Raw genomic sequence first — 230,686 nt, 5'->3', positions numbered from 1 at the left:
GCTCATCTTCGGGCTGATTCTGCTTCTGTACTTCTTGATCGCCCAGCTGCTGCTGCTCGTCGTCCGGCTGCTGGAGCGGCGCTTTCCGGCAGGGAGGGTGGGCGCATGAAGTGGAGCTGGGATTACGCCTGGACGATTTTGCCCGAGCTGCTCGCCGTCCTGCCGGTAACGATTGCGGCGGCGCTGTGCGGCTTCGCCCTGGCGGTCGTGCTCGGCCTGCCGCTTGCGCTCGGCAAGCGTTCCGGACACAAAGCTCTGTCTCGGACGGTGTCTCTTGCGCTGGAGCTGATCCGCTCGACCCCGCTGCTGATCCAACTGCTGCTGCTGTTTTACGCATTGCCGCTGTATGGCGTGAGGCTGTCGCCTTTTGCGGCAGGGGTGCTCGGACTCGGAATTCATTATGCGGCCTATATGGCCGAGGTGTACCGTTCCGGCATCGAGGCGGTGCCGGCCGGCCAATGGGAAGCGGCGAAGGCGCTCAACTTCACCCCGCGGCAAACGTGGATGAGGCTTATTATTCCGCAGGCGGTGCCGCCCGTTTTGCCGGTCATGGGCAATTATTTAATCGTGCTGTTCAAGGAAACGCCGATCTTGTCGGCGATTACGCTTGTGGAAATTTTGCAAAAAGCGAAGTCGCTCGGCTCCGTTTCCTTCCGGTATATCGAGGCATTCACCTTGGTAGGCGTGCTTTTCTTCCTGCTCAGCTACGGCTCGTCGCTGCTGCTGAAGCAGTTGGAGAACGGACTGAGGCGCAAGAGGCAGACGGGGAGGTACACGAAGAAAGGAGGGATGGCCCGTGAACGAAGCGGCCTCGATGGCTGAAACGGCCCGCCGGGAGGCGGGGGAGCCGCCCGTCGTTCGCTACCGCGGTATCCGCAAATCGTACGGCGAGATCGAGGTGCTGAGAGGCATCGATCTGGACTTGCACGCGGGCGAAAAGGTGGCGGTAATCGGTCCGAGCGGCTCGGGCAAAACGACGCTTGCGCGCATTCTGATGACGCTGGAGCGTCCGACAGGCGGCACCGTTGAAGTGGAAGGGGAGCTGCTGTGGCACCGCCGCGTCAAAGACCGGCTCGTTCGGGCGGACGAAAAGCATCTGCACCGGGTGCGCAGCGCAATCGGCATGGTATTCCAGCATTTTCACCTGTTCCCGCACATGACCATCGTCCGCAATGTGACCGAGGCACCGATCCATGTGCTGCGCATGCCGAAGGCGCAAGCCGAAGAAGAGGCGCTGGAGCTGCTCGACAAGGTGGGCTTGAGGGACAAAGCCGATTCCTATCCGAGCCAGCTGTCCGGCGGCCAGAAGCAGCGCGTCGCCATAGCAAGGGCGCTTATTATGAAGCCCAAGGTGATGCTGTTCGACGAGGTGACGTCGGCGCTCGACCCGGAGCTGGTCGGAGAAGTGCTTAAGGTTATTAAGCAGTTGGCCGAGGAGAGCTCGATGACCATGCTGCTCATTACGCACGAAATGGACTTTGCCCGCGATGTGGCGGACCGGGTCATTTTCACGGACGGAGGGCTGATCGTCGAGCAGGGACCACCCGAAGAGCTGTTCGAGCGGCCAGAGAGCGAACGGCTGCAATCGTTCCTTTCACGGTTCCGCAGCCGTTGATGAAAGGGAAAGGAGGCGAATCCGCTATGCAAACAACAGAGCCGTCTTCAAGCATTGTGTACCGCAAGCCGACCCCGGGAGACGCAGGAGCCGTCTGGCGTCTCGTCAAGGAAAGCGGGGCGCTGGACGCCAATTCGGCCTACTGCTACATGCTGCTGTTTCTTCATTTTGCCGAAACGTGCCTGATCGCCGAGCGCGAAGGGCGTATCCAAGGCTTCGTGACGGCTTACGTTCCGCCGACGGACAGCCGAGCGCTGTTCGTCTGGCAGATCGCGGTCGCCCCGGAAGCGCGGGGGCGGGGCGTAGCCAAAGCGCTGCTCCGCCGCCTGCTGGAGCTGCCGGCGGGACGACGGGCGGAGCGGCTGGAGGCTACGGTTTCGCCGAACAACGCTCTGTCCAGACGGCTGTTCGAAGCGTTGGCCCGCGACCGGGGCGCGCCATGCGAGACCATTGCCGGAGAAGGCTTCGCCGCCGAAGCGTTTCCCGAACAGGGCCACGAGGCCGAGCCGCTGCTCCGCATACGGCTCAAGCCTGATCATTAAATGAATCATTTAAAAAGGGGGACCACGCCAATGACGAACAAAGGATTGCTTCAAACGGAAGGCCTTCCGGGGATATTCGGAGAGATGGAGTCCGAGGTGAGGAGCTACTGCCGTTCGTTCCCGGCGGTGTTCCGCAAGGCGATTGATTGGACGATTTGGGATTCGGAAGGAAAGGCGTATTTGGACTTTTTCGCCGGGGCTGGGGCGCTGAACTACGGCCATAACAACGCGATGCTGAAGGAGAAGCTCATCCGGTACATCGCGGAGGACGGCATCAGCCACAGCCTCGATATGGCGACGGAAGCGAAGGAGCGCTTTCTCCGGCGATTTCGCCGCATCATTTTACAGCCTAGGGGGCTGGATTACAAAGTCATGTTCCCCGGGCCGACCGGCGCTAATGCGGTAGAGGCCGCGCTGAAGCTGGCCCGCAAGGTGACGGGACGGACCGACGTGATCGGCTTTACGAATGCGTTTCACGGGATGACGCTCGGGGCGCTCTCCGTAACCGGCAACAAGTTCAAGCGGCAAGGCGCCGGTGTTCCGCTTCCATATGCGGCATCGATGCCGTTCGACGGGTACTTGGGGAAGGACGCGGATACGATTGCCTATCTGGAAAGCTACTTGAGCGACAGCGGCTCCGGCGTCTCGCTGCCGGCGGCCGTTATCGTCGAAACGCTGCAGGGGGAAGGCGGCTTGAACGCGGCCGGAGCGCAGTGGCTCGTCAGGCTGGAGACGTTATGCCGCAAGCACGGCATTCTGCTGATCGTCGACGATGTGCAGATGGGATGCGGCCGGACCGGCAGCTTTTTCAGCTTCGAGCCGTTCGGGCTGCAGCCGGACATCGTCTGCCTGTCCAAATCGATCGGCGGTTACGGCCTGCCGATGGCGCTCACGCTGATGAAGCCCGAGCTGGACGTCTGGGAGCCGGGCGAGCATAACGGCACGTTCCGCGGCAACAATCTGGCCTTCGTCTGTGCGGCTGAAGCTTTGCGTTACTGGGAGAACGGCGAATTCGAGGCAGGGCTTGCCGACAAAAGCGCGCTGCTGGAGGCTCGCCTGAAGGAGATCGCTGCCAGACATCCCGGACTTCAAGGGAAGAGGAAGGGACGCGGGCTCATGCAGGGCCTGTATTTTCCGGAAAACGGCGTGGCCGAGGACGTATGCCGGGCGGCATTCCGGCGGGGGCTCATTATGGAGACGTCCGGAACGGACGGCGAGGTCGCCAAGGTGATGCCGCCGCTTACGATTGACGAAGCGTCTCTGCTGAGAGGCTTGCGGCTGCTGGAGCAAAGCGTGGAGGAAACGGCGAACAACCGCCGGAGCATCAAAATCGCGCCGAAAGCGGCAGCGGGAATGGGAGGAGCACGCATATGATCGTCAAACAACTGGAGGATGTCGTCGGAACGGAACACGATGTGGATACGGCTACCTGGTTTAGCCGGCGTCTGCTGCTGCGGCGCGACGGAGCGGGGTTCTCGCTGCACGATACCACCATGAAGCCTGGAACGGAAACCGAGATGTGGTACAAAAACCACGTTGAAGCGGTCTACTGCATCGAGGGGGAAGGCGAACTGGAGGTTCTGGACGAAAACCGCACGTATCCGGTGAAGCCCGGAACGCTGTACGTGCTCGACGGGCACGAGAAGCACAAGCTGCGCAGCAAAACGGCTTTGCGGGTCGTCTGCGTATTCAACCCGCCGTGCGCGGGCACGGAGACGCACGACGCCGACGGGTCCTATGCGCTCGGAGAGCCGGACGCTTACCCGTCGCGGGTCGGACCGGAGCCTGTTCTTCTGGAGCGGGACGATCCGGTCGTCTACGACAAGGTCGTCCGTCAGCCTTTCGTGAACGCGGCGCAGCTTGACGATTACGAGAAGGACGGCTATCTATTCCTCGAAAATTTCTTCTCGGCCGAGGAAGTGGAGACGATGCGAGCCGAGCTGAAGCGGGTATGGAGGGAGGCGGCGGACGACGAACGGCCCGAAGTCATTCGCGAGCCGGACAGCAACGCGGTTCGGTCCGTCTTCGCCGTACATCGCGATTCCCCGGTATTCCGGCAGACGGCCGCGCACGAACGGCTGACTGCGATCGTCCGGCAAATATTGGGCAGCTCGTTTTACGTGCACCAATCGCGCATCAATTTCAAGCCGGGTTTTACGGGCAAAGATTTCTACTGGCATTCGGATTTCGAAACGTGGCATGTGGAGGATGGTATGCCGCGCATGAGGGCTCTGAGCTGCTCGATCGCCTTGGAGGACAACTACGCCTTCAACGGCCCGCTGATGGTCATTCCCGGCTCGCACCGCCGCTTCGTTTCCTGCGTAGGGCGTACGCCGGAAGGGCATTACTTGGATTCGCTGCGCAAGCAGCAGTACGGGGTTCCCGATCCGGACAGTCTGTCGCGGCTTGCCGCCGAGGGAGGCATCGTCGCTCCGGTCGGTAAGGCCGGCTCGGTGCTGTTGTTCGATTGCAATGTGATGCATGGCTCCAGCTCGAACATTTCGCCTTACCCGCGCAGTAACGTGTTCCTTGTCTTCAACAGTACGGAGAACAGGCTGGTCGAGCCTTACTCCGGCCAAGCGCCTCGCCCCGATTACATCGCCGTTCGGGAATAGCGGACTGCCGACCCAAAAGGAACGGCTATTCGTTTCGATATATTTGGGATCAAAGGGGGACATACTAGATTGACACTGTTACGAGCCGTCTCGGTTCCGCCGGCGCGCATTCTGGTTGCCGCGCCGAATCGGGCCGGGGAGCTGTTTTTGTGCAAGCTGCGCGAGCGCGGACTGCCTCATGCGGCGATCGTCAATAATGCGTACGAAAGAAGCCGGATCGAGGCTCTCGGCATCAGTCCGGTTATTACGGTCGATACGCGGGACAAAAGCACGTGGCTGCCTCCCGACTATCCGATTGGCAAAGTATTTCTGTTCGAGGATAGCATGAGCCTGTGCTGCCGCTACATTCAGCTGTGCCAGTCGTGGAATACCGGTTCCATTCACGCCGTTACCCGTACGGACTGCTCCAGCACGATATACCGGGCGCTCGGCGTCCGTCACCTGCGTTATACGACAAAGCGGGATATCGCCGACATGGTGCGCCGCACGGTATAGTTCATCATCATCCGAGGAAACCCGCAAAAGGGGTCGAGAAGCAAGATGACCCTTTTTCGGGTTTTCTTTACAATAAAATCTCAAATTTAAGATTGACAAAGCAAACAGCATCCCCTATGATAGAGCTATCAACATGAAAAGTAAGTTAATGATAATTAGTAAGTTTAATTATAAGGAGGAAAATGAAGATGGCAAAGACGACTTGGGCTGTAGACCCGACTCACAGCGGTATCGATTTTTCGGTGAAGCATATGATGATTGCGAACGTGAAGGGAAGCTTTCATTCTTTTGAAGCGACGATCGATGCCGACCCGCAAGATTTGACTTCCGCCTCCGTGGAGTTTACGATCGATGTAAGCAGCATCGACACCCGCAACAAAGACCGTGACGCCCACTTGCTGTCCGCCGACTTCTTCGATACGGAGAAATATCCGAAGATCGGCTTCAAGTCGACCGGTATTTCCGCCAAGGGCGACGGGGAATACGACGTAACGGGCGATCTTTCCCTGCACGGCGTGACCCGCCCGGAGACGTTCCAGGTAACGTTCGAGGGCGCAGGCAAGGACCCATGGGGGAACGAGAAAGTAGGCTTCAGCGGCAAAGGCAAAATCAAGCGCAGCGATTTCGGCCTGAGCTATAACGCGGTATTGGAAGCGGGCGGCGTCCTGATTGGCGACGAGATCAAAATCTCGCTGGAAATCGAAGGCGTGAAGCAAGCGTAAAGTACGAACAAGACGGCCGTCCGGGCAGCTTTCCCGAGCGCCGTCTTTTTTCATTTTCGAAGGAGGGGATAGATGTTGGCGTTTTATATGATTGCGCTGGCGGTAGCGGTTGTGGATCAGACGTTGAAATCGCTCGTCAGGCTGTACCTGGAGGTCGGACAGTCGGCCGAGCTATGGAACGGTGCCGTCTTATTGACGCACTATGAGAACAGCGGAGCCGCGCGGAGTTCGTTTCAAGGCTACGGCACGGTTTTTATGATCATTGGGCTCGTCGTTATCGCCGGCTTGCTGGTCGCCCGGCGTAGAGGCCATATCGAAGGAACGCTGCTGACCGTGGCGACGGCGGTTCTGCTCGGAGGGGCGGCGGGCAATACGATCGACCGTATGCTGTTCGGAAAAGTGACCGATTACCTGGTAGCGGGAGACGGCATTATGAACGCCGCCGATCTGGCGCTTTCCGCCGGGGCGGGGCTGATGCTGCTCGATACGCTGTGGCGCGCGTGGCGAGGAAGGGGACAATCGTCCCGCCATCACTTTACCGGCTGAATCGTCGGTAGTCGGGCAGAGGCCGGCTTACATTTTACGAAAAAATGCGCAAACAATCATTTTCAGAAACGGTCGCTTGTAGTACAATGATTGTAGTTTCGTTTGTTGAGATGAAGTTTCATTAGATGAAACTATATCATTGGAGGGAGAGACTGTTTATGAGCGATTCCTTGAAGGAGCTAGTCAAACAGCAATTTTCCAAAAATGCGTCCAGCTATGTAACGAGCGCGCGCCATGCGCGCGGCGAAGATTTGGCGCTGCTCGTTTCCGCCGCGGAAGCGAACCGCGATATGGAGGTGCTCGACATCGCCACGGGAGGGGGGCATGTGGCTAATGCGCTGGCACCTTTGGTGTGCCGCGTCGTCGCCTCCGACCTTACGCCGGAGATGCTGGAGGCTGCGGCCGCCTTCATCCGCGGCAACGGACACGAGAACGTCGATTTCATCCCGGGCGACGCGGAACGGCTGCCTTTTGCCGACGCGGCTTTCGACTTGGTCACTTGCCGCATCGCGGCGCATCATTTTCCCGACGTCAGCGCCTTCGTCCGCGAGTCGTTCCGTGTCGTAAAACCCGGCGGCAAGCTGCTGCTGATCGATAATACGGCTCCGGAGGCCGACGACTTCGACCGCTTTTACAACGAGATCGAGAAGCTCCGCGATCCGAGCCATGTGCGCGCATGGAAAAAATCGGAATGGCTCGGCATGCTGGAAGCGGCAGGCTACCGCCTGGAGTCTCTCGTCTGCTTCCCCAAGCCGTTTCAATTCCGCGATTGGTGCGCCAGAGCCAGCGTGCCGGAACAGACGGTGAGTCGGCTTGCTAACGATTTGGCGAACGCCCCCGAACCGTTCCGGCGCCGCTTCTCGATTCAGACGGACGAGGCGGGAGCCGTGACGAGCTTCCAGGGAGAGGCCGTTTACGTTCAGGCCGTAAAGCCGGTTTGATGGTCGTACTGTAATATTAGCAGCAGACACCTATAGCATTGCAAAAAGCTCCCACCATATCGTGCGCCAGGGCGGAAAACCGCCGATTGCACACGATGCGGGGAGCTTTTTTGGTGCGGACTCGGCTAGAAGTCCGGTGAATAAGTGAGCGTAGGGTAGCGGACTAATTCACCGGACTGTTAGCGACGAGCCGGTTTTCAAGCGAACAGCAGATGGACGGCGGTCAGCGCGAGGCCGATCACGAAGCCGCAAATCGCTCCGTTGACGCGGATCCATTGCAGATCGGAGCCGATCTTGTCCTCGATCATCGCGATCAGCGTCTCGTTATCGTACTTGCTAATGTTTTCTTCGATCAGCGTTCCGAGCTTATGATGGTTGCGCTCGACCCATTCGGCAAGCTTGTCCTGGACGAACGTTTCGATATGGCCGATCTTCGCTTCGTCTTCCTTCAGCCGTCCGATCGCTTCCTCCAGAACGGGCGCGACGACCTGCGTCGGGTACGCCTCCGTATGAATGTAAGCGAGCAGTCTTTCGCGCGTCTGTTCGAGAAAGGAGGTCAAGTTTTCGGACAGGCGCATCCGCTCCAGCATCTCGCGCTTCCAGCCTTCCAGCGCTTCCTTCGTTTCCGTCTGCTCCAGCAGGACGAAGAGCTTCGAGCGCAGCGTATCCGATATGCCGACGCGGGTTGCACTCTGGGGGTTCCGAAGCTCGCGGATTTGCGTCTGCAGCAGCTGGCGGATCGTCTCGCCGAGCTTATCCTCGCTCATAAAGCCGGCGAAAGCGTTTAAAGCAAACCCCATCAGCCCGCCCGCCTGAATGCGGCCGATTGCGTCAGAGGCCATCGCTCCCATTTGCCGCACGGTCGAATCCCGGTTGATATACTCCTCCGCGAAATCCAGCACGAAGTCGAGCGCCTTGCCATCCCAATCTTTGGCGAATCCGTACTGGGCCAGTCCCGAAGAGATGGCGGCCAGATCCACCTCTTCAACTCTGCTTCGGATTTCCCGTTCAAGGACGGGCGCGAGCTTGTCCCAAGGGAACGCGCGAACGGCAAAGTCGCTGACGCCGACGATCGTCCTGACGCCTTCCTCGGTGCGGATACGGGCTTCCACGCCGTCCATCAGCTTGCGGACGATGGCGAACTGCTTCATTTTGTCGCGGATGCTGTCCTTGCTGAGCAGCTCGTTCTGCACCGTCGAGACAAGCGCCTTCGTCACCTTCTCGCGGTTGTTCGGCAAAATCGCCGTATGGGGAATCGGAATGCCGAGCGGGTGCCGGAACAGCGCCGTAACGGCAAACCAGTCGGCCAGCCCGCCGACGAGACCGGCCTCGAAGCCGCCGCGCAGAAAGCGTACCCAGCCGATCGCGTCGAAAGGCAGCGTCGCCACAAAACCGGCCGCCATAACGGCCAGCGAGATCGCCGCGAGATGTCGCGTATTTTGTTTCATCGTCGATTTCAGCCCCTATGCATTCGTAGCACGGCTCGTCCGGTAAGAAGAGCCCGTGCGTTTCTTGTCTCTATTGTACTCCATTCGCGTCAATTCCAAAAATGTTAGTTTGCGCGCAGAAATAAATTGACATTTGACTGCTGCGGATATACCATATTACATGAAAATGAGAATCGTTATCATAAATAAAATAAGGGTGAAATCGATGTCATCACGATTGCAAAAAGCCGCCGATCCGGTCGCTTCCATTCGCTCGCGTCCGATCTTTGCGACCATTATTCTGATAGGCGGCGTCGGCTTGCTCTTGCTCGGTCTTGCCTTGTCTATCTCCGTCGGGGCGGCCGACATCAAGCTGGCGACGGTGTGGGAGGCGGTGTTCCACTTCAATCCGGACCTGACCCAGCACCAGATTATTCAGGAGCTTCGCTTGCCCCGGGCGCTCGCCGGCGCGCTGGTCGGAGCGAGCTTTGCCGTAGCGGGGGCGATCATGCAGGGCATGACGCGCAATCCGCTGGCCGATTCCGGACTGCTCGGCATCAATGCCGGAGCGGGCTTCGTGCTGGCGCTTATTTTTGCGCTATTCCCCGGCCTGCCTTTTTACTACCTGATTCTGTATTCGTTTCTCGGCGCGGCGCTCGGGATGTTTCTGGTGTACGGCATCTCGGCGATGTCCAAGGGCGGCATGAGTCCGGTCCGGCTGGCGCTTGCCGGTTCGGCGGTAGGCGCTTTGCTGGTGGCGATCAGCGAAGGCATTTCGCTCTATTTTCATATCGGACAGGATCTGGCATTCTGGTATGCGGGCGGCGTGGCCGGAACGAAGTGGCTGCAGTTGAAGATTATGTTCCCGTGGGTCGGAGCCGGCCTGATAGGGGCCATTATCCTGTCGCGCTCGATTACGCTGCTCAGTCTCGGCGACGAGGTCGCGAGCTCGCTCGGCCAGCGCACCGGCTTGGTGAAGCTGGCGGCGTCGGTGCTCGTTCTCGTGCTTGCGGGAGCGGCGGTATCCGCTGTCGGCTCGATCGGTTTTATCGGTCTGGTTATTCCGCACGTGGCGCGGTATTTGGTCGGGGTCAATTATCGATGGATTATCCCGTGCTCGGCGGTGCTCGGCAGCTTGCTGACAGTGCTGGCCGATACGGCCGCGCGGATGATCAACCCGCCTTACGAGACGCCCATCGGGGCGCTGATCGCGCTGATCGGGGTACCTTTCTTCCTGTACCTGGCGCGTCGGGAAAGGAGGGGGCTGTAATGGATCTCGCTTATTTGGAAAACGAGCGCAAGCGGAAGGCGCTGAAATATACGGTCGTACTATCCGTCCTCGGGCTGCTCATTATCGTAGCCTTTATTATCAGCATGAATACCGGCTACATGAAGCTGACGCCGATCGAAGTGATCAAGACGCTGTTTGGCGGAGGCACGGCCAAGCAGCATCTCGTGCTGTTCGAGTTCCGGCTGCCGCGCATCGTGATCTCGGTGCTCGTCGGCGCCGGGCTGGCTGTCTCCGGCTGCATCCTGCAAGGAGTTTCGCGCAACGCGCTGGCCGATCCGGGCATACTCGGGATCAACGCCGGGGCGGGCCTCGCGGTCGTGCTGTTCGTTACCTTTATGAAAAAGGTCGGCATCAGCTCGGTGTTTTTGCTGCCGTTCCTGTCCTTGGTCGGCGCCGGCTTGACGGCAGCTTTGATCTTCTCGCTCGCTTACAAGAGGCACCAGGGCTTGCTGCCGATCCGGCTGATTCTCGTCGGTATCGCGGTGGCGGCGGGCATCTCGGCGGCGATGATCGTACTGACGATTAAGCTCGATCCGCAGCAGTTTCAGTTCGTACAAGTATGGCTCGCTGGCAGCATATGGGGAACGACGTGGAAGTACGTGCTGGCGCTGCTGCCGTGGATCGTCATCCTGCTCCCGTACGTGTTCTACAAGTCGCGCGTCTTCAACGTGCTGCAGCTTGGCGATCAAGCCGCCGTCGGTCTCGGCACCCCGCTTGAGCGGGAACGGCTGAAGATGCTGTCCGCCGCCGTCGCCCTGGCCGCCTCGTGCGTTGCCGTGGGCGGGGGCATCGGCTTTGTCGGCTTGATCGGCCCGCATCTGGCGCGGCGCCTCGTAGGCCCGAGCTATCAGGTGCTGCTGCCGGCATCGGCGCTCGCCGGAGGGCTGATGCTGATCGTAGCCGATACGATTGGGCGCTGGATTTTGCAGCCGTCGGAAATTCCGACAGGCATCGTCGTCGCCATCATCGGCGCTCCTTACTTCCTGTATTTGCTTGCCAAATCGAAGGCGTAATGCCGCGCTGTATTCGAAGATCCGCTTCTTTGGCCGGGCCCGTTCCCGTCCGGAGCGGATCTCTTCTTTTTTGGTGGACATCCGCATACACTTGTACGGACGAACAGGATGTCTGACGGATCGGAGGAACACGCTGCATGGTAAGACGCGGATGGCGGAGCCGGCCGACCAAGAAAGGAAGACGGAAAGCTTTTTTTATCGCGCTGCTGATCTTTTTTTTGTTCTCCTTGCAATCGTTCATCTACATCGAGAAAAATTTGCGTCCTCCGCTTCTGCACGTCGCCATGCTGCGCGTCAAGCAAATTGCCACCCAGGCGATCAACTCGGCGATTACGGATCAAATCTCGCGCGCGCAAAGCTTCGACAAGCTGATCGACTGGAGAACGGACAAGAACGGCAAAATCACCGGCTTTATGCTCAACTACGGGGAGCATATGCGGATAACGGCGGATACGGTGAACACGGTCCAGAATGTGCTAAACCAGCTCAAGGAAATCCCCGAGCATATTCCGGTCGGGCAGGCGATGGACAGCGCTATCATCGCTTCTTTCGGCCCGAAAATCCCGATCAAATTCACGCCCGTCGGGGCGGTCAAGGTCGATTTGAGCACCCGTCAGCAGGATGCGGGCATCAATATGATTTTGGTGGAAGTGTACATCCGGATTACGGCCGAGGTGGCGATCATTATTCCGTTCGATTCCGAGCCGGAAGTGGTCGAGACGGAAATTCCGATATCGTACGTGCTGGTTGTCGGCGACGTGCCGATGTATTATTACGACAGCAAGGGCAATCCGGCCGGCAAAACGACGTCCGCGCCGCCGAGCATCGCGATTCCGCAGATCAGTCCGGACGCGGCGAAGGCGGGAGCCGCCGGCAAAGACGTTACGGCTGGAACGGGCAGCACCGGCCCGGTCAAATAAGCGTGCCAACGGCAAGACGCCCCGTCCCGCGATAACAAAGCGGGAGGGGCTTCTTTTTGCTTGTCTCTGCAAGTCCTAAGGGGAAGCGTATGCTGTATCCGGCAAGCTTGGGGGCGTAACGGACTATGGGGATACGCGCCGCAGCCGCTAGGAGCTTCCGCTTTTTTTCTGGCTGCGCAGCCGATCCTCGCGCTCCCATTTGCGCAAATAAGAGTACGGGTCAAACGACCATTCGGTCTTGCCGTTGTCCCGGTACAGACCGAAATGAAGATGTGGCGGGAATTTGCCCTGCGTTCCTGGCTTGCCGTAGCCGGAGCTGCCGACCCAGCCCAGCACTTGTCCGGGCTTGACGATGTCTCCCTGCTGAAGCTTCTTCTCGAAACCCGATAGATGAGCATAGTAATGGTAGACGTTGTTCAGGTCGCGCAGGCCGACGCGCCAGCCTCCGTAAGGGTTCCAGCCTTTGATCTCGACGATTCCGTAGCAGGTGCTCCGCACCGGGACGCCGTACCCGGCGAACAGGTCGGTTCCTTCGTGAATCCGATGGCCGCCCCAGCCCCGGCTCGCTCCCCATGTGCTGCGGTACGAATATTCCGCGCCTAGCGGCAAAGGAAACGCGTGCTCGTGCAGATCGATCCGTCCGAAAGCGGAATAAATGCGGTAAAATTGCCCGATACGCTCCACGCTCCGCGGGTTGTGATAGTAGTTCCACAGCGCCAGTTTGAACTGATCCTCGCCTGTGCCGTAGCTCAATAGGTAGGAAGCCATCGTAGACAGCACGTCCAGATCGTTGCCGCGGTCGGCGACGCCGTCTCCCGAGCCGTCCCGCCCCTTGCCGCCGAACAGCGAGATCGTCCGCGGGTTGCGGTCTTCGTGGTTCGGGTTGGCGAGGCCTGCCCATTCGAGATCCGAATAATAAATGCCGATCAGCCCATCCCGCCGCGGCCTTTTCTTGGGGTTGGCAATCGTCAGCGTCCGCTCGTACTGGTCGATTGCCGCCAAATAATGCCAAGGAATGCCGGTCACCTCGCTCACTTCGTCAAACAGCTGCTTGCGTTCGGTGAGTTCGGTTTTGATGTCTTTGGCCGGCTGTCCTTGCGGGGCCTGTTCCGCCGTCGCTCCCGCGGCTGCGAACGGCAGCGTTGAGAGCAGCATGCAGCATAAGGCCATGGCAGCTTTGCGTCCTAATCCGCCTGCACCTTTCAAATCCGCCCAGCCTCCTTTCACCATTCGTGTCCTTCTCATATGGGGTTAGGATACGCATTCCCGCATTTTGCTATTCCGAAACGGCTGCAAATATCCGCTTCCTTCGTTTTACAGAGCAGGGGCCGATTTGATACCATTAGAGGCAGATGAAAGGAAAGGGAGAAAGCCGATGTTCGATCACCGAACCGAGCATGTCGACGATCATATGGTGCTGGTGCAGGCCAATCTGGACGATATGAATCCGGAATTCAGCTCCTACGTCATGGACCGTCTGTTTGAGGCGGGCGCCAACGACGTGTACTGGGTTCCGATTATTATGAAAAAGGGCAGACCGGGCATGATGCTCAACGTCCTTGTGGCGGAGGAACGGCTGGAGCAGATCGAGACGATCGTCTTCGCCGAGACGACGACGCTCGGGCTGCGTTATGTGAGAGCGGAGGTACACCGTCTGGCCCGGCAATTCGTGCAGGTGGAGACGGAATGGGGGCCGATCGCGGTCAAGCTCGGTTTTCACCGGGGGGAACTGGTCCAGATGGCTCCGGAATTCAAGGAATGCGAAGCCGCGGCCAAACGCAGCGGCGTGCCGCTGAAGCGGGTATACGAGGAAGTGCGCAGGAATTATGCGGACAACCGCACTTTGGAATGAAGGGAAGCGAATCGAATGGCGAAAGTGATGATCGTGGACGACGACCCGTATATCCGCGAACTCGTCCGTTTTTATTTGCGCGAGGAAGGCTTCGAGGTGGCCGAAGCCAATCATGGGGTGGAGGCGCTGGACCTGATGCAAAAAGGGCGCGCCGATCTGATCGTACTCGATATTATGATGCCGGAGATGGACGGCTGGGAATTGTGCCAGCGGCTGACGGCCGATTATCCGGACGTGCCGCTGCTCATGCTGACGGCCAAAGGGGAAACGAAGCATAAAGTCAAAGGCTTCCAACTGGGCACCGACGATTATCTCGTGAAGCCGTTCGATCCTCCGGAGCTGATCGTCCGCGTTAAGGCGCTGCTCAAGCGGTACAGGATTCAAGCCTCGCATAAGGTGCATATCGGCTACGTGGAACTGAACCGCCAGTCGCACGAAGTGTACCGCGGCAATGAACGGGTCACGCTCCCGCTAAAGGAATTCGAGCTGCTGTTCCGGCTGGCCAGCCATCCCGGCCAAATTTTTACGAGGAACCAGCTGATCGAGCAAATTTGGGGAGGCGACTACGATGGCGACGAACGGACGGTAGACGTTCATATCAAACGGCTGCGCGAACGGTTTCCGGAGGAGTTGTCCGGTCTTGCGATCATTACGATTCGCGGGCTCGGTTACAAACTCGAGGTGAAGGAATGATCAAGACGCTGTACGTCCGCGTCGTGCTCACGTTTTTGGGGGCCTTTATCCTTGGACAGATCGGCTCGTTTTTCCTGACGCTCGGCGTGATGGCCCTGTTTACGGACCAATACATCGCCAGCAATCATCGTTCCTCGGAAGCATTCGGTGCTAAGCTCATCCAGCTTTACGGCCAGTATGGTGTCGATGGGGCCGAACCGTATTTCCAAACCATGGACTCTCGCCTCAATTACGACTTCAAGCTCGCCGACGCCGGCGGAACGCTGAGAAGCTATCCTGCAGCGGGTGAAGTCAGTATCGTAGTATCCGATTCGGTTATTTCCTCCGTATTGGCCGGCGAAACGTACCGGAGCCGCCGAAACGAAGGGACGAGCATCATTACCGGCGTTCCGTTCAACATTGATTCGCACCGTTACGCATTGCTGATCAAGCCTTCCGTTCGCGTGGAGGGACGGCTGGTCATGTGGATCGTGCTGCTATCGCTTGTGATCGCTCTTATACTGGGCAGTCTCTTTACGCTTATCGCCGCGCGCTATATCGTGAAGCCGCTGCGAGTCATGAAGGACGCCACTCGACGCATCGCCAAGGGTGATTTCGACATCGATTTCGGCTGGCACAAACGGCGGGACGAGATCGGCGAGCTGGCGCAAAGCTTCAGCGATATGACCCGCGATATCAAACAGCTCGAACAGATGCGCAGCGACTTCGTCTCGAATGTGTCGCACGAAATTCAGACGCCGCTTACGTCGATATCCGGTTTTTCCAAAGCGCTTCGTCACAAGGCACTGAAGGAGGAGGACCGCAGCCGGTATCTGGACATTATTCAGGCGGAGAGCGAGCGGCTGTCGCGGATGAGCGAAAATCTGCTGAAGCTCGCATCTCTCGAATCCGACCGTCATCCGTTCGAGCCGCGCACCTATGACCTCGACGAGCAGATTCGCAGGGCCGTCGTCGCTTGCGAGCCGCAATGGTCGGGCAAATCGATCGAGCTGGAACTGGATTTGCCGCAAATCAAAATATGCGCGGATGAGGATCAGATGAGCCAAGTTTGGATTAATCTGATCGGCAATAGCATCAAATTTACGCCGGAGGGGGGACGTATTGCCGTCTCCATCCGCCAGACGACGGACCGGATCGAGGTGGCCGTCGCCGACACCGGAATCGGTATTTCCGCGGCCGATCGGGGCAACGTGTTCGATCGCTTTTTCAAGGCGGACCGGTCGCACACGAACCGTCAGCAGGGCAGCGGGCTCGGACTGGCAATCGTCAAGAGGATCGTGACCTTGCACAGCGGAATCGTCAAGCTGGAAAGCGAGCCGGGGAAAGGAACGACCGTTAAGGTCAATCTGCCGAGCTTTTCCACTGCCAGACGAAAGCGGGAAATTCCGCCGGGGGGAAGTGCCGGTTCTTGAAGCATTGAAATCAGGCTTGGATGCGCGCGAAGCAAGGATGGGCTGTCGGGACATACCCGACAGCCTTGTTTGCGTTTTGAGCGCTCGCTTGGATTTGCAATTCCGCTAGGCCGCCTTTTACGGGTCATTTTTTGTCACAAAATGTACACATTTTATTCATGCTCTGTTCATCTTGATTCACGATCCGTTCATACAGCCCCGTTATGCTTAGAGCAATTATTCTGAACAGGGGGGAACCGGGTGAACGGATTTATCAAGTTTTCCATGAAAAACGTGGCTGCCGTTATCATCATTATCATTTTGCTGTTCAGCGGCGGCATGTACTCGGCATCGAAGCTGAAAGTGGAAAATATGCCAAACATCTCTATACCGTGGATCATCATCACATCCTCATATCCGGCTCCGCCGAAAGATGTGATGGACAAAGTCACGAAGCCGATCGAAGACAAGATTGCGAACGTCGAAGGCATCAACACCCTCCAATCCACTTCGAGCGACAGCATGGCGATGATCACGATCGAATTCAAGCAGAACACCAATATCGACAAAAAGAAGCAGGAGATCGAAGACCTGCTTCAAGACGTTGGATTGCCGGAAACGGCGACCCGTCCCAAAGCGTCGACTGTTGGCTTCTCGTCCATTCCGGCCATGTATTTGGCGGCTTACGCCGATGAAGGGATGAGCCAGTCCGAGCTGGATAAAATCTACAAGGACACGATCGAGCCCGGATTCAAATCCATACGCGGCGTAGACCACGTCGATTCGGTAGGCGTCCGCGAAATGACCATGGACATTCAGCTCAATGTGGACGCAATGACTGTCTACGGCTTTACCCCGGCTCAAGTATCCGGCGCCATCCGGACTGCGTTGTCCGACGGTGCCATCGGGGCTGTCGAGTTCGACGGCAACGCGAGGATGGCCCGAGTCAGCGGGGATATGAACAGCCTCTATGCCCTACAGAATTTGGAATTGGTTAGCCCCAAAGGCCAGACGCTACTGTTGAAGGAATTGTCGTCGATCCAAGCGATATCCGAATTCGACTTTATCGCGCGTTTGGACGGACAGCCTGCAATCGGCGTCAACTTGTACAAAACAAGCGGCGCGAACGCTGTCGAGTTCTCGGACGACGCAAGGGCTTTGATCGCCAAGCTCGCCAAGAGCGAGCCCCAGGTCAAATTTACGACGGTATACGACGGCGCCGACGTTGTCCGCGAATCGATCAGCGGACTGCTGAGGGAAGGCATTATCGGAGCGCTGCTCGCCTCTCTGATGATCCTGCTCTTCCTGCGCAACATCCGGATGACGCTGATCGTACTCGTCTCGATTCCGTTGTCCGTCGTCATGACGCTTATTATGATGCACTACTTGGGCATTACGCTGAACATTATGTCGCTTGGAGGCATGTTCATTGCGGTCGGACGGATCGTGGACGACAGTATCGTCGTTATCGAGAACACGTACACGAATTTGCAAAAAGCGCAGGAACGCAACGAGTCGGTCATCCTGCTCGCTACCCGTCAAGTCGCAATGGCGATAACCTCGTCGACGCTCGCCACGGTGGCGGTATTTGCCCCGATCGGCCTGTTGTCCGGTATGATCGGCGAGTTTTTCCGCCCGTTCGCCGTGACGGTGGCCTGCTCGCTGATGGCGTCGCTGATTGTCGCGCTCACCGTCATTCCGATGCTGGCCAAGCTGCTTGTACTCAAGAGCGGCAATATCAAGCATCATGACGAGCACAAAAGAGACCGGGTCACCTCGTTCTACGAGAAGGCGCTCAACTGGTCTTTGACTCACCGCATCAAGACGCTGGTCATATCCGGTCTGCTGTTTGTCATTACCGTGGTGGCGACCATTCCGATGCTGGCCATCGAGTTTTTCCCGGAGGACGGGGTTAACCGCAATATGACGTTCAACATGAAGCTTCCTTACGGGACGTCGCTGGAAAGCACGGACTTGCAGGCCAAGAAGATCGAAGAACTTCTGCGCGAAACCAAAGATGCGTCCGGAGAGCCCACGTTCACTTACGTGGAAGCGCTGGTCGGATATGGAGGGGACGGCAGCGATAAGCAAATTCCGTACCGCGCGCAGTTTTATACGGCAGTAAACGAACGAACCGACCCCGAGCCGGTCAAGAAACGGATTATCGATCTCATCTTGGCGGATCTGCCTCAGGGCTCCGAATTCAAATTCGCCGGGATGAACAGCGGTGGTGTATCCTCGTCTACCTTGTCGTACTCGCTCAAGGGAGACGATCAGGCCGCGCTCGAGCAGGGGGCCGAGCTGGTGCGTCAGAAGATGAAGGAGTTCCCCGAACTGACGGACCTCAAGGACACGCTGCAGGACGCCAAAACCGAAGTGAAGATTACGGTCGATTCGGCCAAGGCGCGGCGGTTCGGCTTAAGCCCCGCCACGATCCGGGAAGCGGCCGGCGCCTGGGTTCGCAAGGAGAATCTCGGCGATATCAAGCTGGACAACGTGCTTTATAAGACGACGATCGGCATCTCCCAGGCGGACAAAAATTCGCTCCAGCAAATCGGCAAAATGCAGCTGCAAACCCCGGACGGCGCATTCGTTTATTTAAACGACGTCGCCAAAATCGAGGAAGTGCAGGCTCCGGCTACGCTTAGCCGGGATAGCCGGGCACAGGTCGTTACGGTAAGCGCGACGATCAATGCGTCCAATAAGCTGCTGGTTACCACCAACGTGACCGCCGCGCTGGCAAGCGTCGAGCTGCCGAGCGGGGTAACGCGGGAAGTGAAAGGCGTAAACGAAGATATTAACGAAAGCTTCTCGCAGCTGTTTATGGCCATGACGGTCGCCATCCTCATTGTATATCTCGTTATGGTGCTTGCGTTCGGCAACGCCAGCGCGCCGTTCGCCATCCTGTTCTCGCTGCCGCTTGCCGTAATCGGCGGCCTGCTCGGATTGGCCTTGACCGGGGAATCGCTGAACGTCACCTCGATGATCGGCTTCATGATGCTGATCGGGATCGTCGTCACGAACGCAATCGTACTGATCGACCGCGCCCAGCAGCTGCGCCAAACGGGATACACGGTGCGGCACGCGCTGATTGAGGCCGGCATCGTCCGGCTGCGACCGATAATAATGACGGCGGGTGCGACGATCGTCGCTATGCTGCCTCTGGCGCTCGGTTTTTCCCACGGCGTCATGATATCCAAAGGGCTTGCGGTCGTCGTCATTGGCGGTTTGACGACATCGACGCTGCTGACGCTAGTGGTTGTGCCGGTCGTCTATGAGCTGATCGAGGCGTTCAAAGCCAGGATCGGCCGTATCGGCCGCAAGAAACGGATTCAGGCAGCGGCTCCGGCGGGTGCCGGGACGGACATATAGAGGGGAGACTAGCGACATGAAGACGACAGCTTTCACACAATACGGTTGGCGGATCACGGGGTCGCTGCTGCTGGCGGCGGCTCTGACCGCCGGCTGCTCGGCCCCGGCGGGGCCCGCGCCAGCGGCAACGGAAACAGAGCAAGGAGCGGTCAAGGTCGAGACGATCGCCAAGCGGAGCATGGGCAACCCGCGGGAGCAGGTGGCAAGTGTTAATGCGATCGTCCAGTTGGAAGTGATGGCGAAGGCCGAAGGGAAAGTCTGGAACGTGCTGAAGAAAAACGGCGATCTCGTAAAAGAAGGCGACGTTATCATCCGGCTGGATGACAAAGACGCTTTGTCGCAAAAAGAAAAAGCTGAAACGTCGATGCGCAGCGCCCAGCAATCCTTATCCAAATCGGCGGACGACTTCAACTCCGGTAAAACCGATATGGAAAACTCCGTTGCCAAGATAGAGCAGCAGGTCAAGGAGCTGGAGAAGGACTACAACAAAGCGCGCAACGATTTCGACGCCGGCGCGATTACCAAGCGGCAGCTGGAGCAGACGGAAACCCAGGTGACGAACGCGCGCCGCGATCTGGACGCTGCCCGTCAGAAGCTGGTTACGCTCAACAAGTCTAGCTCGCTCGCTGCCTTGCAGGCGCAAGTGGATGCCGCACGACTTTCCGTCCAGGACGCCAACCGGGCGCTGGAGGAATATGACGTCAAAGCCCCGGCTTCCGGCGTGCTGACCGATATGAACGTGACGGTCGGCATGACGATGCCGCGAGGCGGCAAGATCGGCGTCGTGCAGCAAACGGAACGGGTCAAGATCAAAACGGACTTATCGGAAGCGACGGCCAAGCTGGCCGCCGGCAAGCCGGAGCTGGTCGTCTATTCCAGCGACAATCCGGGCAAGCAGATCAAGGCGAAGGTGACGTACTTGGCCAACTTGCCCGACGCGGCGACGAAGCTGTATCCGCTCGAGCTGGAAGCCGATAATGCCGACGGATATTTAAAGCCGGGCACCCGCGTGCAGGTGCAGCTGACGACCCCCGAGGAAGAGACGGTCGTAGCCGTCCCGACCTTGAGCATCGTCCGCGAGGGCGGGGATGCGTTCCTGTACGTGCTGAAGGGCGATCAGGCGGAGAAGCGCAAAGTGAAGCTGGGCCGTCTGAACGGTTCGTTCCAGGAGGTGCTGGACGGAGTGAAGCCGGACGAGAAGCTGATCGTATCCGGTCAACACCGGCTGAAGGACGGGCAGAAGGTGGAAGTGAAGACGCCATGAAGCATAACTATCTGATACGGAGGGCTCGCCATGACAAACAATAGAAGATGGAAACCGGCACTCGCGGCCGTTATCGTGTCCGCTGCGCTTCTCGGCTCCGTGCTCCCGGCTTCGGCCGAATATGCGCCGACCGCAACCGCCGCTGCCTATACGCTTTCGAGCACAATCAGAGCCGAGCTGAAGACCGCAGCCGTCAGCAAAGGATCGGCAGGCACCCAACTGGCCGTCGTCGTCCGTCTCCGCAACGACGGAGGGACCCTCGTCCGGGTGCCGGACTTCGAGCTGCGGGCCGTCTCCGCAGACGGCCTCGAATATACGCTGCCGGCAAGCTCGGCCAACGCGCGTTCCTTGATGGGGAAGGAAAGCGCCGAGCTCTCGTATCTCATCACGATCGACCGGCCGGGCGATATCGTCTGGACCGCACTCAAATTCGTCGACGTCGATGAGTACGTATACCCGAAGCTGGAGAGTACGCTGCTGACCATGCCGCTCTCCCGCGTATGGAATTCGGCCAAAGCCGACTTCGATCAGCCTTTGGAGCCGACTGCCTGGGGAACGCCATTCACGCTCCCCGGCGTCGACTCCGCGATTGCTTACACGCCGATCGGCTATACGGAGCATAACGGTCCGGAAGGCCATGCTCATGTCGTCACTTTATCCGCTCGCAATACGGGCACCGTCGCCGATACGGTCGATGCGTTCCGGTTGGACGGCAAAGCGGGCGATAAGGTATACCCCGGCCAGCGGGTCGAGAAGGAGCCGATTACGCTTGCCGCAGGGGAGCAAAAATATGTCCATATGGCCATTCCGAGCGACCCAGGCACGGCTCTGGACAGCCTGCTGCTGATGACGACCGGCACGTTCTCGGCAGGCCCGCAGGCGTCGACCTTCGACGCGGCGGCTCTCAAGGTTGCCGTTCCGGCGGGGGGCACGGCCGAGCCGGTGGCCACGACGGAAAATTACGCGATAGGACAGCCGATCGCTTTCGATCCGCTCAGCAAGCTGATCGATACGAATACCGAGGTTTCGCTAGCGGAGCTGCATATGCATGAGAACGACGGAGCAGGCTTCAAGAGCGTCATCGCCAAATTCAAGATTCGCAACAAAGGCAGCGCGACCGTATCGCTGCCGGCATTCGGAGCGGAGATCGTCGGCTCTGGCGGAGCGGCATACACCGGAACCCGCCAAACGATGACGACAACGTCGATGATGCCCGATTTGAGCTATGTGGTCAGCTATTCGTTTATGGTTCCGGCAACGGAAGACGGGGAACGGTTCGCGATCCGGCTGCTGGACAATCAGACGACCGCTCCATACGGCAGCGCGATCGCTTCCATCCGTACGAAGGTGCAGACCGAAAGCGAAAGCGATACGCTTTCCTTCTATCCGTATAACGTGAAGATCGACTACTGGACGGTTAACGGCATGTACAATGCGGCGACGGGTTACTCGTACCGGATGAAGCTCGATATCGGGCTGGAGCGGGTAGAAGACGTGGTCGTGGATCAAAACTTCTCGAAGATGAAAATCGAGCTGACCGATTCGCTCGGTCGCGCCATCGGCTCGGAGACGATTCCGTTCACGGGGACGAACAAGCTGATCAGCGGGCAGCAGGACATTACGTTCGCCAATCTGCACACGGATACGTACCAGTATCCGCTTATCGTCAAAGTTTACGAAACGATCGATACGCCTAACGGCGAAGCGAGTCGTCTGGTGAAGACGCTGAAGTAATCGAAACGGCCAGGGTTCTGCGCTCGGACAAACGTTAAAGGCATTGATGCAGGACGAGTCCACCGGCGACCGTTTGCAAAATACGTCGGTAACGACGGTTGCCCGCCTTGGGGAGCATTGGGAATATGCGCTTTACGATTGCGTCCGGCATCTCCAGCCCGAGCGCAAAAAAGCGTAAGCCGCCTTTGCGGACAAACGGCTGTTACGACCGAAAAAAACAGGCTTGCCGAGGATCGAATCCTTGAGCAAGCCTGTTTCTATGCGTACCCTTGTCGGGATGAGCGGTTCCTTAATGCTTCGGGCTCGCCCCTGTTCTGTGCTCGTCGTCGTGCCTGTGCTCATGGCCATGGTGATGAGAGCCATGCACGTGATGATCATGGTCGTCATGATCATCATGACCGTCGTGATGATCGCGGTCATCGTGATGGCTATGGTCGTCATGATCATGATGGTGGTCGTGGTGGTCATGATGATGATCGTGCTCATGACCATGATGATGGTGTCCATGCCCATGCCCATGATCGAGCCCGTCGTCCCCATGGTGATGGTGATGATGCTCTTCATGGCCGTGTTCGGCATGCAGGTGCAGGTTGGGTGCGGTCCATTTGGCGGCGTACGCGTCGATTTTGCCGACGACGACGCGGAGCACGTTCGGCTGGTTCGGCAGATCGCGCGTGCCGGCTCCGTAGCCGATCGATTCCACCACCATGGGCGGTAATCCTTTAGAGAACCCGTTGACGACCGCTGCTACGATGCCGGCGCCGGTCGGCGTCGTCATCTCCATGGCGTAATCCGTCGGGGCGATCGGCAGGCCGCGCATCATTTCCAGCGTAGCCGGGGCGGGAACCGGGTACAAGCCGTGATCGCAGCGTACGGTGCCCGAGCCGAGCGGAACCGGGGAGCAATAAATATGGTCGGCCTCGAGCGAATCGAGCGCCAGCGCGACGCCGATGACGTCGACGATCGAGTCGATCGCGCCGACTTCATGAAAATGCACCTTTTCGAGCGGAATGCCGTGAATTTTGCCTTCGGCTACGCCGATTTTCTCGAAAATGGCCAAGCTGAGCGCCGTAGTCCGTTCGTTAAAGCCGGCCTCCTGAATCATTTTCACGATATCCGCGTAATGGCGGTGGTGGGTCGGCTGCTTGTGGGGATCGAGCGCGACATCCATCTTCAACGCGGAAATGCCTTTTTTATTAACCCGCTTCCATTGCAGCTCGAACGGCTCGATGCGAATTTTTTGCAGCTCGCTCTCGACGTAAGCCCGATCGGCGCCGGCGTCGACCAGCGCGGCCAGCGACATGTCGCCGCTAATCCCGGAGAAACAATCGAAATATACGACACGCACGAACATTCACGACCTTTTCGACATATTTTTATTGATCATTCCCGCGCTGTATCCGGCCCCGAAGCCGTTGTCGATATTGACGACCGTCACGCCGGTCGCGCAGGAGTTGAGCATCGTCAGCAAAGCGGATACCCCCTGGAAGCTCGCCCCGTACCCGATGCTTGTCGGCACCGCGATAACAGGCTTGTCCACCAGTCCGCCGACGACGCTTGCCAGAGCACCCTCCATGCCGGCGACGACAACGATGACGTTAGCTCCGCGGATGACGGGCAAGCGACGAAACAGCCGGTGGATGCCGGCTACCCCTACGTCGTATACTTTCTCGACATGGCTGCCCATACATTCGATCGTAATCGCCGCCTCTTCCGCGACGGGCAGATCGGACGTCCCGGCGCAGACGACGGCGACATAACCTTCGTGCACTTTCAGGATGGGTTTTTTAAACCACGTCAGCGCCCGCGCCGCCGCATGATAAGTCGAGCCCGGTACGGCGGCCAGCACCGCCTCCGCTTTCTCGGCGTCCACCCGGGTGGCCAGCACCCGGTCGGAATGTCCGGTCAGCCGCTGGAAGATCGCTGTCAGCTGCTCCTTCGTTTTGCCTTCGCCGTATATGACTTCGGGAAAGCCGGTCCGCCGCTCGCGTTCCACGTCAAGCTGCGCGAAGCCGAGATCGTCGACTTTGCCGGCCGCTTCCGCCTCGGTCAGCTCGGCGATCCGCCGTGCTGCTTCCTCTACGTCCAGACTGCCTTCCTTCAGCAGCTTAAGCAGTTGTTCCAAGGTTGTCATCGCGCCGCATCTTCCTTTACGGCCAGCGGCAGCTCTTTTTTGAGCACCGCGTTCATGCTGCCGGTCTTGTAGCCGGCCAGATCGAGCGCCACGTAAGTAAAGCCGATCGAGGTCAGCTTCTGGTGAATCTGCTCGTGAAGCTCGATCACCTTCGGCAATTCGTCGGGCATGACCTCGATGCGCGCGATTTTATCGTGATGGCGTACCCGGACTTGCCAGAAGCCGAGCGCATACAAATAATCTTCCGCCTCGTCGAGCTGATCGATCTTGTACTTCTCGATCTTCGTCCCGTACGGAATGCGCGAGGAGAGGCAGGCGAAAGAAGGCTTGTTCCACGTGCGCAGTCCCAGTTCCTTGGACAGCTCGCGGATTTCGGTCTTCAGAAAGCCCGCTTCCTGCAGCGGACTGCGCACGCCCTGCTCGGTTTTCGCTTGAAGGCCCGGCCGGTAGTCCCCCAGATCGTCGACGTTTGATCCGTCCAAAATATACGGATAGCCAAGCTCTCCGGCAAGCGATTGCAGATGCGAATACAGGCCGGTTTTGCAATGGTAGCAGCGGTCCGGGTTATTCGCGACGAACGAAGCGTTCTCGAATTCCTTCACTTCGGTCTTGTGCAGACGCACGCCTATTTCCTCGGCGAGCTGCACGGCCGCATTGAATTCGCGGGTCGGGAACGTCTCCGACGCCGCCGTTACGGCCAGCACCTGATCGCCTAGCTCCTGATAGGCGCGCTTGAGCACGAACGTGCTGTCCACGCCCCCGGAAAATGCGATCAGCACGCGGCCCATATCTCGAAGGATGGCGCCAAGCCGCGCATCCTTTTCCTGTAGCGTAATTCCGGTTTCCATGATGTCCCCTCCCGGACGCCGTTTGAAGACCGGCATGCCGCGAATGCGGGCCGGCTTCGAAAAGGCTGGTGTCATAAGTGTATCATAATGCGTGTATCCCGCAAACCGGATACGGACGGTCCAAATGGGCTCCCGCGCGAGCGTGCAGGCCGACTGCTTCCCGCGCCGCGATGCGCCCAGACAGTGCTCGTCTTAATCGCGGAAGTAGCTGCCGAAACGCTCCCTCAATCTAGGGAACTCGCTATCCAGCTTGCCCAGATGCCGCTCGAGTAGCCCCACAGCGCCGTCCTCGTCCCCGCGCTTCAATCGGTCGAACAGCTCTTCATGTTCGTGCACGAGCGTTTTCGTCAGGACAAGCTCCTTCATGGCCAAATACCGGAACCGGTTCAGATGGCCGCGCAAATGATTTACGACCGCCAGCAGCGTCTCGTTGCCGGCCAATTGGAGAATGCGGCGATGGAATTCCTCGTCCAGCTGCAAAAACCGCACGACGTCCTGCTGTTCGGCCGCTTCGTCCTGCTCGTGCAGCAAGGCTTCGATCTGCCTTTCCGTCTTGGCGCGGTCGACTGCCGCCTCCCAATGCCGGGCGGCCAGCCGGAACGCGCTGCTTTCCAGACTGAAGCGGACAAAGCTGCTCTCGCGCACCTTCAGTTCGGATATAAAGGCGACCCGCTTGTTGCGCTGGGGCAGCACGTCGACGAGACCTTCGGACAAGAGCAGATGGAACGCGTCGCGAACCGGGGTGCGGCTAATCTGCAGCGACTCGGCCAGCTCGTTCTCGTAAATCGTCTGTCCCGGTTCCAGCCGAAGCGTAATAATCGAATCGCGTATCGCTTCGTAAGCCTGCTCGCTGAGCGATTTACCCGGAACGACAAGAAACTTGCTCAATAACGATCACCACACTATGCCTAAAAGATATAGTAAGTATACCTGTATACAAGTATACAGGTCAAGATATGATGATGACGTGCGGGGAAGCGAACAAATCGACACCTTTTCCAACAACTTCCCGCTTACGGACCTTAGGCTCGCTTCGCTACAATAGAGAGCATAGGCGTCACGTAAAGCGTGGATTGTTGTCCCTTTCATGATATAATGAACCTATTCGATCACAGAAAGCGGGTATCCACGATGTCGACCAAACAAACGCTCCGCAAGCCGGAATGGCTCAAAATCAAGCTGCCGGCAGGCGAGGATTACGATAATGTCAAGCAATTGAAAGAAACGATGCGTTCCAAGACGCTGCATACCGTCTGCGAGGAAGCCAAATGCCCGAACCTTCACGAATGCTGGGCAAACCGCACCGCTACTTTTATGATTCTTGGGGATATTTGCACACGGGCTTGCCGGTTTTGCGCCGTCAAGTCCGGATTGCCGACCGAGCTGGATTTGCAGGAGCCGGAGCGCGTAGCGGAGGCCGCTGAGCAGATGGGGCTGCGCCACTGCGTGGTCACCTCGGTTGCCCGCGACGATCTGGCCGACGGCGGCTCTTCCATTTTCGCCGAGACGATTCGCGCGATTCGCAACCGGATGCCGTTCTGCTCCGTGGAAGTGCTGATCCCCGATTTTATGGGTAACGAAGATTCGCTGCGCATCGTGATGGATGCCAAGCCGGATATTCTCAACCATAATATGGAGACGGTCGAGCGGATGTCCGACCGGGTGCGCTCGAAGGCGAAGTACCACCGTTCGTTGGAGCTTCTGGCCCGCTCGAAGAAAATGGCTCCGAACATACCGACGAAGTCGAGCATTATGCTCGGCGTCGGCGAGACGTGGGACGAGATTCTGGCCACAATGGACGATTTGCGCGCCGTCGACTGCGATATTATGACGATCGGCCAATATTTGCAGCCGACGAAGCAGCATCTGCGCGTGGTCGAATATTACACGCCGGAGCAGTTTGCGCAGCTGAAGGAGGAAGGCATGAAGCGGGGCTTCCGCCATGTCGAGTCCGGTCCTCTCGTACGCAGCTCCTATCACGCGCACGAGCAGGTCAAGTCGGCTCAAGCGAACACTTGAGCGAGGCATCCGCCAATCGGGGCAAGGAGGCGTTCCTTTGATTCATATCGGCAGCAAAACATACGAGCTTGTTCAAGAGCACAAAAACGGCTACAACTTCGAGGCGTTCCGGGACCGCTTCAGCGAGGTGCTGGAGCGGTACGACTACATCGTGGGCGACTGGGGCTACAGCCAGCTGCGGCTGAAAGGCTTCTTCAAGGAAAGCAATAAGAACGGCAACAAAGATACGTGCGTGACCGGCCTGCACGATTATTTGAACGAGTATTGCAACTTCGGGTGCGCCTATTTCATCCTGCGCAAGGTGAACAGCGGCAAGCCGCAAGCCGACCCTGCCGTTCAAACTCAGCCGGACGGACAACCTCAGCCGCAGCCACAGCCACAGGCTGTCGTCCACGCTCAAGGCGCGGCGCAGCCGCAGCCTTCGAGGCCCGCTCCGCAGCATCATCATCAGCGTGCCGAGCGTCATGAGCGCGGGGACCGGCAGCAGCGCCACGGCCGTTCGGATGGCGCGGAGCGCCGCGAACGCGGGGAGCGGCCTGAACGCGGCGAACGCCCGGAGCGGGCGGACGGGCAGGAGCGTTCGGAGCGCGGCGGCCGTCAGGACGGGGCCGAGCGGCGTGAGCGGACGGAGCGTCATGAGCGAGGCGACCGTGCGGAGCGGCAAGACCGCCCGGACAGGCAGCCGCAGACACAGCAACAGCAACAGCAACAACCGCAACAACCGCAACAACCGCAACAACCGCAACAACCGCAACAACCGCAATCTCAACAGCCGCAGAAGTAAGGCGGCAACCGCTACATTCATTCGGGAGGCGATCGCTTGTTTCAGGGCAAGGCAAGACGGTGGGCGTGCTGGCTTCTTCTGGGCACGCTCGCTGCGGTGCAGACCGGGTGCGCCAACGTGAATGCGGCCGGACAGGCGAAGCCGGAACTGCTCAAACCGGTCAAGAAGCAGGAAGACCTCTATGAGGTGAAAAGCGGGTCGATTGTGAAGCGGGTGGGCGGCACGGGATTGTTCGTGCCCGCTTCCCCGAAGTTTTATCAATATTCGGTCGGGGGCAAGCTGGCGGCGATCCGTGTCAAGCCCGGCGATACCGTCAGTCAGGGCGATGTGCTGCTTGAACTGGACCCCGGCGAGATGCCGATGAAGATCAAGGAGCAGAAGCTCGTCCTCGCCAAGGCGGAAGATACGCTGGCGGACGCGAGGAAAGCCAGCGATCCGGAGAAGCTCCGGCTGGCCGTGCTGAACCGCGATGTCGAGCAGCTTAAGCTCGGAGGACTCGAAGCGAGCTTGGAGAAGATGAAGCTCGCGGCCGACCGCAGCGGTGTCGTCACTTTCCTTGATTTTATCAAGCCTGGCGATACGATCGCTTCCTATAAAGACATTGTCGCCGTGGCCGATCCCCGGGAGATGATGTTCCAGTATTCGACGACGGTCAGCAACGACTTGTCCTCTATTGAGCGGGACGCGGAGGCGAATATCGTCTTCAAGGGCGTCGCTTACAAAGGCAAAGTGGTGCAAACGCCAAGAACCGCGCCGATCGCTAGCAGTACAGTCCAAAGCGACCGTAACGGCAGATCGCTTCTGATCGCTTTGGATGCGCTTCCACCTGATGCCGCGTTCGGTTCCCAAGCGGATATGACGATTGTGACGGACTCCAGGGAGAACGTCCTGGTCATTCCCCGCGTCGGCCTGCGCTCGTATCAAGGGCGCAGCTTCGTGCATGTGAAGGACGGGGAAAGCCGCAAGGAAGTCGACGTCGAGAAAGGGATTGAGACCGCTACCGAGGTGGAAATCCGCAAAGGGCTGAAGGCGGGACAAATGATTATTTTGAACAATTGACGCAGGACTTTCGGTCAGTGAACGAGGCTCTGTGATAGACGAAACGATCCCGAATTCGGGAAGTTTCGTCTTTTTTTATAGTTCTTTTGTCGGAAAAGCTCACAAAAAATTCATAGATATTCCCTTATAATGGAGAAGTGGGTTAGGCATGGAACAAGAAGAAAGCCCTTTCATCAAGAGCGGTAACGGTAACCCGGCAACAAAACGAACAAAAAAATGGGGGAATCGTGATGATCGGCAACAAAATGAAAGCGAAACGGGACAAAGCCGGGACGACCGGCTGGCATCGCTCCATCGGCATTAAGCTGTTCGCCGCTTTTTTGGCCAGCATCGTGCTGGCTTGCGGGGCCGCCGGCGGAATCGCCTATCAAATTTCGGCGGATGCTTTGAAGCAGAAGATCGGCAGCAACATGAACCAGGTCGTGCAGGACGCGGCGAGCAACTCCGACCGCTGGTTCAAAGTGATGGACGGCACGTACAATCAACTGGCCATCTATGCCGACAAAAACAAGTTTACAAGCAAGGACCGGCGGCTGCTGGAGCCGCAGACCGAGCCGGAGGCGACCGAATACAAGAAGCTCATCGCGCAGTTGAAGACGCTTGACGAGGAGATCGCTGCCAATACGGCCAAGGCGGGGAAGGCGGCCGATTCCGCCGAGCGGATCAAGCTTAACGAAGCGATCGCTCGCGGATCGCAAAGCCGCAACGGGCTGGTGAGCAAGTTCAACGAACTGAACCAACCGAAAAGCGAGCTGGATGCGGCGCTGAATGCTTACATCTCCGCCTATGCGATGACGAATGCCGATATGATTTACTCCATCGGCATGATTCGTTTCAACGGAGAAAACCAGACGTTCAGCACGACCGGGAAGGCGAGAGGGGACAACCTGTACGAGACCGACTGGGCGGCCGAGGTGCTTAAGGGCAAAGGCAAAAACGTATATTTGCCCTCCCGGGTCGGATCGCTTGTAACGGCCGACGAGGAAACGCGAGTTTTCGCCATTGCCAAATCGTTCTGGAGTCCCGAGGATCAGAAGTGGGCCGATATTCTGATCGTCGAATACAAGCTGGGCTTCTTTGAAAATTTGCTCAAGCCGATCAACTTCGGCGGCATCGGGGATATCCACTTGGTGGACCACGCGGGACATACGCTGTACTCGAACCGCCCCGGGGTGAAATTCGGCCAGCCCGATGCCGTAGCGGCCGGCGCACAAGGCGGAAAGGAAACGTATCTCACCTTCTCCCAGCCTTTGCAGAACACGGACTGGACGCTAAGCGGCGCGATTCCCGAAGCGCTGCTGCTGGAGGACGCCAGGACGATTCGCGACAGCCTGATCTATTTGGTGCTGGGCGGTGCGGCGGCTGCCTTGCTGCTCGGTCTGTGGGGGTACAGGACGATCGGCAGGCCGCTTATGGTGGCCGGCGGCAAGATGCGGCAGGCGGAGAACGGGGATTTGAACGTCAGATTGAATATGAATAGGCGCAAGGACGAGATCGGCGCCGTCAGCGGCAGCTTCGACAGCATGATGGAGCGGATAGCCGGCATCGTTGTGCAAACCGGACGATCGGCGGACCGGCTCATTCAGGCGACCGCGCGGATTAACGAGCAGGTGCAGCGCTCGCGCGAGGCGTCCGGGGAAATCGCCGTAGCGATGAACGAAGTGTCGACGGGAGCGGACAGCTTGTCCCGCGATGCGGAGAAAAGCAGCGTATTGACCGCCGATATGACGAGCCGGCTGGAGGATGTGCTGGCGGTCAACCGTAAGATGAAGGAGATCGCTGTCGAGGTCGAGGAGTCGGGGAAAAACGGAGCTGCCGCGATCGGCGAGCTGTCCCACCACAACGAGCAGGCCGAGGGCGTCGTTTCCTCGCTCAGCGATCGGATGAGCCGGCTCCAGGCGGGAACCGAGTCGATCTCCGTCGTGCTCGATATGGTGGCGAACATTTCCAAGCAGATCAATATATTGTCTTTGAACGCTTCGATCGTGGCGGCTTCCGCAGGGGAATCGGGGAAAGGCTTTATGGTCGTAGCCGGAGAAATCCGCAGCTTGGCGAACCAGTCGAAGGAATCGATCGCTTCGGTGGAGGCGGTCATTGCCGCCATCCAGTCGGATATGGACGAGACGAGCCGGCTGGTCGCGGATTCGCTGCCGATTTTCCGCCGCCAGAGCGATATTTCCCGCTCATCCCAAAATATTTTCCGGCATGTGGAGACGTCGATGAGCCGCTTTATGGACAGCTTCCAGCATGTATGGAATTCGCTGCAATTTTCGATGGAGGCACAGGCCGAGCTAGCCGGAACGATGATGCAGGTGAGCGCCGTATCCGAACAATCGACTGCCACGACGGAAAATGTTGCGAGCCTCATTCGCGACCAGCACGAATCCGGCGGTGAGCTGGTCCGTACCGGAGAAGAGCTGGAGCAGCTCGCCGAGGAGCTGCGCCAATCGCTGAAGGTGTTCCAGGCCGGCTGACGCGCACACCTGCATGGGCATTCGCATACAATGGTGACGTAATCAAGGAAACGGAGGGAAGTTTTCATGACAAGTCAACCCATTGCGCCCCAGCAGGTGGTGTATCAGGCCGAACCGACGTACGTTCAAGCTGCGAAGTCAGCCAAAGAAAAGCTGCACGGCATCGTGCATCACCATATGAACCGGCCTGTCCGGGTGCAGACGATAGACGGCCAAGTCCACCAGGGCTATATCACCCATGTCGACGACGATTATTTGTATTTGCGCGTACCGACGCAGGTTAGCCAAGATCAGCGGGCATTCGGCGCGTACAACAATGTTATTTTGCCACTTGTGCTGTATCAACTGCTCGTGATCTCGCTGTTGTACACGTAATCTGCGCGGCTCCGACGCAAAGCCTAACCGTCATCCCCGGCAGCCGCGTGCCAGCTTGAAAAACCAGGCTGGTCCGTTGCCGAGGGTGCGAACGAAGACTTTGCGCCGCAGCAACAAAGGGCGCCCCGTCCAGACAGGCGGAGCGCCTTTTGGCGATGAGCGGGACAAGCTTCGGACGCTTCGTGGCGGCCGTCGGGCGTCAACCATTCAGTAGACTGCAGCGTCTAACGATTATGGCAAAAATGGAAAAGGATGGATGGGCGATAAGGGGGGAAATCGGGGTTGCGGTACTGGGCGTCGCGGTGCTGCTGATGGCGGGCTGCACCGGGAGTGGCCCGGCCGGCAGCGATGCGGATTCGATGGGATGATGCGGCAGGGCGGTCTGGAATCGGTCCAATATATCCAGATGGCGAAGATTCCGGTGGAAGCGGACAAGATCGAGCCGCTGCTAGTGAACCGGCAGCCGGACGAGGCGATTGTCGCTAAAATCGTCGATTGGATTCGAACGGCGGGAGAAGGCAAGTCCGTGCCCCGGCCGAAGGGCCGCCGGCTAACGGCGCACGGCCGCCCGTACAGATGGGGATCGGATTCCGCGACGGGTCGTCGTCACTCTTGAGCCGGCGTGTACCTTCGAACCGGCCAAGAACGCGGCGGACTGCCACGAGAAGGAAGGTCTCGTCCGTCTGTATCGCGACCCCGGCGGTGAGTCGACGGTCATCGTCTCGCCGGATCTCGCTTACTGGCTGCTCCAAGATTACCGTTACGAAACGGTCAAGCTGGTGCGCGGCTTCGCACCCCGCGCCATAGGGACTTCCGCGCAAGGAGAGATGCTGCTGGCGCCGCGAGCGGAAGAACGGGTGAACCAGCTAGGAGCGCCAAGCTGCATAGGACGGGCCGGTGCTGGTGAAGAAAGAAGAAGTACGGCCGCAGCAATAACGGCAGCGAAAATAGCGACCACGAAAGTAACGGCAGACCTTGCGCAAGGGAGAGCCGGCGATGATCCGCACGGAAGCGGTTTTGTTGGCGGCGGATTAATTACGGGAATGCGAAAAACCGCCCTATCCGGTTTCGTATAGGGCGGCGCGAGAGGACGAGGGCGATCTGCCCTCTCCTTTTTTTATTCTACAATATCTCCGATAAACGACTCGCGCACCCGGTTCCAGAACGGGAACGGGCGGTAGCGGACGAAAGACACTTTCCGGTCCGCGACCATACAGCGGATGGAGATCAAGTCCGTCAGCTGCATGTTCAAATGGTCGAGCGTCAGCAATATTTTTTGCCCCTTCTTCGGGGAAATGTCGCAATGATGATGCTTCGGTAAGACGATAGAAGAGCCTAGCGAACGGTACACCCGGTTGTTCAGCGAAGCCATCTCGGCAATTTGCACCGCCTCCAGCGAAGGATGCAGGATCGCTCCGTTCAGGCTGCGGTTATAGCCCGTGCTGCCGGTCGGCGTGGAGATGCATATTCCGTCGCCGCGGAACATCTCGAACCGCTCGTCATTGATCCGCAGTTCGGCGACAAGCGTTCCTTCGACCCCTTTAAGCGTACATTCGTTCAGCGCCAAATACGTTTCCGTACCCTGCTCGGCGACGATCTGGATTTCGATGATCGGGTATTTCACCGTGCGAATCGGCTCGGCCGATTCCGTCGCCATATGGCGGAGCAGCGTCTCCAGCTCCATCGGCTTCCAATCGGCGTAAAAGCCCAGATGGCCGGTATGGATGCCGACGAAGGACGTCTGGTCCAGCTTGTCGGCATACAGATGGAAGGCGTGCAGCATCGTCCCGTCGCCCCCGATCGAGACGACGATGTCGGGGTTTTCCGGGTCGAGCTTCAAACCGCATTCCGCAGCCAACTCGTGAAACCGTTCCATCGTGCGGACGGATGTCTCGTCTCCGCGGTTCACTATGTTGTACTTCACACGTTATCCTCCTCATGCCTCCGCTTTGTCCTACCCACCATCATAATCAATATTGCCGATCAAAACAATGGCGGTTCGCGATTGCTGCAGGATTTGGCGGAGTTGCAGGAAAAACGGCTAGCCCGGCAGGAGAGCAAGACCGATGAGCTGGGCTTAAGATCGCAGCCGGCTCAGGATACGTGCAAAAGGACGAAGTCCTGCATAAACTGCATAGAGCAGAACAATCAAGATTAGCATCGAGACGAACAGCAGCGCGGACAACGAAAGCAGTGCGGGGAAGGCGGACGGATACAAGCCGCCGCCGTCCGCGTCCAATGTCCGAGCCAGCGCCGGCGCAGATTGTGCCAGAGCCGCACGGGCAGGAGACAGCGGCTCCCAAAGGGCGTATACGGCCGCCGCCGCCATAATGCCGTGAGCGAGCCGGGCAAGCCCGAACGGCGCGTAGCGCAGGTCGGTGCGGTTCAGCAGACTGACCACCTGGGCATGAACGGACAGCCCGCTCCATGACAAAATAAAAGCGGCGATCGCCACTTTGCTGACGAGAGCCAGCTCCGCCCCCGCTCCCGCGGCAGACTTCGCCCCCAGCGTGACCTCGAACATTCCGTTCACGACGGCTTGCGACAGTGCAGACGGCACGCCGGCGATATGCAGCAGCGAGTTCACGGCCGTATAGAAGCCGTTCATAATGTGCGAAAGCGTCAATACTTCCAGCACGACGCAGAAAAACACGACCAGTCCGCCCACGACCATAATCAGCTTCAACGACGATTGAATGGCGTCTCGCAGCATCTCCCCGAACGTCCGGCTGTCCTGCAGACGGGCGCGGTGCATCGCCTGCATCGCCCGGCGGAGCAGGCTCGCTTCATGGCGGGCGGTAGGCTGAGGAGCCGGAGGGCGATGACCGTGAAACCGCATAAGCAGTCCGATGATCACGCTTGTCCCGTAGTGCGCCGCGGCTAGGACGACAGCCAGTCCGACATCGTGAAAAAAACCGACCGAAACGGCGCCGATCAGGAAAATCGGGTCGGACGTCGTCGTAAAGGCGACGAGCCGTTCTCCTTCGTCGCGCCCGAGGAGGCGCTGCTCCCACAGCTGCGCGGTCAGCTTGGCTCCGACCGGATAGCCGGAGGCCAGCCCCATAGCCATAACGAAGCCGCCGATACCGGGGACGCGAAAGAGCGGGCGCATCATCGGATCGAGCAGCGTGCCGAAAAAATGAACAATGCCGAAGCCGAGCAGCAGCTCGGCGATGACGAAGAACGGAACGAGCGCGGGAAACAAAATATCCCACCAGATCGACAAGCCCCGCAGCGCGGCGGTTAAAGATGGGGCAGGGTAGAGCAGCATCAGCGCAGCGACGGCGAGTAAACCCGCCGCCGTCCACGCGGTCGTCCAAGGGCGGGAAGCCGACATTCGCGAACACCTCGATCATCCGTCAGATTACTTATACTTATGTGACGGGGTCCTCGGACATGCAGGCTGTTTGGTTTGCTGAAACCGGATACATTTTTGTGTAAAAAGGCTGATATTTTTCGGCGAATATGGTAAACTGAAAATAAAGTGCAAACGGAGTGATGCTAAATGATGAGTGTAGTCACAGGCCTGATTGTATGCGCCTTCGTTTTTGTCATTCGCGAAACGCTCATGGGTGCCTCCGAGGAAGATATCGAAAACTGACAAATCCCGACACGTTCGGGTTCAAAACACATGGTGCCGCTTGAAAAAGTGGCGCCATTTTGTTGTTGTGGTGTATAATGAGAAAGATATGAATAGGACAGGTGACGGATATGAACGGCAATGAGCATGAGTCTAAATCCCTATACGAGGCAATCGGAGGAGCGGATGCCTTATCTCGCATCGTTGAAGCTTTTTATCCCAAGGTTCAGGCCGATCCGTTGATCGGACCTTTGTTTCCCCCGGATATTGTGCCCGTTATGGAGAAACAGAAGCTGTTCCTCACCCAGTTTTTCGGCGGACCCCCGCTATATTCGGATCAGTACGGCCATCCGATGATGCGTGCCAGACATATGCCGTTCCCGATCACGCCGGAGCGCGCCGACGCCTGGCTCGGGTGCATGAAGCGGGCGCTCGAGGAGTCGGGGCTGGAGCCGGAATTGCAGACTTTGCTTCTGCAGCGGCTGAAGGGACCGGCCTACCATTTTGTCAATACGCCGCAGTAACGCGGCTTTACCCTTGCAATGCTTGCGGAAAGGAAGACGTACCTGTGGCGGAACTAGCACCCCTTTATTCCATTAAAGTAAGCTGCATATGCTGCGAACAGTCGTTCCAGACGTCCAAGGTGCGACCGAGCTTCAAGAAGGCGACCGGCACGGACAGCGATTTTTGCGTGCACTACAAGGCGGTTAACCCGGATTATTACGTCGTCAGGGTTTGCCCATTTTGCGGATACGCCTTTACCGAAAACTTCTCGGAGTCGATGACGCCAAAGCATAAGCAGACGTATTACGACAAGCTTGGCAAAAGCTGGACAGGCCAAGATCTGACCGGCGAGCGCGACTGGGGGGCGGCGATGCAAACCTACAAGCTGGCCCTGCTATGCGCCCAGATCAAGGAAGAGAAGGACCGCGTGATCGCCGGCATGCTTCATCATATCGCCTGGCTTTACCGGATCCAGTCCAACAAGGAGCAGGAGCAGCGCTTTCTCGGCTTCGCCCTGGACGCTTACGTGCGGGTATTTGAAACCGAAGGGGCGGAAGTCAACAACGCCCGCCTGATGTATTTGATAGGGGAGCTTAACCGCAGGCTGGGCAACTACCAGAAGGCGGTGCTGTGGTTCGGACGGGTGATCAACGACAAGAAAATTATGGATTCGGCGATGATCCGGGCTAGCCGGGAGCAGTGGGTGCAAACCCGCGAAGACATGCTGGCCGCCCAGATGGAGCTGCCGGAGGAAATGCGCGAGAAGGGAATGTAGGCCGCCCCGCGGTCCCACGTTCCTGTCCGAATGCGAAAGGCGTCGAGGAAATGCGATGCAAGTGAAGTGCTCCAAGACCGGGAAACCGGTCTTTTTTTGTTTCCGGCTTTGCTGTTTACAAAGCCGCGGTTTCCGTTTGCTCGTAGACGGTGAAGCGGTTTTTCCCGCTTCGTTTGGAATCGTACAGTGCCTGGTCGGCCTCCTCGATCAAGCGGTACAAGTCGTCATCCGGTTTGCGGGCGACCGTGATGCCGATCGAGACGGATATCGCCTGGCCGGGCTGGATTTCCCGTCCGGCAAACGGATGGGACGCCACCGTATGGCACAGCCGATTGGCCAGAAATGCCAGCAGATGGAGGTCCACCGAGTCGCAGAGTACGATAAACTCCTCCCCGCCATAGCGGGCGACGTAATCCTTTTCCCCGATGGCCGTCCGCAGCAGCCTGCCGGCTTCGCGAAGCAGGTTATCCCCCTCTAAATGGCCCAGCGTATCGTTATAGTTTTTGAAATTGTCGATGTCGATCATCAAAATGCTGATCCGGCGCTTGCGCAGCATGTTTTCGGCAATACCCATGAAGCTGCGGATGTTCGGCAGCCCGGTCAGGCGGTCCTGGTTCGCTTCCAGTTCGAGCTGCCGCTGGATCAGCCAGCCACGGTTCTCGGCATTGTGAATGGCGATTAGCGCGAACATGCAGATCAGTGAAATCGTGAACAAATAGACGTTCGTCTTCATGAAGAAGGGGATCGAGGCGCCGAGGAGGAAATAGGCGGCTATGCTTTTGGAGAGCAAAAGCATCGCTGTCGTACTGACGCCGTCGACCAGGCGGAGTGGCTCGAAACCGGAGCGGTATTCCTGCCGGTGTACGAACGAGCTAATTAAAGCCGGAAGCAGCAGTCCGTGCAGCATATCAAAAACAAGGTGCGGCGATTGCTGCCACACCGCATAGACCGCCGGAGGGATGACCGACAACAGGGCGACCGGCAGGCCGAGCCGCAGTCCGGCCATCAGGATCGGGATAAACCGGAGATCCTGAGCGGCGGAACCGTCGGCGATCGGCAGCATCATCATCAATATGGCAGCTAGACCGGTGAACAGAGGGACGGCGATCAACTCGTTGACGCCGCCTGCTACCCGGTTACGCAGTTTCAGCGCAATATAGCTGAGCGTAACCAGCGTGCAGGAGGTTGTTACCGGTATGAGGTATTCGTTCATTCCTGATCGCTCCTGAAAGGCTGCATGCCGTTTACGTTGAAACAGCCTACTATTCGACATCTGCCGTTCGAAATCCTCTTTTGCCTACGTCGGATCGGCAAGGAACTTCACGGCGGTTACCGGCGTTTCCGGATCGGCTTGTCCGCAAGCAAGTAATCCCGGTCGGCGTCGATCGCCGTTATCTTTTCCCGGCAGCAAGGAAACACGATCAGCCGCTTGCGCCCTTCGCGGATCGGCTGGAGATCGATTGTCCTAAGCGGCAGCAGGACACTGCCCGCTCCGCAAAACGGGCATTCATGAAGATAAATGTCTTTGCCGATCGTCTCGTAAGGCAGCGTATTCTCGAAAGGAATCATGGCTCGCTGCGCGTAACATCCGAAGCCGATTCGGCGGGTTTGCCGGTTTTATCGGCTTCGTCCCGGGACAGCTCCGCCAGTTTCTGAATCAACAGATGCTGCGGCATATGCATCAGCTGCTCGATCGGCACCTTCAGCGCTGCCGCCAGCTTGACGGCCGTATCGGGCGATATTTGCAAAGGTCTCATCCTTACGTTCCTCCTGATCTCCGTCGGGCGCTCGTGCCGGCGCCGTTCGGGTAGTTGATTCTAGTATACATGGAGCGGCGGGATGGGGCACGTTCATTTTGCTCCCGCGGCCGAATATGGTTTAATAGTGTCATAGTTCGTACGAATACAGGGAGGGTGAAGAGGCAGTGACACAACGATACAGTCTTGTCTGGGATTTGGACGTTTTTTTTGCAGGGGGCAGCGGCTCGCATGCCTTCGCGCAATTTCTCGAGCAGACGGAGGGCGAAATCGGATCGTTCCGCGTGGCGGTGCAGGCCGCGGCCGATGCCAGCAGCTCCGTGTCTGCCGACGTCTTGGCTGGCCTGGTCGGGCGGATGCAGGACATTACGCTGAAGCTGCGCGAGGCCGATTCGTTCGCCGGCTGCCTGGCGGCGGAAAACCAGCACGACAAAAAAGCGGTACAGCTGAACGGGCATATCGCCACGCTGTCCGCCTCGTTCTCTTCGGTGCTGACGCGCTTCGACCAACTGCTGCGGCAAGTGCCGGATGCGCAATGGTCGTCGCTGCTCGAATCGGATGCTTTCCACCCGATTGCCTTCCCGCTGGACGAGCGACGGCAACTGGCCAAGGAAAAGCTTTCCCCGGAGCAGGAATCGCTGATCGGGGATCTCGCCGTAGACGGTTACCACGGCTGGGGTGAAGCGTACAATACTGCTGTCGGCAAATTCAATATCGATTTCGAGGACAACGGCCAAACCGTCCGCCTATCGGCCGGACAAGCGGCGAACAAGCTGAGCAGCCCGGACCGGAGCGTGAGGACGCGCCTGTTCGAGCTGTGGGAGAAGGCTTGGGCGGATTCAGCCGATTACGCGGCCGATGCCTTGAACCGGCTTGCCGGCTTCCGCATTCAGGTATACAAGCATAGAGGCTGGCCGTCGATATTGAAGGAACCGCTCGACATCAACCGGATGTCGGAGGAAACGCTGCGGGTCATGTGGGACGTAATCGACCGCAACAAAGCCCCGTTCGTCGACTATTTGCGGCGCAAAGCCGAGCTGCTCGGAGTGGAGTCGCTGTCTTGGCACGATGTGGACGCTCCGGTCGGACAAGCGGCAGGGGAAGTATCGTTTGACGAGGCGGCCCGCTTGATTGTGGAGCAATTCCGCAAGTTCAGTCCGAAGATGGCCGAATTTGCCGAGATGGCGTTCGAGAAGCGGTGGATCGAAGCGGAGGACAGGCAAGGTAAGCGTCCGGGAGGCTTCTGCACGTCGTTCCCGATCAAAGGCGAGACGCGCATCTTCATGACCTATGCTAACACCGCTTCTAACGTATCCACGCTTGCGCACGAGCTCGGTCACGCCTATCATCAGCATGTGATGAACGACATGCCGGCGCTTGCCCAGGAATATGCGATGAACGTCGCGGAGACGGCTTCCACGTTCGCCGAGATGATCGTATCCGATGCCGCGGTGAAGCAGGCTTCTTCCGAGGAGGAGCGGCTGACGCTGCTGGAGGATAAAATTCAGCGTTCGGTGGCTTTTTTCATGAACATCCACGCGCGCTTCCTGTTCGAGACGGAATACTACGAGCGGCGCCAGAAAGGGCTGCTGGGCGTCGATGAGCTGAACGGGCTGATGGAGGATGCCCAGCGGCGCGCCTTTAAAGACGCGCTCGGCGAGTATCACCCGCATTTCTGGGCGTCAAAGCTGCATTTCTATATTACCGGCGTACCGTTCTACAATTTCCCGTACACCTTCGGCTATTTGTTCAGCTCCGGCATCTATGCCGTCGCGCAGCGCGAAGGCGCCGGCTTCGAGGACAAGTATGTCGCTTTACTGAGAGATACCGGCAGCATGTCTGTGGAGCAGCTGGCGCATAAGCATCTCGGCGTCGATCTGACGAAGCCCGATTTCTGGCAAAGCGCCGTCGACCTGGCGGTCGAGGACGTCCGTCAGTTTCTGGATATGACCGGCAAGCGTTAAAATTTGAAAATTTGCAGCGTGCGTTGAAGCGTTCCGGCGGTCTGCATCATTTGCTCGGATTGCCGGACGAGCGCATCGACAACGGCGATCTGCTCGTTCATGCTGGCCGAAACCTGTTCCGTGCCGGCGGCCGACTGCTGGGTGATCGCGGCAATGTTCTCCATCGTGGCGGAGATCATGGTCGCGCCCTCCAGCATGATGTCGCTTTCCTTGGCGAATTGCGAGATCGTCTCCGCGATAAATTCGATGCTGCCGACGATTTGGGTGAATATCGCCTCGGTTTCCTCGATCAGAGTCGTCTGTGTGTGCACGATGTCCTGGTTGGCGGCCATTTGCTCCAAAGCGATCTGCATGCCTTGCTCGATGCTGCGGACGAGACCGAACACTTCCTTCGTCGAGGAGGTCGATTCTTCGGCAAGCTTGCGCACCTCCTGGGCGACGACCGCGAAGCCTTTGCCGTGCTCGCCTGCGCGCGCCGCTTCGATGGAGGCGTTGAGCGACAGCAGGTTCGTCTGCTCGGCGATTTCCGATATCGACTGCGTAATGCGGGAGATGCCCTTGGCCTGCTCGGCCAGCCGGTCGATCGACTCCGATACGGAGGCGGTCGCTTCGACGTTGCGCTTCATGCCTTCGTTCTGGCTGACGACGGCCAATTGCCCTTGCTGGACGAAACGGATCATCGCTTCGGATTTATCGTTCATTTCTTTGGTCGAGTGCGCATAGGTGCCGACTTTGTGCTCGATATCCTTAATCGCGGTCGATATGGTCATAATCTCTTCGGTAATTTTGACCGATCCGGCGGCCAGCTCGTTGGCGGAATAGGTAACCTGACCCATGACCTCCTTCAGCTGCCGGTTTTTGTCTCCTCCTTCGCGGGTCGTGTCGACGACGGAGCGGGTAATGTTCGTCGTCTCGTTCAGAATGCCGCGCAGCTTGTCGATCATCTGGTTAAATGTCTTGCCAAGCTCCCCGAGAGCGTCGTTGGAATCGACGTGCACTTTGGTCGAGAAATCGCCCTTGGCAATGGATAAGGCGACCCGGGACATCGTGTCGATCGGCTCTGTAAGCGTTCTCTCGAGCCAGCTTACGAAAGGGATGCTGGCTCCGCAAAGGACGAGTACGACCAGCAAGGTGGCTACAAAAGATGCGTTCGACATCGCCGCCACGACGAGCGTCAGCACGGAGAATACCGCCACGATCGTATAGCAGCCGATCTGCAGCTTACGCTTGAAGGATAAGTTCTGGAATAGTGTCAACGTCACTCGCCCCATTTCCATATTTTGATATGGGACGATTATACCATGACATCCGTAATTCGGTCTATTGCGATTGTCGAAAAGAGCCGAAACGACGCAGCGGAGAGAAAAAGGCCGATTGGTGACGGAAGGGAGCGGCCGGAGCCGTTTCTTATCGTTAAAGAAAGTTTAACTTCGCTAAAGCGTAAAAGCGAAGTGCGGCTTTCTTTACCAAGAAAAGCAACCTTTATAGCTCGGATGTCCTTCATCGAAAGGCTTAGATCTGAAGCTTTTCTTATAACGATCACAAAAGGAAAAGCGGAGTCTAGGTCGTCATATAACCGAGACAATCAATTTTGGTTCTGACATGCTATGAAATGTAAAATCGAGAGTCTAATTTACCATTTTTATAGCCTATTTTGTATATTGTTGTTGAAAAAAGTGGAAATGATTTGTATAATGTGACATAAGCACCATGACAATAACACCATATATGACAAAATTTGCGAATGAAAGGAGAGAATTCATGATATTCGACCAGCTGTCTTTAGCTCGGCAACTGGAAATCGTTTTCAAAGAACTTCATCATGAATTGTCCGAGTTGTCTTCCGGTACTATTTTTGTGCAAATCCGCAATAATGTGATCGGCAAATTCGGAGTTCGCCATTTACCCTTTGAGGGTATTGACGGCAAAGTCGAACCCAAAGGGGCGGGACTGAGCGACATTCAACAGCGCTCGTTCCAGAAAATGGCGCTGGATGCGCTGAAGTACAAGACAAGCTGGACGCACGGGGAGATCAGCTTCGATTTCACGGTGCGGCAAAGCAAGCTATGCGCCAGCGTGCAGTTTGAATCTAATTACAATATGTCGAACTTGCTGATCCGCAAATCGAACTGATTGGCCCGTTTATCCGTTTCTTGCCCTTATCCTTCTTATAACGAACGACCCGGAGCCCGCTTGATGCGGGGCCGGGTTATTTGCCGTTCGCCGTTATCGGCCGGGACCGGGAGCCGGAAGGCGCTCCTGCCCGGGCAGCAAGGCGAGCTGCCGGCACAGCTCCTCCTCCTCGATCAGGTTGGACCAATACTTTTTGAGCAGCTGCCGGAGCGCGACGAACGCGCCGGTCGACAGCCCGAGTTCCTTATGGAGCCGATAGGATGACATGATCTCCCGGAACAGGTAGTAGCGCGAAGGGCGGTTGATCGCATCGTCCGGTTCGACGGGCGATTCCGCGACTTGCTTGACCGCCGGCAGGCTCAGCGTCTTCTCGCGGATGAGCCGCTGCGCGCGCGGCGAAGCCATGTAATCGGCAAGCTTGCTTGCGGCATCCCTCTGCTTGGACGCCTTGCTGACCCCGATGCCGATCACGTTCATTAGCGAGCGGGGCTCGTGGGAATACGGTAGAGGCGAGATGTCGTAGGTAAGGCCCGTATGCTTGAACTCGTTGATAGTCATGTAGTTGGTCAATATCATCGATACTTTGCCTTGCATGAATAGTTCGTTGACGTCATCGCTATTCTCCGACAAGTAGCTGGGGAAAATAGATCGGTCGTGAACAAGCCGCTTGCACAGCCGGATACAATCCAGCATCCTCGAACCCGACGGATCGGTTACGCCGGCGCCGTCTTCGTCGAAGCGCATCCCGCTCTGCAGCAGAAGGGCCGGCCAGCGGTTGTCGGACAGCAGGTAGAAGTACAGCCCATGCCGCTTGCCAGGCTCGGTCAGAGCGGCGGCGACGCGGACGGCGTCGTCCCACGTCCAGCTTCCGTCGGGCTCGGGGGCGTCCGCCTCGAGAAAATGATCGCGGTTGTAAGCCAGCACGATCGGGGAGAAAATCAGCGGCCGCGCTAGCAGCGTCCCGTCGTGCATGAAGGCTTGCTGGGCGAACGGATACGCGTGGGGGTCGGGAGACAGCGGGTCCAGCATGTGCGTGCGCCCATTCTCGATACCGCTTTGAAAATCTAGATTGTTCAACGTAAATGCGTCAATCATCCCGTTCTCGATATATTCCTGGGCTGTACTCATATGATCCGACATCGAGCGGACAAGCACGGTACGTACCCGAATCGCCGGATGAAGCAGATGAAAATCGTCCAGCAGCGCGGAAAGGGCGATGTCGCGTTCGATGGAGCCGGTGCAGCCGAGCGCGATAGACACGCGGGAGCCTGGCGCGTCCTCGGAGACGCGGCTTCCCACGCGGTCGATCTTGACGATCAAGCCTTCGCCGACAAGCGCATCCAGTCCTTTGCGCACCGACTTGTTGCTCAGATGGAACTGCTCCACGAGCGTTTTCTCCGAGGGCAGATAGTCGCCGGGCTTATAGGTCCCGTTCCGGATGTCGCCTCGCAGGCTGTCGATCATCCACCGCAGCCGGTCGCCAAACGATTTGCGTGTGGTGTGTGTCGTGTCCATAGGGCTCAACCTCTCTATTTCGATACATCAAATCATACCGGAAAACCGCGCTTTTGTATAGCAATCTGCTGTACATCCTGCCCGAGCAGCCTCTATTTTAAACGACGAAAAATAATCGTTGACATCTATTTGGTGTTTTCGTTAAGATTTACTCGAAATATATACATCAATTTGTACATCAGATCTTAATTTTAACAGAAAAAAAGATTAGATGTACAGCAGTATTGAGTGGGAAGCAACCAAACCAGCCGCTTCAAGCGGGAGGGAGAAGGAACAATGGGTACGATTAAAGTGGGAATTATCGGGTGCGGCAATTTGGGAAAAACCCATGCCAAGTGTATCGCGGAGCTGGAAGGTCTGGAGATCGCCGCCTATTGCGACGTGTTCGAGCAGAGCGCGCAAGCCATGCTGGAGGAGTTCGGGGGCAGCTATGCCACGACCGATCTGGATCGCTTCTTTAACGACCCCGGTCTCGATGCGATTTATGTGACGACGCAGCACGATACGCATGCAGATTACTGCATCCGTGCGCTGGAAGCAGGCAAGCATGTGCTCGTGGAGAAACCGCTTGCAATGACGACGGAAGATTGCGTGCGGATCGGGGAAGCCGTCGTGAAGAGCGGCAAGACGCTGTTCACCGCCTTTAAGATGAGATATTACGAGCTGCTCTGGAAAGCCAAAGAACTGATTCCCCAGCCGGTTATGGTGACGATGCAGATGATGGACAGCCGTTGGGGCGATAAATTGTGGGCGAACGATCCGGTCAAGGGCGGCGGCAATGTGCTGAGCCAGGGCTGTCATTCTGCGGACGTGCTGCGTTTTGTGGCCGGCGGCGAGCCGGTCGAGGTATATGCGGCGGGGGCGAACTACTACCAGCCTAGCGGTGTGGTCGACAATATGGTTGCCGTATTCCGCTTCGACAACGGCGTCGCCGGCAATCTGGTGCAGGGCGATAGCGGCTGCCCTCCGCTGACGAGCAAGTTTTATATGCAGCTGTTCGCCGAGAACAAATCGATTACGATCAGCGACCGTCTGACAACGCTGACTTATACGGAGACGGGCAAGGAGCCGCAGGTGTTCAAAGGAACGGAAACCGGCTTTCTGGAAGAAAACAAGGCGTTCCTGCGCTGTCTACAGGACAATGCGCCGGCGCCGATCGATCACGTGGACGGCATGTACGCAACCTTGATGGTGCTTCAGGCGTTCGAGTCGCTGCGCAGCGGCAAGCCGGAGCCGATCAAGTCGATCGTGGAGCAGGCCGTTTCCGGCAAAGCCGGAAAGGCGGGGGCATGATGCGGATCGTTCGAACGAAGCGCGCGGTGCAAAAAGAGCCGCTTTTGTCTCCCTTCGGCTTCAAAGGAGCTTACTTGACCGAGCTGTGGCAGTCGATCGCTTATGTGGAGGGGGCCGACGGCGCCTCCGGAATCGGCGTAGGCGTACAAAGCGTGCTCTGGTCGGATGCGCGCGTGTTCGAGCGTTTCGGCGAGGCAGCAGGCAATGCGCATATGGCCGACCTGACGCGCTTCGCGCTGGCGCAAGCGGAGCAGTCCGACTTTGCCACGCCGATCGAACTGCTGGACCGGTTATTGCCCGACGTGTACGACTATGGCGTCCGATCGATCGGACTCGCCGATCTGCGCTCGACGTTCGCGCTCAACGCGCTCGTTGCCGTCGATTACGCCGCCTGGGCGTTGTACTCGAGAGGCAGAGGGCTGAACTTCTCGGAGTTGGTGCCGCCCGCTTACAGGGAGGCGCTGTCCGCCCGTCAGGAGCGGCTTGGCAGCATTCCGCTCATCCCTTACGGCATGTCCGAGGAAGCGATCGTCCAGGTCCTAGACGACGGTTACTTCTTGCTCAAAATCAAGGTGGGCGCCGATCCGGAGCAGGACGGCGATCCGAATAAAATGCTCGATTGGGACTGCCGCAGGCTGACGCAAATTCATGCGCTCGCTTCCCGGTATGAAACCTCGCATACGGTGAACGGTAAAATCGCCTACTATCTCGATGCGAACGGCCGTTATGACGGCAAGGAACGGCTGCTGCGACTGCTCGACCATGCCGACAAGATCGGCGCGCTCGACCGGATCGTGCTGTTCGAGGAGCCGTTCCCGGAGGAAGTGAAGCAGGACGTTACCGACGTGCCGGTCCGTCTGGCGGCGGACGAAAGCGTGCACGATACGCATGACGCGCTGGAACGAATCGAGCTCGGCTACGGAGCGTTGGCGCTCAAGCCGGTAGCCAAGACGATGAGCATGAGTCTGAAGGTAGCCAAACTGGCCCGGGACAAAGGCGTTCCCTGCTTTTGCGCCGACTTGACGGCCAACCCGGTGCTGGTCGACTGGAACAAAAATTTGGCCGCCCGTCTCGATCCGATCCCCGGTCTGAAAGTCGGCGTCCTCGAAACGAACGGGCACCAAAATTACCGCAATTGGGAGCGGATGAAAAGCTGGCACCCGCGCGCGGGTGCCGACTGGATTGAAGCGGACAGCGGTATTTTCCGCTTGAATGACAGCTTCTACGAAACGGCCGGAGGCGCCCTGGAGACGGGAGAGCCTTACGAGTCGCTACTTGCCGAGGAGGACAAAGGAAATGAGTCATAAAAACTTGCGCATCGGGCTCGTCGATCTGGACACGTCGCATCCGAACAGTTTCATGCCGGTATTGAAGGAGATGGGCTACGAGGTCGCAGCCGTATTCGACGGGGGCGTGATCAATCCCGAAGGCTATGCGGAGAAGTTCGCCCGGGAGTTCGGCATCGCACACGTATGCGGCTCCGTGGAAGAAATGGTCGATCTCGTGGATGTGGCGTTCATTCATAGCTGCGATTGGGACCTGCATGTGGAAAGGGCGAGGCCGTTCGTCGAGGCGGGCAAGGCGGTATTTATCGACAAGCCGCTGGCCGGGAACGTCCGCGACCTGCGGCAAATGACGGAATGGGTCCGGGGAGGCGCGCGCATTACCGGGGGCTCGTCGCTCAGAAACTGCGTAGAAGTACGGGAATGGAAAGCGCTTGGCATTCCGAAGGAAGAATGGGTATTTGCGCTAGTCGGCTGCGCCGTGGACGAGTTCAACTACGGGATTCATGCCTATTCCATGCTGCACGGCCTGATGGGACCGGGTGTCCGGCACGCCCGCTATCTCGGCACGGGAGGCGGACAGCGCCAATTCGAGCTGGTGTGGGAGGACGGGCGTCGGGGCGTCGTGAGCGTCGGCAAGACGGCCGGGTATTTGCCGTTCTACGCGAATGTGGTGACACAGAAACGCGTCGACTATATCAAATCCGACAACACCAAGCTGTACAGGGCGCTGCTGGAAACGATTCTGCCTTATCTAGCCGGCGAGGAACCAGCGCCGCTGGCGATCGAGGAGCTTGTCGAGGTGGAGCTTGCGGCGATCGCCGCCAAGCTTTCGTACGAGCAAGGAGGCGTCTCCATCGCCTTGAACGAAATACCCGAGGATTACGCCGGTTATGACGGCGCAGCTTTTGCCGTATCTTACAAGGAATTGAAGTATCCGGCGACGAAAGCATAGGGGAAACATTCCAAAATCAAGGAGGTCCCTTATGAGTATGAGCGACAATGCGCCGCGTTCCTTCGATTTGCTGCTGCCGCCGGTCATTCCGGCCGTTGTGGGGCATGAGATCAATCTGTATTTCGACAATTTGATCGGGGGAGAGGCGACCCGCTACGATTTCGATATCCGGGGAAGCATCGGGCGCCACCGCAACGACCGCTGGACGTGCGTGCCGGAGGAGGCAGGCGATTACCCGCTTGCCGTGGAAGTGTATTCGGAGGATGGTGAGAAGCTGGCCGAGGCCGAGACGGTCGTTCGCGTCAAGGCGGCGGGGGCCGGCGGCATGGACCGGCGGGTCCTGTTCGTAGGCGACAGCACGACGGCGGCGGGCATTTATACGGGAGAGCTGCTGCGTCTCTTTTCGGCCGATTATTCCGGGGTGACGCTGCTCGGCACCAAGGGTTCGGGACGCAATGCATTCGAAGGCCGCGGGGGCTGGAGAGTGATCGATTATTACGAGAAAGAAGACAGCCCGTTCGTATTCGAAGGCAAATTCGACTTTTCCAGCTATATGGCCGAAACCGGCTATGAGGGAGTGGATGACGTCTGTATCCATCTCGGCATCAATGATATTTTCCACGCCTCCGAGGAGAACGGCATGGGGGAACTGCTCGGTCGCGCCATGCCGATGCTGGAGAATATGATTGCCGACATCCGGCGGTTTAACGCAGCGGTGCGCATTGGCATCATGCTCATTATTCCGCCTTCGCGAACGCAGGACAGCTTCGGCAGAAGCTACGGCGTTTTGCAAAGCAGGAGACGATACAAACGCAAATGGTTTCTGTGGAACCGCGAGCTGCTGCACCGCTTCTCCGGGCGGGACGGGATCGACATCATCCCGCTGCACGTCAACATCGACACGGCCCGCAACATGCCCTCCGAGTTAACGGCGGGGAACGCCCGCAACGGACGGATGGAGCTTAGCCAGAGCAATGGCGTTCACCCGGCCCCCGAAGGGTACCGGCAAATGGCCGACGTGCTGTACGCCTGGCTGAAGGCGTAAGGCGGGCGGCGCTTCCGATTGAGCCGGCCGGGGCCGGATGTATGCAATATAACCGAGCCTTCTTCGGCCTTGACCGGCCAGAGAGGGCTTTTTGCTTTGCCAAAAGTGCAAATTTTATGTCGCATCGTCCAAAGCTTAGTAAAGCGCCTTGCGTATATGATAGGCTTGATAAGCCACGTTTGCCAAAACAGGGGAGTGAGCGCACTTGCTGCAATGCGGAGTATGCGAGCTGGACATTACGCCATCGCTGGGAAGCACGATTCCCGGCTACTTCAACGACCGAAAATCGACGGGAATAATCGATCGTCTGTATGCCAAAGCGCTTGTGGTGGAGAACGATGGAAGCGCTGTCGCGTTTGTCGTCCTGGATACGATCAAGGTGCGCAAGGACGTGGCCGAGAACGTCCGTAGAAGGGTCGGGGAGACGACTGGCATTTTGCCCGAACGGGTGATGATTTCGGCGACGCATACCCACACGGGCCCGGCCGTTGCGACAACGACGTTTTTGAGTGCGGACGAATCGTACCTGGAGTGGCTGGCGGTCAAGGCGGCGGATGCGGTCGCGATCGCATACAACGGCCGACGGGAGGCTCGCATCGGGTTTGGAGCCGGACACGAGACGGATATCGCCTTTAACCGCCGCTATTTTATGAAGGATGGAACGCTGCGGACCAACCCGGGGATCGGCAATCCGGATGTTGACCGCCCGGCCGGTCCGATCGATCCGGAGGTCGGGGTTGTCCGGATCGACGATGCGGACGGACGTCCGATGGCCGTCGTGACCAACTACGCGGTGCATACCGATACGGTCGGGGGGACGGAATATTGCGCCGACTTCCCGGGAGAGTTGTCCGTCGCGCTGAAGAAGGCGCTCGGGGAACAGACGGTCAGCCTGTTCATGATGGGAGCGAGCGGAAACATTAACCATTATGACGTGCTCCACGGGAAGCTGGAGTATTATGCGAAGCCGCAATCCCGCCACTATATGAAGATGGGACGCATTCTGGCCGGCGAAGTGTTGAAAGTCCGCGAAAAGATTTTCACTTCGTCTGAAGCGCGGGTGGAGGAGCGGAAAGCGTTCGTCAAGCTGCGTTACCGTCAGCCGACGCCGGAACAGATCGCAGAGGCGCAAGCCAACTTGACAGGCTATCCGGAAGGACATGTGGAGCGCAACTTCGCCAAAGAGCTGCTGGAGGCGGCGCGTCTCGGGGAAGGCACGGCCGAAGCGGAAATTCAGACGGTGGCCGTCGGCGATCTGGCTGTCGTCGGGCTCCCCGCGGAGATGTTCGTGGAGTTCGGGCTGGAGATCAAGGGCGGCTCGCCGTTCGGGCTGACTTTGATCAATGAGCTGTGCAATGGCATCGTCGGCACGTACGTCTGTACGCGAGAGGCGTACCGGCTCGGCGGCTACGAGCCGCGCATTACGTCCAACAATCGCCTTCAGGAGGACGCGGGCGAATTGTTCGTGGATTGCGCGCTGGGTCTGCTCCGCGAGCTAAAGCCGGAATAAACGGCGGTGGCAAACGGCTGCAAGCCGCATACGTGAAAACAAGGCAAGCGTGGCTTCCGAAGAGGAAGGTTCGCCTGCCTTGTTTTGTGTTATAATCGTACCATAGAAAAAGCCCGGCCATCGCTGGATTCCAGCGGCGACCGGACTGCGGTTAAGTATGGATTAGCGGGAGAATTGGTTGCTGCCACTCAGCTGTTGTTCAGCGATCTGAACAAGGCGGCGAGTGATGTGCCCTCCGATTGCGCCTGCGTCACGGGTAGCCATGTAGCCCATGTATCCGTCTTGCGGGATTTGAATGCCCAGTTCTTGAGCAACCTCGTATTTCAGTTGGTCCAAAGCTGCGGAAGCTTGGGGAACTACGAGCGAGTTGCTGGAACGACTTTGTCCTGCTGCCATATTTATCACCTCCGATGATAGGTAGTATGAGCAGTTTTTGAAAATATACTCGCACGAAAAATGGAAATTTACGCCAACGTTCCGAAAAGGGACGATTGGCTTTCGATCCGGAAACGGGGGAGGGCAAACGATGTTCGATATGCAAGTGAGCCGGCTTTCCTTCGACCCAGATTTGCAAATCGTTCAGGCTGACGTGAAGCTGGAGATCGACGGACAATCGGTCATTGAGGAGCCTTTGTGCGTGGATGTCGGGCTCCCGGCGCTGCTGCTCGGCGGTCTGGAGGATATGTCGCCTTACCGGTGGGCCGAAGCCGGACAGTGGCAGCGGATGCCCTTTTTCGTATGCGGCTGCGGAGACCCGGAATGCAGAGGCTTTTCGTTCCGGGTGACGCATGTGGACGCGGAGTGGGCGGAATGGACGCTTGTGGAGGAGGCAGAGGACCGGTCGAACCGCGAATACGAAACGTATGTCGTCTCGCTTGACGAATGCCGCAGGCAGCTGATCGAGCTGGGCGAGCGGTTTCTGCAATTCGTCGAGCCGCTCGATTACCGGCCGTATTTTGCGGATACGGTGCCCGTAGTGCGGCAATTGGTGGAGTGGTTGAAACTGGCGCAGGCCGGCAACGAATAAGGCAGGTCCGGAGAATCCAAAAAAAAGAGGCCGTGCGCTCGGGGATATGCCCGAGTCTGCACGGCCTTCTTTTTTTGAAAAGGCGTGTCAAGCGCCGCCATTCCCAAAGAGCTTCGTGACGGTTTCATCCTGCTGCAGCAAATCGCCGAGCCGGCTGCAGTTGTTTTCCGCCGATTCGATCGTCCAGCCCGCGACCTTCGTGCCGCATATGACGGCTTCGGCCAACGGCAGCCCGCGAATAAGCCCCATCGTCGTACCGGAGAAGAACGCGTCCCCGGCGCCGCTCGTATCGAGTACCTGAACGGGGAAGATGGACTGCCGACCGAACTCTTCCGTAGCGGCGACGGCGTAGATCGACCCATGCTCGCCAAGCGTGACGACGATCGAAGGAAGGTTGCTTGCACGCATATAGGCGAGCAAAGCTTCCTTCTGTTCGGCGGCGTCCAGTTCGTGCACCGGAACGCCGATCAGCCGCTCCGCTTCGACATGGTTGCAAATGAAGCAGGCGAGCGAACCTATCAGCTCCGGATGATTCAATACGACGTCCAGATTGCCCGGTATGCCGTACACCGGCTTCCCGTGCTTGGCCGCCAAGGCGAGGACCGCGCGCGAGATGTCCGCATTCAAGTCGAGCTCCAGCAGCACGTGCGACGATCCCTGCACAATCTCTTCGCCGTGCTCGGCAATGACCTTCTGCATCGTGGCGAGGTCGGGCATTTGCGAGATCGATCCGGCCAAATCCCCGCTCTGGTCGAGGACGGCCATCCACATGCCCATGCCTTCGCGCTCCGCCGCCGGGACGTGGCGCGTATCGGCCCCGACCCGGTTGAGACGGTCGATCACTTCCTGGCCGAGGCCGCTTGCATCCACGGAGGAGACGAAGCGGGTGGGCAGGTCCATCCGGGCGAGGTTTTCCGCTACGTTGCGGCCAACGCCTCCGTGCACGAATTGAATCGTGCCGAGATTTCTGCCCGTCGGGATGTAGGCGTCGCGCGCAAACCCTTTGCAATCAATAAACACGGTCCCAATAACCGTTACGGTCAAGCTCATGCTTCTCTCCCTTTCCGATCAATCCTTATTACTCCCTCGTTATGTCGAGAGTGACGGCAAGCTCCAGCGTGTCGCCGGGTTGAATGGCGCGCATGCCGGTCAGCTCCGGCCCTGCTTCCAGATTGGGTGCATCCGGCGTCCAGGTGAGAGGCTCCACGCAGATCGTGTCGAACGCTTCGCCTTTCGTATAGACGACCCACTGGGTGAACGGCTCGCTGCCGCTATAGCGAATCGTATAGCCCGGCTTGGCCAGTATAGCTTCCGCAGCGCGGTCGCCGATCCGGAACGCCATGTCCATGTTCTGGCCGAGCAGGTTCATCCCTTCGTTCAACTGCTCGTAGCGGCCGAGTGGCAGCCGGTTGCCCGTCGCCAGCAGCTTGTCGTCCAGCTCCCAGATGTCCTCAACGGGCAGCGTGAGTGTCCATGATCCGGGCTCCTCGTCGAGCAGGAACCAAGTATGCAGACCGAAGCCGAACGGCGCCGGCTCCTCGCTTTTATTGTGGAAGGCGAACGTTTGCACAAGAGAAGCCCCCCGCAACTCCGTCGTCAGCGTCACGGTCAAATCATGCGGATACTGGTCGGCCAGCTCGGGAAAGTCGGCGGTACGAAACTGCGTCGTGATCGTGGCGCTGTCCCCGTCCGTGCGCGTAGCCGTAACTTCCCACGGGCGGTGACGGGCGAAGCCGTGAATATGGTGGCCGTCCGGCGTGTTTTTCTCCAGCCTGTACGTCTTGCCGTTAAAAGGGAACGTAGCGTCCTTCACCCGGCTTGGAGGAAGCAGCACCGGAATGCCGTAGTGAACCGACTTTTCCGACAGCGCCTCCACGCTGTCCGGGGTGCGGAGCACCTCTCTAGCGGCGATGTTATCCCAAAGCCGGTAGACGTTGCTGCCGATAGCGGGAATGACCGATAACGTAAAATTGCTGTTTTCCAACACATAAACGGTTGCTCCGTCCCATTGCTGTTCTCGGATCGTGGCCATGTCGCGTTTTCGCTCCTTTACCATAAAACTTTTCGGATCGGATTTCACGACTTCCATTGTAGCAAAAGGCCGGAAGGCTGTCATTAGCCCATTTTGCCGAGCTATTTGAGCGTTTCCGGAGCGGGACGGACGACCGTCGCGGCGGCCTTAGAACCGAAAGCCGCGTCCGGGTATACGTAAGGCTCTTTCGGCGTCCCGATCGTCCGAACCTCGACCGGCCGCACAACGAGCAGCTCGGAGCCGCCCTGTCTCGTCGTGCCCAGTGTGCCGGTGACACGCACCCATTGATCGGTGGCGTACAGACCGGCCCGGTCGTCCTGGACGAGCATTCCGACAGGCGAGGCGTCCGCGGAGCAGCATTGCACGGAAAACCGTCCGACGGCGAAATGTCTGGCGTCCATCGTGCTGTCGCGGTAGACGAAGCCAGTCAAACTGACGGTTTTGCCTGCGAACCGGGCGGCATACAGATCAAGTGCAGTCAGCGTCTCCACGTACAGCCGCTCGGGTATGACAATCGTTTCTGTTGCATACAGCTCGCGGGCAAGCTTGGCGAACGGGGCGGCAGCGCGGCCCGCAGGAAACAGGCTGTCCTGCGATGAGGCGGACGTTCCCGGCTCCCCGGCTGCCGTGCGGCGATCCGAGAGGGCGGAAGGGGCGTTGTTCGCCCGGCCGGCCGTCGCTGGGGAGTACTGGGGGCCGGTTAATCCGTCCTGTGCGCCTTGATGCCGAAGCTCCGTTCTCAGGGCGGCGCCGCTGCTCAGGTTCATTCCTTTTTTGGCGGCAAGCGAGCTGCCCATCGTCGTGTCGGGCATTAGAAAGCCAAGCGCGAGCGGCAGCGCGAACAGGCCGTAAATAAGCGCGCTTCTCCACGGCGAGCCGGGCGGGGCATGATCGTGGCCGCAGTCGCACTCGACGAGCTTGCCTGAGAATGCCGAGACGGCGGAATAAAGCTGGTACGCCCCCGCCGCATACAGCGCGAGCGCTGCCAGCTTGACGTAAAGGATCGAGCGCGGCGAGATGTAATATACGATATGGCCGCTTTTCACCAGCAGAGCGATGTAGGCGGCAAAGCCGATCAGCAGCAGCGCTTTGATCAGACTGTGCACCCAGGCTTCCCGGTTGCTCATCTAATGGGGTCCTCCTCTCATCGCGAATTGTCGCCCGTTCCCCGTCTACAGCACCAGCCATTCGAACAGCCGCGAACCGGCAAGCACGGCAACGACGAGCAGGGCGCTTATGGTGGCTACGAAGCGGACGCGGAAGACAGACAGCAGCATGAGCGTGTTTTTCAGATCGAGCATTGGTCCGAAGACTAGGAATGTGAGCAGCGAGCCAGATGTGAACGTCGCGGCGAACGAAGAAGCGACGAAGGCGTCGGACGTGGAGCACAGCGAAAGCAGGTAGGCGAAACCGAGCATGAACAGATGGGAGCTCCACTCACCCTGGCCGACAGCGACCAAGCTTTCCCGCGGCATAGCCACTTGAATGAGCGCTGTCAGCATGGCCCCGAACAGAAAATATTTGCCCATGTCGAAAAATTCGTCGGACGCATGTCCGAGCGTAGACAGGAATCGGTTCGGACGCGTGCTGCCTACGGCGTGCCGTCCGTAGGCAGGGGATTCCTCTTCCAGACGGTCCGCATAAGGCGACTCTGGCCGCAGCGGACTCCGTTTGACGAAGCGGTAGATCAGCAAGCCGATTGCCGCGGCCACGATAAAAGCGAGGGCCATGCGCGAATAAGCCATCTCCGGCCGTCCGCGGAACGCCATATAGGTCGAGGCGTATACGACCGGATTGAGAATCGGCCCGGCGAGGATAAAGGTAACGGCGATGTAAACCGGCATGCCTTTGCGCATGAGTCGGCGCACGATCGGAATCATCCCGCATTCGCAGAGCGGAAACAGCACGCCGAGCGAGCAGGCGAACAGCACGCCGAGCAGCGGGCGGCGCGGCGTCCAGCGGCGTACGGTCCGCTCGGAGACGAAAACTTGCAGCAGGGCCGAGAACAGCACCCCGAGCAGGATAAACGGAACGGCCTCGAGGATGATGCTGATGAATATCGTTTTGAAGCCGGCCAACGGAAAACCGGCAAGAAGTGTCCAGTCCGGCCCTTCGCGGCGCATGGCGATCATGGCAAGCAGGACGAAGCAGATCAGTCCGGCCGCGAACGGACCTCTTCGGAGCAGCGTTTGCAAGGATGATACCTCCCTATACGAATTCCATCGCCTAAAGGCTGCCGGTTTCGCTGGGGCATCCGACGGTCGTCAACGGCTCCCCGAGCGGCTAGCCGCACGGACGACCTATGAGTCTGTCCGACGGATGAAAACGTCGGACAGACTCCTGGGCGGCGAGGGACAATATAACGTATGCGGACGGCCAAGGCGATAGGACAAGGAATTTTGCTCGCTCCGTGTGTCGCTGGATGCCGATCCAAGATTGACTAAGCGCGCCAATGCTGGTATTATTAATGTTATGCTGTGCCGGAAGTAAGGGCATATAATCAAGCAAGCGAGATAAGAGCGGACCGACCGCAGCCCTTGCGGCTTTTTGGCGTTCGACTACAGAAGGAGGTGTGTACGATGCGCGTTATCGTCACTTTGGCGTGCACCGAATCAGGTGACCGCAATTATACGACTACGAAGAACAAAAAAACTCATCCGCAACGGATCGAGATGAAAAAATATTCCCCTCGCCTCAAGAAATACACGATCCACCGGGAAACCCGTTAATCGTAAGGAAGCGCGTATGGGAAAAAGCGATGACAGGAACAAGTACACTTCCGCAAGACCGCTGCAGAGAGCCGGTGGCCGCTGAGAACCGGTGCGGGGCGGGAAGTCGAATGGGTCCTGGAGCATGAAGCGGAACGGCTATCGGCTTAAAGCCTGATGAGCCCAGTATGCCGAACGGAAGTTCCCCGTTACCGGAACATCAAGGTTTTCCGTTTCTGGCCTGTCGGTCAGACGCGACGAAAACGAATTAGGGTGGTACCACGACCTCTCGTCCCTTGCGGCGGGAGGTTTTTTGTTTTTTTTTGCACGAGACAATCCAGGGAGGGAACGATCATGAAAAAGGTACTATCCGGCATTCAACCGAGCGGGCAGCTGACGCTCGGCAACTATATCGGCGCCATGCAAAACTTCGTCAAGCTGCAGCACGATCACCGCTGTTTCTTCATGGTCGTCGATCTTCACGCGATCACGGTGCCGCAAGAGCCGGCCGCCCTGCACGAGCAGAGCGAAGCCGTTGCGGCGCTGTTCATCGCCGCCGGGATCGATCCGGCCAAAGCGAGCGTATTCCTGCAATCCCACGTACCGGCGCATGCCGAGCTTGGCTGGCTGATGACGACGCTCGTGTATATGGGCGAGTTAGAGCGCATGACGCAATTCAAGGACAAATCGTCCGGCAAGGAATCGGTCGGGGCCGGCCTGTTCACTTACCCGGCGCTGATGGCGGCGGACATCCTGCTGTATCAGGCCGATCTGGTGCCCGTCGGCGACGACCAGAAGCAGCATTTGGAAATTACGCGCGATTTGGCCCATCGGTTCAATCAGCGGTACGGCGATCTGTTCGTTGTGCCCGAGCCGTATATTCCACAGGTAGGGGCGCGCATCATGTCGCTGGACGACGCCTCGAAGAAGATGAGCAAGAGCAATCCGAACCCGGCAAGCTTTATCGCGCTGCTGGACGAGCCGGACGTGATCCGCAAAAAAATCAGCCGTGCCGTGACCGATTCCGGCCGGGAAGTCCGCTTCGATCCGGCGAACAAGCCGGAAGTGAGCAATCTGATGACGATCTATGCGCATTGCGCCGGCTTGAGTCTGGCCGAGATCGAAGCCAAGTACGAAGGGCAAGGTTACGGTCCGTTCAAAAAAGAGCTGGCCGAAGCCGTCGTGTCCACGCTCGAACCGCTTCAGCAGCGGTACCGGGATATCCGCAGCTCCGGGGAACTGCGCAGCATTTTGCGCCAGGGAGCCGAACAGGCGGCGGAAATCGCCAACGAGACAGTACGCGAGGCGAAGAAGAAGATGGGGTTTGTCATGCCGTAGTAAGCCAGGGTTAAGGAAAAAGAGCCGCAGCTCCGATAAGTATCGGGCCGCGGCTCTTCTTTTGCCGGCAATCTGTCGGGGTCGGCGGCCAGGCAGACGACCGTCTGGCCGTAATGTCAAGGCTTCGGCGAGGACGGCTGCTCCCGTTTCCGGCGCAGTTTGGCTTTAAGCGTGAAGCCGAAGCCGATAAACCCGATGGAAGCGATCGAACACAGCCAGACAGCGGCAATGTTGCCGAAGCTGATGGCCGCGGCGATTGCGACGAGCAAAGCGGTGCCGATAACGGCAAATAAAAGAGCCAGCGGACGGTTCATGGCGCGGGAATCCCCCTGTTCTGAAATCGACTTCAAAGTTTTATAAAATTGCATGCATATTAATCGCCGTTCGAAACATAATAAGCTTGCAAGCTTGCAAAATACATCACACACAAACGGTTCGCAGATTGAAAGGAGCGTATCTATCATGGCAAGTGGTCAATCTCGCAGCAGCAACAGCCTTGTAGTTCCCCAAGCAAACGGTGCACTGAACCAACTCAAATATGAAGTCGCTCAAGAGTTGGGCATCCAAATTCCGCAAGACGGTTACATGGGCTACATGGCAACTCGCGACGCCGGCTCGATCGGCGGACACATTACCCGTCGCTTGGTGCAAATCGCCGAGCAACAACTTTCTGGCGGATCTGCTCGATAAACGATCTTCTTTCGGACTTGCGTGGAAAAAGGCTCAGGGGATTCGACATCCCTTGAGCTTTTTTGTTTGTACCCGTGCAAATCGCCAAAAAGCGAGCCCCCGTGGAAGGGGGCTGCCGGCGCTCGATCGGGCTTTTGGCTTTTGACGCTAATAGGTGCTGATCTTCAGCTTCTTCTCCACGCGGCCTTCGCTCAGCCAGCCCACGTACGAATCGATCGGCTGGTTTTGCTTATCCATCAGGACGACGGCCACGAACGGATATTGCTTGCGGTGCCGGTAACGTACGTCCGTCCAGCGCACCTCGTAGCCCCAAACGTGCTCCTTCATCTCCGCGCAGGCGGTCGACGTGAAGTACAGGAATGCCTGCACGTCGGGATGGGTTTTGGAAGCGTCGATGGCGGGGTGGCTGTGGCAGTGCGCTTTATCGACCCAGCGCAGCTTGCCGTTGCGGAATTCGCCGAGCGTGTAGTCGTTCGGAGCGGTCCGCTTGACCACGTTCCACGTGTACAGATGAATCGTCGGAATCCAAATGTAATGATGGTTCGGATCGTACTGCGGGTCCTGCAGCCTGATACGCCGGCCGACGGCAAAATGAACGACCGTTCGCCATACATAGTACAGCGCGATCAAGGCGTACAGCGCCGGGAAGATCTGCACCGGCGTTGCCAAATGCACCGACCATAAGAAGATCGCGATCAAATGACTCGAAAAGATGATCGGATCGAAGATGTGTATAATATTCCACGAGATCCACTTCTCGGTTATCGGCCGGAACGCCTGCGTCCCGTACGTGTTGAACAGATCGCTGAATACGTGGAAGGCGACGGCGACGAACACCCATAGGGCGAGATGCGGTACCGAAATGCCCCTGAACAGTAGAGCGAGCGCCAGCGTAATGAGCGCCGTCCATATTGCTATGGCGGGCAAGCTGTGCGATTTTCCACGGTGATTGCGAATGTACGAGGCGTTGCCGCGGAAGCGCAACAGCCCGTCCGAATCCGGCGCCTGCGAGCCGAGCACGGTGCCGATCAGCACAGCGGTCGCCAGCGCGGAGTCCGAGGCGACGGCGGGATCTACATAGGCTAAACCGGCCAAACCGAGTCCGACTACCAGATGCGTGCCTGTATCCAAAAGTTGTCTCCTCCTCATCGGTCTTATTGTTATCATAACACGAGTTGCCGTAAAATAAAAAAATCAATCTCACGTTTTTTTGCGTTTTTGGCACAAATTCCAACGGACATTCGGAAAGAGAGGCACATCTTATGGATATCGTATTCGTCGAATATAAAGTGCTCCCGGAACAACGCGAGGCGTACTTGGCTTGGGCCCGCGAGCTATGCGGGACGGAGCCGCTGCTGGAACATTACGAAGGGTCGGATCAGCCGAATTTGTTCGTCGAGCTGTGGAGAGGCATGAGCCCCGAGCGGTATGCCGCATTCAAGCTTGCCCGCCAGGAAAGCGAGGATCGTCCATGGTCGGAATTGGCGGGTTATGTGCAGGGCGGCCCGGGCAAAGTTCATGTGTGGCACTTTCGCCGTTCGCAGGAGGGCCTCCGCTAGCGTCATTACCGGTATAGTATGGGGAGCACCGGTTGTCCGGACACGGCGTTTGAACCGTACGCCGCCTATAGGCGATTGTATCTCTCATGATCGGATAGTCCATTGTTTCCAGCATGGATATCCATGGTTTCCTCGACCTCGGTTCGGTAAGCTTACATGTAGGATCAAGCTTGCGTACCCGTTTGCCACAGGCAAACCGAGGGGGGAGAACGGTTGGAGAGAAAAAGCATCATCGGGAAGCACGTGAAGGATCACCGGTATTCGTATTTGCTCGGTTTCGCATTATTGTCCATTTCCTGTCTGATGCAGCTGGTCATTCCGTTCTTACTGGGAACGTTCACCGACCGGCTCGAAATGTCGCTGCTGACTTACCGGGAGGCGCTGCGCTATGCGCTCTGGATGGTGCTAGCGGGACTCGCGATCGCGCTGTTTCGCTCGGTATCACGGATTTATTTGTTCCGCCTGTCCCGTCTGCTCGATATGCGTATCCGAGATGAATTGTTCAAGCATTGGGAGACGCTGTCCACCCGTTATTTTCAAAACCGCCGGGTCGGCGATCTGATGTCGCACGCGATCAGCGACGTAAGCGTGATCCGTGACGTGACCCAGGGTGGGATTTTCAACACGCTGGAAGCGTTCGTGCTTATTACGATTACGGTCGTTACGATGGTCACGACGGTCGATCCGCTGCTGACCCTGTTTACGCTGCTGCCGCTGCCGCTGCTTAGCGTGCTGGCATACCGGTTCAAGCGGCGCATCCAGAAGGAATCCGGCGAAGTGCAGGAATCGATCGGGAACTTGACCAGCCGGGTGCAGGAGTTCATTGCGGGCATCCGGATCGTCAAGTCGTTCGTGCAGGAGCGCGAGCAAATCCGGCTTTTTGACGACGACAACCGGTATGCGGTGGCGACCAACCGCAAGCTGGTCAAATCCAACTCGTTGTTCGGGGCGCTCAGCTCAGCAATCGTCGGCTTCAGCTTCCTGGTGTCCGTCGTACTGGGCGGGATTATGGTGCTGCACGGCCGCATCTCATTGGGCGAATTCGTGGCGTTCAACTCGTTCCTGTCGCTGCTGATGGGCCCGATCGAGAATTTGGGCAAAGTCGTCAATACGATGCAGCGCGGCAAAGCGTCGGAAAACCGGCTGCTGGCCATTCTGAACACGTATCCCGACGTCGCCGACGATTCGAACGCCGATCCGGCCATTGAACGGATCGAGGGGGACATCGACATTCGCGGCTTGACGTTCCGGTACCCGGAAGCCCATGAACCGGCTTTGCGGGACATTACGCTGCGCGTGCCCAAAGGCACGAGTCTTGCTATCGTCGGCCGCGTGGGCAGCGGCAAAAGCACGCTCGTTCACCTGCTCGTGCGGCTGTACAATCCGCCTAAAGGCACCGTATTTATCGACGGGCGCGAGATCAGCGAAATCCCGCTGCAGGTGCTTCGCGGCCACATCGGCATCGTGCCGCAGGATCAATTTCTGTTCTCGACGACGATCCGCGACAATATCGGCTTCGATCCGAAGCCGTACAAGGACGAGGAGATCGAACAGGCGGCCAAGCTTGCGCAAGTGTATGACAACATCGTCGAGTTTCCGAACCAGTTCCAGACGGCGCTCGGCGAGCGCGGCGTTTCCTTGTCCGGCGGTCAGCGCCAGCGGGTCAGCATCGCCCGGGCGATTATCAAGAAGCCGTCGATCCTCATTTTCGACGACAGCTTGTCGGCTGTGGATACGGAGACGGAGGACCGCATTCTCGAAGGGCTGGACGACGTGATGGACAACCGCACGACGATCATTATCGGCCATCGCATCTCGTCCGTTCAGGCGGCGGACCAAATCGTCGTCCTTGACGAAGGGGCTATCGTGGAGCGGGGCACGCACGATTCGCTGCTAGCCCTTGGCGGCGTGTACGCCGATCTGCACCACAAGCAACTGCTGGACGAAGCGACGCGCGGCGAGCCGGAATGGGAGGACGAGGCGGCGTCCGTGAGGCCGGACGAGCGGGAACGCGCCCACCGTCGGCCGGAACTGGAGACACCGTCGGATACCCGCTCCGCTTCCGGCAAGATCGCATCGACGGGAGGGAAAGCGGGATGAGCATACATGCGGAGAAAGCGGTCGTCGATATCAAGGATCGCCAGCTGTTCAAGAAAATGCTCGCCTATGCGCTGCCTCATTGGAAAATGATCGCGCTGTGCATCGGCCTCGCTTTTCTGATCGTCATGTCGGATTTGGCCCGTCCTTACTTGATCAAAATCGCCATCGACGATCATATCAACGGCTTGAACCAGCCGATGCTGGCGACGGAGGCTTCCCAAGCGCAGCAGCTGCAGCCATACGGCAAGCCGATGATTGTGGGAGATACCGCCTATGTGCGCGTCGATGCCGCCTCCGTGCCGGAAGCCGCCGTCGGAGAAACGGTGGAACCGGCGCAGCGGAGGATGAGGATTGTCGAGGTCGGCGGCGTGCCGTATTTGGCCGAGGGCTGGCCGGACGCGAAGAGCACCTTTACCGTCAGCGAGAGCGGCTCCGGAACGGAACTACGGGCTGACGGGCAAGCTTACAAGGCGGTAAGGATGGACGCGGCGGATGTGTCGGCGTTCCGTCAGCGGGATACGAACGGCCTTCTGACACTGGGGATGTTTTTCCTGATGACCGTTATCGGCGGATCGATTCTGAACTATGTGCAGTCCAATCTGCTGCAATATACCGGGCAGCATATCATTTACCGGATCCGTTCGCAGCTGTTCGAGCATTTGAGCCGCATGTCGGCTTCCTTCTTCGACCGCAACCCCGTCGGACGTCTCGTCGTGCGGGTGACGCAGGATACGGAAACGCTCAACCAGCTGTATTCGCAAGTAATCGTCAACTTGGTCAAGGACGTTATCGTGCTGTTCGGCATTCTCGTTATTATGCTGCAGATGAGCGTGCGGCTGACGGCGCTGATGATCATCGTCATCCCGCTGCTGTTCGGCTTGACCGTCTGGTACCGCATCGTCATGCGCGAGACGCAGCGTAAAGTAAGGCTGCTGCTTGCCCGGCTGAACTCGTTTCTGGCGGAGAACTTGTCCGGCATCCGCATCACCCAGCTGTTCGTCCGCGAGGAACGGCAGCTGGAGCAGTTCCGCGAGCTGAACGGCGAGCATTTCAAAGCAGGCCTGCGCGGGGTGATCGTCAACTCGATCTTCCAGCCGGCCATCGGGTTTCTGGGCAATTTCTCCATCGCCCTGCTTATCTGGTACGGAGGCGGCTCGGTGCTCGACGGGGCCATTACGTTCGGGATCGTGTACGCGTTCACCCACTATGTGCGGCAGTTTTTCAACCCGCTGATGAGTTTGGCGGAGAAATACAACCAAATTCAGACGGCAATGGTCGGCGCCGAGCGCATTTTCGAGATGCTGGACGAGAAGCCGGCGATCGTCGACGCCGAAAGGCCGAAGCCGCTGCCGCAGCCGGTGCGAGGGGAGATCGAATTCGAGCACGTCTGGTTCGCTTATAACGAAGGAGAATGGGTGCTGCGCGACGTGTCGTTCAAAATCGAGCCGGGGCAAACGATCGCCTTCGTCGGGGCGACCGGTGCGGGCAAAAGCTCGATCATTTCGCTGATCAACCGGTTTTACGACATTCAGAAAGGCTACATCAAGCTCGACGGCATCGATATCCGCGACATCCCGCTCGAGGACCTGCGCCGGACGGTCAGCGTCGTACAGCAGGACGTCTTCCTGTTCAATGGCGATATCGCCTCGAACATTCGTCTGAACGAGCCAGGCATCACGGACGAGCAAGTGCATGAGGCGGCGCGGATGGTGCATATGGAGCCGTTCATCCGCAAGCAGCCGCTCGGCTATGCGACACCGCTCGGCGAAAGGGGAGTCAGCCTGTCGCTCGGTCAGCGACAGCTGCTGTCGTTCGCCCGGGCCATCGTCTTCCGTCCGCAAATCCTCATTCTCGACGAAGCGACGTCGAACATCGATACGGAGACCGAGCTGGTCGTGCAGGAAGCGCTGGGGGCGATATCCAAAGACCGGACGACGCTGATCGTGGCCCACCGGCTCTCGACGATTCAGCATGCCGATCAGATTATCGTTATGCATAAGGGCAAAGTGCGCGAAATCGGCAGCCATTACCAGCTGCTGGCGCTGAAAGGCTACTATTACAAGCTGTTCGAGCTCCAGTACAAGGAGCGGCGGCAAATGCCGGACGCGCGGTAGCACGTTCGATTGTCGGCGGATTTCTGCTGCATAGCAGTAATATACAAAAAGCGCCCCGAAGCTCGCTGGCCGGGGGGCTTTTTGTTTTGCAAAGAAAGATAGCGGTTTGTTCAATGTGACGATTTCGTAAGATTGCCGGCGCCATTTGTAAGCAAAATCGATAGAAGCCTGCGCTTTTTCGCGTTAAGCTGGCCTAAGCGCCCAACGGCCGCCCGGAAGGGCGCAAGGGACGTATTTTGTTGCGGAAAGGCGGCTCTTTATTTATGTATGATATTTTTTGCGCCATCGTCTTGGGCATTATCGAAGGATTGACGGAGTTCCTTCCGGTTTCCTCGACCGGCCATATGGTATTGGCCGGTTATTTGCTCGGTTTCGAAGGAGAGGTGGCGACCACCTTCAAAATCGTCATTCAGCTTGGGGCCGTAATCGCGGTACTGCTGCTCTATTGGAACAGGTATATGGCCATCCTGAAAGATATGATCGCCTTCAAGTTCTCGGCGAAAAACAAGCTGAACGCGATCCACATGATCGTCGCCATGATTCCGGCTTTACTTGTGTATTTACTGTTTAAAGACTTGATCAAGCATTACTTGTTCGGGCCTTCCACCGTCCTGATCGGTTTGGTCGCCGGAGGTATTCTGATGATCGTCGCCGCCAGAATCCGCCGAGCGGTTACCGCCGAGAACAGCGACGACATCTCGTACAAGCAGGCGTTTGGCATCGGACTGTTTCAATGCCTGGCGCTGTGGCCCGGTTTTTCGCGATCGGGCTCGACCATTTCCGGCGGGCTTCTGCTCGGAACGAGCCAGAAAGCGGCAGCGGACTTCACCTTCCTCATCTCCGTGCCGGTTATGCTGGGAGCTACTGTCCTGGATCTGTATGACAGCCGTGATTTGCTGACGTCGGATACGCTGCTGTTGTTCCTTGTCGGCTTCGTTTCCGCTTTTGTCGTGGCTATGTTCGCCGTCGTCACGTTCCTGAATTTGATCAAACGGCTGAAGCTGGAGTGGTTTGCGATTTACCGGTTTGTCGTCGCCGCGGTGTTTTTCATCATTATGCTGTAATAAGGGATATTTTCCGTCTGGCTATTCACCACCGTTGTCGGTATGATCGTAACTAGATCAATGTCAGCACGGGAGGAAGTTTTATGGATTCAGCCTATGAAATCATGCCGCCGTCCGACGGGTTCTGCCAACTGCGCGAGGTCGCGAAGCTGGAGGGCGAAGGCGACGGCCGCACTCGGGAGAAGCTCAGCGGCGCTTACGCGCTGCTGTTTGTGGAAGAGGGCAAGGGGAGCATTGGGTTGTCGGGCATTCGCTATGCGGTAACCGGGGGCAGCGCGTTGATCGCCGTGCCGGGGACGGAGCTGGAAGCGTTAGCTGAGGAGGGGGAGCGGCTGCGCGGAACGATCGTGAAGTTCAAACCTTACTTGCCGACCGAGCTGTCGGACGAAGTTCACGGAGCTTCCGCCTACGTGCCGCAAGCCGGATTTTTCTCGTCGAACGGCCGGATTGCCCTACACGGAACGGAGGCATGGGCCGAAATGGCGAGGAAGCTGTCCGACGAGAGTGCGGAAAGTTCTCCGCTGCACCGATACAGACGGTTTATCCGGCTTCAGGAAATCGTCTGCGGCTGTCTGGAGGCGGGATACGCCATGGAGCTCCGCAGCGGGGCGCATCCGGTCGAGCGGGTGAAGCGTCATATCGAGAAGCATTACCGCGAGCCTTTGTCTTTGGAAAAGCTGGCGGTGAACGCCAACGTCAGCCCGGCTTACTTTTCCACCTGGTTCAAGAAGGCGACGGGGCAGACGCCCATTCATTATTTGAACGATTACCGGATGAAACGGGCGAGCGAGCTGATGCTCCCAGGAGCGGACGGCTCCGTCAAGCTAAAGGAAATCGCGCAGCGGGTCGGACTGAGCGACGAGTTTTATTTTAGCCGGGTATTCAAAAAGCATACGGGGATGTCGCCGACCGTTTATATGAAGAAAAGGCCTTTGAATGCGGCGTCGGCGATTATTCCTTATTCCTACCATCTGCTCGCGCTTGGCGTCGCGCCAGCCGCGGGCATCTTCGATTACGAGCCTCCGCAGCTGCTGGCTTTGGGGCGGCGGACGTTCAATCTATACAGCCTTAGCGAGCATGAGCGGTTCGCGAAGCTGCGTTCGCTGCGGCCGGACGTCGTACTGACGCACAATCTGGACAGCCGCGAGGAAGATCTGCGAACGATCGCTCCGCTGGCCATCGTGCCTTGGGGGTACAACGATGTGTACGAACAGCTGCGCATGACCGGCGAGTGGCTGGACAAACGGGCCGAGGCCGAAGCTTGGATCGGATCGTACGAGGAGCAGGAGCGGCAGGCTCGCCGGCTGCTCGCCGCGCATATCGGAGGTGAGACGATGGCCGCCTTCCGCTTCATCCATGGACAGATGCGCGTGTACGGGGCGCGAAATATCGGTCACGTGCTGTACCGTTCGCTGGGCTGGGTGCCTCCCGAGCGGGTGCGGGCACACATGAAGGACCCGACCTTCGTATGGGAGACCATAAGCCCCGAGCGGCTGCTTGATTATGATGCTGACCGGATCGTCGTCGTCTGCGACCGACACTCCAGGCAACTGTTCGGCAAGCTGCAAGCGGGACCGGAATGGAGCGGTCTGACCGCAGTTCGCCGCGGCAAGGTGCATTGCGCGACGGAAGGATGGGCGGATTACCATCCGTTTGCGCTGGAACGTCAGCTGGCCGATGCCGTTCAATGGGCGGCTGGGAGAGGCCCCGATGCGTGGAACGCAAAATAGTCCAAAGGACGAATCGGCTTTTGAAGGAATACTACATGGCTTTATGTCCCTGAATCATATATGATAATGATTATCATATTCAATAAAAGCAACGATTCAGGAGGCATTATCAAGTGAAACGAGCGAACAAGACATGGGGTTTCCTAACAGGGGTCGCCCTCTCCAGCCTGCTGCTGCTGACAGCATGCGGGGGTGCCGACGGCAATGGCGGCGGCAAGCCGGATACGACGGCGCAGACGAAGCAAGCCGAGCCGGAGATGCGGACGGTCACTCATTGGAAAGGACAGACGGAGGTGCCTGTTCATCCGCAGAAGATCGTGACGTCGCAATATACCGGAGAGCTGGTTGCGCTTGGCGTGAAGCTGGCCGGAGCTCCGAAGTGGCAGATCGATCAGCTCGAGATTGTTGGCCAAAAAGCCGAACGTCAAGGGATCGAAGATATCGGCGCGCCTCCGAATTTGGAGAAAATAACGGGTTTGTCGCCGGACCTGATCATCGGTCAAAACGCCCAGGAAAAAGTTTACGACAGCCTTAGTAAAATCGCTCCCACCGTGCTCGTGCCCTGGGGGGATGAAAACGTATATGAACGGCTGCGCACGATCGCCAAGGTCATCGGTAAAGAAAAACAGGCGGACGAGTGGATCGCGGCCCATGAAGCGAAGGCGGCGGAGGGGCGCAAGAAGATCGCCCCGCTGATCGGCAAAGACGAGACCGTCGCCATCGTCGTGGTGGGCGGCTATGAGAAGGGGCAGCTGCGCGTCTACGGCGGCCGCAATGTCGGACATGCCCTCTACAACGATCTGAAGCTGAATCCTCCGCCCGCGATCAAAGCCGAGATGGACAAAAACGCTACGTTCACCTCCATCCAGATTTCCCTGGAGAAGCTTCCCGATTATGCGGCGGCGGACCGGATTTTCTTGCTGACCTTTAATAACGATCCGGATTATGTGAAGCAGGTTGCCGACAGCCAGCTGTGGAAAAACTTGCCTGCTGTCAAAAACGGGCGCGTCTATACGATTGCCGAGGATCTCTGGTTTACGTACGATCCGCTTTCCGTCGACCGCCAACTGGACGAAGCGATCGCTCTGCTAGGCAAATAAGGAAAATAAGGCTGCTGCCGGACTATTATCCGGGGCGGCCTTTTTTTAATAATACCTTCATATAGCGCTTACAGCCTGTTTACAATCGTTCCTTATAGTAGGTAAGGACGATTCCAAAAGAGGAGTGAGCATGGATTGAAGAGAAAAGGGAAGAGACTTCTTGCACTGCTGCTCGGGGCGGAGCTGCTGGGCGGTTCGCTCGTATCTGCCGTTCCGGCATTCGCCGCCGAAGCTGTGCCGTTGGCCGGGACGCCGTATCAGGCAAACGGCATGTACGATGTGACGGTCCCGCACGTTTTCATCAACCAGGTGTATGGAGGGGGATTGTCCGTCGCTGCGGATACGTACAGCTCCAACGGGTTTATCGAGCTGTACAATCCGACCGGGGGCGCCGTTTCGTTGAACGGCTGGGCGCTTTGGTATGCGGATGCCACCAGCACGAGTACCGGTGCCAGCGGGCCTTGGGAAAAGCTGAACCTTTCCGGTTCGATTCCGGCCCGTTCCTCTTATTTAATCAAAGGCAACGATACCGGCGCAGCCCCGGCTAACCGGACGGTCGATATTTCGGCCAAGGGCGATTTGACTTTCTCGCGTTTTATTAACAATAAAGGGCTTAAAGTCGTCTTGATGAGCAGTCAGACCGCCTTGTCCGACTCCGTCAAAAATCCGTTCCTGACCAAGCCGGCCGGTTACGTGGACATGCTCGGTACCGGCAGCAATGACAATAACAGCAAAATCGACGGCTTCGAGTCCGCCCATCCGAGCGGCTCCGCGGAGGGCACGTCCAAGAAAAAAGCGATTCGCCGCAAAGCGCTTCTCGATACCGATAACAATAAGGCCGATTTCGAACAGGTGGACTATAGCTCGACAGATGCGCCTAACGTTGCCGACAAAGGCCCCCGCAGCAGCGCGGACGGACCTTGGGGCGTTGCGCCTCTGACGCTGAATCAGCCGGCATTGAGCAGCGCCTATGTGAACTCCTACTATACCGCCAAGCTGAATGCGGGCGGAGGTACGCCGCCCTACGCCTTCGAAGCGGCCGGCTTGCCTGCGGGACTTGCGATCAACCGCAATACCGGCGTTATTACCGGCATTCCCGCTGCGGCAACCTCCGGGCCTGCAGCCGTGACGGTGGCGGTATACGACAACGCCGTGCCGCGCGCATCGGTGAGCCGGACGCTGTCTTTGGACGTGAAGCGGGACCCGCTCTCGATCCGCAAAATCGGGCATTACGCGGTCGGCGTGTCGAACGCGGACGGCGGCGTTGCGGAAATCGTAAAGTACAACAAGGATAACGGCAAGTTTTATTTGGTCAACGGCTCGACGAATCCGCCCACCCTGGATATTGTCAGCTTGCAAACGAACGGACAGGCGATGACCAAGGAAAAATCAGTCGACGTCCGGGCGCTTTCCGAGACCGGCGGCTTCGTATATGGGGATCTGACCAGCGTGGACGTCAATACGGTCACGAAGCGGGTAGCCTTATCCGTGCAGGAAAAGGACGCCGACAAAAACGGCAAAATTCTCGTGCTGGATTACGACGGCCAGCTGTTGAAAACGTACGAAGCCGGCAAACAGCCGGATATGATCAAATCGACAACGGATGGCCGGTACATCCTTACCGCCGACGAAGGCGAGCCGCGCACGGCCGGAATCGATCCGGAGGGCAGCGTGACGATTGCCGATACGGTCACGGATACGGTAACCCGCGTTCGATTCGACGATCCTTCCGTCATCGACGATCTCGTTCATATCCGCGGCGCGTCCGACGCGGGCGGCATCATTCGCGGCAGCGGGACGAAGGCGGACGCCGTGTTCGATCTGGAGCCGGAATACATCGCGTTGTCCGACGACAACCGGACGGCCTATGTCTCCCTTCAGGAAAACAACGCGGTCGCGATTGTCGATATTGCCACCAAGAAAGTGACCGCGGTCAAAGGACTGGGCTATAAGGATTTGAACGATCCGCGCAATGCCCTGGATCTTCTGAAGGACAACCGGATTCATCTGGAGAACGTGCCGTTCTTCGGCATGTACATGCCGGACGGTATCGCTTCGTACAGCCGGGACGGCGTCAATTACTTGTTCACGGCCAACGAAGGCGACGTGACCGAGTGGAATGGGCGGAATACGGGCTCGAAGATCGGCAGCGTGAAAGGCAGTCTGAATCCGTCCTCTGCCGCTGCGCAGTTTCTGGCTGGCAAAACGGAATACGACAGCGTCGAAGTGGCAAGCGATATGGGCACGGACGGGATATACTTGTTCGGCGGCCGTTCGTTCTCGGTCTGGAATGCCGATACGATGACGCAGATGTATGACAGCGGCAGCGATTTCGAGAGCATCACCGCCGAGCGGTTGAAAGATTACTTCAACGCCAGCCATGCGAACAACACGCTCGACAACCGCAGCTCCAAGAAAGGACCGGAGCCGGAAGATATTAAGATCGGCAAGGTCGGCAGCAAAATGTTCGCTTTCGTCGGTCTGGAGCGGATCGGCGGAGTGATGGCTTACGACGTGACGGACCCGGCTCGCCCGGCATTCGCCGCTTACGTAAACACGCGGGACTTCTCGGCAGGGCTCGATACCGATACCGGCCCAGAAGGGATCGAGTTTATTCCGGCACCGTCGAGCCCGACCGGCTTGCCGCTGCTGCTGGTCGCCCATGAAGTGAGCGGCACGGTTGCCGTGCTGCAGCTGGACGTGACGAAGGTGGAGCTGGATCAAAAAGCGCTCACGCTGAAAGCGGGCGGTGCTGCCGGCCGTTTGGCCGCAACCGTCTCTCCGGTTGGGAGCGGAGCGGCGACCGTAACCTGGTCCTCCTCCGATAACTTAGTCGCTACGGTGGACGCGAACGGCAACATAACCCCGGTCTCCGCCGGCCAAGCGGTCATTTCGGCGATTAGCGCAGACGGCTTCGGGGCGGCGGAAGCAGTAGTAACCGTACAGCCAGCCGACGCTTCCGCAGATACGTGGACGTTGACCGTCATGCACACGAACGATACGCACGCCCATCTGGCTGACGTGGCCAAGCGGGCCACGCTGGTGAAGCAAGTGCGGGCCGAAGGCGGCGACAGCATCTTGGTCGATGCGGGCGACGTGTTCTCGGGCGATCTGTATTTTACGAAATGGATGGGAAAAGCCGATCTGGCTTTCATGAATTATATGGGCTATGACGCGATGACGTTCGGCAACCACGAATTCGACCAAGGCACCAAAGCTTTGTCCGAGTTTGTCCGTGACGCCAAGTTTCCGCTTGTCAGCTCGAACATCGATTTTACGAAGGATGCGAACATGAGCCCGCTGCTCCGCTCGCCGGGCACGATTCCGGCATACGGCAGCCCGGGTCGGCCGGAGAATGTAGCCGGCGTCTACCCTTACGTCATTCTGGACGTGCAAGGACACAAGGTCGGCGTATTCGGCATGACGACCGAGGATACGAAGGAAACGTCCAGTCCAGGTAAGGACGTCGTGTTCCGGGATGCGGCCGAATCGGCCAAAGCGACGGTGGCGGCGATGCAGGCCGACGGCATCCGCAACATTATCGCCCTGTCGCATCTTGGGTATGGAAGAGACAAGCTGCTGGCCGAACAGGTGGAAGGCATCGATCTGATCGTCGGCGGACATACGCATACGAAGCTGGATGCGCCGGAAGTCGTCGTGGATGTGGCGAACCAGACGCCGACGGTTATCGTGCAGGCGAACGAATGGGGCAAGTTCCTCGGCCGCGTCGACATTACGTTTGACAGCCAAGGCGTCGTTCTGACGGGCAAGGACTCCGCGGGCAAAGAGCGGCTGACCGGCAGCTTGATGGCTGTAGACGCCTCCGTACGGGAGGACGAAACGGCCAAGAGCATGCTCGAGCCGTACAATGCGCAGCTGGAGGAGCTGAAAAAAGAAGTGATCGGCAAAACGTCGGTCGTGCTGGACGGCGAGCGGGCCAACGTTCGCTCCAAGGAGACGAACCTGGGCAACTTTATCGCCGACGGCATGCTGGCGAAGGGCAAGGCGTTGAAAAAGGCGCAAATCGCCATCCAAAACGGAGGCGGCATCCGCGCTTCGATCGACGAGGGCGACATTACGATGGGCGAGCTGCGAACGGTCATGCCGTTCGGCAATACGCTCTACATTCTGGACGTGACCGGGAAGCAGCTGCTGGAAGGGCTGGAGAACGGCGTCAGCGGAGCGGCGGGTACGGACTTGCCGGGCAAATTCCCGCAGGTGGCCGGGCTGAAATTCAAGTGGGATCCGAAGCAGCCGGCCGGTCACTTCGTCTACGACGTATTCGTGCAGAACGGCACAGCCTATGAACCGCTCGATTTGACCAAAACGTACCGCATCGCCACGAACAGCTTTATGGCTGGGGGCGGGGACGGTTATGTCTCCTTCGCCGAGGCGGTTGCGGCCGGAGCGTATCATGAAGATCTCGGATATGCCGATTACACGAATTTTATCGAGTACGTCAAGGAACTGGGCGGCACGATTGCGCCGAAGGTGGAAGGCCGGATCGTCAGGGCGGATAAACCCGTTCCTAGCGACGGCGGCAATGACGGAGATAGCGGCTCCGACAACGGTTCCGGCAATGGCTCCGGAAACGGAGGCAATACCGGCAACAATGGCAACAGCGGCAACAGCGGCAACAGCGGAAATAACGGCAATGCCGGCAACGGCGGAGAAACGGGCAATGGCGGCGCTTCGGCGGAAGCGGGTACGGTCGTATTGAACCCGTCGGCGCTGAACGTCACGACAGAGACGAACGCTGCCGGGCAGGCAGTGAGCAAAGTAACCGTCGACTCCAAAGAGCTCGCGTCGGCGATATTGGGGGCGCAAACCGCAGCTCCGGCCGGAACGCAGGCCTTAATCGTGATCGATGCGTCCAAAATCACCGGGGCGACTGCCGTGGATCTGCCGGCCGGTGCGCTTGCGGCAGCTTCATCGGGCGGCGCCGTGCTCGCGATCGAGACGCAAGCGGCCAGTTACCGGCTTCCGCTGGAAGCCTTGAACCTGGGCTCGCAGGCGTCCGGTTCGAAGCTCGAAGACGCCCAAGTGCGGATCGCCATTACTCCGGTCGAGGGCGCTGCCATGCAGGCGTTGTCGGCTGCAGCCGACAAACTTGGCGCGAACGTAGCGGGTCAGCAGGCGGTCAGCTTCGAGGTACTCGTCACTGTGGGCGGGAAGACGACGGAATGGAACGATTTCGGTACGACGTACGTCACCCGTCTCCTGTATGTGCCTTCGTCGTTGGATGCGAATGCGACGGCTGTCCTGTTCGACCCGGCGACCAACGAATTTGCGTTCGTTCCGTCGATTGCCACGACGGTGAACGGCAAGACGGCCATTGAAGCGAAACGTCCTGGCAACAGTACGTACTCCGTGCTTTCCTTGAAGAAAAGCTTCAGCGACCTAAACGGCCATTGGGCAAAAAAAGACGTAGAGGCGATGGCATCCCGTCTGATCGTCAAAGGCGTATCCGACACGGCGTTCGCGCCGGACCGTTCGATTACGCGCGCCGAGTTCACGGCCTTGCTCGTCAATGGTCTTGGCCTTTCTCCCGAAGCGTCGGCACAATCGTTTGAGGACGTCGGGACGACCGCCTGGTTTGCCGGTTATGTCGGCAAGGCGGCCAAAACCGGACTTGTGAACGGCAAGACTCCGGGACGGTTTGAACCGAACAGCACGATTACGCGGGCGGAGATGGCCGTGATGATCTCCCGCGCCATGACGCTCGTCGACAAAGCCAACGAGCCGGGCGGCATCGGCAAGGATGCTCTGAACCTCTTCCAGGACCGCGCCGCGATTCCGGCATGGGCGTCGGCGGACGTCGCCTCGCTTGCCAAGCGCGGCATCATGAACGGCACCGATGCAGGCTTTGCTCCCGACGGCAACGCGACGCGCGCGGAAGCGGCGGTTACGCTGCTGCGGACGCTGAAGACGCTGCGGTTCGTCAACCCGTAACCCGTAAGCTTGCGCCGATGGCTCTTGTAAAGGGCATCAGCTTTACCGGCTTCAAAGGATAAGTCCGGATAACCGACAAAGCGCCCCCATGCAGTACCGCCGGAACGAGGCGGAATGTATGGGGGCGCAGTGCATGCGGATCAAGCTCTACTTTGTTTTTTCTCAGGACGGGGCCACAGCGTATAGCTGAAGCTGATGATGAAGTCGATGCCAAGCACTATCGACCAGTACCGGATCATGTCCGTCAGCGCCTTCGTCTTGCCCGTATCCCCAACAAACCAGATCATGCCGTACAGGATGGCGCACCCGATCGCCCATGCCAGCAAATGATGCAGCCAGCTGAGCCGCTCGGCGCGGGCGTGCTCGGAGCCGAAGCGGATCTTCTTCGCCGGAGGCGGTCCGCCAGCAAAACGATGGGCGAATCGCACGTCAGCCCACCGGATCATCTGATGTCCGAAAGCGACAGAAACACCGATGTAAATGGCCGCCAGGCCGTGGGAGATGCCGGCAACCGTCCCGCCGCGCAGGTCGGCAACCGTGAACAGAAGCAGCGCTATATCGACAACCGGGGTGAGCACCAGCAGCAAAGTCCCCGTCTTCTTCATTCGCAGCAAGTAGCGGCATGCGAGGCCTGCGGCGATAAACAACCAAAAGGCGATTTCGCAGCCTACGATCAACCCGGCGATCATGGCATTCACTCCTTTTTAAAATAATACAAATGTATTAAAAAGTCATATTTTTATTTTAGCATGGTTGTAATAAAAAACAATACGGTTACAATGAAATCATGCCTAAAATCGTAAATCATGATCAACGCAAGGAATATATCGCCGAAGCGGCTTGGCGCGTCATACGAAGGGAAGGGTTGGACGGAGTGTCGGTTCGCAATGTGGCGGACGAAGCGGGGGTTTCCCTCGGTTCGCTGCGGCATTATTTTGAGACGCAGTCCGATCTGCTTGCTTTTTCCATGAAGCTTGTTTCGAGCCGGGTCAACCGGCGTATTGCCAATCTGGAATCGAGTGGAGATCCGCGAATCGATATGGAAAGGATCATTGCCGAAACATTGCCTCTCGACGAAGCGCGCCGCGCCGAAGGCGAAGTATGGCTCGCTTTTGCGGGCAAGGCGATTGCCGATCCGGCCATCGGGGCATTGAGCAGAGACGTGCATGAGGAGCTGTACGCAGGACTGGGGGGGATGATCGGCACGCTGATTCGGCTCGGTCTGCTGCCGGAAAGTACCGATTCGGATTACGAGACGAAACGGCTGCATGCGCTTGTCGACGGGCTGGTCGTTCATCATCTGACGTTTCCCGAGCGAGTGACGGTTGAGGATATGCGGCGCGTCGTCTCACGGCATTTGGACAGTCTTATCATCAGACCGGAATCGGGGTGAGCCGGTTTCGAGCCTGCCGGCTTTCCGGTCATCAAGATTCCGGTTGGGGATGCAACTTCCGGTAATCGCTGGCGCTGAGGCCGGTCGTATCCTTGAATACGCGTGTGAATGAGCGCAGCGAGGAGAAGCCGACGTCGTAGGCGACTTCGGCCACGGACATATCGGTCGCCGTGAGCAGGCTGGAGGCGCGGCGAATGCGCAGCCGGTGCAAGTATTCGAGGAAATTTTTGCCGAGCAGCCGTTTGAACGCCTGACGGACGACAAAGACGCTGACGCCGAACTTGCCGGCGATCTCGTCGAGCGAGATTGTCTCGTCCATGAAGTGCGTGTTGGCATATTTAATGAAATCCCATTCCTGAGCTTCCGCTTCGATAGGCGGAGCAAGCGAGGCGAAGCCGGGATGATGGCGGAAAAACAAATAGATCGCTTCCAGCAGCTTCAGCCGCATAAAGCCTTGTTTGCCCAGAGAGGTCGAGGCATGCTCCGCTTCGAGCGAGGTCAGAACCGACCTGATCTCTTGGAACGGGCCTTGTTCCAGCTCGTAAAACGGCTTCATCTGATCGGATAGCTGCACGAGCCATTGCCCGGCTTCGGCAAAATCGGCCTGAAACAGCAAATTGACGTCAAACATGCAGCAAAACTTGTAAAGCGGCCTGCTATCGTCCGGCTCGAACGCATGCAGATGATACGGAGGAAGCAGGCAAATGCTCCCCGGCACAAGCCGATGCTCCTCGCCGTTGACGATTTCCGTACCCTGGCCGCTCGTCACGAGCGACAATTCGGCGAACTCGTGATGGTGGTTCGGGTATGCGCCCTTCAGCAAGTAATGGGTAATGTATAAAGGGATTTCGCCTTTTTTGAACGTGTTCAATTGCAATTTGTCCTGAAAAACGGGATAGGTCGTCATACGGACGTTCCCCTCGTCTGCTGTGGTGGTGAAACGTTATCATTGTAACAAATTTTTGTCCTGTTTTCCTATACAAAATGGCGTGTAGACCTGCCGACCCGGAATATATAATGAAGGCATTCCGAAGACAAAGGGGACTTGCGCCATGAGTCAAGACAAGTTGGCCATCGACGGCGGGCCGAAAACGAAGACGAAGCCGTTCGGCACCGGCAAGCGGTTCGGCCTCGACGAAGCGAAGGAGCTTCTCGAAGCGCTGGAGCAGAACACGTTGTTTTATCATTTCGGCCAAAAGGTAAAAACGTTTCTTGGCAATTTCAACGAGCTGTACGGCGTCAATTATAGCGTGGCGACCACCTCGGGCACGGCTTCCATTCACGTCGCTCTCGGTGCGGCCGGGGTGACGGTGGGGGACGAGGTTATCACAAGCCCGATAACCGACCAAGGCACGCTGATCGGCATTTTGTACCAAAATGCGATTCCGGTGTTCGCCGACCTCGATCCGCATACGTACAATATGGACCCGCAATCGATCGAGGCGCGCATCACCCCGCGCACGAAAGCGATTCTCGTCGTGCATCTGGCCGGCAATCCGGCCGATATGGACGCGATTATGGCGGTCGCCCGCAGGCATAACGTCAAAGTGATCGAGGACTGCGCGCAAAGCTATTTGACCAAATACAAAGGCCGGCTGGCCGGTACGATCGGCGATTACGGCTGTTTCAGCACGAACGATTTCAAACATATTTCGACCGGCGACGGCGGCATCGTGACCGTAAACTCCGGAGACGAGCAGGATTACCTGACGACGCATGCGTTCGCCGACAAAAACTTCAAGCGGTTCGGCGATACGGTCCAGAAGGAGCTGCACTACGTGGCGCCGAACTACCGCATGACCGAGCTGCAGGGCGCGGTCGGCATCGCCCAGTTGAAGAAGCTGCCGTGGATTTGCGCCCAGCGCCGCAAGTTCGGCGATCGTATCAGCGAAGGGATCGCCGGTCTACCGGGAATCGCGTCGCACAAAGTCGAGGAAGGAAACGAGGGAACGTACTGGTTCTACATGCTGCGCGTCGATGAATCGCAGCTGACCTGCACGCGCAATGAATTCTCCAAAGCGCTGGCGGCCGAGGGCATTCCGAACGGCGCGGGCTATATCCCTGCGGTCATGTACATGCAGCCGCTGTTCCAGAAGCGGCAGGCGTACTTGGGCAGCCACTTCCCGTTCGATCTGACCGGCATCACGTACGAGGAAGGACTTTGCCCGAATGCGGAGGCCATTTTGCAGACGGCGATCCGCTTGACCGTCAACGAGTTTCATACCGATCAGGATGTCGAGGAGACGATCCGCGCGATTCGCAAGGTGGCGAATCATTTCGCCAAAGTACCTGCCGTCTAACAAAAGGCCCCTGTACCGGCTCAGCAAGGGTGCAGCAAAAAAACCTTCAAATTCCTCTTGAATAGAGGGAGTTGAAGGTTCTTTGTTTTGCCGATGATTGGCCCGTCGTTATTCGAAGGCCCAGTTGCCTTTCACAAACACCGCTTCCCGGCTTCCGTCTTCGGTTATGCCGTAAATGTCCAGCTCGCCCGAGCCGATCATAAAGTCGGTATGCGCCATACTGGCGTTCAGCCCGCTTTCGGCCAGCTGCTGCGCCGTCATGTCGACGCCGCCCTCGACGCAGGCGGTATAGGCGCTGCCGACGGCGAGGTGGCACGAGGCGTTCTCGTCGAACAGCGTTTTGTAGAACAGCAGCCCGGAGTCGGATATCGGGGAACGATGCGGCACGAGCGCCACTTCACCCAAATACTTGGCGCCCTCGTCCGTCTCGAGCAGCCCGAGCAGCGTCTCTTCGCCTTCGGCTGCCGTCGCTTTCACGACGCGGCCGTTCTCGAAGGTGAACGAGAAACGGTCGATAATGTTGCCGCTATAGCTGAGCGGCTTCGTGCTGGATACGGTGCCGTTCACTTCGGTTTTGGCCGGAGCGGTGTAGACCTCCTCGGTCGGCAGATTGGGCACGAACCACGTCCCCTGCTCGTTCTGCTTGCTGCCGCCCAGCCAAATGTGCCGCTTCGGCAGACCGATGGTCAGATCGGTGCCCGGCCCGACGTAGTGCAGCTTGGCGTACTGCTTGTCGTTCAAATAACCGGCTCTCCGTTTCAATTGAACGATATGCTGCTCCCACAAGGCCAGCGGGTCGTCCTGATCGGCACGAACCATGCGGAAGATGGCATCCCACAGCTTGCCGATCTGTTCCTCCTCGGGAACGTCGGGGAATACTTTGGCTGCCCAGGCTTTGGACGGGGCGGTGGCGAGGCTCCAGCTGATTTTGAACGCCCGGGACAGCTCGCTGTATGGGGCTAAAGCTTGGCGGGTCGTTTTGTTGGCGTTTTTGATTTTTTCCGCAGAGACGCCCTTCAGCAGGTCCGGATCGGCCGATGTAATTGTGACGAATGCAGCGCCGTTTTTGGCCAGCTCGATTTTCTCGGCGGCGGTCCATGTCGGCTCCTCCAGAAACGATTCGGCCGAAGCCAGATCGTAGGCGATCCGGGAAGCTTCGTCATCGCTCCAGCGAACTTTTACCGTATAGGCTCCGGCCTCGTACGCCTTTTGCACGACGCGACGGGCGAGCTCGGCCGAATCGACCGAAGCCTGCAGCATGAGCGTCTGGCCTTGTTGGACGTTGGCCCCGACCTTCACGATAAGCTCCGCATAGCGGTCGAGCTTTTGTTGAAATGTTAGCATAGTGCATTCCTCCTTTATATGTTCGTGCCAGGGTTTTCTCGTATGATTGTATCGGCCTGGTGCATCGTTTATTATAAGCTTCTTGCCGGGCAATGACAAAACCGGGCCGCATTTTTGAGGAACTGATTGCGGTTTTGGGCACGCGGCCGGAGGCTTGCATGTGTTACAATTACACAATGGCGGTTGCTATATACCGTTGAATCCTTATCCATCCCGGACAGCTTCGGCGATCGGACGGAAGCGGACGGGGCAGGCTTCCTAAAACGGGCTTGCCGGACAGGGAAGGGGAATCTTTGAAGGCAATGGAGCATAATGGCATAGTTTCTTATGAACTGGCGCCGCTTGGCGATTCGGCGGTAATCGTCCGGTTTGGCGATCTTATCGATATGGCGGTTAACCGTCTGGCGATTTCTTTCGCAGCGCTGCTGGAGAACGAGCCGTTTCCCGGCATGATCGAATGCGTGCCTTCCTATGCGGCCGTGGCGGTGCATTACGATCCTGTCGCCGTGCTGGTCGCTATCGACGAGGCGGATCGCGGCGAGACGATCGGCGACATCGTCTGCAATATTCTTCGCCGCAGGCTGCTGCGTCTGCAAGCGGTGTCGCCCCACAAGGCGCGAACGGTGACTATACCGGTTTGCTATGGCGGCGAGTTTGGGCCCGACCTGGCTTTCGTCGCATCCCATCACGACATGAGCGAGGAGGAAGCGGCCGCCGTCCATGCGGCCGGAACTTACACGGTGTACATGATCGGCTTCGTGCCCGGATTTCCTTATATCGGAGGGCTGCCCGAGCGCCTTGCCACGCCCCGCCGGAGCAGCCCGCGGACGGTCGTCCCGGCTGGAAGCGTCGGCATTGGCGGGGCGCAGACCGGCATCTATCCGCTGGCGAGTCCCGGGGGCTGGCAGCTGATCGGCCGTACGCCACTGCGGCTGCTCCGGCCGGAGGAGCGAAGCCCGAGTTTGCTTGCCGCCGGGGACGCGATCCGGTTCGAGCCGATTAACCGGGAACAGTACGAAGCTTACGAGTGCGAGGAGAATACTTCTCGTACGGAGGATATGCGATGACGGTAACGATCATACGCCCGGGTCTGCTGACGACGGTGCAGGATTTGGGAAGACCGGGCTTCCAAAAGCTTGGCGTCGCCGTCGGCGGCGCGGCGGATGCCGTATCCCTGCGCACGGCCAACCTCCTGGTCGGCAATGCGGAAGAGGAAGCCGCCTTGGAGCTGACGCTTGGGGGCGTCGCCCTGCGCTTTGAAGCCGACACGCTGCTGGCGGTGTGCGGGGCGGATTTTTCGCCTGCGCTCGACGGGATTCCGTTTCCGCAGAGCCGTCCGGTAGCGGTCCGCAGAGGCAGTGTGCTGGAGTTCGGCGTCAGCCGTCAGGGCTTGCGGACTTATGTAGCGGCCGCGGGGGGCTTTGCGGTCCCGAAGGTAATGGGCAGCGCGAGCACGTATACGCGGGGCGGGTTCGGCGGCTTCGCGGGCCGCGCTCTGCAGGCGGGCGACGTCGTACCTGTCGGGCCGCCCGGGGAGCGATCGGCCCGGCTGGGCCGCGTTCTGCTCCGCAGCGCGGGTACAGATAGCGGGGATGCCGGTTTCGGGTGTCCGTATCTGTCGACGTCCTGGTTTGCCTCCGACGTCGCGGGCATTGTCCGGCAAAACGACCGCCGAATTATTCGCGTGCTGCGTGGCGAACATTTCGAGCGCTTCGATGCCGACAGCCGGGAGAAGTTGTTCCGGCAGCCGTTCGTCGTCGATCCGCGTTCGGACCGGATGGGGAGCCGTCTCTCCGGCCCGGCTTTGCAACTGTCCGCACCGCTCGAGCTGCTGTCCGAGGGCGTAAGCCACGGAACGGTGCAGGTGCCGCCCGACGGACAGCCGATTGTTTTGCTGGCCGACCGGCAAACGACTGGCGGCTATCCGCAGATCGCCCATGTGGCATCGGTCGATCTGCCGGCCGTTGCCCAGACGAAGCCGGGGGAGCAGATCCGGTTTCGCGAAATCGGCCGGGAAGAGGCCGAATGGCTGCTAGTGCGGCGCGAATGCGCCATGCGGGAGCTGCAAGCGGCGATTTCCTTGAAGCTGCGGGACGGCTGAAGCGAGGCAAGCCATCAGTGGAACATGTGGCGGACGACGAGCCACAGGTTGGCCGGCTTCTCCGCCAGCCGCCGCGTATAGTACGGATACCACATCGATCCGTACGGAACGTAGCAGCGGATGCGATAGCCTTCCCGGGCCAGCTTCGCCTGCTCGTTCATCCGCAAGCCGTACAGCATTTGAAATTCGAAGGCGTCCCTGGGGATGCCTTTTTGCGCGGCATAGTTTTTCGTCCACGTCAGAATGCGGTCGTCGTGAGAGGCGACGGCGGTGTAGATGCCTTGGTCCAGCGTCAGTCCGATCAACTTACGGAAATTGTCGATGACCTCGTCCGTATGCTGGTAGGCTACGGTGCCGGGTTCCTTGTAGGCGCCCTTCACCAGACGCAGCCGGATGCGCTCGCGGCTCAGTTCGGCGGCGTCCTGCTCGCTGCGCAGCAAATACGCTTGAATGACTGTGCCGACGTTCGTCAGTCCTTCTCTGTGCAGCCGGCGGACGATATCGATCGTTGCCTGGGTGAACGGCGTTCCCTCCATATCGATCCGCACGAACAAATTCGTTTCCCGCGCTTTCTCCACGATCGCGCGAATATTGGCGTAGCCGGTCTCGGGGTCCAAAGCAAGCCCCATTTGACTCGGCTTCAAGGACACGTTGGAGTCGACCCGGCTGCGGGCGATTCCGTCCAGCAGCTTCAAATAAGCGTCCCGGTACCCGGCCGCCTCGTCGAGACGCTCGATGCCTTCTCCAAGATGGTCCAGCGTGGCCATGATGCCTTTACGGTTGAGCGCCTTCACTTTGTTCAACGCTCCCGCAAGCGTATCGCTCGCAATAAACTTCTCCGCCAGCTTCTGTCCGTATTTGACCGACAGCTTCTCCACGAATTTATTGTCCGCTATGGTCAAGAGCGTCTTCCGGTACAGCTTGGTGCCGATGCTCATGCGCAAAGCTCCCCTTTCCAAGTCATGAAACGGTGCGTTCGGTTCATACATTTTATGATAGAAAGCGAAACGTGCTAAACGTTTTGCGAAAAAAAATGGGCGCGTGACTATTGCGCCGGAGACCTGGTACAAAGTCAGAGCTAATCTGTGTAGTCGGGATGGCTCGCTCCCTTGTGGTGCAAGGGGTTCGTCCATTTCACGAATACCGTTTAAGGTTTGACTTTGTACTAGCCGACGGCGGAACGCGACAAAGGGGAGGGGCACGGGATGATGGTGCCGTTTGCGAACGAAGCTTTTACGGATTTCAAGGAAGCGCGGAGCAACGCGGAGTACGAGACCGCTCTGCGATTGGTGGAGGCCGGGCTGGGCCGGGAGTATCCGCTGGTCATTGGCGGAGAGCGGATCATGACGGACCGGCGCATCCGCTCGGTCAATCCGGCCGATTTCGCCCAACTGGTCGGGAGCGTGTCGCAGGCCGATCCGGCGCTTGCCGAGAAGGCCATTCAGACCGCTTACGAGACGTTCGCGGCATGGCAGCGCGTCGAACCGCGAGAGCGGGCCCGGTATTTGTACAAGGCGGCGGCCCTGCTGCGCCGGCGTCGGCACGAGTTTTCCGCCTGGCTGACCTACGAAGCCGGGAAAACGCGGGCGGAGGCCGACGCCGATACGGCGGAAGCGATCGATTTTATGGAATTTTACGGGCGGGAGATGGAGCGGCTGGCACAACCCCAGCCTTTGGTCCGCATCGCCGGCGAGGACAACGAGCTTTCCTACCTTCCGCTCGGCGTCGGCATTATTATCCCGCCGTGGAATTTCCCGCTGGCGATCATGGCCGGCATGACTGCCGCGGCGATCGTAGCCGGCAATACGGTCGTGCTGAAGCCGGCCAGCGCCACCCCGGTCATTGCCGCCCAGTTCGTGGAGCTGCTGGAGGAAGCAGGTCTGCCTGACGGCGTGGTCGCGTATTTGCCCGGCTCGGGGGGCGAGGTCGGAGACTATTTGGTCGACCATCGGTTGACCCGGTTCGTCAGTTTTACCGGCTCGCGCGAGATTGGCCTGCGCATCAACGAGCGGGCGGCCCGGACCGCTACCGGGCAGCGCTGGATCAAGCGGGTGATCGCCGAGATGGGGGGGAAGGACGCCATCGTCGTGGATGAAGGCGGCGATCCGGCGCTGGCGGCGGAGGCGATCGTCGCCTCGGCGTTCGGCTATGCCGGGCAGAAGTGTTCTGCCTGCTCGCGGGCAATCGTGCACGAGAGCGTATACGAGGACGTGCTCGAGCGGGTCGTCGCGCGCGCGGGCAGGCTCATTACCGGCAATCCGGCGGACGCCGCCACCGATGTCGGGCCGGTGATCGACGAGAAGGCTCACCGCAGCATCCGAGCGTATATCGCGATCGGACGGAAGGAGGGGCGCCTTGTGCTGGGAGGCGGGACGGGCGAGCCGCGCGGCTATTACATCGAGCCGACGATATTCGCCGATGTCGGTCCGGGTGCGCGTATTGCCCGCGAAGAAATATTCGGACCGGTGCTTGCTTTTACGAAGGCAGCTTCGTTCGAGGAGGCGCTGAGGCTGGCCAACGATACTGACTACGGCTTGACGGGATCGGTGTATACGCGCAACCGGGCGCATGTCGAGCAAGCCCGCCGCGATTTTCACGTCGGGAATTTGTATGTCAACCGCAAATGCACGGGCGCCCTTGTCGGCGTTCACCCGTTCGGCGGCTTTCAGATGTCGGGGACAGATTCGAAGGCGGGAGGACGCGATTACTTGCTGCTGCTTACCCAGGCGAAGGTCGTATCGGAGAAAATGTGAACAGACACGGACGCGGCGTTTTGCCGGATTCGCAGCAGGTCGATTGAATTCGTGTTTCATGGCCGTGCAGGGCTGTCTCGGCGAAAAAAGTCTTGGAGGCAGCCTTCTTGCGGTCTTGAGCTGGAAATCACGATTGTCTTATGTACGTCCGTACATGCGATGAAACACAAGCGATGCGTCCACACGGACGCATCGCTTGTGTTCGTTATTGCGGATTATGCCGAACGTATTTCATGCCGTTAACGGAACGGGTACGTATATTGCAGAGGCTCGTCGAAGGTGATGTAGTCGAGGTTGACCATCAGCAGGAGATAGCGCATCCCCGTCTTCGGGTCGCTTATAATGATATGGTCGCGTCCGGCGGCTTCCAAGATACCGCGGAAAATTTTGGCGTTCCATTCGCTGTTGTTCTCATACGTCATGTACAGGGTTGCCATCTTGCCCAGGTTCAGGCGAAGTATGTTTTCGATATAAGACTCCTCGGCCGGCAGCATGCCTGGCGTCGATGCGGGGGGCGTGGGCGCCATCGGCATACCTGTCGGGGAAGCGCCCGCCCCAACGGGTGGAAACCCGGCTCCGGGGGCCCCGGATGGTTGCTGCGACATTGGATAATAATAGTATTGCGGCATACTCCCCGGTCCGGTCTGCCTGTAAGGGTTCATGTCCATCATCGATAATGATCCTCCTTTGTCTCGTTTGCCCCATCTTCGTCAGGGCCATAGGCGAACACCTACTATACAGTGTATTGGGCGTATGTCGGAAACGTGACACCATTATCGACAAAATTATGAAACTCCGACCCCGTTCGTTGTCAAACGAGATTGGGGTTGCTATGATATGGAATGATACAGCGCCCAGAAGCGTTGATCGCACTAGCGTTCAGGAGGTTTGCCGTTATGATGGACAAACAGCTCCGTATCGACGCGGCCGAGCTTGCCGAGGAGCAGGAGACACCGGTCGTTCTACGGAAAGCCACATGGAAAGATTTCATTCAACTGGCGAAGCCGGGGATTTTGTTTTCCAATATTATCACGGCTTTTGGCGCGTATTGGGTTGCCTGGGGCAATTCGGGCAAAGACTTCGACTTCCTGCTTCTGCTGTACGCCATGCTCGGCACCGTTCTCGTAATGGCGTCCGGCTGCGTGTTAAACAACTACTTGGACCGCGATCTGGATACGAAAATGTCCCGGACGAGCAAGCGTGCGCTGCCGACGGGCATCCTTGACCCGAAAGTGGTATTTTGGTATGGAATTACGCTCGGCGCGGCTGGTCTTAGCGTATTATGTCTGCTGGTCAATCCACTCAGCGCGCTGCTTGGCGTCGTCGGGCTGCTCGTCTACGTTCTGATTTATACGGCATGGCTGAAACGCACGTCGACGCTCAGTACGACGATCGGCGCCATTTCCGGAGCGATGCCGCCGGTCATCGGCTATTGCGCCGTTACCGGTCAGCTCGATATCGGGGCTTGGATTTTGTTCGGCATCCTCTTTTTGTGGCAGCCGCCCCACTTCTGGGCGCTCGGTATCCGCCGCAAGGAAGAATACCGCGCCGCAGGCTTCCCGCTGCTCCCGGTCGTGCACGGTAATGAGCTGACCAAGATGCACATGCTGCGTTTTCTCGTTATGCTTGTACCGGTCTCGCTGCTGTTGTATGCTTATGGGTATGTGGGCGAAATCTATTTGGTCGCCGCCATCGCGCTTGGTCTGGCCTGGACCTTGATCGGCCTGGCCGGGTTCCGGACGAAGGACGACGACAACTGGGCGAAACGGATGTTTGTCTTCTCGATCAACTATTTGCCGCTACTTTTTATCGTGATGATTATCGATACGATTCGCATGTAGGGCCATTCCGGCAGATCGTTTCGATTTATGGCCGCGCCAACGGTTCGGACCGCTGCGGCCGCCGTCCGCCAGCGCAACAAGGGAACAAGCTTCCGTAAAGCTTGTTCTTTTTTCTGGACGAAAAGAGCGTTTTCATTGGAGCGTACATTCAATTTGCAGAAGAAGAGAAGGAGGAGACGGGAAGTTGAGCGTGTTTTGGCAGAAGCATTGGTTTAAGATTGTCATTGTCGTCGTAATCTTGGCAGCTGCGGCCAGTTGGCTGTATCAGTCCAGAGGGGGAAAAGGGGAACGGCTGCCCGTGATCAAACAGGCGGCGGATTTCAAGCTCGAGCAAACGGACGGCAAGACGGGCGGACTCAGCGACGACAACGGAAAAGTGCGGCTTGTTTATTTTTTCTGGTCGACCTGCCCGGACGTTTGCCAGCCGACAACCTACGAGCTGTCCAAGGTCCAGCAAGAGCTGAAGAAAAGCGGTCTGCTCGGCACCGACGCGGTGCTGTATTCGATCAGCTTTGACCCGGATCGCGATACGATAGATCAATTGAAAAAATATTCGGCAAGGTTCGAAGCCGACCCTAACGGCTGGAAGTTTTTGCGTGGCGATTCAAAAACTGTCGTCGATCTGGCCAGACAGTACGGGGTAAGCGTGTTGAAGGACAACAACGGCAATTTCGGGCATACGAATTCGATTGCGCTTGTCGACCGGGAAGGCAATTTGCGCAAATATTTTGTCGCGAACGACGGGAATATCAGCTACCGGCAAATCGCGGAGGCCGTCAAAAGCTTGGCCAAATAACCGGCAGAGAGGGTAGCACCCAGTGACATACTTCATCCATATTCTTCTCAACAACGTAGTGCCCTTGAGTCTGCTGATTGCGCTCGGCGTCTTGCTGCAACGTGCCTTCAAGCTGGATATCAAGACGTTGTCGAAGTTGAACTTCTACCTGTTCTCTCCGGCGATCATGTTTCAAATGCTGTATGAGTCGCAACTGTCGTTGAAGGTCATGTCCCAGGTGCTGCTGTTCTTTTTCGTCTTTTTCTTCGCCATGTTCGGTCTTGTCGAGATTGTCATGCGGGTCCGCGGGTATAAGGACGGGATGCGGAGCGCGATGCGCAACAGCGTCATTTTCTACAACAGCGCTAATTATGCGATTCCGCTGAACCAGCTTGTCTTCGTCGGCGACCCGTTCACGCTGTCCATTCAGATTATTATTATGATGATGCAAAGTCTCATTCCGAACACGTACGGCGTCTATGCCGTCAATGCGCACAGGCAGCAATTGAAGGATACGCTGAAAACGATCAGCTCGATGCCAGTCATATATGTCATACCGATAGCCTTGATCATGCGTGGATTGCACATTCCGGTTCCGCATCCGATCTATTTGTCGATCGATTATATCGCAAAAGGCTTTATCGCGACTGCTCTTACGACACTCGGCGTTCAGCTCGGCAGCATGAAATGGCAGCTGAAGCTGAAGGACGTGGCCATCTCCAACGTGCTGCGGCTGTGCGTCGGACCGCTGATGGGCTTTCTGATCGTGCTCGCTTTCGGCTTTCACGGCGATATGGCGAAGGCGCTCATCTTGTCGTGCGCGGTGCCGACCTCGCTCAGCAGCGTACTGCTCGCCGTCGAATTCGACAATGAGCCGGAGTTTTCGTCCCAAGCGGTATTTTCTTCGACGGTGTTCAGTATTTTTACGGTCACGTTCGTCATTTATTTAATCCAGTTTGTCACTTAGACAAGAGTCCGCATTCATCAATAAAAGCCCGTTCATCTTCGAGCAGATGAACGGGCTTTTATTGATGGCGGAGCCTTGCGCGGGGATTGCCTCATTGTGATTCGCGGTTGCGCAGCTTCTCCAGCTCGGCCTTCGACAAGCCGGTTACCTCGGCAATGAAGGCAAGATTGGTTCCTTTGCTGAGCATTGTGCGGGCGACCTGCAAAATGCCTTGTTCGATGCCTTGTTCAATGCCTTGTTCGATGCCTTTCTGTTCTGCACGAAATTCGAAATTCTCAAACATTTTTTCCAGACTGGATATCATGGCCCGTACCTCCCTCGGTTCCGTAATTTATGGGCTTCTGGAAAATCAATTCCAACCGGCGGAGCTTGATTTTTAGCGGATATATTCATCCAGTCCGGCTTTTTCCAACTGCTGGACGATGTATTCGTCGGGCGTTCCTTCAACGCCGGCATAGCCTTTTCGCGTATAAATCTGCTCTGCGTCGGGAAACGCATCCCGCAGCACGCCGCGAATTCGTTTCCCAGAAGGATCGTTGTCGGTAAACAAATAGACTTCCCGGTCGCCGATCTGCTTCCTCAGTTTCTCCAGCTTGTCCGAATTAAGCGTGCCGTACGTGCACAGGATCAAAATATCGTCTGTCAGCAGTCGGCGCAGACGGCTTCTGTCGTTTTTTCCTTCTACTATAATCGCGATCGACATGATGGCCCCCCAGTTCGACGTTCCCGCCCGGATTGTCGTTTTCACCAGTATAGCCATTATTCGATCCGACAAACAAGACGAACAGATGACGGATTTCCCGGGAAATGTCGATCGGGGCACTCCAGTGGAAGCCGGCAGCATGATGGGAAGGGAGGGGGAGGAGTTTGGCAGGCTTTAATGAGCGAAACCGCTGCTTGGGCAGCGGCTCCGGAAAGTTTAGATCGGCTGGGCATGTCGGTACCGGGGGGGCTATTACCGGACAAACATTTAGATCCAGCAGGCACTCAGGATGATGACCAGCAGGATGTAAAGCACAAGGATGATGCCTGTCGAGGTCCATAATCCTCCAACACCAGGTTCGCATTGCGACATGTATCATTCACTCCTTCTTGGTAGGCGATTTGTCGTGTTGACAATACCATCCTATTAACAGATAGGGGGGTGTGCCTGTGCATTCGCCCGTGCAAGGCAAATTGGGCAGTCGTCTACCGGGAAGCAAAAAACGGCTGATTACTCGACAACGGGAGGGACGTCGCCGGCCGTGCGGAATTTGCCGGGAACAAGCAGCGTCAAGGCAAGCATCAGAATAATAAATGCGATAAAATACGGGGATAAGCTGTGACGCAGTTGACCGGCCACGACAGGCCCAATAAAAGCTCCCAAAGACGAAGAAATCGCCATGAACGAAAAGACGCGGCCGTACCGGCTGGCACTGGACACGCTGGCCAGCAGCGTCGCCATCGCCGGAAAGACGATCCCTTTGGCCATGCCGATCAGCAGCAGAGAGAACATAAGCGGCAGCGGCCAATCGACAGCAAGCCCGAAAAAAGCCATTGCCAAAGCAAAAGCACCGAATACGGTCCGCGAAAAGGGAGAGTATTTGTGCAGAAACAGCAGGCTTAGCGTGCAAAGCGCGCCAAGGCTGACCATGGAGAACAAAAGGCCGGACGTCAGCAAAGACTGCTGCGAAGCTTTCATCAGAGGCAGCTCGAAAAACAAAATTCCCTGCGAGCAGGCCAGACCGAGCGGCACACCGTAAAACAGCCAGGGGATACCGCCGGCAGCAGGGTTATCCGTCAAGACGGCCGGCGCCTTCATACCGTGACCGTGATGATGGTGCCCCGAAAGCCCATCGGAAGCGACCGCGCGCTTCGGCTTTGGCAAATCGCGGATAAAGAACAGGGCGCTAGCGCCGATTCCGATCAATGCCCAACCGAGTAGGCTGAACGCTAAGGCGAAGCCGACCTTGGCGACAAGCAGCGCTCCGGCGGCGGGGGAGACGACTGAGGCAAGCGTATGGACAAAGCCGTTGCCGGCCATCAGCTTCCCTTGCTGGATGCGGTTCGAGCCCAGCTTGGCCAGCATGGCCAGACAGGCGGGAGATAGAAAGGCGAGAACGAATCCGCTGATCGATCGGATCAGCAGCAAGTGCCAAGGATCGGCAACTTTCGCTTGGTACAGCAGCAGAACGCCTGCGAACAGCAAACTTAAGCATATAAATAGTTTGCTGCCATAACGATCGACCCAATAACCGGCAAGCAGGTTGCCGGGCAAATGCGTCAGCGAGTACATGCCCATCATCCAACCGATGAAGGTCGGTGCGGCGCCCAGCGAGATCGCAAACGGAGTCAGAATCGGATATTGGGCGTGCAGGTCGAAAAATGCGACAAACATGAACAAATAGAGCCAAATGGCCGTTTTCATCGTAAGCCTCCTTTCGCTTGCCTCACCAATACTTGTACGTGGCTGTCCGATCCGTTATGCATAAGCGGGACAACTTTCACAAATCGCAACTATAACGCCGGCCTCTCGCCCCGACCAAAGACGGGCGAAGCAGCCGGACCAAGGAGGCAGTTTGCCGGAAGCGTATTGTATGTTAAGCTAGATGTAAAATAAGGATATTTTTGTTGGCGGTTCATTCCGCTCTGGAAAGGATGAACGTTTCGTGGATCAGCTTCTTACATTTTTGCAGGACCGCTGGCTTGTCGTCATCATTGCCCTTATCGTCCTGCTGGTTGTAGTGAAAATCGTCAAGACCGTACTGAAGTGGGTTATTGTCATCGCCGTGCTGGCGGGGTTGATTTATTACGGCTCCACCTACACCGAACAACTGAAGGATATCGGGGAAAACGTGGCGGCGACGGCGAAAGAGGCCGTCGGTGATCTGAAGGAAAAAGCCATTCAAGGCTTGGCCGGAAAAGACGCCAAATATAAAGATAACGGCGACGGCACGTTCACCGTTACGACCGGAGGCATCCGGCTGGACGGCAAGCTTGGGGGCGACAAGGTGAAAATTACGATTGCCGGCGTATCCGCTGAGCTTCCGCTGGACGAAGTGCTCAAGAAAGCGGTCGAAACCGCCAAGAGCAACGGTTAAAGCGGGCAAAACCGGATCAAGCTGGAGCGTAGGGAGGTAGGTGCCTGTTGAATTCCGCATGGTTGCTGCAAGCGAATTCCGTCAACCTCGTTTCGGCCGCGCTCGTTTGCATCGTTCTGGCTTCCGTTCTGCAAGGGGCTTTCCGCGGCGCTTCCGGCTCCGCGCAGCGGTTCATGCTGTTCGCCGCCGAAGGCATAGCCACGGTAATCAGCGTGCTGGCCGCTTGGAAGCTGGCTAACGCTTTATCCCCCGCGCTGCAGGACTGGCTGGTGGCCAAAGAGATCCGCGTGCCGAACGAAGAGATGGGCTTTTTTCGCCAGATGTGGTATACGTTCGTCACCGGGGTGCGCGATTTTCCGCTGCTGCGCATCGGAACGGTGTTCGTCATCGTCTATATGCTGTGTAAAACCGCGCTTGTCCGCATCTGGATGTTTGTCGCCCTATCGATCGGATTGCTCGGAAGCGCATCCGGTGGAGGCAGAAAATCGTGGATGAGCAGCGGAGTGGGGGGCGCCATCGGCTCGCTGATCGGCTGCGGCCGCGCCTTGCTGCTGATTGCCTGTCTGTTCGTGTATACCGCGCTTTACCCGGAATCGGCTTTTACCAAATACGTACAAGCCTCCGATCTGTATATGCAAGGGGCTACGCAGGTCATCGAGCCTGTCGGGGGACAACTGCTCGTCAGCCGCCTGCCGGTGTTCGCCAAGGCGGTCGGGCAGGAGTTCGACCAAATTTTACAGCGCAAGTACGAGGTGATCGACGCCCGAATTCCCAATGACGTCGCCGAAGCAGCCAAACAGATTACGGCGTCCAAGGAAGGCGACGAAGCCAAGGCCAGAGCGTTGTACCAGTGGGTCGGCTCGCGCGTGCAATACGATTGGGACAAGGTGGAGCTGTACGAGCAGAAGCGGGAATGGAAGGAGCAAACCCCGGAGCAGACGTTCGCTACGCGCCAGGGTGTTTGTATCGACTATTCGCGTCTGTATGCGGTCATGGCCCGTTCGATCGGACTCGATGTCAAAGTCGTCACCGGGCTCGGCTACGACGGCCAAGGCGGGTACGGGCCGCACGCCTGGAACGAAGTGTATTTGAGCGACCGTAAGGAATGGGTGCCGCTCGATTCCACTTGGTTGTCCAGCGGGGGCAACTGGTTCGATCCGCCTGGCTTCGACAAAACGCATATTCGGCAAGCGTGACGGAGTCGCGGAAGAGACGTTGTACGGGAGGAAGAGCCGGCATAACGTCTCTTGGCCGTTTGCGCCATGCGATGGACACGGGCGGCAAAGCTTTGGCATTTCCGGCGCCCGGTATGGTAAAATGAGCAGTATCGGCCGAAAGCCGCCAACATCAAGCCTGGGATCATCAGGCCGAGGAGAATCGATATGAGCATATCCCTTCACGGCGTGAAAGCCGTTTTATTCGACGTTGGCGATACATTGCTGACGATACCCGGCTCGCGGACGATTTTGCAACGGTATTTGGCCGAGAGAGAGCTTCACCGCGAGCAGGAGCATATCGGCCATCATTTCGACGACGCTTTCCGCAAACTGTATTACGAGAAGCCGGCCGACGGCACGGAACTATGCTCCCCGGAGTCGGACCGTTCGTTCTGGGCGTCGTTGTATGTCCATGTGCTGTATGGGCTTGGCATACACGAGGACCGCGAGGAGGAAGTCATCCACCGCTGGAGCCACGAGCTGTACGATTTGTTTACCGCGCCCGAGCAGTACGAGCTGTTCGACGACGTCAAGGAATCACTGGAGCGGCTCAAGCTGGCCGGTTACCGGCTCGGGGTCGTGTCCAACTTCGCGCCGACGTTAAAATCGATATTGCGCCACAAAGGCATACTGGACTATTTCGATCCCGTCATCGTATCGACCGAGGTCGGGCTGGAGAAGCCGAACCCGGCTATTTTCCGGTTGGCACTGGAGCAGGCTGGACTGTCTCCGGAAGAGACACTGTACGTAGGGGATCACGATAAAAACGATATATGGGCACCGAACCAGGCAGGCATCCGCGCCGTCAAAATTAAAAGATACCCGCACATGACCGGAGAAGGCATCTTTTCGTTGCGAGAGCTTGGATAAGGAGTGAGCGACAGGTGGCCGTGAACATGGAAGACCCCGACAAAAAAGAGCTGATTCGCCGCCGGCACTTTTCGTTCCGGCTGAACTTCTTTTTCTTCTGCACGTTTTTGCTGTTCTCCATCCTCATCGTCCGGCTGGCGCTGCTGCAGTTCGTAGACGGCAAGCGGTACTCCGAGGAAGAGGCGAACAGCACGATCATGTCGCACTCCATTCCTCCGATCCGGGGCAATATTTACGACCGGAGCAATTATCCGATCGCCACCTCCACTTCGACGCAGTCGCTTTATTACACTGTCGACGCAAGCAACAAAAACAAGGATGCGGTCATCGAACTGGCCCGCAAGCTGGAGCAGGCGTTCCGGCAAAACGGCGATCCGGCGAAGCCCCAACCGCCGGCCGAGGATATTCTCAAGCTGATGGATGTAGGCTACGATGTAAACAAGAACAAGACGAAGGAACCGAGCTACTACTCGATTCCGCGCAAGATCAAGGGCGACCTGACACAGCAGGAGATCGCCTACTTCTCGTGGTACCGCGACGAATTTAAGGGCGTGGACATTCAGGAGGAGAGCATCCGCGAATACAACGACAAGCATATCGCCGTACAACTGGTCGGGTACTTGAAGCAATTTTCCGGAGCGCGCAACACGAACGGCTTGAAGTTTTATCAGGAGAAAGCCAAATCGACGGATCCGACAGAAAAATATTTGGATAACGAGTACGTCGGCTTCGACGGCATCGAATATATGTACCAGGAAGTGCTGCGCGGCAAGAACGGGGTAAAAAGCTATCCGGTCAACGCCGAAGGCAAAATCGTCGGCAATGTGGCGCTGACGAGGCCGGAAAAAGGGCAAAATCTGTATTTGACGATCGACAAGGACGTGCAGATTACCGCGCAGGAAGCCATTATGAATCATCTGCAATATATTAAAAACCCGGCACGCGACCGCTACACGTATGCCCCGAACGCGACGACCGGTTACGCCGTGGCGATGGAGGTCGATAGCGGCAACGTTGTGGCGATGGCGAGCATGCCGGACTACGATCCGGGGACCTGGTACGACGGCTTGACGGACGAGGAATGGAACAACATCATGCTGTACTACCGCAACGGAACGATCAGCGACGTGCCGGCCAACTGGAAGGACCCGAAGGAACGGGCGAAGCATCCGTCCTCGCTCGTCTACCTCGGTTCGACGATCAAGCCGCTGACCGTGCTGATCGGGCTGCAGGAGAAGCTGATTACCATCAACGAGACGTACTACGATTCCGGGTCCACGTCGTTCGGGAAAGACAAGACGACGATCCGCAACTCGGACGGCCGCGCTTGGGGACCGCTGAATGCGATTAGCGCCATTGCTCATTCGTCCAACACGTATATGACGGATATGATCGGCCTGCGGCTGTACGGCCGCCAGAACGGCCTGAACACCTGGGACAGCTACATGAAGCAGTTCGGCTTGGGCGTATCGACCGGAAGCGGCCTGCTCGGGGAAAAAGAAGGGGTTATCGACTACTTCCACGAAGCCGAGAAAGCGAGCTCCCAATCCGCTCTGGCACGCGCTTCTTGGGGCCAGCTCGGCCGCTATACGCCGCTGCAGCTGGCGCAGTTCACCGCCATGCTCGGCAATCGGGGAAAACGGCTCAAGCCGCAATTTGTCAGCAAGATCGAGACAAACGACGGCCAGCTTGTGAAAGAGACTACCCGCGAAGTGCTTAATGAAGTGAACATTCCGAAGGAATATTGGGACGCCGTGCAAAAAGGGATGGAGCAGGTTAACAAGTCCGGCTTCGACGGTTTTCCTTATACCGTGGCGACCAAAACGGGGACGTCGACCCAGAGCGTCGCCGGCAAAGACGTCGACAACGCCGTATTCATCGCTTACGCTCCGGCCGAGAAGCCGAAGCTGGCGATCGCCGTCGTCGTGCCGGAGGGCGGCTTCGGTTCGTACGGCGCGGCGCCGATCGCGCGCAAAATTTTTGACGAATACGACCGCGTTATCGGGCTTACTGGCGTACCGAATCCGAATGCGGGCAAATAAACGGGCAAATCGCGAGAACCGAACCGGCCTGTTTGCCGTCTAATTAACGAGAAGCCAGGCAAGGAGAGTCGTTTTCGCAGTGAACAGGGATGAGTTGTCCAAAAAAGAGTGGATCCGGAGGCGGCACTTTACGTTCCGGATCAATTTTATTTTTTTTAGCACATTTATGCTGTTTTCCGTTCTGATCGTCCGATTGGCGCTGCTTCAGGTTGTAGAAGGGGAAGCCTACGCGCAAGAGAAATCGCGCTACACGAATACCCCGCATGCGATCCCGCCGATTCGCGGCAATATTTACGACCGCAACAATTACCCAATCGCCACCTCGACCTCGACACAATCGCTGTTTTACACGGTCGAGTCCGGCAGCAGCGACCGGGATCAGGTGATCGCGCTGGCCAAAGAGCTGGCCGAGGCGTTCCGGCAGTACGGCAACCAGCAGGTCGTTCAGCCAACGGCGGAGGAGATTATCGCCAGCATGGATGTCGGGTACGACCTGAACAAGGACAAGACCAAGAATCCGAGCTTCTACTCCGTTCCGCGCAAACTCAAAAGCGACCTGACGCAGCAGGAAATCGCCTATTTCTCCTGGCACCGCGACGAATTCAAAGGTGTCGAGATTCAGGAGGAAAGCATACGCGAGTACAACGAGAAGCGAATTGCCGTCCAATTGGTCGGATATTTGAAAAAGTTTTCCGGGGCGCGCAACGCTACGAGCGGCTTGAAGTTTTATAGGGACAAGGTGGGCTCGTCCGACCCGACGGAGCAGTATTTGGACAACGAGTATGTCGGCTTCGACGGTCTCGAGCTGATGTATCAGGAGGAGCTGCGCGGCAAGAACGGGGTGAAAAATTATCCGATCAACGCCCAAGGGAAAATTATCGGCCCCGTTACGCTGACGAAGCCGGACAAAGGCCATAATCTGATTCTGACGATCGACAAGGACGTCCAACTGGCGACGCAGGAAGCGATCCGCAATCACCTGGCCTACATCCGAAGTCCGGCCCGAGACTCGTGGACGTATGCGCCCAATGCGATTACCGGGTATGCGGTAGCGATGGAGGTCGATACCGGGAAGGTCGTGGCGATGGCCAGTTATCCCGATTATGATCCGAACGAATGGTACGGGGGCATGAAGCCGGACTATTACGAGAAAAACCAGTATTTTATCCGCAATGGCACGATCAGCGAGGTGCGCCCGCCGTACGCCAACCAGAAGGAGCTGAACAAGCATCCGACCTCGCTCGTGTATTTGGGCTCTACGATGAAGCCGCTCACCATCCTGATGGGGCTGAACGAGGGCTTGATTACGGCGAGGGAAACGTACGACGATACCGGCTATTTTTATTTCGGCAAAGACAACAAGGAAGTGCTGACGAATTCGGACCGCAAACGCAACGGACCGATTACCGCCTACCAGGCCATCCAGTATTCGTCCAATACGTTTATGGCGATGATCGGCAACCGGTTGTATTTCCGGCCGAATACGAACGCGGTGCAAGTTTGGGACGAATACATGGAAAAGTTCGGACTCGGCGTCCTGACCGGTAGCGGCTTGCCCGGAGAATCCGCCGGCTTGAAGGATTATCTCGATACGGCAAAAAGGTACAGCCCGCAAGCGGCGCTCGTCCGCGCCACCTGGGGACAGCTGGGCAAATATACCCCGCTCCAACTCGTCCAGTTTACGGCGATGCTGGCGAATCGCGGCAAGCGGCTGCAGCCGCAGTTCGTGGACAAAATTACGACTTACGACGATCAACTCGTCAGCGAGGCCAAGCCGGTTGTGTTGAACGAGGAGACGTACCCCAAGGCGTATTGGGACGTGCTGCAGCAGGGGATGGAGCTGGTCAGCGCGGAGGGTTTCAAGGACACCCCGTACAAGGTTGCGATCAAGACGGGGACGTCAACCCAATCGGTTGCCGGGGATACGATCGACAATGCGGTGTTTATCGCCTACGCGCCGGCCGACAAGCCGAAGCTGGCCGTAGCCGTCGTCGTGCCCGAGGGACGGTTCGGCGGGCGCGGAGCTGCTCCGATCGCCAGACAAATGTTCGATGCCTATGACAACGCGATCGGCTTGTACGGTATACCGAAAGCTCCCGCGGAATGAGCGGGAGCCGGAAAAACAAAGCCCATAACGAAAAAACGCTTGTAAATCAAGCGTTATTTTTTTTGAATAATGTTGCACAAAGGAAACATAGTTTATTATAATAAAAAAATAAGGCTGTGAACAAAAAAGGAAGATAGGTACAACTTTTGAGGACGAGGGAAACAATAGGGCGGAGCCAAGCTCGTCTTATACACAGGAGGGGTCAAGCGGAATGAGGGAGTCATTGTGGAAATTCGGTGCGGTGCGCCGGCTGGTTTACACGCTGTTGCTGGTGACAGCGGTCGTAGCGGTATCCGGATGCGGGGAGTCGAGAAAGGCGTTCTCGGGAACGGAGGGCAAGCTGAAGGTGACGGCGACGATCGGTATGATTACGGATATCGTGCGCAATGTGGGCGGCGATAAGGTGGAGGCGATCGGTCTGATGAAGTCCGGTGTCGATCCGCACTTGTACAAAGCGACTAAAGGAGATATCGACAAACTGAACGAAGCGGATGTCGTTTTCTATAACGGTCTTCACTTGGAAGGGAAAATGGCGAGCATGCTGGAGAAGCTGGCCGACAAAAAGCCGACGGTCGCCGTATCGCGCAATATCGCCGAGGCATCGCTGCGCGAAATGGACGACAACTCGGGCTTGCACGATCCGCACATCTGGTTCGATGTCCGCAATTGGATTAGCGCGACGGAGACGGTGCGTGACGAACTGGTTCGCCTCGATGCCGCCCATGCGGACGAGTACCGCAAAAACGCCGAAGCTTACTTGGCCAAGCTGCGTCAGCTTCACGAGGAGACGAAGACGAAGATCGCGCAAATTCCCGAGAAGAGCCGAGTTCTCGTAACCGCCCACGACGCTTTCGGTTATTTCGGCGCAGCGTACGGCATCCGGGTCATGGGGCTGCAAGGGATCAGCACCGCTTCCGAGGCGGGGTTGAAGGACGTCTCGACGCTGCGCGATTTTCTGGTGGATAATCAAATCAAGGCCGTGTTCGTCGAATCGAGCGTTCCGAAAAAAACGATTCAGGCGGTTGTCGACGGCGCGAAGAAGAAAGGCCACGAGGTGAAAGTCGGCGGCGAGCTGTTCTCCGACGCGATGGGCGAAGAAGGGACGGAGGAAGGCACATATATCGGGATGGTGCGGCATAATGTCGATACGATAGTGAATGCTTTGAAATAACGAGTCCGCCGGACGAGGGGAGACAAAGTACTATGGAACATCACGACAAGCAAAGCCCGTTTTCCGTGCAAGGCTTAACGGTTGCTTACCAGCGCAAGCCGGTGCTGGAAGACGTATCGTTCACGGTGCCGGAAGGTAAGCTGATCGGTATCATCGGGCCGAACGGCGCAGGCAAATCGACGCTGATCAAGGCGTCGCTCGGGCTTATCCCGAAGGTGCGCGGCGACGTGCTCATATACGGCCAGCCTTATGCCCAGCAGCGCAAAATGATCGGGTACGTGCCGCAGCGCGAATCGGTGGACTGGGATTTTCCGACAAGCGCGCTCGACGTGGTCATGATGGGCCGGTACGGCCATCTCGGCTGGTTCCGGCGGCCCGGAGCGAACGAGCGCCGCATCGCAATGGAATGCTTGGCGAAGGTGGGCATGGCCGATTTTGCCGGAAGGCAAATCAGCCAGCTTTCCGGGGGCCAGCAGCAGCGTATCTTTTTAGCGAGGGCGCTGGCGCAGGATGCGAAGCTGTATTTTATGGATGAACCGTTCGTCGGCGTCGATGCCGCTACCGAAAAAGCGATCATTACACTGCTGAACGAATTGAAGAAGCAAGGGAAGACAGTGCTCGTCGTGCATCATGACTTGTCCACCGTCAAGGAATATTTCGATTGGGTCATGCTCTTGAACGTACGTCTGATCGATGTCGGCCCTACGGAATCGGTCTTCACGGCACACAATCTGCAAACCGCATACGGCGGTCGGCTCGCCATTCTTGATCGGGAGCCGGAATCGCTTGCGGCTCTATCGAGGTGATGGACGATGATGACCAGCCTGGCGGAATTGCTTAACGATCCTAATGTCCGTTGGATTTTGATCGCGTCCGTGCTGCTCGGCATCAGCAGCGGCGTACTTGGCAGCTTTGCCTACTTGCGCAAGCAGAGCCTGATGGGCGACGCGCTGGCTCACGCCGCTTTGCCGGGGGTATGCATCGCTTTCATGCTCACCGGCTCCAAGTCGATTCTGTTCTTCCTGATCGGCGCGGCCGTAGCCGGCCTGATCGCGACGTTCGGCATCGGCTACATCACCCGTCATTCGCGCATCAAGCAGGATGCCGCGCTCGGCATCGTCCTGTCCGTGTTTTTCGGCCTGGGCATCGTACTGCTGACGCAAATCCAGCATAGCGACAGCGGCAACCAGAGCGGTCTGGACAAGTTTTTGTTCGGCCAAGCGGCGGGCATGGTTCATTCGGATGTTGTGACGATGGCCATCGTATCGACCGTGCTGGTTGGTCTATGCGCCCTGCTGTATAAAGAATTCAAACTGCTTAGCTTTGACCAGGGCTTTGCCCGCGGTCTCGGCCTGCCGGTAGCGTTGCTCGACCAGCTGATGATGTTTCTGATCGTCGTGGCCGTCGTCGTCGGCATTCAGGCCGTCGGTGTCGTGCTGATGGCGGCGATGCTTATTACGCCGGCGGTTTCCGCACGGTACTGGACGGAGCGGCTCGGCGTTATGGTCGCCCTATCGGGCTTGTTCGGCGGCTTGAGCGGGATGGCCGGCACTTTGATCAGTACGCTGGACGATCATCTGCCGACAGGGCCGCTGAGCGTTCTGTCCGCTACTGTCCTGTTCGTCGTCTCGGTGCTGTTCGCGCCCCGACGGGGCGTCGTGTCGAAGCTGCTGCTGCGCGCTTCGGTGAAGCGTCAATCGAACGCCGAGCATCTTCGGACGCGTGCGGTAGAGAGGGGGGAAACGGTATGAATTCCGGCGATTTGTGGATTTTGCTGACCGGAGCTCTCGTCGCGGCCGCTTGCGGCTTGCTCGGCAGTTTCCTCGTATTGAGGCGCATGGCGATGATCGGCGACGCGATCAGTCACTCCGTTCTGCCCGGCATCGTGATCGCCTTCCTGCTGAGCGGTACGCGCGACTCTGTCGCCATGCTGTTCGGGGCGGCGGCGATCGGCCTCGTCACGGTCTTTCTGATTCAACTGTTCCAGCAGGGAGGCGTTCAATCCGACGCCTCGATCGGCGTGGTGTTTACGGCGCTGTTCTCGGTCGGGGTGCTGCTGGTCAGCCTGTTCGCCAGCAAGGTCGACCTCGATCTGGACTGCGTGCTGTACGGGGAAATCGCCTTCGTCAGTCTCGATACCGTCGGCTGGCTCGGGCTGGACATTCCGAAGGCGGTCTGGATGGTCGGTACGGTGCTCGTGCTGAGCGCGATCGTGCTTGGTCTGTTCTACAAGCAGTTCAAGCTGTGCGCCTTTGATCCGGCGATGGCGGCGGCGGTCGGCATACCGGTAGCGTTGTTTCACTACCTGCTGATGGGACTTGTCTCGGTGACGACGGTTGCCTCGTTCGAAAGCGTCGGCGCGATCCTAGTCGTCGGTATGTTGATCGTGCCTGCGGCCGCGGCTTACCTGCTGACCGAACGGCTTGGTGTCATGATCGTATACAGCGTGCTGATCGGCGTTGCCAGCTCCATCATCGGCTATTTTGTCGCCGAAGCAATGGACGCCTCGATCGCCGGGTGCATGGTAGTGGCCGCAGGAGCGCTGTTCGTGCTTGCCTTCCTGTTCAGCCCGACCCATGGCGTCGTCGGCAAAGTGCTGCGGCAGCGGAGATCGCGGGTGGCGGTATAAGCGGCAAGCAGAAGGGTATTCTCCGTTAAAGCTTGTATACGCAATAAAAAGGCGGTCTTCCGACGGGAAGGCCGCTTTTCTATTGACGTCACAAAAAGTTTACGAGTAGGTTTGCCGAGGCAGCCAGTGAAAGTCCGTTTATGGGACCGTTGTCTGGGATAAGTTTGTCAGGCTCGGCTCGGCGATAAGTGCAGTCTCAAAAGACCGTCAGGGCGATTCTTCTTTATGCGGTTAACTTATTGGAAAAAGTCCAGCCCGGTCTCCTTTTCGGATTCGGTCAGGCGAATCGACTGGACTGCGCGCAGAAGCGGGGAACGGTCGTATTCCACGCTTTTCATCTCGATGCGTCCGTCCGTAATCGTCATATAATGGGCCTCCTTGGATGGGTCGTCCTTGCGGCGGTAGGAGACGCTGCCGGGGTTCAACCACAAATCGCGGTCGGCGAGATAGTGGACGCAGCGGCGGTGCGTATGGCCGAAAATGAGCCGCCGGCAAGCCGCATCCCGCACTTCCCCGTCCGTATGACGCTGCCAAAATTCGTCGAACTGCGGCAAGCTGGCGATCGTATCGTAGCGGATGTACATATGCTGGAGGCTGTAGCCGATACCATCGGCCAGAAACGATACGGACACGGGCAGCGATTCCAAAAAAGCGACCTCGTCATCGTTCAGCTTGCGCGCGTTGTCATGCGCCCACTTCAACTCCTCGTCCGGAATGCTCCGGAGCTTCTCGGCATCTCGGTAAGCGGCCGCGACATTGCGGTCATGATTGCCCTGCACGCAAACGGCCCGATGCTTCCGGACCCAGGCGATCACTTCCGCGGGAAAAGGGCCGTAATCGACAAGATCGCCGGCGCAATAAATGATGTCGCTATCGCTTTCGGCCTCCCAAACGGCTTCGAGCGCGTATATGTTGGCGTGAATATCGGATATGATCAAGGCTTTCAAGCCGGCTTCCTCCTCGGATTGCGACAGTGGTGCAAGCGGCGGCTCGTTTAGCAGGAATCCGCACTACTTCGCGTTGTCGATCGCTTTGTTGATCTCTTCTTCCGCCTGCCGAAGCGCCGTATTGACATCGATCCGCCCCTCGTTATATTCGTCGTATTTGGCCATGAGTGTTGTTCGTGCTCCCCGGTAATGCTTCGAGAAGGCTGGGGCTGGGGCCGGCTTGCTTTTGAAGATCGGGGCGGTGTCGATTTTTTGAAGTTCCGGCAAATCGGCGGCAAATTGCTTCTTCAGTTCGGGATCTCGCAGCGGAGACAGGCGGGCGAATTTGCGGGCGGATAGGCGCTGCACCTCTTCAGAGGTGAACAACTCGATCACCTGCATGGCCTGATCCTTGTACTTGCTTTGCTTGGAAATGAGCATGTAGTGGGCGTCGACATAGCCGTAGACGTTAGGCTGCTCCTTGAAGCTCGGATATTGCGCGATGCCGACGTTCAGACCGTTTTTGACGGCGTCGATCATTTTGGTAAACAAATTGACGGTGGCGTACATGGCGACCCTGCGATTTTTGATAAACTCGTCATTGCCGGTACTGACGTTTCCGGGAATCGAATTGATGCGGTGACCGAGCTCGAATACTCGTTTCCACAAATCGTTGTTGACCGTTGCCCGCTCTTTCTTGATGTCTACGATATCAGGCGAAAGCGCCGAAGACAATCGGGAAATATGCTCGTAGCTGAGGCCTACATACTGCGTCGATCCTTCTTTGCGGGCGAGCTTTTCTCCAAGGACGGCCGCATCCTCCCATGTCAGCCCGTCCTTCGGGTATTCCACGCCGAATTTGTCGAATAAGTCCTTGTTGTAATATAAAGCGTTGAACTGGGTCGAGTAAGGCAAGCCGTACAGTTCCCCTTTTTCCGACAGTACACGCAGGGAGTCCAAGTATACCGGATCGAAGCGGGTCAGGTCGATCTTGTGCTTGGCGAGGAGAGGGGAAATGTCCATCAAGATGTTGAACGGAATGAAGTCGGTCACATACCCGTTGAATTGGGTTAACAAATCGGGCACGACTCCGGAAGCGATAATATCTTGCAAATTGCCGCTGAGCGGCTCCAACGTAATATGCGGATATTTCTTCTTCAAAGGCTGTACGAGCAATTGCTCCCATTCGTCATCGCTGATGGCCTGCCCCTTGAAAACGGTAAGACGCACCGGCTCGGTGCTGATCGGCTCGGTTTTGATCGACTCGGTGGCGATCGGCCCGGTTGCTCCGGGAACATCGACCGACTGTCGACAGGCGGACAAGGCAAGCATAGTGCCGATCAGCGCGGATAAGGTCAAGACGTGTATCGTTTTTCCTGTTTTCATTCATTAGCCCCCTAGCGTATCATTCAATCCGCTTGCCCGAAATCGAAGTTGACGCCTTCGGTTACCTCATCGGGCGAAAGGTGACCGACATAATTCAAAAACCGCAGCTGCGTAGAATCGTCGAACAAATCGACCGCCGAAATGGCTGCGTGCGCTTGGTTGAACAAGTTGCTGTCGCTCGGCGGACATTGCATGAGCCGGGTGAGCAGCACGGAGCCGAACGCCCCGTGACAGATAACCGCGATGCGAATATCGCCATCTCCCCGATGAAGCCGCAGCAAGTGCCGAATCGCTTCGTCGGCCCGTTCGTACGTTTGCTCGCGCGTTTCATTCTCAAGAGGAAGCCACCATTGTTCCGGCCATGGAAAAGGCTGGTTTGTCTCGAACGGACCGAACCCCTCACCGAGCGCCGAAAGCGGGACATGATTCGGGTGCTCGCGCCGCAGCGCGATTTGTTCGGGGCTTTCCGGGCTTTCGCCGCGGGCAAGTTTCTCGCGGATGACTGGCCAGCCTCTACGGTCCGTCTCTCCCAAGGCGGGCCATACGCTCCACGGGACTCCCGTCCTTTCGCGGATCGGCCGTGCTGTCTCCAGTGTCCGCTGCATGCAGCTGGAGTATAGCGCATCGATTCCCCATTGGCTCATTTGCCGGCCGACCCGCTCGGCTTGCATACGTCCTTTTTGCCCCAAGGGAGGGTTCGGTCCGCCCGGGTAACCGGGCTCTTGGCTGGCCGGCTGTGCGTGCCGGACGATGTAGATCCGGATGGTCATATTGGCGGTCATCTCCGTTTCGTCAGGATCGCGATCAGATCCGGCGGTGAAGCGGGGAAAGGGCTTTCCCCTACCCGCACGAGTCACGTCGTTTTTGTCAGAAGCGCCCGGTTGTCGATCCGCGTAAGCCGTGTAAAGCCAATGCGTTCGTGCTGCCGGCGTCCGTGCGTATATCGGCCGCTAATGATGAGACTATCGTATCGCAGAGCGCGAAGGGAATCTGTACTTATTTTTGCGAAACTTATTATTTTCTTTATTTATTTTGCGCACATTTTGCCTGGCCGTTTGCTATAATTTGGGTACATCATCCTAACGTACGCTAGGAGGGGGCCGCTTTGTCTTTAGCGAATACGAGAATCGTCAATCACTATACGTACAATGACGACGAGTTTGTTTTGTCTTATTCCCATAAGAACGGCCCTTACAACATAACGGGTCATGTGCACGATCAGTACGAAGTGTACTATTTGTTGAAGGGCCGGCGCTCGTATTTTATAAAAGACCGCCTGTACACGGTGCAGCAGGGCGACCTGGTGTTCATTCCGAAAGCCGTTCTGCACCGCACTTTGTTCGCGGGCTCGCTCCAGCATCAGCGCATCGTGCTGAACTTCACCGATACTTTTCTGGAACGATCGCGCGCAACGGGCTCGAAGCTGGATTTGCTTAAACCGTTCCACTCCCCGTACCCGACGCTCCGCTTGAAGGAAGACGACCGCCGCTATGCGGAAGCGCTGCTGCTCCGGGCGGTCGCCGAGATGAAGGAGCAGATGGACGGCTTCGAGGTATGCGTCCAAGCGCTCGCGATCGAGCTGCTTGTCCATCTGGCCCGCTGTATCGATAAGTATGTCGGGGACGCGGCGCCCGCCGTTTCTCCGCTTCAGCGCAGAATAGCGGAAATAACCGGCTACATCCAAACCCACTATGCAGAGCCCCTCACCTTGTCCCATCTGTCGGAAACGTTTTACATCAGCCCTTATTATTTGAGCCGGGTATTCAAGGAAGTGTCCGGCTTCTCCTTTGTCGAATACGTCAACCATGTCCGAATGAAAGAGGCGCAGCGGCTGCTGCGGGAAACCGATTGGAAAGTGCAGCGCATCGCCGAGGCCGTCGGTTTCGAAAGCATCGCTTATTTCGGCCGCGTATTCAAGGAAGAGGTTCAACTGTCGCCGTTGCAATATCGGAGCATGAAGCGGGGCGGGACGTTTTGAGCGAGTGAAGCGTCGCTATATAAGTTGAACGAAGGATTAAAGCCGTTGCATTCCGATATATCGATATGCACAAAAATTGAATCTGATTAAGCGCAAAACGCCTCCTAACCGCGTCGCTGGAAAGGAGGCTTTTTTAATAGAGATATTGTCCTAGAGAGCTTCAGTACGATTTGGCAGGAATATAGACTTGCGACATAATTCGACATTTTATTAACATTGTTTCTGATAGAATATGTTGGAAAACATGTGAAATGAAAAGGGAGGTTCTTGTATTTGTCGGGAAAACGCGGAAATACACGCTTTCCAAGCAAGCGCTGGATGAGTATGCTGCTGGGGATAACTTTGCTCCTCTCCACGCTCATACCCCTTGCGCCGGAAGCGGCGAAGGCGGAAGGGTTGCCGTCCGGAAGTCCCGAAACTCCGCCTGTAGGGGTTATCCAGGCAGGCAATCCGATCGGTGTTTACTTGACCCGCTGGGTGCTGGATGAGGCCGGAGGCTACATCTATGCCGTGTCGTCCGATTCGAACCAATTGCTGGTCATACGGACCAGCGATCTTCAGGTCGAGCAGACGATTGCGATCGGCACGAGACCGTCGGATTTGGACATCGAGGGCGGCAAGCTGTATGTTGCCAACCTGGGGAGCAAGTCGATTCAGGTTGTCGATCTGGCTCAGAAAATTGTCGAGAAAACGATTGCTACCAGGGAGAATCCGTCCCGCATTGCGGTGGCCGGCGACAAGGCCTACTACACGGCGCTGGACGGCAGGATCGACGAAATTTCGGTCGTTAACGGAGTGTATTCGTCCATTCCCGCTTTGACAAACCGTTACTCTGTACCGCTGGCGACGGACAAGCTGCGGGGGATCCTTTACGTTCCCGGCTCGCAAGTTTTGGAGGCGTATCGGACCGATGACCGGACGCGGATCGACAGCACCGACGTCTTGAAAAACTTCATGGGCGGAAATCCGCCACTGCTTGTGCAAGGACAGGAGCTGTTCTACGCCGGTCACAGGCTGGACGGGGCACGAATCGGCTCCGTGACGGGCGCCTACGTCGAACCCGGCGGCGCGACCGCACAGCTTGCGTCGGCTACAAGCCAGTATGTGCTCTCCGACAAAAGCGTGTTCGACCGGAATACGTTCCGTGTCGTCGCCTCCTTGCCCTACAGGAGCGATTTGCTACTGATGGACAGTTCAAACGGAATCTACAGCTTCAACGGGGCGACGAAGACAATTAATCGCATTGCGATCGATACGACGCCGAAGCCTGCCATTGTGTATAGCAAACCGAGCGCCAATACGCTTGTGTTCGACAAAGGGCTGACCGGATGGACGCTCAGTCCGAACGGGAATTACATGTACGCTGTTTCCAAGGAAGCCAATCGGCTGCTGTACATCCGCACGACAGATTGGGACGTCGAAAAAGACATCCATGTCGGAGCGCAGCCCGAGGATCTGCGTGTCGTCAACGACCAAGTGTACGTGACCTTGAACGGCTCCACCTCCATCGGAGTCTTAGACGTCCAAGGCGGTGCGACGGTAAACGAATCGGTCTACTCGATGCCGGTCAGCTCGTTTTCGTCCCGGCTCGACGGAAAGACCGGATCGCTGTTTTATACGTCTTCCGACGGCATACGCGTTCTAAACGCGGTGTACGGCGCAGGGAAACGGCTTGATGAAATCAACGGACAGCTGGCGTTTGCCTATTGGAACAATGCAGATGTAGTCTTGGACAAGACCGCCAACATCTTGTACATTCTTGTCGGTGGCCGTCTGCTAAAGGTGGATACCGAAACGTTCCAAATCCAGAAGCAGGCCAGTGTTTCTGGCTTCTCCAGATTGATTATGGATGGCGACTTTTTGTATGTGGGCAACGAGCGCTACCTGGCTTCCGACTTAAGTCGCGTTAACGGGGCCTACGGTCTAAGCGGCAGCAACGTTCTTGCTGCGAAAGGAAACTATGTGCTGACCGAATATTCGCTTTACGATCGAAACACTTTCGCCAGAATTTGCGATTTGCCCGAGAAGGCGTCTGCGGCTTTTATGGACGACTATGGTCGAGTATTCCTGTACGCTTCGGCTACTGGAAAAGCGATTAAGTATGATTCCGTTCAATCTTTGATTGCGCAAAGCCCGGACAACCAGCCTCCTGCGCAGGCGGTTCAAAATTTGACCTTTACCGATACGGACCCGGTTCGCGGTTCGATTGGCGGCAGCTTGAGCTGGTCCTCGCCTGCCATCTTCAAGTATATAACGGGCTATGCCATCTATTATCTGGACGCCGATCGCCGTAAAATCGGCGGGCCGCTCGCGACCTTTTCCTGGGGATCTAGCAATTACTTGATCCCTAACGGCACCCGTATTCCGAATGAGGCGAAATATTTGGCGGTATTTGCCCGCAACGGTACGCTCGAAAGCACCGTATTTGCGGATGTGGAAATTCGAGACTTGATCGGACCCTCTTTACAGATCATGGTGAGTAACATGTATACAATGGATAGCAATCCGCTCGGAGGACAGTACGATCTGACGTACAACTGGATGCCGGTCATCGTGCCGAATAACGAATCCGTATGGATGGAGCTGTACTATGCGGATGCAAACAAAACGATTATTGGAGGGCTGGCGAAGGAAGCAGCGTTTGGATCCATATTTGAGTCGCAGCAGGTTCATTTGGGAGCTCTTCCTTCGGGAACCCGTTATCTCAAGGTCAAATATCGGATGGAGAGCGGTTTGTACGATCTGCAGGAGGATTTGGTGCCGATCGTGGACAACATCTCCGCAGAACCGGTTAGCGATCAGGGCGGGAGGCCGGGCGCTCCGGTCGGTTATTCTTTAACCTTGGACTTCACCGACGAAGATCTGACCCCCGGTCGACTAGGGGGGCGGCTGTCTTACTTCAGTTCTTTGCGAGGTGAGGACTTATCAAGCTTGGTGCTGTACTTTCTGGATCAGGAAGGCCGCAGGCTAAGGCCCATCATGGAATTTGCGGTTCCGCCTTCTAGTTCCTTTTCAAGTTATGAGACTTATATCCCGAACGGTACCGTCATTCCTGAAGGAGCGGTCAAGCTCGGTTTTTATCCGAAAAACAACGCCGGTGAAGGCGCGGTAGGAGCCGTTCGCACAATTTGGGACATGCCCTTTACCGAGCCGAACCATGTACAGTTTATCGACGGCAGTCCTTACAAAGGGATCGCCGATGCCAAGCTCGAATGGACCACGAATGGACCTGAAACTGGGCTGCTTAAGCAATATGAGTTATTTTATCTGGATAAATACTTTATGCGCATTGGCGAAAAACCGATCGCTATCCTGAGTCCAGGGCAAGAGAATTATTCGCAACCGATTCCTGACGGGACTATTCCGACGGAGGCTCGTGCTGTTGGTGTGTTTATGAAGGATATTTACGGGGATATACCAGACTATAGGGGATTTTTCACTGCACCCATTACGGACAATATTTCGGCAGAAAGCACTTTAAATTATCCTTTCAATCCGTTATTGCCTCCGGCGCTGCAAGGGGCGTTCATTGACGAAGACGGGGATGCGGGGAAACTGGGCGGAATGACTTGGTGGTTGCCGGAAGTGGGAAGCTTGGCTAGCGGGATCATCGGATACCGTATTTATTTCGTAGATGCCGATCTTCACAAGCTGAAGCCCATTGCGTATGTAAATTACGGCTACGGTTACGATACATCGTGGACAGCACAAGTACCCATGAGTACCGTTATTCCAGACGGTGCAAATGCATTCGGTGTATACCCGTGGGACGGCAACACAGAGGGACCAGGTGCCTACTATTCGTTTACCGACAATGTGTATCTGACTTCTTTGTCGGCGGAGCAAATCGACATCGTCAATCATCCCGAAGGGACAAACGATACGATTACGGTAACGGGTTTGAAGTCGGGCGATACGATCAAGGTATATCGCAATGCGACGATTGCGTATCCGATGATATTCGGAAAGGCGGAGGGACCGTCGCTCACGCTGCAAGTTCCCCAACTGGGTAAAGAAGCGGGCAGTGTGTATGTAACAATGTCAAACTCTGAAGTTGGCTTTGTCGAGAGCCGCCGCGTCCAGAAAACATACGCTGCGGAGATAGTGACCGTTCCTAGCGGTCCAGGAGGCGGTGGAAGCTGCTGCGCAGGAGGCGGTGGAGGCAGTCCATCGACGCCAACCCCAGCTTCGGAGCCGGGTACCTATGCGCCGCAGGCGAAAACCGAGACGCAGGACGGCAAAACTTTCGCAGTTGCTGAGCTCGATGCGACGAAACTGACCGATGTATTCAAGCAAGCGAAGCAGCAAGAAAAAAGCAGTGTGATCGTCGATCTGAAGGACTCGCCTAACGCCAAGGTGCAAATCCCGGCTGAGGCGCTGCTTAGCGCGGCAAGCGCCTCGCCCGGGGTCAACATCATTTCGGTTAAGAGCGGAAATGTGACCTATGATTTACCTATAGCGTTGTTCGACGTGCAGGCGATTGCGAAGCAGCTTGGCATCGCTTCTAAGGACGTCAACATTACGGTTACCATTGAGCAAGTCGGCGCATCCGAAGCAGAGCAAATCGAGGCGCGGACGCAGCGAGAAGGCGCCAAGCTGCTGGGCGTTCCGGTGGAGTTTACCATTACGGCGGGCACGAATGACAAGCATCTTACGATCAACGATTTCGGCAACACCTACGTGACGCGGACAATTGTTCTGCCACAGGCTGTCGACCCTTCGCAGGCGACAGGCATCCGGGTCGATCCGGTTAACGGCGAGCTGCATTTCGTTCCGACCGAGTTCGATACGGTGAACGGACAAACGGAAGCGCGGATCAAGCGCCAAGGCAACAGCGTCTATGCGGTAGTGGCTGTGAGTCCGCCAACGTTTGCCGACGTGCAGAGTCACTGGGCGAAAGCGGACATAGGGCTATTGGCCGCGAAGCTGATCGTAAAAGGCATAGGGGACAACCGCTTCGCGCCGGATCAATCCATCAGCCGGGCGGAATTCGCCGCTCTGCTGGTGCGTTCGCTAGGCATAGCGGAAGAAAAAGCGGGAAGTGTCGTGTTCGCGGACGTTCCGGCTGACGCTTGGTTCGCCGGAGCGGTAGCGGCAGCGTCGAACAAAGGTTTGATCGAAGGCACCAACGCTGGCCGTTTCAGCCCGAACGAGTCGATTACCCGCGAGCAGATGGCTGTAATGATTGTCCGTGCGCTGGACATGATCGGAGCCCGAAACGATGGCGCCGGCAACGTCAACGCTTTGACAGGCTTTGCGGATCGTACCGAAGTGTCTTCCTGGGCGCAGCCTGCGGTTTCTCGGGCTGTACAATCCGGTCTAATGAACGGGATTGACGAGACCCGGTTTTCTCCGGGCGGCTCGGCTTCCCGGGCTCAGGTTGCGGTGATCCTGAAGCGGATGCTGCAGCAGGTCGGATTTATGAACTAACCGGATCAATAACTAACCGAAGAGGCTCTGCTTTTGCGCAGAGCTTCTTTGTTATGTCTCCCTGCAAGAGAGTACATTTTTCGCAACCGAGTGTGTCCGCCCGCATATTGACCGTGCCCGAACCGGTGTCGTATCATAGAACCATTGAAAAACTCAGGGATGCCCTTTGGCACAGAGCTAAGGGAAGCGGCTGTTCGTTCAGTCGCTTTCGGAGCCAAGCCGGAGCATGCCGGACAAGGAGAAGCGGATGCGAGCACACTTTGCTGGAGCGGGTGTGTTTTTGGTGCAGCCGGACTTCTCCTTCTTCATTATGAGGAGGGAATCGAATGAATGTGGAAACCGGCCTTGCCTTGTTGAACCGGGTACGGGAGAGAAAGCCGCTTGTATACAATATAACGAATGTGGTCGTGACGAATTTTACGGCCAACGGCTTGCTGGCTTTGGGCGCATCGCCGGTTATGGCGTATGCGCGGGAGGAGGCCGCCGACATGGCCCGGATTTCCGGTGCGCTTGTGGCGAATATCGGGACGCTGGATGAGTCTGTGGTCGAATCTATCATCCTTGCAGGCCGGTCGGCCAACGCCCATGGCGTTCCGGTCGTGCTGGACCCGGTCGGCGCTGGGGCGACCGCTTATCGTACGGAAGCGGTACGGCGCATCATGAGGGAAGTCCGTTTAACCGCGATCCGCGGAAACGCCGGCGAGATCGCCAACGTTATCGGCGAGCAGGGGGAGATGAAGGGCGTGGACGCCGGCGACACAAACGGAAACGATCCGGCAGAGCTCGTCCGTCGGGCGGCTGAGCGGCTGGGCACGGTTGCAATCGTCACCGGTCGGCACGACTATGTGAGCGACGGCAGCGTCACGTACCGCATCAGCAACGGAACGCCGCTGCTCACCGCCGTCACGGGTACGGGATGTCTGCTGACGAGCATCATCGGCGCTTTCGCGGCTGTGGAGCCCGATACGGTGGCTGCCGCCGTGAGCGCGCTTGCCTTCTACGGAGTAGCCGCCGAATTGGCCGTAGATAGTTCGGGCGCGGATCGCCCCGGCACGTTCCAGACCGAACTGCTGAATAGGCTCCACACAACGGGCCCTGACGATTTGCGCGACCGCGTGGTCGTTGAGCGGCTGAACAACGGATAACGGTGAGAAAAGGCGGGAGGCGGGGCAGGGGCATGTATGTGTGGGCGTGGGAACGTCCCAGGGCAATCGCATAAGACACAGTCCGGCTATGTAGAGAAGGCGGAGGCGAGCCTTTGGGTCCGCAAAAGCGAAGCGGTCGCCTTTGAAAACGGATTCCGCCTGCTATGACCTAAAACAAGCCCGTGTGAAGAAATGATGAAGTGATAGCCGGACGTCTTGTCATCCGTATACGGAGCGATCATAATGAAAGCGAAACCAAACATTGCTCTCGGAGGTAAGGAAATGGAAAAGCTGCGCATCGCCGTCGTAGGGACAGGCAATATTTTCAGGAGCGTTCATTTACCGGCCTGGCTGGCGAATCCAGAGGTGGAGATTGTTGCCGTCTGCGACGCTTATCGGGCCGGAGCCCAGAAGATAGCCGACGACTATGGCATTAAGGACGTTTACGAGGACTACCGCGAGGTCATTGCGCGGGACGATGTGGACATCGTCAACGTGTGCACCCCGAACTTGTACCATTCCGAAGTGTCCATCGCGGCGCTGAAGGCGGGCAAGCACGTATTTTGCGAAAAACCGGATGCGATCAACCCCGAGGAAGCTTACAAGATGGCCCAGGCGGCCAAGGAAAGCGGCAAAGTGTTGATGGTTATGCGCAACAACCGGTATCGGCCCGTATCGACCTTTTTAAAGAAATACGTGGAACAGGGGCATATGGGCGACGTCTACACCGGACGTTGCGGCTGGTTGCGCCGGCGCGGCATTCCCGGCAAGGGCGGATGGTTTACGACGAAAGAGCTGTCCGGCGGCGGTCCGCTGATCGACCTTGGCGTCCATATGATCGACCTGTCGCTGTGGATTATGGGCAATCCGAAACCGGTTGCGGTAAGCGGCTCGGTCTACACGAAGTTTGCCAACAACGACTTGTCCGATTCGGCGCATAGCGCATTCGGCAGCAAACAGGCGGACGGTACGTTCGACGTGGAAGACTTGGCTACCGGCTTTATCCGCTTCGAAAACGGCGCCAGCCTACAAATCGAATTCAGTTGGGCGTCGAATATCGAAAACGAAGGCCGCTTCGTCGAGCTGCGCGGCACGAAGGCGGGCTTCAGCCTGTTCAATGAAGAACTGAAGCTGTTTACGGAAATCGAAGGCACGCTGTGCAACGTCATCCCGCAGCTGCCCAAAGATTCGGGCGGGCACAAAAACAATATCGACCATTTCGTAGACGTCGTTCGCGGACGGGCGGAGCCGATCTTCGTTCCGGAGCAGGGCGTCGATATGATTAACATTTTGAGCGCCATTTACGAGTCGGCGCAAACCGGCCGGGAAATCCGTCTCGATTAGTACAAAGCCAAACCTAATCTTTATCTAAGGACTCGACCTATTCCTTGAACCGCAAAGGACGCTACCTTTCCGGGTACACAGGATCAGCAGCTCTTGCTTTGCTCTAACTAACAAAGGCGTCGGGCTGCCGGCATGAAGGCCGTTCCGTCTCTCAGCGGAGCGGTTTTTCTGCCCTTTGGCGGCAGCGGTTGATCCTTTCATCCAATGCTTGCACTCTTGGCGGCGCGGTCGAAGCGGTGCAAGGTCTTAACGTCTTCCGGGCACGCAAACCGCATTTCGATAAAAAAGCAATCCGTAAGAAACGCCGGTTTCCCGTCTATGCTACCATTGACTTAACGACAATAGAGCAAAGGTGGATGAATGATGACTTCTCCCATTTCAAGAGGAAGACGATGGACGGCTTGGATCCTGAGCGGGCTGGTCATTGTATTTATGTTGTTCGACAGCATAACCAAATTGTTTAAAGCGGGACCGGTTGTCGAAGGCACGCTTTCCCTCGGCTATGCCGAGCATCATGTTGCTGTGATAGGCGTGCTTGGGCTTATTTCGATCCTGCTGTATGCTTTCCCGCGCACTTCCGTCTTGGGCGCTCTGCTGCTTACCGCATACTGGGGCGGGGCGATTGCCACGCATGTGCGTCTGGACTCGCCGTTATTCAGCCACATTCTGTTTTCCGTCTACTTGGGTATACTGGCTTGGGGAGGGTTGTGGCTGAGGGACGAAACCGTAAGGAACCTCATTCCGCTGCGAAAAAGAGATTATTAAATGGTCTTAAAGGAATGCGAGGAGCCCCGAAGGGCCTTAAAAAATTAGCCTTAATAAAAGGACCCAGCTGTCAAACCGGCTTCGGTCCTATTTTGCGTTCAGCCCGATTTCAAGGGCGATCGGCAGATCCGGACGGCTGCGGAAGCTTGACCTTGACGCCGTTTTTTCTACTGCGATCGCTCTGCCGAAATGCCAGGCGAACCTTCGATTTCCAACCAAGGTATGTTATACTGAAAGCTAGCATGAGTCAGAGCTATCTTAGTACCGCAACAATCGATTTGCAGAAAGAAGGATTGCATGTATGTGCGGCATAACCGGAATGATGTACTTCGACGGCCGGCCTGTAACGGAGGCTTCCCTGCACGCGATGATGAATGTCATCCGGCACCGCGGCCCCGACGACGCAGGCACCTGGACGGACCCGGGCATCGGGCTCGGCTTCAGAAGGCTGTCCATAATCGATTTGAAAGAAGGACACCAGCCGCTCTGCAACGAGGACGAGTCGGTCTGGATCGTGTTCAACGGCGAAATATACAACTACCAGCCGCTCCGTGAGCGGCTGCTGGCGCAAGGACATCGTTTCCGCACCCATACGGATACGGAAGTCATCGTGCATCTATACGAGGAATACGGCGAAGACTGCGTGCAGCATTTGCGCGGCATGTTCGGCTTCGTCATCTGGGATCGCAATCGCCGGAAGCTGTTCGGCGCGCGCGATCATTTCGGCATCAAGCCGTTCTACTATACCCATGACGGAAGCCGGCTGATGTTCGCCTCGGAGATCAAAAGCATACTGGCCGTGGAGGGCTTCGACCGGCGGCTTTCGGAGGAAAGCCTGCTGCAATATTTGACGTTCCAGTACGTGCCGGAGCCGAATACGATGTTCGAGGGTATCCGTAAGCTGCCCCCGGCCCATACGATTACCGTCACGTTCGACGGCAGCGTGAAGCTGAAACGCTACTGGGACCCGATGTTCGCGCCGGAGCAGCGGCCTTTTGCCGATATGGTCGAGGAGCTGCGGGCTAGGCTGAAGGATTCGGTCATCCATCATATGCATAGCGACGTGGAGCGCGGCTGTTTTCTGTCCAGCGGCATCGACTCCACCGCCATCGCCGCGCATATGCGGGCTATCGAGCCGATTCGGACATTCTCCGTCGGCTTCGAAGGGCCGAACAACGAAACGATTATCGCCAAAGAAACGGCGGCCGCGCTCGGCACCCAGCATCATGCGAAGATTATTACCGAGCGCGATTTCTTCGATGCGGTGCCCAAGGCCGTCTGGCATCAGGACGAGCCTGTCGCCGACCCGTCGGCGATTGCGCTCTACCATGTGTCGCAGCTTGCCCGGGAACATGTGACGGTCGTCCTGTCCGGCGAAGGGGCGGACGAGCTGTTCGGCGGTTACCGCATCTACCGCGAGCCGCTCGCGCTGCGCCCGCTCGCCTGGCTGCCTTTGCCGCTCAAACGAATGCTGCATCAGGCGGCCAAGCTGCTGCCCGGCGGCATGACCGGGCGAAATTATTTGCTGCGCGCCACGACTCCGCTGGAGGAGCGGTTTCTTGGCAACGCCAAGCTGCTCGGCGAGGAGGCCAAGGCCAAACTCGTGCAATGCGATCCCCGATTGCTGGCAGGCTATACGGACCCTTGGGCCATTGCGGGGCAATACTACGCGAAGACCCGTCAGCAGGACCCGGTTACGCGCATGCAGTATATCGACATGAATTTGTGGATGCCCGGGGATATCCTGATGAAGGCGGATAAAATGACGATGGCTCATTCGCTGGAGCTGCGCGTACCGTTCCTCGACAAGGAGCTGTTCGAGCTGGCCCGCGTTATTCCGGCCGAATACCGGCTTGGCGGCGGGACTACGAAATACATTTTCCGCAAAGCCATGGAAGGCATTATACCGGACTTTATTCTCAACCGTCCGAAGCTCGGCTTTCCCGTGCCTCTGCGCGACTGGCTGAAGGGAGCGAGGGGAATCGAGCTGCTGGAGCAGATTCGCGGTTCGGGCATCGACGGTATTCTGCGCATGGCCGAGATCGAGCGGATGCTGCAGCTGCACCGGAACGGGCAAGGCGACTATTCGCGCATGCTGTGGGCGGTATACATATTCGCGCTCTGGCACTCGACCTACTTGCAGGAAGCGAAAGGGTACGGAACCGAGCGCAGCGCCACCGGATTCTGAGAATAAACGGCAAGCCGCGACACGAATGCGACGACAAGGGGAGAAAGCACGCATATGCCACGTTACAAACTGATTGCGCTTGATATGGACGGCACGCTGCTGAACAACGAGCATGAGGTGTCCGAGGAAAACCGCGCCTGGATGTTCAAGGCGCTGGAGGCCGGCGTCACCGTCATGCTCTCGACCGGCCGCGGCGTTCAGAACGTTTATCCGTATACGGACAAGCTGAACCTGAATACGCCGATCGTGGCGGTCAACGGCGGAGAAGTGTACCGCGCTCCGCGCGAGCTGCTGACCCGTCATGCGATGGATGTGGAATCGATCCGCGCGATGCATGCGATGGCCGTCCGGTACGATACTTGGTTCTGGGCATACGCCGTCGAAGGGGTATTCAACAAGGAGACGTGGACGGAGAACCTCGACGCGTTTAACTGGCTGAAATTCGGCTTCTTCACGGATAACGATCCGAACCGCGAGCGGATTTTGGATTGGCTGCGCGAGCAGGGCCGGTACGAAATTACGAATTCGCACCCGCACAATATCGAGATCAACCCGCTCGGGATCAGCAAAGCGAGCGGCATTGCCGAAGTATGCAAGCTGCTCGGCATCGGTATGGCCGAGGTAGTGGCAATGGGCGACAGCCTGAACGACATGACGATGATCCGCGAAGCCGGGCTTGGCGTGGCGATGGGCAATGCGCAGGATGCGTTGAAGGCCGCCGCCGATCTGGTTACCGTCACGAACGACGAGCATGCCGTGGCCAAAATCATTGTCGAGCATATTCTGGTCGATTGAACGCCGGCAGTTCATGGCTTTGATAAAAGAAGCCGCCCCTCACGTTTTGCCGGCGCTCGGGGCATCATGATGCTAGCATAGGAACGAACGCCGTCATGCAACGCGGCCAAGCGGAAGCTTATTTGCGGGAGGACTTGCGATGGATATCCTGGGTTGGATTTTGGTCGTCGTCTTGTTCGCCGTCGGCATGGCCGGGGCGATTTTTCCCATTTTGCCGGGCGTTCTGGCCGTGTATGGCGCTTTTTTCGTGTACGGGCTGTTCTTCGGCTTCGGCGAATTCGGGGTGTGGTTCTGGCTGCTGCAAACGTCGGTCGTGGCTGCCATCCTAATCGCCGATTACATCGTAAACGCCTGGGGCGTCAAAAAGTTTGGCGGCTCGCGTGCCTCCGTCATCGGCAGCACGATCGGCATTCTCATTGGGCCGTTCGTCATCCCCGGCATCGGGCTGATTGCCGGACCGTTCCTTGGGGCCTGGATCGGAGAGCTGCTGATCGGGGCCGATCTGCGGCAGGCGACCCGGGCCGGACTCGGGGCGCTCGTCGGATTTTTGTCCAGCACGGCTGTCAAGCTGGTGCTCCAGGTCATTATGATTGTGTTGTTTATCGTATGGATATCCGTGAATTAACACGGTATACATAAAATCCTTTTTCAAGCGTGACTTTCAAGGACAACCAGATATGCTCGATGGCTATTTCACTTCACTTAATAGGGAGCTGATCAAGTGATCCGGGTTACGGTATGGAACGAAAATGTGCATGAGAAATTGAATGAGAAAATTGCCGGTATTTATCCGAAAGGTATTCACGGGGCTATCGCCGACGGCATCGCCGGAGAAAACGTGCAGGTTCGCACCGCTACGCTGGAACAGCCGGAGCATGGACTGACCGAGGACGTTCTGAACGAGACTGACGTCCTGATCTGGTGGGGACACCGCGCCCATAATGACGTGTCGGACGATATCGTCAACCGCGTGCACGATCGCGTTTTGAAAGGGATGGGCCTGATCGTGCTGCACTCCGGCCATTTCTCGAAAATTTTCAAAAAGCTGATGGGTACGAGCTGCGACCTGAAGTGGCGCGAGCAGGGCGATAAAGAGCGCATCTGGGTCGTCGATCCCGCGCATCCGATAGCCGAAGGGCTCGGCCAATATTTCGAGATCGAGCACGAGGAAATGTACGGGGAGCATTTCGACATCCCGGCTCCGGACGAGCTCGTGTTTATCAGCTGGTTCGAAGGCGGGGAAGTGTTCCGCAGCGGCTGCACGTATCACCGCGGCAACGGCAAGGTGTTCTACTTCCGTCCGGGCCACGAGACGTATCCGACCTATTACAACCAAGACGTGCTGCGCGTCATTAAAAATGCGGCCCATTGGGCGGCGCCAAGACACGGTGTTCGTCAAACGTACGGCAACGCCAAGCCGCTGGAGCCGATCAAAGGCGAGCAGCAATAATCCAAGCCAACCCGTTTGTTCCGTATGCCTAGGAGCAAACGGTTTTTTTCGGCCGGAGGACCGACGGTTTCCGGGTTTATAGCTTTCATCGGGGCCGGGCAGTACGGCTTTTATCGAATCGGATACGGGAAAGGGTGGATACTACGATGAAGCTGTCTTTTACGACGTTGGGCTGTCCGCAGTGGGGGTTGGAGAGAATTGTAACGAAAGCGTCCGAATACGGCTTTGACGGCGTGGACTTCCGCGGGCTGGAGGGCGAGATGGACATATTTGAGCTGCAGCCGTTCAAAACCGGTTACGTGGAGACGCGAAGCCGTTTCGAGGCGGCGGGGCTGGCGCTTACTTGCTTTTCCAGCTCGATCACGCTGGCATCGGTGGAGCGGGCCGGGCGCAACTGGGAAGAGCTCGAGCGCTACGTCGAGCTTTGCGACCGGTTCGGCACGCGTTATATCCGCGCGTTCGGCGGGAAGCTGGAAGGACGCGACCGGTCCGCGGGTCTCGCTGCCTCCTCGGGCTTGCTAGAGCGTGCCGAGCCGCTGCTCCGACAGTCGGGCGTCAAGCTGATCGTGGAGACGCATGACGACTGGACACGGTGCGAGGATGTCGCCGCGCTGCTGGAAGGCACGTCGCCCGATACCGTAGGCGTTCTATGGGACGTGCATCATCCGTACCGGATGTTCGGCGAGCCCCCTGAGCGTACGTGGAACGCTTTGGGCTCACGAATCGCATACACCCATTGGAAAGACTCGCTCCCTCAGCCCGATTCGCCGGACGCCTTCACGTACCGGTTCATGGGCGAAGGCGATGTGCCTTTCCAAGCCATCCGTTCGGTGCTGACCGCAGGCGGCTACGATGGCTGGTATACCTTCGAGTGGGAGAAGCGCTGGCATCCCGATCTGGCTGAGCCGGAGCTGGCGTTCCCGCAATTCGTCCGCTATATGCGCGGACTGGAAGCGGAAGAGAACGAGCGAAAGCGAGCAACGTAGGCAGGCGCAGGGTTCGCAGGTTCGCGGCAGAGAGAGGCTGCGAACCGGGCGGATCCTTTTGCTTTCTCGCGTTCGGCCGGAATCGCGGATGAAAAAGTATTGACGTTCTCTCAAGAAAACGGTATCCTGAAAAGGATTATTGTATTATGGTATGACCATAACACTTATTTTTTATTGGTCATACCATAATACACCATTTGCAAGTTATTATGGAGTTTGGCGCAAACGCCAATACAGGGAGAGCGGGACATGACAAAACAAGGCTTTTATCCGGCGTTAGGAACGCCTCTAAACGAAGAAGGCAAAGTCATCCTATCCAGTCTGCAGCGTCATGCGGAGGATCAAGTGAATGCGGGCGCTGCCGGGCTGCTCGTCATGGGCTCGATGGGCCAGCAGCCGTATATTTCGTCCAGCGAGCCGGGCAAGATCGCGAGAGCGGCGGCAGAAGCAATTAAGGGGGCATGTCCCTTGTTCGTCGGGGTTATGGATAATTCGATCGCGCGCGTAAAGGAGCGGATCGCCCAGCTTGAGGGGATTGACGTCGACGGCGTAGTCGCGACGACGCCGTATTATTATCCGATGTCGCAGGAAGATATTAAAACCTTCTTTAAAGCGCTTGCATCCGCTTCCCCTTATCCGGTTTACTTGTACGACTTGACGGTCGTGACGCAAAGCAAAATTACGGCTAATACGGCCGCGGAGCTGATGACCGTGCCGAACATTGCCGGCATCAAGACGGGTGATCTCGCGACGGCCCGGGTGTTATCGAGACTTAGACCTTCGGTCAACCCCGACTTTAGCATCATGTTTAGCGGACTCGACCTGTTCGATACGGCATACGGCTACGGGATCGACGAAAACTTGGACGGCATGTTCAGCTGTTCGTCCGCCATCGCATCCCGCATGTACAAGGCGCTGGAGAAAGGGGAGACGCGGGCTGCCGCGCAATGTCTCGACGATATTTTGCTGCTGCGCGACACGTTCGTTCAGGTCGGCGTGTTCCCGGCGTTTACGCACGCGATGAATTTGCTCGGGTTCGAGGGGGCGTTCCATCCCGACTACGCGAAGCCGCTCGACGACAACGGCAAAGACAAGGTTAAAACGTGCATGCAGGAGTTAAAGCTGATCCCGTGAACGACTCAGGCGGCGAAGGTCCATGAGCTGAGAGTGGCCGTGTTTCAAATGGGAAATATCATGCCAGCAGCGTCGGCACGACCCGCACGACCGAGCTGAGCGGCGGCGTACGAATTGAATAACAAAACGAAGCTGCCCGGTCGAAGCGTACCGGGCAGCTTGCATTTTTTGTACCCGGTCTTGATATTGATGCTTCTCGTGACGGTTCTCGGGTACGGCTTCCTTTTTTATTTGTTGTTTCGAGCTGTCTGGAACAAGAATAGGCATGCTTTCTTTATACTCATATCGACGCTCGGAGACCACGACCTGGTCGCCCGGGAGTTCGAATGGCTGCGCGTAAGATTGCAGGAGGAGTTGAACGAACAACCTTCGGCAAGCGTCACCCGCTGGTACCAAAGCTGGAGGCGTCATGGCGGAGGGGGGATGGAGGCAACCGGTGATTCGTGACATCATCGGTTGTTTTTGCTGTTTAGAAATTGTTAAGTGCCTTGTGATAAAGTGACTTTATACCTAAATATGAATGGACGCAATGGCCCTATTCGTACATGCTCGATTGTTGTGCGTTAACGGCCGTTTTCCGATTCTGTTTTTGCTTTTTCGTATTTTGCCCGGGAGAGGTGCGAGACCAGGAATGAAACCGAAGGAATTGACAACAACCGCCATCATCGTCCTTGCGCAGCACGAATCGTTGCTGCAGCCCTGCTTATCGTCGATCATCTTGTCCACCGGGGGCGACTACGAGCTGATCGTGGTCAATGACGGGGATCAGCCGGACATCCGGGAATGGCTGATGAAGGACGCCAAGACAAAGCTGATTGCGACGTCCGAGCGAGTCGGCGTAGCCGCCGGCTTCAATCTCGGCGCACGAGCAACTGATGCGGATTTGCTCGTATTCGTGCGCGACCACGTCGTCGTGACGGAAGGCTGGCTGGACCGGCTTCGCGATTGCATGCATGCGCACGAGGATGCGGCGCTCGTCGGGCCTTTGAGCAACGGAGTGAGCGGCCCCCAAAGGCTTCAGCTTCCCGGCGACGACCCGCGGGCGGCCGAGGGCCTTGCCAATCTCCGTATCGGACAAGCCAAAAAAGTGCCCAAGCTATTGAGCCACCTGCTAGCCGCCCGGAAGACGGCATTCGAATCGCTGGGCGGCTTCGACGAGCGGTTCGGACTGGAAACCTACGAGGACGACGACTTGTGCTACAGAGCTCTGTCGGGAGGATACGGTCTGTATGTGGCGGAGGATTGCTACGTCCGTTATTCGCCGCCGCCGAACTTGTTTCCGGAAGATCCTTCCTGGTATAACGGACAGCTTTCGCGCAACCGGACCGTCTTCAGGGACAAATGGGGAGTCGACCCGTCGGATACTTTATATGGCTGGAAGAAAAGGATCACCGTAAGCTTGTGCATGATCGTCAAGAACGAGGAGAACACGCTCGATCGATGCTTGTCCAGCATCGGCGCTCTGGTTGACGAGATCGTCATCGTCGATACCGGATCGACCGATCGGACGAAGGAAATCGCCGCCAAGTATACGGATCGCGTGTACGATTTCGAATGGGTAGACGACTTCTCCGTCGCAAGAAACTATGCTTTCGACCTCGCCTCAGAGGAATTTATAATGTGGCTGGATGCGGACGACATTTTGCTTCCCGAGGACGGAGAGCGTTTTGCCCGTCTCGTAGGCGCTCTGCCCTGGGACGCGGATGTGGTATCGATGGTGTACAACCTGTCGTTCGACGAACGGGGGAACGTATCGACCAGCTTGCGCCGCAACCGATTGGTCAAACGGAGCAACAATTTCAGATGGATCGGCGCGGTTCACGAATATTTGGAAGTGTTCGGGAACATCGTCGATACCGACATAGCCGTCACCCATGATCGGAAACATACGAACTCTTCGCGAAACTTGGGCATATACGAGAAGCGCGAGAAGATGGGCGAACGATTCACTACTCGAAACTTGTACTATTATGCCAACGAGCTGGCCGACCATGAGCTGTGGGAACGGGCGATCGCCACCTATGAGCAGTTTCTTGCGCGGAGCGATGGTTGGATCGAAGACAATCTCGCCGCATGCGCTAGGCTGTCGGAGTGCCTGTACCGGCTTAACCGGATGGAGGAGGCCAAGCGGCAAACCTTACGGGCGTTCGCCTACGGGCTCCCGCGAGCGGAGCATTGCTGCCGGCTGGGGTTCTACTTTATGGAGGAGTCCAATTACGAGACGGCCGTCTATTGGTACGAGCAGGCGACCCGGCTCGTTCGGCCGGAAAATTCGATGGGGATGCTCCATCTCGCTTGCTGGACATGGCTGCCTCACATTCAGCTGTGCGTCTGCTATGACCGTATGGGCAAGCGCGAGCTCGCGATCCGGCATCATGAGTTGGCCGCTTCGTTCGCGCCCGACCATCCGAGCGTTGTGGCAAACGCGAAATATTTCGCAACCTTGCCGGTACATAGTTGACTGGTCTAATCAGGGTTTCCGCAATAATTAACCATATATGGAGGAATCAAGTGTGAAGGATCGCAAACAAGGATGGATGAGAGGCTCCATGGCGTTTATGCTGCTGAGCCAAGCTTTTAACAGCGTCGCTTTTGCGGCGGAAGGAGATTCGGCCAGCAACGGGGGAGTGATCTCCGCGTTTCCGGATATGCAGAATGCGGCATGGGCCGAACGGGATGTGGACAAGCTTCGTTCACTGGGAGTCGTAACAGGAGACGACGCCGGATTGTTTAATCCGAACCAGGCAATTTCGCGTCAAGAGGCGGTTATTATGGTCGCCCGTCTGCTGAGAGTGGCCGGACAATCCATATCCGCGTCTACCTCCCAGCTTCCTTTGCAAACCGATGACTGGGCTAAAAATTACGTGGCGCTGGCTCTGGATAAAGGCATTCTCGTGGCCCAGGAGGAGCTGGAAGGAGCCGCCGCGACAACCGGCTGGAACCGACAAATCGCTACCCGGGAATGGATTGCCCGGCTCGTCATCCGCACGTTGGGCAGCAAGACGACGGGAATCGCCGGTTCGGGAGCGGGCACAGCGTTCTCCGATATGGGCGATGCCTCCTCCTGGGCGTCCTCTTACGTGCAGGAAGCGGCTAACCTGCGTCTGATCGACGGTTTTCCCGACAACTCCTTCAAGCCGAGAGACCCGGTTACACGCGCCCAAGCGGTTGCGATCCTGAGCGGCATGGAGCAGATTCTTATCGGCAATTCGGAAAGCATCACGCGGGGCACCGTTCAATCGGTTAGCGGCAACAGCGTTACCGTCGCGAAGCAGGGCGGCCAGATGGAGACGTTCTCCATTACCCAATCGACGGTCAGCTACGGCAACATTAAGCAGGACTCGCTTGTAACCGTGGTTCATTTCGGTTCGGTAGCTAGCTTTATCGAGACGGTGGCGGACTCCCGCAGCGCGCAAATCAAGCTGGGAGAGAACGGCAAGCAGGGCGAGCAAGGGCAAAAAGGCGACAAGGGCGATAAGGGAGACCCGGGAGATAAAGGCAAGCAAGGGGAGAAAGGCGAGACAGGCGAGAAGGGCGAGAAAGGCGATAAGGGCGAACGGGGAGAATCCGGCTGGTCAGGCTCCAAAGGGGCGACAGGGGAAACGGGTGCAACCGGAGCGACCGGCGCTGCGGGCGAACAGGGAGCAACTGGAGCAACAGGCGCGACAGGCGCTGCGGGCGAGAAAGGAGCAACCGGAGCGACCGGGGCGACCGGGGCAGCAGGCATCGGTTTAACGGGCATTGTGGTTTTTGATCCGCTTTTGACGGGTTCCTACGCCGAGGGACAAGTTGTCACCTATGCCGGCAGCACTTATGTTGCGAATACCGCTTCGCCTACGGGAGTACCGGGTTTATCGGCGGATTATACGTTGCTGGCTGCGGCTGGAGCGATCGGAGCAACTGGAGCAACAGGAGCAACCGGAGCGGATGGCGTGACGGGTGCGACCGGAGCGACTGGAGTGACGGGTGTGACCGGAGCGACTGGCGAAACGGGTCCGACTGGAGCGACAGGCGTTACCGGAGCGGTTGGAGCGGATGGCGTCACGGGTCCGACTGGCGCTACGGGTGCGACCGGAGCGGTTGGAGCGGACGGCGTTACGGGTCCGACCGGAGCGACAGGCGTTACCGGAGCGACTGGCGTTACGGGTGCGACCGGAGCGACTGGAGTGACGGGTGTGACCGGAGCGGACGGCGTTACGGGTCCGACCGGAGCGGCTGGCGTTACCGGAGCGACTGGCGCTACGGGTCCGACCGGAGCCGCAGGAACGACCGGAGCCACCGGAGCCGCCGGAGCCACCGGAGCCACCGGAGCCGACGGAACGGCGGCGGTTGCCAGCGCTTTCGGCGCCAATACGACAGGTAGCGTAATTGCGGTCGTTCTGGGCGGAACCAATGTACCTCTGCCAAACTCTCAAGTGGTGGATGGTAATTTTCTCATAAATGGAGCAAACGATACTTTTACTGTTCCTTCCAACGGGAACTATTACATTTCATATCAAATCAACCTGACAGCCTCCATGCTCGTGTCGACAAGATTATTGATCAATGGAGTACAAAATAATGCGAGCACTATCGCACCGATGGTATCCCGCGATCAATATAATAATTCAATCATTGTTACATTGACTGCCGGATCGACGGTCAGCCTTCAAATGTTTGGAATACTTGCTGCTCCAACTCTCTTGAACGGGGCCGGCGCGACTGTAACGATTATGAAATTGAAGTAAGTAAGATTCGCCGACTCGATGAAAAGGGAAAAGGCAGGTGAACGATCGTTGCGGAGGTTCAAACCATTGAAAATGAAACAGACCCGGATAGTGGGCTCGGCGCTGGCCTTAGGGCTGATCGTCTCGGCAGCCCCGTATGCATGGGCTGATGGCGGGACGAATATGACGGTAACGCAAGCCGCGTACTCCCCGCAATCGGTTGAAGGCGCCGGACAAGCCGTAACAGCATCCGTATACGGCTCGGCCGTCAGCGGCTCCGTCTATGGCGTTCCGGTTGCCCGGACAATATACGGGGTCACTGGGGAGGTATACGGCAACGGCTCTCCGGCGTTCGCCTTAGGGAGCTCGCATACGCTGGCGCTGGCGGCGGACGGATCGGTCTGGGCGTGGGGCTTTAACGGATCCGGCGAGCTGGGAGACGGCACGAGGGAGCACCGTACGGCGCCGGGCAAGGTAGCGGCTCTGAACCGTGTCGTTCAGGTGGCGGCAGGAAATCACAACCTGGCGCTGAACGGAGACGGGACGGTATGGAGCTGGGGATACAATGCCAACGGTCAATTGGGCGACGGAACGGCAACCTTGCGGAATACCCCGGTGCAAGTTAGCGGCCTGCGGGAAATCGTTCAGGTGGCGACCGGGTTTACCCACAGTCTTGCGCTGCAAGCCGACGGGACCGTATGGGCATGGGGAACCAACGGGCATGGCGAAGCCGGTCTGGCGGATTTCTCGGACAAGCTCGCTCCCGTTGCAGTACCGGGCTTGAGCGAGGTTGTAGCGGTCTCGGCGGGAGGCTGGTACAGTTTGGCGCTGAAGAGCGACGGGACCGTATGGGCGTGGGGCTGGAACAAGGACGGTTACCTGGGCGACGGTACGACGATCGACCGCAGCGCGCCCGTTCAAGTAGCGGCATTGTCGGGTATTACGGCCATCTCGGCAGGACTCGACCATAGCCTGGCGCTGCAGGCCGACGGGACCGTATGGGCGTGGGGCGGCAACGCGTTCGGGCAGCTTGGAGAGGCAACGGATGCCGGCCGGTCCGTACCTGGTCGGATAGCGTCCATACAACATGCCACCGCCGTATCGGCGGGCTCCAAACACAGTCTGGCGCTTCTCGAGAATGGGACCGTTCTGTCCTGGGGCATGAACGACAATAAACAGTTGGGCAACGGTCTTGCGGACACAAGCCGGTCTGCGCCGACTGCGGTAGCAGGCATACAGGCGACGCAAATCGCGGCGGGCTGGGGGTCGAGCGGAGTCCTTGCCGCCGACGGAACGCTTCGTTTATGGGGATTGAACAGCTATGGGAAACTGGGTAAGCCGGACAAGGCTCCGGTCCTTGCTCCGGAATCGATCCAGGGCTTGCCGGCGATTCAATCGAGACAGGCAAAGGAATAAGCTCGCATAGTCACAGGACTGTCCTTCAGTATCGCAACGGGCAAGGAACCGATTATTCTGAACAAATACGCCTCCAACACCGCCTATTGGCGGTGCTGGAGGTTTGTTTTTGTTTTCACAGACTATTTCCATGACCGACATAATTGAAGTATAGTAATAGAAGCAAGCTTACGAGGAGGCAATGGAATGTGGAAGGAATTTAAATCGTTTGCTTTAAAAGGGAATGTGCTCGATTTGGCCATCGGGGTCATTATCGGGGCCGCATTCGGCAAAATCGTCAGCTCGCTGGTGGCGGATATTTTGACGCCGATCCTGGGGCTTCTGCTCGGTGGGCTCAATTTCTCCGGGCTCAGCATTGCCGTCGGGGACGCGAATCTGAAATACGGCGTGTTTTTGCAAACGGTGATCGACTTCTTTATCGTCGCTTTCTCGATTTTCCTGTTTATCAAAATTCTCAGCAGGCTGAAGCGCAAGGAAGAGGCAAAGCCGTCCGCGCCTCCCGCCCCTTCGAAGGAAGAGCAGCTGCTTGCCGAAATCCGCGATTTGCTGAAGCAGCAGCAAGCTTCGAAATAAACGTGTTCTAATGGGAGAAAAAGTCCGCCTAAGGGGACTGTTGACAAAGTAAGGCTTGTCAACAGTCCCGATAAGGCGGATTTTTTTGTGCGGCAACAGGTTTGACCATTGTTCCTTGTCGATGGATATAGTACAATGGAATTAGGACTTTTTGCTCAGTTTCGGGGGATGGTCGCATATGATCATAAAGCTATTGGTAGATAATTGTCCGAGCTGCGGTGCGGTATACCAGAAAAACGCCCGTCATTTGTGCGGAGCCTGCAGCGCCAAGCAAGACTCGGAGCTGGATCTGTGCCTCGACTATTTATGGAAGTTTCCCAAATCCACGGTGGAAGAGCTGAGCGGCCTCACCCATATTTCGGGGGCGGTTATCTCTGCGTTCGTCAAGGAGGGAAGGCTCTCCAGAGGCTACACGAATCTGACTTATCCTTGCGAATGCTGCGGTGCCTCCATACGTCATAACCGGCTGTGCGGAAGCTGTTCCCGCACCTTCCAGCATACGGCGTTGCAACTGCAAAGCTCGCTTCTGCGGCCTTCCGGAAACGTTTATAACATTCGCAAATAAAAACTTTTTATTTTTTTTGAGAAAAAGAGTTGTAAAGTGTCTGTGGATATGATATATTATTATTCGCTGACACGATGAACTAACAAGTTCGACGGTGGACAAGCCTGATGCAGGTCCGTAGCTCAATGGCAGAGCAACCGGCTCTTAACCGGTAGGTTGTGGGTTCGACCCCCACCGGGCCTATATCTTTCTTACTTAACGACGCGGGGTGGAGCAGCCCGGTAGCTCGTCGGGCTCATAACCCGAAGGCCGCAGGTTCAAATCCTGCCCCCGCAATAGCTTTACTCCCGAGAAGTCGGGCACTTATAAATGCGGAGCTGTGGTGTAGTGGCCTAACATGCCTGCCTGTCACGCAGGAGACCGCGGGTTCGAATCCCGTCAGCTCCGCCATTTCCCATTAACGCAAACATCCGTGATCAGACGGATGTTTTTTGTATTTCGCAAGCAAAGAGTCTGATTTCAAGCGCGACTGGTTGAAGGGGCAAAGGATCACCGCAGCCTCCATGTGCCGCCGATTTTCTGAATGCGATGTCCCTTACGTCGCCTGATTGTGCATGCCAAATAACTCCGGTCGCTGCAAGGAACGATTGGGACATCGTCCTTGACGGCGGCCGGAGAAAAAGTTGCAATGCCGCTCAGCTTGCTCTGGAAGCAGAACGGGACGACGATTTTGCGCGAAAAGGGCCGGGCCGGATCGGCATGCCAGCGCTGTCGCTCGCCTTCATCGCCATCGTCGAATTCGAATTCCCACTCGCCATTGAGGTTCAGCCATTCGTCGCGGACAAATTGCGGGCGAGGGTATTCGGCTCTGGGAATAGCGGGTTGGCTCATGTACATCTCTCCTTTTTAATTGTGTTAATAATATATGAAATAAAACAATGAAAAATGAAGTAATGGACAGGATTAGGCGGCTTAGCCGCCTTGGCTTTGATGCTGCTTGAAATCGAAGCGGACGAGCAGGTCCTGCTCGTAATTGCCGAAACGGCTCCCGAACAAGTTGAGGCCGCCGACGTTGACGGCATCAGGCTTGACGCCGATGCGCAGCTGGAATGCGGGAGCGTCATGCACACCGATCCGGGCGATCGTGACATCCGACACCTTTCTGCCGTCGATAAAGGAGCCTTTTTCATCGATGCGCCAGTTTTTGAGCAGCCCGTATTGGCTGTTTCGAACGCCCCACCAGGAAGGAGTCAGCAGACCCGGTTCTCCGCCAAAGTCGCCGGGGCTCAGGTAGGTGCCGATCTCGACGCCGTTGATCCATACGGTAATATCGGAGGGCCAGTCCGCGTTATGCATCGGAGCCTCCGAGCCGATTTCCATCGAGATTTCCAGCCGGGTCAGCCGGCCGCCGTACGGGACCTTGTTCGGAATCTGATATTGCAAATAGCCCTGGCGAAACCAGATCAGCTGCGCGCGGGCTTTGTCCGGCTCATAGAAACTGCGCGGCTCGTCCATATACCCGATGATGCTTTCCTCACTCGCCAGCCCGCAGGTCGGACGCACCTCGCAATCGGAATAAAGGCCGATCGGCATTTGCACATAGCGGACCGATTCCTCCGACTCCGTTTCGGTATGCTTCAGATCGACGATCAGCGAGTCGAAGCGGGCCGAGCATACTTTCTGGAAGCCGCGCGCGCCCGGCAGCAGCTCCGTCCGGATCAGATTGGCTTCCTCCAGCTTCTTGACGCTGACGGTGGCCGTCGAGGAGGGCAGTCCGAACATGTCGGCGATTTCATTCACGTTCATGCCCGTTTTCTGGATTTGTTTGAAAATGTGCAGTCGTGACTCGTTGGACAGTGCCTTGGCAATTTCCAAAAATTCGTCTAGGGAAACTTTAAGTACGCGGGACATGAAAACGCCCTTTCTGAACCAGGCTCGGTGTATGGTTGCGGAACATGAAATTCAAAAGACTCAACAAAAGCTGTTAATATTCAAAATTATTATAGTTATTGAAGGCGAAACCGTCAATTGCCTTTTACTCGATGCGTTCAGGCAGCAATCCAGAGGGTGAGACGGACGAAAAAAGGGCCGCGATGAAGGTCGCGGCCGTACTTCCGTGAATTGTTAACAGGCGGAAGCATCGATAAAACGCAGGTCGATCGAAAAGCGCATCCAGAACAATCCGTTCCACCGCCAGCCGCTGATCGAGTTAGGGCCGACGAAGGTTATGAACATCCAGTAGGCGTCCCCGTTGCGCTGCCAAATATAGGTGAAGCGAAAGCGGCAATGGGCGATCGCGCCAGGATCGAGCGCAAATGTGGACGTAAGCGGCTTAACCGGAATTTGCGCGGGGGGAGCCGTCAGGGGCGCCTGATCTCCGCCAACGCCCGGTCCGCCAAACCCGGGCCCACCAATACCGCCTGGCCCGCCGCCCGGTCCGCCAAACCCCGGACCACCGCCGCCTGGCCCGCCAAACCCCGGCCCACCGCCGCCGGGTCCGCCAATACTGCCTGGCCCGCCGCCGCCTGGCCCACCGATACCGCCGGGTCCGCCAATACTACCCGGTCCGCCAAAACCCTGCCCGCCAGTGCTGCCCGGCCCGCCAAATCCCCCCGGTCCACCGATAGGCGGGTATCCGTAGCTGCGATGTTCTTCATCCGGTATTTGCACATATTGTGCCGGAATATAAACCCACATGTCGTCAAACTCCCCTTCGTTGTAGAAGGGCGGCCAATTCTTCTACCGTGAACCGACGGCCCTTCAGCATCCGTTTCATACTAACCAATGTATGTAAACGAACGCCTATTGACACAACGTGCGACGAAGAAATGAGGGTTCTGCGGAAATCCGGGTTGCCCGTTGTCCGAATGCTCAGCGTCCTATCGCTTCCGGTGATTGTCCCGCCAGCTCCCTCAGAGCCAGCTTTGCCGCCGTGCTGTCGGACGAGCGCAGCGCCTGCAAGTACCGAACGCGCTGCTTGGCCCGCTCGTCGGCCTTCACGCCGGAGTGGGGGAGAGCTTGGCGGATGAACAGCTCCGCCAGCTTGCCCAGCGATTCATTGCCGAGCGTCCCTACGATGGCGATATGGAACTGCGCTTCCGCCTCGGCCGCTTGCGAGCCGGATTCATCCGCCTGTTGCGGTTGCGCCGCTGCGGCATGCCAACGCTCCAGTTCCTCTATAGGGAAAGCGCTTCCCCTCCTTACCCCTTCCTCAATCGCCGCCGCCTCCAGCAAATAGCGGATTTCTCGTAGCTCCTGCCTGCCTCCGCCGGACAAGCTTGCAGCGAAGGACAATTGCTCCAGCAGCGGGCTCAAACTGTTCGCGGACAGAAACGCTCCCTCGCCGTGGCGGATATCCAATATGCCGGCGCTTTCCAACGAGCGCAGCGCTTCGCGCAAGATCGCCCGGCTGACCTTCATAATCTGCGACAGCTCCCGCTCGGCCGGCAGCCGCTCGCCCGGGGCCAGCTTGTGCTCGATAATGTACTGCTTCAGGTTTTGGACGACCAGCTTGCTAAGGGTGTAACGTTCCGCTTTTTCAATCGGCTTCATAGGGTTGTCGAACTCCTTATTTCAATCTCAAATGGTCAGACCTCTCAACATTTACTCTATGCTATTTTACACGCGATGTCAACTTTAAAAGTTCGGAGAACCCGTCCTGCATCGCCCTTTAGGCAAGAAGTATCAAAGAACCGGGATACGTTAGGAAAAAAGGTTGAAAAATGGATTGACAGGTCTCGACTTTAACCACTATAGTAATACTTATCAACTGTACTATGGTCTAACCATTATTCACATTTTGGAGTTGGGCTTGGAACAGGATACAAGCAGGCGAAAGGAAGGAGGGTAACGGTTACGGTTTATTTTTTTAGCTAATGTAAAGGCTTACAGGTAAGTGGTATATAATGTAAACACAAGCACTCTATCACCGGGAGGGTCTAACTTATGAACAAGCGTATTGCAGCGGGAATGTCCTTCGTTCTTCTTGCCGGCCTTCTGTCCGCGTGCGGCGGCGGCGATTCCAAATCGTCTCCAAGCGGAGGAACGGGCGCAAGCGGCGGAACCGCGCCAAAAGAGAATGTCGAACTGACATGGTGGGTCGATACGAGAGAAGACGTACAGGCCATATACGAAGGCTACAAGGCTGAATTCGAGAAAGCCAATCCGAACGTTAAGATTAATATTGTCAAAACGCCGGACGATAAAATAAGCGAGCGCATCAGCATCGCCGTCAATACGAGCCAGCTTCCCGACGTGCAGCAAGGCTCGATTTTTTGGCCGTTGACCTATGCCAAAAAAGGACTGCTCGTTCCTCTCGACGAAGTAATCGACAAAGCGGACTTCGAAAACAGCTCGCTTCAGTCGGTTGCCGTCGACGGAAAAACGTACATTTACCCGAACAGCATGACCGCTTCGGGATTGCTGGTCAACCGCGATCTGTTCAAGGCCAAAAATGCCGAAAATCTGCTGCCGGCAGCAGGCGGAACGTGGACGTACGACCAGTTTTTACAGGCGGCCAAGGCGGTCAACGATCCATCTAAGCAAGTATACGGCTTCGGCATGTATGCCGGCGACAGCGGCGGCGACCAAGGCAACCATATGTTCCTGTGGGGCTTCGGGGCGAAAACATGGTCGGACGATAACACGAAGGCGGTGCTCAACTCGCCGGAAGGGATCGAAGGACTTGATTTTATGGTCAAAATGATCGACGAGGGCGTCGTTCCTCCGGGAGCGGCCGGCTTGAAGGCGGGGGCGGTCATCAACGAAATGTTCCTGCAGAGCAAAGTCGGCATGACCTTCGGCAGCGTCGGCAACGTAGGCGCCTTCACGAAAGCGTTCAACGACGGCAGCGCCAAGAAATTCGATGTCGATCTCGTCCCTTATCCGTCGAAGGACGGCAAATCGTCCAGCTCGGTGCTCTTCGGTTACGGCACGTGGGTATGGAATACGAAGAATGAGGCGAAAACAAAATGGTCGAAGGAATTCGTCAAATTCATCAACACCAAAGAAAACATGGAGAAGATGGCGAAGGCCTCGTCCGTCATCGTGACGCGCAAGTCGCTGTCCAAGACGTATGAGGAAAATTCGATTCAGGGCAAGACCATCAAGCTGTTCAAATACGCCGGCAATATCGGCGCGGCGATTCCCGGCTACACGGAAACGCGCAATGCGTTCTTCCCCGAACTGCAGGCCGCCTTTACGAAAAAGAAGACGTCCAAGCAGTCGTTGGACGATTGGGTGAAAAAGGCCAACGACATCGTAACGGCCGCCTCGAAGTAAACGTCCGGCCGTCCGCCGGATCGCAGCAACCCGGGAGCGACGGGCCCCTAAGAGGTCCGCCGCTTCCGGTCCAACATCTTGAGAATCGGAGGGGATGGGATTGTCTTCGAGGGTGTTAAAGGAGTTTTGGGGATACTTTTTCATCGCTCCGTTCCTGCTCGTTTTCCTGCTGTTTGAAGTATATCCGTTTTTTGACGCGATTTACTTGAGCCTGTTCGATTACGGAGTAGGGAGGAAGGAATGGGTCGGCTTGGGCAATTACGCGAGCCTATTCCAGGACGACGTGTTTTTGCGGGCCATGCTCAATACGTTTTTGTTTGTGATCGGCGTTGTGCCGATAGCGGTTGTCTTCTCCATCGTGGTGGCCAGTCTCGTCATTCACAAATCGGCGGGGGCGGCTTCGTTTTTCCGGGCAAGCTTCTACTTGCCGATCGTAACGTCGCAGGTGCTGCTCTCCATTACGTGGCTGTGGATTTACAATCCTGTCAGCGGCATTGCCAACTACGCCATGTCGCTATTCGGCGCAGGACCGGTCATGTGGCTCTCCGACTCCAGCGTGGCGCTGCCAGCGCTTATTGTCGTCGTCATAACATGGGTCGTCGGCCAGCCGATTATTTTGTACTTGGCTGCGCTCGGCAACATTCCTGCGAGCTTCTACGAGGCATCTTCCATCGACGGGGCTTCGCCGTGGCGGCAGTTTTGGAACATTACGCTGCCTCTGCTGAAGCCGACCACGTTGTATGTCATCGTCACGTCCACGATCGGAGCGTTCCAGACGTTCGTCGTCGTCCAGCTGCTCACGGGCGGGGGACCGAACTATGCGACAACGACGGTGATGTACCTGCTTTACGAGACGGCGTTCAAATACGGCAAGCTCGGTATGGCTTGCGCCATGGGTGTTATTTTGGCCGTTCTCATCTCGGTGTTTTCCGTCATTCAATTTAAATTTTTTAAAACTGATGTTGAATATTAATAGAGGGAGGAACTGTAGCGATGGCCGCGAAATTGTTTAAATGGGGATCGGATCTTGTGCTTTACGCCCTGGCAGCCTTTTTCCTGTTTCCCCTCTATTGGATGATAACAGGCTCGTTTAAGGACCAGTCGACGACCATCAAGATTCCGCCGGACTTTATTCCGCTTAATCCGACGCTTGTCAATTACACGCGTTTGATACAGGAAAGCGATATTTTTCGTTGGCTGTACAATACGATTTTCGTGGCAGGTTTGTCTACCGCGCTCGCGTGCCTGATAGCGACGATGGCCGGCTATGCGTTGACGAAGAAGCAGTTTACCGGGCGGGGACTTATTTTTGGCGGGGTTATCGTGACGATGCTCATTCCGAGACAGCTCGGCCTCGTGCCGATGTTTACGCTGATGCGCGATCTACATCTGGTCAATACGCTCGCCAGCGTTATTTTGCCCGTGCTCGCCTTGCCGTTCGGCGTGTTTCTGATGAAGCAGTTCAGCCAGACGGTGCCGGTGGACTTGCTGGAAGCGGGCAGAATCGACGGATGCAGCGAAATCCGGCTGTTTACGCACATTTTCCTGCCGGTGGTCAAGCCGGGGATCGGCGCTTTGGCGATTTTTATTTTTTCGTTTGCGTGGAACGACTATTTGTGGCAGCTTGTCATGCTGAGCGATTCGGCTAAAATGACGATCAACGTCGGCATTTCCACCTTGATCAGCGAATACGTGGCCAATTACGGAGCGCAGATGGCGGCGGCGACGCTTGGCTTTATCCCGATCTTCATCGTGTTCATGGTATTCCAGAAATATTTCGTCAAAGGCATTACCGTAGGAAGCGTGAAAGGGTAACGATTGCGCTTGCCCATACGTCATTTTGCCGGAAAGGAGGGAGACGACAGTGGAAATTCCCGAGAAAATGAATCTGTCCCATATTGTCAGCGACCGAATCAAAGGGTATATTTTGGATAACGAGCTGAAGGCCGGCGACAAGCTTCCGTCCGAGAAGCAGTTTATCGATTCGTTGGGCGTCAGCCGCACGGTCGTCCGCGAAGCATTGAAATCGATGGAGACGGTCGGTTTGATTAAAATCAAAACCGGCGACGGCATCTATGTCGACGGCTTGTCGCTGAAGCCGGTACTTGACCAAGTATCGTTCCGCTGGAAGAAGGACGAACGGCGGATGAAGGAGCTGTGGGCGACACGCCGCATATTGGAGTTGGGCGCCGTGGAGATGGCTATCGAGCGGTACGATCTGGAGGCGATCGCCTTGATGGAGGCCCGCAACCGGGATATGGCCGCTAAGATCGAGAAAGGCGAGCTGCCGATCGAAGAGGATTTGCAGTTTCACCGCGCGTTGTTCCGCGCAGGGGGCAACGATACGTTTTACGAACTGAGCGAGGTGCTGACCGACTTCTTCACGAGCATACGCGAGCTGCATTTCGGCAACGTGGAAGATACGAGAAAGTCGCTGATCGAGCACGTCAACATTATCCGGGCGATCCGGGACAAGGACATGGCGGCGGCGAAGCAGGAAATGGAGCGGCATCTGAAGCCGCTGAAGCGCCTGATGAAGGAATGAGCGTTTTGAGGAAAAAGGCCGATGAATCGATAACACGGGGACTCTATCGGGGTGCTCATCGTATGGATTCGCCGGCCCGCTGATCCGGTCAGAGCATGCATATTCGGAGAAAGCGGGTTTGCCCGTTGCGGCAAAAATCGGTTGAGCAGGTAATGGCATTTAACGTTACAGAAAGATTAACTTCGCTAAAGGGCGAAGTGCGGCTTTCTGTACCAAGAAAAGCAACCTCTAAAACTCGGATGCGCTTCATCGAAAAGGCTTCGATTCGAAGCTATTCTTACAAGGTCATACCATAGTATACTTTCGGATAAAGGAGTTGGAGACCGATGGAGGCGTACTGCTGGACTTGCGGACGAACGGTAACCGATCCGCGGCTGTATGCGTGCCCTGATGACGGGGGGATGCTGATGATCCGTTACCCGGATGTCCGCGCGGACGGATGGAAGGACGGCTCGCAGCCGGGCTTATGGCAATACGGCCGGCTGCTGCCGGACATTCCCGCGGAGCACCGGCTTTACCTCGGGGAGGGCGGCACGCCGTTAATCCGGAGCCGGAGAATTGCCAAGCGACTGAACGTCGGGGAGCTTTATTTCAAGCTGGAAGGGGCAAACCCGACCGGCTCCTACAAAGACCGGATCGCGGCGATCGGCGTATCGTGGGCGCTCGCGAACGGACGCCGGGCTTGCATCGGCACAACGTCCGGCAATGCCGGCGCGGCCTTCGCGGCCTATGCGGCCGCTGCGGGCTTGCCGTACCATCTGTTCGTGCTGGAGCATATGGCGGAAGCGAAGCTGGCGCAGGTGCTGGCGTACGGGGCAATGGTGCGCAAAGTAAAAGGCTTCGGCACCTATGCCGAGGTCGGCGACAAAGTGTTCGCCCGGATCGTCGAGGCCGTGCGGGAATACGACTGGGAATCGACGATCACGGCTTTCCGGTTCAACCCTTATGCGATGGAAGGAGTCAAGACGATTTCGTTCGAGCTGGCGGAGCAGTTGGGCGAAGCGCCGACGGCCGTCTACGCTCCAGCAGGCGGGGCGGGCTTGTACGTGGGGATATGGAAAGGCTTCGAGGAGCTCCACGGTCTGGGGGCGATCGCCCGCAAGCCGCAGATGGTCGCGGTCCAGTCGGAAGGCTGCTCGAACATCGTGCGGGCTTACGAGAACGGCGAGCGTACCCCGGCGCCGGGCGCTTCGACCTCGCTCATCTCCGGCTTGCAGGTGCCCAATCCGCCCGACGGTTCCGCGGCGCTGGACATCATGGCCCGGGGCGACGGCACGGCCCTTTCCGTCCCGGATGCGGACATCTGGGAAGCGCAGCGGATGCTGGCCGAGGAGGAAGGCGTCTTCTGCGAGCCTGCCGCGGCGACGGCGCTGGCGGGGTTGATCCGGCACGTCCGGGAGAAGGGCGGAGCCGGGGACGAGAGAGTCGTCTGCATCGTAAGCGGCACCGGCTTCAAGGACGGCAAACGGCTGCTCGATATGACGGCGGACAAACACGTACCGATGCTGGAAGCGGACCGGCTTGACGTGTAAACGGATAACGAAAAAGAGGTGGCGTTTATGACAACCATACGCTTGGCCTTAGTGGGGCTGGGCCGATTCGCCCAGGCTCACGCCCGGATATGGTCCCAGTTGCACGATGTCGAGATCGTCGCGCTTTGCGACAGCAACCCGAATGCCTTCGCCCCGTTCCTGCAATGGTTTCCGGAGGCTCGCTGCTATTCGGACTGGAAAGAAATGATCGACCAGGAGAAGCCCGACGCGCTCGACGTGCTGACGCCGGAGCATCTGCATGCCGGTCCGGTGCTGTACGCGCTTGCCGCCGGCGTTCACGTCTTCGTGGAGAAGCCGCTTGCGGCCACGCCGGAAGAAGCCGCCGTACTAGCGGACGCGGCCTTGAAGCGGGAGCGCGTACTAATGGTCGGCCATGTGCTGCGCTTCGACGTCCGCTACGCCGAGGCGAAGGCGCGCATCGCGCGGGGCGAGCTCGGGGCCATACGTTCCGTCTATGCGAAGCGCAATAACGGAAAAGCGTTTTTCCCGATCTACAACCGGATCTCTCCGGTATTCATATTGGGCATCCACGATATCGACATGATGCATTGGCTGATGGAGGACGACGTTGTCGAGGTGACGGCGGTCCGTACCGGCTCCGGGCACGAGACGGAGGATCTGATCTGGTCGATGCTGAAATTCAGCCGCGGCGGTCTCGGCATTTTGGAGAACAACTGGCTGCTGCCGTCCGGGGCCCCTTCTTTTATGGACGTGCGCACGGAAATTACCGGCGACGATGGCAGCATGACGATCCGCGATCCCGAGCGGGGGCTGGAGGTCATCGGAGGGACATCGGCGGAGTACCCGTCTTTTTTGTCGGGCTACGAAATTCACGGCAAGCAGGGGGGGCCGCTTTCCGACGAGCTGGCGCATTTCATCGCTTGCGTCAAGTCCGGCCGGCCTTCGGATATATTGCGCCCGCATGACGCCTGGAAGGCGGTGCGCGTTGCCTCGGCGATCCGCGAATCCGCCGTCCGGGGGCAGACGATCCGGTTAGAGGAAAGACAAGCGGTGGCCGAATGAGGCTGACGGATCGAGTAAGCGTCATTGGCGGCGGCGGGCTCGGCTACCGGCTTAGCAGCTTTTACGACTGCAACGTCTACGCGCTGGAGACGGGAGCGGAGACGATCGTTATCGACGCCGGCTCCGGCATCGAGCCGGAGCTCCTGTTCGGAAGGCTTGCGGAGCGGGGCGTCCGTCCGGAGCGGATCGGCAAGCTGCTGCTGACGCACGGCCATGCCGATCATGCCGGAGGCGCGGCGGAATGGAAGGCGCGGTACGGCGTACAGGTTATCGCGGCCGCTTCGACCTCGGTCATGGTCGAGAGCGGGGACGAGATCCGCACGTCGCTGGCCCAGGCGCGAGCAGCCGGCACGTACCCGGAGTGGTATCGCCTGGCTCCGTGTCCGATAGACCGGATCGTCCGGGTAGGCGAAGACATCCGCTCGGGCGATTTGACGCTGCGCATCGTCTCCGCCGCCGGCCACAGCTTCGATATGATCGCCGCCTATTGTCCGGAGCTGAAGGCGTTGTTTGCCGGCGATGCGGTATTTGCCGAAGGGAGGCTGGCGGTGATCGACACGCCGGACTTCTCGATGGACCGGTACCGGGAGACGATCGCCGGGCTGGCGCTGCTGGACGTCGAGCAGCTTTATCCGGGGCACGGCGAGGCGTTGACTCGCGATGGACGGGAGGCGATCCGGCTGGCGAACGACCGCTTCGTTCGGGGCTTGGAGCCGCTCAGCATCGTGTGAACGGGCGATGGCAAGCGCGGAGCATGGATCTTTACGGACGAATACCGGGAATGATCGATAGAACGATACATTCGTTCCGCTGCGGGCATAACGCTTCTTACGCAACCGCGAATCGGCAATTACCCGGGCGGACGACCGCCCGGCGGCAAAGGAGAATCCGAATATGGCTTTTCGCATGGACATAGACCGCTATGACGTCCGGGCTGCGGTGCCGGGGACGAAGCGAAGCTTCGAATTGAACGTCGATATCGGGACGGGCGTGCCGCTTACGCTGCCGGTGCTGCAGATCGACGGGGCAAAGCCCGGCAAGACGCTGCTCGTGCTGTCCGGCGTGCACGGCGACGAATACGAAGGCGTGGAGACGGTGCTCCGGCTCTACCGCGAGCTGGAGCCGGAGCGGCTGACCGGGTCGATCGTGCTCGTGCCGCAGGCGAATCCGCTCTCTTACCGCGGAGGAACGCGGACGTCGCCGGAGGATGGGCTTAACATGGCCCGCGTATTTCCCGGCCAGCTGGAAGGGATGCCGACCGAGCGAATCGCTTGGCAGCTGCACCACCGTTTTATCGCCAAGGCCGATTTTATGCTGGACCTGCACAGCGGCGGCACTCACTATGCCGTATCCACGCTTGTCGGGTATTATCATAATGATAGGACGGAGCTGGGGAGAAGGTGCCGGGAAGCCGCGGAGGCGTTCGGCATCGAATTGCTTTGGGCGCACGAATCGATCGCGCCGGGCCGGAGCGTCTCCTCGGCGCTCGAGCTGGGCGTGCCGTGGCTGTATACGGAGGCTTACGGCGGCCGGCGCATCCGCAGGGAAGACGCGGATGCGTTTCTGGAAGGGGCTTACCGGCTGCTGCGTCATTTGAGCATGCTGGCCCCGGATGCGCATCGCCCCTCAGAGGCTGCCGATCACGGCGGCGATGCCGGAGAAGAGACCGCGGCGGCTGCGGCTGCGGCGGATACCGGGCAGGGGCGGGGCATGCAGCCGGCGCTGCGCCGTATATACGGCGACGGCAATTTCGACGGCTCGGAAACGGCCGAGGCGGACGGCTTCTTCATACCCGGCGTGCCTTTGAGCTCCGCTGTGGAGGCCGGGACGGCGATCGGGGCGATATACGGCTTCGACGGCCAAGAGCTGCACCGCGTCGTGGCGGCCCGCGCCGGCGTTGTCGTCATGCTGCCCGGCACTCCGGCCGTACGCAAGAGCGAACCTTTATTTATGATCGCGCCGACGCAAAGCGAAATGAAGTGACGGGGGGACCAGAGGGTATGAATGTGATGCAGCTTTTCAGACTGGACGGCAAAGTCGCCGTCGTAACCGGAGGATCGGGTCTGTACGGTACCCACATCTCCGAGGCGCTGTGCGAGGCGGGGGCCACCGTGCTCATCGCCTCCCGCAACCGGGAGCAATGCGAACTCAAGGCCGCGGAGCTGCGCGAACGGGGGTATGCGGCGCACGGAGTGCGGCTCGATTTGAGCGACGAGGCCGACATCGGCCGGTTTGTTGCGGAAGCGGAGAGCGGGTACGGGGGCGTCGATGTGCTGATCAACAACTCCGTATCCCGCACAGGCCTGAACGATATCGAACAGACGACGGCCGAAGGCTGGCTGGCGGCCCAGCAGGTGAACGGGCTCGGGCTCATGCTGATGTCCAAGGCGGCGGTACGCTCGATGCGAGAGCGGGGCGGCGGCGCGATCGTCAATATCGGCTCGATTCAAGGGATATTGGGGCCGCATTTTCCGGTGTACGGCGATACCGGCATGAGCAGCGGCATCGAGTATACGTACGCCAAGTGGGGCATGGTCGGCATGACCAAATGGCTGGCCAATTATTACGGCAAGCACAACATTCGCGTCAACTGCATCAGTCCGGGCGGCTACAATCCTGTCGGAACGGACAACGAGATCCGCGCCGAGTCGTTCGTAAGCAATTATATCGAGCGGACTCCGCTCGGCCGCATGGCTGATGACTCGGATATTAAAGGAGCCGTCGTATATTTGGCCTCGGATGCGGCGAAATATGTGACCGGGCACAATCTGGTAGTCGATGGCGGGTGGAGCGCATGGTGACGACTGCAGCGCCTTTGCGCGGACCGGGAAGCCTGAAGCTGTCCAGGCTCATGCTCGGCACGGCCCAGCTCGGCATAACCGGCTACGGCATCGCCAACGGCAGCGGTCCGGCGGATGCCGACGCGCTGCTCGACCGCTGCGCGGCGCTCGGCATCAACTGCTTCGACACCGCCCTGGAGTACGGCGATGCGGAGCTGAAGCTGGGGCGTTATTTTGCCTCCAAGCCGGTCCCGTTCATCGTCTCGAAGCTGAAGGCGGAGCCGCTGCTGGACCGCGCCGAATTGGAGAAGCGAATCGCCGGACGGGTGGAAACGATACTGGAGCGGCTTGGGCTAAGTACCCTTCCGGCGTTGATGATCCACGACCCGGCCGTGCTGCTGGAGTATGGCGCGTCTGTGGCCGACATCTTGAGGCGGCTGCGCCGCGACGGCTTGATCGGTCGAGCGGGCCTTTCCTTCGGCGCCAACTCCGACGAGCAGTTCGCCTACTGCGGAGAGCTGATTCGCGACGATATATACGAAGTGTTCCAGCTGCCGCTCAACGTGCTGGACCGCCGGTCCATCGATGGCGGAGCGCTTGGACAGCTGCGCGCCGACGGCAAATGGGTGGTCGCCCGCAGCGTGTTTCTGCAAGGCTTGCTGCTGCGCTCCGCCGACGGCTTGGCCGAGCCCTTGGCCGGGCTTGCGCGCGACGCATTGGCCCGGCTCACCGCGATCGCCGACGAAGAAGGCATGTCCGTCGCCGAGCTGGCGATGGGCTATGTGCGGGACACCCCCGGCGTAGACGCGCTCGTCATCGGCGCGGAGAAGCCGGAGCAGCTCGACGACAACGTCCGGCTGTTGGCCGGTCCGGCCGTATCGGAGCGGGCTAGGGCGCGCATTGAGAGCGAATTCCGCCGCGTTCCCGAGCTGCTTGTGACCCCGGCCTTATGGGTTCGAGCAAATGCGACAAATCTGTAATACAATTGAAATCTGCTTTTCATCTTGTCTTAATCAAGCCCGTCTATAATAAAAGTCGACCCCCTTTTTGAATATATATAATGGAAAGGCCCGCAGCCCGTTGCTAGCGGGTCTCTTTTTTTGTCAGCGTATAAAGGGTGAGTTCGCCGGCAAATCGGTGTATAATGGAGCAGTTGTCATTATTCGCGGAAGAAGGTACGGACAATTTGTCGAAAGATTCGTTGGTAAAAGGTACGGTCATCTTGGCGGCTGCCGCCTTGATCGCCAGGGTGCTGGGAGCGGCGCAGCGCATTCCGCTCATTCATTTGCTGGACGATTCCGGTATGGCCACATTCTCCAATGCATTCAACATTTACATGATGCTGCTCGTCGTAGCGACGGCGGGCATCCCGAGCGCGCTCAGCAAGCTTGTGTCCGAGCGGACCGCGCTCGGGCAGTTTGACGAGGCTCGGCGCATCTACCGCGCTGCGGCTATGTTCGCCCTCAGTGCGGGCGTGCTGATGACCGTGCTGCTGTTCGTTGCAGCTCCATTCTATGAACGGTTGTCGGAGGTGCCCGCGGCCGCTCTCGCCACCCGGGCGCTCGCGCCGGCGCTGCTTCTGTTCCCGCTGATCGCCATTATGCGCGGGTACTTTCAAGGCCGCCAGAGGATGGCCCCGAACGGGATATCCCAAATCATCGAGCAGATCGTGCGGATCGTTGCCGCCATCCTGCTTGCTTACGTGCTTCTCGAGCTGGGCTGGGGCCACGATTGGGCAGTTGCCGGGGCATCGTTCGGAGGCGTCGTGGGCAGCGTCGGCGCGCTGCTGGTCATGCTGTATTACAGCTTCAAGCTGCGCCGCGAAGACCGGCGTACGGGCCAAGTCGGCAACCGCACGCCGACCGGGGCTATGAGCTACCGGGATATTTTCGGCAAGCTGTTTCGGGTATCCGTGCCGATCGTCCTGTTCTCGCTGGCCGTTCCGCTGATTAATGCGATCGACACGACGATTACGGTCGGTTTGCTGCAGCCGGGCGTAACCTACGAAGCCGCCGTCGACGCGCTCGGCGTGCTGGGCGGACGGGCCCAGTCGCTCGCGGGCATCCCGATTATTCTCGCGATCGCGCTCAGCCAGTCGACCGTACCGGTCATCTCGGCAGCTTATGCCAAGAAAGATTACGCCACCGTCAGCACGCAAGCGTCCAAAGCCTTGTACATCTCGGTCATTACGGGGCTGCCTATGGTACTGGCGATCTGCGCGGCCGCACGGCCAATCAACGTGTTCATGTTCACTAACGATACCGGCACCGGCACGATTGCGCTGCTGACGGCAAGCGCGATGTTCCAAATCGTCATGCAAACATCCGGGGCGGTGCTGATGGGGATCGGGCAGATGCGTCCTCTGATCGTCCATGTCGCCATCGGCATTGCCGTCAAGCTGGCATGCAGTTTCCTGCTCGCTCCGCTGTTCGGCATATACGGCATTATCGCCGGAACGGCGCTTTGCTTTATAGTCATGACCCAGTTGAACCTCGTCGTTCTGCGCAAGCATGTCAATTACACCATCATGGGCGGCAAATGGTTCGGACTGATTGTCACGGCAATCGTCGTCTATGCCGCCGGCTTCGCAGCCGAGCTGCTGACCCGCACGTATGTGCAGCCGTTCGGCAACTGGCTCGACCCGATGATCGGCGCGATTCTCGTCGGCGCGGTCGTTCTGGTCGCCTACATCGCGCTGCTCGCGCTGACGAAGGTTGTCACGGCCGAAGATGCGGGCCGGCTGCCTGCGCCGGTGCAGAAGGTGATGAGGCGGTTCCGGCGGTGAGGCACTGCCGCTTCCGGCCGAGTGAAGGACTTGATGTACAAGTGTAATACAATTGAAATATTTCTTTCATCTTCCCTTAATATGCAGCGCCTATAATAAAAGACGACCCCCTTTTTGAATATATAACTTGGAAGATCCGCGGCCCGTTGCTTGCGGATCTCTTTTTTTGTATAAAAAAGAATGGAGGAATGGTTGTCTCTCCGTCAAATAAACAGTATAGGGATATTTTAAGAATGACGTGGACTGGAGAAGGTTATGAGCGGGAGTGATTACCATCGAGAAAGCCGGCTTGTCAGATAAGGAATTGGCATTTTTGAAAAGATGGTCTTCGATCAGAAAAAAAGGAAGAGCAAGGTACATTGGCTCGCGAGGTTTTTTAATCGGGATTTTATTATTTGCAGTATGGTTCGTGATAACAATGATTGAGATAAATACATCCGAGTTTGAAAAGGCCCTTTACACCCAATATGTTTCGGCTTTTGTTAAAAAATGCGTTATTTGGTTTGTAAGTTATATGATTATAGGATGTGTGATAGCAAGCGGAATGTGGAAGCAAAAGGAAGAGAAAATGAACTACCTGTCTTGAGACCTTGAGGAACAATGATGCGGCGGGGGGTTGTTTTATGAAGTCAATCTATCATTCCCTTGTTATACATACTTTGTCTGGAAATGTGAGTGAAGACATCTATACCTTTTTAGTAAACAACAAATGTCCAAAGACAGCGGAGCATTGTATCCGGGTAGGAAAGGAAGCCGGAAGGATAGCTGCAAGGTTTGATGCAAATGTGGAAGCGGCTGAAATTGCTGGTTACTTGCATGATATCAGCGCGGTCTTCCCCAATAGTGCAAGGATTCAAGTTTCCCGTGAGCTAGGTATCGAAGTATTGCCTGAAGAAGAGGCTTACCCCATGATCATTCATCAGAAAATCTCGAAGGAAATGGCTCGGGATCTATTTCAAATTAGAGATCAGGACATTCTTAATGCAGTTGGTTGCCACACAACATTGAGGAAGAACTCTACAGGATTAGACAAGATTTTGTTTGTTGCAGATAAGATTGAATGGGACCAAGCCGATCAACCACCCTATTTGAATCAAATTACGCAACAACTTGATCAATCTTTGAATCATGCAGCCTTCGCATACATTCATTATTTGTGGGAACAACGAGACAACCTTCGCGTTGTTCATCCGTGGCTTAGAGACGCGTACTACGAATTGAAAGATTTGGTTTGACGCCCCTTGGTTTTCATGCAATAGGTAGTTTGAATAAAGCTTATTCGAAATAAATATTGGTGACACGTTTCCTCTATATGGTATTTTTTGTGATATACCAATGGGAGATGATCCAATGAATAATCTGTCGGTGCAAGTCGGGGGAGTCCTTTACAAGGAGAAACCGGACTGGAAACGGAAGCAGGGCGAATTGTTGGAATGCGTTCTGGAACACAGGATCGTTCGGGCGTAGTTGTTACGACTGTTTATATTGCTTTTGAAGTGAGCTACAAGGAAGGCACCTTAAAGAAAGACGATCATGAAATAGCCGACATTAGATTTTGGGATATGGCCGAGGTCGACGAATCGGACGAGATCATTGAATTAAGTAAAGAAATCGTACTGACATCATGGAAAACGAGAAATGGTCTCTATAGAGGAGATCAAATTAAAACGAATCATTCATACAGAATATACAACTTCTATGTGTCCAATCAATAAATGGAAGGGTAAGCGATCCATTTATGAATAGAACATGCAAGATTCGCAGCCCGTTGCTTGCGTATCTCTTTGTTGCGCATTAATCGAACATCAGTTCCCCGGCGAGCACGGCCAGCTCCAGTTTATTGAGAGCGAACGCATATTCATGGGTGATTTCGAACGAGAGGGGGGTACTCAGTCCGCTCATAAAACGGTAAGGGACGCTGCTGCCGGTGAACCAGTCGAAGCGCTCCGGCGGTTCGAAGGCGACATCGCGCCAAGCTTGCTCCAGCTTCGGGCTGTACAAGGGTACGGCGTCAGGCAGCAGCTTGCCGCCGTCCAGCTTCTCCGCGTATTTGGCCAGCGGGACGGATTTGTTCAAGGAGGCGAACAGATGCGGCCAGTAATCTGCACGCGATCCGGTATGCGAGCGGGAGGAGGCAAAAGACCGGGCGCCGGAGGTAACGGAAGGGACGGCGAACAGAAGCGCGTACAACCGCTTGCCGAACTCAATGCGCTCGCGGAGATCGGAGAAGTTCTCCAGAATCAGCCCGGCCAGCCGGTAATCCCCGGAAGGCGGAGCGGCTTCGGAGCCGTCCTGCTGCTTATCCGCAACGTACGGGAACACGACGATGTTCAGCTGAAGCAGCGCCTGGGCCTGGAAGGCCGGCGTTTCCAGCACGGTTCGGCGGAACCGCTCGTTTTGCACGATCCGTTTCTCGATATAGTGCTGCTCGTTGACAATAAGCGCAACCGTCAGCAGAGGTGACCGCCGCTCCCGCCAAAACTGCTCCCAGACGGGACGCATAAAGGCCGATACGTGAAAAGAGGGAAGCAGGTGGAACAGCGGCCGGCTGCGTCGCAGAGAAGCTTCATACAATAGAAGCTGGGGATAGGCGTCTTGGAAAATAAGCGAATTGGCGTTCTCCAGAAAGGCGAATATTGCTTCGGAGCGGGAACGGGCAAGCAGTCTCGACACGAGCTCTCCCTTCAAATCCGTCATGCTCCACCCGCCGTTGCGTGAGACGAGATGTGCGAGAAACGCCCAATGCAGCTCCGGCCTGCGCTCGTATAACCGCCAATACGCGGCCGTGCGGGTGACGTTATTGCGATTGTGCCGCGCGGTTTCGTCTCGAATCGCTTCGACGAGGGCGCGTTCCTCTGCGGTTAGCTTGGGCGCTTGGGCTCCCTGAAGCGTCCCTGCCGCTTGGCGCAGGCGGCTTACTTCCGCTCCCTCGATGTCCAGCGGCAAGGCCGTCTTGGACAGCTTCGCAGACAGCATCCACCCGGACAGCTTGCCGGACCAGTATCCGGCCACGTTGCCGGGAACCGCCTGCAGCCGCTTCCAGATCGCTCCCCATTGGTGCCGTTCTTTAGGGTTCGTTCCGTTCATCCGTCTTCCTCCCGCTTCAAGCCATTCGATTCGAAGAAGTCTGCGCCGCTTTCCTGCGTACCTGTTTTTGGAGGCTCCATCGGTTCGTCCCGTCTCCGATCAGGAGGCGGTTGCGGAGTCGCGAGCGCTGCTTGCTACAGTATATGGAATGGACGAATATTCCATGCGGTTTAGCGGAAGGAACCGCAAAGTGTCCGGATCGGGGGACGTGCAAGGGTGGAAACAGACCGTGTAACGACATAAAGGGGACTACGATAAAAAGCGCCGCCCTAAGGGCAAGCGCTAATAATGATTAGAGCAGGCGAGAGCGGACGAACCGTCTTCCGTCAGTGTTTATTCTTGACTAGAAGGAGGAGCTTCCGACCCGGCAGTCCCGTTTGCCGCATCACCGGCTTCCGGCTCCACGGAGCCCGGAGGCCGTCTTCCGCCGGGAAGGCGTCCGGCCCGGTAGGCGGAATCCCGCAGCAGGTATTCCAGATGCGCATTGACGCTGCGGAATTCGTCCGCCGCCCACCGCTCCAATATTTCATACAGCTTCGGATCGATGCGCAGCGGAAAGTTTTTTTTCGCCGACATGGGGCCTCGTCAGTAAAGCGAGCTGGTGTTGATAACCGGCTGCGCGGACCGGTCGGATACGATGGCAACCAGTAAATTGTTGATCATGGCGGCTTTGCGCTCCTGGTCGAGCGCCAGCCCGTCCTTCTCCAATTGGGCAATGGCCGATTGCACCATCGCAATAGCGCCTTCGACGATTTTCTCGCGGGCGGACAAGATAGCGGATGCTTGTTGACGTTGAAGCATGGCGCTGGCGATTTCCGTGGAATAGGCCAGATGCGTCAGTCGAGCTTCGATCACTTCGACTCCTGCGACGGACAAGCGGCTTTGCAACTCTTTGGCCAGCTCGGAGGCGACTTCCTCGGTATTGCCGCGCAGCGAGTAAACGGTGCCGTCCAGATTGTCGTACGGGTATTTGCTGGCCACATGGCGCAGCGCAGTTTCGCTTTGGATTTCGACGAATTGATCGTAATTTTCCACATCGAACAAAGCTTTGGCGGTGTCGACGACGCGGAATACGATAACGGCGGCGATCTCGATCGGATTGCCGTCGATGTCGTTCACCTTAAGCTTGACGCTGTTGAAGTTGCGGACACGCAGGGAAACTTTGCGCCGGCCGCTAAACGGCACGACGATCCAGAAGCCGCCTTCGCGAACCGTCCCCAAGTATTTGCCGAAAAACGTTACGACATTCGATTGGTTCGGCTGAATAACCGTAATCGAAGTAAGCAGCAGAAAGGCGACGATGGCCAGAGGGATGCCAAGCAGGAAAAGCTGCTGGACGAAGCTGTATAAGGCCAATGCAGTCAAGCCCAGAATAAGCACAAGCCCGATAAATCCGTTAAGGTGCCATGTTTGTTTTTCCTTCATTCCGCATCACTCCTTGAGTAGAATATGTTTGATGTTGTTTTGATATTCTTATGATATCACTTTTAGTAGTAAATGTAAAATGAAAATAATGGATCAGGTTTCGGTCGAAGATCGGTTGCAGTCCGGTCGCAGCGGATATTGACAATGTGCTTCCCTCGTGCTATAACAGGCTTTAAAACCGATCTCGGCCAAAGCGAGTTCGGACGGAGGTGCTGCATCATGGAACAAATTCGCACGGAGCAGGCATTTAATGAAACGATTCAGCAAGAGAAGCCGACCATTGCCGTATTCAAGACTACCTGGTGCAAAGACTGTCATTACATCGAACCGTTCATGCCCAGCGTGGAACAGGATTACGCCGATCGGCTGACGTTCGTCCAATTGGACCGAGACGAGCTTCCGGACTTGTGCGAAGCTTACAATATATTAGGCATTCCGAGCTTTCTCGGGTTCCGCAAAGGCGAGGAAATCGGTCGTTTCGTCAGCAAGTTGCGCAAAACCCGCGAAGAAATCGAGCAGTTTCTCGATCAGGTCGTGGAAGCGGGCAAAACGGCTTCCCGGTAAACCGGTCATTGGGCACAAGCGGCTCTGCCCTATACGCCATAACATGCGATTTAAGCAGACCTTCTCGTTCCGGAAGGTCTGTTTTTTTGGCGTACAGCGAGTTGCGGATGAAACACGGTATTTTTTTGTGATGGGATCTGTTTAGATGGTAGCCCTTATGGTACGATAGGTAAAATAGCCTATAGGATTTCTTGGAAAGGGTGAACATGCCGTCTATGCATCGTGTCGGCAAAACAAAATTCTTCCCCCTACTGCTCGGAGTGGCAACGTTTCTGCTGATCGCGGTCTGGCATGCAGCCTCCGGCGGACAGGCGGTATCGGCCGAGGCAGCCTCGCCCGTAACGGTCCTGTCGCCAGCAGAGGCCGCAAGCGCCAAGCCCGGGCAGAAGGTATACATCCAGCTCGCGGCTCCCGGCTGGGCAGGCATAGAGATTACGGAAAACGGGCAAATCATCGGTTCCGTAAGCGGGCAAGGACCCAACTACGCGATACCGCTCGTCTGGACTGTTCCAGGCGTTCACGTGTTCGAGGCGGTCGCCGTTTCCGGGACGGGACGAAGCGCGCCGAGACGGCTGCCGCCCGTCGTAGTCAAGCCGGGCGAGCTCGACATTGCGGATATCTCGGCAATCGCGAGAGAGCTGCCGGCGAATGTCATCGATTATAACGGCGACGGCCGCACGAATACGGAGCAAGACCGCAAGGACGATCTGAAAGCGGCGCTTCGTCTGATCCGGCCTGCCCTCTCTGACGGGTATGCGCCCGAGATCAAGGAGGCGCTGCTGCAGCCGGGACCGCAGTCGGGCTCAACCCGGGTCGATTACATGGTGCCCGAAGGCAGACGGTTGTATTATGCCTTGGCAGATGGACATCGTCCGAATCCGTCTATCGGGACCGACGCGTCCGGCGCCGCCTACGTCCCGGGGGAGCCGATTGCCGGAGCCAGCGCATACGAATATGTGGCTTTGACCGAGGCTGACGCTGCCGGCAAAGTCGTTCGATTCTCCAACATCCGGCTGAACGACGCTTTCTTGATGGCGTCGGTAACGGGGCGGGTTCGGGATTCGTTAGATGCTCCGATCGCCGGAGCGACGATTCGTTTCTCCGCCGGGGAGAATAACGGGGACGGGCCTTCGGCCGGCGAGACGACGACCGGGGCGGAGGGAACGTTCGCGCTTCAACTGCCGCCGGGGCTTTATACGGCGACGCTCTTCTCGCCCGGATATGAAAGCAGATCGTACAACGTAACCGTATCGAGAGACGGTACGGCCGGCGTAGACTTGCTGGCCATCGCCAAAATCGAGGCGGGACAAATTCGTATCGTGCTGACGTGGGGAGAGCATCCGCGCGACCTGGATTCGCATTTGATCGGTCCGAATGGGCAGGGAGGGGCGTTTCACGTTTATTACGGGCAGCGCGAGGCCGTCAACGGCTCCAATGAGAAAATTGCGGTGCTGAACCGCGACGACGTCGATTCGAACGGCGAAGAGACGGTCACGATTATGACCTTAAGCCGGCATGTGTATGGCACTTATACGTATTTCGTCCATCAATACAGCCAGGACGGCCGGCTGAGAGAGTCCGGCGCGCAGGTTCGCATCTACGAAGGCATCGAGCAGCCGGACCATACGGTTCGGGAAACGCTTATCGGGAGTTATACGGCACTGGCCGGCAGCGGAGCGGAACGGTACTGGAACGTCATGCGGTTGAACGTAGCCGAAGCGGGCGTCATGTACGAACCGGTGAACGCGATGCAGGAATCGAGCCCCGAGCTTTGGCAGCTCCGCTCGGCGGAGCCGGTGAACGGCAGCGTCTCCTCCGTTCAGATGGAGTATACCCCTACGGCGGCATATGATGGAGAGCCGGTGCAGCAAAGCGATTTGCTCGTAACGGCGACGTTGAACGGTATGCCTTATAACCTGCAAGCCGTACATTACGATCCCGCGGAAAGACGGATCGGCTTCGAGCCAGTACCCCGAACGGCTTCCGTTCAGCAACTGCTCATTTCGGTGAGAGCGGCTCCTTGGGCGATTCGGCTGCTGCCGGGAGAGAAAAAGGCATTGATTTCGGTACCGCCGCTTGAGCAGGACAAACCGAGTCTCGTCGCGTTGGATAGCCTCGAGCGGGCCGGAGGAGGCTTTAGCGCGAATTTGGTGCTGAACGGAACCGCTCCCGTCGTACTGAGCTTGTCGGATATGACCGTTTCCGCTTCGGTGTACGACACCGTTACGGGGTCTACCTATGCGGGCACGATTACAAATCTGGAACTGAACCCGGTGGACGGACTATGGGAGCTATACTTCCAATTGGCGCCTCCGGACCATCCGGTAGCTTTTGCTCCGCAAAGGCTGACCTTGACCGTAACTGCCGCTCAATCGTCGTCGGCGTTCTCGGGTGCCGCTTCGGCGGAATTGGATTTCTACTGGATGATGCCGGTCATGGGACCGAACTCAAATTCTTGGACGCGACTGGCTGCTCTGGCGCCGTCGCAAGAGTATTGGCGCCGGATCGTCGCGGCTGCGCAAGATTATTAGATGGAAGCAGTCAAGCCATCATGCGGGAGGTCCCGGCGTCACGTTGATGTGGCGGCCGGGACTTCTCGCGTTTCCCCGTGCCCCGGCTGCCATGGAATGGGCACCAGACGTTCACATTTCCGAAATGGATTTGCCCGGCGTTTATCGCTATAATTGGGGTAACGCCATGTTCGACTTGATTCGGAACGCGATTGAAACTTAAAGAAGGTGCATCCAGATGGGAAAACGGCTGTATGGATTGGCGCTTGCGGCGGCGATCGGAATGGGGCTCGTCCTGCTGATGGGCGCGCTCGTGACGAAGACGGGTTCGGGCGACGGCTGCGGGACGGACTGGCCTTTGTGCAACGGCAAATTCGTTCCGGCCTATACGATCGAATCGATGATCGAGTACAGTCACCGTTTCGTCACCGCCATCGTCGGATTGTTCGTGCTGGCCACCGCCGTCGGGGCATATATGAAGCTGCGGCATAGCCGAGAAGCGCTGATGTTCGCTTACGGCACACTGTTTTTTACCGTATTACAAGCGATTCTGGGCGCATTGGCCGTCATCTTCCCGCAATCCGATGCGGTAATGGCGCTTCACTTCGGCTTCTCGCTGCTCGCTTTTTCTTCCGCGCTGCTGCTGGCCGTAGGCCTGCGAACCGGAGCTTACGTTCCCAAAGGAATGGAGGCACCGGGCGGTCCACGCGGTTCTCGGCCCGAGGCAGACACCGTTATGTCGGCCGGCATGCGCAAATGGATCTGGGGAGCCGCGGTATATAGCTACATTGTCGTTTATGTTGGGGCCTTCGTCCGGCATACCGAGTCGTCCGGAGGATGTCTGGGCTGGCCGTTGTGCAACGGACAAGTCGTTCCGCCGCTGACGGGAGCCACGGGCATTGCTTTTATCCACCGCATCGCGGCCGTTATTTTGCTAGTTGTTATCGTTATTATCGCCTATAAAGCTTCGCGGCCGGAAGGCGGCTCGCGCTTGCTCCGCAACGCAGCCCAATGGGCTTTGGTGCTCACGGTGCTCCAAGTGTTCAGCGGAGCCTCGGTCGTATGGACATTGAGCTCGGACTGGTATTTGTTGACGGCGCTCGTGCACGTCGTGCTCATATCCGGCTTGTTCGGGGTGCTTTGCTACATGAGCGTGCTGGCCTGGCGGTCCGTGCGGCCGACCGGAGGCAAGAACCGTTCCGCGTGAGGAGCGGTATGTTTACAACTTGCGGGCCAAGGCCGCTGAAGGAATGAAGGGAGAAATTCATGAATTTCGCCAATTTGCGCGCGTTTATCGACACGCTTCGCGCCGAACGGGATGTCGCGGTCATATCCGCCCCGGTCGATCCGTATTTGGAAATTGCGGAAATCCACCGCAGGGTCATCGAGGAAGGCGGACCCGCTTTGCTGTTCACGAACGTGAAAGGAAGCCCGTTTCCGGTGGCGACGAACCTGTTCGGAACGACCCGCCGCGTCGATTTGGCGTTCGGTCCGAAGCCGGAAGCGATTATGAATCGGCTGATGACGGCCAAGGATACGCTGATTCCTCCGACGCCGAAGGCGCTGTGGAACGAAAAAGATCTCATATTCGATCTGCTCAAGGTCGGGATGAAAACGATACCGCACTCGCAGGCTCCCGTGCTGGAAGTATGCGACCGCAACGAACCTCTATCGAAGCTGCCCGCTTTGACGGGCTGGCAAGAGGACGGAGGGCCTTTCGTCACGTTGCCGCTCGTCTATACCGAGCACATTGACGGCAAGGACCATAATCTGGGCATGTACCGGATGCAAATATTCGACGGGCATACGAGCGGCATGCATTGGCAAATCCAGAAGGGCGGCGGCTTCCACTACCATGAGGCGGAGTTGCAAAACCGCGCTTTGCCGGTTACCGTCTTCCTCGGCGGCCCGCCGGCGCTGATCGCTTCGGCAATCGCGCCCGCGCCGGAGCACTTGCCGGAATTGCTGCTGACTTCGCTTATTCTCGGTCAAAAGCTGCCGATGGCGGACAATCCGCTCGGCGGTCATCGGCTTGTCGCGGAAGCGGAATTCGCCATCTGCGGCGAAGTGCTTCCACACGTACGCAGGCCGGAGGGGCCGTTCGGCGATCACTACGGCTACTATTCGCTGCAGCACGATTTCCCCGTTTTCCAGGTGAAGCATATGTTCCACCGCAAAGACGCGATCTACCCGGCTACCGTCGTCGGCAAGCCGCGGCAGGAAGATTACTACTTGGGAGAGTTTCTGCAAAGGCTGCTGTCCCCCGCCTTCCCGCTCGTCATGCCGGCGGTCAAGCAGCTGTGGACCTATGCCGAAACCGGCTTCCACCCGCTGGCTGCGGCGATCGTGCGGGAAAGCTATTCCCGTGAAGCGCTTGGCTCGGCATTCCGCATTTTGGGGGAAGGCCAGCTTTCGCTAACCAAATTTTTGATATTGACGGACCGCTCAGTCGATCTTGCCGACTTCCCCGCACTGCTAACGACGGTGTTGGAGCGGTTTAATCCGGCTACGGATTTGTTCATCTTCAACCACACGTCGCACGATACGCTCGACTATACCGGGCAGCGGCTCAACCACGGCAGCAAAGCGGTTCTGCTCGGCGTCGGCGAGCCGGTCCGGGAGCTTCCCCGTACGTATGCGGAGGGTCATCTGGAGGGGATTTCCTCGGCTGCGCCATATTGCGCGGGTTGTTTGGTCGTATCCGGCGCATCCTATGAAGAAGACCCCGAGCTGGTGCAAAGGCTGTGCGACCGTCACGGCGACAAGCTAAGCCGCTGGCCTCTCGTTATCGTGGCTGACGATACGGCGATCGTCGACGGGCAAACTCCGTTTCTGTGGACGGTCTTCACCCGCTTTAACCCGGCGACCGACCTGTACGCCCGTACCCGGGTGCTGCAGCACCATGTAGGCTTCGAGCTGCCGATTTTCATCGATGCCCGCATGAAGCCGGGTTACCCTGACGAGCTCATTGCGCGCGAAGATATTGTGAAACTCGTTTCCGATCGCTGGAAGGAATACTTTACGTAAGGCGGTGACGGACCATTTTCAGAGCCTGGTTTAACGAACCGAAACGCGTCGACTCCGGTTCTCTGCTGGACGCCATGAATGCGTTAGGCAGCTACCGCAAGCTGCTGACACGGCTGATCGACGAACAGACGCCGGAGTGCGGCAAATATACCCGCTACGAGTTATGGGCGCGCGGCTTGATTCATGCGCTGGACGAGCTGGAGCAGAGCGTATACTGCGCCTCCCGGCTCAGCGAAAGCGTAGCTCACGACCAGGAAGAGAAGATGGAGCCGGAGGAACGGGCGAATTACCGGCGTCATGTCTATTTTTATAAAAACGGATTTATCCGCTTGTTCGCCATTCTTGACAAGCTCGGTTATTTCATGAACGATCTCCTCCATCTCCGCTCGGAGCGGGTGAAGCACAAATTTTCCTACTTCACCGTGCTGCGGCAAATGCAGCATCTGCACGCCGACGTTGCGCTTTCCGAGCCGCTGCAGGCGATCAAGGAGCGCTACAAGGAGCCGCTGGCCCGGCTCCGGAATAAGCGCAATATGGAAATTCATCTGGTCAATACGGAAATGCTCGACGATCTGCTGCACATCGACGCTTGCCGCACCGACCGTTCTTACATCGAGGATTTGCAGGCGAACATGGACGATTTGCGCCAAGGGCTGGAGATGGTCTGCCAGTCTCTGACGGCCGTGTTCGTCTACGCGCATAGGCGCAAAAAAACGTAGCAGTCAACGGGTCGATGAAGAAGGAGGGGAAGCTCCAATGCTTCATGGCAAAACCGCACTCGTCACGGGCAGCGCGAAGGGACTCGGCAAGCGGACTGCGCTGACTTTGGCCAGACTCGGCTGCGATGTAGCTGTCAACTACGTCAACAGCGAGTCCGAGGCTTATGCGCTCGTTGGCGAGCTTGAGGCGCTGGGCGTCCGTTCCATGGCGGTACAGGCGGACGTGTCGCGGCGGGAAGACAATGTCCGCCTGATCGGGACGGTCGAGCGGGAATGGGGCGCGGTCGACATTTTGGTGAACAATGCCGGGCCGTTCATCCGGGAGCGCCGCACCTTCGACGAGTACGAGCTGGACGAGATCGACGAAGTGCTGCACGGCAATCTGCTTGGGGTTATGCAGCTTGACCGTCTGGCGCTGCCAGGCATGCGCCGCCGCGGCTGGGGCCGGATCGTGCACTTTGGATTCGGCAGAGCGGCGGAAGCGAGAGGCTGGCCGCACCGGGCCGTCTACGCGGCAGCCAAGGTCGGGCTCGTTTCTTTGACCAAGACGCTGGCAGAAGAATTGGCGGCCAGCGGTGTAACCGTTAACATGATATGCCCGGGCGATATTCGCGGAGCGAACAAGGAGAAGAGCATCGAGGAAGTCGCGCATCTGAACGATCCCGAATTTCCCGGCGTCCGGCAAGGCAGCGGGGAGGACGTCGCGCGGGTGATCGGTTTTCTATGCATGCCCCAATCCGATTTTTTGACTGGCAACATTATGGAGGTGTCTGGCGGCTTCGATCCGATTCGCAGCCTGGCCGATGCGAGGGGCGGCGGAGCCTGACAAGCCCCAAGCCAAAAAAGAGCGACCTGCCGCGAAGGCAAGGCCGCTCTTTGAAGTTCTTCGATCAAAATACTTGGACAACCTCTGTAATGCCTTCTACTTCTTCCACGAGAGCCCGTTCGATACCGGCTTTCAGCGTTATGGTCGAGCTTGGGCAGCTTCCGCAAGCACCCATAAGCTTAAGCTTCACGATTCCGTCTTCCACGTCAACGAGTTCGACGTCTCCGCCGTCACGCTGCAGGAACGGACGCAATTTATCCAGAACCTCGAGCACTTCGTCGTAAACCGCTTCTTGCTGCGCGTTGTCGCTCATTTGCCTCATCTCCCTTCTCGTATTATTATAGTACATTATACGCAAAAATAAAATGGTGCGGACAAGCAAACCGGATGGTGAATAACGGATGAGACCGATTGTAGAATTTTGCACGAACAATATGCATCACGGTACGGACGAGGTTATGCGCAAGCTGGAGGAAAATCCGGAGTTGGATGTGATCGAATACGGCTGCCTGGGCAACTGCGGGCAATGCTACATGGAGCCCTATGCGCTCGTCAATGGGGAGATAGTAGCCGCTTCGTCCCCGGACGAGCTGCATGAGGCCATTCATGCGAAAATCAAAGAGTGGGAAGCGCAATTCGCCTGGCTGGACGAATAAAGGCGCCTTACATTAACCGAAATGATGCTTGGACATCCAAAGCACGCCGCTTTTCAGCACCCGCGGCACTTTGCCCATAATGACCGTCTTCTTGCCCATCATGCCGAACCCGGCTTTTTTACCGAGCGAACCGAGTACGCCCTTCAGCTTGATCGACTTTAGACGCGGCGTCTCGCCCTTCCAGACGGCATGCATGACCTCGGCGACCTGTTTGCCTTGCTCCTCGGCCGCTTGCGCGCTCGGACTGAACGGCAGGCTGGCGCAATCCCCGACGACGAACACGTCCGGGTGGGTCGGAATCTGATGGTAGGCATTCAAGACGACGCGTCCCTGCGCGTCTTTGTCGACATCGAGGTTTTGCACGATCGGACTTGGCTGAATGCCCGCCGTCCATACCGTCAGGTCTGTGGTGATTTGCTGATCGCCGTTGTGCAGGATTCCCGGCTCGACTTGTCTGAGCGAGACGTGGGACAGCATGTCGATATCGTGCTCCGTGAACCATTCCCGCACATAGCCTTGAAGCTTGTTCGGAAACGAGGACAAAATGCTCGGTCCCCGGTCGATGATGCGGATGTTCAGATCCGGACGGCTCTCCCGCAGCTCGGAAGCGATCTCCACGCCGCTCAGGCCTCCGCCTACGACGGATACTTGCGAGTAAGGGCATAAGTCGTTAAGCGACTGGTACGCCTTGCGCGAGCCCGACAGCGTCTGAATGCTGTGCGAATAAGCTTCCGCTCCGGCGATGCCGTGGTATTTGTCCACACAGCCCAACGCGATGACGAGCCAATCGTAGGATAGCGGGTCGTTGTTGTCCATGAGGACGAGCTTGCGTTCCAGATCGACGCCCGTTATTTCTCCATACTTCAATACGATGCGCGGATCGTTCGGAAACGCTACGCGGATTTCCGCTTCGGATACCGTACCGGCCGCCAACGCGTAGTATTCTGTTTTTAACCCCTGGTAAGGCATGCGGTCGACGAGGACGACTTCCGTGCCCTTCGGCGGTTCTTGCTCCAGTAATTGGAGGGCCAGCGTCAAGCCGCCGTACCCTCCGCCCAAAATGACGAATCTGCTCATTCCCGATGAGGTCCTTTCCGTATTCCTTATAGTAGTATTAAGATGTCACGTTCAAGGGCAGTTTATAAGCAAGCCGGACAAAGGCCCTTAATGGAACACCTGAATTTCGTTGTAGAACGTATCGCGTTCGATCGGAATCCGGTTTGCTCCTTTAATCATATGCACGAGTTCGTCGCGGGTCAGCCCTTCCGGAGAAAGCGCCCCTGCCGAATGGCTGATTCTTTCCTGCACAATCGTGCCATGGGCGTCAGACGCGCCGAAGGTGAATGCGAGCTGGGCGAGTTGAGTCCCGAGATTGATGAAATACGCTTTCACATGCTGCACGTTATCGAGCATCAGCCGGCTGATGGCGATCGTCTTCAAATCGTCGAATGCCGACGTCCGGCGTTTGATGCCCATGCCGGTGTTGGCGGGCTGTACCGAATTGGGGATGAATACCATGAAGCCGTTCGTCTCGTCCTGGAGTCCGCGCAGCTGGAGCATATGGCGAATCCGTTCTTCTTTCGTCTCGATGGACCCGTACAGCATCGTCGCATGCGTGCGGATGCCCAGCTTGTGCGCCGTCCGGTGTACGTCCAGCCACTGCTCGGAGGTAGCCTTCTCGACGTTCATCTTGTTGCGGTACCGTTCGGTCAATATTTCCGCTCCGCCGCCCGGCAGCGTGCCAAGCCCGGCATCGCGAAGCTTTTGCAGCACTTCCTGGTAAGTCAAACCGCTGATTCGCGAGAAAAAGTCGATTTCCGCCCCGGTATAAGCTTTGATGGTCACATCCGGATAGTTTTCTTTAAGCACGCGAATCGAATTGACATAATACTCGAACGGTACGTTCGGATTATGGCCTCCGGTAATGTGGAACTCGCGCATTTTCGGATGATAATGTTTCGAGACGTAGTCCAGAATCTCGTCGGGCGTGAGCGTGTACGATCCAGGCTCGCCCTCGTCGCGGCGGAAGTGACAGAAGGCGCAGCGGTCCTCGCAGACGTTGGTGAAGTACAGGCTCATGTTTTCGATAAAATAAACGTTCCGTCCGTTCTTGCGCAAATTTACTTTGTTGGCCAATTGGCCGATACCGAGAAGATCGTCCGATTCATACAGAAATACCCCGTCTTCCAGCGTCAGCCGCTCCCCCTGCTCCACCTTGTCGGCAATTTCCGCCATACGCTTGTCCGGGTTCGTGATGATGGTCGTCATAGCTGTGCGTTCCCTCCTATACCAAAGCTGTAATGAAATAAAAGTTGGTGCGTCCGGCATCCGTAGAGCTCGACTTCATTATAAACCTCCTGTTGCACCGGGGCAACAGGAAGAGCCTTGCATTCCTTCCGGATCGGGGCCGAAAACGGGTTTGCCGCGGAAGTTCACCCTCTTGAGGCTCCGCGCGAATAGGAGTATACTGGACATAGAACGTCTCGAAGGAGGGAACGATATGATTACCATTTCGGAAGAAGCATGCGATAAAATTAAAGAAATGCTGGCAGCCGAGGAAACGCCGAACCTGTTTTTGCGCGTTGGCGTGAAGGAAGGCGGCTGCAGCGGTTTTTCATATGGGATGGGATTTGACGACGATCAGCAATCGAGCGACGAAGTGCTGGACATCAACGGGCTGAAGGTGGTTGTCGATTCCGACAGCACCAAATATTTGCGCGGCTTGGAAATCGACTTCAAGGATGCGGCCATGGGGGGCGGGTTTACGATCCATAACCCGAACGCCATCGCTTCCTGCGGTTGCGGCCAGTCGTTCCGCACGAAGGAAGAGGCGGGCAAGCCGAATCCGGAGCAGTGCTGACCGTCAGCTTTCATTTGTGAAGATAGATAGGCCCCTGGCGTTGTCCGGGCGCTGAAACAAAAAACCTCTTCTGTCGGGTCAGGCTTGCGCTTGTCCGCCGGGGAGGTTTTTTTTGCGGCCGTTATTCATCAAAATGTAACAAAACGCGCGCCGATCCGGTTGTTTCGGTGCGGAGCCATCCTTTATGCTAAAATGAAGAAAGGAAGTAGGGGGAATCCAATTGGACAAGTCCAGCAAGTTTATGCCTTATATCGTCGTGTTCTCGATCGTTTTGATCGGCATTATTGCCACGTTGTTCTTCTTGCCCGGTTATGATGGAGAGATTGGCTTCGACGTTACGATTTTTCCGCTGTTGAACGCCATATTCAACTGCTTTACGTTCGTCTTCCTGTTGGTGTCGCTGTGGGCGATCAAGCGGAAAAACATCCCGCTGCACCGCAATTTCGTGCTGCTGGCGTTCGTCTCGACGTTTTTCTTCCTCATCTCGTACGTCATCTATCATTTTTTGACCGAGCCTGCCAAATTCGGCGGAAGCCCTGTCGTCAAAATCATTTATTTGTTCATTCTCGCCACCCACGTTCTGCTGGCGATCGTCAACGTTCCGCTGGCGCTCATTACGGCAACGCAAGGATTTGCAGGACGAATCAAGCAGCATAGACGAATCGCCCGGTGGACGATGCCGGTATGGCTGTATGTAAGCAGCACCGGAGTGGTCGTTTACCTGCTCATCTCGCCTTATTATTAAATGGAAACGCCGCCCGGTCGGCTGCTTGGCCGTGAGCGGCGTTATAAATGTGTTAGAGGGGTTAAGTCATTACTTTGCTTCCTTGCAAACCGGTGACGCCATTGCTGGTGAACGAAAACCTAAAACAATGAAAGCCCTGCCTCTCTTCCATCCTTACGATTCCTTGATCGTGCCAGTGTGAATCAGGTTCATCTCGAATCAAACTCTTAGGGTTAATGGAATTTGTGGTAATGGCGTGAGGGGTTTGGAGGGAATACAACTAGCAATACAATAACACACTTAATTAGAATACCATGCTTTCCTCGATTTGTCAAAAATGCGGCTCCGACCAGGCGGAACGATTCCGTTTCGATCCGGGCAAAACGGTCGCTCTTGGCTCTTCCGCAGGCGGTCATCTGGCGGCGATGCTCGCCACGATCGCCGATGATGACGATCTCGGTTTTTCCCTGGAGATGCGCATCCGCGATACGCGGCCACAGGCAGCGGTGCTTTACTGCCCGGCGACGATCCTTCATCCGGCGGACAACTTCGACAGCTTGAAGCCGTCGATCGAGAAGTTGTTCGGGGCGACCGAAGCCGAGGACGCGCCCTACAGCGAAGCTTCCCCGTATGACCGGATCGACAATCGGACACCAACCACGCTGCTCATTCATGGCGACAAGGACGATACGATTCCGCTTGAACACTCCGTTCGCTTCCGGAACAAGCTGGATGCGAACGGGGTCCGCGCCGAGCTTGTCGTGCTGCCGAATGTGCCGCACGGTTTCGGCTATGGCGTTACGACGCCGGCGCAGCTGGAATCGCTTGCCGCGATCGAATCGTTTTTGCGCGGGCTGTCGTTCTGAGGCTTTGACGGTTATATGACAACTGTGCAGGAGGGGAGCGATCCCCTCTTTTTTTAATGTTATTTTAAGCTTGCGGGTTTACAATATCCGGATGACGTTTTCTCGAAGAGTAGGAGGGAGTCGGAATGAAGGACTACCGAACCGTATCGTTATGGGGTAGCTTGTTCGTGCGTATCTCCGTATTGCTCTGGATGAAGCTGGTCCTGTTGCGGCTGTTTCTCTATCAGAATATCGACTGGGGCGGGGCTGCGCTGGATTTGGCTTCCGTCGTTGTCCTGACCGGCCTGGTCGAGATGTTCGTACCGCGCCGGATGCGAAATGCGGCGTTTTGGGGTATCAACGTCTTGGCTTCGCTTATTTTGTTTGCGGCAGCGCTTTATTATACGCATTTCGGGTCTATCGTAACGTATACCTCGCTGTATGGCTTGAAGCAGGTCATGCAAGTCAAGAGCAGCGTCAAGCAATCCATTCACTTGGAGCATTACATGTTCTTCGCCGATATGGCCGTCGCGGCGCTGCTCCGGCTCGGCTGGCGCCGGCGTCTGCCCGTTTGGAACGTTCTGTCGCTCGGCAAGGCATCGCTGGCTGCAGTCGTCGTGGTCGCTTTTGCCGTATCCGCCTTGTCGATCCGCGCCGAAGGGAAAGTGCGCAATGAGCTGGTCCGCGCCGAGAAGCTCGGCTTTTTCAATTACCAAAGCTCGTTTTTCCTCGACGCTTGGGAAAACAGCAGGGAAGCGAGATTCGCCGATACCGCCGAGGCGGCGGAGACGATCCGCCGCATTCAGTCCAAATTTCCGTACAACAGCCAATCAAGCGCGGAACTGCCCGAAGGGGAGAGGCCTCAGCCGAAGCTGTTCGGCTCGCAGCAAGGCAAAAACGTGATCGTCGTGCAGGTCGAATCGCTGCAGGATTTTACGATCGGCTACACGGTCGAGGGGCGGCCGCTGACGCCTGTCCTGAACGAGCTGGCGGGACATAGCTATTACTTCAATAACGTTTTCCAGCAGATCGGACAAGGCAATACGTCGGACGCGGAATTTATGTTCAACACGTCGCTGTATCCGGTCGGCAGCATCCCGATGTCGACGGGATACGGCAACCGCCAGCTGCCGAGTCTGCCCAAGCTGCTGAAGGACGACGGCTACGAGGCCGTGACGTTTCACGTGAACGACGTCGGCTTCTGGGATCGCGACAAGATGTATCCGGCGCTCGGGTTTGACCGTTACTATGACAAGCCTTTTTATAACAACGATCAGTTCAACGCTTTCGGCGCATCCGACGAGGAGCTGTTTCGGACGGGCGTGACCCGGTTGGCCGCCATCCGCGATCGCGGCAAGCCGTTTTATGCGCAGTTCGTGACCGCCTCCAGCCATCATCCGTTTCTCATTCCCGAGGACAAGAAGCAAATTCGGCTGCCGGAGGAAACATACCGGAATACGCAGGTAGGCGAATATTTGGAATCGGTCAACTACGCCGATTATGCGCTCGGAACGCTGATCGACCAGCTAAAAGCGAATGGCTTGTGGGAAGACACGGTTCTCGTCGTTTACGGCGACCATTCCGGGCTGAAGCCGCAATACAACGATCCCGAGCAGGTGACGCGTCTTCTCGGCATTCCGTATCACGAATACGTGACCCGCTTTAACGTGCCGTTTATCGTGCATGTGCCGGGGCAGACGGAAGGCGAGACGATCGGGCAAGTCGGCGGTCAGCTGGATATGATGCCGACCGTGGCGAACTTGCTGGGCATCTCGCTGGAACGGCGGGATTTCGTCCATTTCGGACAAGATCTTATGAATATTAGCAAAAACGTGTTCGGCATCCGCTATTATTTGCCGACAGGCTCGTTCGTCAACGACGATATTTTGTTTATTCCTGGCGAAAGTTTCCAGGACGGAACGGCGGTATCGCTGCAAACGCTGCAGCCCGTAGAAGATTTGACCCCTTACAAAAAAGACTATTATTATGCGCTGTCGCTCATGCGGGCATCGGACGAATATATGAAGGTACTGCCCCGGCGCGATGCAGCCGAGTAAATTTGCTCTTTTTCTGTTGCCCTCTTCGGGCTCGGCGGTCTATCCTGTAGAAGTGGAACTATACAAGTTGAACGAATGTTTTGGGAAGCCCATTTCATTCCGAAAAGGACTGCCTTGCTGCTCAGACATCTTGTTTTCAACTCCTGGATTGAAAAAAAGACTCGGCGGTATGGAGTTGAAAGCCAAAACTCGCTGCAAGGCAGATCCCTTTCTCCATTTCACTTGGCCATTCCAGGAAGTGATTTCGTTCAAATTATATAGAAATGAAAGCAGGCTGTGACCGATTCGATGGAACGAGGTGCAGAATGAAGAAGTTTATACTCGGCGTTATCTGCGGCGCAGGTATAATGGCCGCTCCGGTGCTGTATGCGTCGGACGCTGTCGTGGCCAAGCTATGGCCGGTGGAGGTCGAAGTGAACGGAAAGCCGCAGCAGCTGAGCGCGGACGAAGCGATATGGAACATTAACGGCAAAGCTTATGCGCCCGTTCGCTGGCTTGCCGAGCAGCTTGGGGCCGGCGCCATGTACCGGGATAGAGATGGCGAGCTTTCGATCCGCTCCGAGCCCGCCGAAGGGGACCCGATGTCCAAAGCCGAGTGGCTTGTCCAGTACAGGCTGAAGCTGGGCATGTCCGAGCAGGAGGTGCGGGATTTGCTCGGGGAACCGGCTGCGGCCGTGAAGAACGCACAGAATATTGGCTCGTGGCGGTACGATATCGGCGCGAAGCCCGGTTACCGGTTCGGCGCCAAGCCGGGGAGTGCGGATGTGGACGCTCTGCAGGCCGGCAGCATTGCCGCCCAGGGGTACATCGTCTGGTCCGGAGAACGCCGCGTGGAGCAAGTGATGCTGGCTTATGCCCGTCAAGGAAATATAACGTTTCATTACTTGTTCCCGGACGGCTCGACTGGCGGAGGCTTGTACGAGTAGCCGCACGGAACGTTAGTCCTCCAGCCGGAATCGTGCCAGATGATCGAACAACTGCTCCTCGCGTAAAATAGACGCCTGCCGACGCCCCATCAGATCGAAGTGGGGGAATGGAGGACGGTTATGAATGTAACGAGGATCGAGTCCCCGGGCTTTGCACCAGGCTGCCAGCCGTTCCAGATCGGCACAGCCGACCTTCGTCACCGTGCGGATGCCGGGAAAGCGGGAATCGAGCCAATAGTGGGTCAAAAAGGCGATTTCGCCGCGGGATACCGCGTCTTTCCACCGGTTCAGCTCGTCTCGGGTAATGCCGAAAGCCATCGGGACTCCTCATTCCTCTCGGTTTTATCGGTCGTCGTCTTCTGCTATCGGCCGACTGTGGCCCTAATTATAGCAAACCGGCGTACGGATGAACAAATCCAAGGGAGACGAAGCATATCTGAAACGGCAAACAGCCCGCCAAGCGCCGCGATACGGCGTTAGATGGGCTGTTTGCGCATCTTTTTTCTTACCTGGAGAACACGTCCGCTCGGTCGCGGCTGACTCCTCCCGTACGCTGTTATTGCAAAATCGTTTCGATCCGCTCGATCACGTCGCTGGAAAGCCCGACGCCGGATGCCGCCGCATTCTCATCGACCTGATCCGGACGGCTCGCTCCGACGAGGGCGCTGGCGACGTTCGGCTGGCGCAAAATCCAGGCGATAGCCAGCTGGCCGACCGACAGGCCGAGCTCCTCGGCAATCGCGGACAATTGCCCGACCTTGGCGATTTTCTCTTCCGTAATGCCTTTGCGCATCCCTTCCAGCCGTCCTGCGCGGCTGTCGGCGGGAATTTGGTCGGCTGCTTTGTATTTGCCGGTCAGCAAGCCTTGGGCCAGCGGAGAGAAGACGACTTGGCCGATGCCGTGGTTCGTGCCGAACGGAATCACTTCCTTCTCGATGTAACGGTTGAACATATTGTAAACCGGCTGATTGACGACGATGCGGTCCAGCAAGTAGCGGTCGGCCACGCCGAGCGCTTGGGCCATCTGGGCGGCCGTCCATTCGCTGACGCCGGCATAGAGCACCTTGCCCTGACGGATAAAGTCGTCGATCGTGCGCAGCGTTTCCTCCACCGGGGTCTCCGGATCGAAGCGATGGCAGTAGTAAATATCGACATAGTCGGTGTTCAGCCGTTTCAGGCTGGCGTGCAGCTGCTCGAAGACGTGCTTGCGGGACAAGCCGCGGTCGTTCGGACCTTCGCCCATCGGCCAAAACACTTTCGTGGCAAGCACGTAGGACTCGCGGGAATACGCTTGCAGCGTTTCGCCGACGACGACTTCCGCCGCGCCGCGCTCGTAAACGTTGGCGGTATCGAAAAAATTGATGCCCAGATCATAAGCGCGGCGAATCGAATTGACCGCATTGTCGCGCTCTACATACCCTCCGTAGGTCAACCAGCTGCCAAGGCTGATTTCGCTCACTTTCAGTCCGGTGTTTGCCAGCTTGCGGTATTTCATCGATGAATCACTCCTCGTATAGTATGGGCCCTTTTCTATTATAAAAAAAGCTGGTACACTTTTAAAAGTAGTGAAATTAGTTTGATATAATTATGCTTGGACTAGCTGCTACAATTTTGAAAGCAACTATACATGGACGGACGAGCGTTCGAAAGGCGCTTTCCGTATTTTAGGCAGGGGGAGATCGATTTGGGAAAAGCGGCAATGAACGCCACGAAGACGGAGAACGGGCAGGAGGCGAGGAGCGCGGAGGACGGGCAGGGCGCTAAGCCGGCTGCGCGGATCGGTTATACGCTGAAGGAACCCGTCTGCATCGAATGCTCGATCGAGAAGACGCTTGATGTGATCGGGGGAAAGTGGGCCTTTCTCGTGCTGCGGGAGCTGTTCGAGGGAACGAAGCGGTTCGGCGAGCTGCAGCGCAGCATTCACAACATTAGCCCGACGGCGCTGACGAGCACGCTTCGCCATATGGAGAATAAAGGCATTCTGGAGCGGCGCGTCTATCCGACCGTACCGGTTACGGTGGAATATACGCTTACGCCCAAAGGACAGGATTTGCATCCGATCATTAAAAGCATGAAGCTGTGGGCGTCCAAATGGGCTTGAATGCCCGCTACTCCAGAAGCTTGAATGCCCGCTACTCCAGAAAGCCTTTGCGCAGCGCCTCGTTCCGGAACTGAAGCGGGCTTAACCCGGCCGCTTCCTTAAACACCTTGCCGAAATAATGCACATTGCAAAAGCCGGTCTTCTCGGCAATCTCCGTAATCGTCCATTGTCCGGTTACCAGCATCTGCTTGGCCATGTTGATCCGGGTCGCCGCCAAATAGTCGGTGAAGGTGAGTCCGGTCACTTCCTTGAACAGCCTGCTGAATCGCGAAGGGCTGCGGCTTATCAATCGGCTTACCTCTTCCAGAGATAGCCGTTCCGCGAATTTTTCCTCGATATATTGCAGCGCCGGGCGCAGCGATACCTCGTCTTTTTCAAGCGAGGGGAGCTGCTTCGCGTAGCTGCGCATCAGTGTCGTCAGCATCCGGTAAATGCACGACTTGATCGTCATTTCGTAACAAATTTCCTTGCGCTTGTATTCGTCGTCCGCCAGCTCCAGCTCGCGGTTGAGCGTTTCCCACAACGGATCGTTGCGCCGGATCGGGTTGCACACCCGGTTGGCCTGGACGAACAGACTGTAAATATGCCGGGTCTCGAAGCCTTCCAGCAGGTTGGTCACGAACAGCCGGTCGAAGATCATCCCCTTCACTTGCGCCGGGACGTCCGGGTGCGCCGCGATCGCATGCACCTGGCGGCTGTTGATGTACAGAATATCGTCCCGCTCCGCCGTGAAGGTTTGGTTGTCCAGCGTAACGGTGACGCGGCCCTCGACAATTTTAATAAATTCCAGATGGTCGTGCCAATGCGGAGTGACGAGGAAGCCTCGGACCTGTCTGGAAACATGGCTCATCCGAAACGGAAACCGTTTGCCGACAGAAGGATCTTGCCGTTTGCCCGACGGGATCATCCATCTCCCCTCCTTTTCGCGTTTGCCTGCTTCGGCCGCACCGAAGCGGCCTGCTTCTGCCCTGATTATACCACGACGAGCCGCCGCAGGAGCATAATCGTATCCATTTCCGGCATGACTTTATATAGAATGCGGCCCCCTCCTCCCGTATGATGAGGATGAAACGAACACGCGATCCAAGCGATCGACAGGGGGGGAAGCCGCTCGCGAAGCGGCGCTACAGATGGCACAGAACAACAAAATCGGCATCGGACTATTGGGAACGGGCAACCGCGGGGTTTATTTCGGCGGCTCCTACTTCGGCAGCCACCCGGAATGCGAGCTTGTCGGTTTGTGCGACATCCGTCCGGAAAGCTTGGCGTTCGCCAAGGAAAAGCTCGGCGACATTCCGGCAACCGAATCGCTGGAGCAGTTTTTGCAGTTGCCGGGCTTGGACGCCGTTGTCATATGCAGCAACGACCATGCCCATACCGAGCATACGCTCGCCTCGCTGCGGGCAGGCAAGCACGTCTACCTCGAGAAACCGATGGCCCAATCAATTTCGGACTGCGACCGGATGGCGGAGGCGGGCATGCTGGCGAAGCGCGTATTCATGGTCGGTCTGGAACTACGGTACTGCTCGCTGATGGAGGAAATGAAACGGATTATCACCTCGGGGGAAATCGGAGAGATCAAGATCGGTACGGTGGTCGACAACGTTTCGGTGGGCGGCGATTACTATTACCACGGAGCGAGGCGGCATAAAGATTACGTGAATAGTCTCATTCTCGAAAAAGGCACGCATTCGCTCGACTTGGCGAATTGGCTGATCGACGCTTCGCCGGTCAAAGTATACGCTTCCAGCGGGCTGGACGTATTCGGGGGGGACGCGCCGAGCGACAAACGTTGCCGCGATTGCAATGAAGCCGACACCTGCGCCTATTACGTGGATAACCGCAAGGGGCTGGAGATGGACTACGGCGGCGTACGGATCAAGGACGATTTGTGCGTGTACGGGGAAGATATCGATACGGAGGACAACGGGCTCGTGCTGGTCGATTACGACAACGGGGCGCGCCTGTCGTACATGGAATGCCACTTTACCCCGGAATATACGCGCGAATTTATGTTTACGGGCACGAAGGGCAAAATCACCGGCTTTTACAACAACGAGCAGGAGTTCAAAATTACCGTCGCCAAGCGGCACTCGAAAGAGGTGCAGACGTATTATCCCGAGCGTCGTTCCGGCGGGCATGGCGGCGGAGACAGTTCGATCGTCAAGACGTTTATCGAGCTGATCCGCAAGGGCGAGCCGGCCATGCCAGGCATCTGGGGCGCCAGAGACAGCGCCGCCATCGCGATCGCGGCAGCCGAATCGGTAGAGACCGGGATGCCGGTACGCATTCCGCCCAACGAGACGCTGCGGCTGGCCGGAGCGGTCCGGTAACGGGGGAAAGGGGAGTTGTTCGGAACGCCTGAGCGAATGTGCGCACCGGGCAGCCCGTCTAATGAATCAGCCCGCTCTCTTTCGCCTTTTTGACCAGTCGGGTTGCGGCTTTGTTGATCCATTCCTTCAGCGCGATGCCGACGATCAGGAACAGCGCGGCGTAGACGCCAAGCAGGCACAGGTCGCGGATGACGATATCGGGGAGCATCCCGCCCACCGCCTCCCGCATCAAACTGATCGCATAGGTGAACGGCAAATACGGATGGATCGCCTGGAAAAAGGCCGGGGTCACCTGGATCGGGAACGTGCCTCCGGAACCGGATAATTGCAGCACGAGCAGAACGATCGCCATCGCTTTGCCAACGTTTCCGAATACGGAGACGAGCGTATAGACGATGAGCATGAAGACGGAGCTAATAACCGCGCCGAAGGCTACGAAAGCCGCCGGATCGGCGACATAGGTACCGAGCAGAAGCATATCCCCGGCCGTAACGATCAAAGATTGTAAGACGGCGATCGTCCAAAAAGTCAGGAAACGGCCAAAGTAGACATGATGACTCCGAATACCTTCGCCCGGCGCATGAATCTCGACCGAGAGCAGCGAGACTAGCAGCAGCGCTCCGACCCATAACGAGAGCGTACTGAAAAAGGGCGACATCGCGGAGCCGTAGTTCGGGATCGGATAAAGACGGTTTTCTTTCAGAACAACCGGTTCGGCAAAAAACGCGCTCTCCTTGGAAGCGTCGTGCCGCAGCAGACCGATTAGCTCCTCGAGACTGCCTTGCTGCTCCAAAGCTCTTACGGCATCGGCCGTTTCCCGAATTTTTGCCGCCGCGGCGGGCATATTAGCGTTTACGGCCTGAAGCGCCTTGCTTCCCGCAGCAAGTCCTGCGGCGGCATCGGCGACGATCGCCTGCACGTTGGGCATGCTTGCGTTCGCCGCCTGCAATGCGGCAAGCGCCGTTCGCGCCGCTTGGGCTGCCGCGTTCAACCCTTGAGTGACGGCAGGCTGAATGTCGGTGTCGTACCGGGCGATCAGGTCCGCCAGCAGCAAGGACGCCTCGCGCGCTAGCCGCTCCATTTCGCGGATTAGCTCCGCGGCGGGCTTTTCTCCTTTGACTAAAGCGGCACGCGCCGCATCCAGCAATATCTGCTGGCGCTGCAGCTTGGTCTGGAGCTGGACGAGCTTGGACGAGACGGCCTGCAGCCGGTTTTGGCCGGCGAAGCCGTCGAGCCGCTGAAACAGGGCCGCCAGCGAACCGGCCGCCTCCGCCGCTCCGCCAAGCCTTCCGGACAGCCGCTCCAGTGCAGCAGGGTCGGCGGCGACGGTGCCGGTGCCCTCGCTAAGCGCCGCAGTCATCTGAGAGGCTGCCTCCGCCGTCATCCGCAGCAGTTGGAGATTGTGCAGCAAGTCCGGTCCGGCGGCCTCTGCCGCCCTGGCTCCGCTGTCCAGAGCGTCTGCCAGCCGTGCGGCGAGCTGTTCGCTGTCCTTTGCCAGCTTGACGATCGCGGGCAGCCGCGACTGGATATCCGCGACGATCCGCTCCGCCTTGCGAATATCTTCCTCAGCAGTGGCGGCCGCCCGTTCGATATCCGGCAGAAGCGTCTCCAGCTTGAATACGATCTCTCTCAGCTTCAATAAAGTTGGCAGTTCGTTTTGCAGCTCGATGCCGATTTCGTTGAAAATACGAAAAATCGTTCCATTGGCCGTTTCGATGAAATGGCGGCTCACCTGCTCGATAATCCCGCTTGCGCCTTTCCCGGTAATTTTCGGGGAAACGGCGTTTATTTTTTCGTTGACATCATAAATAAGTTCGGCTTTCTGCGGATTGTCCGACAGAATCGTGCCAAGTTGAGCCGAGAATTGCCCCGGTATGATGATGCAGGCGTAGTAATCGCCCCGCTCTACGCCCCGGACCGCCTGCTCCTCGTCGGTAAACGTCCAACCGATATTCGTATTGCCTCGCAGCGACTCGACGATTTCATTGCCCAGATTGAGAGAGGTCCCGCGAAAGGACGCGCCTTGATCGAGGTTGACGACGGCCACGGGCAATCCTCCGGTCTGGCTGTACGGGTCCCAGGAGGCGACAATATTGAACCATGCGTACAGCGAAGGAAGCACGGCAAGGCCGAGCACGATGACGGCAGCGGCCCAGTTGCGGCCCAGTCTGGCCATATCGCCTGCGTATATGTTAAAAACGGGCTTCATGTGGGTAACATCGTCCTTTCCTGCCGTTTTTCACATCCTTGAAGGCAAACGGTTGAGTAGAATTAGTATGGATGGAAGTGCGGCAAGCCATTCGCGCGAAACAGAAAGAAGATGCTGCTGCAGCCATTGCCCATTTAGGCATCTTCATCGTATGATGTGAGATGGAATAATAGATGGGGAGAGATGATGCTGTGAATGCGATACAAACCAGATTGGCGGCGCTCGGGGTTTACCGGCCCGATCCGTATGCGCCCGAGGATCTCGATGCCTATTGGGCCGATACGCTGCAACGTTACGCAAACAAGCCTTTAAACGATTCCGTAACGCCGGTCGAGCCGTTGTTCCCGTTAGCAGACGTTTACGACGTACGCTATGAAGGCTTCGACGATACGCCGATCGCCGGCTGGTATATGATTCCGCGCGTGGAGTCGGGAAAGCGGCTGCCTTGCGTCGTCACTTTCCACGGCTATGGCGGAGGGCGGGGCTATCCGGAGCGGTATGCGCAATGGCTCCTGCTGGGCTATGCCGTGTTCGCCGTCGATGTGCGCGGGCAGAAGGGCGATACGGGCAATCGACTGGCCAGCGGGAACGGAACCGCCAAAGGCTGGATCGGCCAAGGGATTATGGATAAACACAACTGCTATTACCGCGCCGTGGCGATCGACAGCATTAAAGCGGTCGAATGGGTCGGCGGCCGGGAAGAGATCGATCCGGACCGGATCGTAGTCGAAGGAGGCAGTCAAGGGGGAGGCATTGCCTTGCTGACGGCGGCATTGAGCGAACGGCCGGCGCTTGCCGTAGCCAACGTGCCGAATATGTGCCATATGGACTTCGGCCTACTGAATTCGACCGGCTCCCTTACCGAGCTTTCCACTTATGCGAACGAATTTCCCGATCGGCTCGATGTCGTATTGGACACGCTATCCTACTTCGATATTTTGAATCTGGCGGAGCGGATACGCGTTCCGGTAATTTTGTCCGTCGGCTTGAAGGATACGATCTGCATGCCGGAGACGGTATATGCCGCCTATAATCGGCTGACGTGCAAGAAGGAAATTCATCCGTATCCGTTTATGGGTCACGAACATATTGGCTACCACAACCGGAAGACAATCGAGTTTATCCGCCGTCACTTCGGTTGATACATAAACCATAGCTGAAAGCCGCGCTGCCGCCAAAACGGTTAAACGCGGCTTTTTTCAATTGTCGGCGTCCCCGCGGCATGGGCAGAGTACGGTCTTGTATTGTAGCGAGGCATGACGAGGGGAAAATGAAAAGGCTGCGTACCTTGTAAGCGTACGCAGCCTTTCTGGCGAGTCGGGGGACTACAAAGCTTTATCAAAGAAGTTGAGTACGTCCGTTCTCATCTCTGGCGTTTCCTGATGCCCCGTTTCGTACCGGAGCAGCTTCCAGGCGTCCGACGCGCCGACGAAGCCGTATACGCTTTGCAATTCTTTCTCGATCCGGTCCAGCCCGTCAACCGGCGTAAGCGGATCGAGCGTGCCGGCTACGCTGAGATGCTGTCTCGGCGCGATCAGCCCGTTGATCTGCGCCGCATTGAAGTGAGTAAGCAGATCGGGGACATAATAATAAAGACCGTGACGGTCAAGACCGCCTTCTTTCATCAACGCATGAAAATCGGTGAGGCAGCAAATATCGGCGACCGCCTTGATGCGCGTATCGAGCGCGCCGAGCCACCATGCCATCGTACTGCCCATCGACATGCCGACCGTGCCGATCCGGGACGCGTCCAGCTCGGGGCGGGTCACCGCGTAATCGATCGCCCGGATGGAATCGTACAGCATCATGCCGAGCAGCGAACGGCCATGCCACAGCATCTCCTTGAAGACGGCCGATTCGGTCCGGCCGCTGCGTTCGCCGAATACCCAGCTGTCGATGGCGAGCACCGCGTAGCCGCGGGCGGTCAGCGCTTCCCCGTAGCCGGGCTGCTGCAGGTAAGGAGCCGGGGAGAGCAGCTCTTCTTTGCCGACCTTGTAAAATCCGCCATGCGAATGATGATAAACAATGAGCGGCGATTTATCTTTTCCTGCTCTCGGCTGCTTCGGCAGCAGCAAATAGGCGGGAACCGTCTCGATGCCGTTCAGATCGAGCGCCAGCTTCTCCAACGTATACGTGTCCCGGTCTTCTCTCAGGACCGTTTCCGCCTGGATCGGCCGGTTCCGGGCCGGTAGACGTCCCAGCAGCGTGTACAGTCGAGTGCGGTTTTTCCTTTGTTCCTCCAGGAACGGTTCGAGCGCATCTGTATCCATCGTTCATTCCCCTCCAGTCCTTATTGTAACGGATTGAGAGCCGGAGGGAAAATGCGAATATATCTTTTTTTATGCAAAAAATAAATATAAGATAGAATCAGGACCGAAAACGGCGGGGGGACAGGGATGAAAATCAAAATTAATTTGTCCGTGGACGGCGAGCGGGTGAAGGAAGACGTTGTGGAGATTCCCGATGTCAAGCTGGAGGAGCTGTCCGAGGAAGAGATCGAGGCGGCGGCGGAGGCGGTCGTCCGGCGTTGGGCCGATCGCAAGCTGAGCATCGAGTGGGAAGTGGCCGAGCAGGAATAAGCAGGGGAACTGCATTGACGTAGCGAGCCGGGGACAGAAGGCGAAGGGGAACCATTTGCCGCTTTACACAAGCGTTTCAGGCTGGTACAATCGGAGCATGGGCAACCGGAGTGAAGCACACCTGGTCGGCGTTGATACGCCGGGGTGTGCTTTTTTGCGTCCCGCCGAGCGGAGGAGGAGGTCGTTATGAACAGTCCGGCCGGCTATGTCCGGGAGAAAACGCCGGAAAGCTACCAGGCTAGTCGAGGGACAAGCCGCGGGGAACATGCGCACAGCGATCGGGAGGACTTCCCGAGAAACGATCAGGATAGAGGGGCAAGTGTGTCGCAAGGCGGCCGGGAAGGCGGGCTGAACAGCAACCGGTCTGGCGGTCGGAAAGGTTTGCAGGCAAGCCGTCACAAGGAAGAGCCGGCGCGTACGCCTCACGACGAAGCGTTCAAAAAGCTGCTGCAGACGTTTTTTGCCGAATTTATCGCTTTGTTTTTTCCCGAGCTGGACAAGCTGCTCGATTACAGCCATTCCCGCTTTCTGATGCAGGAGCTGCTGGTCGATGTGGTCGGCGAGGAGAAGCGAACGCTCGATCTGCTGCTGGAGACGCGTTACCGGGGTACCGGGGCGTACGTGCTCGTTCATTTGGAGCCGAACTCTTACCGGGACGGCGATTTTCACGAGCGAATGTTCATTTATTTTGCCCGTATGTTCGAACGTCACCGCAAGGAGCATAGCGTGATCATCCCGATCGCCATCTTCACTGCGGACGACGCCCGCAACGAGCCGGATTCGTTGACCATGGCGGTGGCAGAGCATGCACTGCTGCATTTTCGGTTTCTGAAGGTGGAGCTGAGGAGCTGCGAATGGAGGCGGTTTGTGGACTCGGACAACCCGGTCGCTGCTGCGCTTTTGGCCAAGATGGGGTATACTGGGAAGGAGAAGCGGGAGGTGCGTTTTGCGTACCTGAGGATGCTGTTGCGGCTCAGCCGGAAGCTTGATAAGGCACGGCTTGCGCTCGTAATGTCGGTGGCCGACCTGTATTTCAAGCCGGATGCCCGGGAGGATGAGGTGTTGATGAAGGAATTGAATAAACGCTATCCCGAAGAGAGCGCGGCGATGCAGGAGCTGATGCCGGCCTGGAAGCGGTGGGGCTACGAGGAAGGCATCGAGAAAGGCATCCAACAAGGAAGAGAGCAAGGCATAGAGCAAGGGAAGGAACAAGGCTTGCAAGCCGCTGCCCTTAACATGCTGCGCAAATCGATAGATGTCGTACTTATCGCCGAAATTACCGGAATGAGCGAGACGGATATTGAGGAGCTGAAGAAACGGTTGTAGAGTGCAGGGGAAACTCGGGCAAGAGCTCCCTTGAAACGCTCCGGCCACGATTTTTGCCTTCCAAGCCTTCCAGTCCTGCTCCTGGACGGCTTTTTGTCATGGGGCCCGGAGGCGGTGCGGTAGGACATACTCTTATTAAGAAATGAATCCATACAAATTATTTCCATAAAATATTTTTATTGAGATTTATAATCAGTCTCTTGTGTATAACTTTATGCACACTATTCGACCTGTATGTCAGACATATTTAGACAGTTGTCAACAAAGTGCCCACAAGATATCCACACATCGGTGTGGACAAGGGGGCAGTTGTCCCGCTTGGGAGCCCATGTTACCATATAGAAAATTAGCTGCAAAGTAAGGTGATGGTGTATGAAATCATTAAGCAACGAAGCTTTGATCGATTCCTACTACAAAGCCATCGATCTGAAGCTGGACAGGGAATTTGTCACACTGCTGCTGGTGGAAATCAAGAGACGCAAACTGAATATTGCATACTTCGAAGCTCAGGCCAACTGAGCTTTTTTCTTTTATAAGGGGGGATTCGCCATGTTCGATCAATCTCCATATGAGTCTCGGCTGGAATGGGGGGAACGAGGAGTACGGGAAGCGGCTGCGAGAGGGGATATTGTCATCGTCGTCGATGTGCTCAGCTTTTCTTCTACGGTCGCGACAGCGCTTCATTACGGAGCGATTGTTTTCCCGCATGCGAAAGACGAGCATTTGTCCGCCTTTGCCAAACGTCACGGCGCGGCCATCATTAACGGACGTTCCGAGGCTGCGGCCGCCGGAGTGGCGACGCTATCGCCGGTTTCGTTCCATCCCGGCCATGCGGGAAGTCGTTTTGTACTGTGCTCGTTAAATGGGGCCGTGTGCGCCAGGGCCGGAGCTTCCGCAACAGCTTTGATGGCCGGCTGTTTGCTCAACGTTTCTGCAATTGCAGCCGAAGCGGCACGGCTGCGCGCAGCGACAGGCGCCAGCGTGACCGTCGTGCCGTGCGGGGAGAAGTGGACCGAACCGCTTCCAGGGGAAAACGCGCTAAGACCATCCGTCGAAGATTACTTGGGTGCCGGAGCTATCCTGCACGCTCTCGGCGGAAGCTTATCGCCGGAGGCGGAAGTGTGCGCGGGGGCTTTTCTTCAGTCCCGTGGACGAATCGCCGAGCTGATCTGGGAATGCGGCAGCGGGCGGGAGCTCAGAGACAAAGGATACGGCGCCGATGTCAAGCATTGCAGCCGTGTGGATGTCTTCACCGTCGTTCCGCTGCTGCGCGAAGAACGTTTCGAGGTGGCGGCTAAGTGACGCCAAGACAACGTAAATAATCCCCCTGCGTGCTGGTTGCAGGGGGATTTGATATTCTTTGGCATACGCTTCGAAGCAGCTTTGATCAACGCCCCGAACGGGGTTCCGCAGCATCGGCATCCTCGGCGTGTTTAAAGCTGCGGGCGAGATACATGACCGGCGTGGAGGCGGCCGTGATGACGAATTTGAACAAATAGGTAGTCAGCAAAATTTGCAGCCAAACTTGGAGCGAATACAGTCCGGCGAAGGCGATCGTGCAAAAGACGAGCGAGTCGACCAGCTGGCTGACCGCCGTGCTGCCGTTCGTGCGCAGCCAAAGCTGATTGTAGCCGGCAAACTTGATTTTCAAATAGCTGTATACGCGTACGTCCAGAAACTGGCTGATGAAATAGGCGCACAAGCTGGCAGCGGCAAGGCGGGGCATAAGCCCGAATATCGATGCCATGGCCTGCTGCATCTCCAAAGCCAGTTCATCGGTATAAGGCGCGAAAGCCAGCGCCATCTGCATCATGACCGTCGAGGCGAGCAGGCTGAAGAAGCCGAACCAGACGGCCTGCTTGGCCGCTTTGGCCCCGTACTTCTCGTTCAGCAGGTCGGTCGCCATGTAGATGGACGTGTAGATCGTATTGCCGAGCGTCATGACGATGCCCAGCATCTCGATCGTTTTGGTCACCTGAATGTTGGCCAGCACGGTGGCGAAGCCGATCCAGGCGTACAGTCCTTTGCGGCCGAACAGCCGGTAGCAAAGCAAAAACAGGCCAAAATTGACCACGACAAAGAAAATGCCCCAAACCAAGTTAAACATCAATCGTCAATCCTCCATAGTTTTGGTATCGCGGGATGGTTTCGAACCGCGTACGGGCGTTAAAGCCCGATTTTGTCATCATACCAAATTCCTTGTCGATTACAAAGAAAAACTTTCGCCGAGATAATATACAGGTATCACTTGCATTAAGTGTATTAAGTGATATAATACACTTATGACGGTTGAGCAAGCAGGGGCAAGACGGGAGGAAAGCCTATGTCAGGACAGCAGGTTGGTCAGCTTCGATTCCGCATCGATTTCAGCCAACCGCTTTACGAGCAAATATTGGAACAGGTCAGAAGCTCAATTGCGAAGGGAGAAATCGCTTTGGGAGACAAAATGCCATCGGTGCGCGAGCTCGCCCAGGAGCTGCGGATGAATCCGAACACGGTGATGCGCGCCTATCAAGAGCTGGAACGGGACGGATTGACGGAGAAAAGGCGCGGGCAAGGGACGTATGTCACGTCCTCGGCGGAAAAGGTAAGCCGGTTCCGGACGGAGCTGGCCTCGCAATATATAGAAACGTTCATGACCCAAATGGAAAGCTTGGGACTGACTTGGGACGATATCGAGCGCTATGTGCGGGATAAGACCGCACCGGGTAAAGGAGGAGATTGAGCCATGACGCAACCTGTCGTCGCATGCGAAGGGCTTACAAAACGGTATGGCAAAAAGAACGCGCTCCTCGAGCTGAGCGTCGAGATTCCCGCCGGACGCATCGTCGGCGTGCTCGGACCGAACGGCTGCGGCAAGTCGAGCTTGTTCCGCACGATCGCCGGGCTTGTGACGCCGGATAAGGGGAAGATCGAGGTGCTTGGGCAGAAGCCGGGATGGAGGACGAACCGCGATATCGCTTATATGCCGGACCGGGCGCGCTGGTACCCGAGCCATACGGTACAACAAGCTTTCGAATGGGGACGCTCGTTCCTGCCCGGTTTCGATAAAGAAGAGGCGATCCGGTTCGCAGAGTGGATGGATATCGATCCGGACATGAAGGTAGCCGGCATGAGCCGCGGGCAGGAGGCCCGGGTGATGCTGATTTTGTGTCTTGCCCGCAACGTGCCGCTGGTTATTCTTGACGAGCCGTTTGCGGGGATCGATGTTATTTCGCGGGAAGCGATCGTGTCGGGCGTCATCGACCATTTGGAAAGCCGCGGGCAATCGATGCTGATCAGCACGCACGATATTCAGGAAGTCGAGGGGCTGTTCGATTATACCGTGATGATGAACCAGGGGCAGGCGATATGGTCCGGAGAAACGGACGATCTGCGGGCCGAATACGGCTCGCTGCATAACGTCTTTCGGACGATGTACAAGAAGGAGTGGAGACGGTGACACCATTAGCGACGTTTTGGGCGCTTGTACGCCACGAATATAGAGGAAAAGGAAGCTGGCGCAAACAAAACCGCTCTCCGATCACCCGAAGATGGAAGGCCGTTTATGCGGCGATCATGCTTGCGGCCGGGCTTGGCGTCACTTTATACTTGGCCGTTCACCATACGCTGCGTTTCGAGCAGTTGTGGTACGTCACTTATGGATTGCCTTATATGTTTTTCTTTTTCGGGTACGGCAGCTATAAGCGGGAGTGGGAGAACGAAACGTATGGCTGGTGGCTGACGATGCCTTACCCGCGGTTCTGGCTTATTGCGGCCAAATGGCTGGGTGCGCTGCTGCGCATTTTGACGATCTGGACGATCGTGTACGTGCTCGCTTTCGCTTATGTCTCGCTAATTACCATTGCGCTGGAGTCTTATACGTTCGCGGATGTCGGGCATTTCATGGTGACGGGGTTCAACTGGCTCGTCTTGACGATCGGCTTCAGCCCGTTTATTACCGCTCTCGGTTTGTTCACGGGGAATACGCAATACACGACATTGCGTCCGTTACTGCCGGTACTGTGGGTCCTATGCATGGGCGGCATGGGCACGCTGTATTCGGCCTCGTTTAACAGCGAGATAGGCGATTTGTTCGCACAGATGAACGGCGAGCATCCGGTAACGCTGCTGCCCTTCTCGTGGATGGCCGCAGCCGTCATCGTGGCTAGCTGGCTGGCCGCATACGGACTGATTCGTTTATCCGCCTATTTGCTGGACCGCCGGCTGCTCCTTTAAAGGGGAAACGGCCATGCCCTGTTAAGCATATTTAGGAGGGAACCGAATGGACACTCTTTCTTCGGCACAACGGAACCCCGTCGAAGTACCTGACGATACCGTGCTGCAAGTGACGAATTTGCGCAAAACGTACGGCAAGAAGCAAGCTCTGGATAACGTGACGTTTTCGCTGCAGGCAGGCACCTGCTTCGGTTTCTTGGGACCGAACGGGGCGGGGAAGTCGACGACGATGAAAATATTGACCGGTATCGTCAAGGCAGACAGCGGAGAGGCGCGTCTGTTCGGCCAAGATATGACGACCGATACCGAGAGGATCGCCCGCTATATCGGTTATGTTCCCCAAGAGATTACGCTGTACGAGAAGCTGAGCGCATACGACAATCTGGTTTTTTTCGGCGAAGCGTACGGCGTTCGCGGGAGCGAGCTGAAGCGGCGCATTGCCGATGTGCTCGACAAGACGGGACTGACGGATCGGGCCCAGGACGAGGTGCAGACATTCTCGGGAGGCATGAAGCGCAGAATCAACATTGCGGCGGCGCTGCTGCATCGGCCGAAGCTGCTTATTCTCGACGAGCCTACGGTCGGCATCGACCCGCAGTCGCGCAATCACATTTTTGAAATGATTCGCGAATTGAACGGGCAAGGCGTGACGATCATCTATTCAACGCACTATATGGAGGAAGTCGAGGCGTTGTGCGATCAGGTCGCGATTATGGATCAAGGCGCGGTAAAAGCGATCGGCCCGCTAGGGGAGTTGCTCGAGCGGTACGGTCGCAAGGCGATATACATCGAAGCGCCGGAACTGACAGCCGCTCCTTCCGATCCCGATGTAAGCAGGGCATCCAGGGAAGGCTCCGGCTGGATATTGGAAACCGACCGCGTCGGGGAGGTCATGCAGCGGCTGCTGGCCGCGGCGGCGGAGCGTCACTGGGACGTGAAGCAGTTGGAGGTCGTCCGGCCATCGCTGGAGCAAGTATTCCTGACTGTAACCGGCACCGCTCTGCGGGACTGAATGGCCACAATATCGTGAAGGAGGCGTTTGACGATGAAGGCGATCATTTGGAAAGAGCTGAAGCTGATCCGCAAAGACAAGCGAAGTTTCTTCTTCCTGCTGCTTATGCCGATTTTGTTTATTGTCATGTTCGGATCCATCTTCGGCGGTTCGGCCGATTCGGGCAATATTTCGCTGCAGGCGGTCGATCAGGACGGCACGCAAGCTTCCAAGACGCTGCTGGAACGAATCGGGCAGACGATGAACGTGAAGGAGTCTGCTGCGGCGGCGCTTGACGAGCAGGTGGAGAAAATCAAGCGGGGACAGCTTTCGGCCGTTCTGGTCATCCCGCAAGGCTTCGAGGAAGCGATGAGGCAAGGACAACCGGCGGATGTAAAGCTGGTGCAGGACCCTTCCGCGCAGGCTTCGCTGGCCCCGATTCAGGCTATTTTGAACAGCGTATTCAATCAATACCGGGAACAAAAGCTGGCAGGTTCCTTGCAGGCGATCGGGCAAACGAAAGCGCAGACCGATCAACTGCTCGCCTCGCCGATCCGGGTGGAGAACGCGCCGACGTCGTCCGACCATTTCGATTATATCGACCAGGTCGTTCCCGGTATGACCGTCATGTTTGTATTTTTCATCATGATTACGATGACGCGGCGGTTTTTCGACGAGAAGAAGACGGGCTTGCTGTCGCGCATCCGCAGCACGAATATTAAGCCGCTGCACTATTTGATCGGCATGTGGGTGCCGTTCGTGCTGACCGTCATCGCCCAATGCGTCATCCTGTTCACGTTCGGACACTTCGTGTACGGGCTGAAGCTGGGCGATCTCGAAGCGCTGTCGCTAATCGTGCTGGCTTTGAGCATCGCCGGCACTGGGATCGGGCTGGGGCTGTCGTTTATCGTGCCGGGAGAAGGGGCGGCCATGGTCATTACCCAATTGATCTCGATGGGCGGCGCGATGGTAGGAGGACTTTGGATGCCCTCTTACTTAATGCCGCAGTTCGTGCAGACGATCGGTCATTTTACCCCGCAGTATTGGGCCCAGCATTCGCTCGTCGACGTGATCGCGCACAGCGCGCATATGTCCGATGTCGTCGGGGCGGTGGCTGTCTTGCTGACGTTCGGCTTGGCCGGTCTCGTCGTCGCGCTGCTGCGTCTGCCCGGCTTTCTGCGCTCGGCGGCCAACTAAGAGAGGCCCCGGGGAGAAAAGATTGCTTTTTGGAAAAAGCGTGCCGCTCTCGGGCAGCCGCCAGATGGACACAAAAAGGTACTTCGTCGCAAAACGAAGTACCTTTTTGTACAGTATGGGCTATCGCCGTTTATTAAAACTTCATGTTGCTGCTATGTCCCGGAGACAGCTTGGCGTCCGGATCGATATAAACCTTGGCGTTGTTGATGGCGGTCGGAGCTTCTCCGAAGCCAACGGCAATCAGCTTCAGCTTGCCCGGGTAGGTCGTAATGTCGCCTGCGGCGAAAATGCCCGGAATCGAAGTTTCCTGACGGGAGTCGACAATAATCGACCCGCTGTCGATATCCAAGCCCCATTCGGCGATTGGACCGATGGAGGAAACGAAGCCGAAGTTGACGATAACGGCATCGACCGGAAGCGTATTGACGGCGCCGGATTTGATGTCTTTGATCGTTACGGATTCGATAATGTCGGTTCCGTTGAGGCTCTCGATTTCTGTAGGCGTTACTACGTTCACCTTCGATTGCTTGAGCAGCTCGACGCTATGCTCGTGCGCGCGGAACTTGTCGCGGCGGTGAATGAGCGTAACTTGCTCGGCGATCGGCTCGAGCATAAGCGCCCAGTCGACCGCGGAGTCGCCGCCCCCGCTGATCAATACTTTTTGACCGGCGAATTTGTTCAGGTCGCTGACAAAATAGTGCAGGTTCTTCTTGTCGAAGCGGGAAGCTTCCGGCAGATCCAGCTTGCGGGGCTCGAACGCGCCGACTCCGGCCGTAATGATAATGGCTTTGGAGCGGTGGACAACGCCGGCATCGGTTTCCACCTCGAACTGCCGCTCGTCTTTTTTCGTCACTTTCAGCACTTTTTCCTCAAGCCGGACATCGACCGGGAAATGGCTCATTTGCTCGTTCAGACGATTGACGAGCTCTTGGGCGGTTACTTTCGGAAAACCGGCTACGTCGTAAATATATTTTTCAGGGTAAAGCGCAGCAAGCTGTCCGCCCAGTTGCGGCATGCTCTCGATGATTTTTACGGAAGCCTGGCGCATTCCTGCATAAAACGCCGCAAACATCCCGGCGGGACCCCCGCCGATGATGATAATATCCGTCAAGTCTTGGTTGTGCTCATTTACTGGCGCTGACACGTACAAGGACACCTCCTAATGGTTATACCACACCCTATTATTATAATCGTCTGACCAGTTGATGAAAAGAGAATTTGTCACAAATAACGACAAAATTTAGACAGTTTGTCGCTTGATATTTTGTATGGGAAGATATATGATTGCTCTTGATAAAAGGTTCATAATATTGTATGTAAATACAGTTCATTGTATGAGATGCAGCGAAAGAACGGTTGTTTCTTAAAAATGCTTGTGTTTTTTTTCACAATGTAGCTTGTCCAGACGCATACCCTATACAGAGAAAGCCAAACAAACGGATATGGATGGGATCAAAGATGAGTACAGTTCCAAGGATCGTCATTTTGGGCGCCGGCTATGGCGGCGTGCTGACCGCTTTAAGATTGCAGAAGGAACTCAACTATAATGAAGCGAACGTTACGCTCGTCAACAAGCACGACTATCATTATATTACCACCCACCTGCACATGCCTGCCGCGGGAACGGACGATCCGGAAAATGCGCGCGTCAATATATCCAAGCTGATCGACGAATTCAAGATCGATTTCGTCAAATCGACGGTCGTCCAGATCAAGCCGGTGGAGAAAAAAGTGATTTTGGAGGACGGCACGCTGTCCTACGATTATTTGGTCATCGGTCTGGGCGGCGAGGCGGAAACGTTCGGCATTCCCGGACTGCAGCAGCATGCCATGAACATCCGCAGCATCAACAGCGTCCGTCTGATCCGTGAGCATATCGAATACCAGTTCGCCAAGTTCAAACGGGAGCCGGAGCGCCGCGACTACCTGACGTTTGTGATCGGCGGGGCGGGCTTTACCGGCATCGAGTTTATCGGCGAGCTGGCCGACCGCATCCCGAAGCTGTGCAAGCAGTTCGACGTCGACCCGGGGCTGGTAAAAATCGTCAATATCGAGGCTGCTCCGACCGCATTGCCCGGCTTCGATCCGGAGCTCGTGGACTACGCGGTGCAGGTGTTGACGAACAAGGGCGTCACGTTCAAAATCGGCACGGCGATCAAGGAATGCAAGCCCGAGGGCGTCGTCCTGGCGACAGGCGAGACGATTCCAGCGGCGACGGTCGTCTGGACCGGCGGCATTCGCGGCAACCGGCTTGTGGAGCAGGCCGGCTTCGAGGCGATGCGCGGCCGGGTCAAGGTCGATCCGTACTTGCGGACAGCCCAATACGAAAATGTATTTATCGTCGGCGACTGCTCGCTGTTGTTCAACGACGAGGGTAAGCCCTTCCCGCCGACGGCTCAGATAGCCATGCAGCAGGGCGTCAACTGCGCCTTTAACCTCGTGGCCTCGATTCGCAACCAGCCGCTGCGAGAGTTCAAGTTCGACAACAAAGGCGTTGTCGCATCGCTCGGCAAAGGCGAGGCGGTCGGCATCGTCTTCGGCAAGAAGCTGAAGGGCGGCTTCGCGGCATTTATGAAGAAGCTGATCGACATGCGCTATTTATATATAATCGGCGGTATCGGGCTCGTCCTGCGCAAGGGCAAGCTGTAGCGCCGAACCGGGAAGGCGGTAACCCGTGAGACATTGCAGCGTACAAGTTCGCGGACTTTTGACCCGCGAGGAGCTGGACCGTTATAATGCGTTGATGGAGGTCGGCTCTTTCCTGGAGTCGCAAACCCGTTACGATCTCGCTTATACGGTACAAAAGGAAGTCGATCTGCTGATTATGCCCGCGATCGAGCGGCTGAAGGAAAAAGGCCGCGCGCGGGACAAGGCGGACGAGGAATATTTGCGCGGACTCGCCAACGACGATGAGGACGAGGACGACGATTGACACCAACGGCCGGGCGTATGCCCGGCCGTTTTCGCGTGTAACGAATGCCAAACGTTCCTGCTTAGCGGTCGTTTTTTGGCGTTCGTTCGTTTTCGCAGCAAACTCGTTCGTGGACGGATTTTATCATTGACAGAATAGGACGTTCCATTTACATTGAGGTTATCGATAACCTCAACGAATGGAGAGATGTGCGCGATGAAGGACGGCTTGACGAAGCTTTTCTATGCGCAGCCCGCCAAGCAGTGGGTGCAGGCGCTTCCGATCGGCAACGGCCGGCTCGGCGGCATGGTTTTCGGAGGCGTAGTCGAGGAACGCATCCAGATGAACGAGGATTCGATCTGGCACGGAGGCCCCCGCAAGCGCGACAATCCGCAAGCGCTTTCCCATCTCGGGGAAATACGCCGGCTTCTGTTCGAAGGGAAGCCGCAGGAAGCCGAACGTCTCGCCCGCTTAGCGATGACCTCGCAGCCACAGCATTTTGCGCCGTACCAGCCGCTTGGCGATTTGAAGCTGCAGTTTGAAGGTTTCGGACGCGACGTGACCGATTACGAGCGCGAGCTCGATCTGGAGACCGGGATTGCCAGCGTTCGTTTCTCTAGTTCCGGCACGGCGTTTCGCCGCGAGACGTTTGCGAGCGCGGCCGATCAGGCGATCGTCGTCCGGTTGACGGCGGATAAGCCGGGAAGCTTGACCTTCAGCGCCCAGCTCAGCCGCCGCCCGTTCGAGGGAGAAGTCCGGCAGGCCGGCCCTGCCGCCATTTCCATGTCGGGAACGTGCGGACCGGACGGGGTTGCCTACTGCTCCCTTCTGAGGGCGGATTGCGAAGGCGGCACCGTGAAAGTCATCGGCAGCTACTTATCCGTCGAAGGGGCCGACGCGGTTACGCTCCTTGTAACCGCCCAAACATCGTTTCGTCACGCCGATCCGGGCACCGTCAGCGGCAAGCAGGCGGACGATGCGGCCGGAATCGGTTACTCCGCTCTGCGCGACCGGCATGCGGCCGAGCATAGGAGCCTATTCGGGAGAGTCCGGTTGGAGCTGGCCGATCCGGACGGCGATTCCCTTGCGCGGCTGCCTACCGACGAGCGGCTGAAGCTCGTTCGCGGAGGGGAGCGTGATATCTCCCTCGAGGCTTTGTTTTTTCATTTCGGCCGCTACCTTCTCATGGCCAGTTCCCGGCCGGGCACCCTTCCGGCCAATCTTCAGGGCATATGGAGCGAAAGCCATACGCCTCCGTGGGATGCGGATTACCATATCAACATCAATTTGCAAATGAACTATTGGCCCGCCGAGGCGACGAATTTGGCCGAATGCCACGAGCCGGTATTCGATCTGCTCGACCGGCTTCGGACGAATGGCCGCGAGACGGCGAAAACCGTTTACGGCGCAGGCGGATTCGTCGCTCATCACGCAACCGACCTTTGGGCGGATACCGCTATACAGGGCTCCTACATCCCGGCCATATTTTGGCCTACCGGGGGAGCGTGGCTTGCTTTGCACGCGTGGGAGCATTACCGGTTCGGCTTGTCCGCGGACTTTCTGGCGGAACGCGCCTATCCGATTATGAAGGAGGCCGCCGAATTTTTCCTCGACTTCTTGATCGAGGACGATCGGGGCCGACTCGTAACCGCGCCGTCCTTATCGCCGGAAAACCGCTACATGCTGCCCAATGGGAACACCGGCTGTCTTTGCGTCGGGCCTTCGATGGACAGTCAAATCTTGCATGCTTTGTTTTCCGGCTGCATCGAGGCGTCGCGGCTTCTGGCGCGGGACGATGCGTTTCGCGGCAAGCTGGAGGAGGCGATCGCGAAGCTGCCGCAGCCAGCCGTCGGCAAGCACGGCCAACTGATGGAATGGTCGGTCGATTACGAGGAAACGGAGCCCGGCCATCGTCACATTTCCCATCTGTTCGCCCTCCATCCGGGCGAGCAGATTACGCTGCGCGGCACGCCGGAGCTGGCCAAGGCGGCGCGGGTCGCTCTGGAACGGCGGCTTGCTCACGGAGGAGGCCATACGGGCTGGAGCCGCGCGTGGATTATTCATTTCTGGGCCCGTCTGGAGGAAGGCGAGCAGGCGTACGAGCATTTGCATGCCTTGCTGAGCCATGCGGTCCATCCGAATTTGTTCGGCGATCACCCGCCGTTTCAAATCGACGCGAACTTTGGCGGAACCTCGGCGATCGCGGAAATGCTGCTCCAGTCGCACGGAGGAGTGCTGCATCTGCTGCCGGCCTTGCCCATGGCATGGCCGGGAGGACGAATTCGGGGACTCCGGGCAAGGGGAGGCTTCGAAGTCGATATCGAATGGCGGGACGGCAAGCTGACCGCTGCCGTCATCCGCTCGGAACGAGGCGGGGATTGTGCGATCCGCGCCGATAAGCGGCTTGCGGTATACGCCGCCGGCGAGTCCGGGGAGACAACGGTTGACGAAGGCGAAGGATTGCTTCGATTTGCCGCAGAGCCGGGCAAAAGCTACCGGGTCGTGCCCGTATAGGAGGCGTTAGCCTGGCGATTGGATTGGAAAGGTGAGGCGGGCTGTCATCTATTTGTATGTTTACAGCCGATGCTCCGTGCGGTATTGCTTAGGAGTCATGCCGCAATTGTTCTTAAATACGCGGCTCAAGTAAAACCCGTTCTGGTAGCCGCAGCATTCGGAGATTTGATCCAGCGTCAAGTTCGTCTCGGCGAGCAGCTTCTTCGCTTTTTCGAGACGCAGGGCGGTCACGTATTTGATCGGAGTCGTACCCAGCTCGACTTGGAACTTCTGGCATAGGTACACGCGGCTGACGCCGAGGGAGACGGCTAACGCATTCAGGCTGAACCGCTCGTACGCCTGCGCCTGAATCCGTTTTGTCGCCTGCTGAATAAGGGGATCGGATGAATGGGAAGCTTCCGCGGTCGGCAGCTGTTCCGTCTGATCGCAATACATGAGCCAAATATGGTGCAAATGGTGGTTTCTCCCGATCATGCTCCACCGCTCGTCCAGAAAGTCGCGGCTCTTCAAGGCGGCGTAATCGTCCATAAGCTTCTCCGTATTGCGCAGGCTGACCTTGCCGACCGGAAGGCGGTCCAGACGAAGCGGGTCGAGCTCGTTTCCTTGATCGTCGCCCCAGCCCATGCGGAGCACGAAAAGGGTTACCGGGGAAATGACGACGCGGCGAAAGACGACGCCCGGCGGACAAAAAACAAGATCGCCGAAGGAAGCGGTAGCGCTATGGTTTTCGATTTCGTAATAAAACGCCCCGTCTTCCACGGCAAAGACGAGCCATTCGTTTTGGACGCTTTCGTATTCGAAAAATTGCTCGCGCCGGACCACGTGCCGGAAATACGTCAGCCGCGGTATATGTCCGCATAGAGGAAAAGACATTGTCACACGCCCCCGTCTGCATCTTCGTCGTGAACGGACGAGTACAAAGAGCCAGGCCGTTGCTCGGTATTCGGAAAGGCCCGACCTCTTGCTAAGCAAGGGATCGGGCCTTTTCATGAATACGGTGTAAGGCCTGACTTTGTACGAACTCGCCCAAGCGGCGATCTTTTGTATATCTTTTAGGTTACAAAAGTGCATGGTGAAAGTAAAGCGGTTTCTCCTACAATACATGTAGGGAAGCAGGCCTGCCGTACCTAAAAAGAAGACAAAGGGGAGCGCTTACAATGGGAACGACCAAACGGATGCCGATCATAACGGCTTTAACTCTCGTTATCGCTGTACTGGCAGCAGCATGCAGCGCTGCGACTAAAGAGTCGGAAGCGCCGGCGCCCGCTGCGGCGGTATCATATGCCGACGAGCCGGCAGAGCTGGTTATATTCGGGGCGGTGGGCAATACGGAAGAAGTGTGGAACGAAAGATTCGGGACAGCGCTTAAGCAGAAGTTTCCGAAATTCAAATTCACGTATATTCAGGGAACGGCCAAAAACACGCTGCAAAGCATGATCGCCGCCGGCCAGACGATCGATCTCATCCACGATTCGCTCGGCGGCATGCGCGCCAATCTGATCGAGAACGGGTACAACTACGATTTGTCCCCGCTCATGAAGACGCATCAAATCGATACGAGCCGGTTCGAATCGGCGGTGTTCGATTCGCTCAGCGACAAAGGGAAGCTGTACGGATTTCCGCTGCACGACGGAGGGTTGGTGCTCTATTACAACAAGGATATTTTCGATAAATTCGGTGCCACTTATCCGAAAAACGGAATGACATGGGACCAGGCGATCGAGCTTGGCAAGCGATTGACCCGCTTCGACGGTATTCAATATATTGGCCTTGGCGTTTCGATCCAACACATGCTGACGATGAATCCGTATTCGCTGCCGTTCGTCAGCGAAACGACAGGCAAAGCCGCGATCGATACCGACGCGTTCCGCAAGCTCGTCACCAAGACGATTCTCGAGCCGACCGAGGCGGACGGGTACCGCCCTTACTTAGCCTCCTTGAATAGAACGTTTAACAACGACAATTTTATGAAAGACAAAAATATGGCCATGTTCGTCATGAATTTTTATTTGCAATTGCAGCCGGACTTCAACACGTTCAATTGGGGTATCGCCAGCTTGCCGGTGTTCGGCGATTTACCCGGGGTCGGCTCGCAGCCTTACCCGAACGGTCTGTTTATTACGAGTACGAGCAAGTACAAGGATCAGGGGATGGAAGTACTGAAATTTATGGTTTCGGACGAATTCCAGATGGAGCTGTCGCGGAAAGGATTCATTCCCGTCGTCAAAACGAAGGCGGTCCGGGATGCATTTGCGCAAGATACCGCTTTTAAGGACAAACAAGTCGTCGATGCGCTGTTTACGAATAAGCCTGCGGCCCCGATGGTGCGCTCCGCTTACGAAGGCTTGGTGACGGCGCCGCTCGGCGCGAATTTGACCAAGGTGATGACGGGCGAGATGGATCTGAACACGGCGCTGCGCGTGACCGAGGAGCAAGGCAATAAAGCGCTGGAAGCGGCGGTGCGCAAATGAGCGGCGGGCTGGACAGAGGCCGGCCTGCGACCATCCCGATGCCGGAGGAGTATGAGATTCATGGCGAGTACGACGTTATGGTGTTCGGAGGTGGATCGGCAGGCTGCACGGCGGCCATTCAGGCGGCCCGGGCCGGACGGCTAACGGCGCTGGTGGAAAAAAACGGTATCCTAGGCGGGACGACGACTGTAGCCTCCGTCAATTTCCCCGGCTTGTTTCACGCTTGGGGCAAGCAGGTTATTCGCGGCATCGGCTGGGAAATGATCGAACGGACCGCAGCGCTCGGCGGGGCGGCGCTTCCGGATTTCTCCGTCATTCCGCAAAAGCATTGGATGCACCAAATTTCGGTAAACCGGTTTATTTATAGCGCCGTGCTGGACCGGCTTTGCCTGGAAGCAGGCGTAAGCTTGCGGCTGCACGAAATGCCCGCCGCCGTCAGAAAAGGCGTGAACGGGACGTATGTTGCGCTCGTCGGCAAATCGGGGTTGGCCTGGTATAAGGCGAACAAGCTGATCGATGCGACCGGCGACGCGGACGTTGCGGGCATGATGGGGTATGCGCGGAAAAAAGGCGAGCATCTGCAGCCGGGAACGCTGATCAACGATATCGGCGGCTACGAGCTTTCGGCGGTGGACGCGGATAAGCTGAACGGCGTCTATGAGGAGGCGCTTCGAAACGGGGAAGCCGTCCACAGTCGGAACGGAATCTACCAGGATCTGAAGTCGGGACGCATCAACATGCACGTTCAAGACATCGACGGTTCCGGATCGGAGACGCGGACACTTGCGGAAATCAAGGCGCGCCGGCAACTGCTGGACACCGTAACGATGCTGCGCCGGGTGCCCGGATGCGAAACGGTCGAGGTCCGTTATTTCGCCAACGAATGCGGCATTCGCGAAACTTGGCGCATTGACGGGGAAGCCGAGGTCGACGAGCAGTCGTATGTTTCCGGCTACGTCTGGCCGGATGCGATATGCTACAGCTTTTATCCGATCGATTTGCATCACCACAGCGGATTTCATATCGAACAAAAAATGATCGAACCCGGAATCGTGCCGACGCTGCCTTACCGGGCGTTAATTCCGAAGGGCAGCGACGACCTGCTCGTTGCCGGGCGCTGCGTCTCCGGCGACAGGATGGCCAATTCGGCTTTTCGCGTCCAAGCCAGCTGCATGGCCACCGGACAGGCGGCCGGCATGGCGGCGGCTATTGCCGTCGAACGGAACTGCTCCGTAAGAGACGTCCCGATGGCGTTATTGCGCGAGCAGTTGGAGCGTTTCGGTGCTATCGTCCCGAAGTTGGCTACGATTTAAGCGTATAAAACAAAAAGAAAGCTCAAAAAACCGCTCCAGACCGAATAAGCTTCGGTCATGGGGCGGTTTCATTTGCTTCCGTTCAGCCGGATTGCTTGCCGGACAAGCCGATCTCGATCGCGCCGCGGACGAAGCCGTCGGCTTTTTCCAGCAGGCTTTTCGACTTGGCGTAAGGGGTGTTGGTGGCGATCATGACCGTGGCGGTTTTCACGTCGCCGCCGGTTTCGCGGAATACCCGCTCGATCGTCTCCTCGGGCGCTCCGGTGGCGGTTTGAATTATTTTTTTGGCCCGGTTGACGAGCTTGAAGTTGGTGGCCTGCAGATCGACCATCAGATTGCCGTACACTTTGCCCATCTGGATGAACGAAGCGGTCGTCAGCATGTTCAGAATCATTTTTTGCGCCGTGCCGGCTTTCAACCGGGTCGAGCCGAGCACCGCCTCCGGGCCGACGACCGCTTCGATCGCAATGTCGGCATGCTCGCCCATCGCCGAATTCGGATTGTTGCAGACGCAGATGACGGCGGCTCCGGCCGTCCGCGCCCGCTTCATCGCCCCGATGACGTAAGGGGTGCGCCCGCTTGCCGCGATGCCCACTACCGTATCGCGTTCTCCGATTTGGCAAAGCTCCATATCCGCCGCCCCTAAAGCCTCGTTATCCTCCGCCCCTTCCACCGCTTTGCGTATCGCCGTATCGCCGCCGGCAATGATACCTTGCACCATCGCCGGATCGGTGCCGAATGTCGGGGGACATTCCGAGGCGTCCAGAATGCCGAGCCTTCCGCTTGTGCCCGCTCCCACATAAATAAGCCGTCCGCCTTTGCGGAACCGTTCGACGATCGTGTCCACCGCTTGCGCGATTTGCGGAATGGCCTTCCGCACCGCCGCGGCCACAAGCTGGTCCTCGTTATTGATCAGCTCAAGCATGCCGGTGGTCGAGGCTTGGTCGATATGGAGCGTGCGTTCGTTTTGTCGTTCGGTAATCAGACGTTCCAAAGAAACATTCATACGGGTCCCTCCACAACTGTATTGTCCACGAAGAAAAGCTATATAAAATCATGGTTGTCGGTACTGTTTGTTTTACTATAAACGACAAACCGACCGTTTGTAAAATAAATTTTTATATAAAAATATTTTTCTTGAAATATAATTTCATGGTGCTATAATGGGGGCTGTGGGCGAAATTAAGTTTCGCGGCTAGGAAAATATCAGGTTTTGGAATGCCAAAGCTTACCCCTCGTGAAAGCGTTATCAGCGGCATTTCCATGCTAGCGACCATAACTGCAAATGCCCGGCGGGGGCCGCGTCAGCGGGAGGTTGTCGTAAACACATATCTTTATGGGAGGTCACACATTTATGAACAAAATGGCAACGCGCACGATCAGCCTGGCCGTCACATCGGCTTTGGCGGTAAGCTTGGCCGCCTGCAGTTCGGGCAAGAACGAAACGAAAGGAAACGACAGCGTCGGCAAGAAAGAGCCGGTTACGCTTACGCTCCTGTCCCACTATGCCGGTGCTCAAGAAGAGAAGCTCAAGCCATACGTGGATATGTGGAACAAGGATCACCCGGACATCCAGGTGAAGCTGGAGCCGGTCGACTTCGGCGAGCTGTTGAAGACGATTCAGGCGAAGCAGACGGCCGGCCAAGTCGCCGATATTATGCATATTTATTCGCTGTGGGGCGGACAACTGACGAAGAACAAAGTGCTCGCCGAGCCTCCGGGCGACGTGACCGACGATATCAAGAAAAACTATCCGGACGCCTCCATCAAAGGAGCTTCGATCGGCGGCAAAATATACGGCTTCCCGACGGAAGTCAACGCCTATGCGCTGTTCTACAATAAGAAGATGCTCAAGGATGCCGGCTTCGACAATCCGCCGAAGACGTGGGACGAAATGTACAACATGGCCAAGGCGCTTACGAAGAAGGACGGTTCCGGCAAAATTACGCAGATGGGCTTCGGCTTCTCGCGCGGCTATGCTTCGATCGTCGACCAGCCGTTCATGTCGCTTATGGCGACGGCGGGCGGCCAGTTGATCAGCGACGACTTGACCAAAGCGCAGCTCGATTCCGATGCAGGCAAAAAAACGATGGACTTCGCCGCCAAGTTTTACAAGGACGGCATCTCCGACGTCTCCTTCAGCGTAGCGAAAACGTTCCCGGCCGAGCAGACGGCTATGACCATCCAAGCCGGCTGGTACGCCGGATCGCTGCAAGGCACGATGAAGGACGCCTACAAAAACATCGGCACGGCGCCGCTGCCTTCGCCGGACGGCACGAAGAAGGGCTCGGTCGCCTATACGTGGATGTGGGGCGTCAACAACAAATCGAAGCACCAGAAGGAAGCGTGGGAGTTCCTCAAATGGTTCAATACCGTGTCCGTCAAGGACGGCCTGACGCCCGAGGGCGGCTTCCTGCTTGACGCCTTCAACTCCTTGTCGACGCGCAAGTCGGATTTGGACGCGAAGCCGATCAAAGACAAGTTAGCCGGCGACACCGTGCTTAAAACGTTCGTAGACGCGCTGAACTATGCGCTGCCGGAGCCGAACCCGGCTGCAGGCACGGAAATCCAAGATATTTTGTTCAAACAAATCGAAAGCACATGGACCGGCCAAACGACTCCGGATGCAGCCGTCCAAGCGGCGCAAAAGGATATTCAGGCGAAGCTGGCCCAGTAATCGCCTGAGGCGTTGCCCGAGCCGCAGCTTGATCCGAGCCGACGTCCGATCGGATTCCGGGGAAGAAGCAGCGGCTCGGCTTCGCCATTTATAAGGAAGAAACGCATATGGGAATGGCCCCGCAGAAGCTCCGCTTTCGGGGGATCGGGCCCCGGAGGCTTGAAGGGCTCATGGCGAAAGGAACGGGCCTGAGCTTTGGAGCTTCACTTTATGGGGAATGGGAGGTAGCATGAGCGGAACCAACAAACTGAACCGCGGTCAAGGATTGCTCGGCTGGCTGTTTTTATCGCCCGTCGTCGTGTTTTATGCGATCTTTTTCCTTGTGCCGCTATGTTTCTCGCTGTATTTGAGCTTTACGGAATGGGGCGGCTTCGACCTCACTCTGATCGACTGGGTCGGGCTGAAAAATTATAAGGCGTTGTTCGCCGACGGCTCGACCTTCGTCAATCCGATCATCAAGAACACCTTCGTCTTCGCCTTCGGCACGGTGGGCATGTCATTCATTATTGCGCTTTTCGTCTCGTATATGATTACCCGGCTGCGCTTTGAAGGCTTTTGGCGCACGCTCTATTTTCTGCCTACCGTCACGACGGTCGTGGCGATCGGGAATGTCTGGCTTTATTTGTACAATCCGACCAACGGGTTGATCAATGCGGTTCTGAACAAGCTCGGGGTTTCCTCGATCAAATTTCTCGACGATCCGACAACGGCCCTGACTTCGATTATCGTAGTCGGAGGCTGGCTGGGTATCGGCAGCTCGGTGCTCATTCTGACGGCAGGCTTGAAGGCGATCTCCGACGATTATTACGAGGCGGCTACTTTGGAGGGCGCGGGCTTGACGGCGATCTTCACGAAAATTACGCTGCCGCTGCTCAAGCCGTCGATCCTGTTCGTGCTGATCACTTCCTTTATAGGCGGTCTGCAATCGTTCACGCTGTCGCTGGTCATGACGAAGAACGGCGGTCCGGGCAATTCCACGAACGTGGGCGGCCTGGAAATGTACAATCAGGCTTTCTCGTACGGGAACTGGGGAACGGCAAGCGCGATGGCGTTCGTGCTGTTCATCTGCGTCTTTATCGTCACGATCGTTCAGCTGACCGTATTCCGCCGGGGGGGAGTGGAGAGCTACTGATGAAACCGAAAAAATTCCCGTGGTTTTCCTATACGGTCATTATCGTCGGAAGCATCATGATGGTGTTCCCGTTTCTGGAAATGATTTTCTCTTCCTTTAAAGGTCCGGCGGACTATAACCGGCTCAACTACTCGCTGCTGCCGGAAACGTTCGAGGCCGGCAACTACCAGACGGCGTTCGAGCAGCTAAAGCTCGGTCTGTTATTCAAAAACAGTCTGATCAAATCGATCGTCACGACCGTCATCGTGCTGCTGACCAGCTCGCTGGCCGGATATGCCTTGACGAAGTTGCGCTTCCGCGGGCAGAAGTCGATCTTCCGGCTTATTCTGGCCACGATGATGTTTCCGTCGTTCCTGTTTCTGATCCCGAACTTCTATATCATGGTCCATTTTCCGTTCATCGGGGGCAACGACTGGATGGGCGAAGGCGGCGACGGGGGGATGGCGAAATATACGCTTGCGCTCATTTTGCCGTTTACGGTCAGCGCCTTCGGCATTTTCTTGATGCGTCAGTTCATTATGACGATCAATGACGCCTATATCGAAGCGGCCCGGATCGACGGAGCGTCGGAAATGCGTATTTTTTTCCAACTTATTTTGCCGATGACGGTGCCTGCTCTCGCTACGCTGGCCATCTTCGAGTTTATCGGAAGCTGGAACGAGTTCATTTGGTCGCTGCTCATGTACACGGTCAATAAAGATTTGGCGACGCTCCCCGTCGGCATCCAGCAGCTAAAGAGCCATCTCGATTCGAACATGACCCAGCCGCTCGTCAATGCGGCGCTCGTCATCAGTACGGTTCCGATTCTGATCGTCTTCATCTTCCTGCAAAAGTATTACGTCCGCGGCATGATGAACTCGGGACTGAAGGAGTAGCTTTTGAATTGCCCGTCCGGAAATGGATACAATGAAAAGGAGAATCATGCATGAGCGAACAAGCGAAACTGCACATCCTGGCTATCGGCGCGCATGCCGGCGACCAGGAGCTGACCGCCGGGGCGACGATCGCCAAGTATACGCAGGCCGGCCATAAAGCGACGTTTCTTCATTTAAGTCCGGGAGAGAAAGGACATCCGACCTTGTCGCCGGATGACTACGCGAAGCAGAAGATCGAGGAGTCTTACAAGGCGGCGGAGATATTAGGCGCGGATGTGCGGTATTTGTCCTACAAAGATGCGGAAATACCGGTCAACGACGAGATCAAATACGAAGTGGCCGACGTCATCCGCGAGTTGAAGCCGGACATCATCATTACCCATTGGAAGCACAGCATTCACAAAGATCACGCGAACACGCACAAAATCGTCGAGGACGCGCACTTTTACGCCGCCCTCAAGCAGATTGAGCGCGAGCTGCCGGGCCATTACGCCAAGAAGCTGTATTACTCCGAAAACTGGGAGGACATGCACGAATTCGTACCGGAGGTGTTCATTGACATTCCGGAGGAAGCGTTCGACGCTTGGGTCAAGGCGCTTGGCGTGTACGCGTTCGCGCGCGGCGAAACGTACGGCTTCCCGTACATCGACTATTATAAAGCATTGACGGTCGTCCGCGGGGCACCCGTAAGATTCAAGCATGCGCAGGGCTTTATGGTGCCGAGAGGCGGCCTGAACAAGCGGCTGCAGTGGCTGGAATAGGACGGCCGGCAATCGGCAAAGGTGGAATTGGCTTGAACGGCGGATTGGTTCGCATACGGGAAATGGTGCAGCATGTTACGCCCTCGGAGCGTATTATTGCGGAATATATTTTGGCGCATCCGGAGGAAATGGCGCACATGTCCGTGGCGGATTTGGCGGAACGGAGCGGAGGCAGTCAGGCGGCCATCATCCGGCTGTGCAAATCGCTCGGGCTGAAGAGCTACATGGAGCTGAAGATGAAGGTGGTCGGCGATCTGCAGACGGCCGTTCCGGAAAGCGACGAGTATCGCGAATTCAGCCCGAACGATCCGATCGAAGCGATCGTTCAGAACGTGTCGCACAACAATATGCAGTCGATCCGCGACACGATGAAAATTTTGGACATCGGCCATTTGCAGCGGGCGGTCGAGGCGCTTGGCAAGGCAAGCCGGATATTTTTCTACGGCACCGGAGCGTCGAATTTGATCGCCCAGGACGCCCAGCAGAAGTTTTTGCGCATCAACAAGCCGTCCTTTACGTTCACCGATCCGACGGTGCAGCTTACGGCGGCGGTGACGGCGCGGGAGGACGACGTGGCGGTCGGCATTTCGTATTCCGGAGAGACGAAGCCGGTCATTCAAAGCTTGCTGTACGCCAACGAAGCGGGAGCGACGACGATCAGCATTACGAAATACGGCAATACGACGTTAAGCGAGGTCGCGGGCATTCCGCTGTACATCGCCGCGACGGAGAACGAAATCCGCAGCGGCGCGATGGCGTCGCGCATTACCCAGCTGAATCTGATCGACATTTTGTACTTGAGCGTCGCCAGCTCCAACTACGGCGAGGCGGTCGAATATTTGCAGCGCAGCCGCAAGGTGCTTAAGGATATGGAGCGGATCGAAACGAAAAAATAACGCTCGCGCGGTTCAAGCGCGGCGCAGGTTGAAGCAACCGCCGTTTTGGCCGCCTCCATCAAGGCGGATAAACGGCCGGTTTGCATGTCATCCTTTTAAAACAATATTTTATGTATAAATATTTATATTGAAATAATATTTCATAGTGCTATAATGGGGCTGAGTAAAGGGAGGGATGAATCTTGGCTAATGGAAAACCGTCTACGGTGCTTTCCGGCGCGGATCGGCTGGCCCGGGAGGCGGAGGCCTACTTGGGCGGCAAGCGGATCGGTCTGCTGACGAATCCGACGGGGATTACGCGGGATTTCCGCTCGACGCTGGATGTGTGCGCGGAGCAAACCGCGGGCAAGCTGACGGCGCTGTTCGCTTGCGAGCACGGCATTCGTGGCGAGCGGCAGGCCGGACTCCTGTTCGAGGACGAAACGGACCCGGCTCTGGGCATTCCGGTATACAGCCTTTACGGCAAGCATCGGGCGCCGACGCCGGAAATGCTGGATACGGTCGATGCGATCGTGTTCGACATTCAGGATCTGGGCGTACGCTTCTATACGTATTTGACGACCTTACTTTACACGATGCAAGCTTGCGCCAAGGCGAACAAGGAGCTGATTGTGCTGGACCGGCCCAATCCGCTCGGCGGACTGACGGTCGAGGGCGGCGTGCTGCGCGACGGCTTCCAGTCAATGGTCGGCTGCTGGCAAGTGCCGTTCCGCACCGGGATGACGATCGGCGAGTTTGCCAGACTGGCGAACGATCAATCCGCGGTTCCATGCGCGCTGCAGGTCGTTCCTTTGGAAGGATGGCGGCGAGATATGGAGTATCCCGCGACGGGACTGCCGTGGGTAATGCCGTCGCCTAATATGCCGACGATGGATACGGTCCGCGTCTATTCCGGCACTTGTTTGTTCGAGGGGACGAACTTGTCCGAAGGACGCGGGACGACCCGGCCGTTCGAAATGATCGGCGCCCCTTGGCTGGACGGGCGGGCCGTGGCCGAGGCCATGAACCGGCAGGGGCTGCCGGGTGTCAAGTTCCAGCCGGTTTATTTTACGCCGATGTTTTCCAAGCATAAGGGCGAGCTGTGCGGAGGCGTCCAGTTGTATGTGCGGGAGCCGGGTATTTATGAGGCGGTCCGCTCGGGGCTGTACCTGCTTGCGCATATCCGGGAGCTGCATCCGGACCATTTTGCCTGGCTGCCGCCGTTCAAGGAAGGGTCCAAGTCGTTTATCCAGCTGCTGACCGGCAGCGATACGGTGCCGGATACGCTCCGCGGTCCGGCCGATGCCGAGCGGATTGCCGGCGAATGGGAACGGGAGGCGGCCGCCTGGTCCAAAACCCGCGAGCCTTACCTGCTGTACGAACACTAGCGCAAAGGGGAATAAGCATATGGCTGAACGCGTTTATCGGCATTACGAATCGGGCGACGAACGGGCGATCGTCGAGCTGTGGAACGAAAGCCTGCATCACGATCCGGTTACACCGCTCCGGTTCCGCAATATGGTGCTGCTCGATGCCAACTTCGATCCGCAAGGACTGCGGCTCGCCTTCGAAGACGACCGCCTAGTCGGATTCGTATACAGCTTGAGAAGAGTGCTGCCGATGCACGGCACAGAGCTGGAGCCGGATAACGGCTGGATTACCGCCTTCGGCGTAGCGCCGGACCGGCGACGGCAAGGAATCGGCTCGCGGCTTCTTGAAGAGGCGTTCGCTTTTTTGCGCGACGAGGGGCGCACGCAGGTGTTTTTTTCTTCCTATGCCCCGAACTATTTCGTGCCCGGCGTAGACGAGGAAAGCTACCCGGAAGGCTATGCCTTCCTGTTGAAGCACGGCTTCAATCGTCAATATTCCCCGGTTGCGATGGATTATTCGCTCGTGCGCTATTCGGTGCCGGAGGATGTCAAGGCGCTGAAGCGGGAAAGAGAGAACGAAGGCTATGTTTTTACGCTTGCGGAGGATCGGGATCTCGTCGAAGTGATCCGCTTCGCCACCGACGCCTTCAATCCGGATTGGGGCCGGGCGATGCGGGAAGGCCTGCTGCGCGGACTGCCCTTGACCGCCATTCATATCGCCCGCGACGGGCAGGGCAAGCTGGTCGGGTTTTGCATGCACGGCGGCTATGAGGGCATCCGCGAAAGATTCGGACCGTTCGGCGTCGATCCGTCGCAGCAAGGCAAAGGGCTCGGGAAAATTTTGCTGCACGACTGTCTTGCGAATATGCGGGCGCAAGGGCTGCACGGAGCCTGGTTCCTGTGGACCGGGGAAACGACGACGGCCGGCCATTTGTACAAGAAGCTCGGCTTTGCCATTACGCGGCGCTTTCACGTCTGCAAAAAAACGCTGTAACCGGCGTACCACATATCGGAGGGAATCCACTTATGTCCGAACAACCGAAGCATCACATTCTCGCGATCAGCGCGCATGCCGGCGATCAGGAGCTGACGGCCGGGGCGACGATCGCCAAATATACGCAGGCGGGCCATAAAGCGACGTTCCTTCATTTAAGTCCGGGGGAAAAGGGCCATCCGCGCCTGTCGCCCGACGATTACGCCAAGCAGAAGATCGAAGAATCGTACAAAGCGGCGGAGATTCTCGGCGCCGACGTGCGTTATTTGCAATACAAGGATGCGGAAATTCCGGTCAACGATCAGATTAAATACGAAGTGGCCGACGTCATCCGCGAAGTGAAGCCGGACATTATCATTACGCACTGGAAGCATAGCATTCATAAGGATCATGCCAATACGCATGCGATCGTGGAGGACGCGCATTTCTATGCCGCCCTGAAGCAGATCGAACGCGAGCTGCCCGGCCATTATGCCAAAAAACTGTACTTCTCGGAAAACTGGGAAGATATGCACGAGTTTGTGCCGGAGGTGTTCGTTGACATCCCGGAGGAAGCGTTCGAGGCGTGGATCAAGGCGCTTAGCGTCTATGCGTTCGCGCGCGGTGAGACGTACGGCTTCCCGTACATCGACTACTACAAGGCGCTGACCGTCGTCCGCGGCGCTCCGGTCTACTTCAAGCGGGCGCAGGGCTTTATGGTGCCGCGCGGAGGGCTGAACAAGCGGCTTCAGTGGTTCGAATAGTTTAGCTATTGAGTCGCAGACCATCGTTTGCCGACCGTTCCAAGCGGCAGGCTTGCACTAGGAGCCGCCTGGAACGGTCAATGCTTCAAACGAGCTTTCCGTCCTCCAAGCGCAATACGCGATCGCACCATTCCAGCATTCTTTCGTCATGGGTGACCATCACCGCCGCTTTGCCTTCATTCTTTACTTCATCGGCGATCATGCGGACGACCTCCTGGCCGCGCCGGTAGTCGAGGCTGGCGGTCGGCTCGTCGGCGAACAGGATGGCCGGCTTGTTCATCCAGGCTCTGGCAATCGCCACCCGCTGCTTCTCTCCTCCGGAGAGACGATCCGGATAATAGCCTCTCCGCTCCCAGATGCCAAGCCGCTTCAGCAGATTGGCCGCCCGTTGCGCGGCGTCCTTCGCGCCCATCTTCGCGAGTCTGGCGACGTAGAGAAGCTGTTCCTCCACCTTCAGATAGGGCAGCAGCTGCGCGCTTTGGAACATGAAGCCGATTTTCTCCAGCCGCAGCATCGTCAACTCTTCCTTGCTTTTGTCTTTCAACGATTCCCCGTCAATGAACACTTCGCCGCTGGTCGGCGTGAGCAGAGCGCCTGCCGTGGACAAAAAGGTGCTTTTGCCCGAACCCGAAGGGCCGAGAACGGCGACGAACTCTCCCCCCTGAACTTCCAAATCCAAACGATTCAGCACGGACATCGTAGCAGCTCCGTCACCGTACGTTTTCGTAACCTGCTTCATCACCAGCTTCGCCATCATGCGTGAGCCCTCCCTATCGCTTCCAAGGCATCGATTCTGGCTACCCGCGCCACCGAAATGAGCGACCCGACTAACGACATGGCCACGAACAGCACGCTTGTTCCCGCAATCGTAAGCGGTTCGAGCCGGAATGGCATCGACTCCGGTAGCGCCATGCTCATCCCAAGCACAAGCAGCAGGCTGGCGGCCAGACTGACAACCGACAAGATCGTCACCTGCCCGATTACGCTCCAGCCGAGATAAGACATGCGGGTGCCCATCGCCTTGAGAATGCCGAACTGGGTCGTCTTCTGAATCGTAATCACATAGAAGAATACGGCCAGGACGAAGGCGGCGATGACGAACAGGAACACGATCATCATCAGGAGCGAGCCCTGCTCTTCGGAATAGCCGGGAATGCCGGATACGGCTTGCTTCTGCGTAATAATCTCCACGCGGTCCAGCTTGCCCGACAGCTCGGCAGCCTGGTCGGCGTTGATCTGCAGCGCCATGACATTGAACGTTGCATTCTTCGTGGAAAGACCGCCCTGCTTCATCTCCTGCCAATCCTGCCGGTTCATGTAAATGACGGGAGTATGACTGTACGAGCTGTCCCGCACAAAACCGACCACCTTCAAGCTTGTCCCCGTCGCCTGATCGCGAATCGTGCTCCCGATTGCAAATCCCGAACGCTTCAGGCTTTCGTCCGCGACTACACTCCCGCGCGTCTCATTGGTAATGCCTTCGCCCGTCACGACCTTGGGGGCGAGCAAGCCCTTCATATCGACGGCAAAAAAGGTAACGTCCGCCTTCTTTCCTGCGTCGCCGGCTTCCGCCGTAACGGTGCTCGTCTGAATGGCGAGCGGAGTCGCCTTCCCGTCCCCGACGATCCCCCGGACTGCCGCGAGATCCTGCTCTCCAAGCTGGGAGCGCCTGAACAGGTGATCGGCATCCGGCTGAACGGCGAAATAAGAAGCCGGCATATGGCTCACCGCCGAAATATTCGCATAGGCCAATCCCTTCGCCAGTCCGGTTACGAACAGAACCAGGAAGGAAACCAGCAGCATAATGACCAGAATGAGCATGTATCTGGCTTTGGAATATCGCATTTCCCTTAAGGCTAAAAACATAACACCGCTCCTTTCGCATCGAACTGCTCTTAGTGTAGGAAGCGAAAATGAACGGAGTATGAATAATACATTACAAAAGCGGAAGCGTAACGGTAAAGGCCGTCCCTTCCCAGACCGTGCTCTTCACGTCTATCGTGCCGTTATGCGCTTTAATAATCTTTTGCACGATCGCCAGTCCCAGGCCGCTGCTGTGCGACTCATGCGTGCGGGCGCGGTCGACCTTGTGGAACCGGTCAAAAATCAGCGGCAGCTCCTCGGCCGGAATTCCCTCGCCGGTGTCCGTTACCGTCACCGTACATGTCTCGCCGACCAATCTTGAAGCAATGGATACCGAACCGCCCGGAGCCGTATATTTAACCGCATTGGACAGCAGGTTGAGCCATACTTGGTACAGCAAATTGGAGTCTCCCCTTATCGTAATTGGCTCCAGATTCAAGCGGACGGCCAACTGCTTCTCGGTCAGCCTCCATTCGAAGCTCTGCACGGCCTGGCGCAGTTGGACGCGCAGATCGAACGTGTCGCTCTGCAAAGCCTCGGGGTCGTAATCCAGCGAAGACAAGGTGAGCAGCTGCTTGCTGAGCAGGGACAGACGCCGGCTTTCCCCGTCGATGATCGAGAGGTACTCCAGCCGCATCCTTTCCGGCAGGGAGGGGTCCTTCAGCGCGTTGGCGAATCCCTGAATCGAGGTTAACGGGGATTCGATCTCATGGGAAACGTTGGCGACAAACTCCTGTCTGGCCCGGTTCGTCCGTTCGAGCTCCCGGCTCATCGTCATAAAGCGGGAGGCCAGCTGCCCGATCTGATCGCGGCGCCCGACATTCAGCCGGATATCGTATCTACCTTCGGAAATCCGCTTGGTCGCTTCTGCGAGGCGATTGATCGGCCGAACGATGTAGAGCGCGCCGATCACGACAAAGCCCAGACTGAAAAGTATCGCCAAGCCGAGAATCAGCGAAAAAAAGATGCGCAGCTCGCCAAACTGAATCTGCGCGTCCGGGCGCAAAAACAATGCGTAATTCCGCTCTTGCATACGGACAGGCACGCCGACGGAATTGCGCAATTGATTATCAAAAAAACCGGTAATGAACGGCTTGCTCGGAAATTCCGCGACTCCGTGATACACCTGGCCGTCCAAGACGGTGCGAATATGCGGCGGCTCCAGGTCCATGACCCGGAACGGCGTGCCGTAGATGTGTTCGCGGCCGCTTTCGTCGGTTATATAAATCCGGTAGCCCAAAGCCGCCGTGCTCGTCAAGTACGATTCCCAGCTATCCGGATGCGCCTCCAGAAAAGTTTGTATTTGGTGCGCCATGCCGGTAAGCTTCGCATCGTTTTGCGGCTTGATCCGGACTTGGTAATACAGGTTGGACACCAGAAAACCGAGCAGGCTGCTGACGATAATAACCGAGCAGAAGATCAGGCACATGCTGGCATAGAGCGATTTCATAGGCCGACCATCTCCAATTTGTAGCCGATTCCGCGAACCGTACGAATCGCGAAATCTTCCCGGTAGGAGGCAAAGCGCTCGCGCAGCCGTTTAATGTGCACGTCCACCGTACGTTCATCCCCTTCGTAATCGGCGCCCCAGATCAGCTCGATCAATTCGCTGCGGGAAAAAAGCCTCCCCGGGTATTGAGCCAGCTGGGCCAGCAGCTCGAATTCCTTCACCGGAAGCAGCAGCGTTTCGTTCCCGTCGTGTATCTCATAATTTTTGCGGTCGATGACAAGCGAATTCAACCCGATTTTATCTTGGGAGACGACCGAATAGCGGCGGAACAGCGCCTTGATGCGGAACAACAGTTCCTCCGGCTCGAAAGGCTTGGTCAAGTAATCGTCCGTTCCTCGCAGGTAACCTTGTTCCTTATCGCTCAGCTGCTGCCGGGCCGTCAATAAAATAATCGGAATGTCGTACGTTTCCCGGATATGCTGGCACAGATCCAAACCGTCCATATGCGGCATCATCACATCCACAACGGCCAGGTCGATCCGCTGTTCCTGCAGCATCCGCATCGCCGCGAGACCGTCCGCCGCCTCCAGCACCATGTAACCTTCCCGCGTCAATACATGCTTTAGCAGCGTGCGGATATGGACGTCATCGTCGCTTACCAATAGTTTCTTCAATGCTTACCCCTCCGTGATCGCCTTCGTATGCACCCATCGTACCAAAAAAGAGCAGCGAAGGAAAAACGGGGAGGAAAAGAAGAGAGGAAAAGCGGACCGGGAAGGCGCAAACAGGCATATGGGACAATGCGGTACGAATATACTCCAAAGGAGTTGCCGGACGGCCCGGACCGAGTCCGTTGCAAGCGGCCGGGGGTCCGAGCGCGACCAATACCCGAATATGGAGGAATCGTACCGATGCCGACCAGTGCCGAGCTGCGTGCGACTGCAAGGAGAAGTTTAAGCGGGAATTGGCTGCCCGCGATAGGCATTACGCTGCTGTTTGCCATCATCATCGGAGTGCTTTCGTACATACCGTATGTCGGAGGATTGGCCGTCTTACTGCTGGGGGGACCGCTTACGCTCGGATTGCTCGCCTACTTCGTGAAGCTGGTCCGCAGCGAGAAGCCGGAGGTCGGGCTGCTGTTTCAATCGTTCGACCGGTTTGGCGTCGCTTTCGTGCTCTATCTGCTCATCCAGATTTTCACCTTCCTCTGGACGCTGCTGTTGATCGTGCCCGGCATTATAGCGGCGCTGCGCTATTCGCAGGCGTTCTACATTTTGCGCGACAATCCGAACCTCGAACCGATGGAAGCGATCCGGCAAAGCAAGGAATGGATGGTCGGCCATAAAGGGCGGCTGTTCGTGCTGTACTTGACCTTTATCGGCTGGGCGATTCTCGCGGCCATCCCGTTTGGCCTGGGCTACATTTGGCTGTATCCGTACATGCTCGCCACCCAGGCGGCGTTCTATGAGGATTTGAAAGCCAGGAACGGGGCGGCAAGGTAAGAAGGGATAGGTGGTAGGACAGCCAAGATAGAGTACATCCAATGATAGGGAAGAGCCTTGCGGATCTGGGATCTGCAGGGCTCTTTTTCATGAAAATAATATATTGGAATCTAAGGAAATAAAATGCTTTACTGTGTTTTTGTTTGCTCCTATACTTGGTTTGAATGTCGAAATTTTGAAATTGGTGGAGGGATAAGGTTGAGAAGGCTTTACAAGCGAATGGTTTGGGCTTTACTGGCTGTACTCTTATTTGAGGCTTTACCGCTGCCTTTCTTGCAGGTCGCCCACGCGGCCGACGCCGAGACAAGTGCGCAGCCATCCGTCAACCGAGCGGTATACGGTGCAGAGCAGCGTATCGGCGTTACGGAACAAGTGTATAGGGCGGTCGATGGCGAACAGCGAAAGAAATGGGACAAGCTCGATCCGAATATCGATGGGGAGCTTGTAGCGAAGCGTACTCCCGTCAGCAAGCACTTCCTGATGAAAGACGGGACTTACAAGGCCGTCATCTCCATGATCGATCAGCACTACGAAGCGGAGGATGGCAACTTGTACGACATCGACACGGCCATCTACGAAGAGTCCGTTCTTGCTTCGGTTTACGTGCCGCTTTCCAAGGCGAATGCCCGGTCAGTGCGCAGTATAATGTCACAAAATCAAGCGAAACGAATGGCCGGCCAGCCTTTGTTTGAGAGCGAATTTAAAGCGCTGCAAGTTCCGTTCGACACCACTTTGCCTAAACGGTTCAGCAGCGGATATTCCATCTCTAAAAACGAGGAAACGTTAGCCTTCAAGCCGGTTGGCGCCTCTAACGTAACGGGTATGGTGTACGGGAAGTCGGGACTTCTTTATTCAAACGCGTGGAACAGCACGGATGCGATTTTGCAAGTGGTTGATAATGGGATCAAAGAGACGATCGTACTCAAAAACCAGGACGCCCCCCATAAATTCAGCTTTGAAGTGGGTGGACCGCTGGGCGATTCGCTGCGTACCCGTGAATTCGCTGTGCAGCCGGCCTGGCTCGTGGACGCGGATGGGAAATACCGCGATGTGGCGCAGTCGTTAAGAACGGAGAAGAACAACTTGTACTTGGACATAGAGGCGGATGTGTCAGGATTAAAGTTTCCGGTTGTAATCGATCCAACCGTTATTTTGAGCCCTCCGATGAAGGATGGATGTATCAGTTACAATCTTGCAAATGGAAGCTTCTATATTTCAAACGATCAGTACACATACTACTATACCAATAGTTGCAGTATCAATGGAGGCGCTTTATATAAATTCGACTTAAGCTCTATTTCGTCAAACTATGGTTGGTTGCAGGCAGTATTCAAAACTGACATTTATTTGGGAGCGGATTTTAATACTTCGGATGACGAAAGCTACGGTTACAGCGTAAGTTTGCAAGCCGGGAAAGCTTTGCAGGATTGGAACGAGCCATCAAGTAGTAACGATAAAAGTAATCCCGTTCCGGGAATTCAATGGTATTCGAACAATGATATACCCTATGTTAACCGTTCCGCTCAAGCAAGTTCTCAGCCATTGGTATGGGATGTTTCAAAAGCGATCAAAGATATAAAAGATTCTGGTGTGGACTATGGATTTGCTGTCAGAGAAATTTGGCATGATTATAATTACTCTCCTACTATGCAAATCTATATGGGTTACTACGCCCAACTTCACGTCAACTATACGGCGCGTCCATCCAGGCCGGCACTTGTCACTCCGAACGGCGGCGAAACTTTAAATTCGCTCTATACGATTTCATGGGTGCCTGCCGTCGATGAGGATACACCGCAATGGAATCTACAGTATCAAATTCAAATCTCTTCGAACGGCGGGCCATGGATGGATCTTGTCCCGCTAACCGCTCCGGGTACAACTTCGTATCTCTATAATTTTTCCGGGGCAACGGCAACTACTACGAGCTTTATGCGCATTCGGGCATTTGACGGCGTCTATTTCGGAGATTGGAACGTTTCGGACGGGCCTTTTACGATTCTGGCCAACCGGGCTCCCAATGCGCCGTCGAATTTGACGCCGGGTACCCCCTGGCTCTCCGCTCCCGCCAGGATTCCCGGCGTAACTCCAGCGCTGCAATGGATCTTTTCCGACCCGGATCCCGGCGATAGTCAGTCTGCTTTCCAGGTAGTTGTTTACCACTCCAGTAATGTGGCGGTTCATGATTCGGGATGGGTATACTCCGGTACCAACGTTTATGCCGTTCCCCCGAACGTTATGGAGCGCGGGCATGTGTATTACTGGCTGGTCAGGACGAAAGACAGCTTTGGCCTGGAGTCGCCATTTTCGGAAGCCCGGTATATGCAAACGAACCTGCTGCCGTCCTTATACCTGACTTCTTATACCGATAACCAAACCTTATACAACAACGTAATGACCTTTACTTGGGCGTATAACGATCCTGACGGACAAACCCAATCCGCTTTTCAGGTTGTAGGTACAAGGGACAACTGGGCTAGTTGGTCGTATAACTCTGGCGAAATTCAAGCTTCATCGTCCAGTTACGTAACTGCTCCTTTGGCTCTTGGCAATTGGAGTTTCGCAATTCGTGTCAAGGACGAGATGGAGTGGTCCGACTGGGCTTATCGCAGCAACATTTCGATACCGAATTTGGATGCAGGCCCCCCCACCGTTCCAGCGAACGTTTGGATAACAGGCAGAACCGGCAGCAGTGTTACATTGGCTTGGTCCCCGTCGACAGACGATATCGGAGTATCCGGATACGAAATATACAACGGGTCCTCTTTAATCGGTACAAGCGCGTCTACGGCCTATACAGCAACGGGTTTATCTCAAGGAGCGCTTTATTCGTTTACCGTAAAAGCGAGAGACGTAGCGGGCAACGTTTCCGCTCCAAGTAGACCGTTGCAGGTAGGGTTCGGTTCCCAAGGGAGTTATTACGACATGGCAGGCAAGCTCGATTACATCATCTTGCCTAATGGACAAACCTTGGATTATCAATATGACGCCAATGGGAACTTGATAGGTACGGCAATCCATTGACAAGCAAAAACGACCGCAGCATTATCGCAGTTTTATAGAATCTGATTTTATAACGTAACGCAGAGAGTTTAAATCGGGAGGTTGCGAACTTTGAAACGACAACGGAAGTGGATTTCCTTATGTATCCTCGCTGGTATGGTCTTGCCCAGCTTTTATACGGTTTCATCCGGCTTTGCAAATGGTTTGTTGGAGCCGATCATCAACACATTTGTACCCGGGAACAGTCAAACGGTTCCAATCGCTCCACCGGAACCCCAAAAAGAATTAATACTTACAACCCAAAAGAGTGTCGCATCGATCGACCTTCCTGAAAACAATCCAAGTCAAGCGAAAGTCAGCGATCCGAACATCCCTGTCGATAAATACAATTTTACGAGCGAACAAGCGGATCAACTGCTCGAAGAAGGTTTCTCGATGCAAGACATTTTAAAAGCCGATGAACTTGCGAATATTTGGGATGCAGATCCGATCGTTCTTCTGGACAATAAGAAAAAATCGGACTGGCTTTCCGTGGAGAATCAATTGCAAGCGGCCAAGTACGGCCCTCTGGTCGAAACGCTGAAAAACAACAATCCCGAAGCTGCCAAACGATTGGAAGGGGCCGATCTGCCTTTGGGGGATCAGCTCTCGTTACTGACACTTGTTAACGAATACTTAGTCCCCGATATGAACGAAGCGCTAAGACGTTACCGGTCCAAAGGAAAAGAGGCTGTCTCGGAAATGTTCAAGGAGAACCGTTTCTACGGTGAGGTATCCAAGCCGGTGATGGATAAATACGGCTTAACGGACGAAGAGGTAAAGATACTCCGATTAACCGACGAGAAGCTGGCCAAGATGGAGCAATCCTCGGAATATTCCTTGGCCGATACGTTGGATAAGATGAGAATATCACAGCAGAAACGACAAGGAGCGTTAGACACAGCAGCAGATAAGAAAGGAAAAGAATTGCCATGAGCAAAATAATGCGCCTATTCCAAACATCCCTGCTATGTCTTGTCTTGCTCGCATGCTTTCATTCCCCTGCATATGCCGCGGTCGATATTAGCGGATGGAGTTTGCGAATGAACGGCATGGAGATGCCCCTTGCAATCAACGAAAGCAACAAAGCCCAATATGCCGACCGATACAATAGCCAGGAAGCGGTCGATCCGCAAAGCGGCTCGTTATCGATCAATGTAACGGACCTGGTTCTCCCCGGCCGAGACGGATTGGATTTCTCCCTAACTCGACATTATAACTCCAATCAAGCCCAAATGGGGGAGATGAAGTCGGCATTTAGCGATACTAGCTCGAGTACCAATTACTATAAGGACTCTTACTACTGGTTTTATATATTAGAGTATTATACGAACTCCGGATCCGGCCCTTATCAATATTTGAGCATATACTTTCGCACGGAAGCGGAGGCGATAGCAAGTTGCACGAGTAATGCTACTGCGTATACCAATTATACATGCCGTTTGAGGGAAACCGACGGCTCCCTGTATTGGGACGAGCTGTCTCATGATTACATCCGGGCTCCGCTTTCAATCTACCGTCGAAATTTTACCTGGGCCAGTACCGCCGAGAAGACGAGCTATCAACGTTCCAGATACGATTTGGGAGCCGGGTGGTCTTTGGGTATTCCCTCCGTGCAAATCATCCGGACGGAACCCGATGACGGGAAGGAGTTGCATTTCCATGACGGTTCCGGTGCGTCGTACCGCATATTTTTTACTCCAGCCGACGACAGCAATATTCAAGGATATCCGCGAGATAATGTGAGATTCGATATTGCATCGGGAGGCTCCTATTCGAACGGACAGGCCGAGGCCCAATACGTGTTTACGGATAGCGATAACCGAAAAACGTATTTTGCGCAAGATGGGCGTATACTGGGGATTAAGGACCGTTTCGGCAACGAAATTAAGTTCACACATACGATGCGATATGTAAACGGGACTGCTTACCCGTACATCAGTAAAATAACGGACAGCATAGGGAGGATTATCCAGTTTACGTATGACAACACGATCGATAACGCCTCTTTTACGGAAGATAACGTCACCGTTACCGTTACCCATCCGAACGAGCCCGGAATGCAAACCGGTGTTGTCTACAGCAAGAAGCGTCATTCAATCGACGGTCGTTATGAGCCCTATTTATACTCCGCTATAATAGCGCCCAATACCCCGGAAACGACGGCAACTTATTACGAATACGAAACCAGGGCGCAACGATTTCAGTATCAGACGAAGAACGTTCCCGACCAAAACTCAGCTTCCGTATACACACAGCTCCTCAAAAAGATTATCTATCCGCACAGCGTTGCTTTTTACGACTATGAAACAGCCTTACGGAATTTGGGTACGAGCGGCGTCATGGAAGCATTTCGTGTCACGGAACGCTACGATTTAAATCGAGTGGGGAGCGCCATTCCGAGTATTCCAAAAACAAATTTGGCTCTCAACAAACCGGTGCAAGTCTCTTCCTACTCTACGCATGTAAGCGGTGGCGACGGCGAGCCCGAAGAGACCCATGTATACTACGGACATTATGCCGTAGATGGAGATTCGAGGACTGCATGGGAATCAATGAGAAATTCAGAAGAATGGATTTATGTGGACTTGGGATCGGTGCAACCGTTTAACGAAGTCGTGCTTCGTTGGGCGAACAAGGGCAGATACACCATTCAAGTATCGAACGACGCAATGAACTGGACCCATTTATACGCGGGGATGGGTGTCGATAGCTACTATAATGAAATGTACGCCGAAGATATTCGGGGGCTTCAAGGGAATGCCAGATTTATTAAAATTATCGTGAATTTGCCCCCTTACACAAGCGTAACGGTGTCGGAGCTGGAGATTTATAATCATTTGGGCAAAAATCAGGTCGGATATTCGTATGTGCGCGATTATTCCGGGTATCCATATGCTTCATTTCCGCATAGCTCCAAGACGTTTGCCGGAAATCTGATTCAGACGCAAGCTTTGTTCAACGGCGAAGGGCAACCGGTCAGTGCGGAGAGCAGAGCGCCCAATGGCGAAATACAAAGTACGACAAACGAAACGTTCGACAACAAATACAAGTACAAGCCGACGCGAACGAAGTATTTGGACAAGAACAGCGCGAATGCGTCGCTCGATCCGTTATACGTGGACCGACTCTACTATAGTTGGGGCGGATTGGCTAGCGAAACGCGGCCATTGAGTTTAAACGACATCAACAATAGCGCGATCAAAGCCGATCATACGACGAACTATCAATATTCTATCTTTTATTATCCTTCACAGATTCAGAGGAAACAAACCGCAAGCACGACTTTAACGGATTCGACGGAGTACTACGATTCCCCAGCCCAGCTTTTAGCCGGCCGTCTCAAAAAAACGACTAACGCGAACGGCGAATATGTAGATTACACCTATGAACTAACAACGGAAGGCAAAGTTTCAAAAGCAATTGCAACCCAAACGCTGGAAAACGGCAAAACGGCTCGAACCGAAACCGTTTATGGTCCAACTGGCATTTACGCTTTCCCGACCCAGATCACGCAATTTTACACCGATGACAATAATCAGCCGCAAACGATGCAAACGAGCCGAACGTACAGCTTAGTCACCGGTTTGCTGCAATCCGAGACAGCTCCGGGCGGACGGGTGACAACGTACCAATACGACGCTTTGGGACGCCCGATCGCAGTTAAGCAGCCGCCCTTCAACGGACTGAACGGCGTAACCTATGAAGTGGAAACAAAAACGGAATACGCTCCGAACCAAATATCGTCCGGATTCGATGCGACGAACGCCAACGTTCAGACGATGAAAGTGAAAACATACACGTCCGTTCGGAATGTTTCGACCAACGGAGTAACGATATACGATGTGAAGGAAGCGTTCTATGACGGGTTCGGCAACCCGCTCATTCAGCAGCGGTACGACGACCAGCGCGGCCAGTGGATCACGGAGGCCCAGTATCATTACGATGCGATGAGTCGCCCGATTTATGTCGCCGATGCGCAGAACAACGTCCAAACCGTCGGGTACGACGGATGGGGCCAAGTCGGTCAGGTGACCGATCCGTATGGCAATCAGTATAAGACGATACGGGATCTGCTGGGCCGCAAAACGACATCGTACATGGTAACGTCGTCCAACGCGTCGAACCCGGACGATAACGTCAAATGGAACGTGCTGGAGAAGCAGTACGACCCTCTTGGCCGCCTAACAACAAGCACCGTATATCCGAGTTGGCCGGACCGCAACAACAAGGTGCAGGCCGCCTACACGTACGACTTTGTCGGCAATGCGCTGACGATGGCTGATCCGAAAAACCAGGTGACGAGCTACCAATACGACAAGCTGAACCGTCTGGTGAAAATCACCGATCCGCTATCGCAAGCGACGGATTACACGTATACGACGCAAGGCAAGCTGAAGGAGACCAAACAGAGCGATGCGGGCCAGACGTACACGACCTCCAAGACGTACGACGAGTTGGGCCGAATCCGGCAGAACTTCGATGCGGCCAGCCAAGCGGACCTGCTGACGTACAACGCGGTCGGGGACTTGTCGCAAAGGCGGGACCTGAATCAGCAAACGTTCAGCTATGGCTACGATGCGCTGCACCGGCAGGTGAGCTCAAATGTGGGAGCGAACAGCGTCAAGACGTATTACGAGGACAACCCGTTCGGGCCGAAGCAGAGGGAGGAATGGTCCGGAGGCAATCTGCTCAAAGGGGTCGCATATACTTACGGGGCGAACGGTCAGTTAACCGGCAAAACGGTAACGAGCGACGGTCATACCTTGTCCATGACGAACGCGTTCGATCTCGCCGGGAAGCTGACGGGAGTGACGAACGGATACGGCTTTACGACCGCGTACCAGTACGATAAGGTAAGGGTAGAAAAGGTGCAGACGAACGGAGGCGCGGCCAATCCGGGAGTCGACGACAGTCAGTACGCGAGATACGAATACAACCCGAACGGAACGCTGAAGACGATCACCTATCCGCGGTTGAGCGACGGGACGTATATGAAGTCGGACTACGCGTACGACAAGATCAGCCGGCTGACCAGCGTAACGAACACCAAGGGCGGCCAGGCGATCTCTTCCTACAGCTACGCGTACGATGCAAACGGGAACATAACGGCGGTGACCGATGGTGCGGGAACGACCGCTTACGTCTATGATGCGTTGAACCGACTGATCCAGACGACCCGTCCGGACGGCCAAATCGTCACGTATACGTATGACGGGAGAGGCAACCGCAAGACGAGCCAGGGCGACAGCATGGCGCTGAGAGAAGGAAGCTTCGCCTACAGTCCGTGGAATGAATTGATCCAGGCGACGGACGGAACGGGGACGACCGGCTACACGTACAGCCCGGAAAGCGAAGGCTTGCGGATCAAGAAAACGACACCGAGCGGAACGCTGCGGTACACGTATAATGCAAGCGGGCAAGTGATAGCGGAGTCGGATGCAAACAACCAAGTGATCGCACAGTATGTGTGGGGACCGGACCGTCTGCTGATGAAGAAAGATATGGCGAGCGGCCAGTCTTACTATTACGTGCACAACGGTCACGGGGATGTCGTCCAACTGATGAACACGGCGGGTGCGGTGGTGAATAGCTACCGGTACGACGAGTGGGGGAATATCCTCCAGCAGGCAGAAGGCGTACCGAATGCCTTCAAGTATGCGGGCGAGCCGTACGATCCGGAAACGGGCTTCTATTACTTGCGTGCCCGATATTACGATCCGAGCGTGGGGCGGTTTATTAATAAGGATACGTATGAAGGGGATATCTCGAATCCGCTGAGTTTGAATTTGTATACGTATGTATATAATAATCCGCTGAGGTATACCGATCCTAACGGGCACGATCCTCGGGAATTACAACTGATGTTGGAGATGGCTCGAGATGGTGAGTACAATATGCAAGATGCGAGGTCTAAACTCGGTGCTTATTATCAGCGTATCTTTCAAGATGATGACAACAATTATTTCAATTATTTATTCGGCTTAGCAACATTGACGAGTGCTTATGAGAATTCAATGGGCAGATCCGAATGGGCGATTGGAGTACTGGTACAGGTAAATATTGCTGACAATGTGAGCGCATATGAACTCGCGCAACTGTTGGAGTCTATGGTAGACGTAAACGCGGCATTAAGCAGAGGTGCAAAAGCGGCACGAGCTCGTGTGCCTTTGAAAACATCTGCAGAATGTAATTGTTTTACAGCAGGGACGAAAGTGCTGACAGACGAAGGGGAGAAACCTATCGAGGAAATCGAGGTAGGTGACAAAGTATTAGCCAAAGATAATGAAACGAGTGAGATGGCTTACAAAGAAGTCGAATGGCTCTTCCAACGTGATGTTGAGGAAACGTATAATATTACTATTGGTGATGAAGTCATAACGACTACTGATGAGCATCCATTCTGGATTGTCGGCAAAGGTTGGGTGGAATCTAAGAACCTTGTATTGGGCGAAGTTCTAACAACTTCGGATGGCAAGGAATTGGCTATTGAGAAGATTGAGATTAAGAAGGAACATAAGACCGTTTACAACTTTAAGGTTAAGGACTTCCATACGTATTTTGTTTCAAACCTTGGAATTTGGACACATAATAGTTGCACACCTGACTTTATTACAAATAATAGAGTTCCGATTGATAAAGAAACTGCATTAGGCAACGGAACTTTCACAAAAACAAAAATTTCTCCGGTAAAGGGTGCACAAATTTATAAAAACGGTGATAATTATTATCATAGAGATACTTTCCATACAGGAGAGGGTTCTCATCTAGAAGTATATGATAAGAGAGGTAATCATCTTGGGGAGGCAGATGTTTTAACGGGAAAACTTATACCCGGCACACGTGACCCTGACAAGAAGATAAATGTTAAGTAACATGTGCTTTGTGCAGGGTGTGGACTGCCCATATCCTGCACATTAAAGTATCTAATGGGTGGGGGTAAAATTAATGATAAATCTACAAAACGAATGTTTTTTTGAGGATAATGATATATACGTCCTTGAGTGTCACCAAGGAATTATTATTGTTAATAACAATTATTCAGGAGTTAATTTATATAACAAGGATTTAGAGTTGCGCAACACTATTGATATTTTTGAAGGTATCTTAATTCACACAGTTTATAAGAATCCTTATAAAAATGAGGTCATCTTATACTGTCCCGATAATCAAGTTTTTGTGTACTTGAATTTAGATACAGCATTTCAAAAAACTATAAACTTTATTGCGGACATTGATGAGTGTGGATTATCTAACATTTACTTCTGGTCAGGGCATGAAGTTCTCTTTTTATGTGGAAACAAGGGATATTATAAAATCGATACCGACCTGTTCTCGCTACAGGAACTCGACACGTCAGTAGTTGAAAAGGAATATCCAACCTTCTACACAATGTTAAATGAATCGAGCAAATATTTAATCCTTGAAGGTGGGACTGAGAAACTGACTTATAAGGACAGAATTAATAATGAAATAGCATATTTTGATTTTACGAATAATATTAAAATTGCATCGAGTATTCCGAGTAAGTTAGGGCACGAAGTGATTTATCTAGATGGGATTTTTCTATCCGTACATGAGGAGTTTATTCAAGCAATTAAAGAAGGAAGGGAAGTGGCAAGAATTGATACAGTACCACCATATTCATTTCTTAAAGCTAGTAAGATGACCGAACAGAATGAAAGTTTTATAATTCTAAGAGGGAACAAATCCAATTCACAACAATGCTTTTTGTCACGTTATTACATAAAAAACTAGCTTTTAACATTTAGTCTTGAAGGATTATGTTTCCTTCAAGGCTTTTCTTTACCCCACCCACCCAGTGCCGAAAGAATCGCACGTTCAAACCACTAGTAAAACGATTTGGAAAGAAAATGGTAGTAAAGCGAGGATAGACGTTGAAAACCCTAATCCCGGACAACGACCCGGACAGATTCATTTCCAAGATGCAAATAACACGAAATATTTGTTTGACCCTCAAAAAGGGGCGTTTGTAGATTCCAGTGGTAGCCTTGCTCCGAAAAGCGTTAATAAGATGCTTGAAGACTCTAATTTTGTGAAGAAACTGAATGTAGGACTTACACAATACCTTGGCGAAAGTCCTTACGTACCAAAATGAGGTGGAAGATGAAAACTAATGCCAAAATGAAACAACACATTGATTCTGTGAAGACTGACAGTAAGGATAATTTCTCCATTGATTTAACAAGGGTAGAGAACATCATCTTTCCAAAATTTTTTGAATGGGATGGTTGTGTTCTCCTAAGCCAAGTTAGAAATGGTGAACTACCAAATAATTTTTTACCAAATCAGTTCGTCCCTGATAGAACAGCACTTGAAGCCGATTATAACCATATTCACTTAAATGATATTTTTGATGAGGGTGTTCATCCTGATGCAATTTTAAACATCGGAATAAAGACACTCGAAGTTTGGGCGGCTGTTCTCTACAAGCAATTTAACGGACGTAGGAAGTTCCTGCTAATACTCTCTTATGACAGTGAAGAGGTCGTTTTACGCTTCTATACTGTTAGGCAGAATGAAGTGCCGTGGCTTGATACATCTAAATTAGAATCATATTTGGATGGATTAATGCTTATCGAAATATAAATTATAACTCCTGTAATGCCATTGACCTTGAGGAATATTTCCTTCAAGGTCTTTTCTTTTACCCCCACCCAGTGCCGAATGAATCGGGCGGTTGAATCAAAATATGCTTAACCCATGTAATGCCCGTATGAAGAGGGCATAAGATATTTATTATGGTCATGATTCGAGATGGTGGGCAAGAAAACTTGAACCTGGTTTGAAGCCAATTTCTTTCTCAATTCCTATCAAGAAGATGGGAAATATGATGTATCATCTGGATACAGTAAATATGCACACATTCCAACGAATATGAAACTTCCGATAGCTTTAAGGCTCCGAACGGTATACGTCCCGGCGATCCCCCCCATTATTCCTCCGCAAGCTCATCGCCAGTGTCCTTTGGCTGCTGATCTGCTCTGAGCTTGACACGCTGCTCGTAGCGTTTGCGAATGTTCGTGAGGGCTTCCCTGCGCGCCTGTTCGAGCCTCTCCTCCGACTGACGGTCCAGCTGTTCTTTCAGCTCCGGGTCGACCTTGTACACAGGAATCGATATAATCTCGTCTGACACGTTTACCACTCCTCAATTTTGACCGTTTGGACCGATAAATGGCCTTGCCAGTCTCCTTTACGCCATTCCCTTCATCTTCCCTTATCTTACCGGACTCCGATCCAAAATGGAAACCTGTACGAAGCCAACGATCCGCACCGGCATATTTCACTTTCCATTAAGGTTGCATAGAAGCTGGGTTAAGATTGCCCGGCTATGCTGAGCATGGGAAGAAAACGGATAAGACAGGAGAATGAGTGATGAACGCATGGCGAACGTTTCGAGTGAAAACGGCCTTAACTCTGGGGTTGGTTACGGCGGCAAGCGCAATAGGAGGCGGAAGCCCCCATCTATTGAGCGCATCAACCGCATCAGCCGAATCGAGCGCTTCAGCCAAACCGGCCGCTCCGTTCGAAGCGGCAGCAGCCGGAGTATCGGCGAAGCTGGCAGATTCAGGCCCGCGAAACCCCGGTGAAGTGGAGCGGTTTCTCGACGAGTTTATGGCCCGCCCCGACATCGCCAACCACTTGGCCGGGGCTGTGGCGGTGGTTACGAGTGGAGAAGACGTGTTGGTCAAGAAAGGGTACGGGTACGCGGATCTCCAACGGAAGCTGCCAGTCGATCCGGACCGGACCGTATTCCGGGTCGCCTCGATATCTAAAGTCGTGACCGCTACGGCGGTTCTACAACTGGCGGAGCAAGGAAAGCTCGATTTGGACAAGGACGTATCGGCTTACCTGGGCGAAGTGCGCATACCGAACCGCACGGACGTGCCGCTGACGATGAGGGATCTGTTGACGAACAGCACGGGCTTCGAATACGGGGACACCTCCGAGCAGACGACGCCAGATTTGCAGCGGGACGTTTCCTTGGTCTCCTTTGTCCGGGAGCATGTGCCTACGGTGATTCGCGAGCCGGGGAAGTTCTACCGCTACGATAATTTGGGCTTCACCATCATGGGATATGCGGTCGAGCAGACGGCCGGCCGGCCTTTTGAAGAGTATGTGCAAGATCATCTCTTCAAGCCCCTCGGCATGACGAACAGCTCCTTCCGCTTAACTCCGACGATGGTGAGCCAATTGGCGGTTCCTTATAATGTGACAGGCGATCCGATTCCTCTCTATACGACGGTTCCGTCGGTTTTGCCTGCCGGGGGAATGCTCTCGACGGGAGCCGATATGGCCATGTTCATGATGGCGCATCTGAACGGCGGCAAGCTGGGGAACGCCAAAATATTGGGGGAGGCTACGGCCGAGGACATGCACAAGCCCAAGCTCGCCATCCATCCCGAACTTCCGAACATGGCCTACGGCTTCGAATACGCCAACCGGCAGCTGTATAACGGACGGAATGTGGTGGAGAAAAGCGGAGACGAGGACGGCTACCATAGCAATATGTGGCTGCTGCCCGACGAGAAGGTCGGCGTCTTCCTGAGCGTGAACAAAGATTTCGACTTCCGCGCTCCTTTTTTCGAAGCATTTATGGACCGGTATTACCCGGAGGAGCCTTCCCCGCGTCAGCCGCGCACTTCCGATCGGCAATCGCTGGTCAAGTTCGAGGGAGTCTACAGCGATCTGCGCAACCGGATGTGGACGACCCGCATTCGCGCGGAAGACGGGGCGCTGATCGCGAACGATCCGCTGGGCGAGCACAAGCTTCGGGAAATCGGGCCGCTGCTGTTCCAGGACGAGCAAGGAGTCCAGGCAGCCTTCGCCCTGAACGCCGACGGCACGGTTCGGGCCTTTTACTACGATCTCAAGTCCGACAGCTGGTCGCAAAAAATGCCCGAGCCGCTAAGCTATCCGGATATTCCACCGGATCATCCTTACGCTCCTTACATTTCCCACTTAAGGCAGCTCGGCGTGATCGGGCAAGAAGGGGAGACGGCGTCCTTTCAGTCGGATCAGCCCATTGCGCGAGGAGAGTTCATCGCATGGTTCATCCGTTGGGCGGGGATCGCCCCTTCCGGGCAACAGCCGGTTTTTACCGATTTGTCCGGCAACCCCTACGGGCAAGAAATCCAGGCTGCCTACGAATTCGGGATTATCGAGGGTACGGGGAACGGCACTTTCGATCCGGAGAGACCGATGAGCCGGGAGGAAGCGGCGATGGTGGTCTGGAACATGGCGTCCGCTTATCTCCATGCGGCGCCGCAAGAGGCTGTGCTGGGCGGAAGCACCGATTATTGGGCGATGGAAGGAGTTCGCTACGCGGTAGCGAAAAGATTATACGGGCCCGAGATTGACGGTACGCAAGACGCGGTAGATTACCAATCGAAAGCGCCTTTGCTGAGGCAGGAAGCGGCCGCGCTGCTGTCCACGTTTGCAGATAACCTGTATTAGTACAAAGTCAGACCTTAAACCGTATTCGTGAAATGGACGAATCCCTTTCACCGCAAGGGACCGAGTTTTCCCGGATACACAGGATTAGCTCTGACTTTGTATTGGGACAATACCGAAGCAGAGCTAGACTTGAGCATCCGGAAGGTTCTAGCCCTTGCGGTGAACGAAATCCGTTTAAGCCAAGGATACCGCTGAAGTCTCGCTTTGTACGACGCATACAACCTTTGGCTCCCTCTTCTTTGCGGCCCGCCGCAGAAAAGAGGGACTCTGTTTTGGAAAGGAGCGGGAACATGAAGACCGTCCTGATTATCGACGACGAGAAGGAAATCCGCGAGCTGCTCGCCATCTATTTGAGGAATTACGGGTACGATACGCTGGAAGCCTGCAACGGCAAAGAAGCGTTTGCGCTTTTCCAAAGGGAGCGGATGGACCTCGTCCTGGCAGACATTATGATGCCGGAAATGGACGGCTTGGAGCTGCTCCAAAAAATGCGGGAACAATCCCACGTCCCGTTCCTTTTTCTATCGGCAAAGTCCGACGACATGGACAAAATCAACGGACTCCAGCTCGGCGCGGACGATTACATCGGCAAGCCCTTCAACCCACTGGAAGTTGTCAGCCGGGTCCAGGCGCTGTTCAGGCGCGTCGATTCGTACGTAGTGCCGGAGCAGCAGGAGCGGGAGTGCCTGGAGATCGGCGACATCCGTCTGGATCTGCAAAGCTGCAAGCTTTTCAAGGGCGGAGAGCAGAAGGACATCACCTCGGTCGAGTTCAAAATATTGACCTTGCTGATGCGCCATGCAGGCAGAGTGTTCACCAAAGCGCATATCTACGAACAGGTGTGGGGCGAGGAATACATGGGGGATGAAAATTTGGTCATGGTCTACATCAGCAAGATCAGAGACAAAATCGAAGACAACTCCAGACAGCCTGCTCATCTGATTACCATTAGAGGGCTGGGCTACCGTTTTGAAAAAGCATAGAGCCCGTCCGGGCAAACGTTCGCTCAACCACTCGTTTCTTCGACATTATGTCGCGATAATCGGCCTCCTGCTGGCGGCGCTGGCGCTGTCTCTGTGGATCATGGATGTCGTCATGAACCGCTTTTTGGACAAAGAGCCGGATTTTGCGCGGGTGGACGCCCGGGAATTATACGCTGCCTCGGGAACGCTGCTCGGGAACCTGCCCGGCGAATACGGAGGATGGCTGGAGCTAGTGGACGAAGCCGGCAAGGTGATTGCCAGCGAAGGAAGGAAGACGGATGATGTCGCCCGGTATACCGACTCGGAGCTTTTGGCCAAGCTGGATGTGCACCGGAACAAGGAGGCGATTGCCTATCATGCTTATCCGGTTGCCGGGCCGAACGGGGAACGGTATGTGGTATTATGGAAAATACCCGAGCCGCTCGGAAAAATCGGGACGGCATTGAGCATTTTGGCGGCGGTCTTCATCCTTCTCTTGTGCTTCGCCCTGTACGTCTACACGAGAATGTCGGTCAGGCAGGTGAGGAAGCCGCTGCGGCAAATTGTGGAAGGCATTCAGGGAATGAAACAGCTTCACTATGAAACCCGATTGGACTTTTCGGCGGAGAAGGAATTTGCCGAAATTCGCGACGCCTTCAATGAGATGGCCGAACGTCTCCAGCTTGCGTCGGCGGACAAGGAAACGGCGGAGAAGAAGAAACAAAATATGCTGCTGCACCTGTCCCACGATTTGAAAACGCCGATCACCTCCATTCTGGGCTATTCTCAGCTGCTGCTGGACAGCCCGCCATTGGAGGATAGCCAGAGGCGCCAATATATCCGGTACATTCACGATAAATCCTCGTATATGAGTAAGCTCATTCAAGACTTGTTCGAGCTTGCGAAGCTGGACGACCATCATGTGAAGCTGAACCTGCAGAAGACGAACGTAACCAAATGGGTCCGGCAGAAAATCGCGGAATATTACCCCGATTTGGAGCAACAAGGATTTTCGGTGCGGGTGGAGATCCCGGAGACGCCCTTCTACGTAAGGATGGACGTTGTCCATATGAACCGTGTCGTAGCGAATTTGATCGGCAATGCGATCAAGTACAATCCCACCGGGACGGAGCTGTACGTAGCGGCTGAGCGTGCGGCCGGGCGCATCTTGCTTTGGCTGGGCGATGACGGCGTCGGCTTGCAGGAGCAGGATCATGAACGGCTTTTCGAAGAGTTTGTGCGCGGGAGCTCCGCGGCAAAGGACGGCACGGGATTGGGCTTGGCGATATGCAAAAAAATTATGGCCCGTCACCACGGGACGATCGAGCTTTTGGCCGATCGGCGGTACTCTACCTTGTTCAGGCTAAGTCTTCCCTGCGCAGAAGAAGACGAATAAAGACTCGTCCGGGGCAAAGTTCAAACGGATCAGACGACGCGATCTCCCAGGCCGGGTTGCAGCCGCCTCAGAATGACGGCAGGTGCATATCCGGGCATCCAATCCGTGTTCAATAGCTTGACGTCATGTCGATCGATCTCCGTCAGCCACCAGCAAAAGCGGCAGTCCATGCTGATCCGTACATGAACTGCGCTTCGTCCCCTTTTTCCCCAATCCATCGGATTTCGGCCATTATTAAAACTTCAACATAGCGTAACCGCTGCCTCAAGTTCCTATGCGGTGCTTTCAAGATGTTAACAATGTATAGCAGGATTAAATAAATACTATTTTCAAACCGGGATACTCTATTCCTATAATGGATTATCCGGAACAACTATGGGAGAGCAGCCTCTATGATCTATTTCGGTAAACGCTGGAGCCGGGCGGCGGTATTTATCTTCGGCATGACGCTGCTTGCGGCTTGGACCTCGGGCTGTCGCGGCGATGGCGGGCAGGAAGGGGAGGCCGGCAGCGGACGTGCGGAAGAATCGCTCGCCGGGCGCAGCATTACAGTATATATGGGCAACAGCCCGGCGGCAGATGCGATCCGGACGCTGCTGCCGGAATTTGAAGCGAAAACAGGCTTGAAGGTCGATTTGACGAGTTTCACGAACGAGCAGCTCAGCCAGCGAATGTCCGTTCAATTTGCGGCGGGCAGTACGAGTCCGGACGTGTTCATGCTCCGTCCGCTGGAGGAGCTGAAGCTGTTCGGCGTGGGCGGCTGGCTGGAGCCGCTGGACAAATACGCGGCAGGCGACGCGGAATACGATGCGGCCGATTTTTCACCGTCCGCCGTGGAGTCCGTTACGATGAACGGAACGATTGTCGCTATGCCTTTGTCGACAGAGCAGCAAATTTTGTTTTATCGCAAAGATTTGCTGGCGCAAGCCGGATTATCCGTCCCGCATACGCTGGACGAGCTCGAGGCGGCCGCCAAGGCGCTGCACGATCCGGCAGGCGGTGTATTCGGCTTTGTTGCAAGAGGGCAGCGAAACGCCCTCGTCACCCAGCTGTCTTCCTTCTTGTATTCGGAAGGAGGCGATTTTCAGCATGGCGATAAAGCCGCGATCAATAGCCCGGAGGCGGTCCGGGGCATCGGCCGGTACGTTACCCTGCTGAGACGGTATGGGCCTTCGGGCGTATTCAATATGGGCTGGCAGCAGGCGGCGGGATTGTTCTCGCAAGGAAAAGCGGCGTTCTATACCGATGCGAGCGCCATCTATTCGATCGCGATCGGCTCCGAGCAATCGTCCATCGTGGACAAGGTCGGCTTCGCCACGTTTCCGGCCGGCCAAGCGGGCGCCAAACCGTACAACATTACCGCCTGGGGGCTGGCGATGAACGCAGGCTCCGCTCGTAAGAAAGATGCCTGGCAGTTTATCCGCTGGGCCACGAGCAAGGACGTCGTGATGAAATCGCAGCAAATGGGCAATCCGGGAGCGCGCCAATCCGTCTGGAGCGATCCGCAGGGGGTAGTCGGCTTTCCGGAGGCGTATATCGCCGTCGTCAAGGAATCGATGCGCATCGGGGTCGGCCACGATCGGCCGCAGCTCGTGCAAGTCGGAGCGGCCCGCGATATTATCGGCGACATCGTCATTCAGGGGCTGCTGGACGAAGACGTGAAGGCGGCGGCGGATAAAGCGAATCGCGATTTTCAAGCGCTCATCGACAAGGAGCGAAGTCCATGAACACGTTCGGCAAAGTCATTTTGCTCGTCATTTCGCTGCTCATTCCGATCATTTTTCTGTACGGCTATTCCAACCAAGTAAGCGTAAACGTCGTTCGCGATACGATCGAAGCCGGCAACAAAAACCGGCTTTCCTTTTTTATGAGCCAGATGGAAATGATGATCGATCAGCTCACGAAATATTCGGTGACGGCAAGCCGGGATTACAGCATCAAGGAATATTTGGACGGCCGGGACCAGGATTCGCGGGTCGTGCAGTTACAGCGGCATAACCGGATCGTCGAAATGCTCAATATGCAAATCGCGACCAGCGCCTGGAACAATCAGATCATTTTGTATTTGCGCGACTCACAAGAAATATTGTCGACCGATTACTCCGTTCAATACGACGAAGCATATATCCAAAGTCCGCAGTGGAAAACGTGGGCCCACCGCAGCGCGCTAACGTTCGGCATTACTCAAACGTTTTTTTCCCGGATCAAGGAAAGCGATATCCCGAATTTGCTCGTGGAAGTCCGATTCACCGACGACAACTTGCGCAACATGCTCAATTTGCTGAAGCAGGGCGGGGATCACGAGCCGTTCCTGTACCAATCCGGCTCGGAGCCGATTATCGGGTACACGGCGAATCGCACGCTCGTCAGCCGGGTCGCCGAGCAGTTGGATCGCTCGGAGCTGGCCTCCTACGGGGGAAGCATGACGGTGAAGCTTCAAGACGGGACTTACATCGTCAACTATGTTCGCTCGGAAAGCCTGGGTTGGTTTCTCGTCGATATCGTCCCGCTGCAATCCATTTTCGCGCCGATCGTTACGAGCCGGAACCTGTTTTACGCTTCCATCTGCCTGCTCATGGCGCTGAGCGTTCTGGTCACTTTGCTCCTGTACCGCAACGTGCAGCGGCCGATCCAAATGCTGATCCGCGGCGTACAGCGCATCAAGGACGGCCAATATTCGTCCAGGCTGAAGTCGCAGCCGAACAACGAGTTCGACTTCCTGTTCCGCAGCTTCAACGAGATGGCCGGGCAGATCGGCGACTTGATCGAAAAAGTGTACAAGGAGACGCTCCGCTCGAAGGAAGCGACGCTCAAGCAGCTGCAGTCCCAGATCAACCCGCACTTTTTGTACAACTGCTTGTTTTATATTAAAAATATGTCGAGTCTCGGCGATAAGGAAGCCGTGTCGGCGATGGCGCTGAACTTGGGCGAATATTACCGGTATTCGACCCGGCTGGAGAAACAGACGGCCTCGCTGGCGGAAGAGATGAAGCTGATCGAAAATTACTTGACGATTCAAACGATGCGAATGCAGCGGTTCCACTATGAAATCGACATCCCCGTGGAGATGCTGTCCCTCGAAATTCCGCGGCTGCTCGTTCAACCGCTCGTGGAAAATGCGGTCATCCACGGGGTGGAGAATAGCTCCCGGTTCGGCTTGATCGCCATAACCGGCGAGCGGAAGGAAGGGCAGCTGCGGATCGTCGTCGAGGACAACGGTCCCGGCATGTCTCCGGAAAAGATCGGGGAGCTGCAGCGGCAGGTGGCCCGGCCCAAAGAAGAGGAAGCCGGATTCGGCCTGTGGAACACGCATCAGCGACTCGTTCACATGTACGGGGGCCGGTCGGGCTTGTACTTCGCGCAATCCGCTTCGGGCGGTTTGCGGGTCGAGATGGTATGGGAGGACAACCGCGAAGCGCAGTAGCGCACCGGGCTACCGCAAACGTACCGGATCGCCAACCACATCGAACGGCTGCAAGCGAAAGGAGGAATTCGGATGGTTCAACTGCTTATCGTCGACGACGAAGCGAGTGTTGTGGACAGCTTGGCGGATACGCTTCCTTGGCGGGAGATCGGGGTAACCGCCGTATTCAAAGCTTTTTCCGGCAGCGAAGCGCTTGAGCTGCTGCAGACGAATTCGATCGATATTATGATGACCGATATTCGCATGCCGGGCATGAGCGGGCTCGAGCTGCTCGCGACGGTGCGCCGCAGGTGGAAACGGGTCAAATGCATGCTGCTGTCGGGCCATGCGGAGTTCGCATACGCTCAGCAAGCGCTTCGCCACGACGCCCATGAATATTTGCTGAAGCCGATCGGCGACGACGAGGTGCTGGCGAAAGTCGGCCATCTGGTCGGAGAGCTTGAGCGGGAACGGGATGAAAGCAGGGCTTACGAGCGCGTCGTGAAGGCGTTCTCGGAGAATCTCCCGAAGCTTCGCGGAGATTTGCTCGCCGATTTGCTGCAAGGCATGAAGCTGTCCCCGGAGCGGCTCGGACAGAAGCTGGAATCGCTCAAAATCGCCATTTCGTCCGGCGAGCGATTCGCCCTTCTGCTGTGCCGGCTCGAGGACCGGCTGGCCGAGCTCGATTTCTACAGCTTGTCGCTGATGGAATACGCGGTCGCCAATATGGCCGAAGAGCTGTTCGAAGACGAATTCCGGTTATGGAGCTGCAAAGACATTCACGGTTATATGGTGTTTTTGGTTACGCAATCCGCCGGTGATCCCGCCCGCTCCGATAATCAAGAACAACGCGAGGAGCTGGACGAGTCGGCGGATAGCCGGCTTCAATCGGCGGCGTCCCAGCTTCAGCTTGGCGTAGGTCGATATTTGAAGGGGAGCGTGTCCGTTCTCATCAGCCGTTGGGGATTGTTTCCGATCGACATTCAGCGATTGTACGAAGACATGCTGCTGTCGATGCGCAAGCAGGTTGGCAACCAAAGCGGCCTGCTGATCTACGTATCCAACGAGTTTGAGCAGTTGCCGGTCCATGCGCTGCAACGGTTGAACGAGCCGCCGATGCTCGTCCATCTGCTCGAGTCTGGCGATTGGGAGCGGACGCGCGACAAGCTTAGCGGCGTATGGAACGAGCTAAGCTCGAAATGGGCGGATTCCTCGGAGCATGTGACGGAAGCCTTCTTTTCCGTATACGCCTCGTTCAGCTCGTTCGCGCACAAAAACGGGCGGCAGCTGACCGACATGATCGGGCCGCACCTGTCCGACGCAACCGGCTTGATGCCGATCCGCTCGATGGAGTCGTTTAGGCAGTGGATGTTCCAATCGTTGGAGCTGCTGCAGCAGTGCATGGAAAGCGAAACGCGCAATGACCGGGAGAACGCGGTGCGGAAAATCAAGCAGTTCGTCGGCAAGCATCTCGTGGAGGACGTCTCGCTGCAGAAGATCGCGGATTACATGTACATGCATCCTGTGCATGTGTCGCGCCTGTTCAAGCTGGAAACGGGCGAAAATTTGAGCGATTTCGTGCTGCGCCTCAAGATGGAGAAGGCGGCTACGCTGCTTGCAGATCCGTCCCTGAGAAACTATGAAGTCGCGCTTCGGCTCGGCTACCAAAATCCGAACTATTTTATTAAAGTGTTCAAAAAATATTATTCCGTCACGCCCCAGGAGTTTCGGCAAAAGCTCGAAACGATCGAGGAGCCCTGAGAGCGCCGTGCACGCGCGCGAAAGCTTGAATAGCAACCGGAACACAGCTCGCCCCTTCGGGGGACGGAGCTGTTTTTTTGTCGCACCCCCCTCGTTCGAAGTCGTTAATTTTGTGCTATCCAGGTTAAATAGTTGTCATTTTATGCGCAGGGGAAACGCTTTACTATGAAGGTAAGAGGATTTCGACACTCGCCGCTGCGGGAGACGGAAGCCCGAGATACAAAAGAGGCAAACGCGAAAAGAAGCAAACGATCACAACTACGGGAGGTCACCAGATATGAACCGATGGATCAAAAAGACGGCGGCTGTTTCGCTGCTGGCCGCACTGGCCGCGGGCTGCGGCACGGGAAGCAGCACGGCGGGGGAGACGAAGACGGATAACAAATCCAAACCGACGTTGACGTTTTGGATGAAAAAGCAATTGTTCGAGGACCAAAACAAGCTGATTCAAGAACGGGCCAAACAATTCGGCACCGAGCACAACGTCAATGTCAATATCGAGCTGATTGCCTACGAAGACTTTTATCCGAAATGGTCTGCCGCGATCACATCGAAAACGGTACCGGACGTCTCGTTTTTCGGTTATCAGGAAATCGGCCAATTTTACGGCAAAGACGTGCTCGAAGATGTGAGCGAGCTGGTCAAAACGATCGAAGGCAAAAACGGCGAGCTGCAGGCGAGCATGAAAAAAGCGATTACGTTCCAAGGGAAGCAATACGCGATCCCGTTCTGGACGGAGTCGCAAGTGCTATATTACCGCAAAGATTTGCTGAAAAACGCCGGCTTCGACGCTCCGCCGAAAACGTGGGACGAGTTCCGGAAAATGGCCAAAGCGCTCACCGATCCGGGCAAAGGCATCTACGGCGCCGGTATGGGTTACGGCAAAGGCAACTCTGACGCCGAATTTTTGACCCGCGGCATCATCTGGTCTTACGGCGGCTCGGTCGATACGAAGGACGGCAAGACGGTCATCGTGAACTCGCCGGAGACGATCGAGGCGACGAAGCTGATCCGCGACATTTTCATGACCGACAAAAGCACGCCGCCGAGCGCACTCGGCTGGGACGACAGCGGCAACAACAAGGCGTATCTGAGCGGCCAGGCGGCGATGGTGTTCAACGTCGGCAGCTTGCTTAGCACGATCAAGAAGGACAATCCGGAGCTGTACGAGAAGACGGGGATCGCTCCTTACCCGGCGGGGCCGAAAGGGACGTTTATTCCCGGCATCAGCAACAACCTCGGCATTTTCAAAGACTCGGGCAACAAAGAGCTGGCCAAGCAGTTCGTCGAGTACATGCTCGCGACCGATTGGTACAAAACATGGATCGAGAAAGGCGCGCCGCTTACCGGTCCGGTCTATACGAAGCTGACGAGCGAGCCGATCTGGCAGGATGAACGCAACAAAGCGTTCGTCGATTCGGTGAAAGGGTTCTACTTCCTCGGCTACCCGGGCGAATACAATCCGAAAGCGGGCGAAGTGTTCAATCTGCGCATCGTCAACGATACGTTCCAGAAGCTGCTGCTCGAGACGAGCTATACGCCGGAGACGGCCATCAAGGACTTGCAAACGAAGGTCGAGGACATTTACAAAAAGTAACACTCCAAATACAGGCTGCGGGAAGACCGGCAAGATACGGTTGACCGCAGTCTACAGTTAGGCGGGATTTCACTTGAAAACGAACACGGACAACAAGCTGGCTTACGCGCTGATGAGTCCCGTACTGATCTACTTGCTGGCCGTCATGATCGTCCCGTTCGGCTGGGCGCTTTATCTCAGCTTTACGAACAAGGTCGTCGGCGTCGATGCCAAGTTCATCGGCCTCGGCAACTATATCGAACTTTTCAAAGATTCGCTGTTCTGGAAAGCGGCCTGGAATACGCTCGTCTTCACCCTCGTCGCGGTCATCGGCAAAACGGTATTCGGCATGATCATGGCGCTCGTGCTGAACGAAAAAATCGTATTCCGCAACGTCTTCCGGGTGCTGCTGTTTCTGCCCTGGACGATTCCGACGATCGTCTCGGTCTTCACGTGGCAATGGATTTATTCCGACGTGGGCGGCGTGCTTAACTTTTTGCTGCTGAAGGCGCACTTGGTCAGCGCTCCGGTCGGCTGGCTGGCAAGTCCGGATTTGGCGATGTTCTCGGTTATTCTGGTCAACGTATGGCGGGGCATTCCGTTTATGGGCATCGCGATCTTGGCCGGTCTCCAGACGCTGTCCAAAGAAATGTACGAAGCCGCGATGCTGGATGGTGCCGGGGCGATTAAACGGTTTTTCTACATGACGCTGCCCTCGGTCAAAGAAGTAACGATGTTGGCGGCCGTCATGACGACGATCTGGACGCTGAACGACTTCGAGATTATTTGGCTGCTTACGCGCGGCGGTCCTTCCAACGGAACGCAAGTGCTGTCGACGCTCAGCTACACGATCGGATTTTTGAATATGAGCCTGGGGAAAGCGATCGCCATTGCGATCTTGACGATGCCTCCGTTGATCATGCTGATCAACTTCGTCACGAAACGTTCGCTTTCATCGAATGAGTAGGTGATGCACGATGGAACATAAATCGATCGCAAATCGAATAATCGTCTATGCTACATTGGCCGTCATGCTAGTTTTCGCTTTGTTCCCGCTTTACTGGATGTTCAATACGTCGTTCAAATCGAATGCCGAAATTTACCGGATGACGCCTTCGTTTTGGCCGGAACGGTTTTCCTGGTCCGCCTACGAGAAGCTGTTGACGGAAAACGGCTTCCTGCATAACGTGCAAAACTCGCTTGTCGTCTCGCTGCTTGTCGCCTTCGCTTCGATCGCGGTCAGCATGCTGGCGGCTTACGCGATCGCCAAGCTGCGGTTCCGCGGCAGAAACGTCGTTTCCCGGGGCATCTTGTACGCGTATTTGATGCCGCGCGCGGTACTGTTTATTCCGCTCTACATGCTCGTTTCCTTGATCGGCTTGAACAACTCGATCTATGGGCTGATGATCATTTATCCGACCATTACGATTCCGTACGCGACTTGGATGCTCATCTCGTATTTCAAATCGATCCCGGTCGAAATCGAGGAAGCGGCCATGATCGACGGCTGCAGCCGGGCGCGCACGATGTTCAATATCATTTTCCCGCTGGCCGCTCCGGGGGTTGCGGCAACGTTCATTTTTTCTTTCACGCTTTGTTGGAGCGAATATTTGTATGCGCTAGTCGTGGTGACGAAGAGCTCGGACAAGACGCTGACGCTCGGACTGTCGGATATGATCGTGGGCGACGTGTTCGCTTGGGGTCCGCTGATGGGCGGTTCGATTCTCGCTTCCATTCCGGTCGTCATCATGTACCTGTTCACTTCCAAATATATGGTTAGCGGCATGACCGTAGGAGGAGTCAAATAATGGGCGAGTTGAAAAAAGTGCTGGTAACCGCGACGAATTATTCCGCGCTGTGCGCGGACGCGAAGCGGCTTCTGGAAGAAGGCGGCTGCGAGATCGTCGAGAACAAGCTCGGCCGTCCGCATACGTTCGAGGAACTGATTCCGCTTGTGGGCGACATCGACGGCGTGATCGCCGGTGTCGATACGTGGAACGAAGACGTGTTCAAGCTTGCGCCGAAGCTGAAGGCAATTGCCCGCTTCGGCGTCGGGGTGGACAATATCGATCTGATCAAAGCCCGCGAATACGGCATTCAGGTGACGAATGTGCCCGGAGGCAACGCGAACGCGGTAGCGGAGCTGACCGTTGGGCTGCTGTTGGCCGCTATTCGCCGCCTCCCGGCTCTGCACCAGTCGGCCCGGCGCGGTTATTGGGACCGGCACGTCGGAGAGGAGCTGGCGGGCAAGACCGTTTCCTTGCTCGGCTTCGGCAATATAGCCCAGATGGTGGCGAAAAAGCTTGGCGGCTTCGATGTTGCCGTCATCGCCTACGACAAATATCCGAACGAGGCGAAAGCCAAGGAGCTGGGAGTCGAGCTTGTAACGGCCGAGGAGGCGCTGGCACGGGGCGATATCGTCAGCATGCATTTGCCGAGTATTGCGGAAACCCGCCATATGATGAACGACGCCCGATTCGCGATGATGAAGCCGGGAGCTTATTTCATCAATACGGCGAGAGGAGCGCTTGTTGACGAGCAAGCCTTGTACAGTGCGCTGGAATCGGGGACGATAGCCGGCGCGGCGATCGACGTGTACGAGGCGGAGCCCGTTTCCGCGGACAACCCGCTGTTCCGGCTCGACAACATCGTGACGACGCCGCATACGGCGGCCGAAACCGAGGAGACGTACCACAGGGTCGGACTCGTCACCGCCGAGGCGCTGCTCGATGTTTTTGCCGGACGGCAGCCGAAGCATCCGGTTCTTGGCTAGAGGGAGGAACCGGAAATGAGCCGGATGCGCGTAAATCTCGGCCGCGCCCGGCTCGCCGGCGAGGACGGCATTCGTTTGCCGAGTATGGTTCCCGTGCTGCAATCGTTCGCCTCCGAAGGCATCGATCCGCAGCAAATCGAGCAAAAGATTCGGGACGAGTTCGGCAAGCCGGACATTCGGGGGCGAATCCGGCCCGGCATGCGCATTGCCATCGGCGTCGGAAGCCGGGGCATCGACGAGCTCGCCCGGATTGTGCAGTCGGTCGTCCGCGAGCTGAAGGCGCTCGGCGCGCAGCCGTTTATCGTGCCGGCCATGGGCAGCCACGGCGGAGCTTCCGCGGAAGGGCAAGCCGAGCTGCTTGCCGGGTACGGCATTAGGGAGCGGCTTCTGGGCGTACCGATCCGGTCATCGATGGATACGATCCGGCTCGGTGAAGTAGCGGACGGCGTGGAAGTGTACTTCGACCGGTTGGCTTACGAGCAAGCCGACGGCATTGTCGCCGTTGCGCGCATTAAACCGCATACCGA

The 230,686-nt window shown here is 56.7% G+C and carries 204 protein-coding genes, 3 tRNA genes and 1 other annotated feature (2 of these 208 running past the window's edge); of the genes, 151 read left to right on the top strand and 56 right to left on the bottom strand.

Annotation, left to right across the window (positions count from 1 at the left end; genetic code table 11):
* The 10 genes from ehuC to ABD796_RS24055 all read left to right on the top strand — a co-directional run.
* Positions 1–109, top strand: the 3' portion of a protein-coding gene (gene ehuC, locus ABD796_RS24100) for an ectoine/hydroxyectoine ABC transporter permease subunit EhuC (RefSeq protein WP_344912712.1). It extends 554 nt beyond the left edge of the window; the window shows 109 of its 663 coding nt (coding positions 555–663); its start codon lies off the left edge, out of view; it ends in the stop codon at positions 107–109.
* On the top strand, positions 106–822 hold the full coding sequence (gene ehuD / locus ABD796_RS24095; RefSeq protein WP_344912709.1) for an ectoine/hydroxyectoine ABC transporter permease subunit EhuD: 717 nt from the start codon (positions 106–108) through the stop codon (positions 820–822). Before ehuC ends, ehuD begins: the two co-directional genes overlap by 4 nt.
* A complete protein-coding gene (gene ehuA / locus ABD796_RS24090) occupies positions 815–1,615 on the top strand; it encodes an ectoine/hydroxyectoine ABC transporter ATP-binding protein EhuA (protein ID WP_344912952.1) in 801 nt (266 codons plus the stop codon). Before ehuD ends, ehuA begins: the two co-directional genes overlap by 8 nt.
* Before the next feature lie 26 nt (positions 1,616–1,641).
* Complete coding sequence (gene ectA / locus ABD796_RS24085) at positions 1,642–2,157, top strand: diaminobutyrate acetyltransferase (RefSeq protein ID WP_344912706.1); 516 nt, start codon at positions 1,642–1,644, stop codon at positions 2,155–2,157.
* A gap of 30 nt (positions 2,158–2,187) precedes the next feature.
* Positions 2,188–3,531 carry a diaminobutyrate--2-oxoglutarate transaminase gene (gene ectB / locus ABD796_RS24080; RefSeq protein ID WP_344912704.1) on the top strand — a complete coding sequence of 448 codons (1,344 nt, stop codon included), beginning with the start codon at positions 2,188–2,190 and terminating at the stop codon, positions 3,529–3,531.
* Entirely contained in the window at positions 3,528–4,772 is a 1,245-nt protein-coding gene (thpD, locus tag ABD796_RS24075; protein ID WP_344912702.1) for an ectoine hydroxylase, read from the top strand. Before ectB ends, thpD begins: the two co-directional genes overlap by 4 nt.
* A 69-nt stretch (positions 4,773–4,841) precedes the next feature.
* On the top strand, positions 4,842–5,267 hold the full coding sequence (locus tag ABD796_RS24070; protein ID WP_344912700.1) for a hypothetical protein: 426 nt from the start codon (positions 4,842–4,844) through the stop codon (positions 5,265–5,267).
* Positions 5,268–5,455: 188 nt separating this feature from the next.
* On the top strand, positions 5,456–5,989 hold the full coding sequence (locus ABD796_RS24065; protein ID WP_344912698.1) for a YceI family protein: 534 nt from the start codon (positions 5,456–5,458) through the stop codon (positions 5,987–5,989).
* Positions 5,990–6,061: 72 nt separating this feature from the next.
* Positions 6,062–6,535, top strand: a complete 474-nt coding sequence (locus ABD796_RS24060) for a signal peptidase II (protein WP_344912696.1) — start codon at positions 6,062–6,064, stop codon at positions 6,533–6,535.
* A 158-nt stretch (positions 6,536–6,693) separates the two neighbouring features.
* Positions 6,694–7,476, top strand: coding sequence for a class I SAM-dependent methyltransferase (locus ABD796_RS24055; RefSeq protein ID WP_344912694.1), 783 nt, complete (start codon positions 6,694–6,696; stop codon positions 7,474–7,476).
* A 197-nt stretch (positions 7,477–7,673) separates the two neighbouring features.
* On the opposite strand, the gene ABD796_RS24050 is transcribed toward ABD796_RS24055, so the two are convergent.
* Positions 7,674–8,924, bottom strand: a complete 1,251-nt coding sequence (locus tag ABD796_RS24050; RefSeq protein WP_344912692.1) for a DUF445 domain-containing protein — start codon at positions 8,922–8,924, stop codon at positions 7,674–7,676.
* Positions 8,925–9,129: 205 nt separating this feature from the next.
* Between ABD796_RS24050 and ABD796_RS24045 the strand changes: the two genes are divergently transcribed.
* From ABD796_RS24045 to yunB, 3 genes are all read left to right on the top strand, one after another.
* The gene (locus ABD796_RS24045; RefSeq protein ID WP_344912690.1) at positions 9,130–10,173 is read left to right on the top strand and encodes a FecCD family ABC transporter permease; all 1,044 of its coding nucleotides are present in this window, start codon (positions 9,130–9,132) and stop codon (positions 10,171–10,173) included.
* Positions 10,173–11,207 (top strand): FecCD family ABC transporter permease, encoded by a 1,035-nt coding sequence (locus tag ABD796_RS24040; protein WP_344912688.1) that lies wholly within the window; start codon positions 10,173–10,175, stop codon positions 11,205–11,207. The genes ABD796_RS24045 and ABD796_RS24040 overlap by 1 nt, the downstream gene beginning before the upstream one ends.
* Before the next feature lie 137 nt (positions 11,208–11,344).
* Positions 11,345–12,127, top strand: coding sequence for a sporulation protein YunB (gene yunB / locus ABD796_RS24035; RefSeq protein ID WP_344912686.1), 783 nt, complete (start codon positions 11,345–11,347; stop codon positions 12,125–12,127).
* 147 nt (positions 12,128–12,274) lie between these two features.
* Here yunB and ABD796_RS24030 read toward each other — a convergent pair whose 3' ends face one another.
* A complete protein-coding gene (locus tag ABD796_RS24030) occupies positions 12,275–13,282 on the bottom strand; it encodes a M23 family metallopeptidase (RefSeq protein WP_379117169.1) in 1,008 nt (335 codons plus the stop codon).
* 220 nt (positions 13,283–13,502) lie between these two features.
* On the opposite strand from ABD796_RS24030, the gene larC2 reads away from it, so the two are divergent.
* From larC2 to ABD796_RS23995, 7 genes are all read left to right on the top strand, one after another.
* Positions 13,503–13,979, top strand: coding sequence for a nickel pincer cofactor biosynthesis protein LarC2 (larC2, locus tag ABD796_RS24025; RefSeq protein ID WP_344912682.1), 477 nt, complete (start codon positions 13,503–13,505; stop codon positions 13,977–13,979).
* 15 nt (positions 13,980–13,994) lie between these two features.
* The gene (locus tag ABD796_RS24020; RefSeq protein WP_344912680.1) at positions 13,995–14,672 is read left to right on the top strand and encodes a response regulator transcription factor; all 678 of its coding nucleotides are present in this window, start codon (positions 13,995–13,997) and stop codon (positions 14,670–14,672) included.
* A complete protein-coding gene (locus tag ABD796_RS24015) occupies positions 14,669–16,084 on the top strand; it encodes a sensor histidine kinase (protein ID WP_344912678.1) in 1,416 nt (471 codons plus the stop codon). The genes ABD796_RS24020 and ABD796_RS24015 overlap by 4 nt, the downstream gene beginning before the upstream one ends.
* A gap of 240 nt (positions 16,085–16,324) precedes the next feature.
* The gene (locus ABD796_RS24010; RefSeq protein WP_344912676.1) at positions 16,325–19,435 is read left to right on the top strand and encodes an efflux RND transporter permease subunit; all 3,111 of its coding nucleotides are present in this window, start codon (positions 16,325–16,327) and stop codon (positions 19,433–19,435) included.
* Between the two features lie 16 nt (positions 19,436–19,451).
* Complete coding sequence (locus tag ABD796_RS24005; RefSeq protein ID WP_344912674.1) at positions 19,452–20,699, top strand: efflux RND transporter periplasmic adaptor subunit; 1,248 nt, start codon at positions 19,452–19,454, stop codon at positions 20,697–20,699.
* Between the two features lie 30 nt (positions 20,700–20,729).
* A complete protein-coding gene (locus ABD796_RS24000) occupies positions 20,730–22,433 on the top strand; it encodes a hypothetical protein (protein ID WP_344912672.1) in 1,704 nt (567 codons plus the stop codon).
* Between the two features lie 46 nt (positions 22,434–22,479).
* Complete coding sequence (locus ABD796_RS23995; protein ID WP_344912671.1) at positions 22,480–22,611, top strand: hypothetical protein; 132 nt, start codon at positions 22,480–22,482, stop codon at positions 22,609–22,611.
* A 111-nt stretch (positions 22,612–22,722) separates the two neighbouring features.
* On the opposite strand, the gene larC is transcribed toward ABD796_RS23995, so the two are convergent.
* The 4 genes from larC to ABD796_RS23975 form a co-directional block, all read right to left on the bottom strand.
* The gene (gene larC, locus ABD796_RS23990) at positions 22,723–23,781 is read right to left on the bottom strand and encodes a nickel pincer cofactor biosynthesis protein LarC (protein WP_344912669.1); all 1,059 of its coding nucleotides are present in this window, start codon (positions 23,779–23,781) and stop codon (positions 22,723–22,725) included.
* A 6-nt stretch (positions 23,782–23,787) separates the two neighbouring features.
* Positions 23,788–24,567 (bottom strand): nickel pincer cofactor biosynthesis protein LarB, encoded by a 780-nt coding sequence (larB, locus tag ABD796_RS23985; protein WP_344912667.1) that lies wholly within the window; start codon positions 24,565–24,567, stop codon positions 23,788–23,790.
* The gene (gene larE, locus ABD796_RS23980; protein ID WP_344912665.1) at positions 24,564–25,415 is read right to left on the bottom strand and encodes an ATP-dependent sacrificial sulfur transferase LarE; all 852 of its coding nucleotides are present in this window, start codon (positions 25,413–25,415) and stop codon (positions 24,564–24,566) included. The genes larB and larE overlap by 4 nt, the downstream gene beginning before the upstream one ends.
* Positions 25,416–25,607: 192 nt before the next feature.
* Entirely contained in the window at positions 25,608–26,303 is a 696-nt protein-coding gene (locus ABD796_RS23975; protein ID WP_344912663.1) for a GntR family transcriptional regulator, read from the bottom strand.
* A 243-nt stretch (positions 26,304–26,546) separates the two neighbouring features.
* Between ABD796_RS23975 and lipA the strand changes: the two genes are divergently transcribed.
* The 7 genes from lipA (at position 26,547) to ABD796_RS23940 (ending at position 32,742) form a co-directional block, all read left to right on the top strand.
* Positions 26,547–27,434 carry a lipoyl synthase gene (gene lipA / locus ABD796_RS23970; protein WP_344912661.1) on the top strand — a complete coding sequence of 296 codons (888 nt, stop codon included), beginning with the start codon at positions 26,547–26,549 and terminating at the stop codon, positions 27,432–27,434.
* Between the two features lie 37 nt (positions 27,435–27,471).
* Positions 27,472–28,218: a YutD family protein gene (locus ABD796_RS23965; RefSeq protein ID WP_344912659.1), complete on the top strand. Its 747-nt coding sequence runs from the start codon at positions 27,472–27,474 to the stop codon at positions 28,216–28,218.
* A gap of 36 nt (positions 28,219–28,254) precedes the next feature.
* Positions 28,255–29,277: an efflux RND transporter periplasmic adaptor subunit gene (locus ABD796_RS23960; RefSeq protein WP_344912657.1), complete on the top strand. Its 1,023-nt coding sequence runs from the start codon at positions 28,255–28,257 to the stop codon at positions 29,275–29,277.
* Positions 29,278–29,507: 230 nt separating this feature from the next.
* Positions 29,508–31,751 (top strand): methyl-accepting chemotaxis protein, encoded by a 2,244-nt coding sequence (locus ABD796_RS23955; RefSeq protein WP_344912654.1) that lies wholly within the window; start codon positions 29,508–29,510, stop codon positions 31,749–31,751.
* Positions 31,752–31,817: 66 nt separating this feature from the next.
* Positions 31,818–32,126, top strand: a complete 309-nt coding sequence (locus tag ABD796_RS23950) for an acetyl-CoA acetyltransferase (RefSeq protein WP_344912653.1) — start codon at positions 31,818–31,820, stop codon at positions 32,124–32,126.
* A gap of 155 nt (positions 32,127–32,281) precedes the next feature.
* Positions 32,282–32,494 (top strand): hypothetical protein, encoded by a 213-nt coding sequence (locus tag ABD796_RS23945; protein WP_344912651.1) that lies wholly within the window; start codon positions 32,282–32,284, stop codon positions 32,492–32,494.
* The gene (locus ABD796_RS23940; RefSeq protein ID WP_344912649.1) at positions 32,491–32,742 is read left to right on the top strand and encodes a hypothetical protein; all 252 of its coding nucleotides are present in this window, start codon (positions 32,491–32,493) and stop codon (positions 32,740–32,742) included. The genes ABD796_RS23945 and ABD796_RS23940 overlap by 4 nt, the downstream gene beginning before the upstream one ends.
* A gap of 501 nt (positions 32,743–33,243) precedes the next feature.
* On the opposite strand, the gene ABD796_RS23935 is transcribed toward ABD796_RS23940, so the two are convergent.
* Positions 33,244–34,050 carry an NAD kinase gene (locus tag ABD796_RS23935; RefSeq protein ID WP_344912647.1) on the bottom strand — a complete coding sequence of 269 codons (807 nt, stop codon included), beginning with the start codon at positions 34,048–34,050 and terminating at the stop codon, positions 33,244–33,246.
* Positions 34,051–34,203: 153 nt separating this feature from the next.
* On the bottom strand, positions 34,204–35,463 hold the full coding sequence (ylbJ, locus tag ABD796_RS23930) for a sporulation integral membrane protein YlbJ (protein WP_344912645.1): 1,260 nt from the start codon (positions 35,461–35,463) through the stop codon (positions 34,204–34,206).
* 374 nt (positions 35,464–35,837) lie between these two features.
* On the opposite strand from ylbJ, the gene ABD796_RS23925 reads away from it, so the two are divergent.
* The gene (locus tag ABD796_RS23925) at positions 35,838–36,230 is read left to right on the top strand and encodes a globin domain-containing protein (protein WP_344912643.1); all 393 of its coding nucleotides are present in this window, start codon (positions 35,838–35,840) and stop codon (positions 36,228–36,230) included.
* 44 nt (positions 36,231–36,274) lie between these two features.
* Positions 36,275–36,985 carry a DUF2225 domain-containing protein gene (locus tag ABD796_RS23920; RefSeq protein WP_344912641.1) on the top strand — a complete coding sequence of 237 codons (711 nt, stop codon included), beginning with the start codon at positions 36,275–36,277 and terminating at the stop codon, positions 36,983–36,985.
* 115 nt (positions 36,986–37,100) lie between these two features.
* Here the strand turns inward: ABD796_RS23920 and ABD796_RS23915 are convergent, their stop codons facing one another.
* The 3 genes from ABD796_RS23915 to ABD796_RS23905 form a co-directional block, all read right to left on the bottom strand.
* Positions 37,101–38,198, bottom strand: coding sequence for a GGDEF domain-containing protein (locus tag ABD796_RS23915; protein WP_344912639.1), 1,098 nt, complete (start codon positions 38,196–38,198; stop codon positions 37,101–37,103).
* A 116-nt stretch (positions 38,199–38,314) separates the two neighbouring features.
* The gene (locus tag ABD796_RS23910) at positions 38,315–38,554 is read right to left on the bottom strand and encodes a hypothetical protein (protein WP_344912637.1); all 240 of its coding nucleotides are present in this window, start codon (positions 38,552–38,554) and stop codon (positions 38,315–38,317) included.
* A complete protein-coding gene (locus tag ABD796_RS23905; protein ID WP_344912635.1) occupies positions 38,551–38,742 on the bottom strand; it encodes a YycC family protein in 192 nt (63 codons plus the stop codon). The genes ABD796_RS23910 and ABD796_RS23905 overlap by 4 nt, the downstream gene beginning before the upstream one ends.
* 167 nt (positions 38,743–38,909) lie before the next feature.
* On the opposite strand from ABD796_RS23905, the gene ABD796_RS23900 reads away from it, so the two are divergent.
* Positions 38,910–40,706 (top strand): M3 family oligoendopeptidase, encoded by a 1,797-nt coding sequence (locus ABD796_RS23900; RefSeq protein WP_344912633.1) that lies wholly within the window; start codon positions 38,910–38,912, stop codon positions 40,704–40,706.
* On the opposite strand, the gene ABD796_RS23895 is transcribed toward ABD796_RS23900, so the two are convergent.
* Positions 40,703–41,968: a methyl-accepting chemotaxis protein gene (locus tag ABD796_RS23895; protein ID WP_344912631.1), complete on the bottom strand. Its 1,266-nt coding sequence runs from the start codon at positions 41,966–41,968 to the stop codon at positions 40,703–40,705. The genes ABD796_RS23900 and ABD796_RS23895 overlap by 4 nt on opposite strands.
* 499 nt (positions 41,969–42,467) lie before the next feature.
* Between ABD796_RS23895 and ABD796_RS23890 the strand changes: the two genes are divergently transcribed.
* Positions 42,468–42,839 carry an O-methyltransferase gene (locus ABD796_RS23890; RefSeq protein ID WP_344912629.1) on the top strand — a complete coding sequence of 124 codons (372 nt, stop codon included), beginning with the start codon at positions 42,468–42,470 and terminating at the stop codon, positions 42,837–42,839.
* A 93-nt stretch (positions 42,840–42,932) separates the two neighbouring features.
* Here ABD796_RS23890 and ABD796_RS23885 read toward each other — a convergent pair whose 3' ends face one another.
* Positions 42,933–44,354 (bottom strand): extracellular solute-binding protein, encoded by a 1,422-nt coding sequence (locus ABD796_RS23885; RefSeq protein WP_344912627.1) that lies wholly within the window; start codon positions 44,352–44,354, stop codon positions 42,933–42,935.
* 276 nt (positions 44,355–44,630) lie between these two features.
* Here ABD796_RS23885 and ABD796_RS23880 point away from each other — a divergent pair, with 276 nt between their 5' ends.
* The 5 genes from ABD796_RS23880 (at position 44,631) to ABD796_RS23860 (ending at position 50,440) form a co-directional block, all read left to right on the top strand.
* A complete protein-coding gene (locus tag ABD796_RS23880; RefSeq protein WP_344912625.1) occupies positions 44,631–45,647 on the top strand; it encodes a Gfo/Idh/MocA family protein in 1,017 nt (338 codons plus the stop codon).
* Positions 45,647–46,954, top strand: coding sequence for an enolase C-terminal domain-like protein (locus ABD796_RS23875; protein WP_344912623.1), 1,308 nt, complete (start codon positions 45,647–45,649; stop codon positions 46,952–46,954). The genes ABD796_RS23880 and ABD796_RS23875 overlap by 1 nt, the downstream gene beginning before the upstream one ends.
* Positions 46,944–47,885 carry a Gfo/Idh/MocA family protein gene (locus ABD796_RS23870; RefSeq protein WP_344912621.1) on the top strand — a complete coding sequence of 314 codons (942 nt, stop codon included), beginning with the start codon at positions 46,944–46,946 and terminating at the stop codon, positions 47,883–47,885. Before ABD796_RS23875 ends, ABD796_RS23870 begins: the two co-directional genes overlap by 11 nt.
* Positions 47,886–47,916: 31 nt before the next feature.
* The gene (locus tag ABD796_RS23865) at positions 47,917–48,930 is read left to right on the top strand and encodes an SGNH/GDSL hydrolase family protein (protein WP_344912619.1); all 1,014 of its coding nucleotides are present in this window, start codon (positions 47,917–47,919) and stop codon (positions 48,928–48,930) included.
* Between the two features lie 205 nt (positions 48,931–49,135).
* Positions 49,136–50,440 carry a neutral/alkaline non-lysosomal ceramidase N-terminal domain-containing protein gene (locus tag ABD796_RS23860; RefSeq protein WP_344912618.1) on the top strand — a complete coding sequence of 435 codons (1,305 nt, stop codon included), beginning with the start codon at positions 49,136–49,138 and terminating at the stop codon, positions 50,438–50,440.
* Between the two features lie 162 nt (positions 50,441–50,602).
* Here the strand turns inward: ABD796_RS23860 and ABD796_RS23855 are convergent, their stop codons facing one another.
* Positions 50,603–50,836 carry an alpha/beta-type small acid-soluble spore protein gene (locus tag ABD796_RS23855; protein WP_344912616.1) on the bottom strand — a complete coding sequence of 78 codons (234 nt, stop codon included), beginning with the start codon at positions 50,834–50,836 and terminating at the stop codon, positions 50,603–50,605.
* 130 nt (positions 50,837–50,966) lie between these two features.
* Here ABD796_RS23855 and ABD796_RS23850 point away from each other — a divergent pair, with 130 nt between their 5' ends.
* Entirely contained in the window at positions 50,967–51,467 is a 501-nt protein-coding gene (locus ABD796_RS23850) for a hypothetical protein (RefSeq protein WP_344912615.1), read from the top strand.
* An 87-nt stretch (positions 51,468–51,554) separates the two neighbouring features.
* Here ABD796_RS23850 and ABD796_RS23845 read toward each other — a convergent pair whose 3' ends face one another.
* From ABD796_RS23845 to ABD796_RS23830, 4 genes are all read right to left on the bottom strand, one after another.
* On the bottom strand, positions 51,555–52,517 hold the full coding sequence (locus ABD796_RS23845) for a carbohydrate kinase family protein (RefSeq protein WP_344912613.1): 963 nt from the start codon (positions 52,515–52,517) through the stop codon (positions 51,555–51,557).
* 28 nt (positions 52,518–52,545) lie between these two features.
* Positions 52,546–53,499, bottom strand: coding sequence for an aldose 1-epimerase (locus tag ABD796_RS23840; protein WP_344912611.1), 954 nt, complete (start codon positions 53,497–53,499; stop codon positions 52,546–52,548).
* A 101-nt stretch (positions 53,500–53,600) separates the two neighbouring features.
* Positions 53,601–54,626 carry a TIGR03943 family putative permease subunit gene (locus tag ABD796_RS23835; RefSeq protein WP_344912608.1) on the bottom strand — a complete coding sequence of 342 codons (1,026 nt, stop codon included), beginning with the start codon at positions 54,624–54,626 and terminating at the stop codon, positions 53,601–53,603.
* Positions 54,627–54,671: 45 nt separating this feature from the next.
* Positions 54,672–55,631 carry a permease gene (locus tag ABD796_RS23830; protein ID WP_379117166.1) on the bottom strand — a complete coding sequence of 320 codons (960 nt, stop codon included), beginning with the start codon at positions 55,629–55,631 and terminating at the stop codon, positions 54,672–54,674.
* Positions 55,632–56,078: 447 nt separating this feature from the next.
* Between ABD796_RS23830 and rpmG the strand changes: the two genes are divergently transcribed.
* Complete coding sequence (gene rpmG / locus ABD796_RS23825) at positions 56,079–56,228, top strand: 50S ribosomal protein L33 (RefSeq protein WP_344912606.1); 150 nt, start codon at positions 56,079–56,081, stop codon at positions 56,226–56,228.
* Positions 56,229–56,248: 20 nt separating this feature from the next.
* Positions 56,249–56,507: a binding site (T-box leader), on the top strand.
* Positions 56,508–56,561: 54 nt separating this feature from the next.
* A complete protein-coding gene (gene trpS / locus ABD796_RS23820; protein WP_344912604.1) occupies positions 56,562–57,545 on the top strand; it encodes a tryptophan--tRNA ligase in 984 nt (327 codons plus the stop codon).
* A gap of 116 nt (positions 57,546–57,661) precedes the next feature.
* On the opposite strand, the gene ABD796_RS23815 is transcribed toward trpS, so the two are convergent.
* A complete protein-coding gene (locus ABD796_RS23815) occupies positions 57,662–57,859 on the bottom strand; it encodes a DUF5325 family protein (protein ID WP_344912602.1) in 198 nt (65 codons plus the stop codon).
* 148 nt (positions 57,860–58,007) lie between these two features.
* On the opposite strand from ABD796_RS23815, the gene ABD796_RS23810 reads away from it, so the two are divergent.
* Positions 58,008–58,235, top strand: coding sequence for an alpha/beta-type small acid-soluble spore protein (locus tag ABD796_RS23810; RefSeq protein ID WP_344912600.1), 228 nt, complete (start codon positions 58,008–58,010; stop codon positions 58,233–58,235).
* A 147-nt stretch (positions 58,236–58,382) separates the two neighbouring features.
* On the opposite strand, the gene ABD796_RS23805 is transcribed toward ABD796_RS23810, so the two are convergent.
* On the bottom strand, positions 58,383–59,366 hold the full coding sequence (locus ABD796_RS23805) for a metal-dependent hydrolase (protein ID WP_344912598.1): 984 nt from the start codon (positions 59,364–59,366) through the stop codon (positions 58,383–58,385).
* Between the two features lie 131 nt (positions 59,367–59,497).
* Here ABD796_RS23805 and ABD796_RS23800 point away from each other — a divergent pair, with 131 nt between their 5' ends.
* From ABD796_RS23800 to ABD796_RS23770, 7 genes are all read left to right on the top strand, one after another.
* The gene (locus ABD796_RS23800; protein ID WP_344912593.1) at positions 59,498–59,794 is read left to right on the top strand and encodes a hypothetical protein; all 297 of its coding nucleotides are present in this window, start codon (positions 59,498–59,500) and stop codon (positions 59,792–59,794) included.
* Between the two features lie 213 nt (positions 59,795–60,007).
* Positions 60,008–61,894 carry an ABC transporter ATP-binding protein gene (locus tag ABD796_RS23795; protein ID WP_344912591.1) on the top strand — a complete coding sequence of 629 codons (1,887 nt, stop codon included), beginning with the start codon at positions 60,008–60,010 and terminating at the stop codon, positions 61,892–61,894.
* Positions 61,891–64,008, top strand: coding sequence for an ABC transporter ATP-binding protein (locus tag ABD796_RS23790; protein ID WP_344912588.1), 2,118 nt, complete (start codon positions 61,891–61,893; stop codon positions 64,006–64,008). Before ABD796_RS23795 ends, ABD796_RS23790 begins: the two co-directional genes overlap by 4 nt.
* A 263-nt stretch (positions 64,009–64,271) precedes the next feature.
* Positions 64,272–65,072, top strand: coding sequence for an undecaprenyl-diphosphate phosphatase (locus ABD796_RS23785; RefSeq protein WP_344912585.1), 801 nt, complete (start codon positions 64,272–64,274; stop codon positions 65,070–65,072).
* An 83-nt stretch (positions 65,073–65,155) separates the two neighbouring features.
* Complete coding sequence (locus ABD796_RS23780) at positions 65,156–66,802, top strand: AraC family transcriptional regulator (protein WP_344912582.1); 1,647 nt, start codon at positions 65,156–65,158, stop codon at positions 66,800–66,802.
* Positions 66,803–66,915: 113 nt separating this feature from the next.
* Positions 66,916–67,902, top strand: a complete 987-nt coding sequence (locus ABD796_RS23775) for an ABC transporter substrate-binding protein (protein WP_344912579.1) — start codon at positions 66,916–66,918, stop codon at positions 67,900–67,902.
* 135 nt (positions 67,903–68,037) lie between these two features.
* Complete coding sequence (locus tag ABD796_RS23770; RefSeq protein WP_344912576.1) at positions 68,038–73,854, top strand: choice-of-anchor I family protein; 5,817 nt, start codon at positions 68,038–68,040, stop codon at positions 73,852–73,854.
* A 140-nt stretch (positions 73,855–73,994) separates the two neighbouring features.
* On the opposite strand, the gene ABD796_RS23765 is transcribed toward ABD796_RS23770, so the two are convergent.
* A complete protein-coding gene (locus ABD796_RS23765) occupies positions 73,995–74,543 on the bottom strand; it encodes a hypothetical protein (RefSeq protein WP_344912573.1) in 549 nt (182 codons plus the stop codon).
* Positions 74,544–74,641: 98 nt separating this feature from the next.
* Here ABD796_RS23765 and ABD796_RS23760 point away from each other — a divergent pair, with 98 nt between their 5' ends.
* Positions 74,642–75,247: a TetR/AcrR family transcriptional regulator gene (locus ABD796_RS23760; RefSeq protein WP_344912571.1), complete on the top strand. Its 606-nt coding sequence runs from the start codon at positions 74,642–74,644 to the stop codon at positions 75,245–75,247.
* Positions 75,248–75,278: 31 nt separating this feature from the next.
* Here the strand turns inward: ABD796_RS23760 and ABD796_RS23755 are convergent, their stop codons facing one another.
* Positions 75,279–76,154, bottom strand: a complete 876-nt coding sequence (locus ABD796_RS23755; protein ID WP_344912569.1) for an AraC family transcriptional regulator — start codon at positions 76,152–76,154, stop codon at positions 75,279–75,281.
* A gap of 145 nt (positions 76,155–76,299) precedes the next feature.
* Between ABD796_RS23755 and ABD796_RS23750 the strand changes: the two genes are divergently transcribed.
* Positions 76,300–77,547, top strand: coding sequence for a DegT/DnrJ/EryC1/StrS family aminotransferase (locus ABD796_RS23750; RefSeq protein ID WP_344912567.1), 1,248 nt, complete (start codon positions 76,300–76,302; stop codon positions 77,545–77,547).
* A 108-nt stretch (positions 77,548–77,655) separates the two neighbouring features.
* On the opposite strand, the gene ABD796_RS23745 is transcribed toward ABD796_RS23750, so the two are convergent.
* A complete protein-coding gene (locus tag ABD796_RS23745) occupies positions 77,656–78,891 on the bottom strand; it encodes an aminopeptidase (RefSeq protein WP_344912565.1) in 1,236 nt (411 codons plus the stop codon).
* A 302-nt stretch (positions 78,892–79,193) separates the two neighbouring features.
* Here ABD796_RS23745 and pxpB point away from each other — a divergent pair, with 302 nt between their 5' ends.
* On the top strand, positions 79,194–79,958 hold the full coding sequence (gene pxpB, locus ABD796_RS23740) for a 5-oxoprolinase subunit PxpB (RefSeq protein ID WP_344912948.1): 765 nt from the start codon (positions 79,194–79,196) through the stop codon (positions 79,956–79,958).
* Positions 79,955–80,992: a 5-oxoprolinase subunit C family protein gene (locus tag ABD796_RS23735; RefSeq protein ID WP_344912563.1), complete on the top strand. Its 1,038-nt coding sequence runs from the start codon at positions 79,955–79,957 to the stop codon at positions 80,990–80,992. Before pxpB ends, ABD796_RS23735 begins: the two co-directional genes overlap by 4 nt.
* 14 nt (positions 80,993–81,006) lie before the next feature.
* Here the strand turns inward: ABD796_RS23735 and ABD796_RS23730 are convergent, their stop codons facing one another.
* On the bottom strand, positions 81,007–81,930 hold the full coding sequence (locus ABD796_RS23730) for a proline dehydrogenase family protein (RefSeq protein WP_344912561.1): 924 nt from the start codon (positions 81,928–81,930) through the stop codon (positions 81,007–81,009).
* A 267-nt stretch (positions 81,931–82,197) separates the two neighbouring features.
* Here ABD796_RS23730 and pruA point away from each other — a divergent pair, with 267 nt between their 5' ends.
* Entirely contained in the window at positions 82,198–83,745 is a 1,548-nt protein-coding gene (pruA, locus tag ABD796_RS23725) for an L-glutamate gamma-semialdehyde dehydrogenase (protein ID WP_344912559.1), read from the top strand.
* Positions 83,746–83,984: 239 nt separating this feature from the next.
* On the opposite strand, the gene gerQ is transcribed toward pruA, so the two are convergent.
* Positions 83,985–84,416, bottom strand: coding sequence for a spore coat protein GerQ (gerQ, locus tag ABD796_RS23720; protein ID WP_379117014.1), 432 nt, complete (start codon positions 84,414–84,416; stop codon positions 83,985–83,987).
* A gap of 228 nt (positions 84,417–84,644) precedes the next feature.
* Here gerQ and cyoE point away from each other — a divergent pair, with 228 nt between their 5' ends.
* The 3 genes from cyoE to ABD796_RS23705 all read left to right on the top strand — a co-directional run bounded on the left by cyoE (position 84,645) and on the right by ABD796_RS23705 (position 87,328).
* Complete coding sequence (cyoE, locus tag ABD796_RS23715; RefSeq protein ID WP_344912944.1) at positions 84,645–85,586, top strand: heme o synthase; 942 nt, start codon at positions 84,645–84,647, stop codon at positions 85,584–85,586.
* Positions 85,587–85,776: 190 nt separating this feature from the next.
* On the top strand, positions 85,777–86,382 hold the full coding sequence (locus ABD796_RS23710; RefSeq protein ID WP_344912941.1) for an SCO family protein: 606 nt from the start codon (positions 85,777–85,779) through the stop codon (positions 86,380–86,382).
* Positions 86,383–86,404: 22 nt separating this feature from the next.
* Positions 86,405–87,328, top strand: coding sequence for an AEC family transporter (locus ABD796_RS23705; RefSeq protein WP_344912557.1), 924 nt, complete (start codon positions 86,405–86,407; stop codon positions 87,326–87,328).
* A gap of 91 nt (positions 87,329–87,419) precedes the next feature.
* Here ABD796_RS23705 and ABD796_RS23700 read toward each other — a convergent pair whose 3' ends face one another.
* The 4 genes from ABD796_RS23700 to ABD796_RS23685 form a co-directional block, all read right to left on the bottom strand.
* Positions 87,420–87,632, bottom strand: a complete 213-nt coding sequence (locus ABD796_RS23700; RefSeq protein WP_344912554.1) for a hypothetical protein — start codon at positions 87,630–87,632, stop codon at positions 87,420–87,422.
* Between the two features lie 72 nt (positions 87,633–87,704).
* Entirely contained in the window at positions 87,705–88,031 is a 327-nt protein-coding gene (locus ABD796_RS23695) for a toprim domain-containing protein (protein ID WP_344912939.1), read from the bottom strand.
* Between the two features lie 267 nt (positions 88,032–88,298).
* Positions 88,299–88,403: a YjcZ family sporulation protein gene (locus tag ABD796_RS23690; RefSeq protein WP_344912552.1), complete on the bottom strand. Its 105-nt coding sequence runs from the start codon at positions 88,401–88,403 to the stop codon at positions 88,299–88,301.
* A 138-nt stretch (positions 88,404–88,541) separates the two neighbouring features.
* The gene (locus ABD796_RS23685) at positions 88,542–89,735 is read right to left on the bottom strand and encodes an MFS transporter (RefSeq protein ID WP_344912550.1); all 1,194 of its coding nucleotides are present in this window, start codon (positions 89,733–89,735) and stop codon (positions 88,542–88,544) included.
* A gap of 241 nt (positions 89,736–89,976) precedes the next feature.
* On the opposite strand from ABD796_RS23685, the gene ABD796_RS23680 reads away from it, so the two are divergent.
* The 9 genes from ABD796_RS23680 (at position 89,977) to ABD796_RS23640 (ending at position 100,444) form a co-directional block, all read left to right on the top strand.
* The gene (locus ABD796_RS23680) at positions 89,977–90,408 is read left to right on the top strand and encodes a hypothetical protein (protein ID WP_344912548.1); all 432 of its coding nucleotides are present in this window, start codon (positions 89,977–89,979) and stop codon (positions 90,406–90,408) included.
* A 47-nt stretch (positions 90,409–90,455) separates the two neighbouring features.
* Positions 90,456–91,604, top strand: coding sequence for a transglutaminase domain-containing protein (locus ABD796_RS23675; RefSeq protein WP_344912545.1), 1,149 nt, complete (start codon positions 90,456–90,458; stop codon positions 91,602–91,604).
* Between the two features lie 186 nt (positions 91,605–91,790).
* Entirely contained in the window at positions 91,791–92,495 is a 705-nt protein-coding gene (locus ABD796_RS23670) for an HAD-IA family hydrolase (protein ID WP_344912543.1), read from the top strand.
* Between the two features lie 26 nt (positions 92,496–92,521).
* Complete coding sequence (locus ABD796_RS23665; protein ID WP_379117160.1) at positions 92,522–94,537, top strand: peptidoglycan D,D-transpeptidase FtsI family protein; 2,016 nt, start codon at positions 92,522–92,524, stop codon at positions 94,535–94,537.
* A gap of 79 nt (positions 94,538–94,616) precedes the next feature.
* Positions 94,617–96,644: a peptidoglycan D,D-transpeptidase FtsI family protein gene (locus tag ABD796_RS23660; RefSeq protein WP_344912539.1), complete on the top strand. Its 2,028-nt coding sequence runs from the start codon at positions 94,617–94,619 to the stop codon at positions 96,642–96,644.
* Between the two features lie 211 nt (positions 96,645–96,855).
* Positions 96,856–97,815 (top strand): metal ABC transporter solute-binding protein, Zn/Mn family, encoded by a 960-nt coding sequence (locus ABD796_RS23655; RefSeq protein ID WP_344912537.1) that lies wholly within the window; start codon positions 96,856–96,858, stop codon positions 97,813–97,815.
* 32 nt (positions 97,816–97,847) lie between these two features.
* Entirely contained in the window at positions 97,848–98,621 is a 774-nt protein-coding gene (locus ABD796_RS23650; protein WP_344912535.1) for a metal ABC transporter ATP-binding protein, read from the top strand.
* A 9-nt stretch (positions 98,622–98,630) separates the two neighbouring features.
* Positions 98,631–99,566, top strand: coding sequence for a metal ABC transporter permease (locus tag ABD796_RS23645; protein WP_344912937.1), 936 nt, complete (start codon positions 98,631–98,633; stop codon positions 99,564–99,566).
* On the top strand, positions 99,563–100,444 hold the full coding sequence (locus tag ABD796_RS23640) for a metal ABC transporter permease (protein ID WP_344912533.1): 882 nt from the start codon (positions 99,563–99,565) through the stop codon (positions 100,442–100,444). Before ABD796_RS23645 ends, ABD796_RS23640 begins: the two co-directional genes overlap by 4 nt.
* 236 nt (positions 100,445–100,680) lie before the next feature.
* Here ABD796_RS23640 and ABD796_RS23635 read toward each other — a convergent pair whose 3' ends face one another.
* The 3 genes from ABD796_RS23635 to ABD796_RS23625 form a co-directional block, all read right to left on the bottom strand.
* Complete coding sequence (locus ABD796_RS23635; protein WP_344912532.1) at positions 100,681–101,391, bottom strand: metallophosphoesterase family protein; 711 nt, start codon at positions 101,389–101,391, stop codon at positions 100,681–100,683.
* A 63-nt stretch (positions 101,392–101,454) separates the two neighbouring features.
* Complete coding sequence (locus ABD796_RS23630) at positions 101,455–102,756, bottom strand: ABC transporter substrate-binding protein (RefSeq protein WP_344912530.1); 1,302 nt, start codon at positions 102,754–102,756, stop codon at positions 101,455–101,457.
* A gap of 23 nt (positions 102,757–102,779) precedes the next feature.
* Positions 102,780–103,526, bottom strand: a complete 747-nt coding sequence (locus tag ABD796_RS23625) for a histidine phosphatase family protein (protein ID WP_344912528.1) — start codon at positions 103,524–103,526, stop codon at positions 102,780–102,782.
* A gap of 335 nt (positions 103,527–103,861) precedes the next feature.
* On the opposite strand from ABD796_RS23625, the gene ABD796_RS23620 reads away from it, so the two are divergent.
* The 20 genes from ABD796_RS23620 (at position 103,862) to ABD796_RS23525 (ending at position 127,621) form a co-directional block, all read left to right on the top strand.
* On the top strand, positions 103,862–104,734 hold the full coding sequence (locus ABD796_RS23620) for a helix-turn-helix transcriptional regulator (protein WP_344912526.1): 873 nt from the start codon (positions 103,862–103,864) through the stop codon (positions 104,732–104,734).
* 273 nt (positions 104,735–105,007) lie between these two features.
* A complete protein-coding gene (locus ABD796_RS23615) occupies positions 105,008–110,164 on the top strand; it encodes an S-layer homology domain-containing protein (RefSeq protein WP_344912524.1) in 5,157 nt (1,718 codons plus the stop codon).
* Positions 110,165–110,490: 326 nt separating this feature from the next.
* Positions 110,491–111,309 carry a hydroxyethylthiazole kinase gene (gene thiM / locus ABD796_RS23610; RefSeq protein WP_344912521.1) on the top strand — a complete coding sequence of 273 codons (819 nt, stop codon included), beginning with the start codon at positions 110,491–110,493 and terminating at the stop codon, positions 111,307–111,309.
* 282 nt (positions 111,310–111,591) lie between these two features.
* The gene (locus ABD796_RS23605; protein ID WP_344912519.1) at positions 111,592–112,653 is read left to right on the top strand and encodes a Gfo/Idh/MocA family protein; all 1,062 of its coding nucleotides are present in this window, start codon (positions 111,592–111,594) and stop codon (positions 112,651–112,653) included.
* 363 nt (positions 112,654–113,016) lie between these two features.
* Entirely contained in the window at positions 113,017–113,418 is a 402-nt protein-coding gene (locus ABD796_RS23600; protein WP_344912517.1) for a DoxX family protein, read from the top strand.
* Between the two features lie 301 nt (positions 113,419–113,719).
* Complete coding sequence (asnB, locus tag ABD796_RS23595) at positions 113,720–115,606, top strand: asparagine synthase (glutamine-hydrolyzing) (RefSeq protein WP_344912515.1); 1,887 nt, start codon at positions 113,720–113,722, stop codon at positions 115,604–115,606.
* A 54-nt stretch (positions 115,607–115,660) separates the two neighbouring features.
* Complete coding sequence (locus ABD796_RS23590; RefSeq protein ID WP_344912512.1) at positions 115,661–116,401, top strand: Cof-type HAD-IIB family hydrolase; 741 nt, start codon at positions 115,661–115,663, stop codon at positions 116,399–116,401.
* A 139-nt stretch (positions 116,402–116,540) separates the two neighbouring features.
* Positions 116,541–117,026 carry a DUF456 domain-containing protein gene (locus ABD796_RS23585; protein ID WP_344912510.1) on the top strand — a complete coding sequence of 162 codons (486 nt, stop codon included), beginning with the start codon at positions 116,541–116,543 and terminating at the stop codon, positions 117,024–117,026.
* A 96-nt stretch (positions 117,027–117,122) separates the two neighbouring features.
* Positions 117,123–117,851 (top strand): ThuA domain-containing protein, encoded by a 729-nt coding sequence (locus ABD796_RS23580; RefSeq protein WP_344912508.1) that lies wholly within the window; start codon positions 117,123–117,125, stop codon positions 117,849–117,851.
* 146 nt (positions 117,852–117,997) lie between these two features.
* Positions 117,998–118,837 (top strand): sugar phosphate isomerase/epimerase family protein, encoded by an 840-nt coding sequence (locus ABD796_RS23575; RefSeq protein WP_344912504.1) that lies wholly within the window; start codon positions 117,998–118,000, stop codon positions 118,835–118,837.
* Between the two features lie 249 nt (positions 118,838–119,086).
* Positions 119,087–119,971 carry a dihydrodipicolinate synthase family protein gene (locus ABD796_RS23570; RefSeq protein WP_344912500.1) on the top strand — a complete coding sequence of 295 codons (885 nt, stop codon included), beginning with the start codon at positions 119,087–119,089 and terminating at the stop codon, positions 119,969–119,971.
* Between the two features lie 114 nt (positions 119,972–120,085).
* On the top strand, positions 120,086–120,418 hold the full coding sequence (locus tag ABD796_RS23565; RefSeq protein ID WP_344912498.1) for a hypothetical protein: 333 nt from the start codon (positions 120,086–120,088) through the stop codon (positions 120,416–120,418).
* A 184-nt stretch (positions 120,419–120,602) separates the two neighbouring features.
* Positions 120,603–122,432 (top strand): glycosyltransferase, encoded by a 1,830-nt coding sequence (locus ABD796_RS23560; protein WP_344912496.1) that lies wholly within the window; start codon positions 120,603–120,605, stop codon positions 122,430–122,432.
* Positions 122,433–122,484: 52 nt separating this feature from the next.
* Positions 122,485–124,698 carry a BclA C-terminal domain-containing protein gene (locus tag ABD796_RS23555; RefSeq protein ID WP_344912494.1) on the top strand — a complete coding sequence of 738 codons (2,214 nt, stop codon included), beginning with the start codon at positions 122,485–122,487 and terminating at the stop codon, positions 124,696–124,698.
* A 72-nt stretch (positions 124,699–124,770) separates the two neighbouring features.
* On the top strand, positions 124,771–126,093 hold the full coding sequence (locus ABD796_RS23550) for an RCC1 domain-containing protein (protein WP_344912935.1): 1,323 nt from the start codon (positions 124,771–124,773) through the stop codon (positions 126,091–126,093).
* A 186-nt stretch (positions 126,094–126,279) separates the two neighbouring features.
* Complete coding sequence (gene mscL / locus ABD796_RS23545) at positions 126,280–126,666, top strand: large conductance mechanosensitive channel protein MscL (protein ID WP_344912492.1); 387 nt, start codon at positions 126,280–126,282, stop codon at positions 126,664–126,666.
* Between the two features lie 178 nt (positions 126,667–126,844).
* A complete protein-coding gene (locus ABD796_RS23540) occupies positions 126,845–127,231 on the top strand; it encodes a flagellar protein (RefSeq protein ID WP_344912490.1) in 387 nt (128 codons plus the stop codon).
* Between the two features lie 111 nt (positions 127,232–127,342).
* A tRNA-Lys gene (locus ABD796_RS23535) sits at positions 127,343–127,414 on the top strand.
* A 19-nt stretch (positions 127,415–127,433) separates the two neighbouring features.
* A tRNA-Met gene (locus ABD796_RS23530) sits at positions 127,434–127,507 on the top strand.
* A gap of 37 nt (positions 127,508–127,544) precedes the next feature.
* A tRNA-Asp gene (locus ABD796_RS23525) sits at positions 127,545–127,621 on the top strand.
* Positions 127,622–127,720: 99 nt separating this feature from the next.
* On the opposite strand, the gene ABD796_RS35695 is transcribed toward ABD796_RS23525, so the two are convergent.
* From ABD796_RS35695 to ABD796_RS23505, 4 genes are all read right to left on the bottom strand, one after another.
* The gene (locus ABD796_RS35695) at positions 127,721–128,062 is read right to left on the bottom strand and encodes a hypothetical protein (RefSeq protein WP_379116990.1); all 342 of its coding nucleotides are present in this window, start codon (positions 128,060–128,062) and stop codon (positions 127,721–127,723) included.
* A gap of 81 nt (positions 128,063–128,143) precedes the next feature.
* Positions 128,144–129,082: an ArsR/SmtB family transcription factor gene (locus ABD796_RS23515; RefSeq protein ID WP_344912488.1), complete on the bottom strand. Its 939-nt coding sequence runs from the start codon at positions 129,080–129,082 to the stop codon at positions 128,144–128,146.
* Positions 129,083–129,295: 213 nt separating this feature from the next.
* Positions 129,296–129,841: a hypothetical protein gene (locus ABD796_RS23510; protein WP_344912485.1), complete on the bottom strand. Its 546-nt coding sequence runs from the start codon at positions 129,839–129,841 to the stop codon at positions 129,296–129,298.
* Between the two features lie 201 nt (positions 129,842–130,042).
* The gene (locus ABD796_RS23505; protein ID WP_344912483.1) at positions 130,043–130,723 is read right to left on the bottom strand and encodes a FadR/GntR family transcriptional regulator; all 681 of its coding nucleotides are present in this window, start codon (positions 130,721–130,723) and stop codon (positions 130,043–130,045) included.
* 393 nt (positions 130,724–131,116) lie between these two features.
* Here ABD796_RS23505 and ABD796_RS23500 point away from each other — a divergent pair, with 393 nt between their 5' ends.
* The 13 genes from ABD796_RS23500 (at position 131,117) to yqeK (ending at position 144,372) form a co-directional block, all read left to right on the top strand.
* The gene (locus ABD796_RS23500; protein WP_344912481.1) at positions 131,117–132,451 is read left to right on the top strand and encodes an ABC transporter substrate-binding protein; all 1,335 of its coding nucleotides are present in this window, start codon (positions 131,117–131,119) and stop codon (positions 132,449–132,451) included.
* Positions 132,452–132,551: 100 nt separating this feature from the next.
* The gene (locus ABD796_RS23495) at positions 132,552–133,424 is read left to right on the top strand and encodes a carbohydrate ABC transporter permease (protein WP_344912479.1); all 873 of its coding nucleotides are present in this window, start codon (positions 132,552–132,554) and stop codon (positions 133,422–133,424) included.
* 20 nt (positions 133,425–133,444) lie between these two features.
* Positions 133,445–134,266, top strand: a complete 822-nt coding sequence (locus ABD796_RS23490) for a carbohydrate ABC transporter permease (protein ID WP_344912477.1) — start codon at positions 133,445–133,447, stop codon at positions 134,264–134,266.
* A 49-nt stretch (positions 134,267–134,315) separates the two neighbouring features.
* Positions 134,316–134,996 carry a FadR/GntR family transcriptional regulator gene (locus ABD796_RS23485; RefSeq protein WP_344912475.1) on the top strand — a complete coding sequence of 227 codons (681 nt, stop codon included), beginning with the start codon at positions 134,316–134,318 and terminating at the stop codon, positions 134,994–134,996.
* 326 nt (positions 134,997–135,322) lie between these two features.
* Positions 135,323–136,528 carry a threonine synthase gene (locus ABD796_RS23480; protein ID WP_344912473.1) on the top strand — a complete coding sequence of 402 codons (1,206 nt, stop codon included), beginning with the start codon at positions 135,323–135,325 and terminating at the stop codon, positions 136,526–136,528.
* A gap of 27 nt (positions 136,529–136,555) precedes the next feature.
* Complete coding sequence (locus tag ABD796_RS23475; RefSeq protein ID WP_344912471.1) at positions 136,556–137,572, top strand: Gfo/Idh/MocA family protein; 1,017 nt, start codon at positions 136,556–136,558, stop codon at positions 137,570–137,572.
* Positions 137,569–138,303 carry an MBL fold metallo-hydrolase gene (locus ABD796_RS23470; protein WP_344912469.1) on the top strand — a complete coding sequence of 245 codons (735 nt, stop codon included), beginning with the start codon at positions 137,569–137,571 and terminating at the stop codon, positions 138,301–138,303. Before ABD796_RS23475 ends, ABD796_RS23470 begins: the two co-directional genes overlap by 4 nt.
* A gap of 163 nt (positions 138,304–138,466) precedes the next feature.
* Positions 138,467–139,555, top strand: a complete 1,089-nt coding sequence (locus ABD796_RS23465; protein ID WP_344912467.1) for a succinylglutamate desuccinylase/aspartoacylase family protein — start codon at positions 138,467–138,469, stop codon at positions 139,553–139,555.
* Between the two features lie 17 nt (positions 139,556–139,572).
* Positions 139,573–140,373: an SDR family NAD(P)-dependent oxidoreductase gene (locus ABD796_RS23460; RefSeq protein WP_344912465.1), complete on the top strand. Its 801-nt coding sequence runs from the start codon at positions 139,573–139,575 to the stop codon at positions 140,371–140,373.
* On the top strand, positions 140,367–141,332 hold the full coding sequence (locus tag ABD796_RS23455; protein WP_344912463.1) for an aldo/keto reductase: 966 nt from the start codon (positions 140,367–140,369) through the stop codon (positions 141,330–141,332). The genes ABD796_RS23460 and ABD796_RS23455 overlap by 7 nt, the downstream gene beginning before the upstream one ends.
* Positions 141,333–141,496: 164 nt before the next feature.
* Entirely contained in the window at positions 141,497–143,137 is a 1,641-nt protein-coding gene (locus ABD796_RS23450) for a putative polysaccharide biosynthesis protein (RefSeq protein ID WP_379116979.1), read from the top strand.
* 265 nt (positions 143,138–143,402) lie between these two features.
* A complete protein-coding gene (locus ABD796_RS23445) occupies positions 143,403–143,723 on the top strand; it encodes a hypothetical protein (protein WP_344912459.1) in 321 nt (106 codons plus the stop codon).
* 37 nt (positions 143,724–143,760) lie between these two features.
* A complete protein-coding gene (gene yqeK / locus ABD796_RS23440; protein ID WP_344912457.1) occupies positions 143,761–144,372 on the top strand; it encodes a bis(5'-nucleosyl)-tetraphosphatase (symmetrical) YqeK in 612 nt (203 codons plus the stop codon).
* Between the two features lie 559 nt (positions 144,373–144,931).
* Here the strand turns inward: yqeK and ABD796_RS23435 are convergent.
* The 3 genes from ABD796_RS23435 to ABD796_RS23425 all read right to left on the bottom strand — a co-directional run bounded on the left by ABD796_RS23435 (position 144,932) and on the right by ABD796_RS23425 (position 147,649).
* Positions 144,932–146,224 carry a DUF2515 family protein gene (locus ABD796_RS23435; RefSeq protein WP_344912455.1) on the bottom strand — a complete coding sequence of 431 codons (1,293 nt, stop codon included), beginning with the start codon at positions 146,222–146,224 and terminating at the stop codon, positions 144,932–144,934.
* A 333-nt stretch (positions 146,225–146,557) separates the two neighbouring features.
* Positions 146,558–146,800, bottom strand: coding sequence for a type II toxin-antitoxin system antitoxin (locus ABD796_RS23430; RefSeq protein ID WP_344912452.1), 243 nt, complete (start codon positions 146,798–146,800; stop codon positions 146,558–146,560).
* A gap of 9 nt (positions 146,801–146,809) precedes the next feature.
* On the bottom strand, positions 146,810–147,649 hold the full coding sequence (locus ABD796_RS23425) for an SPFH domain-containing protein (RefSeq protein ID WP_344912450.1): 840 nt from the start codon (positions 147,647–147,649) through the stop codon (positions 146,810–146,812).
* Positions 147,650–147,868: 219 nt separating this feature from the next.
* Here ABD796_RS23425 and ABD796_RS23420 point away from each other — a divergent pair, with 219 nt between their 5' ends.
* From ABD796_RS23420 to ABD796_RS23395, 6 genes are all read left to right on the top strand, one after another.
* Entirely contained in the window at positions 147,869–148,213 is a 345-nt protein-coding gene (locus tag ABD796_RS23420; protein ID WP_344912447.1) for a thioredoxin family protein, read from the top strand.
* A gap of 206 nt (positions 148,214–148,419) precedes the next feature.
* Positions 148,420–150,744, top strand: a complete 2,325-nt coding sequence (locus ABD796_RS23415) for a carboxypeptidase regulatory-like domain-containing protein (RefSeq protein WP_344912445.1) — start codon at positions 148,420–148,422, stop codon at positions 150,742–150,744.
* Positions 150,745–150,961: 217 nt separating this feature from the next.
* Positions 150,962–151,930, top strand: coding sequence for a COX15/CtaA family protein (locus ABD796_RS23410; protein ID WP_344912441.1), 969 nt, complete (start codon positions 150,962–150,964; stop codon positions 151,928–151,930).
* Between the two features lie 59 nt (positions 151,931–151,989).
* Positions 151,990–153,750, top strand: a complete 1,761-nt coding sequence (locus ABD796_RS23405) for a UbiD family decarboxylase (RefSeq protein WP_344912439.1) — start codon at positions 151,990–151,992, stop codon at positions 153,748–153,750.
* A 74-nt stretch (positions 153,751–153,824) separates the two neighbouring features.
* Positions 153,825–154,469, top strand: coding sequence for a Cthe_2314 family HEPN domain-containing protein (locus ABD796_RS23400; RefSeq protein WP_344912437.1), 645 nt, complete (start codon positions 153,825–153,827; stop codon positions 154,467–154,469).
* Between the two features lie 37 nt (positions 154,470–154,506).
* Positions 154,507–155,295: an SDR family oxidoreductase gene (locus ABD796_RS23395; protein WP_344912435.1), complete on the top strand. Its 789-nt coding sequence runs from the start codon at positions 154,507–154,509 to the stop codon at positions 155,293–155,295.
* Positions 155,296–155,359: 64 nt separating this feature from the next.
* Here ABD796_RS23395 and ABD796_RS23390 read toward each other — a convergent pair whose 3' ends face one another.
* On the bottom strand, positions 155,360–155,608 hold the full coding sequence (locus ABD796_RS23390; protein WP_344912433.1) for a NifU family protein: 249 nt from the start codon (positions 155,606–155,608) through the stop codon (positions 155,360–155,362).
* 88 nt (positions 155,609–155,696) lie between these two features.
* Between ABD796_RS23390 and ABD796_RS23385 the strand changes: the two genes are divergently transcribed.
* Entirely contained in the window at positions 155,697–155,951 is a 255-nt protein-coding gene (locus ABD796_RS23385) for a YuzB family protein (RefSeq protein ID WP_344912430.1), read from the top strand.
* A 12-nt stretch (positions 155,952–155,963) separates the two neighbouring features.
* On the opposite strand, the gene ABD796_RS23380 is transcribed toward ABD796_RS23385, so the two are convergent.
* Entirely contained in the window at positions 155,964–157,028 is a 1,065-nt protein-coding gene (locus tag ABD796_RS23380) for an NAD(P)/FAD-dependent oxidoreductase (protein WP_344912428.1), read from the bottom strand.
* Between the two features lie 87 nt (positions 157,029–157,115).
* Positions 157,116–158,219 (bottom strand): aminofutalosine synthase MqnE, encoded by a 1,104-nt coding sequence (mqnE, locus tag ABD796_RS23375; protein ID WP_344912425.1) that lies wholly within the window; start codon positions 158,217–158,219, stop codon positions 157,116–157,118.
* A 232-nt stretch (positions 158,220–158,451) separates the two neighbouring features.
* Here mqnE and ABD796_RS23370 point away from each other — a divergent pair, with 232 nt between their 5' ends.
* From ABD796_RS23370 to ABD796_RS23350, 5 genes are all read left to right on the top strand, one after another.
* The gene (locus ABD796_RS23370) at positions 158,452–158,811 is read left to right on the top strand and encodes a HesB/IscA family protein (protein WP_344912423.1); all 360 of its coding nucleotides are present in this window, start codon (positions 158,452–158,454) and stop codon (positions 158,809–158,811) included.
* 241 nt (positions 158,812–159,052) lie between these two features.
* Positions 159,053–159,556 (top strand): DUF420 domain-containing protein, encoded by a 504-nt coding sequence (locus tag ABD796_RS23365; RefSeq protein WP_344912933.1) that lies wholly within the window; start codon positions 159,053–159,055, stop codon positions 159,554–159,556.
* A 293-nt stretch (positions 159,557–159,849) separates the two neighbouring features.
* The gene (locus ABD796_RS23360) at positions 159,850–160,401 is read left to right on the top strand and encodes an alpha/beta hydrolase (RefSeq protein WP_344912421.1); all 552 of its coding nucleotides are present in this window, start codon (positions 159,850–159,852) and stop codon (positions 160,399–160,401) included.
* Between the two features lie 125 nt (positions 160,402–160,526).
* A complete protein-coding gene (locus tag ABD796_RS23355; protein ID WP_344912419.1) occupies positions 160,527–162,437 on the top strand; it encodes an LTA synthase family protein in 1,911 nt (636 codons plus the stop codon).
* 305 nt (positions 162,438–162,742) lie between these two features.
* Positions 162,743–163,363 carry a stalk domain-containing protein gene (locus ABD796_RS23350; RefSeq protein ID WP_344912417.1) on the top strand — a complete coding sequence of 207 codons (621 nt, stop codon included), beginning with the start codon at positions 162,743–162,745 and terminating at the stop codon, positions 163,361–163,363.
* Positions 163,364–163,375: 12 nt separating this feature from the next.
* Here ABD796_RS23350 and ABD796_RS23345 read toward each other — a convergent pair whose 3' ends face one another.
* Both ABD796_RS23345 and ABD796_RS23340 read right to left on the bottom strand, forming a co-directional pair.
* A complete protein-coding gene (locus ABD796_RS23345; RefSeq protein ID WP_344912415.1) occupies positions 163,376–163,681 on the bottom strand; it encodes a hypothetical protein in 306 nt (101 codons plus the stop codon).
* A gap of 238 nt (positions 163,682–163,919) precedes the next feature.
* Complete coding sequence (locus tag ABD796_RS23340; protein WP_344912413.1) at positions 163,920–164,858, bottom strand: aldo/keto reductase family protein; 939 nt, start codon at positions 164,856–164,858, stop codon at positions 163,920–163,922.
* Between the two features lie 189 nt (positions 164,859–165,047).
* Here ABD796_RS23340 and ABD796_RS23335 point away from each other — a divergent pair, with 189 nt between their 5' ends.
* Entirely contained in the window at positions 165,048–165,464 is a 417-nt protein-coding gene (locus ABD796_RS23335; protein WP_344912411.1) for a winged helix-turn-helix transcriptional regulator, read from the top strand.
* 31 nt (positions 165,465–165,495) lie between these two features.
* Here the strand turns inward: ABD796_RS23335 and ABD796_RS23330 are convergent, their stop codons facing one another.
* Positions 165,496–166,371, bottom strand: coding sequence for a helix-turn-helix domain-containing protein (locus ABD796_RS23330; RefSeq protein ID WP_344912409.1), 876 nt, complete (start codon positions 166,369–166,371; stop codon positions 165,496–165,498).
* A gap of 223 nt (positions 166,372–166,594) precedes the next feature.
* Here ABD796_RS23330 and ABD796_RS23325 point away from each other — a divergent pair, with 223 nt between their 5' ends.
* Complete coding sequence (locus ABD796_RS23325; protein ID WP_344912407.1) at positions 166,595–167,797, top strand: Gfo/Idh/MocA family protein; 1,203 nt, start codon at positions 166,595–166,597, stop codon at positions 167,795–167,797.
* 58 nt (positions 167,798–167,855) lie between these two features.
* On the opposite strand, the gene ABD796_RS23320 is transcribed toward ABD796_RS23325, so the two are convergent.
* Positions 167,856–170,006: a YhgE/Pip family protein gene (locus ABD796_RS23320; protein WP_344912403.1), complete on the bottom strand. Its 2,151-nt coding sequence runs from the start codon at positions 170,004–170,006 to the stop codon at positions 167,856–167,858.
* 191 nt (positions 170,007–170,197) lie between these two features.
* Between ABD796_RS23320 and ABD796_RS23315 the strand changes: the two genes are divergently transcribed.
* Positions 170,198–171,148, top strand: a complete 951-nt coding sequence (locus ABD796_RS23315) for an acetylxylan esterase (protein ID WP_344912401.1) — start codon at positions 170,198–170,200, stop codon at positions 171,146–171,148.
* A gap of 183 nt (positions 171,149–171,331) precedes the next feature.
* Here ABD796_RS23315 and ABD796_RS23310 read toward each other — a convergent pair whose 3' ends face one another.
* Entirely contained in the window at positions 171,332–172,276 is a 945-nt protein-coding gene (locus ABD796_RS23310) for an alpha/beta hydrolase family protein (RefSeq protein ID WP_344912399.1), read from the bottom strand.
* Between the two features lie 126 nt (positions 172,277–172,402).
* On the opposite strand from ABD796_RS23310, the gene ABD796_RS23305 reads away from it, so the two are divergent.
* The 4 genes from ABD796_RS23305 (at position 172,403) to ABD796_RS23290 (ending at position 175,213) form a co-directional block, all read left to right on the top strand.
* Positions 172,403–172,585: a hypothetical protein gene (locus ABD796_RS23305; protein ID WP_344912397.1), complete on the top strand. Its 183-nt coding sequence runs from the start codon at positions 172,403–172,405 to the stop codon at positions 172,583–172,585.
* A 186-nt stretch (positions 172,586–172,771) separates the two neighbouring features.
* Positions 172,772–173,911 carry an Rpn family recombination-promoting nuclease/putative transposase gene (locus ABD796_RS23300; RefSeq protein WP_344912395.1) on the top strand — a complete coding sequence of 380 codons (1,140 nt, stop codon included), beginning with the start codon at positions 172,772–172,774 and terminating at the stop codon, positions 173,909–173,911.
* Between the two features lie 372 nt (positions 173,912–174,283).
* Entirely contained in the window at positions 174,284–174,430 is a 147-nt protein-coding gene (gene sda / locus ABD796_RS23295) for a sporulation histidine kinase inhibitor Sda (protein WP_344912393.1), read from the top strand.
* Between the two features lie 30 nt (positions 174,431–174,460).
* Positions 174,461–175,213 (top strand): 2-phosphosulfolactate phosphatase, encoded by a 753-nt coding sequence (locus tag ABD796_RS23290; protein WP_344912391.1) that lies wholly within the window; start codon positions 174,461–174,463, stop codon positions 175,211–175,213.
* A gap of 85 nt (positions 175,214–175,298) precedes the next feature.
* Here the strand turns inward: ABD796_RS23290 and ABD796_RS23285 are convergent, their stop codons facing one another.
* On the bottom strand, positions 175,299–176,018 hold the full coding sequence (locus ABD796_RS23285; protein ID WP_344912389.1) for a queuosine precursor transporter: 720 nt from the start codon (positions 176,016–176,018) through the stop codon (positions 175,299–175,301).
* 216 nt (positions 176,019–176,234) lie between these two features.
* On the opposite strand from ABD796_RS23285, the gene ABD796_RS23280 reads away from it, so the two are divergent.
* Genes ABD796_RS23280 through ABD796_RS23260 form a run of 5 tightly spaced genes read left to right on the top strand, consistent with a single transcriptional unit; the run spans position 176,235 to position 180,317 of the window.
* Complete coding sequence (locus tag ABD796_RS23280) at positions 176,235–176,636, top strand: GntR family transcriptional regulator (RefSeq protein ID WP_344912387.1); 402 nt, start codon at positions 176,235–176,237, stop codon at positions 176,634–176,636.
* Positions 176,637–176,639: 3 nt separating this feature from the next.
* Positions 176,640–177,353, top strand: coding sequence for an ABC transporter ATP-binding protein (locus ABD796_RS23275; protein WP_344912385.1), 714 nt, complete (start codon positions 176,640–176,642; stop codon positions 177,351–177,353).
* Entirely contained in the window at positions 177,350–178,129 is a 780-nt protein-coding gene (locus ABD796_RS23270; protein ID WP_344912383.1) for an ABC transporter permease, read from the top strand. The genes ABD796_RS23275 and ABD796_RS23270 overlap by 4 nt, the downstream gene beginning before the upstream one ends.
* Before the next feature lie 46 nt (positions 178,130–178,175).
* Positions 178,176–179,141 (top strand): ABC transporter ATP-binding protein, encoded by a 966-nt coding sequence (locus ABD796_RS23265; RefSeq protein ID WP_344912380.1) that lies wholly within the window; start codon positions 178,176–178,178, stop codon positions 179,139–179,141.
* Positions 179,142–179,174: 33 nt separating this feature from the next.
* A complete protein-coding gene (locus ABD796_RS23260; protein ID WP_344912378.1) occupies positions 179,175–180,317 on the top strand; it encodes an ABC transporter permease in 1,143 nt (380 codons plus the stop codon).
* 133 nt (positions 180,318–180,450) lie between these two features.
* Here the strand turns inward: ABD796_RS23260 and ABD796_RS23255 are convergent, their stop codons facing one another.
* Positions 180,451–181,461, bottom strand: coding sequence for an NAD(P)/FAD-dependent oxidoreductase (locus tag ABD796_RS23255; RefSeq protein ID WP_344912376.1), 1,011 nt, complete (start codon positions 181,459–181,461; stop codon positions 180,451–180,453).
* A gap of 314 nt (positions 181,462–181,775) precedes the next feature.
* Between ABD796_RS23255 and ABD796_RS23250 the strand changes: the two genes are divergently transcribed.
* The 3 genes from ABD796_RS23250 (at position 181,776) to ABD796_RS23240 (ending at position 185,742) form a co-directional block, all read left to right on the top strand.
* A complete protein-coding gene (locus tag ABD796_RS23250) occupies positions 181,776–182,966 on the top strand; it encodes an NAD(P)/FAD-dependent oxidoreductase (RefSeq protein ID WP_344912374.1) in 1,191 nt (396 codons plus the stop codon).
* A 25-nt stretch (positions 182,967–182,991) separates the two neighbouring features.
* The gene (locus ABD796_RS23245; protein ID WP_344912372.1) at positions 182,992–183,249 is read left to right on the top strand and encodes a hypothetical protein; all 258 of its coding nucleotides are present in this window, start codon (positions 182,992–182,994) and stop codon (positions 183,247–183,249) included.
* A gap of 195 nt (positions 183,250–183,444) precedes the next feature.
* Entirely contained in the window at positions 183,445–185,742 is a 2,298-nt protein-coding gene (locus tag ABD796_RS23240) for a glycoside hydrolase family 95 protein (protein ID WP_344912370.1), read from the top strand.
* A 60-nt stretch (positions 185,743–185,802) separates the two neighbouring features.
* On the opposite strand, the gene ABD796_RS23235 is transcribed toward ABD796_RS23240, so the two are convergent.
* Positions 185,803–186,615, bottom strand: a complete 813-nt coding sequence (locus ABD796_RS23235; RefSeq protein ID WP_344912368.1) for a helix-turn-helix transcriptional regulator — start codon at positions 186,613–186,615, stop codon at positions 185,803–185,805.
* A gap of 284 nt (positions 186,616–186,899) precedes the next feature.
* Between ABD796_RS23235 and ABD796_RS23230 the strand changes: the two genes are divergently transcribed.
* Together ABD796_RS23230 and ABD796_RS23225 are read left to right on the top strand one after the other, a co-directional pair.
* Positions 186,900–188,213, top strand: a complete 1,314-nt coding sequence (locus ABD796_RS23230; RefSeq protein WP_344912366.1) for an ABC transporter substrate-binding protein — start codon at positions 186,900–186,902, stop codon at positions 188,211–188,213.
* The gene (locus tag ABD796_RS23225) at positions 188,210–189,526 is read left to right on the top strand and encodes an FAD-dependent oxidoreductase (protein ID WP_344912364.1); all 1,317 of its coding nucleotides are present in this window, start codon (positions 188,210–188,212) and stop codon (positions 189,524–189,526) included. The genes ABD796_RS23230 and ABD796_RS23225 overlap by 4 nt, the downstream gene beginning before the upstream one ends.
* A gap of 82 nt (positions 189,527–189,608) precedes the next feature.
* Here the strand turns inward: ABD796_RS23225 and murQ are convergent, their stop codons facing one another.
* Entirely contained in the window at positions 189,609–190,532 is a 924-nt protein-coding gene (gene murQ / locus ABD796_RS23220) for an N-acetylmuramic acid 6-phosphate etherase (RefSeq protein WP_344912362.1), read from the bottom strand.
* 348 nt (positions 190,533–190,880) lie between these two features.
* Between murQ and ABD796_RS23215 the strand changes: the two genes are divergently transcribed.
* From ABD796_RS23215 to ABD796_RS23180, 8 genes are all read left to right on the top strand, one after another.
* Positions 190,881–192,203, top strand: a complete 1,323-nt coding sequence (locus tag ABD796_RS23215; RefSeq protein WP_344912360.1) for an ABC transporter substrate-binding protein — start codon at positions 190,881–190,883, stop codon at positions 192,201–192,203.
* 229 nt (positions 192,204–192,432) lie between these two features.
* Positions 192,433–193,335 (top strand): carbohydrate ABC transporter permease, encoded by a 903-nt coding sequence (locus ABD796_RS23210; RefSeq protein ID WP_344912358.1) that lies wholly within the window; start codon positions 192,433–192,435, stop codon positions 193,333–193,335.
* Positions 193,335–194,210: a carbohydrate ABC transporter permease gene (locus tag ABD796_RS23205; RefSeq protein WP_344912356.1), complete on the top strand. Its 876-nt coding sequence runs from the start codon at positions 193,335–193,337 to the stop codon at positions 194,208–194,210. Before ABD796_RS23210 ends, ABD796_RS23205 begins: the two co-directional genes overlap by 1 nt.
* A 50-nt stretch (positions 194,211–194,260) precedes the next feature.
* Positions 194,261–194,971 (top strand): PIG-L deacetylase family protein, encoded by a 711-nt coding sequence (locus ABD796_RS23200; protein ID WP_344912354.1) that lies wholly within the window; start codon positions 194,261–194,263, stop codon positions 194,969–194,971.
* A gap of 32 nt (positions 194,972–195,003) precedes the next feature.
* The gene (locus tag ABD796_RS23195) at positions 195,004–195,867 is read left to right on the top strand and encodes a MurR/RpiR family transcriptional regulator (protein WP_344912352.1); all 864 of its coding nucleotides are present in this window, start codon (positions 195,004–195,006) and stop codon (positions 195,865–195,867) included.
* Between the two features lie 182 nt (positions 195,868–196,049).
* The gene (locus ABD796_RS23190) at positions 196,050–197,234 is read left to right on the top strand and encodes an exo-beta-N-acetylmuramidase NamZ family protein (protein ID WP_344912350.1); all 1,185 of its coding nucleotides are present in this window, start codon (positions 196,050–196,052) and stop codon (positions 197,232–197,234) included.
* A gap of 19 nt (positions 197,235–197,253) precedes the next feature.
* The gene (locus ABD796_RS23185) at positions 197,254–198,210 is read left to right on the top strand and encodes a GNAT family N-acetyltransferase (RefSeq protein ID WP_344912348.1); all 957 of its coding nucleotides are present in this window, start codon (positions 197,254–197,256) and stop codon (positions 198,208–198,210) included.
* A 32-nt stretch (positions 198,211–198,242) separates the two neighbouring features.
* Positions 198,243–198,953: a PIG-L deacetylase family protein gene (locus tag ABD796_RS23180; RefSeq protein ID WP_344912346.1), complete on the top strand. Its 711-nt coding sequence runs from the start codon at positions 198,243–198,245 to the stop codon at positions 198,951–198,953.
* Between the two features lie 85 nt (positions 198,954–199,038).
* On the opposite strand, the gene ABD796_RS23175 is transcribed toward ABD796_RS23180, so the two are convergent.
* From ABD796_RS23175 to ABD796_RS23160, 4 genes are all read right to left on the bottom strand, one after another.
* On the bottom strand, positions 199,039–199,710 hold the full coding sequence (locus ABD796_RS23175) for an ABC transporter ATP-binding protein (protein WP_344912345.1): 672 nt from the start codon (positions 199,708–199,710) through the stop codon (positions 199,039–199,041).
* Entirely contained in the window at positions 199,707–200,819 is a 1,113-nt protein-coding gene (locus ABD796_RS23170; RefSeq protein ID WP_344912343.1) for an ABC transporter permease, read from the bottom strand. Before ABD796_RS23170 ends, ABD796_RS23175 begins: the two co-directional genes overlap by 4 nt.
* Positions 200,820–200,889: 70 nt before the next feature.
* Positions 200,890–202,266, bottom strand: coding sequence for a sensor histidine kinase (locus ABD796_RS23165; RefSeq protein ID WP_344912341.1), 1,377 nt, complete (start codon positions 202,264–202,266; stop codon positions 200,890–200,892).
* Entirely contained in the window at positions 202,263–202,940 is a 678-nt protein-coding gene (locus ABD796_RS23160; RefSeq protein WP_344912339.1) for a response regulator transcription factor, read from the bottom strand. Before ABD796_RS23160 ends, ABD796_RS23165 begins: the two co-directional genes overlap by 4 nt.
* A 237-nt stretch (positions 202,941–203,177) precedes the next feature.
* Between ABD796_RS23160 and ABD796_RS23155 the strand changes: the two genes are divergently transcribed.
* The 6 genes from ABD796_RS23155 (at position 203,178) to ABD796_RS23130 (ending at position 215,420) form a co-directional block, all read left to right on the top strand.
* Positions 203,178–203,768 carry a DUF975 family protein gene (locus ABD796_RS23155; protein WP_344912337.1) on the top strand — a complete coding sequence of 197 codons (591 nt, stop codon included), beginning with the start codon at positions 203,178–203,180 and terminating at the stop codon, positions 203,766–203,768.
* A 198-nt stretch (positions 203,769–203,966) separates the two neighbouring features.
* The gene (locus ABD796_RS23150) at positions 203,967–206,792 is read left to right on the top strand and encodes a glycoside hydrolase family 78 protein (protein WP_344912335.1); all 2,826 of its coding nucleotides are present in this window, start codon (positions 203,967–203,969) and stop codon (positions 206,790–206,792) included.
* 90 nt (positions 206,793–206,882) lie between these two features.
* Positions 206,883–207,746, top strand: a complete 864-nt coding sequence (locus ABD796_RS23145) for a hypothetical protein (protein WP_344912333.1) — start codon at positions 206,883–206,885, stop codon at positions 207,744–207,746.
* Positions 207,743–213,685 carry a polymorphic toxin-type HINT domain-containing protein gene (locus ABD796_RS23140; RefSeq protein ID WP_344912331.1) on the top strand — a complete coding sequence of 1,981 codons (5,943 nt, stop codon included), beginning with the start codon at positions 207,743–207,745 and terminating at the stop codon, positions 213,683–213,685. The genes ABD796_RS23145 and ABD796_RS23140 overlap by 4 nt, the downstream gene beginning before the upstream one ends.
* 73 nt (positions 213,686–213,758) lie before the next feature.
* Positions 213,759–214,568, top strand: a complete 810-nt coding sequence (locus ABD796_RS23135) for a hypothetical protein (protein ID WP_344912329.1) — start codon at positions 213,759–213,761, stop codon at positions 214,566–214,568.
* 369 nt (positions 214,569–214,937) lie between these two features.
* Positions 214,938–215,420: a hypothetical protein gene (locus tag ABD796_RS23130; protein WP_344912327.1), complete on the top strand. Its 483-nt coding sequence runs from the start codon at positions 214,938–214,940 to the stop codon at positions 215,418–215,420.
* A gap of 346 nt (positions 215,421–215,766) precedes the next feature.
* Here ABD796_RS23130 and ABD796_RS23125 read toward each other — a convergent pair whose 3' ends face one another.
* The gene (locus ABD796_RS23125) at positions 215,767–215,967 is read right to left on the bottom strand and encodes a hypothetical protein (RefSeq protein ID WP_344912325.1); all 201 of its coding nucleotides are present in this window, start codon (positions 215,965–215,967) and stop codon (positions 215,767–215,769) included.
* Between the two features lie 239 nt (positions 215,968–216,206).
* On the opposite strand from ABD796_RS23125, the gene ABD796_RS23120 reads away from it, so the two are divergent.
* The 11 genes from ABD796_RS23120 to ABD796_RS23070 all read left to right on the top strand — a co-directional run.
* Complete coding sequence (locus ABD796_RS23120) at positions 216,207–218,288, top strand: serine hydrolase domain-containing protein (protein WP_344912322.1); 2,082 nt, start codon at positions 216,207–216,209, stop codon at positions 218,286–218,288.
* Between the two features lie 290 nt (positions 218,289–218,578).
* Complete coding sequence (locus ABD796_RS23115) at positions 218,579–219,271, top strand: response regulator transcription factor (protein WP_344912320.1); 693 nt, start codon at positions 218,579–218,581, stop codon at positions 219,269–219,271.
* Positions 219,258–220,646: a HAMP domain-containing sensor histidine kinase gene (locus ABD796_RS23110; RefSeq protein WP_344912318.1), complete on the top strand. Its 1,389-nt coding sequence runs from the start codon at positions 219,258–219,260 to the stop codon at positions 220,644–220,646. The genes ABD796_RS23115 and ABD796_RS23110 overlap by 14 nt, the downstream gene beginning before the upstream one ends.
* Before the next feature lie 392 nt (positions 220,647–221,038).
* Positions 221,039–222,373 carry an ABC transporter substrate-binding protein gene (locus tag ABD796_RS23105; protein WP_344912316.1) on the top strand — a complete coding sequence of 445 codons (1,335 nt, stop codon included), beginning with the start codon at positions 221,039–221,041 and terminating at the stop codon, positions 222,371–222,373.
* Positions 222,370–224,070: a sensor histidine kinase gene (locus ABD796_RS23100; RefSeq protein ID WP_344912314.1), complete on the top strand. Its 1,701-nt coding sequence runs from the start codon at positions 222,370–222,372 to the stop codon at positions 224,068–224,070. The genes ABD796_RS23105 and ABD796_RS23100 overlap by 4 nt, the downstream gene beginning before the upstream one ends.
* A gap of 72 nt (positions 224,071–224,142) precedes the next feature.
* On the top strand, positions 224,143–225,810 hold the full coding sequence (locus ABD796_RS23095; RefSeq protein WP_344912312.1) for a response regulator: 1,668 nt from the start codon (positions 224,143–224,145) through the stop codon (positions 225,808–225,810).
* A 277-nt stretch (positions 225,811–226,087) separates the two neighbouring features.
* A complete protein-coding gene (locus ABD796_RS23090; protein ID WP_344912310.1) occupies positions 226,088–227,407 on the top strand; it encodes an ABC transporter substrate-binding protein in 1,320 nt (439 codons plus the stop codon).
* Positions 227,408–227,480: 73 nt separating this feature from the next.
* Positions 227,481–228,353 (top strand): carbohydrate ABC transporter permease, encoded by an 873-nt coding sequence (locus ABD796_RS23085; RefSeq protein WP_344912308.1) that lies wholly within the window; start codon positions 227,481–227,483, stop codon positions 228,351–228,353.
* 10 nt (positions 228,354–228,363) lie between these two features.
* A complete protein-coding gene (locus ABD796_RS23080) occupies positions 228,364–229,194 on the top strand; it encodes a carbohydrate ABC transporter permease (RefSeq protein WP_344912306.1) in 831 nt (276 codons plus the stop codon).
* Positions 229,194–230,159, top strand: coding sequence for a phosphoglycerate dehydrogenase (locus ABD796_RS23075; protein WP_344912304.1), 966 nt, complete (start codon positions 229,194–229,196; stop codon positions 230,157–230,159). The genes ABD796_RS23080 and ABD796_RS23075 overlap by 1 nt, the downstream gene beginning before the upstream one ends.
* A gap of 15 nt (positions 230,160–230,174) precedes the next feature.
* Positions 230,175–230,686, top strand: the start of a protein-coding gene (locus ABD796_RS23070) for a nickel pincer cofactor-dependent isomerase, group 22 (protein ID WP_344912302.1). 796 nt of this gene lie beyond the right edge of the window; only the first 512 of its 1,308 coding nucleotides appear in the window; its start codon is at positions 230,175–230,177; its stop codon lies beyond the right edge, outside the window.

The sequence above is a fragment of the Paenibacillus hodogayensis genome, from assembly GCF_039536325.1.
Classification (GTDB): Bacteria; Bacillota; Bacilli; order Paenibacillales; family NBRC-103111; genus Paenibacillus_AB; species Paenibacillus_AB hodogayensis.
Note: the sequence above shows the minus strand (reverse complement) of the source record. Positions and strands in the feature narration are given on the sequence as shown.

Excerpts from the sequence above, each read along its gene's own strand:
- ehuD (WP_344912709.1), top strand. The coding sequence starts at position 106 with ATGAAGTGGAGCTGGGATTACGCCTGGACGATTTTGCCCGAGCTGCTC.
- ehuA (WP_344912952.1), top strand. The coding sequence starts at position 815 with ATGGCTGAAACGGCCCGCCGGGAGGCGGGGGAGCCGCCCGTCGTTCGC.
- ectA (WP_344912706.1), top strand. The coding sequence starts at position 1,642 with ATGCAAACAACAGAGCCGTCTTCAAGCATTGTGTACCGCAAGCCGACC.
- ectB (WP_344912704.1), top strand. The coding sequence starts at position 2,188 with ATGACGAACAAAGGATTGCTTCAAACGGAAGGCCTTCCGGGGATATTC.
- thpD (WP_344912702.1), top strand. The coding sequence starts at position 3,528 with ATGATCGTCAAACAACTGGAGGATGTCGTCGGAACGGAACACGATGTG.
- ABD796_RS24065 (WP_344912698.1), top strand. The coding sequence starts at position 5,456 with ATGGCAAAGACGACTTGGGCTGTAGACCCGACTCACAGCGGTATCGAT.
- ABD796_RS24060 (WP_344912696.1), top strand. The coding sequence starts at position 6,062 with ATGTTGGCGTTTTATATGATTGCGCTGGCGGTAGCGGTTGTGGATCAG.
- ABD796_RS24055 (WP_344912694.1), top strand. The coding sequence starts at position 6,694 with ATGAGCGATTCCTTGAAGGAGCTAGTCAAACAGCAATTTTCCAAAAAT.
- ABD796_RS24050 (WP_344912692.1), bottom strand. The coding sequence starts at position 8,924 with ATGAAACAAAATACGCGACATCTCGCGGCGATCTCGCTGGCCGTTATG.
- ABD796_RS24045 (WP_344912690.1), top strand. The coding sequence starts at position 9,130 with ATGTCATCACGATTGCAAAAAGCCGCCGATCCGGTCGCTTCCATTCGC.
- ABD796_RS24040 (WP_344912688.1), top strand. The coding sequence starts at position 10,173 with ATGGATCTCGCTTATTTGGAAAACGAGCGCAAGCGGAAGGCGCTGAAA.
- yunB (WP_344912686.1), top strand. The coding sequence starts at position 11,345 with ATGGTAAGACGCGGATGGCGGAGCCGGCCGACCAAGAAAGGAAGACGG.
- ABD796_RS24030 (WP_379117169.1), bottom strand. The coding sequence starts at position 13,282 with ATGCTGCTCTCAACGCTGCCGTTCGCAGCCGCGGGAGCGACGGCGGAA.
- larC2 (WP_344912682.1), top strand. The coding sequence starts at position 13,503 with ATGTTCGATCACCGAACCGAGCATGTCGACGATCATATGGTGCTGGTG.
- ABD796_RS24020 (WP_344912680.1), top strand. The coding sequence starts at position 13,995 with ATGGCGAAAGTGATGATCGTGGACGACGACCCGTATATCCGCGAACTC.
- ABD796_RS24015 (WP_344912678.1), top strand. The coding sequence starts at position 14,669 with ATGATCAAGACGCTGTACGTCCGCGTCGTGCTCACGTTTTTGGGGGCC.
- ABD796_RS24005 (WP_344912674.1), top strand. The coding sequence starts at position 19,452 with ATGAAGACGACAGCTTTCACACAATACGGTTGGCGGATCACGGGGTCG.
- ABD796_RS24000 (WP_344912672.1), top strand. The coding sequence starts at position 20,730 with ATGACAAACAATAGAAGATGGAAACCGGCACTCGCGGCCGTTATCGTG.
- ABD796_RS23995 (WP_344912671.1), top strand. The coding sequence starts at position 22,480 with ATGCAGGACGAGTCCACCGGCGACCGTTTGCAAAATACGTCGGTAACG.
- larB (WP_344912667.1), bottom strand. The coding sequence starts at position 24,567 with ATGACAACCTTGGAACAACTGCTTAAGCTGCTGAAGGAAGGCAGTCTG.
- larE (WP_344912665.1), bottom strand. The coding sequence starts at position 25,415 with ATGGAAACCGGAATTACGCTACAGGAAAAGGATGCGCGGCTTGGCGCC.
- lipA (WP_344912661.1), top strand. The coding sequence starts at position 26,547 with ATGTCGACCAAACAAACGCTCCGCAAGCCGGAATGGCTCAAAATCAAG.
- ABD796_RS23955 (WP_344912654.1), top strand. The coding sequence starts at position 29,508 with ATGATCGGCAACAAAATGAAAGCGAAACGGGACAAAGCCGGGACGACC.
- ABD796_RS23950 (WP_344912653.1), top strand. The coding sequence starts at position 31,818 with ATGACAAGTCAACCCATTGCGCCCCAGCAGGTGGTGTATCAGGCCGAA.
- ABD796_RS23945 (WP_344912651.1), top strand. The coding sequence starts at position 32,282 with ATGAGCGGGACAAGCTTCGGACGCTTCGTGGCGGCCGTCGGGCGTCAA.
- ABD796_RS23940 (WP_344912649.1), top strand. The coding sequence starts at position 32,491 with ATGATGCGGCAGGGCGGTCTGGAATCGGTCCAATATATCCAGATGGCG.
- ylbJ (WP_344912645.1), bottom strand. The coding sequence starts at position 35,463 with ATGTCGGCTTCCCGCCCTTGGACGACCGCGTGGACGGCGGCGGGTTTA.
- ABD796_RS23925 (WP_344912643.1), top strand. The coding sequence starts at position 35,838 with ATGAACGGCAATGAGCATGAGTCTAAATCCCTATACGAGGCAATCGGA.
- ABD796_RS23915 (WP_344912639.1), bottom strand. The coding sequence starts at position 38,198 with ATGAACGAATACCTCATACCGGTAACAACCTCCTGCACGCTGGTTACG.
- ABD796_RS23910 (WP_344912637.1), bottom strand. The coding sequence starts at position 38,554 with ATGATTCCTTTCGAGAATACGCTGCCTTACGAGACGATCGGCAAAGAC.
- ABD796_RS23905 (WP_344912635.1), bottom strand. The coding sequence starts at position 38,742 with ATGAGACCTTTGCAAATATCGCCCGATACGGCCGTCAAGCTGGCGGCA.
- ABD796_RS23890 (WP_344912629.1), top strand. The coding sequence starts at position 42,468 with ATGATATTCGACCAGCTGTCTTTAGCTCGGCAACTGGAAATCGTTTTC.
- ABD796_RS23885 (WP_344912627.1), bottom strand. The coding sequence starts at position 44,354 with ATGGACACGACACACACCACACGCAAATCGTTTGGCGACCGGCTGCGG.
- ABD796_RS23880 (WP_344912625.1), top strand. The coding sequence starts at position 44,631 with ATGGGTACGATTAAAGTGGGAATTATCGGGTGCGGCAATTTGGGAAAA.
- ABD796_RS23875 (WP_344912623.1), top strand. The coding sequence starts at position 45,647 with ATGCGGATCGTTCGAACGAAGCGCGCGGTGCAAAAAGAGCCGCTTTTG.
- ABD796_RS23870 (WP_344912621.1), top strand. The coding sequence starts at position 46,944 with ATGAGTCATAAAAACTTGCGCATCGGGCTCGTCGATCTGGACACGTCG.
- ABD796_RS23865 (WP_344912619.1), top strand. The coding sequence starts at position 47,917 with ATGAGTATGAGCGACAATGCGCCGCGTTCCTTCGATTTGCTGCTGCCG.
- ABD796_RS23855 (WP_344912616.1), bottom strand. The coding sequence starts at position 50,836 with ATGGCAGCAGGACAAAGTCGTTCCAGCAACTCGCTCGTAGTTCCCCAA.
- ABD796_RS23850 (WP_344912615.1), top strand. The coding sequence starts at position 50,967 with ATGTTCGATATGCAAGTGAGCCGGCTTTCCTTCGACCCAGATTTGCAA.
- ABD796_RS23845 (WP_344912613.1), bottom strand. The coding sequence starts at position 52,517 with ATGAGCTTGACCGTAACGGTTATTGGGACCGTGTTTATTGATTGCAAA.
- ABD796_RS23840 (WP_344912611.1), bottom strand. The coding sequence starts at position 53,499 with ATGGCCACGATCCGAGAACAGCAATGGGACGGAGCAACCGTTTATGTG.
- ABD796_RS23835 (WP_344912608.1), bottom strand. The coding sequence starts at position 54,626 with ATGAGCAACCGGGAAGCCTGGGTGCACAGTCTGATCAAAGCGCTGCTG.
- ABD796_RS23830 (WP_379117166.1), bottom strand. The coding sequence starts at position 55,631 with ATGATCGCCATGCGCCGCGAAGGGCCGGACTGGACACTTCTTGCCGGT.
- rpmG (WP_344912606.1), top strand. The coding sequence starts at position 56,079 with ATGCGCGTTATCGTCACTTTGGCGTGCACCGAATCAGGTGACCGCAAT.
- trpS (WP_344912604.1), top strand. The coding sequence starts at position 56,562 with ATGAAAAAGGTACTATCCGGCATTCAACCGAGCGGGCAGCTGACGCTC.
- ABD796_RS23815 (WP_344912602.1), bottom strand. The coding sequence starts at position 57,859 with ATGAACCGTCCGCTGGCTCTTTTATTTGCCGTTATCGGCACCGCTTTG.
- ABD796_RS23810 (WP_344912600.1), top strand. The coding sequence starts at position 58,008 with ATGGCAAGTGGTCAATCTCGCAGCAGCAACAGCCTTGTAGTTCCCCAA.
- ABD796_RS23800 (WP_344912593.1), top strand. The coding sequence starts at position 59,498 with ATGGATATCGTATTCGTCGAATATAAAGTGCTCCCGGAACAACGCGAG.
- ABD796_RS23790 (WP_344912588.1), top strand. The coding sequence starts at position 61,891 with ATGAGCATACATGCGGAGAAAGCGGTCGTCGATATCAAGGATCGCCAG.
- ABD796_RS23785 (WP_344912585.1), top strand. The coding sequence starts at position 64,272 with ATGTATGATATTTTTTGCGCCATCGTCTTGGGCATTATCGAAGGATTG.
- ABD796_RS23780 (WP_344912582.1), top strand. The coding sequence starts at position 65,156 with ATGGATTCAGCCTATGAAATCATGCCGCCGTCCGACGGGTTCTGCCAA.
- ABD796_RS23765 (WP_344912573.1), bottom strand. The coding sequence starts at position 74,543 with ATGATCGCCGGGTTGATCGTAGGCTGCGAAATCGCCTTTTGGTTGTTT.
- ABD796_RS23760 (WP_344912571.1), top strand. The coding sequence starts at position 74,642 with ATGCCTAAAATCGTAAATCATGATCAACGCAAGGAATATATCGCCGAA.
- ABD796_RS23755 (WP_344912569.1), bottom strand. The coding sequence starts at position 76,154 with ATGACGACCTATCCCGTTTTTCAGGACAAATTGCAATTGAACACGTTC.
- ABD796_RS23750 (WP_344912567.1), top strand. The coding sequence starts at position 76,300 with ATGAGTCAAGACAAGTTGGCCATCGACGGCGGGCCGAAAACGAAGACG.
- ABD796_RS23745 (WP_344912565.1), bottom strand. The coding sequence starts at position 78,891 with ATGCTAACATTTCAACAAAAGCTCGACCGCTATGCGGAGCTTATCGTG.
- pxpB (WP_344912948.1), top strand. The coding sequence starts at position 79,194 with ATGGAGCATAATGGCATAGTTTCTTATGAACTGGCGCCGCTTGGCGAT.
- ABD796_RS23735 (WP_344912563.1), top strand. The coding sequence starts at position 79,955 with ATGACGGTAACGATCATACGCCCGGGTCTGCTGACGACGGTGCAGGAT.
- ABD796_RS23730 (WP_344912561.1), bottom strand. The coding sequence starts at position 81,930 with ATGAGCATCGGCACCAAGCTGTACCGGAAGACGCTCTTGACCATAGCG.
- pruA (WP_344912559.1), top strand. The coding sequence starts at position 82,198 with ATGATGGTGCCGTTTGCGAACGAAGCTTTTACGGATTTCAAGGAAGCG.
- gerQ (WP_379117014.1), bottom strand. The coding sequence starts at position 84,416 with ATGATGGACATGAACCCTTACAGGCAGACCGGACCGGGGAGTATGCCG.
- cyoE (WP_344912944.1), top strand. The coding sequence starts at position 84,645 with ATGGACAAACAGCTCCGTATCGACGCGGCCGAGCTTGCCGAGGAGCAG.
- ABD796_RS23700 (WP_344912554.1), bottom strand. The coding sequence starts at position 87,632 with ATGATATCCAGTCTGGAAAAAATGTTTGAGAATTTCGAATTTCGTGCA.
- ABD796_RS23695 (WP_344912939.1), bottom strand. The coding sequence starts at position 88,031 with ATGTCGATCGCGATTATAGTAGAAGGAAAAAACGACAGAAGCCGTCTG.
- ABD796_RS23690 (WP_344912552.1), bottom strand. The coding sequence starts at position 88,403 with ATGTCGCAATGCGAACCTGGTGTTGGAGGATTATGGACCTCGACAGGC.
- ABD796_RS23685 (WP_344912550.1), bottom strand. The coding sequence starts at position 89,735 with ATGAAAACGGCCATTTGGCTCTATTTGTTCATGTTTGTCGCATTTTTC.
- ABD796_RS23670 (WP_344912543.1), top strand. The coding sequence starts at position 91,791 with ATGAGCATATCCCTTCACGGCGTGAAAGCCGTTTTATTCGACGTTGGC.
- ABD796_RS23665 (WP_379117160.1), top strand. The coding sequence starts at position 92,522 with ATGGAAGACCCCGACAAAAAAGAGCTGATTCGCCGCCGGCACTTTTCG.
- ABD796_RS23655 (WP_344912537.1), top strand. The coding sequence starts at position 96,856 with ATGAGGGAGTCATTGTGGAAATTCGGTGCGGTGCGCCGGCTGGTTTAC.
- ABD796_RS23650 (WP_344912535.1), top strand. The coding sequence starts at position 97,848 with ATGGAACATCACGACAAGCAAAGCCCGTTTTCCGTGCAAGGCTTAACG.
- ABD796_RS23645 (WP_344912937.1), top strand. The coding sequence starts at position 98,631 with ATGACCAGCCTGGCGGAATTGCTTAACGATCCTAATGTCCGTTGGATT.
- ABD796_RS23640 (WP_344912533.1), top strand. The coding sequence starts at position 99,563 with ATGAATTCCGGCGATTTGTGGATTTTGCTGACCGGAGCTCTCGTCGCG.
- ABD796_RS23630 (WP_344912530.1), bottom strand. The coding sequence starts at position 102,756 with ATGAAAACAGGAAAAACGATACACGTCTTGACCTTATCCGCGCTGATC.
- ABD796_RS23625 (WP_344912528.1), bottom strand. The coding sequence starts at position 103,526 with ATGACCATCCGGATCTACATCGTCCGGCACGCACAGCCGGCCAGCCAA.
- thiM (WP_344912521.1), top strand. The coding sequence starts at position 110,491 with ATGAATGTGGAAACCGGCCTTGCCTTGTTGAACCGGGTACGGGAGAGA.
- ABD796_RS23605 (WP_344912519.1), top strand. The coding sequence starts at position 111,592 with ATGGAAAAGCTGCGCATCGCCGTCGTAGGGACAGGCAATATTTTCAGG.
- ABD796_RS23600 (WP_344912517.1), top strand. The coding sequence starts at position 113,017 with ATGACTTCTCCCATTTCAAGAGGAAGACGATGGACGGCTTGGATCCTG.
- asnB (WP_344912515.1), top strand. The coding sequence starts at position 113,720 with ATGTGCGGCATAACCGGAATGATGTACTTCGACGGCCGGCCTGTAACG.
- ABD796_RS23590 (WP_344912512.1), top strand. The coding sequence starts at position 115,661 with ATGCCACGTTACAAACTGATTGCGCTTGATATGGACGGCACGCTGCTG.
- ABD796_RS23585 (WP_344912510.1), top strand. The coding sequence starts at position 116,541 with ATGGATATCCTGGGTTGGATTTTGGTCGTCGTCTTGTTCGCCGTCGGC.
- ABD796_RS23575 (WP_344912504.1), top strand. The coding sequence starts at position 117,998 with ATGAAGCTGTCTTTTACGACGTTGGGCTGTCCGCAGTGGGGGTTGGAG.
- ABD796_RS23570 (WP_344912500.1), top strand. The coding sequence starts at position 119,087 with ATGACAAAACAAGGCTTTTATCCGGCGTTAGGAACGCCTCTAAACGAA.
- ABD796_RS23560 (WP_344912496.1), top strand. The coding sequence starts at position 120,603 with ATGAAACCGAAGGAATTGACAACAACCGCCATCATCGTCCTTGCGCAG.
- ABD796_RS23550 (WP_344912935.1), top strand. The coding sequence starts at position 124,771 with ATGAAACAGACCCGGATAGTGGGCTCGGCGCTGGCCTTAGGGCTGATC.
- mscL (WP_344912492.1), top strand. The coding sequence starts at position 126,280 with ATGTGGAAGGAATTTAAATCGTTTGCTTTAAAAGGGAATGTGCTCGAT.
- ABD796_RS23540 (WP_344912490.1), top strand. The coding sequence starts at position 126,845 with ATGATCATAAAGCTATTGGTAGATAATTGTCCGAGCTGCGGTGCGGTA.
- ABD796_RS35695 (WP_379116990.1), bottom strand. The coding sequence starts at position 128,062 with ATGAGCCAACCCGCTATTCCCAGAGCCGAATACCCTCGCCCGCAATTT.
- ABD796_RS23515 (WP_344912488.1), bottom strand. The coding sequence starts at position 129,082 with ATGTCCCGCGTACTTAAAGTTTCCCTAGACGAATTTTTGGAAATTGCC.
- ABD796_RS23505 (WP_344912483.1), bottom strand. The coding sequence starts at position 130,723 with ATGAAGCCGATTGAAAAAGCGGAACGTTACACCCTTAGCAAGCTGGTC.
- ABD796_RS23500 (WP_344912481.1), top strand. The coding sequence starts at position 131,117 with ATGAACAAGCGTATTGCAGCGGGAATGTCCTTCGTTCTTCTTGCCGGC.
- ABD796_RS23490 (WP_344912477.1), top strand. The coding sequence starts at position 133,445 with ATGGCCGCGAAATTGTTTAAATGGGGATCGGATCTTGTGCTTTACGCC.
- ABD796_RS23480 (WP_344912473.1), top strand. The coding sequence starts at position 135,323 with ATGGAGGCGTACTGCTGGACTTGCGGACGAACGGTAACCGATCCGCGG.
- ABD796_RS23475 (WP_344912471.1), top strand. The coding sequence starts at position 136,556 with ATGACAACCATACGCTTGGCCTTAGTGGGGCTGGGCCGATTCGCCCAG.
- ABD796_RS23470 (WP_344912469.1), top strand. The coding sequence starts at position 137,569 with ATGAGGCTGACGGATCGAGTAAGCGTCATTGGCGGCGGCGGGCTCGGC.
- ABD796_RS23465 (WP_344912467.1), top strand. The coding sequence starts at position 138,467 with ATGGCTTTTCGCATGGACATAGACCGCTATGACGTCCGGGCTGCGGTG.
- ABD796_RS23460 (WP_344912465.1), top strand. The coding sequence starts at position 139,573 with ATGAATGTGATGCAGCTTTTCAGACTGGACGGCAAAGTCGCCGTCGTA.
- ABD796_RS23455 (WP_344912463.1), top strand. The coding sequence starts at position 140,367 with ATGGTGACGACTGCAGCGCCTTTGCGCGGACCGGGAAGCCTGAAGCTG.
- ABD796_RS23450 (WP_379116979.1), top strand. The coding sequence starts at position 141,497 with ATGGAGCAGTTGTCATTATTCGCGGAAGAAGGTACGGACAATTTGTCG.
- yqeK (WP_344912457.1), top strand. The coding sequence starts at position 143,761 with ATGAAGTCAATCTATCATTCCCTTGTTATACATACTTTGTCTGGAAAT.
- ABD796_RS23435 (WP_344912455.1), bottom strand. The coding sequence starts at position 146,224 with ATGAACGGAACGAACCCTAAAGAACGGCACCAATGGGGAGCGATCTGG.
- ABD796_RS23430 (WP_344912452.1), bottom strand. The coding sequence starts at position 146,800 with ATGTCGGCGAAAAAAAACTTTCCGCTGCGCATCGATCCGAAGCTGTAT.
- ABD796_RS23425 (WP_344912450.1), bottom strand. The coding sequence starts at position 147,649 with ATGAAGGAAAAACAAACATGGCACCTTAACGGATTTATCGGGCTTGTG.
- ABD796_RS23420 (WP_344912447.1), top strand. The coding sequence starts at position 147,869 with ATGGAACAAATTCGCACGGAGCAGGCATTTAATGAAACGATTCAGCAA.
- ABD796_RS23415 (WP_344912445.1), top strand. The coding sequence starts at position 148,420 with ATGCCGTCTATGCATCGTGTCGGCAAAACAAAATTCTTCCCCCTACTG.
- ABD796_RS23410 (WP_344912441.1), top strand. The coding sequence starts at position 150,962 with ATGGGAAAACGGCTGTATGGATTGGCGCTTGCGGCGGCGATCGGAATG.
- ABD796_RS23405 (WP_344912439.1), top strand. The coding sequence starts at position 151,990 with ATGAATTTCGCCAATTTGCGCGCGTTTATCGACACGCTTCGCGCCGAA.
- ABD796_RS23400 (WP_344912437.1), top strand. The coding sequence starts at position 153,825 with ATGAATGCGTTAGGCAGCTACCGCAAGCTGCTGACACGGCTGATCGAC.
- ABD796_RS23395 (WP_344912435.1), top strand. The coding sequence starts at position 154,507 with ATGCTTCATGGCAAAACCGCACTCGTCACGGGCAGCGCGAAGGGACTC.
- ABD796_RS23390 (WP_344912433.1), bottom strand. The coding sequence starts at position 155,608 with ATGAGCGACAACGCGCAGCAAGAAGCGGTTTACGACGAAGTGCTCGAG.
- ABD796_RS23385 (WP_344912430.1), top strand. The coding sequence starts at position 155,697 with ATGAGACCGATTGTAGAATTTTGCACGAACAATATGCATCACGGTACG.
- ABD796_RS23380 (WP_344912428.1), bottom strand. The coding sequence starts at position 157,028 with ATGAGCAGATTCGTCATTTTGGGCGGAGGGTACGGCGGCTTGACGCTG.
- mqnE (WP_344912425.1), bottom strand. The coding sequence starts at position 158,219 with ATGACGACCATCATCACGAACCCGGACAAGCGTATGGCGGAAATTGCC.
- ABD796_RS23370 (WP_344912423.1), top strand. The coding sequence starts at position 158,452 with ATGATTACCATTTCGGAAGAAGCATGCGATAAAATTAAAGAAATGCTG.
- ABD796_RS23365 (WP_344912933.1), top strand. The coding sequence starts at position 159,053 with ATGCCTTATATCGTCGTGTTCTCGATCGTTTTGATCGGCATTATTGCC.
- ABD796_RS23360 (WP_344912421.1), top strand. The coding sequence starts at position 159,850 with ATGCTTTCCTCGATTTGTCAAAAATGCGGCTCCGACCAGGCGGAACGA.
- ABD796_RS23355 (WP_344912419.1), top strand. The coding sequence starts at position 160,527 with ATGAAGGACTACCGAACCGTATCGTTATGGGGTAGCTTGTTCGTGCGT.
- ABD796_RS23350 (WP_344912417.1), top strand. The coding sequence starts at position 162,743 with ATGAAGAAGTTTATACTCGGCGTTATCTGCGGCGCAGGTATAATGGCC.
- ABD796_RS23345 (WP_344912415.1), bottom strand. The coding sequence starts at position 163,681 with ATGGCTTTCGGCATTACCCGAGACGAGCTGAACCGGTGGAAAGACGCG.
- ABD796_RS23340 (WP_344912413.1), bottom strand. The coding sequence starts at position 164,858 with ATGAAATACCGCAAGCTGGCAAACACCGGACTGAAAGTGAGCGAAATC.
- ABD796_RS23330 (WP_344912409.1), bottom strand. The coding sequence starts at position 166,371 with ATGATCCCGTCGGGCAAACGGCAAGATCCTTCTGTCGGCAAACGGTTT.
- ABD796_RS23325 (WP_344912407.1), top strand. The coding sequence starts at position 166,595 with ATGGCACAGAACAACAAAATCGGCATCGGACTATTGGGAACGGGCAAC.
- ABD796_RS23320 (WP_344912403.1), bottom strand. The coding sequence starts at position 170,006 with ATGAAGCCCGTTTTTAACATATACGCAGGCGATATGGCCAGACTGGGC.
- ABD796_RS23310 (WP_344912399.1), bottom strand. The coding sequence starts at position 172,276 with ATGGATACAGATGCGCTCGAACCGTTCCTGGAGGAACAAAGGAAAAAC.
- ABD796_RS23305 (WP_344912397.1), top strand. The coding sequence starts at position 172,403 with ATGAAAATCAAAATTAATTTGTCCGTGGACGGCGAGCGGGTGAAGGAA.
- ABD796_RS23300 (WP_344912395.1), top strand. The coding sequence starts at position 172,772 with ATGAACAGTCCGGCCGGCTATGTCCGGGAGAAAACGCCGGAAAGCTAC.
- sda (WP_344912393.1), top strand. The coding sequence starts at position 174,284 with ATGAAATCATTAAGCAACGAAGCTTTGATCGATTCCTACTACAAAGCC.
- ABD796_RS23290 (WP_344912391.1), top strand. The coding sequence starts at position 174,461 with ATGTTCGATCAATCTCCATATGAGTCTCGGCTGGAATGGGGGGAACGA.
- ABD796_RS23285 (WP_344912389.1), bottom strand. The coding sequence starts at position 176,018 with ATGTTTAACTTGGTTTGGGGCATTTTCTTTGTCGTGGTCAATTTTGGC.
- ABD796_RS23280 (WP_344912387.1), top strand. The coding sequence starts at position 176,235 with ATGTCAGGACAGCAGGTTGGTCAGCTTCGATTCCGCATCGATTTCAGC.
- ABD796_RS23275 (WP_344912385.1), top strand. The coding sequence starts at position 176,640 with ATGACGCAACCTGTCGTCGCATGCGAAGGGCTTACAAAACGGTATGGC.
- ABD796_RS23265 (WP_344912380.1), top strand. The coding sequence starts at position 178,176 with ATGGACACTCTTTCTTCGGCACAACGGAACCCCGTCGAAGTACCTGAC.
- ABD796_RS23260 (WP_344912378.1), top strand. The coding sequence starts at position 179,175 with ATGAAGGCGATCATTTGGAAAGAGCTGAAGCTGATCCGCAAAGACAAG.
- ABD796_RS23250 (WP_344912374.1), top strand. The coding sequence starts at position 181,776 with ATGAGTACAGTTCCAAGGATCGTCATTTTGGGCGCCGGCTATGGCGGC.
- ABD796_RS23240 (WP_344912370.1), top strand. The coding sequence starts at position 183,445 with ATGAAGGACGGCTTGACGAAGCTTTTCTATGCGCAGCCCGCCAAGCAG.
- ABD796_RS23235 (WP_344912368.1), bottom strand. The coding sequence starts at position 186,615 with ATGTCTTTTCCTCTATGCGGACATATACCGCGGCTGACGTATTTCCGG.
- ABD796_RS23230 (WP_344912366.1), top strand. The coding sequence starts at position 186,900 with ATGGGAACGACCAAACGGATGCCGATCATAACGGCTTTAACTCTCGTT.
- ABD796_RS23225 (WP_344912364.1), top strand. The coding sequence starts at position 188,210 with ATGAGCGGCGGGCTGGACAGAGGCCGGCCTGCGACCATCCCGATGCCG.
- murQ (WP_344912362.1), bottom strand. The coding sequence starts at position 190,532 with ATGAATGTTTCTTTGGAACGTCTGATTACCGAACGACAAAACGAACGC.
- ABD796_RS23215 (WP_344912360.1), top strand. The coding sequence starts at position 190,881 with ATGAACAAAATGGCAACGCGCACGATCAGCCTGGCCGTCACATCGGCT.
- ABD796_RS23210 (WP_344912358.1), top strand. The coding sequence starts at position 192,433 with ATGAGCGGAACCAACAAACTGAACCGCGGTCAAGGATTGCTCGGCTGG.
- ABD796_RS23205 (WP_344912356.1), top strand. The coding sequence starts at position 193,335 with ATGAAACCGAAAAAATTCCCGTGGTTTTCCTATACGGTCATTATCGTC.
- ABD796_RS23200 (WP_344912354.1), top strand. The coding sequence starts at position 194,261 with ATGAGCGAACAAGCGAAACTGCACATCCTGGCTATCGGCGCGCATGCC.
- ABD796_RS23185 (WP_344912348.1), top strand. The coding sequence starts at position 197,254 with ATGGCTGAACGCGTTTATCGGCATTACGAATCGGGCGACGAACGGGCG.
- ABD796_RS23180 (WP_344912346.1), top strand. The coding sequence starts at position 198,243 with ATGTCCGAACAACCGAAGCATCACATTCTCGCGATCAGCGCGCATGCC.
- ABD796_RS23175 (WP_344912345.1), bottom strand. The coding sequence starts at position 199,710 with ATGATGGCGAAGCTGGTGATGAAGCAGGTTACGAAAACGTACGGTGAC.
- ABD796_RS23170 (WP_344912343.1), bottom strand. The coding sequence starts at position 200,819 with ATGTTTTTAGCCTTAAGGGAAATGCGATATTCCAAAGCCAGATACATG.
- ABD796_RS23165 (WP_344912341.1), bottom strand. The coding sequence starts at position 202,266 with ATGAAATCGCTCTATGCCAGCATGTGCCTGATCTTCTGCTCGGTTATT.
- ABD796_RS23155 (WP_344912337.1), top strand. The coding sequence starts at position 203,178 with ATGCCGACCAGTGCCGAGCTGCGTGCGACTGCAAGGAGAAGTTTAAGC.
- ABD796_RS23140 (WP_344912331.1), top strand. The coding sequence starts at position 207,743 with ATGAGCAAAATAATGCGCCTATTCCAAACATCCCTGCTATGTCTTGTC.
- ABD796_RS23135 (WP_344912329.1), top strand. The coding sequence starts at position 213,759 with ATGATAAATCTACAAAACGAATGTTTTTTTGAGGATAATGATATATAC.
- ABD796_RS23130 (WP_344912327.1), top strand. The coding sequence starts at position 214,938 with ATGAAAACTAATGCCAAAATGAAACAACACATTGATTCTGTGAAGACT.
- ABD796_RS23120 (WP_344912322.1), top strand. The coding sequence starts at position 216,207 with ATGAACGCATGGCGAACGTTTCGAGTGAAAACGGCCTTAACTCTGGGG.
- ABD796_RS23115 (WP_344912320.1), top strand. The coding sequence starts at position 218,579 with ATGAAGACCGTCCTGATTATCGACGACGAGAAGGAAATCCGCGAGCTG.
- ABD796_RS23105 (WP_344912316.1), top strand. The coding sequence starts at position 221,039 with ATGATCTATTTCGGTAAACGCTGGAGCCGGGCGGCGGTATTTATCTTC.
- ABD796_RS23100 (WP_344912314.1), top strand. The coding sequence starts at position 222,370 with ATGAACACGTTCGGCAAAGTCATTTTGCTCGTCATTTCGCTGCTCATT.
- ABD796_RS23095 (WP_344912312.1), top strand. The coding sequence starts at position 224,143 with ATGGTTCAACTGCTTATCGTCGACGACGAAGCGAGTGTTGTGGACAGC.
- ABD796_RS23090 (WP_344912310.1), top strand. The coding sequence starts at position 226,088 with ATGAACCGATGGATCAAAAAGACGGCGGCTGTTTCGCTGCTGGCCGCA.
- ABD796_RS23080 (WP_344912306.1), top strand. The coding sequence starts at position 228,364 with ATGGAACATAAATCGATCGCAAATCGAATAATCGTCTATGCTACATTG.
- ABD796_RS23075 (WP_344912304.1), top strand. The coding sequence starts at position 229,194 with ATGGGCGAGTTGAAAAAAGTGCTGGTAACCGCGACGAATTATTCCGCG.